This is a genomic window from Clostridium fungisolvens, assembly GCF_014193895.1.
GTDB lineage: Bacteria > Bacillota > Clostridia > Clostridiales > Clostridiaceae > Clostridium_AR > Clostridium_AR fungisolvens.
The window spans coordinates 3,806,312-4,036,997 of record NZ_BLZR01000001.1; the positions used below are offsets into that span (position 1 = coordinate 3,806,312).

At 31.5% G+C, this 230,686-nt stretch carries 203 protein-coding genes, 33 tRNA genes, 2 rRNA genes, 3 pseudogenes and 3 riboswitches (2 of these 244 cut by a window edge); of the genes and pseudogenes, 49 read left to right on the forward strand and 192 right to left on the reverse strand.

Features of this window, described 5'->3' with window-relative positions:
• Window positions 1-686, reverse strand: partial view of a Tex family protein gene (locus tag bsdtw1_RS16740; protein ID WP_183278700.1) — the 5' portion only. The gene continues 1,474 nt to the left of window position 1, outside the view; only the first 686 of its 2,160 coding nucleotides appear in the window; its start codon is at window positions 684-686; its stop codon lies off the left edge, out of view.
• Window positions 687-826: 140 nt separating this feature from the next.
• On the opposite strand from bsdtw1_RS16740, the gene bsdtw1_RS16745 reads away from it, so the two are divergent.
• Complete coding sequence (locus bsdtw1_RS16745) at window positions 827-2,179, forward strand: M28 family metallopeptidase (protein ID WP_183278701.1); 1,353 nt, start codon at window positions 827-829, stop codon at window positions 2,177-2,179.
• A 71-nt stretch (window positions 2,180-2,250) separates the two neighbouring features.
• Here the strand turns inward: bsdtw1_RS16745 and prfB are convergent.
• The 6 genes from prfB to recD2 all read right to left on the reverse strand — a co-directional run bounded on the left by prfB (window position 2,251) and on the right by recD2 (window position 11,487).
• Window positions 2,251-3,364 (reverse strand): peptide chain release factor 2 gene (prfB, locus tag bsdtw1_RS16750; protein WP_183278702.1). Its coding sequence is split into 2 segments (ribosomal slippage): window positions 2,251-3,285 and window positions 3,287-3,364, totalling 1,113 coding nucleotides; the frame shifts between segments, so codons are not numbered across the junction.
• A 231-nt stretch (window positions 3,365-3,595) separates the two neighbouring features.
• Window positions 3,596-6,106, reverse strand: a complete 2,511-nt coding sequence (gene secA, locus bsdtw1_RS16755) for a preprotein translocase subunit SecA (protein ID WP_183278703.1) — start codon at window positions 6,104-6,106, stop codon at window positions 3,596-3,598.
• Window positions 6,107-6,384: 278 nt separating this feature from the next.
• Window positions 6,385-6,927, reverse strand: coding sequence for a ribosome hibernation-promoting factor, HPF/YfiA family (hpf, locus tag bsdtw1_RS16760; RefSeq protein ID WP_183278704.1), 543 nt, complete (start codon window positions 6,925-6,927; stop codon window positions 6,385-6,387).
• Window positions 6,928-7,560: 633 nt separating this feature from the next.
• Window positions 7,561-8,235: a ComF family protein gene (locus bsdtw1_RS16765; protein ID WP_183278705.1), complete on the reverse strand. Its 675-nt coding sequence runs from the start codon at window positions 8,233-8,235 to the stop codon at window positions 7,561-7,563.
• Window positions 8,211-9,239, reverse strand: a complete 1,029-nt coding sequence (locus tag bsdtw1_RS16770) for a hypothetical protein (RefSeq protein ID WP_183278706.1) — start codon at window positions 9,237-9,239, stop codon at window positions 8,211-8,213. The genes bsdtw1_RS16765 and bsdtw1_RS16770 overlap by 25 nt, the downstream gene beginning before the upstream one ends.
• Window positions 9,240-9,252: 13 nt before the next feature.
• On the reverse strand, window positions 9,253-11,487 hold the full coding sequence (gene recD2, locus bsdtw1_RS16775) for an SF1B family DNA helicase RecD2 (protein WP_183278707.1): 2,235 nt from the start codon (window positions 11,485-11,487) through the stop codon (window positions 9,253-9,255).
• A 494-nt stretch (window positions 11,488-11,981) separates the two neighbouring features.
• Between recD2 and nagA the strand changes: the two genes are divergently transcribed.
• On the forward strand, window positions 11,982-13,127 hold the full coding sequence (gene nagA / locus bsdtw1_RS16780) for an N-acetylglucosamine-6-phosphate deacetylase (protein WP_183278708.1): 1,146 nt from the start codon (window positions 11,982-11,984) through the stop codon (window positions 13,125-13,127).
• Between the two features lie 113 nt (window positions 13,128-13,240).
• Here the strand turns inward: nagA and metK are convergent, their stop codons facing one another.
• The 9 genes from metK to bsdtw1_RS16825 form a co-directional block, all read right to left on the reverse strand.
• On the reverse strand, window positions 13,241-14,416 hold the full coding sequence (gene metK / locus bsdtw1_RS16785; protein WP_183278709.1) for a methionine adenosyltransferase: 1,176 nt from the start codon (window positions 14,414-14,416) through the stop codon (window positions 13,241-13,243).
• Between the two features lie 278 nt (window positions 14,417-14,694).
• Window positions 14,695-14,794, reverse strand: a riboswitch (SAM riboswitch).
• A gap of 57 nt (window positions 14,795-14,851) precedes the next feature.
• A tRNA-Tyr gene (locus bsdtw1_RS16790) sits at window positions 14,852-14,936 on the reverse strand.
• Between the two features lie 5 nt (window positions 14,937-14,941).
• Window positions 14,942-15,016: transfer RNA gene (locus bsdtw1_RS16795), tRNA-Thr, on the reverse strand.
• Window positions 15,017-15,039: 23 nt separating this feature from the next.
• Window positions 15,040-15,115, reverse strand: a tRNA-Val gene (locus tag bsdtw1_RS16800).
• Between the two features lie 20 nt (window positions 15,116-15,135).
• Window positions 15,136-15,220: transfer RNA gene (locus bsdtw1_RS16805), tRNA-Tyr, on the reverse strand.
• Between the two features lie 7 nt (window positions 15,221-15,227).
• Window positions 15,228-15,302: transfer RNA gene (locus bsdtw1_RS16810), tRNA-Thr, on the reverse strand.
• Between the two features lie 23 nt (window positions 15,303-15,325).
• Window positions 15,326-15,401, reverse strand: a tRNA-Val gene (locus tag bsdtw1_RS16815).
• A 19-nt stretch (window positions 15,402-15,420) separates the two neighbouring features.
• Window positions 15,421-15,505, reverse strand: a tRNA-Tyr gene (locus bsdtw1_RS16820).
• Between the two features lie 254 nt (window positions 15,506-15,759).
• A complete protein-coding gene (locus tag bsdtw1_RS16825) occupies window positions 15,760-16,416 on the reverse strand; it encodes a hypothetical protein (protein WP_183278710.1) in 657 nt (218 codons plus the stop codon).
• A gap of 110 nt (window positions 16,417-16,526) precedes the next feature.
• On the opposite strand from bsdtw1_RS16825, the gene yyaC reads away from it, so the two are divergent.
• Window positions 16,527-17,057 carry a spore protease YyaC gene (gene yyaC / locus bsdtw1_RS16830; protein ID WP_183278711.1) on the forward strand — a complete coding sequence of 177 codons (531 nt, stop codon included), beginning with the start codon at window positions 16,527-16,529 and terminating at the stop codon, window positions 17,055-17,057.
• Between the two features lie 111 nt (window positions 17,058-17,168).
• Here yyaC and bsdtw1_RS16835 read toward each other — a convergent pair whose 3' ends face one another.
• The 26 genes from bsdtw1_RS16835 to bsdtw1_RS16960 all read right to left on the reverse strand — a co-directional run bounded on the left by bsdtw1_RS16835 (window position 17,169) and on the right by bsdtw1_RS16960 (window position 41,503).
• Complete coding sequence (locus tag bsdtw1_RS16835) at window positions 17,169-18,200, reverse strand: rod shape-determining protein (protein WP_183278712.1); 1,032 nt, start codon at window positions 18,198-18,200, stop codon at window positions 17,169-17,171.
• A gap of 88 nt (window positions 18,201-18,288) precedes the next feature.
• On the reverse strand, window positions 18,289-18,543 hold the full coding sequence (gene spoIIID / locus bsdtw1_RS16840) for a sporulation transcriptional regulator SpoIIID (RefSeq protein ID WP_183278713.1): 255 nt from the start codon (window positions 18,541-18,543) through the stop codon (window positions 18,289-18,291).
• A 113-nt stretch (window positions 18,544-18,656) separates the two neighbouring features.
• Window positions 18,657-19,391 carry a M23 family metallopeptidase gene (locus bsdtw1_RS16845; protein ID WP_183278714.1) on the reverse strand — a complete coding sequence of 245 codons (735 nt, stop codon included), beginning with the start codon at window positions 19,389-19,391 and terminating at the stop codon, window positions 18,657-18,659.
• A 261-nt stretch (window positions 19,392-19,652) separates the two neighbouring features.
• The gene (spoIID, locus tag bsdtw1_RS16850) at window positions 19,653-20,705 is read right to left on the reverse strand and encodes a stage II sporulation protein D (protein ID WP_183278715.1); all 1,053 of its coding nucleotides are present in this window, start codon (window positions 20,703-20,705) and stop codon (window positions 19,653-19,655) included.
• 231 nt (window positions 20,706-20,936) lie between these two features.
• Window positions 20,937-22,205: a UDP-N-acetylglucosamine 1-carboxyvinyltransferase gene (gene murA, locus bsdtw1_RS16855; RefSeq protein ID WP_183278716.1), complete on the reverse strand. Its 1,269-nt coding sequence runs from the start codon at window positions 22,203-22,205 to the stop codon at window positions 20,937-20,939.
• A gap of 20 nt (window positions 22,206-22,225) precedes the next feature.
• Window positions 22,226-22,888, reverse strand: a complete 663-nt coding sequence (locus bsdtw1_RS16860) for a hypothetical protein (RefSeq protein WP_183278717.1) — start codon at window positions 22,886-22,888, stop codon at window positions 22,226-22,228.
• 384 nt (window positions 22,889-23,272) lie between these two features.
• Entirely contained in the window at window positions 23,273-23,668 is a 396-nt protein-coding gene (atpC, locus tag bsdtw1_RS16865) for an ATP synthase F1 subunit epsilon (RefSeq protein ID WP_183278718.1), read from the reverse strand.
• Window positions 23,669-23,693: 25 nt separating this feature from the next.
• Window positions 23,694-25,085 carry a F0F1 ATP synthase subunit beta gene (atpD, locus tag bsdtw1_RS16870; RefSeq protein ID WP_183278719.1) on the reverse strand — a complete coding sequence of 464 codons (1,392 nt, stop codon included), beginning with the start codon at window positions 25,083-25,085 and terminating at the stop codon, window positions 23,694-23,696.
• Window positions 25,086-25,100: 15 nt separating this feature from the next.
• Window positions 25,101-25,961, reverse strand: coding sequence for an ATP synthase F1 subunit gamma (gene atpG / locus bsdtw1_RS16875; RefSeq protein WP_183278720.1), 861 nt, complete (start codon window positions 25,959-25,961; stop codon window positions 25,101-25,103).
• 38 nt (window positions 25,962-25,999) lie between these two features.
• Complete coding sequence (gene atpA / locus bsdtw1_RS16880; protein ID WP_183278721.1) at window positions 26,000-27,508, reverse strand: F0F1 ATP synthase subunit alpha; 1,509 nt, start codon at window positions 27,506-27,508, stop codon at window positions 26,000-26,002.
• Between the two features lie 10 nt (window positions 27,509-27,518).
• Window positions 27,519-28,058 (reverse strand): F0F1 ATP synthase subunit delta, encoded by a 540-nt coding sequence (locus bsdtw1_RS16885; RefSeq protein ID WP_183278722.1) that lies wholly within the window; start codon window positions 28,056-28,058, stop codon window positions 27,519-27,521.
• A gap of 2 nt (window positions 28,059-28,060) precedes the next feature.
• Window positions 28,061-28,540, reverse strand: a complete 480-nt coding sequence (locus bsdtw1_RS16890; protein WP_183279836.1) for a F0F1 ATP synthase subunit B — start codon at window positions 28,538-28,540, stop codon at window positions 28,061-28,063.
• Between the two features lie 94 nt (window positions 28,541-28,634).
• Window positions 28,635-28,859 (reverse strand): ATP synthase F0 subunit C, encoded by a 225-nt coding sequence (atpE, locus tag bsdtw1_RS16895; protein WP_183278723.1) that lies wholly within the window; start codon window positions 28,857-28,859, stop codon window positions 28,635-28,637.
• A gap of 26 nt (window positions 28,860-28,885) precedes the next feature.
• Window positions 28,886-29,572 (reverse strand): F0F1 ATP synthase subunit A, encoded by a 687-nt coding sequence (locus bsdtw1_RS16900; RefSeq protein ID WP_183278724.1) that lies wholly within the window; start codon window positions 29,570-29,572, stop codon window positions 28,886-28,888.
• A gap of 1 nt (window position 29,573) precedes the next feature.
• A complete protein-coding gene (locus tag bsdtw1_RS16905) occupies window positions 29,574-29,945 on the reverse strand; it encodes a hypothetical protein (RefSeq protein ID WP_183278725.1) in 372 nt (123 codons plus the stop codon).
• Window positions 29,946-30,994: 1,049 nt separating this feature from the next.
• Window positions 30,995-32,176 carry an acetyl-CoA C-acetyltransferase gene (locus bsdtw1_RS16910; protein ID WP_183278726.1) on the reverse strand — a complete coding sequence of 394 codons (1,182 nt, stop codon included), beginning with the start codon at window positions 32,174-32,176 and terminating at the stop codon, window positions 30,995-30,997.
• 428 nt (window positions 32,177-32,604) lie between these two features.
• On the reverse strand, window positions 32,605-33,750 hold the full coding sequence (gene wecB, locus bsdtw1_RS16915) for a non-hydrolyzing UDP-N-acetylglucosamine 2-epimerase (protein WP_280514154.1): 1,146 nt from the start codon (window positions 33,748-33,750) through the stop codon (window positions 32,605-32,607).
• A gap of 164 nt (window positions 33,751-33,914) precedes the next feature.
• Window positions 33,915-34,403: a deaminase gene (locus bsdtw1_RS16920; protein WP_183278728.1), complete on the reverse strand. Its 489-nt coding sequence runs from the start codon at window positions 34,401-34,403 to the stop codon at window positions 33,915-33,917.
• A 42-nt stretch (window positions 34,404-34,445) separates the two neighbouring features.
• The gene (upp, locus tag bsdtw1_RS16925; protein WP_183278729.1) at window positions 34,446-35,075 is read right to left on the reverse strand and encodes a uracil phosphoribosyltransferase; all 630 of its coding nucleotides are present in this window, start codon (window positions 35,073-35,075) and stop codon (window positions 34,446-34,448) included.
• Window positions 35,076-35,093: 18 nt separating this feature from the next.
• Window positions 35,094-35,543, reverse strand: coding sequence for a ribose 5-phosphate isomerase B (rpiB, locus tag bsdtw1_RS16930; protein ID WP_183278730.1), 450 nt, complete (start codon window positions 35,541-35,543; stop codon window positions 35,094-35,096).
• A gap of 41 nt (window positions 35,544-35,584) precedes the next feature.
• Window positions 35,585-36,040 carry a low molecular weight protein arginine phosphatase gene (locus bsdtw1_RS16935; RefSeq protein ID WP_183278731.1) on the reverse strand — a complete coding sequence of 152 codons (456 nt, stop codon included), beginning with the start codon at window positions 36,038-36,040 and terminating at the stop codon, window positions 35,585-35,587.
• Window positions 36,041-36,053: 13 nt separating this feature from the next.
• Window positions 36,054-37,103, reverse strand: coding sequence for an L-threonylcarbamoyladenylate synthase (locus bsdtw1_RS16940; protein ID WP_183278732.1), 1,050 nt, complete (start codon window positions 37,101-37,103; stop codon window positions 36,054-36,056).
• A 22-nt stretch (window positions 37,104-37,125) separates the two neighbouring features.
• Entirely contained in the window at window positions 37,126-37,713 is a 588-nt protein-coding gene (locus bsdtw1_RS16945; RefSeq protein ID WP_183278733.1) for a hypothetical protein, read from the reverse strand.
• Between the two features lie 73 nt (window positions 37,714-37,786).
• Window positions 37,787-38,869: a peptide chain release factor 1 gene (gene prfA, locus bsdtw1_RS16950; RefSeq protein ID WP_183278734.1), complete on the reverse strand. Its 1,083-nt coding sequence runs from the start codon at window positions 38,867-38,869 to the stop codon at window positions 37,787-37,789.
• A 244-nt stretch (window positions 38,870-39,113) separates the two neighbouring features.
• On the reverse strand, window positions 39,114-40,865 hold the full coding sequence (prmC, locus tag bsdtw1_RS16955; protein WP_183278735.1) for a peptide chain release factor N(5)-glutamine methyltransferase: 1,752 nt from the start codon (window positions 40,863-40,865) through the stop codon (window positions 39,114-39,116).
• A gap of 47 nt (window positions 40,866-40,912) precedes the next feature.
• Window positions 40,913-41,503, reverse strand: a complete 591-nt coding sequence (locus bsdtw1_RS16960) for a thymidine kinase (protein ID WP_183278736.1) — start codon at window positions 41,501-41,503, stop codon at window positions 40,913-40,915.
• A gap of 313 nt (window positions 41,504-41,816) precedes the next feature.
• On the opposite strand from bsdtw1_RS16960, the gene rpmE reads away from it, so the two are divergent.
• Window positions 41,817-42,023: a 50S ribosomal protein L31 gene (gene rpmE, locus bsdtw1_RS16965; RefSeq protein WP_183279837.1), complete on the forward strand. Its 207-nt coding sequence runs from the start codon at window positions 41,817-41,819 to the stop codon at window positions 42,021-42,023.
• A gap of 299 nt (window positions 42,024-42,322) precedes the next feature.
• Window positions 42,323-43,426, forward strand: coding sequence for an MGDG synthase family glycosyltransferase (locus tag bsdtw1_RS16970; RefSeq protein WP_183278737.1), 1,104 nt, complete (start codon window positions 42,323-42,325; stop codon window positions 43,424-43,426).
• Window positions 43,427-43,465: 39 nt separating this feature from the next.
• On the opposite strand, the gene rho is transcribed toward bsdtw1_RS16970, so the two are convergent.
• From rho to bsdtw1_RS17030, 12 genes are all read right to left on the reverse strand, one after another.
• Window positions 43,466-44,938, reverse strand: coding sequence for a transcription termination factor Rho (gene rho, locus bsdtw1_RS16975; RefSeq protein WP_183278738.1), 1,473 nt, complete (start codon window positions 44,936-44,938; stop codon window positions 43,466-43,468).
• 614 nt (window positions 44,939-45,552) lie between these two features.
• On the reverse strand, window positions 45,553-47,163 hold the full coding sequence (gene pyrG / locus bsdtw1_RS16980; RefSeq protein WP_183278739.1) for a CTP synthase: 1,611 nt from the start codon (window positions 47,161-47,163) through the stop codon (window positions 45,553-45,555).
• A gap of 164 nt (window positions 47,164-47,327) precedes the next feature.
• Window positions 47,328-47,615: a ribose-5-phosphate isomerase gene (locus tag bsdtw1_RS16985; protein ID WP_183278740.1), complete on the reverse strand. Its 288-nt coding sequence runs from the start codon at window positions 47,613-47,615 to the stop codon at window positions 47,328-47,330.
• Window positions 47,616-47,993: 378 nt separating this feature from the next.
• Window positions 47,994-48,416 carry a YwiB family protein gene (locus bsdtw1_RS16990; protein ID WP_183278741.1) on the reverse strand — a complete coding sequence of 141 codons (423 nt, stop codon included), beginning with the start codon at window positions 48,414-48,416 and terminating at the stop codon, window positions 47,994-47,996.
• Window positions 48,417-49,018: 602 nt separating this feature from the next.
• Window positions 49,019-49,699, reverse strand: a complete 681-nt coding sequence (spoIIR, locus tag bsdtw1_RS16995) for a stage II sporulation protein R (RefSeq protein WP_183278742.1) — start codon at window positions 49,697-49,699, stop codon at window positions 49,019-49,021.
• A gap of 64 nt (window positions 49,700-49,763) precedes the next feature.
• Window positions 49,764-50,612 (reverse strand): 4-(cytidine 5'-diphospho)-2-C-methyl-D-erythritol kinase, encoded by an 849-nt coding sequence (gene ispE / locus bsdtw1_RS17000; RefSeq protein WP_183278743.1) that lies wholly within the window; start codon window positions 50,610-50,612, stop codon window positions 49,764-49,766.
• 407 nt (window positions 50,613-51,019) lie between these two features.
• Entirely contained in the window at window positions 51,020-53,650 is a 2,631-nt protein-coding gene (cphA, locus tag bsdtw1_RS17005) for a cyanophycin synthetase (RefSeq protein ID WP_183278744.1), read from the reverse strand.
• 1 nt (window position 53,651) lies between these two features.
• A complete protein-coding gene (locus tag bsdtw1_RS17010) occupies window positions 53,652-54,467 on the reverse strand; it encodes a cyanophycinase (RefSeq protein ID WP_371874706.1) in 816 nt (271 codons plus the stop codon).
• A 748-nt stretch (window positions 54,468-55,215) separates the two neighbouring features.
• Window positions 55,216-56,781 carry a DUF3794 and LysM peptidoglycan-binding domain-containing protein gene (locus bsdtw1_RS17015; protein ID WP_183278746.1) on the reverse strand — a complete coding sequence of 522 codons (1,566 nt, stop codon included), beginning with the start codon at window positions 56,779-56,781 and terminating at the stop codon, window positions 55,216-55,218.
• A 464-nt stretch (window positions 56,782-57,245) separates the two neighbouring features.
• Window positions 57,246-57,482: a Veg family protein gene (locus bsdtw1_RS17020; RefSeq protein ID WP_183278747.1), complete on the reverse strand. Its 237-nt coding sequence runs from the start codon at window positions 57,480-57,482 to the stop codon at window positions 57,246-57,248.
• Between the two features lie 527 nt (window positions 57,483-58,009).
• Window positions 58,010-58,555 (reverse strand): hypothetical protein, encoded by a 546-nt coding sequence (locus tag bsdtw1_RS17025; RefSeq protein ID WP_183278748.1) that lies wholly within the window; start codon window positions 58,553-58,555, stop codon window positions 58,010-58,012.
• 228 nt (window positions 58,556-58,783) lie between these two features.
• Complete coding sequence (locus bsdtw1_RS17030; protein ID WP_183278749.1) at window positions 58,784-58,981, reverse strand: alpha/beta-type small acid-soluble spore protein; 198 nt, start codon at window positions 58,979-58,981, stop codon at window positions 58,784-58,786.
• Window positions 58,982-59,553: 572 nt separating this feature from the next.
• Here bsdtw1_RS17030 and bsdtw1_RS17035 point away from each other — a divergent pair.
• Window positions 59,554-59,982 carry a hypothetical protein gene (locus bsdtw1_RS17035; RefSeq protein WP_183278750.1) on the forward strand — a complete coding sequence of 143 codons (429 nt, stop codon included), beginning with the start codon at window positions 59,554-59,556 and terminating at the stop codon, window positions 59,980-59,982.
• A gap of 109 nt (window positions 59,983-60,091) precedes the next feature.
• Here bsdtw1_RS17035 and bsdtw1_RS17040 read toward each other — a convergent pair whose 3' ends face one another.
• From bsdtw1_RS17040 to bsdtw1_RS17080, 10 genes are all read right to left on the reverse strand, one after another.
• Complete coding sequence (locus bsdtw1_RS17040) at window positions 60,092-60,349, reverse strand: hypothetical protein (protein ID WP_183278751.1); 258 nt, start codon at window positions 60,347-60,349, stop codon at window positions 60,092-60,094.
• Window positions 60,350-60,666: 317 nt separating this feature from the next.
• Window positions 60,667-61,275, reverse strand: coding sequence for a DUF421 domain-containing protein (locus tag bsdtw1_RS17045; RefSeq protein WP_183278752.1), 609 nt, complete (start codon window positions 61,273-61,275; stop codon window positions 60,667-60,669).
• A gap of 376 nt (window positions 61,276-61,651) precedes the next feature.
• Window positions 61,652-62,140, reverse strand: a complete 489-nt coding sequence (locus bsdtw1_RS17050) for a flavodoxin family protein (protein ID WP_183278753.1) — start codon at window positions 62,138-62,140, stop codon at window positions 61,652-61,654.
• Window positions 62,141-62,159: 19 nt separating this feature from the next.
• Entirely contained in the window at window positions 62,160-62,672 is a 513-nt protein-coding gene (locus bsdtw1_RS17055) for a hypothetical protein (protein WP_183278754.1), read from the reverse strand.
• Between the two features lie 464 nt (window positions 62,673-63,136).
• Complete coding sequence (locus bsdtw1_RS17060) at window positions 63,137-64,384, reverse strand: HAMP domain-containing sensor histidine kinase (protein ID WP_183278755.1); 1,248 nt, start codon at window positions 64,382-64,384, stop codon at window positions 63,137-63,139.
• Window positions 64,385-64,396: 12 nt separating this feature from the next.
• A complete protein-coding gene (locus tag bsdtw1_RS17065; protein ID WP_183278756.1) occupies window positions 64,397-65,098 on the reverse strand; it encodes a response regulator transcription factor in 702 nt (233 codons plus the stop codon).
• 51 nt (window positions 65,099-65,149) lie between these two features.
• Entirely contained in the window at window positions 65,150-65,281 is a 132-nt protein-coding gene (locus bsdtw1_RS23640) for a hypothetical protein (RefSeq protein WP_280514155.1), read from the reverse strand.
• A 206-nt stretch (window positions 65,282-65,487) separates the two neighbouring features.
• Window positions 65,488-65,871, reverse strand: coding sequence for a hypothetical protein (locus bsdtw1_RS17070; RefSeq protein WP_183278757.1), 384 nt, complete (start codon window positions 65,869-65,871; stop codon window positions 65,488-65,490).
• A gap of 43 nt (window positions 65,872-65,914) precedes the next feature.
• Complete coding sequence (locus bsdtw1_RS17075; protein ID WP_183278758.1) at window positions 65,915-68,434, reverse strand: ABC transporter permease; 2,520 nt, start codon at window positions 68,432-68,434, stop codon at window positions 65,915-65,917.
• Between the two features lie 24 nt (window positions 68,435-68,458).
• Window positions 68,459-69,145 carry an ABC transporter ATP-binding protein gene (locus bsdtw1_RS17080; protein ID WP_183278759.1) on the reverse strand — a complete coding sequence of 229 codons (687 nt, stop codon included), beginning with the start codon at window positions 69,143-69,145 and terminating at the stop codon, window positions 68,459-68,461.
• 436 nt (window positions 69,146-69,581) lie between these two features.
• On the opposite strand from bsdtw1_RS17080, the gene bsdtw1_RS17085 reads away from it, so the two are divergent.
• The 3 genes from bsdtw1_RS17085 (at window position 69,582) to bsdtw1_RS17095 (ending at window position 73,573) form a co-directional block, all read left to right on the forward strand.
• The gene (locus bsdtw1_RS17085) at window positions 69,582-71,099 is read left to right on the forward strand and encodes a spore germination protein (protein ID WP_244638178.1); all 1,518 of its coding nucleotides are present in this window, start codon (window positions 69,582-69,584) and stop codon (window positions 71,097-71,099) included.
• Between the two features lie 4 nt (window positions 71,100-71,103).
• Window positions 71,104-72,249 carry a Ger(x)C family spore germination protein gene (locus tag bsdtw1_RS17090; protein WP_183278760.1) on the forward strand — a complete coding sequence of 382 codons (1,146 nt, stop codon included), beginning with the start codon at window positions 71,104-71,106 and terminating at the stop codon, window positions 72,247-72,249.
• Window positions 72,250-72,475: 226 nt separating this feature from the next.
• Window positions 72,476-73,573 (forward strand): GerAB/ArcD/ProY family transporter, encoded by a 1,098-nt coding sequence (locus bsdtw1_RS17095; RefSeq protein ID WP_183278761.1) that lies wholly within the window; start codon window positions 72,476-72,478, stop codon window positions 73,571-73,573.
• 194 nt (window positions 73,574-73,767) lie between these two features.
• Here the strand turns inward: bsdtw1_RS17095 and asd are convergent, their stop codons facing one another.
• Window positions 73,768-74,847 (reverse strand): aspartate-semialdehyde dehydrogenase, encoded by a 1,080-nt coding sequence (gene asd / locus bsdtw1_RS17100; protein WP_183278762.1) that lies wholly within the window; start codon window positions 74,845-74,847, stop codon window positions 73,768-73,770.
• 315 nt (window positions 74,848-75,162) lie between these two features.
• Here asd and bsdtw1_RS17105 point away from each other — a divergent pair, with 315 nt between their 5' ends.
• Both bsdtw1_RS17105 and bsdtw1_RS17110 read left to right on the forward strand, forming a co-directional pair.
• Complete coding sequence (locus bsdtw1_RS17105; RefSeq protein ID WP_183279839.1) at window positions 75,163-76,044, forward strand: LysR family transcriptional regulator; 882 nt, start codon at window positions 75,163-75,165, stop codon at window positions 76,042-76,044.
• 479 nt (window positions 76,045-76,523) lie between these two features.
• On the forward strand, window positions 76,524-77,480 hold the full coding sequence (locus bsdtw1_RS17110) for an IS1/IS1595 family N-terminal zinc-binding domain-containing protein (RefSeq protein WP_183278763.1): 957 nt from the start codon (window positions 76,524-76,526) through the stop codon (window positions 77,478-77,480).
• A 382-nt stretch (window positions 77,481-77,862) separates the two neighbouring features.
• Here the strand turns inward: bsdtw1_RS17110 and bsdtw1_RS17115 are convergent, their stop codons facing one another.
• From bsdtw1_RS17115 to bsdtw1_RS17210, 20 genes are all read right to left on the reverse strand, one after another.
• Window positions 77,863-78,606, reverse strand: a complete 744-nt coding sequence (locus bsdtw1_RS17115) for a thiamine phosphate synthase (protein ID WP_244638179.1) — start codon at window positions 78,604-78,606, stop codon at window positions 77,863-77,865.
• Between the two features lie 4 nt (window positions 78,607-78,610).
• Complete coding sequence (thiH, locus tag bsdtw1_RS17120) at window positions 78,611-79,714, reverse strand: 2-iminoacetate synthase ThiH (protein WP_183278764.1); 1,104 nt, start codon at window positions 79,712-79,714, stop codon at window positions 78,611-78,613.
• Between the two features lie 12 nt (window positions 79,715-79,726).
• Window positions 79,727-80,491, reverse strand: a complete 765-nt coding sequence (locus bsdtw1_RS17125; RefSeq protein ID WP_183278765.1) for a thiazole synthase — start codon at window positions 80,489-80,491, stop codon at window positions 79,727-79,729.
• Window positions 80,491-81,294, reverse strand: coding sequence for a sulfur carrier protein ThiS adenylyltransferase ThiF (gene thiF / locus bsdtw1_RS17130; RefSeq protein ID WP_183278766.1), 804 nt, complete (start codon window positions 81,292-81,294; stop codon window positions 80,491-80,493). The genes bsdtw1_RS17125 and thiF overlap by 1 nt, the downstream gene beginning before the upstream one ends.
• 1 nt (window position 81,295) lies before the next feature.
• Window positions 81,296-81,490: a sulfur carrier protein ThiS gene (thiS, locus tag bsdtw1_RS17135; protein WP_183278767.1), complete on the reverse strand. Its 195-nt coding sequence runs from the start codon at window positions 81,488-81,490 to the stop codon at window positions 81,296-81,298.
• Window positions 81,491-81,531: 41 nt separating this feature from the next.
• Complete coding sequence (thiC, locus tag bsdtw1_RS17140; protein WP_183278768.1) at window positions 81,532-82,830, reverse strand: phosphomethylpyrimidine synthase ThiC; 1,299 nt, start codon at window positions 82,828-82,830, stop codon at window positions 81,532-81,534.
• A 132-nt stretch (window positions 82,831-82,962) separates the two neighbouring features.
• Window positions 82,963-83,064, reverse strand: a riboswitch (TPP riboswitch).
• A gap of 78 nt (window positions 83,065-83,142) precedes the next feature.
• The gene (locus bsdtw1_RS17145; protein ID WP_183278769.1) at window positions 83,143-84,228 is read right to left on the reverse strand and encodes a GerAB/ArcD/ProY family transporter; all 1,086 of its coding nucleotides are present in this window, start codon (window positions 84,226-84,228) and stop codon (window positions 83,143-83,145) included.
• 158 nt (window positions 84,229-84,386) lie between these two features.
• Window positions 84,387-84,602 (reverse strand): hypothetical protein, encoded by a 216-nt coding sequence (locus bsdtw1_RS17150; RefSeq protein WP_183278770.1) that lies wholly within the window; start codon window positions 84,600-84,602, stop codon window positions 84,387-84,389.
• A 24-nt stretch (window positions 84,603-84,626) separates the two neighbouring features.
• Window positions 84,627-85,793 carry a Ger(x)C family spore germination protein gene (locus tag bsdtw1_RS17155; protein WP_183278771.1) on the reverse strand — a complete coding sequence of 389 codons (1,167 nt, stop codon included), beginning with the start codon at window positions 85,791-85,793 and terminating at the stop codon, window positions 84,627-84,629.
• A 153-nt stretch (window positions 85,794-85,946) separates the two neighbouring features.
• Window positions 85,947-87,563 (reverse strand): spore germination protein, encoded by a 1,617-nt coding sequence (locus bsdtw1_RS17160; RefSeq protein ID WP_183278772.1) that lies wholly within the window; start codon window positions 87,561-87,563, stop codon window positions 85,947-85,949.
• Between the two features lie 63 nt (window positions 87,564-87,626).
• Window positions 87,627-87,842 carry a hypothetical protein gene (locus bsdtw1_RS17165; RefSeq protein ID WP_183278773.1) on the reverse strand — a complete coding sequence of 72 codons (216 nt, stop codon included), beginning with the start codon at window positions 87,840-87,842 and terminating at the stop codon, window positions 87,627-87,629.
• Window positions 87,843-87,978: 136 nt separating this feature from the next.
• Complete coding sequence (locus bsdtw1_RS17170; RefSeq protein ID WP_183278774.1) at window positions 87,979-89,064, reverse strand: GerAB/ArcD/ProY family transporter; 1,086 nt, start codon at window positions 89,062-89,064, stop codon at window positions 87,979-87,981.
• 124 nt (window positions 89,065-89,188) lie between these two features.
• Window positions 89,189-90,295, reverse strand: coding sequence for a Ger(x)C family spore germination protein (locus tag bsdtw1_RS17175; RefSeq protein WP_183278775.1), 1,107 nt, complete (start codon window positions 90,293-90,295; stop codon window positions 89,189-89,191).
• On the reverse strand, window positions 90,282-91,376 hold the full coding sequence (locus bsdtw1_RS17180) for a GerAB/ArcD/ProY family transporter (RefSeq protein WP_244638180.1): 1,095 nt from the start codon (window positions 91,374-91,376) through the stop codon (window positions 90,282-90,284). Before bsdtw1_RS17180 ends, bsdtw1_RS17175 begins: the two co-directional genes overlap by 14 nt.
• Complete coding sequence (locus bsdtw1_RS17185; protein WP_183278776.1) at window positions 91,366-92,835, reverse strand: spore germination protein; 1,470 nt, start codon at window positions 92,833-92,835, stop codon at window positions 91,366-91,368. Before bsdtw1_RS17185 ends, bsdtw1_RS17180 begins: the two co-directional genes overlap by 11 nt.
• Before the next feature lie 362 nt (window positions 92,836-93,197).
• Complete coding sequence (locus bsdtw1_RS17190) at window positions 93,198-93,980, reverse strand: ABC transporter permease (RefSeq protein ID WP_183278777.1); 783 nt, start codon at window positions 93,978-93,980, stop codon at window positions 93,198-93,200.
• Window positions 93,981-93,984: 4 nt separating this feature from the next.
• Entirely contained in the window at window positions 93,985-94,788 is an 804-nt protein-coding gene (locus tag bsdtw1_RS17195) for an ABC transporter permease (RefSeq protein ID WP_183278778.1), read from the reverse strand.
• Complete coding sequence (locus bsdtw1_RS17200; RefSeq protein ID WP_183278779.1) at window positions 94,785-95,588, reverse strand: ABC transporter ATP-binding protein; 804 nt, start codon at window positions 95,586-95,588, stop codon at window positions 94,785-94,787. The genes bsdtw1_RS17195 and bsdtw1_RS17200 overlap by 4 nt, the downstream gene beginning before the upstream one ends.
• A 463-nt stretch (window positions 95,589-96,051) precedes the next feature.
• On the reverse strand, window positions 96,052-98,607 hold the full coding sequence (locus tag bsdtw1_RS17205; protein WP_183278780.1) for a tetratricopeptide repeat protein: 2,556 nt from the start codon (window positions 98,605-98,607) through the stop codon (window positions 96,052-96,054).
• Complete coding sequence (locus bsdtw1_RS17210; protein ID WP_183278781.1) at window positions 98,608-100,308, reverse strand: molecular chaperone HscC; 1,701 nt, start codon at window positions 100,306-100,308, stop codon at window positions 98,608-98,610.
• Between the two features lie 209 nt (window positions 100,309-100,517).
• On the opposite strand from bsdtw1_RS17210, the gene bsdtw1_RS17215 reads away from it, so the two are divergent.
• Complete coding sequence (locus tag bsdtw1_RS17215; RefSeq protein WP_183278782.1) at window positions 100,518-102,056, forward strand: methyl-accepting chemotaxis protein; 1,539 nt, start codon at window positions 100,518-100,520, stop codon at window positions 102,054-102,056.
• A gap of 80 nt (window positions 102,057-102,136) precedes the next feature.
• Here bsdtw1_RS17215 and bsdtw1_RS17220 read toward each other — a convergent pair whose 3' ends face one another.
• Window positions 102,137-104,173 (reverse strand): molybdopterin-containing oxidoreductase family protein, encoded by a 2,037-nt coding sequence (locus bsdtw1_RS17220; RefSeq protein ID WP_183278783.1) that lies wholly within the window; start codon window positions 104,171-104,173, stop codon window positions 102,137-102,139.
• 432 nt (window positions 104,174-104,605) lie between these two features.
• Between bsdtw1_RS17220 and bsdtw1_RS17225 the strand changes: the two genes are divergently transcribed.
• The 3 genes from bsdtw1_RS17225 to bsdtw1_RS17235 all read left to right on the forward strand — a co-directional run bounded on the left by bsdtw1_RS17225 (window position 104,606) and on the right by bsdtw1_RS17235 (window position 107,328).
• Window positions 104,606-105,331, forward strand: coding sequence for a DsbA family oxidoreductase (locus tag bsdtw1_RS17225; RefSeq protein ID WP_183278784.1), 726 nt, complete (start codon window positions 104,606-104,608; stop codon window positions 105,329-105,331).
• Between the two features lie 288 nt (window positions 105,332-105,619).
• Complete coding sequence (locus bsdtw1_RS17230; RefSeq protein WP_183278785.1) at window positions 105,620-106,240, forward strand: hypothetical protein; 621 nt, start codon at window positions 105,620-105,622, stop codon at window positions 106,238-106,240.
• A 188-nt stretch (window positions 106,241-106,428) separates the two neighbouring features.
• Window positions 106,429-107,328 (forward strand): SDR family oxidoreductase, encoded by a 900-nt coding sequence (locus tag bsdtw1_RS17235; RefSeq protein WP_183278786.1) that lies wholly within the window; start codon window positions 106,429-106,431, stop codon window positions 107,326-107,328.
• Window positions 107,329-107,499: 171 nt separating this feature from the next.
• Here bsdtw1_RS17235 and bsdtw1_RS23535 read toward each other — a convergent pair whose 3' ends face one another.
• The gene (locus tag bsdtw1_RS23535; RefSeq protein WP_244638181.1) at window positions 107,500-108,369 is read right to left on the reverse strand and encodes an NlpC/P60 family protein; all 870 of its coding nucleotides are present in this window, start codon (window positions 108,367-108,369) and stop codon (window positions 107,500-107,502) included.
• A gap of 535 nt (window positions 108,370-108,904) precedes the next feature.
• On the opposite strand from bsdtw1_RS23535, the gene bsdtw1_RS17245 reads away from it, so the two are divergent.
• The 6 genes from bsdtw1_RS17245 to bsdtw1_RS17270 all read left to right on the forward strand — a co-directional run bounded on the left by bsdtw1_RS17245 (window position 108,905) and on the right by bsdtw1_RS17270 (window position 114,119).
• Entirely contained in the window at window positions 108,905-109,417 is a 513-nt protein-coding gene (locus bsdtw1_RS17245; protein WP_183278787.1) for a hypothetical protein, read from the forward strand.
• 85 nt (window positions 109,418-109,502) lie between these two features.
• Entirely contained in the window at window positions 109,503-110,315 is an 813-nt protein-coding gene (locus tag bsdtw1_RS17250; protein ID WP_183278788.1) for an alpha/beta fold hydrolase, read from the forward strand.
• Window positions 110,316-110,630: 315 nt separating this feature from the next.
• Window positions 110,631-111,335, forward strand: coding sequence for a cytochrome c biogenesis CcdA family protein (locus bsdtw1_RS17255; protein WP_183278789.1), 705 nt, complete (start codon window positions 110,631-110,633; stop codon window positions 111,333-111,335).
• Window positions 111,336-111,374: 39 nt separating this feature from the next.
• Window positions 111,375-111,986, forward strand: coding sequence for a TlpA family protein disulfide reductase (locus bsdtw1_RS17260; protein ID WP_183278790.1), 612 nt, complete (start codon window positions 111,375-111,377; stop codon window positions 111,984-111,986).
• 156 nt (window positions 111,987-112,142) lie between these two features.
• A complete protein-coding gene (locus bsdtw1_RS17265; RefSeq protein WP_183278791.1) occupies window positions 112,143-112,910 on the forward strand; it encodes a 3'-5' exonuclease in 768 nt (255 codons plus the stop codon).
• A gap of 366 nt (window positions 112,911-113,276) precedes the next feature.
• Window positions 113,277-114,119: a TerC/Alx family metal homeostasis membrane protein gene (locus tag bsdtw1_RS17270; RefSeq protein WP_183278792.1), complete on the forward strand. Its 843-nt coding sequence runs from the start codon at window positions 113,277-113,279 to the stop codon at window positions 114,117-114,119.
• A gap of 100 nt (window positions 114,120-114,219) precedes the next feature.
• On the opposite strand, the gene bsdtw1_RS17275 is transcribed toward bsdtw1_RS17270, so the two are convergent.
• The 4 genes from bsdtw1_RS17275 to bsdtw1_RS17290 form a co-directional block, all read right to left on the reverse strand.
• The gene (locus bsdtw1_RS17275) at window positions 114,220-115,803 is read right to left on the reverse strand and encodes a ClC family H(+)/Cl(-) exchange transporter (RefSeq protein WP_183278793.1); all 1,584 of its coding nucleotides are present in this window, start codon (window positions 115,801-115,803) and stop codon (window positions 114,220-114,222) included.
• Window positions 115,804-115,919: 116 nt separating this feature from the next.
• Complete coding sequence (locus tag bsdtw1_RS17280; protein WP_244638182.1) at window positions 115,920-116,831, reverse strand: N-acetylmuramoyl-L-alanine amidase family protein; 912 nt, start codon at window positions 116,829-116,831, stop codon at window positions 115,920-115,922.
• Window positions 116,828-117,820, reverse strand: a complete 993-nt coding sequence (locus bsdtw1_RS17285; protein WP_183278794.1) for a YARHG domain-containing protein — start codon at window positions 117,818-117,820, stop codon at window positions 116,828-116,830. The genes bsdtw1_RS17280 and bsdtw1_RS17285 overlap by 4 nt, the downstream gene beginning before the upstream one ends.
• A gap of 120 nt (window positions 117,821-117,940) precedes the next feature.
• Window positions 117,941-118,969: an SDR family oxidoreductase gene (locus tag bsdtw1_RS17290; protein WP_183278795.1), complete on the reverse strand. Its 1,029-nt coding sequence runs from the start codon at window positions 118,967-118,969 to the stop codon at window positions 117,941-117,943.
• A gap of 110 nt (window positions 118,970-119,079) precedes the next feature.
• Between bsdtw1_RS17290 and bsdtw1_RS17295 the strand changes: the two genes are divergently transcribed.
• Window positions 119,080-119,613: a TetR/AcrR family transcriptional regulator gene (locus bsdtw1_RS17295; protein ID WP_183278796.1), complete on the forward strand. Its 534-nt coding sequence runs from the start codon at window positions 119,080-119,082 to the stop codon at window positions 119,611-119,613.
• 62 nt (window positions 119,614-119,675) lie between these two features.
• Here the strand turns inward: bsdtw1_RS17295 and bsdtw1_RS17300 are convergent, their stop codons facing one another.
• From bsdtw1_RS17300 to bsdtw1_RS17345, 10 genes and pseudogenes are all read right to left on the reverse strand, one after another.
• Window positions 119,676-121,232, reverse strand: coding sequence for an AAA family ATPase (locus tag bsdtw1_RS17300; protein ID WP_183278797.1), 1,557 nt, complete (start codon window positions 121,230-121,232; stop codon window positions 119,676-119,678).
• A 1-nt stretch (window position 121,233) separates the two neighbouring features.
• A complete protein-coding gene (locus bsdtw1_RS17305; RefSeq protein WP_183278798.1) occupies window positions 121,234-121,689 on the reverse strand; it encodes a hypothetical protein in 456 nt (151 codons plus the stop codon).
• Window positions 121,686-121,859, reverse strand: a complete 174-nt coding sequence (locus bsdtw1_RS17310) for a hypothetical protein (protein ID WP_183278799.1) — start codon at window positions 121,857-121,859, stop codon at window positions 121,686-121,688. The genes bsdtw1_RS17305 and bsdtw1_RS17310 overlap by 4 nt, the downstream gene beginning before the upstream one ends.
• A gap of 16 nt (window positions 121,860-121,875) precedes the next feature.
• The gene (locus tag bsdtw1_RS17315; RefSeq protein WP_183278800.1) at window positions 121,876-123,603 is read right to left on the reverse strand and encodes a hypothetical protein; all 1,728 of its coding nucleotides are present in this window, start codon (window positions 123,601-123,603) and stop codon (window positions 121,876-121,878) included.
• A gap of 14 nt (window positions 123,604-123,617) precedes the next feature.
• Window positions 123,618-124,097 (reverse strand): hypothetical protein, encoded by a 480-nt coding sequence (locus bsdtw1_RS17320; RefSeq protein ID WP_183278801.1) that lies wholly within the window; start codon window positions 124,095-124,097, stop codon window positions 123,618-123,620.
• Between the two features lie 367 nt (window positions 124,098-124,464).
• Window positions 124,465-124,677 (reverse strand): annotated as a pseudogene (locus bsdtw1_RS17325) (sporulation peptidase YabG); the annotation flags it as partial.
• A gap of 157 nt (window positions 124,678-124,834) precedes the next feature.
• The gene (locus tag bsdtw1_RS17330; RefSeq protein ID WP_183278802.1) at window positions 124,835-127,891 is read right to left on the reverse strand and encodes a glycoside hydrolase family 3 C-terminal domain-containing protein; all 3,057 of its coding nucleotides are present in this window, start codon (window positions 127,889-127,891) and stop codon (window positions 124,835-124,837) included.
• 395 nt (window positions 127,892-128,286) lie between these two features.
• Window positions 128,287-129,078 (reverse strand): sensor histidine kinase, encoded by a 792-nt coding sequence (locus bsdtw1_RS17335; RefSeq protein ID WP_183278803.1) that lies wholly within the window; start codon window positions 129,076-129,078, stop codon window positions 128,287-128,289.
• 494 nt (window positions 129,079-129,572) lie between these two features.
• Window positions 129,573-130,271: a LytR/AlgR family response regulator transcription factor gene (locus bsdtw1_RS17340; protein ID WP_183278804.1), complete on the reverse strand. Its 699-nt coding sequence runs from the start codon at window positions 130,269-130,271 to the stop codon at window positions 129,573-129,575.
• Window positions 130,272-130,632: 361 nt separating this feature from the next.
• Window positions 130,633-130,845 (reverse strand): annotated as a pseudogene (locus bsdtw1_RS17345) (sporulation peptidase YabG); the annotation flags it as partial.
• A gap of 69 nt (window positions 130,846-130,914) precedes the next feature.
• Between bsdtw1_RS17345 and bsdtw1_RS17350 the strand changes: the two are divergent.
• Complete coding sequence (locus bsdtw1_RS17350; RefSeq protein WP_183278805.1) at window positions 130,915-131,313, forward strand: helix-turn-helix transcriptional regulator; 399 nt, start codon at window positions 130,915-130,917, stop codon at window positions 131,311-131,313.
• A gap of 292 nt (window positions 131,314-131,605) precedes the next feature.
• On the opposite strand, the gene bsdtw1_RS17355 is transcribed toward bsdtw1_RS17350, so the two are convergent.
• From bsdtw1_RS17355 to bsdtw1_RS17390, 7 genes and pseudogenes are all read right to left on the reverse strand, one after another.
• Complete coding sequence (locus bsdtw1_RS17355) at window positions 131,606-132,412, reverse strand: hypothetical protein (RefSeq protein WP_183278806.1); 807 nt, start codon at window positions 132,410-132,412, stop codon at window positions 131,606-131,608.
• Between the two features lie 769 nt (window positions 132,413-133,181).
• Entirely contained in the window at window positions 133,182-134,552 is a 1,371-nt protein-coding gene (locus bsdtw1_RS17360) for a glycosaminoglycan attachment protein (protein WP_183278807.1), read from the reverse strand.
• 203 nt (window positions 134,553-134,755) lie between these two features.
• Window positions 134,756-137,536, reverse strand: coding sequence for a hypothetical protein (locus tag bsdtw1_RS17365; protein ID WP_183278808.1), 2,781 nt, complete (start codon window positions 137,534-137,536; stop codon window positions 134,756-134,758).
• Window positions 137,537-137,546: 10 nt separating this feature from the next.
• Complete coding sequence (locus bsdtw1_RS17370; RefSeq protein WP_183278809.1) at window positions 137,547-140,348, reverse strand: hypothetical protein; 2,802 nt, start codon at window positions 140,346-140,348, stop codon at window positions 137,547-137,549.
• A 6-nt stretch (window positions 140,349-140,354) separates the two neighbouring features.
• Complete coding sequence (locus bsdtw1_RS17375) at window positions 140,355-140,819, reverse strand: hypothetical protein (protein ID WP_183278810.1); 465 nt, start codon at window positions 140,817-140,819, stop codon at window positions 140,355-140,357.
• 832 nt (window positions 140,820-141,651) lie between these two features.
• Window positions 141,652-142,062: pseudogene (locus tag bsdtw1_RS23540) on the reverse strand (DUF3888 domain-containing protein).
• Window positions 142,063-142,334: 272 nt separating this feature from the next.
• A complete protein-coding gene (locus tag bsdtw1_RS17390) occupies window positions 142,335-143,036 on the reverse strand; it encodes an N-acetylmuramoyl-L-alanine amidase (RefSeq protein ID WP_183278813.1) in 702 nt (233 codons plus the stop codon).
• Window positions 143,037-143,104: 68 nt separating this feature from the next.
• Between bsdtw1_RS17390 and bsdtw1_RS17395 the strand changes: the two genes are divergently transcribed.
• A complete protein-coding gene (locus tag bsdtw1_RS17395) occupies window positions 143,105-143,695 on the forward strand; it encodes a sigma-70 family RNA polymerase sigma factor (RefSeq protein ID WP_183278814.1) in 591 nt (196 codons plus the stop codon).
• A gap of 367 nt (window positions 143,696-144,062) precedes the next feature.
• Here the strand turns inward: bsdtw1_RS17395 and bsdtw1_RS17400 are convergent, their stop codons facing one another.
• From bsdtw1_RS17400 to bsdtw1_RS17435, 8 genes are all read right to left on the reverse strand, one after another.
• Window positions 144,063-144,818 carry a hypothetical protein gene (locus bsdtw1_RS17400; protein ID WP_183278815.1) on the reverse strand — a complete coding sequence of 252 codons (756 nt, stop codon included), beginning with the start codon at window positions 144,816-144,818 and terminating at the stop codon, window positions 144,063-144,065.
• 1 nt (window position 144,819) lies between these two features.
• Window positions 144,820-145,593: an SMODS domain-containing nucleotidyltransferase gene (locus bsdtw1_RS17405; protein WP_183278816.1), complete on the reverse strand. Its 774-nt coding sequence runs from the start codon at window positions 145,591-145,593 to the stop codon at window positions 144,820-144,822.
• Between the two features lie 53 nt (window positions 145,594-145,646).
• Window positions 145,647-148,649: a type I restriction endonuclease subunit R gene (locus bsdtw1_RS17410; RefSeq protein ID WP_183278817.1), complete on the reverse strand. Its 3,003-nt coding sequence runs from the start codon at window positions 148,647-148,649 to the stop codon at window positions 145,647-145,649.
• 150 nt (window positions 148,650-148,799) lie between these two features.
• Complete coding sequence (locus bsdtw1_RS17415; protein ID WP_183278818.1) at window positions 148,800-149,027, reverse strand: hypothetical protein; 228 nt, start codon at window positions 149,025-149,027, stop codon at window positions 148,800-148,802.
• 1 nt (window position 149,028) lies between these two features.
• On the reverse strand, window positions 149,029-149,514 hold the full coding sequence (locus bsdtw1_RS17420) for a DUF3990 domain-containing protein (RefSeq protein ID WP_183278819.1): 486 nt from the start codon (window positions 149,512-149,514) through the stop codon (window positions 149,029-149,031).
• 40 nt (window positions 149,515-149,554) lie between these two features.
• Window positions 149,555-149,782 (reverse strand): DUF3791 domain-containing protein, encoded by a 228-nt coding sequence (locus bsdtw1_RS17425; RefSeq protein ID WP_183278820.1) that lies wholly within the window; start codon window positions 149,780-149,782, stop codon window positions 149,555-149,557.
• Window positions 149,783-149,964: 182 nt separating this feature from the next.
• The gene (locus tag bsdtw1_RS17430; RefSeq protein ID WP_183278821.1) at window positions 149,965-151,296 is read right to left on the reverse strand and encodes a restriction endonuclease subunit S; all 1,332 of its coding nucleotides are present in this window, start codon (window positions 151,294-151,296) and stop codon (window positions 149,965-149,967) included.
• Window positions 151,289-153,004 carry a type I restriction-modification system subunit M gene (locus tag bsdtw1_RS17435; protein ID WP_183278822.1) on the reverse strand — a complete coding sequence of 572 codons (1,716 nt, stop codon included), beginning with the start codon at window positions 153,002-153,004 and terminating at the stop codon, window positions 151,289-151,291. Before bsdtw1_RS17435 ends, bsdtw1_RS17430 begins: the two co-directional genes overlap by 8 nt.
• 849 nt (window positions 153,005-153,853) lie before the next feature.
• On the opposite strand from bsdtw1_RS17435, the gene bsdtw1_RS17440 reads away from it, so the two are divergent.
• Window positions 153,854-155,353, forward strand: a complete 1,500-nt coding sequence (locus tag bsdtw1_RS17440; protein WP_183278823.1) for a hypothetical protein — start codon at window positions 153,854-153,856, stop codon at window positions 155,351-155,353.
• Window positions 155,354-155,592: 239 nt separating this feature from the next.
• On the opposite strand, the gene bsdtw1_RS17445 is transcribed toward bsdtw1_RS17440, so the two are convergent.
• The 3 genes from bsdtw1_RS17445 to bsdtw1_RS17455 form a co-directional block, all read right to left on the reverse strand.
• The gene (locus bsdtw1_RS17445; RefSeq protein WP_183278824.1) at window positions 155,593-155,814 is read right to left on the reverse strand and encodes a DUF2922 domain-containing protein; all 222 of its coding nucleotides are present in this window, start codon (window positions 155,812-155,814) and stop codon (window positions 155,593-155,595) included.
• Between the two features lie 55 nt (window positions 155,815-155,869).
• Window positions 155,870-156,091 carry a DUF1659 domain-containing protein gene (locus bsdtw1_RS17450; protein WP_183278825.1) on the reverse strand — a complete coding sequence of 74 codons (222 nt, stop codon included), beginning with the start codon at window positions 156,089-156,091 and terminating at the stop codon, window positions 155,870-155,872.
• 65 nt (window positions 156,092-156,156) lie between these two features.
• A complete protein-coding gene (locus tag bsdtw1_RS17455) occupies window positions 156,157-156,420 on the reverse strand; it encodes a hypothetical protein (RefSeq protein WP_183278826.1) in 264 nt (87 codons plus the stop codon).
• 345 nt (window positions 156,421-156,765) lie between these two features.
• Between bsdtw1_RS17455 and bsdtw1_RS17460 the strand changes: the two genes are divergently transcribed.
• The 5 genes from bsdtw1_RS17460 (at window position 156,766) to bsdtw1_RS17480 (ending at window position 158,714) form a co-directional block, all read left to right on the forward strand.
• Complete coding sequence (locus tag bsdtw1_RS17460) at window positions 156,766-157,266, forward strand: hypothetical protein (RefSeq protein WP_183278827.1); 501 nt, start codon at window positions 156,766-156,768, stop codon at window positions 157,264-157,266.
• A 48-nt stretch (window positions 157,267-157,314) separates the two neighbouring features.
• Window positions 157,315-157,503, forward strand: a complete 189-nt coding sequence (locus bsdtw1_RS17465) for a YvrJ family protein (protein ID WP_160680298.1) — start codon at window positions 157,315-157,317, stop codon at window positions 157,501-157,503.
• 148 nt (window positions 157,504-157,651) lie between these two features.
• Complete coding sequence (locus bsdtw1_RS17470) at window positions 157,652-157,876, forward strand: DUF1659 domain-containing protein (RefSeq protein ID WP_183278828.1); 225 nt, start codon at window positions 157,652-157,654, stop codon at window positions 157,874-157,876.
• A gap of 44 nt (window positions 157,877-157,920) precedes the next feature.
• Window positions 157,921-158,136 carry a DUF2922 domain-containing protein gene (locus tag bsdtw1_RS17475; RefSeq protein WP_183278829.1) on the forward strand — a complete coding sequence of 72 codons (216 nt, stop codon included), beginning with the start codon at window positions 157,921-157,923 and terminating at the stop codon, window positions 158,134-158,136.
• A 431-nt stretch (window positions 158,137-158,567) separates the two neighbouring features.
• Window positions 158,568-158,714 (forward strand): hypothetical protein, encoded by a 147-nt coding sequence (locus tag bsdtw1_RS17480; protein ID WP_183278830.1) that lies wholly within the window; start codon window positions 158,568-158,570, stop codon window positions 158,712-158,714.
• Between the two features lie 577 nt (window positions 158,715-159,291).
• Here the strand turns inward: bsdtw1_RS17480 and bsdtw1_RS17485 are convergent.
• From bsdtw1_RS17485 to bsdtw1_RS17515, 7 genes are all read right to left on the reverse strand, one after another.
• Entirely contained in the window at window positions 159,292-160,455 is a 1,164-nt protein-coding gene (locus bsdtw1_RS17485; protein ID WP_183278831.1) for a hypothetical protein, read from the reverse strand.
• Window positions 160,456-160,916: 461 nt separating this feature from the next.
• Window positions 160,917-161,180 carry a hypothetical protein gene (locus bsdtw1_RS17490; RefSeq protein ID WP_183278832.1) on the reverse strand — a complete coding sequence of 88 codons (264 nt, stop codon included), beginning with the start codon at window positions 161,178-161,180 and terminating at the stop codon, window positions 160,917-160,919.
• Between the two features lie 113 nt (window positions 161,181-161,293).
• The gene (locus bsdtw1_RS17495) at window positions 161,294-162,412 is read right to left on the reverse strand and encodes a DnaD domain protein (RefSeq protein WP_183278833.1); all 1,119 of its coding nucleotides are present in this window, start codon (window positions 162,410-162,412) and stop codon (window positions 161,294-161,296) included.
• Between the two features lie 270 nt (window positions 162,413-162,682).
• Window positions 162,683-163,429: an ORF6C domain-containing protein gene (locus bsdtw1_RS17500; RefSeq protein WP_183278834.1), complete on the reverse strand. Its 747-nt coding sequence runs from the start codon at window positions 163,427-163,429 to the stop codon at window positions 162,683-162,685.
• A 90-nt stretch (window positions 163,430-163,519) separates the two neighbouring features.
• The gene (locus tag bsdtw1_RS17505) at window positions 163,520-163,699 is read right to left on the reverse strand and encodes a 4-alpha-glucanotransferase (protein ID WP_183278835.1); all 180 of its coding nucleotides are present in this window, start codon (window positions 163,697-163,699) and stop codon (window positions 163,520-163,522) included.
• Window positions 163,700-163,875: 176 nt separating this feature from the next.
• Entirely contained in the window at window positions 163,876-164,037 is a 162-nt protein-coding gene (locus bsdtw1_RS17510; RefSeq protein WP_183278836.1) for a hypothetical protein, read from the reverse strand.
• A gap of 183 nt (window positions 164,038-164,220) precedes the next feature.
• Complete coding sequence (locus tag bsdtw1_RS17515; RefSeq protein WP_183278837.1) at window positions 164,221-164,433, reverse strand: XRE family transcriptional regulator; 213 nt, start codon at window positions 164,431-164,433, stop codon at window positions 164,221-164,223.
• A gap of 163 nt (window positions 164,434-164,596) precedes the next feature.
• On the opposite strand from bsdtw1_RS17515, the gene bsdtw1_RS17520 reads away from it, so the two are divergent.
• The 9 genes from bsdtw1_RS17520 to bsdtw1_RS17560 all read left to right on the forward strand — a co-directional run bounded on the left by bsdtw1_RS17520 (window position 164,597) and on the right by bsdtw1_RS17560 (window position 173,257).
• Window positions 164,597-165,061 (forward strand): helix-turn-helix domain-containing protein, encoded by a 465-nt coding sequence (locus bsdtw1_RS17520; RefSeq protein ID WP_183278838.1) that lies wholly within the window; start codon window positions 164,597-164,599, stop codon window positions 165,059-165,061.
• Window positions 165,062-165,204: 143 nt separating this feature from the next.
• Complete coding sequence (locus bsdtw1_RS17525; RefSeq protein WP_205245288.1) at window positions 165,205-165,642, forward strand: ImmA/IrrE family metallo-endopeptidase; 438 nt, start codon at window positions 165,205-165,207, stop codon at window positions 165,640-165,642.
• A gap of 134 nt (window positions 165,643-165,776) precedes the next feature.
• A complete protein-coding gene (locus tag bsdtw1_RS17530; RefSeq protein WP_183278840.1) occupies window positions 165,777-166,523 on the forward strand; it encodes a hypothetical protein in 747 nt (248 codons plus the stop codon).
• A gap of 443 nt (window positions 166,524-166,966) precedes the next feature.
• Window positions 166,967-168,409: an SEFIR domain-containing protein gene (locus bsdtw1_RS17535; protein ID WP_183278841.1), complete on the forward strand. Its 1,443-nt coding sequence runs from the start codon at window positions 166,967-166,969 to the stop codon at window positions 168,407-168,409.
• 700 nt (window positions 168,410-169,109) lie between these two features.
• On the forward strand, window positions 169,110-169,892 hold the full coding sequence (locus bsdtw1_RS17540) for a hypothetical protein (protein ID WP_183278842.1): 783 nt from the start codon (window positions 169,110-169,112) through the stop codon (window positions 169,890-169,892).
• Between the two features lie 99 nt (window positions 169,893-169,991).
• Window positions 169,992-170,303 carry a hypothetical protein gene (locus tag bsdtw1_RS17545; RefSeq protein WP_183278843.1) on the forward strand — a complete coding sequence of 104 codons (312 nt, stop codon included), beginning with the start codon at window positions 169,992-169,994 and terminating at the stop codon, window positions 170,301-170,303.
• Between the two features lie 142 nt (window positions 170,304-170,445).
• Window positions 170,446-170,832, forward strand: a complete 387-nt coding sequence (locus bsdtw1_RS17550; protein ID WP_183278844.1) for a DUF5071 domain-containing protein — start codon at window positions 170,446-170,448, stop codon at window positions 170,830-170,832.
• A 22-nt stretch (window positions 170,833-170,854) separates the two neighbouring features.
• The gene (locus bsdtw1_RS17555) at window positions 170,855-171,508 is read left to right on the forward strand and encodes a HEAT repeat domain-containing protein (RefSeq protein WP_183278845.1); all 654 of its coding nucleotides are present in this window, start codon (window positions 170,855-170,857) and stop codon (window positions 171,506-171,508) included.
• Between the two features lie 102 nt (window positions 171,509-171,610).
• Complete coding sequence (locus tag bsdtw1_RS17560) at window positions 171,611-173,257, forward strand: recombinase family protein (RefSeq protein WP_371874709.1); 1,647 nt, start codon at window positions 171,611-171,613, stop codon at window positions 173,255-173,257.
• Here bsdtw1_RS17560 and yabG read toward each other — a convergent pair.
• Window positions 173,206-173,976, reverse strand: a complete 771-nt coding sequence (yabG, locus tag bsdtw1_RS17565; RefSeq protein WP_183278847.1) for a sporulation peptidase YabG — start codon at window positions 173,974-173,976, stop codon at window positions 173,206-173,208. The genes bsdtw1_RS17560 and yabG overlap by 52 nt on opposite strands.
• Window positions 173,977-174,627: 651 nt before the next feature.
• Window positions 174,628-175,632, reverse strand: a complete 1,005-nt coding sequence (locus tag bsdtw1_RS17570; RefSeq protein ID WP_183278849.1) for a CotS family spore coat protein — start codon at window positions 175,630-175,632, stop codon at window positions 174,628-174,630.
• 104 nt (window positions 175,633-175,736) lie between these two features.
• On the opposite strand from bsdtw1_RS17570, the gene bsdtw1_RS17575 reads away from it, so the two are divergent.
• Window positions 175,737-176,852: a glycosyltransferase family 4 protein gene (locus tag bsdtw1_RS17575; RefSeq protein ID WP_183278850.1), complete on the forward strand. Its 1,116-nt coding sequence runs from the start codon at window positions 175,737-175,739 to the stop codon at window positions 176,850-176,852.
• A gap of 118 nt (window positions 176,853-176,970) precedes the next feature.
• On the opposite strand, the gene bsdtw1_RS17580 is transcribed toward bsdtw1_RS17575, so the two are convergent.
• The 3 genes from bsdtw1_RS17580 to bsdtw1_RS17590 form a co-directional block, all read right to left on the reverse strand.
• Window positions 176,971-178,026, reverse strand: a complete 1,056-nt coding sequence (locus tag bsdtw1_RS17580) for a CotS family spore coat protein (RefSeq protein WP_183278851.1) — start codon at window positions 178,024-178,026, stop codon at window positions 176,971-176,973.
• A 209-nt stretch (window positions 178,027-178,235) separates the two neighbouring features.
• Window positions 178,236-178,982 (reverse strand): hypothetical protein, encoded by a 747-nt coding sequence (locus tag bsdtw1_RS17585; protein ID WP_183278852.1) that lies wholly within the window; start codon window positions 178,980-178,982, stop codon window positions 178,236-178,238.
• Window positions 178,983-179,017: 35 nt separating this feature from the next.
• Complete coding sequence (locus bsdtw1_RS17590) at window positions 179,018-180,019, reverse strand: CotS family spore coat protein (protein ID WP_183278853.1); 1,002 nt, start codon at window positions 180,017-180,019, stop codon at window positions 179,018-179,020.
• A 136-nt stretch (window positions 180,020-180,155) separates the two neighbouring features.
• Between bsdtw1_RS17590 and bsdtw1_RS17595 the strand changes: the two genes are divergently transcribed.
• On the forward strand, window positions 180,156-181,274 hold the full coding sequence (locus bsdtw1_RS17595) for a glycosyltransferase family 4 protein (protein WP_183278855.1): 1,119 nt from the start codon (window positions 180,156-180,158) through the stop codon (window positions 181,272-181,274).
• Between the two features lie 62 nt (window positions 181,275-181,336).
• On the opposite strand, the gene bsdtw1_RS17600 is transcribed toward bsdtw1_RS17595, so the two are convergent.
• Entirely contained in the window at window positions 181,337-182,545 is a 1,209-nt protein-coding gene (locus tag bsdtw1_RS17600) for an ABC transporter substrate-binding protein (RefSeq protein ID WP_183278856.1), read from the reverse strand.
• A gap of 319 nt (window positions 182,546-182,864) precedes the next feature.
• On the opposite strand from bsdtw1_RS17600, the gene bsdtw1_RS17605 reads away from it, so the two are divergent.
• A complete protein-coding gene (locus bsdtw1_RS17605; protein ID WP_183278857.1) occupies window positions 182,865-183,491 on the forward strand; it encodes a hypothetical protein in 627 nt (208 codons plus the stop codon).
• A gap of 10 nt (window positions 183,492-183,501) precedes the next feature.
• The gene (locus bsdtw1_RS17610) at window positions 183,502-184,605 is read left to right on the forward strand and encodes a glycosyltransferase family 4 protein (protein WP_183278858.1); all 1,104 of its coding nucleotides are present in this window, start codon (window positions 183,502-183,504) and stop codon (window positions 184,603-184,605) included.
• 148 nt (window positions 184,606-184,753) lie between these two features.
• On the opposite strand, the gene bsdtw1_RS17615 is transcribed toward bsdtw1_RS17610, so the two are convergent.
• The 8 genes from bsdtw1_RS17615 to bsdtw1_RS17650 all read right to left on the reverse strand — a co-directional run bounded on the left by bsdtw1_RS17615 (window position 184,754) and on the right by bsdtw1_RS17650 (window position 192,713).
• Window positions 184,754-185,035, reverse strand: a complete 282-nt coding sequence (locus tag bsdtw1_RS17615) for a DUF503 domain-containing protein (RefSeq protein ID WP_183278859.1) — start codon at window positions 185,033-185,035, stop codon at window positions 184,754-184,756.
• Window positions 185,036-185,443: 408 nt separating this feature from the next.
• Window positions 185,444-186,334, reverse strand: a complete 891-nt coding sequence (locus tag bsdtw1_RS17620) for an IS1/IS1595 family N-terminal zinc-binding domain-containing protein (RefSeq protein WP_183278860.1) — start codon at window positions 186,332-186,334, stop codon at window positions 185,444-185,446.
• A 449-nt stretch (window positions 186,335-186,783) separates the two neighbouring features.
• On the reverse strand, window positions 186,784-187,020 hold the full coding sequence (locus bsdtw1_RS17625; protein WP_183278861.1) for a hypothetical protein: 237 nt from the start codon (window positions 187,018-187,020) through the stop codon (window positions 186,784-186,786).
• Window positions 187,021-187,172: 152 nt separating this feature from the next.
• Complete coding sequence (gene nhaA, locus bsdtw1_RS17630; RefSeq protein ID WP_183278862.1) at window positions 187,173-188,381, reverse strand: Na+/H+ antiporter NhaA; 1,209 nt, start codon at window positions 188,379-188,381, stop codon at window positions 187,173-187,175.
• Between the two features lie 128 nt (window positions 188,382-188,509).
• Window positions 188,510-189,865: a voltage-gated chloride channel family protein gene (locus bsdtw1_RS17635; protein WP_183278863.1), complete on the reverse strand. Its 1,356-nt coding sequence runs from the start codon at window positions 189,863-189,865 to the stop codon at window positions 188,510-188,512.
• A gap of 137 nt (window positions 189,866-190,002) precedes the next feature.
• Window positions 190,003-190,062: riboswitch (Fluoride riboswitch) on the reverse strand.
• Window positions 190,063-190,181: 119 nt separating this feature from the next.
• Window positions 190,182-190,544, reverse strand: coding sequence for a DUF1634 domain-containing protein (locus tag bsdtw1_RS17640; protein ID WP_183278864.1), 363 nt, complete (start codon window positions 190,542-190,544; stop codon window positions 190,182-190,184).
• Window positions 190,545-190,570: 26 nt separating this feature from the next.
• Complete coding sequence (locus bsdtw1_RS17645; RefSeq protein WP_183278866.1) at window positions 190,571-191,404, reverse strand: sulfite exporter TauE/SafE family protein; 834 nt, start codon at window positions 191,402-191,404, stop codon at window positions 190,571-190,573.
• Window positions 191,405-191,537: 133 nt separating this feature from the next.
• Window positions 191,538-192,713, reverse strand: a complete 1,176-nt coding sequence (locus tag bsdtw1_RS17650) for an ROK family protein (protein ID WP_183278867.1) — start codon at window positions 192,711-192,713, stop codon at window positions 191,538-191,540.
• 129 nt (window positions 192,714-192,842) lie between these two features.
• Here bsdtw1_RS17650 and bsdtw1_RS17655 point away from each other — a divergent pair, with 129 nt between their 5' ends.
• Window positions 192,843-193,190 carry a DsrE family protein gene (locus tag bsdtw1_RS17655; RefSeq protein ID WP_183278868.1) on the forward strand — a complete coding sequence of 116 codons (348 nt, stop codon included), beginning with the start codon at window positions 192,843-192,845 and terminating at the stop codon, window positions 193,188-193,190.
• Between the two features lie 139 nt (window positions 193,191-193,329).
• Here the strand turns inward: bsdtw1_RS17655 and bsdtw1_RS17660 are convergent, their stop codons facing one another.
• The 8 genes from bsdtw1_RS17660 to tsaD all read right to left on the reverse strand — a co-directional run bounded on the left by bsdtw1_RS17660 (window position 193,330) and on the right by tsaD (window position 200,589).
• A complete protein-coding gene (locus bsdtw1_RS17660) occupies window positions 193,330-193,593 on the reverse strand; it encodes a rhodanese-like domain-containing protein (RefSeq protein WP_244638183.1) in 264 nt (87 codons plus the stop codon).
• Between the two features lie 176 nt (window positions 193,594-193,769).
• Window positions 193,770-193,844, reverse strand: a tRNA-Glu gene (locus bsdtw1_RS17665).
• Between the two features lie 75 nt (window positions 193,845-193,919).
• On the reverse strand, window positions 193,920-194,534 hold the full coding sequence (locus bsdtw1_RS17670) for a GNAT family N-acetyltransferase (protein WP_183278869.1): 615 nt from the start codon (window positions 194,532-194,534) through the stop codon (window positions 193,920-193,922).
• A gap of 197 nt (window positions 194,535-194,731) precedes the next feature.
• A complete protein-coding gene (locus tag bsdtw1_RS17675; RefSeq protein ID WP_183278870.1) occupies window positions 194,732-195,820 on the reverse strand; it encodes a DUF871 domain-containing protein in 1,089 nt (362 codons plus the stop codon).
• A 14-nt stretch (window positions 195,821-195,834) separates the two neighbouring features.
• On the reverse strand, window positions 195,835-196,728 hold the full coding sequence (locus bsdtw1_RS17680; RefSeq protein WP_183278871.1) for an N-acetylglucosamine kinase: 894 nt from the start codon (window positions 196,726-196,728) through the stop codon (window positions 195,835-195,837).
• A gap of 334 nt (window positions 196,729-197,062) precedes the next feature.
• Window positions 197,063-198,424, reverse strand: coding sequence for a S1C family serine protease (locus bsdtw1_RS17685; protein ID WP_183278872.1), 1,362 nt, complete (start codon window positions 198,422-198,424; stop codon window positions 197,063-197,065).
• A 90-nt stretch (window positions 198,425-198,514) separates the two neighbouring features.
• On the reverse strand, window positions 198,515-199,555 hold the full coding sequence (locus tag bsdtw1_RS17690) for an alpha/beta hydrolase (protein ID WP_183278873.1): 1,041 nt from the start codon (window positions 199,553-199,555) through the stop codon (window positions 198,515-198,517).
• A 14-nt stretch (window positions 199,556-199,569) separates the two neighbouring features.
• Complete coding sequence (gene tsaD / locus bsdtw1_RS17695) at window positions 199,570-200,589, reverse strand: tRNA (adenosine(37)-N6)-threonylcarbamoyltransferase complex transferase subunit TsaD (protein WP_183278874.1); 1,020 nt, start codon at window positions 200,587-200,589, stop codon at window positions 199,570-199,572.
• A 321-nt stretch (window positions 200,590-200,910) separates the two neighbouring features.
• Between tsaD and bsdtw1_RS17700 the strand changes: the two genes are divergently transcribed.
• Together bsdtw1_RS17700 and bsdtw1_RS17705 are read left to right on the forward strand one after the other, a co-directional pair.
• Entirely contained in the window at window positions 200,911-201,534 is a 624-nt protein-coding gene (locus tag bsdtw1_RS17700) for a RusA family crossover junction endodeoxyribonuclease (protein WP_183278875.1), read from the forward strand.
• Window position 201,535: 1 nt separating this feature from the next.
• Complete coding sequence (locus tag bsdtw1_RS17705; RefSeq protein ID WP_183278876.1) at window positions 201,536-202,102, forward strand: GDSL-type esterase/lipase family protein; 567 nt, start codon at window positions 201,536-201,538, stop codon at window positions 202,100-202,102.
• 171 nt (window positions 202,103-202,273) lie between these two features.
• Here bsdtw1_RS17705 and bsdtw1_RS17710 read toward each other — a convergent pair whose 3' ends face one another.
• Window positions 202,274-203,263 carry an NAD(P)/FAD-dependent oxidoreductase gene (locus tag bsdtw1_RS17710; protein ID WP_183278877.1) on the reverse strand — a complete coding sequence of 330 codons (990 nt, stop codon included), beginning with the start codon at window positions 203,261-203,263 and terminating at the stop codon, window positions 202,274-202,276.
• Between the two features lie 311 nt (window positions 203,264-203,574).
• On the opposite strand from bsdtw1_RS17710, the gene bsdtw1_RS17715 reads away from it, so the two are divergent.
• On the forward strand, window positions 203,575-203,721 hold the full coding sequence (locus bsdtw1_RS17715) for a CPC_1213 family protein (protein WP_183278878.1): 147 nt from the start codon (window positions 203,575-203,577) through the stop codon (window positions 203,719-203,721).
• A 53-nt stretch (window positions 203,722-203,774) separates the two neighbouring features.
• On the opposite strand, the gene bsdtw1_RS17720 is transcribed toward bsdtw1_RS17715, so the two are convergent.
• From bsdtw1_RS17720 to bsdtw1_RS17735, 4 genes are read right to left on the reverse strand one after another with little or no spacing between them, the layout of a single operon-like run.
• The gene (locus bsdtw1_RS17720) at window positions 203,775-204,494 is read right to left on the reverse strand and encodes a LytR/AlgR family response regulator transcription factor (RefSeq protein ID WP_183278879.1); all 720 of its coding nucleotides are present in this window, start codon (window positions 204,492-204,494) and stop codon (window positions 203,775-203,777) included.
• A gap of 4 nt (window positions 204,495-204,498) precedes the next feature.
• Window positions 204,499-204,870, reverse strand: a complete 372-nt coding sequence (locus tag bsdtw1_RS17725) for a response regulator (protein WP_183278880.1) — start codon at window positions 204,868-204,870, stop codon at window positions 204,499-204,501.
• Entirely contained in the window at window positions 204,863-205,651 is a 789-nt protein-coding gene (locus bsdtw1_RS17730) for a histidine kinase (RefSeq protein WP_183278881.1), read from the reverse strand. The genes bsdtw1_RS17725 and bsdtw1_RS17730 overlap by 8 nt, the downstream gene beginning before the upstream one ends.
• Window positions 205,635-205,991, reverse strand: coding sequence for a hypothetical protein (locus tag bsdtw1_RS17735; protein ID WP_183278882.1), 357 nt, complete (start codon window positions 205,989-205,991; stop codon window positions 205,635-205,637). The genes bsdtw1_RS17730 and bsdtw1_RS17735 overlap by 17 nt, the downstream gene beginning before the upstream one ends.
• A 459-nt stretch (window positions 205,992-206,450) precedes the next feature.
• On the opposite strand from bsdtw1_RS17735, the gene bsdtw1_RS17740 reads away from it, so the two are divergent.
• Window positions 206,451-208,316 (forward strand): LTA synthase family protein, encoded by a 1,866-nt coding sequence (locus tag bsdtw1_RS17740; protein ID WP_183278883.1) that lies wholly within the window; start codon window positions 206,451-206,453, stop codon window positions 208,314-208,316.
• 36 nt (window positions 208,317-208,352) lie between these two features.
• Here bsdtw1_RS17740 and bsdtw1_RS17745 read toward each other — a convergent pair whose 3' ends face one another.
• From bsdtw1_RS17745 to bsdtw1_RS17930, 38 genes are all read right to left on the reverse strand, one after another.
• Window positions 208,353-209,852 carry a hypothetical protein gene (locus tag bsdtw1_RS17745; protein WP_183278884.1) on the reverse strand — a complete coding sequence of 500 codons (1,500 nt, stop codon included), beginning with the start codon at window positions 209,850-209,852 and terminating at the stop codon, window positions 208,353-208,355.
• A 10-nt stretch (window positions 209,853-209,862) separates the two neighbouring features.
• Window positions 209,863-211,251 (reverse strand): sensor histidine kinase, encoded by a 1,389-nt coding sequence (locus tag bsdtw1_RS17750; protein ID WP_183278885.1) that lies wholly within the window; start codon window positions 211,249-211,251, stop codon window positions 209,863-209,865.
• Window positions 211,252-211,261: 10 nt separating this feature from the next.
• Entirely contained in the window at window positions 211,262-211,948 is a 687-nt protein-coding gene (locus tag bsdtw1_RS17755; RefSeq protein WP_183278886.1) for a response regulator transcription factor, read from the reverse strand.
• 254 nt (window positions 211,949-212,202) lie between these two features.
• The gene (locus bsdtw1_RS17760; RefSeq protein ID WP_183278887.1) at window positions 212,203-213,096 is read right to left on the reverse strand and encodes a polysaccharide deacetylase family protein; all 894 of its coding nucleotides are present in this window, start codon (window positions 213,094-213,096) and stop codon (window positions 212,203-212,205) included.
• Window positions 213,097-213,526: 430 nt separating this feature from the next.
• Window positions 213,527-213,601: transfer RNA gene (locus bsdtw1_RS17765), tRNA-Asn, on the reverse strand.
• 65 nt (window positions 213,602-213,666) lie between these two features.
• Window positions 213,667-216,572: ribosomal RNA gene (locus tag bsdtw1_RS17770) — 23S ribosomal RNA — on the reverse strand.
• Between the two features lie 128 nt (window positions 216,573-216,700).
• Window positions 216,701-216,777, reverse strand: a tRNA-Ile gene (locus tag bsdtw1_RS17775).
• Between the two features lie 5 nt (window positions 216,778-216,782).
• Window positions 216,783-216,858 (reverse strand) — tRNA-Ala (locus bsdtw1_RS17780).
• 124 nt (window positions 216,859-216,982) lie between these two features.
• Window positions 216,983-218,502 (reverse strand): 16S ribosomal RNA (locus bsdtw1_RS17785).
• The 16S and 23S rRNA genes sit together here with 3 tRNA genes alongside, the layout of an rRNA operon.
• A gap of 548 nt (window positions 218,503-219,050) precedes the next feature.
• Entirely contained in the window at window positions 219,051-220,790 is a 1,740-nt protein-coding gene (locus tag bsdtw1_RS17790) for an ABC transporter ATP-binding protein (protein WP_183278888.1), read from the reverse strand.
• Between the two features lie 413 nt (window positions 220,791-221,203).
• Window positions 221,204-221,965, reverse strand: a complete 762-nt coding sequence (locus tag bsdtw1_RS17795; protein ID WP_183278889.1) for a flagellar motor protein MotB — start codon at window positions 221,963-221,965, stop codon at window positions 221,204-221,206.
• A gap of 14 nt (window positions 221,966-221,979) precedes the next feature.
• Entirely contained in the window at window positions 221,980-222,765 is a 786-nt protein-coding gene (locus bsdtw1_RS17800; RefSeq protein ID WP_183278890.1) for a flagellar motor protein, read from the reverse strand.
• Window positions 222,766-223,024: 259 nt separating this feature from the next.
• A tRNA-Arg gene (locus bsdtw1_RS17805) sits at window positions 223,025-223,101 on the reverse strand.
• Between the two features lie 236 nt (window positions 223,102-223,337).
• Window positions 223,338-223,411 (reverse strand) — tRNA-Gly (locus bsdtw1_RS17810).
• A 5-nt stretch (window positions 223,412-223,416) separates the two neighbouring features.
• Window positions 223,417-223,491, reverse strand: a tRNA-Gly gene (locus bsdtw1_RS17815).
• A 5-nt stretch (window positions 223,492-223,496) separates the two neighbouring features.
• A tRNA-Leu gene (locus tag bsdtw1_RS17820) sits at window positions 223,497-223,580 on the reverse strand.
• A gap of 21 nt (window positions 223,581-223,601) precedes the next feature.
• Window positions 223,602-223,677: transfer RNA gene (locus tag bsdtw1_RS17825), tRNA-Lys, on the reverse strand.
• Between the two features lie 3 nt (window positions 223,678-223,680).
• Window positions 223,681-223,755, reverse strand: a tRNA-Gln gene (locus tag bsdtw1_RS17830).
• 10 nt (window positions 223,756-223,765) lie between these two features.
• A tRNA-His gene (locus bsdtw1_RS17835) sits at window positions 223,766-223,841 on the reverse strand.
• A gap of 6 nt (window positions 223,842-223,847) precedes the next feature.
• Window positions 223,848-223,923, reverse strand: a tRNA-Lys gene (locus bsdtw1_RS17840).
• 4 nt (window positions 223,924-223,927) lie between these two features.
• Window positions 223,928-224,004 (reverse strand) — tRNA-Arg (locus bsdtw1_RS17845).
• A 44-nt stretch (window positions 224,005-224,048) separates the two neighbouring features.
• Window positions 224,049-224,122 (reverse strand) — tRNA-Gly (locus tag bsdtw1_RS17850).
• A gap of 10 nt (window positions 224,123-224,132) precedes the next feature.
• A tRNA-Pro gene (locus bsdtw1_RS17855) sits at window positions 224,133-224,208 on the reverse strand.
• A gap of 14 nt (window positions 224,209-224,222) precedes the next feature.
• Window positions 224,223-224,299: transfer RNA gene (locus bsdtw1_RS17860), tRNA-Arg, on the reverse strand.
• Window positions 224,300-224,343: 44 nt separating this feature from the next.
• Window positions 224,344-224,417, reverse strand: a tRNA-Gly gene (locus tag bsdtw1_RS17865).
• Window positions 224,418-224,422: 5 nt separating this feature from the next.
• Window positions 224,423-224,497, reverse strand: a tRNA-Gly gene (locus tag bsdtw1_RS17870).
• Window positions 224,498-224,502: 5 nt separating this feature from the next.
• A tRNA-Leu gene (locus bsdtw1_RS17875) sits at window positions 224,503-224,586 on the reverse strand.
• A gap of 21 nt (window positions 224,587-224,607) precedes the next feature.
• Window positions 224,608-224,683, reverse strand: a tRNA-Lys gene (locus bsdtw1_RS17880).
• Between the two features lie 3 nt (window positions 224,684-224,686).
• Window positions 224,687-224,761 (reverse strand) — tRNA-Gln (locus bsdtw1_RS17885).
• A gap of 10 nt (window positions 224,762-224,771) precedes the next feature.
• Window positions 224,772-224,847 (reverse strand) — tRNA-His (locus bsdtw1_RS17890).
• A gap of 6 nt (window positions 224,848-224,853) precedes the next feature.
• A tRNA-Lys gene (locus tag bsdtw1_RS17895) sits at window positions 224,854-224,929 on the reverse strand.
• Between the two features lie 4 nt (window positions 224,930-224,933).
• Window positions 224,934-225,010, reverse strand: a tRNA-Arg gene (locus bsdtw1_RS17900).
• A 57-nt stretch (window positions 225,011-225,067) separates the two neighbouring features.
• Window positions 225,068-225,141 (reverse strand) — tRNA-Gly (locus tag bsdtw1_RS17905).
• A gap of 6 nt (window positions 225,142-225,147) precedes the next feature.
• Window positions 225,148-225,223: transfer RNA gene (locus bsdtw1_RS17910), tRNA-Pro, on the reverse strand.
• 218 nt (window positions 225,224-225,441) lie between these two features.
• Entirely contained in the window at window positions 225,442-225,915 is a 474-nt protein-coding gene (locus tag bsdtw1_RS17915; RefSeq protein ID WP_183278891.1) for a metallophosphoesterase, read from the reverse strand.
• A gap of 19 nt (window positions 225,916-225,934) precedes the next feature.
• Window positions 225,935-226,546 carry an XTP/dITP diphosphatase gene (locus bsdtw1_RS17920; RefSeq protein ID WP_183278892.1) on the reverse strand — a complete coding sequence of 204 codons (612 nt, stop codon included), beginning with the start codon at window positions 226,544-226,546 and terminating at the stop codon, window positions 225,935-225,937.
• A gap of 1 nt (window position 226,547) precedes the next feature.
• A complete protein-coding gene (gene rph, locus bsdtw1_RS17925) occupies window positions 226,548-227,294 on the reverse strand; it encodes a ribonuclease PH (protein WP_183278893.1) in 747 nt (248 codons plus the stop codon).
• 22 nt (window positions 227,295-227,316) lie between these two features.
• Entirely contained in the window at window positions 227,317-228,294 is a 978-nt protein-coding gene (locus tag bsdtw1_RS17930) for an AIR synthase family protein (RefSeq protein WP_183278894.1), read from the reverse strand.
• A gap of 93 nt (window positions 228,295-228,387) precedes the next feature.
• On the opposite strand from bsdtw1_RS17930, the gene bsdtw1_RS17935 reads away from it, so the two are divergent.
• Entirely contained in the window at window positions 228,388-229,884 is a 1,497-nt protein-coding gene (locus tag bsdtw1_RS17935; RefSeq protein WP_183278895.1) for a hypothetical protein, read from the forward strand.
• Between the two features lie 104 nt (window positions 229,885-229,988).
• On the opposite strand, the gene bsdtw1_RS17940 is transcribed toward bsdtw1_RS17935, so the two are convergent.
• A protein-coding gene (locus bsdtw1_RS17940; RefSeq protein ID WP_183278896.1) for a peptide ABC transporter substrate-binding protein crosses the window boundary here: on the reverse strand, window positions 229,989-230,686 show its 3' end. The gene runs 910 nt beyond the window's last position; 698 of the gene's 1,608 nt are visible here — the last part of the coding sequence; its start codon lies beyond the right edge, outside the window; the stop codon is at window positions 229,989-229,991.

Sequence of the window (230,686 nt, forward strand, 5' to 3'; positions counted from 1 at the left end):
TTTTCCTTCTCTCCTCTATTTATAGCTAATATTCTATGCGAAGGAATAGTCTTTACAGACTCTTTGTATTCATAATACATCTCATATGGTGATGATTCTGATGTATTTCCTTTAGTTTCAATTACACCCTCATTTTTTACTAGATCTCTTATCCACTTTCTATAATCAGCATCGTCAGATATTATTTCACTAATAACATCCATTGCTCCTTGTAAAGCCTCATCTGTTGAATTGACTCCCTTATCTTCGCTAATATATCTACCAGCTTCATCTAATATATTGCCAGTAAAATTGCCTTTCAATATAATCTCTGCAAGTGGTTTTAGTCCTTTTTCCACGGCTATAGTAGCTCTTGTTCTCTTTTTAGGCTTATAAGGTCTATATATATCTTCAACCTCAGTTAAGGTATTTGAATTCATTATTTGATTTCTAAGGTCTTCTGTTAATTTTCCTTGCTCCTCAATTAATCTAACTACATCATTTTTTTTATCTAGCAGATTTCTTAAATAGTTGAGTCTTTCAAAAAACTTTCTTAATATATCATCAGATAGGCCACCTGTTATTTCTTTTCTATATCTTGATATAAAAGGTACTGTATTTCCTTCATCAAGCAGTTTTATTACATTTTCTACTTGTTCTATGCTTATATTAAGCTCCTTAGCTAAAGTTACATTGATGTTGTTCATATTTACCTCCCCTAATACGTGGTCTTATTTTGATGTTTGGTTAATTTTTAATGTCTTTCTATATTATTTCAATATTTAAATTGAATATCCTTCTTTTTATTCTCATAGAATTAACCGATACTAATTTTAAGGAGCTTGATATGACAAGAAACTTAATATCACTACTATTAACCATATGTATCCTACTATCTAACATTTCATTTATGTATTCTAATAAATTACAATATTTCGATTCAAATAAAGTTATAGAAAGTATAAGGTACCTGTCCTCAGACACAATGAAAGGAAGATTGCCAGGAACTTTAGGTAATAAACTGGCAGGAGAATACATAAAAAATTCTTTTATAAAGTACAAGCTTTCTCCTCTAACTAAAGATTATTATGAGGCATTCAATGCTAATACACCAATAAAAGTTGATGGCAGCCCTTTCCTTAGAGTGTATAACAAAGAAAAATCCCTCATCAAGAACTATGAATATGGAGTTGACTTTAAAGATAGTTTTTTAAATTATAGGACAAACCATGTAATAATAAATCCAAATGATGATTTCAGAATATACCCTTCAGCTATAGAAATTGTCCAAGATAATAAAAGTTTTATTTTTATAGTCTCCACGGATAATTTCAACTTTAGAAGCTCATTTATCTCGAAGTCATCATCTGAAATGTATATTTATATCAGTTCAAAGGTATATGATGAGCTTCTAACCTATAATAAAAAAGGCTATACAATAGATTGTTCCATTCCTTATAAAGTTGAAGACACAGCCCTTTATAATGTTGCTGGCGTAATTAAAGGTACGAACTCAAATTTACCACCACTTATACTATCCTCACATTATGATCATTTAGGTGAAGATCTATCAGGAAACATTTATAGAGGAGCTTTAGATAATGCTTCTGGAACGTCATTTATGTTAGAGTTAGCTCGTGTTTTATCATCTATGTTTCCACCTGAAAGAGATATATTTTTTGTTTCTTTCAATGCAGAAGAATTAGGGTTATTGGGTTCAAAAGCATTTGTTGAAGAAAATTACTACTTACTTAAGAATGGTAATTCTATAAACTTTGACATGATTGGCGGATCAAAAAACATTCCTATGACTATAATGACTGGAGAAAATTCTAATAGAAGTATTACATCCAGCAGTTTACAAGATTACTGTAAATCTAATAAGATTGATTTTAATACTGAGGCAAAAAACGCCTCTGATCATGCAAGCTTCAATAGTGCTGGAATTGATAGCATTACAATATGTGATTCTGATTTATCAAAAATCCATACTCCTAATGATACTTCTGATTTTATAGATAAAACATCAATTGAAAGGGATTACAAGGCTACTTGGAATCAGATCATAAAATATTGCTATAGCAATCAATATATTTTACAAATTTATAATAAAAATTTCTATATAATAGGTTATTGTGTTTCTTTGGTACTATTTCTATCATTATTAATCCCTAAGAAAAATAGAATTAAAGTTGAATAGTTTAAAGGCAAGTAATCATCAATGACTACTTGCCTTTAAAAGTATTAATAAAAATAATGTTCCTCATTGGTTTAGTTTATATTCTTACTTTCTCCTCTTAATACAGAAGTTATAAACATATCTATATCGCCATCCATAACACCATTTACATTTGAAGTTTCAGTACCAGTTCTATGGTCCTTTACCATTGAATATGGGTGAAAAACATAACTTCTTATCTGGCTTCCCCATCCCATGTCTTTTAATTCACCAGTTAAATCCTCTATTTTTTCTTTATGAGCTCTTTCCTTAAGTTCAATAAGCTTAGATTTAAGCATATTCATAGCAGCTTCTCTATTAGAATGTTGACTTCTTTCATTTTGACATTGAACTACTATACCTGTAGGTATATGAGTTATTCTTACCGCAGATTCAGTCTTATTAACATGCTGTCCACCAGCTCCACTTGACCTATAGGTGTCTACTCTTAAATCAACTGGATTTATATCTATATCTTGATCTTTTGTAAGCTCTGGTAGTACTTCTACCGAAGCAAATGAAGTTTGTCTTTTTCCATTAGCGTTAAATGGCGATATTCTAACAAGCCTATGTATACCTTTTTCGGTTTTCAAATATCCATAAGCAAATTCACCTTTAACTCTTAATGTAACACTCTTCACACCAGCTTCATCTCCAGCCAAGTAATCTAAGGTATCTAGCTTATATCCCTTCTTTTCACACCATCTGGTATACATTCTTAGAAGCATCTCAGTCCAATCATTTGCATCTGTACCTCCTACACCAGTGTGTAAAGTCAACAAAGCATCATTTCTGTCGTATTCTCCTGAAAGCATAATTTCTATTCTAAATACATCTATATCATCATCTAACTTTTTTATTTCACTTATAATCTCATCTGCAGTACTATGATCATCCTCATCAATCAATTCAGCTAGAACCTCTATGTCGTCTATCCTCTCACATAATGAGTCATATCTACTGATCTTATCTTTTAAAGTTTTAGATTCTTGAGTTATTCTTTGTGCTTTATTAACATCTTCCCAAAAATCCTTTTCTTGCATTGTAAATTCAAGCTCACTTGACTTCTTCATTAATTCTGGGATGTCAAAGTGAAGCCCCCATTTCCTTAAGTATATTTTTAAACTCACTCAACTTCAAAAGTTGATTTTCTAATTCAAGCATCATATACAAATCACCCCTACTTTATTAAACTAAGTTATAGTATATCATTATATAATAATTTTACAACATCAAACAAGTGTATAAAATCATTTAATTCTAATTACTCACTCATATAGCATCTCCTGTAGGAATATTTAAATTTAGATACTAGCGCATTAAATATATTTGAGGAGAAGAAGAAAAAAACAGCCGATGCTAATCGACTGCCTTTTTTCTTAATAGGTCTTTATAATATTAAACTACTTCTCTTCCGCAGCAGTTTTTGTACTTCTTACCACTTCCACAAGGGCATAAGTCGTTTCTTCCAACCTTTGCTTCCTTTTTTGTTGGTTGTTTCTTTATTGAATCATCAACAAGATTTGTTGTTGTTTCTTCAACAACTCTTTCTCTTTCAGGTGTATGTTCCATTTGAACATGGAATAAAAGCTTCACTGTATCAACTTTTATGTTTTCGATCATTTCATCAAACATATTGCTTCCTTCAAATTGGTAAGCTTGAACTGGATCTTGTTGCTTATATGCTCTAAGTCCTATACCTTGTTTTAAATGGTCCATATTATCAATATGATCCATCCACTTTGTATCAACAACTCTAAGAAGTATAACTCTTTCAACTTCTCTCATCTGTTCTTCACCAAAGTGTTCTTCTTTTTCTCTGTATATATCTTTTGCTAAGTTTAAAAGTTTTTCTTTCATCTCATCATTTGATAAAACTTCTAAATCCTTAGGTTCAAACATTCCTTGTGGTATATATAGATCTTCCATATAGCTTATTAATTGTTTTACTTCATCATCAAATGTTTCTTCTTCACCAGATATATGGGAATCAACAGAAGCATATACAACTTCTTTTATCATATCTTGAACTTGTTGTCTAAGAGTTTCCCCCTCAAGAACTTGAGCTCTTTGCTTGTATATTACTTCTCTTTGCTTATTCATAACATCATCATAGCCAAGCAAAGTCTTTCTTACATCAAAGTTGTTACCTTCAACTTTCTTTTGAGCATTTTCTATAGATTTTGAAACCATCTTACTTTCAATAGCATCATCATCTGATAAACCAAGTTTTTCTACTACACCTTGTAATCTATCTGAACCAAATATTCTCATAAGGTCATCTTCTAATGATATATAAAATCTTGATGTTCCTGGATCTCCTTGACGTCCTGAACGTCCTCTAAGCTGGTTATCTATTCTTCTTGATTCATGTCTTTCTGTACCAATAATTTTAAGACCTCCAAGCTCAACTACACCTTCTCCAAGCTTGATATCAGTACCTCTACCAGCCATATTAGTAGCTATAGTTACCATACCCTTTTCACCAGCATGAGTAACTATCTCTGCTTCTTGCTCATGATATTTTGCATTAAGCACTTGATGCTTTACACCTTTTCTCTTAAGAAGTGCAGAAAGTGCCTCTGATTTTTCGATACTTGTTGTACCTACTAGTATCGGTTGACCAGTTTTATTTGTTTCTTGTATTTCCTCGGCAATAGCATTAAACTTACCTGCAACTGTCTTATAAACTACGTCCGGATTATCTGATCTCTTTATAGGTTTATGTGTAGGAATGACAATAACGTCTAATCCATAAATTTCTCTAAATTCATTTTCTTCAGTTAATGCAGTACCAGTCATACCTGAAAGTTTTTTATACATTCTAAAGTAATTTTGGAATGTAATAGTTGCCAAAGTTTTAGATTCTCTTTCTACCTTAACACCTTCTTTAGCTTCTATAGCTTGGTGTAAACCATCAGAGTATCTTCTACCTTCCATAAGTCTTCCAGTAAATTCATCAACTATGATTACTTCTCCATCTTTAACCATGTAATCTTTGTCTAATCTCATTAGGTAATTTGCTTTCAAAGCTTGAGTTATATGATGTTGTAGTTCCATGTTTTCAGCGTCGGCATAGTTCTCAACACCAAAAGCAAGTTCTGCTTCTTTTATTCCATCTTCAGTAAGCATTACTGAATGAGCTTTTTCATCTACAGTAAAATGCTTTTCCTTAAATAATCTTTTTACAAAGAAATCCGCTATCTTATAGAAATCAGTTGATTTCTCACCAGCTCCAGATATAATAAGTGGAGTTCTAGCTTCATCTATAAGTATGGAGTCAACTTCGTCGACTATAGCGAAACTTAATTCTCTCTGAACCTTTTCCTCTTTGTATATAACCATATTATCTCTTAGATAATCAAATCCAAACTCATTATTAGTTCCATATGTTATATCAGCATTATAAGCTGCTCTTCTTTGATCATTGTCAAGATCATGTAGTATTACCCCTGTAGTAAGCCCTAAGAATTGATATATTTCTCCCATCCACTCCATATCTCTTCTTGCAAGATAATCATTGACTGTAACAATGTGAACACCTTTTCCCGAGATAGCATTTAAGTACGCAGGTAAAGTAGCACATAAAGTTTTACCTTCACCAGTTTTCATTTCTGAAATTCTTCCTTGATGAAGAACTATCCCTCCTATAAGCTGTTCTCTATAGTGCTTCTCAGAATGTAATCTATAAGATGCTTCTCTAACTACTGCAAAAGCTTCTGGTAGTAAGCTATCTAAACTTTCTCCATTTTTGTATCTATTTTTAAATTCTTCTGTTTTTCCTCTTAACTGCTCATCTGTTAATGCTTGCATTGCACTATCAAAAGTTTCTATTTTATCAACGATAGGAATAATTCTCTTTACTTCCCTTTCGCTATAAGACCCAAAAACCTTAGTAAGTATCCCCATGTTCTTTTCCTCACACTTCTGTATATTTTCATAACTCTCTAAATTATATCACTTATTTACATAACTTTTCAATAATTGATACGGGTATTTATAGTAAAATTAAACCATATTCTAGCTAATATTGTAAACATTTTAAAAACATTTAGTTATTTATTATAATAATTCTTATTTAAATTACTATTATAGTGGAAGTTTCTCTACATTTTATACTATAACTAATATTATAGTCAAATATTTAATGGGCTGACCATTACAGTCAGCCCATATTATTGTTAATTTTAGTATTCATACTCAGGTTCTATTAATCCATAATTTCCATCTTTTCTCTTATATACTACATTTACTTGATTAGTGTCTGCATCTTGGAAAACGAAGAAGTTATGTCCTATTAGTTCCATTTGTAGAACCGCCTCTTCAGCACCCATTGGTTTAATACCAAATTTCTTTGTCTTAACTATTTGTGCTTCATCATCTTCAGGATCAACATTAGGCACATTATCAAAGTTAATATATCTTACTGATTCTGCATTATTATATCTTCTAGAAAGCTTTGTTTTTTGCTTTCTTATTTGTCTTTCAATTTTTTCTTGTACTAAATCTATTGATTTATACATGTCATCTGTAGCTTCTTCTCCTCTTAATATAGCTCCATTAAAAGGAATTGTAACCTCAATTATTTGTCTGTTTTTTTGTACACTTAATGTCGCTTTGGCTTCCACATTTGGAGTAAAATATTTCTCAAGTTTTGAGATTTTCCTCTCCACCGCTTCCTTTAAAGGATCTGTTAATACTATGTTTTTTGCTAATACTGTAACTTTCATATGGTCAGCCCCTCTCTTAATTAAAAGGTTATGTTTTTTTATTACTTTTTAAAGTATTTACTTATATATAAGATTATATTTATTATTATAGATGCTTATATACAAATTTTATTTTTCTTAACCTTTGTTAATGTTGTATTTGTTAATTTTATTTTACACAGTTACTTAAATAATAACAAGTATAATTATTTGAATTTACAGAAAATTTAATCAATTTAATCTTATATTCCTTTGTTATTCTCCAATTATCGCATGCTTGTACATTATTTCGATTTTATTCATTTTTTATTGTTCTATATTTGATTATATATTTATATTATCACCTGTTGTACTTTATTCACTTTTTTTTATAATAATTATATATTAAGTTTTTACGTAAAATAAAAGTAGGTATCAACATATAAATGCTGATACCTACTTTAAAGCTAGTTGACCTGGTCTTTGACCCCACACTCGCCTGCTGGAACTTTTGCTACCCGGACTCAACCTCTCACTACTCATCCTCTCAGTTTTACTGGCAGGACTTACCTCTAAGCCGCACCATGCTCATTAAACCTTTTGTTCAACTTACGTGGATCGTTTCGCCTGCGACTGGCATCGACTTTCAACCACAAACCTAGCCCCTATTATCTATTATATATTACTTTTTGCAACAGTCAAGAGGATTACTTCTCCAGCTCCAGCCTTTATAAGTGCATCTCTACAACTCATAAGTGTTGAACCAGTAGTAACCACATCATCTATCAATATGACAGTTTTATTTTCTATCTCTTTAGGCGTTTTAGTTTCAAAGACTCCAATCATATTTTCAATTCGCTCATCAATAGTTAATCTTTTTTGTTCCTTTACCTCTTTTGACCTTTTTAAAGCATTAACCAATCTAATTCCACTGAGATTTGATAATTCTTTTCCTATAGCCCTACATTGATTAAATCCTCTCTTTTTAGATGAAGCTTTAGATATAGGAACGTAGGTAATTAAATCTCCATTTATATTCTCTTCTTTCATTTTTTTATGAAGAATCTGAGCTAAAAACTCTGCACTTTCAAAATCAGCAGAGTATTTTAGATTAATTATGAGTTCTTTAATGCTACCTGAATAATAAGCAGCACTACGACACGTAACTTTATTTTCTTTGTCTAAATAATATTCTCCATATATATAAGCTACATTATTTAAACATCTATCACAAATAGATTCAGTATCAGTATCTAATTCACAGCATAAACATTTATTAGAATGTGGATAAATCACTTCCAGCACGCACTCTAATATATATTTAACTATTTCAGTAATCCTTTTTCCCACGCAGCCTTATTAAACTCCCTCGCTAAATCTTTTGCATACTCCATGTGAGTAGAAACTTCATTTGCTAAAAGTATAACTTCTCCTTGAGCTCCTCTTACTTTACCTACTTTACCACAAAGGTATACTATTTTTTTATAATCAAAAAACTTATCATCAGCAAAATATATTATTACGTCAATATTATCTAATTCCTCAAATTGCTGCACTATTAGATTAGTTATAACCATAACAGGTTTGTCTTTTATTTCATGTAATTTTTCTATAGTTTTTAATTCACTACTCTCTGTTACCTTAACCAACTTCATTCTTGAAGAAACTTTTAGTATATCATTGTAGTAGTTATATACTATTTCCGTTTTCTCTTTTGAAGGCGTATGAATTAGCACTTTTCTATTATTGTCTTTAAACCATTTTAAATAATCATATAAAAGATAAGGTATATCCTTGTTCAAATCAATCCTTGTTGTTATAATTCTAGGTTCAACAAAAGGTGCCATTCTAAAACAATTTCCAAGCTGTATATATGGACAATTCATAAACACAGCTTCCGTGCTATACACTATAACCTTTTTTGATCTTTTATATAAAAAATCAACAGAATTTTGTATCTCTAATTTTCCCTGTCTAGAGAAACTAGTTATATCATCGTAAATAATTAATTCGTAATCCTCTTCTATAAATCTAATATTTTCAAAGCTTATAAAATGAAGATAGGTATTACTATGATAACTTCCACTTCTTATTATCGAGTAGCTTTTAAACCCAAATGATAACTTAAGGTATTTTACTATATCTTCATTTACATTGCCATCTTGAGTTACATAAAGTATTTTTTTATTATTAGATAAGATATTTGTTATGAGCTCTCTAAATATTCTCGAGGTATTATAAGGGACAGTGATTATATTTAACAGTCTACATTCATCTTTCTCATACCAATCGTTTATTCTATTAACCGTATGATTTAATTCAATATATCTTTTATCCATTTCAATATTAACCATATTAACTCCTCACTTATTCAGACATAAATGCATCATTAGATATAATATCTTTAATTCTCCACTTTAATGAAGAATATCTTTCATTACTTCTAGTATTGTCAACCATATATTTAAGTGCTTTTATCCCACCTACAACAACCACTAACTCTTTTGCTCTTGTTATACCAGTATAAAGTAGATTTCTGTTCATAAGTAGCGGTGAACCCATGTAGGAAGGTATTATAACAACTGGAAATTCACTTCCTTGACTTTTATGTATTGTTATAGCATATGCTAAATCTAGCTCGTCAAGAAATATGTAATCATAAATCACTTTTCTTTCATCTTCAAATATGACACTTAATGATCTATTTTCTTCATCAATAGAGTCAATAAACCCCATATCACCGTTAAAAACTCCTACACCTTCATTCTCTCCAAATCCGCTTATTCTAGTCCATTTCAATGAGTAATTATTTTTAGTTTGCATTACTTTATCCCCAACTCTAAAAATAATATCTTTCATTTGTTTTTCTTTCTTATCCTTACTCTTTGGATTGAGGATTTCCTGAAGCTTATTGTTTAAGTTTGTTATACCGAGTACACCCTTCTTCATTGGAGATAAAATTTGAATCTGCTTTAACTTATCCCACTTTTTATTAAACTTAGGCAGTCTTGTATTTATTAAGTCAATAACGGTACTGAGTATTAAATCTATTTCTGACTCTTTTATAAAGAAAAAATCTTTATCTTTTTCATTTAACAATGGCATTTCACCTTCATTTATTCTATGGGCATTAGTAACAATCAAACTTTCCCTACCTTGCCTAAATATTTCTTTTAATCTTACTACCTTAGTAAATTCACTCTCTATAAGATCTGCAAGAACATTCCCAGGACCGACTGAAGGAAGCTGATCAATATCTCCAACTATAATAACTCTTGTTCCAACTTTTATAGCCTTTAAAAGGTTATTCATGAGGACTATGTCTATCATAGAAGCTTCATCTACAATAACTACATCTGCCTCTAGAGGAGAGCCTTCATCCTTTGAGAACATAGAAATATCCTCATCATCACTTACCCCCATCTCTAACAGTCTGTGTATTGTTTTAGCTTCTCTGCCGGTAGATTCAGTCATTCTCTTAGCAGCTCTTCCTGTTGGAGCTCCTAGCATCACCCTCATTCCAGCCTTTTCATACATTTCTATTATACATTTTATTATGGTTGTTTTACCAGTTCCTGGACCACCTGTGATAATTTCAATTCCATTAGTAAAAGCACCAACTATTGCATCCTTTTGAGATTTAGCAAAACTTATATCATTCTTACTTTCAAAGGTATCAATTTCAAATTCTAAATCTAAATTAATATTTTGGAAATTACTTATTGCTAGTGTCAGTATCCTATTTGTTATACCTAACTCACAATAATAATAATATAAATTAAATACAGCTTCTATATCATTTATTCTATCTATTTTTATCTTGCCATCCATTGAGCTATCATATATATTTTTTTCTATTACGCTTTTATCTACTGTAAGCACTTCCGAGGATTCTTTGATTAACAACTCTTTAGGCATAAACGTATTACCATTGGCACAAAAATCATTAATAACGTATTTAAGACCGCTCTGTATCCTAAAGGGTGAGTCAACTTCAATACCTAGGGATCTTGCAATCTTATCCGATGTTTTAAATCCTATTCCAGTTATCTCCTCACATAAAACATAAGGATTTTCCTTAACGATATTTATCGAGTTTCCTCCAAATCTCTTATAAATCTTTATACATTGATTTGTTGTAACTCCATGGGCTTGAAAGAAGATCATAATGTTCTTAAGTTCTCTTTGAGATACATAAGATTCAATTATAAGATCTAGTTTTTTCGCTCCTATTCCTTCTATCTCACCAAGACGTTCAATATCGCTATCCATTATTTCTAAAGTTTTTTCACCGAACCTGCTGACAATTTTCTTAGCAGTAATTGGACCTATTCCATAAATTAAGCCTGATGCCAAATACTTTTCTATAGCTTCTACTGTGTTAGGTATTATCTCTTCACATTCTTCAACCTTAAATTGCCTTCCAAATTGCTGATGTAAGACCCAATCACCTTTCAGTTCTAGATTTTGGCCTTCTCCAATATAAGGGATTACTCCTACAATAGTTATAAGGGTCTTATCTGTTTTTATTTTAGCTACAACATATCCATTCTCATCATTTTTATAAACTATTGTATCAACAATGCCTCTTATAACTTCCATTTTATCTCTCCTAGTTTTATTTCACAATATTCTATTATAGATTATATCACAACATACAGTATTTAAATATTTACAGAATAATTTCACTTGTAAATATTGTTGTTTTGCTATAGATGTACCACTTCAATCTGAAAACTTTTTTCAAAACTCCTCTGAATTCTGAGAGTAGAATTTGAAAATACAAATTAAAGCAGGAAGCGGTTCATCTATAAATGTATGCTTTTACAGTATAAAAGGTTAATGATTTTAATCACTATAAAAAATATGTTTAAGTTTCATTTTTATTACATAATTCTACAGTTTCATTTAAGATGTTATACAATTTAAAACTAAGTTTGTTTTTTGTCGCATTATATAAAATGCTATCCAATTTAATAGAATTGTTTAACGGCAAAACAACAAAGTTTCCTATATAGTAAAAAAATAAGTATTTCCCTTTTAAATAGTGTTTCTATAATTTAAATTTAGTATTATTATAAATATGAGGTGATTTAATGTTATTAATAAAAAACTGTAAAATAATTTTCTTCGATAAAATTGAAGAAGGCTCTTTACTTATTGAAGATGGAAAAATTAAAGCTATAAACCCAGAAAACAATATTGATTGCGAGACAATTGATGCAATGGGTCTATACTTATCCCCTGGATTTATAGATGTTCACATACATGGAGCTGGTGGTCACGATACTATGGATGGAACTTATGAAGCTATCAACGAAATATCAAAAACCATCGTACAACACGGAACAACATCCTTCTTACCAACTACCATGACTGTATCAACAGAAGATATAAATAAATCTATTAAAGCTATAACCTATGCAAAAAATAATGGAACTGATGGTGCGAATGTATTAGGTGTACATTTAGAAGGACCATTTATAAGTCCAGAGATGATTGGGGCACAAAATCCTAATTTCATTTTAGCTCCAACAATCGAAAACTTTATGGGCATGGTTGGGGACAATATAGAAACTGTTACTGCAATAACTATTGCACCTGAAGTAGATGGAGCTAAAGAACTTATTAATTTTTTAAAAACTAATGACATTGCAGTATCAATGGGACATACGAAAGCAACTTATTCTGAGGCAATAGAAGGAATTAAAGCTGGAGTCTCTCACTCTACTCACTTATTTAATGCTATGACTCCACTTCATCACAGAGAGCCAGGTGTTGTTGGTGCAATCTTTGATACAGATATTACTACTGAGACTATATCAGATGGTATCCACATCGCATATCCATCGCTTAGATCAGCTTACAAAATCAAAGGAATAAATAAGGTACTTCTAGTTTCTGATGCAATGATGGCATGTTGCATGCCTGATGGAGACTATTCCTTAGGAGGTCAGGATGTAATAGTTAAGAATGGTGCTGCTAGATTAAGAAATGGTGCTTTAGCTGGCTCTATCCTAACACTAGACAGCGCAGTTAGAAACGTTAAGAACAATTCAACTTATCATTTGTATGAAATAATAAGAATGGCATCTTATAATGCCGCAAAACATTGCAAAATTGAAGAGAGCAAGGGTCTTATTAAAGAAGGTTATGATGCAGATTTAGTATTATTTGATGAAAATATTAACATTAGACTATCTATTGTTAATGGAAAAGTTGTATTTGATTCAAATCGATAATTTTTTTATATAAACATATCTATACATCTATACATGTTTGTCCATATATCTTATTTACTAACAATATCTAAAATAAGAATAAAAAAAATGCTGCTTAAAAGCAGCATTTTTCATTATATATATTTCTTTATTTCTTCAACCTTATTTAATTGCTCCCAAGGTAAGCTTACGTCAGTTCTTCCGAAATGACCATATGCAGCAGTTTGCTTAAATATAGGTCTTCTAAGATCAAGATCTCTTATTATAGCACCTGGTCTTAAATCAAATACCTTACCAACGATCTCAACTATCTTATCGTCTCCTATTTTTCCAGTTCCAAAAGTATCTACTTCTATAGAAACTGGCTTAGCTACACCAATTGCATAAGCTAATTCTATTTCTAGTTTATCAGCAACTCCAGCAGCAACTAGATTCTTAGCAACCCATCTTGCTGCATAAGCTGCAGATCTATCAACCTTAGTTGGATCTTTTCCTGAGAAAGCACCACCACCGTGTCTTCCATATCCACCATAAGTGTCAACTATTATCTTTCTTCCAGTTAAACCACTATCTCCTTGTGGTCCACCTATTACAAATCTACCAGTAGGATTTATATAGTACTTTGTATTTTCATCTAATAGGTTTGCTGGTATTACAGCATTTATAACATGTTCTTTTATATCTTTTTCTATTTGCTCTTGAGATACTTCTGGACCATGTTGTGTAGAAACAACAATTGCATCTATTCTAACTGGCTTGTTGTCTTCATATTCAACTGTAACTTGAGTCTTTCCGTCTGGTCTTAGATAGTCTAAAGTACCATTTTTTCTAACTTCACTTAATCTTCTTGATAATCTATGAGCTGAAGCTATTGGCATAGGCATATATTCTTCTGTTTCGTTTGTAGCAAATCCAAACATCATACCTTGATCTCCAGCACCTACTGCTTCAATCTTATCCATTTCACCTTTTTTTGATTCTAATGCTTCATCAACTCCCATAGCAATATCAGCTGATTGTTCGTCTATTGAAGTTAGTACTGCACATGTATCGCAGTCAAATCCATATTTAGCTCTGTCATAGCCTATTTCTCTTACTGTCTGTCTTACGATTTTAGGTATATCTACATAGCAATTAGTAGATATTTCCCCCATAACTACAACCATACCTGTAGTTACTGCTGTCTCGCATGCAACTCTAGCATTTGGATCCTTTTCTAATATAGCATCTAATATCCCGTCTGAAACTTGGTCACAGATTTTATCTGGATGTCCTTCTGTAACTGATTCTGATGTAAATAATCTTTTCATTCAAAACTTAACTGTCTTCTAAAATAAAACAGTTAATTCCTCCCTTCATAAAAAATTATAGTTATTAAAAAATCATTCAGGCTACTGCCGATGATTTTCTTTACGCATCTGCCTTTCTAAGCAAATCACAACAAACCTGGCAGGTGAATATTTTTTACTCTTATTAATAGTGTAAATAAAAATCATAGACTTTTATCCTTAAAGTCTTCACAATGGATGCTTTAAATATTTTTAAGAGCAAAAAAATCTCTTCAAAGAAGAGATTTATAATTTCATCTCTCTTATCTCGCAGCTTATCTGCAGGAATTGGCACCATTGTGTATATCACCGGTTGCCGGGTTTCATAGGGCCCTTTCCCTCCACCTCTCTTGATAAGAGTTACATTATTTAATTATCTTTATTCATACAAAAAAGACACCACTATAAGTGTCTTTTTGGTGGAGGAGAGTGGATTCGAACCACTGAAGCAACTTGCAACAGATTTACAGTCTGCCCCCTTTGGCCACTCGGGAACTCCTCCATAAATGGAGCTGGCAATAGGAATCGAACCTACAACCTGCTGATTACAAGTCAGCTGCTCTACCGTTGAGCCATGCCAGCATATTATTGATTTTTTAAATTAATGGTGGGCACAACAGGGATCGAACCTGTGACCCTCTGCTTGTAAGGCAGATGCTCTCCCAGCTGAGCTATGCGCCCTTAATTTATTATTTTAAAATTGGTGGAGGAGAGTGGATTCGAACCACTGAAGCAACTTGCAACAGATTTACAGTCTGCCCCCTTTGGCCACTCGGGAACTCCTCCCTAATTTTGGAGCTGGCAATAGGAATCGAACCTACAACCTGCTGATTACAAGTCAGCTGCTCTACCGTTGAGCCATGCCAGCATATTATTGATTTTTTAAATTAATGGTGGGCACAACAGGGATCGAACCTGTGACCCTCTGCTTGTAAGGCAGATGCTCTCCCAGCTGAGCTATGCGCCCTTAATTTATTATTTAAAATTGGTGGAGGAGAGTGGATTCGAACCACTGAAGCAACTTGCAACAGATTTACAGTCTGCCCCCTTTGGCCACTCGGGAACTCCTCCATATAAGCTTTAACCAAACTTTCGATAAGTTCAATCTTTGCTGTTTTGTTTTGTCGGTGCCAATCGACAAGGATTAGTATATAATGTTATCTTATTATTTTCAACCCCAATTTAAAGGCATATTCAGTCATTTTTACAATTTACTTTTTATTTTCTACAACTTCCTCCGTATTAATACTAAATGCTACGCTATTCTATATATTATTAATAACTAAAATAATTTATTTCATACCGATATTTTTGTCTTAGATTAATTAATCTCCTATACTCTTCTCAATATATTCTACATCTATATATGGACTGAGTATATTTTTCACTTTTTCGTAATCGTTATACGATAATTTTTTCTTTAATATAGTAAATATATCTTTCGATGCCTCTATTTCATTACTGCTCTTCATATCTTCTTGTATATAATCATAATCCGCGATAGATAGTTTTCGTGATAAATATATTAACTTTGCTTTATCTGCTAGGCTTATTTTATTTAATATTGTATTCTTATCTATCTTGAAAATTGAAACTGTAGGAACAGCTTCTTCTTCAAATATACTACTATCATAACTATCTTCTTGGCTCACATAACCATTGTAATTATTTTCTAATTCCGAATTATTTGAACTTATATTTTGTTTACTTACATCCACATCACTTTTTGCTGAACTATCTATATTAGTATTTATTTTACTTTTATTCTGAGAATTTAATTTATCTTCCAATTTCTTATTAGTCTCATTGTTTTGTGTCTGTTGTTTTTCTTTGCTAATATTGCTCTGTTTAATAGTCAAATTTTGTTTGCTGCTTACTTGTAATTTTTCATAATTATACTTATTGTTTATGACCATTACTTCAACTGAAATAAACGTAATAAAAATAACTATACAACTATATTTTTTTTGTTTCTTATCCATACCTAAGCACCTCCTAATATTAAAAATATTGACAGTATATCAATATTTTATTCTTTTTTAATATTTCATATATTTGCTTCATATAAATTTATTATGAGGGAGGTGGGATAGTGAATAAGATAAAAGTTAATTATAAATCATCACTTGCTTACTACGAGATAGCCTACTTTTTAAAGAACTACATTAAAGATAACACCGTTATAGTCTGTATAGGTACTGACAAATGCATAGGAGACTGCCTTGGCCCATTAGTTGGTACAATGCTGAAAGACAAATTTTTTCCACTTCCTATATACGGCACAATAGCGTCGCCAATACATGCATTAAATCTTGATAGAAAACTAACTGAAATTTACTCAAGCCATCCTAAAGCTTGTATAATAGGAATAGATGCATGTCTAGGAGATTCGAACTCAATCGGTGAAATTCATACAAGAGATTACCCTATTCATCCTGGTAAAGGTGTAGGCAAGACTCTTCCGGACGTCGGTGACGCCTCAATAATTGGCATCGTTGACTCTAGTGAAAATTCTGAGATATTCACCAGTCGATCTATTAGATTAAATTTAATAATGGAGATGGCACAAGTTATTGTTAATTCAATAGTACACGCATACTATTTAAGCAACTTTCAAAAATAAGGCAAAAAAGTTAAAAAGCTAAAAACTATTAAAATATCTAAGTTACAACAACTTGAAAATTTATACTTTTTTAAACATTAAAAGGGACAGAATTATATTCTGTCCCTTTTACTACTCAACAAGTTCAACTTCCATATCCTTATTAAGTTCTAATTTTTCAAAGTTCTTTAAAGCAATGCCTGTCCCCATTGCAACACAGGAAATTGCATCATCTGCTACTCTTACTGAAACACCTGTCTCTGACTCTAAGTATTTATCAAGTCCATGTAATAATGCACCGCCTCCGGTCATTAATATTCCATGTTCTATAATATCAGCTGCTAGTTCAGGCGGTGTTCTCTCTAATACAGAATGAACTGCTTCTAAAATCATCCTTACAGTTTCTTTTAAAGCTATCCTTATTTCCTCTGTAGTTATATCTACAACATCCGGAAGTCCAGTTATTAGGTTTCTTCCTTTTACAGGCATAGTAAGGTTTCTTAAATCCTTAAATGCAGATCCAACATTAATCTTCAAATCTTCTGCAGTTCTTTCACCAATCATAAGCTTATATTTATTTCTTATATATTTAATGATTACTTCATCAAATTTATCGCCAGCAATTTTTATAGAAGATCTTACTACAATGCCTCCTAAAGAAATCACTGCTATATCAGTTGTACCTCCACCAATATCAACAACCATATTACCACTTGGCTTGTTTATATCGATTCCAGCACCTACCGCAGCTGCCAGAGGTTCTTCTATCAAATAGACTGTTCTAGCACCTGAATTTTTCGAAGCATCAATTATGGCTCTTTTTTCTACTTCAGTAGCTTGAGAAGGAACACATACCATGACTTTAGGCGCCGATACTCTTTTCTTTCCACACCCTTTTCTTATAAAATATGTTAGCATTTTTTCAGTCATATCATAGTCTGAAATTACACCGTCTCTAAGTGGACGTACAGCAACAATATTTCCTGGTGTTCTTCCAATCATCTGCCTTGCCTCTTCTCCAACAGCTAATATTTTATTACTGTTTTTGTCTATAGCAACTACAGATGGTTCTTTTAAAACGACGCCTTTATCTTTTATATAAACAAGCACAGTCGCCGTACCTAAATCAATTCCTATATCTGTTCCCATTCCCAAAAACCACATTCCAATTCACTCCTAAAATTCTATTTATACAAACATAATTTGAGTATTTTTTACATAATTTATCATATAAATTATACATGGAATGTGATTAACCTTCAATAGCTTTATACTTTAATTTTGTAGCCTTTCCTCCTCTTATGTGTCTCTCAGCTTTGTTCAAATCCAATATAATCTTTGCTTTTTGAGCAATTACTGGATTAATCTTTGGTAATCTCTCTGTCATATCCTTGTGTATTGTACTTTTGCTCACTCCGAATACTTTTGCTGTTTTCCTAATTGTAGCTTTTGAATCGATAATATACTGTGCAACTTCTAAGACTCTTTCCTCAATGTAGTCTTTCAAAATGCTACCTCCTTAATTAGCTATATTAATAAATATGCACTACTCTTTAACTAAATTACTTTTTCTAAGTATTCAGTCATCTTCTATTTAGAAAATGACTGAATAAAAAATTATTATTTTGCTGCTGTATTAAATTTTATATACTTACTTGGATCAACTTGTTGATCTTTTGAGTCAATTATCTGGAATCCTAAATGTTCAGCATATGACTCAAACTTAAGCATTCTTGCTGTGTCTCCAACTTTACCAATTGTTTGTTTAGCTTTGACTACCTCATCTTTCTTAACAGAAACTTGAGGGTCTAAATTTGTATAAACTGTTTTCATCCCATTTGAGTGTGAAATAACAACATAAGTTCCTACAAATTCATCTCCATTTGCTACCTCAGTAACTTTTCCATCAGCTGCAGCGGTAACTGTAGTGCCCTTCTTAGCATTAATACCTATGCCTTTTACCACTGTGGTCCAAACATTAAAGCCTTTAATTTCAATTGGTTTAGATCCATCTGAAAATACTCTAGATACTGCTCCATCAGAAATAGGATTACTAAAAGTTACTTTTGATGTATTTGTAACAGTCTTAGTATTCGGAACAGTCACTCCAGTCGTATTACTTGAAGTTGCAGGTTTTTTTACTTGTTCTGCATCTGGCATTTGAGTAGTAGACTTATCTGACTCATTTATGTTCATAGCAACGCCACTCTTGTTTGTTTCTGTTGCTGCTTCCTTAGAGTTATTTCTTGCAGTTATTGCTGCAAATGTGGCTACTACACATAAGCACACGAATAGAATTACGTAAAAACCCTCCTTCTTAAAAAAGCTTAAAAATTTGTTATTTTTTTTGTCCATATGAACACCTCCATTAACTAGTCTGTCCTTCCATTACTAAAAAATACATTTTTTCCTATATTTTTTTCATATAAATTCCAACAAAATTCTACAAAATATTAATAAACAGTTAGGCAAAAAAAAATTGAGCAATACATATATTTCTAGTATTGCCCAATTCTATTGCTCTAATGCCATGAGAAATAGTGTTTTTATATTTAGAATCTAAGGACTGAAGTAGCCTTTCTGCCATAGTGAATGGATTTTAATTTAAGGGGTTCTCTATTTTGATTTAACATCTTTCATACCAAGTATATCAATTCCGGTATAATAGTGTTTTAATATCTTCTTGTAATCATCTCCCAATTCAGCCATGGCGTTTGCTCCCCATTGGCTAAGTCCAACCCCATGCCCATATCCAATGCAATTAAATACTATCTTTCCATTGGAATAAGATATGGAAAAGTTTGTTGAATTTAATGAAAGTAACTTTCTAAACTCCGTACCTTTAACAATAGCTTTTCCTATTGAAATCTCATTTACGCCTCCTCCCTCTGTTCTAGAAAGAATTTTTAATTGAGATTTCAATGAAGATTTTTTAAGCCCAGCATCTTTATAATTAGCATTTATTAAACTAGTAAATTTATCATAAGTAAAAGAAATCGTACTTTTGTATTTTGTAGCCTTATCTTCTCCTGGGCTATCAACCGAAACTAAATAAGGTATATCATTACCGAATACCTCTTTTGAGCTTTCAGTTTTGCCTGAACTAACAGCAAAATATTGTGGATTCATAACTATAGAACCATTATAAGAAAGAACTTGTCCTTTAGTGCTATCAACTGCTTGTACAATTTTATTCCAATATGCATCCGCTTTATCTTTATCCCATTGATTCATCTTACTATTCTTATCTATATATACTTGGCAATGTGTTGAATCACATATATCACCACCATTTGCCTGAGAACACTTATTTATCACTCTTGTAACAGCAAAAGTTCTTGCAGCTACTGCTTGAGCCTTTAATGCTTCTAAATTGAAATTAACAGGCATTTCAGCTGCCACTACACCATATAAATATTGTTCTAGATCCATCTCTTCGATCTTCTTAGTATCAGTTCTAAATACCCTTATTTTATTAACGCTTATAGTATTGCCATCCGCAACCTGATTCTTATCATAAATAAAGTTCTTAATATTTGATATATTTTTATTAAAATTACTACTGCTCCCTTGTAATAAGGAAATCGAAATAGGTATAAGAAAGCAAACAAAAAATACTACTCCAAAGCCCCAGATATATCTTTTATTTATTCCGTTACCAACTCTCATAAGCTCCTCCTAAAATTTATGTTAGCATTAAAACGCAGCCTCCTATTTTTTTGCCCTTAGTAGATATTTTTTCTTATACTAAATTTATATGCTTTGAAGAACATATTATTACTTTTTATACTTTTCAATACAGCAAAAATAAAACTCAGATTACTTAAAGAGTAATCTGAGTTTTATTGAATTGATAGGTTAATTATTCAATTTAAATTCATTAAATAAAACTGGAATATATTAATCTGCGGAATATCTTTCTATTGCTGCTCCTATTGATCTTAATTTTCTTTCTATTTCAACATAACCTCTATCAATATGGTATATATCTGTTATATCTGTTTCGCCTTCCGCAGCTAATCCAGCTATTATTAATGCTGCACCAGCACGTAAATCTGTTGCCTTAACCTCACAACCTGTAATCTTAGGAACACCTTCTATGAGAGCAGTTCTTCCATCAATTTTTACATTTGCTCCCATTCTAGATAGTTCAGAAACGTGCATAAATCTGTTTTCAAATACCGTTTCGGTTATAACACTTACTCCATTAGCAAGAGCTAATAGACTCATCATTTGAGCTTGCATATCGGTAGGAAATCCTGGGTATGGCATAGTTTTAATGTCTACAGATTTTATTATATTTCTTCCATCAACTACTATACTCTGTTCTTCTTCTGAGATTTCAATCTTTACTCCACTTTCTTTAAGCTTTTCTATCACTGGTCTTAAATGTTCTTCATTTGTGCCTATTACTTTAATTTTACTATGTGTTATAGCACCTGCAATCATGTAAGTTCCTGCTTCAATACGATCATATATTGGAGTGTGCTCTGTTCCTTTAAGATTATCGACACCCTCAATTATTATTTTTCCTCTTCCAGCACCATCAATCATAGCACCCATTGAATTCAAGAAATCAGCTAAATCTTTAATTTCTGGTTCTTCAGCTGCATTTTCTATTATTGTAGTTCCTTTTGCAAAAACTGATGCCATAATTATGTTTTCTGTAGCACCGACTGATGGAAAATCTAGATATATCCTATTTCCTATAAGTCTTTTTGCCTTAGCTTCTACATATCCATGGCCAATTTCTATATCTGCACCAAGTGCTTTAAACCCTTTAAGATGTAAATCTATAGGTCTGCTTCCTATATTACATCCTCCAGGTAATGAAAGTTTACAATATCCTAACCTAGATAGCATTGGTCCCATAATAAGAAATGAAGCTCTCATCTTTTTAACTAAATCATTATTCGCATTTATAGGTTTTATATTACATGAATCAACAGTTATAGATTGGTTTATTTTATCTAAAGATATATTGCATCCAAGTTCCTGAAGTACATTACATATTACATATACATCTTCAAGCATAGGTGCATTATTTATTTTAACTTTGTCATTGCCTAATATACTTGCTGCAATTATCGGAAGAACAGAATTTTTTGCTGCACTTACTTTTATTTCACCTGATAGTTCATTCCCACCCTTAACTCTGATTTTATCCATATTATCCTCCATTAACCTTGTTAGTATGTTATAAAAATTATTGGTGTACCAATAATTAAGTATGTTCCTTTATCATTTTCACTAATAGCATAGTTTACGGCTGTATTGTCTTTTAATCTTGCTACACCAGTAAAACCTGAATTTAGCTTAATAGTCTCCACATCTGCAGCTCCACCATACTTAACAAGGGCTCTTTCTGTTAATTCTATGTTATTTTTAATGCTATCTGTAATTATCTTGCCCTTAACATAGCTAAAATATTGTACATCCATCGAGTCATCATATAGTACTTTTTCTAATTGTTTCTTTAAAGTATCTATCTCATTTTTATTATCTGTGGCTATAGATGTTGCTGAAACCATAGTAATATTGTTTTCAACACTCGCAAATATTTCATAAGCTATATTATCTTTTTTGAAAGTTATATCAAAGTAGCTTGGTTCAATCTCTTTAGATACTATAACGTATGAGCTACTTACATTAGTAAAAATATTTTGGTAAATCTCATTCATATTTTTCTTTGACTTATATTGTACTTTTACACCACACTCGATAATTTTTGCTGAATTTTCTTTGAGTATATTATTAGATATTGAACCATAGTCAACACTTACACTTTGGCACAATAAACCAAAAGAAAATATCAATAGAATAGCTGATAATAAAGAATACTTTATCCTCATAACATCCCGCCCTTTCTATTTGATTATTGTCCAAGTTCCATGCTTTTATTCAATATAATTCCATTTTTTCCTTTGTACTACTATTTGATTAGCATTAATAAAATAAAGCATATAAAGATTTTACAAGCTTAACTCTGCTTGAATATTAATAGATATATTATTAATATATCTATTTTGGTAAAAAGTGTGAATATTACATTAAATGTCATTTACATTAATTCATATTTCTTTGTAGATTTAGTTTTTCTTAATTAATCATAAATTATATAAGTTAAAATAATATTTATTTAATTTTAGAAAACAAAAAAAAAACGCTAAAATTATTTTTTAGCGTTTTTGCTCACAGGAAAAAGCAAGCCATCAATTGACTTGCTTTTTAAGAGTTTATTTCTTTATCTGCAATCTAGCCATAGCTCTTGCTAAGGCTACTTTTGCTCTATAAACATCTACATCTACAGAACCCTGTAATCTCTTTTCTGCTCTTTCTTTAGCTTGCTGAGCTCTAGCAGCATCTATTTCTTCAGGCCATTCAGCAGAATCGCAAGCAAAAATTAGCTCATTATCCTTAAACTGAACAATTCCTGTAGAAGTAACCACAGAATACTCTTTATTATTAGCATCAACAAACTTAGTTACTGTAGGTACTGTATTTGTTATATAAGCAATGTGATTTGCGTAAACCTCAAATTCACCATCACTATTTTTCGAAAGAATCTTAATAACATCTCCAGAGAATATTTCTCTATTAGGAGTAATTAAATGTAAATTGAATGTATTCATAATTAATCTCCTCTATGTGTCCTAATTAGGACATCTTCTTAGCAGCTTCTATAGCTTCGTCAATTGATCCTACGAATAAGAAAGCTGACTCAGGAAGATTATCATGTTTTCCTTCAAGTATTTCTCTAAAACCTCTTATAGTTTCAGCAATTGGAACGTATTTTCCTTGCATTCCTGTAAATTGCTCAGCAACTGTAAATGGTTGTGAAAGGAATCTTTGAACCTTTCTAGCTCTTCCAACTATTAATTTATCTTCTTCTGAAAGTTCATCAACACCAAGAATTGCTATGATATCTTGTAATTCTTTATATCTTTCAAGTATATGCTTAACTTTTGAAGCAACATCGTAATGTTCCTTACCAACAACTCTTGGATCAAGAATTCTTGAAGTTGAGTCTAGTGGATCAACTGCAGGATAGATACCAAGTTCTGATATACTTCTTGATAAAACTGTTGTTGCATCAAGATGTGTAAATGTTGTTGCTGGAGCTGGGTCAGTTAAGTCATCGGCAGGAACATAAACTGCTTGAACAGATGTAATTGATCCATGCTTTGTTGATGTAATTCTTTCCTGTAAAGCACCCATTTCAGTAGCAAGAGTTGGTTGGTATCCAACGGCAGAAGGCATTCTTCCAAGAAGCGCTGAAACTTCTGATCCAGCTTGAGTAAATCTAAATATATTATCTATAAATAAAAGTACGTCTTGACCTTGATCTCTAAAATACTCAGCCATTGTAAGTCCTGTAAGAGCAACTCTCATTCTTGCTCCAGGTGGTTCATTCATTTGACCGAATACTAGAGCAGTCTTGTTGATAACCCCTGATTCCTTCATTTCAGATAGAAGGTCATTACCTTCTCTTGATCTTTCACCAACACCTGTAAATACTGATAATCCACCGTGTTGCTTTGCTATATTATTTATAAGTTCTTGTATAAGAACTGTCTTACCAACACCTGCACCACCGAATAGACCTATTTTTCCTCCTCTTTGATATGGAGCTAATAAATCTATTACCTTTATTCCTGTTTCAAACATTTCTGGTTCAACAGATTGTTCTGCAAAAGTTGGAGCTGGTCTATGGATTGGGTAGTTAAATTCACTTGTAACATCCCCTTCTTGATCCATAGTTTTTCCTAAAACATTAAATAGTCTTCCTAAAACATTTTGACCAACTGGAACTGTAATTGGTTTTCCGCTATCAACAGCATCCATACCTCTTCTTAGTCCTTCTGTAGCTTCCATAGCTATTGCTCTAACTATATCGTCTCCCATATGTTGTTCAACTTCTGCTATTACTGTACGGTCTCCCATAGCGATTTCAATAGCATTGTATATATTAGGAAGTGCATCTGTATCAAACTTTATATCAATAACAGGTCCTATAACCTGAACTACTTTTCCTATACTGCCAGGCATTAGTATACCTCCTCACTATTTTTGCGCACTTGCTCCACTTACTATTTCAGTAATTTCTTGAGTAATAGCGCCTTGTCTTATTCTATTATATTTAATATTATATGCATCCAAAAGATCATTAGCATTCTTAGTAGCTCCGTCCATCGCTTGCATTCTTGAATTTTGTTCACTTGTCTTAGAATGAAGTAATGAATTAAGAAGTTTCCCTCTAAAATATACATCAAATGTATTTTCAACAACTGAGGAACTATTAGGTTCTATTAAGAAATCATTTCTTTTTGCATCTTTGTCTTCATTTCTATCTACTGGTAAAAGTTTATCAACAGTTACTAATTGTTTAACTGGTGAATAAAAATGAGTATATACTACATTAACTTCGCCAACTTCATTGTCTTTATATAACCTTAAAGCATGCTCAACTACAGTCTTAGCCTCTTTAACAGTAGGTACATCTGGAATTTGAACATATTCAGCTATTGTCTCAAAGCCATATTTTTTTACATAAGATATGCCTTTTTGACCAACGACCATAACAACATTATTTAAAGTATCATAACCAGCTACTTCATGCAATTTAGAAGCTACACCATGATTGAAGCCTCCGCACAGACCTGAATCTGAAGAAAGCACAATATAAAGTTTTTTAGCCGATTTGTTTCCCTTTATGTAACTACTGTTATTATCATCATCTATAGACTTTATCAACTCGTCTGCAACTTTCTGGATAGAATTAAAATATCTATTATTGGTTTCCAATTCCATTCTAGCTTTTCTTAGTTTAGAAGTGGCAACAAGTCCCATGGCTTTAGTTATCTTTTTGGTGTTGGTTACTGACTTAATTCTTCTTTTTATATCTAAAAGTCCAGCTCCTGCCATCCATTCCACCTCCTAAAAGATTGCATAGCTTAAAAAAGCTATGCTAAAAATATCTTCTTAAATTCTGCTATTGCTTGCTCAAGGTTTGATTTAATTTCATCAGTTAAAACTTTACCTTCAGCAATTGACTTTGGAATATCTCTATGATGTGTATCAATATATTCTAAGAAGTCTTTTTCAAACGCTTTTATATCAGATACTTTTATATCAGATAAGAAGTCATTTACAGCAGCATAAAGGATTATTATTTGCTTCTCAACATCCATACCTGAATATTGATCTTGCTTTAATACTTCTATTAGTCTCTTACCTTTTTCAAGTCTTCTTTGAGTATCCTTATCAAGGTCAGAACCAAATTGAGCAAAAGCTGCAAGTTCTCTATACTGAGCAAGTTCTAGTCTTAATGTACCTGAAACTTGTTTCATAGCTTTTATTTGTGCATTACCACCAACTCTGGAAACTGACATACCTGAGTTAACCGCTGGTCTTTGACCTGCATTGAATAGCTCTGACTCAAGGAATATCTGACCATCTGTTATTGATATAACATTTGTTGGGATGTAAGCAGTGATATCACCAGCTAGTGTTTCTATTATAGGAAGTGCAGTTAATGAACCTCCACCATTCTTAGCAGACAATTTTGCCGCTCTTTCAAGTAATCTTGAGTGAATGTAGAAAACATCTCCTGGATAAGCTTCTCTTCCTGGTGGTCTCTTAAGTAATAATGACATTGTTCTGTAAGCTACAGCATGCTTAGTTAAATCATCATATACTACTAATACATGTTTTCCTTGATTCATAAAGTATTCACCCATTGAACATCCAGCATATGGAGCTAGATATTGAAGTGGTGCTGAATCAGATGCTGTTGATGCTACAACTATTGTGTAGTCCATTGCTCCCATTTCAGTAAAAGTGTTAACTATATGAGCAACTGTAGATTGTTTCTGACCTATAGCTACATATATACATATAACATCTTTACCTTTTTGGTTAAGAATTGTATCTATAGCTATAGCAGTCTTACCAATTTGTCTATCTCCGATTATAAGCTCTCTTTGACCTCTTCCGATTGGAATCATTGAGTCTATAGCTTTTATACCAGTTTGAAGAGGTTCATTAACTGAACTTCTATCAATTATAGTTGGTGCTGGAGTTTCTATTGGTCTATAACCATCATTTTTTATTGGTCCTTTAGCATCTATTGGCATACCTAATGAATTTACAACTCTTCCAATTAAGGCATCTCCTACTGGAACTTCAACTATCTTACCAGTTCTCTTAACAACGTCTCCTTCTTTGATTCCTTCTTCAGAACCTAGAAGAACGCATCCTACGTTATCTTGTTCCAAGTTTTGAGCCATTCCATAGACATTGTTAGGGAATTCAAGAAGTTCACCTGCCATGCAATGATCCAAACCGTAAACTCTAGCAATACCATCACCGATTTGAATAATTGTACCTGAATCTACAGTTTCGATTTGCTTTTCGTATTTTTCTATTTCTCTTTTAATTATAGATGTTATCTCTTCCGGTTTAATATTCATGGATTCACCTCTATTCTCTCTTAAGCATTAAGGCCTTCATTTCATCAAGCTTTAGCTTTATCGTTCCGTCAATAACGTCATTTCCAACCCTAACGTAAAGTCCACCTATTATGCTCTTATCGATCTCTTGCTCGAATATAATATTTTTATCATATTTCTTTTCAAGCTTTTCTTTTAAACTTCTTAATTGTTCATCTTCTAAAGGAATTACACTTTTCACGTTTGCGATAAGTGTATTATTTCTTTCTAGATAGATTTTTTCCATCTGATCTAGTTTTTGTCTTAGATAAAGAATTCTATCCTTTTCTATTAATATTAATAGAAAAGAAAGCAACTCATCATCAATTTTTCCTTTAAATATATTAATAAAAGTATTTTTCTTTTTTCCAGTACTGATTTGCGGATGTTTAATAACTTCAAAAAATTCAGGATTATTGTAAACTAAATCGCAAATTTCCCTAAGATCTTGAAGATATTCTTCAACTTTTCCTTTTTCTTCTGCTACTTTATAAAGAGCAAGTGCGTATCTCCTATCTAAATATTCATACATAATTAGATACCTACCTTAGCAATAAAGTCATTTATAAGCTTTCTGTGTTTATCTTCATCAATACTTTCTTCTAGAGCTTTAGTTGAAATAAGTACTGCTAGATCAACAACTTGATCTCTGATTTCTTGCTCTGCTTTCTCTTTTTCTCTTTTTATTTCTACAGTAGCTCTATCTAATATAGTTTGAGCTTCAGTTTTTGCTTGATCCACAATTTCTTCATATACTTTATCTGCTTTATGCTTTTGGGATTCAGTAAGTTTCTTTGCTTCATCCTTAGCAGATCTTAAAATTCTTTCATTCTCTAATAATAAAGTTCTAGCTTTTTCTGTGTCTTCATCGGCACTATCAAGTTTTGATTGTATATCGTTTTGTCTGTCTTCTATTACCTTTCCAATCTTTCCAAAGAAAAAGTGTCTCATAAAAGCATATAGAATCAAAAGATTAATTAACGCCGCCAAGACATGTAACCAGTCTATCTCCAACATCTACATCTTAGCCTCCCTTCGGAGCAAAACTAATTATAATTATATTAAGAATTCAAATAATAATTGTTTGCCTTAATACAAATTTAAAAAATTATTTTGCAACAAATATTAATAATATAGATACTAATAGTCCATAAATAGCTGTAGTTTCTGCGAATGCAGCACCAATTAATAATGTAGTTGTTATCTTACCGCTTAATTCAGGTTGTCTTGATATACCTTCTACAGCCTTACCTGTAGCTATACCAATACCAACTCCTGCTCCAATACCTGCTAACGCAGCAATACCTGCTCCTAAATACTTAATATACTCCATTTAAAAAATCCTCCTTTAGTGTGTTTTTAATGTTCAACAACCATTTTTATGTTTATCATGGTCAACATTACAAAAATGACCATTTGTATAAACCCATCGAATAAGTCAAAGTATCCGTGAAAAATCACTGGAATACCTATTTGAGCAAGCCAACCAAAGTTGTGCAATGCTTGATAAATTAAGTCAACTAGAACAGTTGCAGCTAAAATATTACCAAAAAGTCTCAGACTTAATGAAACTGGTAAAATAGCTCTTTCTAAAATATTTAGAGGTACCATCGGCCAAAATGGCTTAGCATATCCACCTATATAATGACCTAGTCCTAATCTCTTAATTCCAGTTACATGAATTAAAATAAAAGTCATAAGTGAAAATGAAACAACTGTACTAAAATTTACTGTTGGTGGCTGTAGACCCAATAGTCCTACTAAATTTAACGTTAAAAGATAAATTGCTAAAGTTCCTATATATGGTACAAAACTTTTAAAGTTTTCACCCATATTGTCTACTACAGTACTAGTTGCAAACTCATAAAGCATTTCAGCTACAGTCTGCTTCTTATCTGGAACTTTTTTAAGATTTCTTGTAGCTATTATACATATTGCAGCAAGAATAACTATAACAATCCATTCAATAACCAAATCTAAAGTTATATTGAATGTAAGTCCCCCTATTGGCAACTTGTAAATTACAATAGGATCTAATCCTTCCAACCTAATCACTTCCTTTCCTATTTATAAACCAATATAAAATAATACCTAAAAACTGAGCAAATGTACCCAGTATATAGGTTAGTAAACGAGTATAATCATTAATAAATAAAAAAGCTAGTGCAATAATGATTATAAATTGGAATATGTATCCTATATAAGCGGCTACCACTCTTTTAGCTTTTGAAAAATTCAACAGAGTATGTATAGTATAACCTTTAATAACAAAAGTTATCGACGAAATCATAATACCTGTAAGAAATGCAAATGCTAGATTCTTATTATAAAATTTCGTAAGAATAAGTGCTACACTTAACCCTACAAGTAAGTTAAATTTAAAAACTCCGAAAATAAATTTGGTTAATGATTGATTCATATTATTCTCCTATAATCTCAAGCACGAAATTATTATATTACTGTATGTCCTTACTTTAAAGTTTTGATTTCGTTCTTAAATAGCTTATTTAAGCTAAATAAGTGAAATTATCTCTTAGTAATTCATTAATACGTCCTATATCTCTTGGAAATTTAGTTTTTCTTTTTTTACGCAATATATATTATTTAATCAATCATTTTTCCGAATATTTAGAAATATATTTTTTTCTACAATATAGACTGTGATAACATTTTCAAAACCACATTTAATACACTTTATTACATAAAGTTTTTTGCAAAGCATTGTTTTTTATATCTTTTTTGAATTATATTAAACTTTTCCGAATATTAATATTAAAATCTTTTAACACAATTGAATAAACATTATTATAATTATTCAAAATTTTTTTTGCTCTATTGAACCATTCATCACTAAAATCACTTGTAACATGCTTTATTTACTGGATTGTTCCCTATTATGCATAATAAAAGCTCTAAAATTCATTGAATTTTTGCATAATTTTTCTTGCAATTTAATCTTTATAATTTCTTAAATGAGTTTCTTAAATTGATTAAATCATCTCAGCTAAGCTATTTACACTATTTTTACTTAAATTCACTCTTGAATAAATTACTTTTCCATACTAAAAGGATTCTTTTACTTTGTAAGTTATGTAACTTAGCTTTTTAAATATATTTCAACTCATAATTATTCTATATATTTTTATTCTATTTATTCATAATATGAAGAACTTATTTTAATAAAAATACTAATATTTAAAATACAAAAACAAAATAAACTAACCCCCATAGAAATATTGTAATTTTTTAGAATAAAAAAGTCGCTGAAGCGACCTTTTTAAGTGAGCTTTTTTAACGCGTCTGCCTTTCCGAATGTATATGAGGAAACTTACAGGCGAATAAGTTTTATTTTCTTACTGTATAGCCATAAAAAACTTATAAAATCATTGAAATATCTAGGTTTAGATACCTTGAGAATTTTATAATTTCCTTTACAGTAAAAAACAGCCCTATAAAGGGCTGTTTTCACTATACTCTTTCTACTATTAAAGCTGTTCCTAATCCCCCACCGATGCATAGAGTAGCTAAACCTTTTTTAGCTTCTCTTTTTTCCATTTCGTGAAGTAATGAAACAAGTATTCTTGCACCTGAAGCTCCAACTGGGTGTCCTAATGCTATAGCGCCACCATTTACATTAACTTTGCTCATATCAAAGTTTAAGTCTTTAGCAACAGCTAAACTTTGTGAAGCAAAAGCTTCGTTAGCTTCTATTAGATCTAAATCTTCTACTGTTAAGTTAGCAATCTCTAATGCTTTCTTAGTAGCATGGAATGGACCATATCCCATTATTGTTGGATCAAGACCTTTTGATCCGTAAGATACTATCTTAGCTAATGGTTTGATTCCTAATTCTGCAGCTTTTTCTGCACTCATTACAACAAACGCTGCAGCTCCATCATTTATACCTGAAGCATTACCTGCAGTTACTGTTCCGTCCTTCTTAAATGCAGGCTTAAGTTTACCTAATGATTCAGCAGTTGTTCCGAATCTTGGGAACTCATCAGTATCGAATACTTTTGGCTCTCCTTTTCTTTGAGGAATTACAACTGGAACTATTTCATCTTTAAATCTTCCTTCTTTTACAGCCTTTTCAGCTTTTTGTTGTGATGCAGCTGCAAAAGCATCTTGTTCTTCTCTAGTAAGATTCCATTGTTCTGCTATATTTTCAGCAGTAATACCCATGTGATAGTTGTTGAAAGCATCAGTTAATGCATCATTAATCATAGAATCGACCATTTTACCATCGCCCATTCTTTGACCAAATCTTGCAGTCTTAAGTAAATATGGAGCTTGAGACATACTTTCCATACCACCAGCGATAACTACATCAGCATCTCCAGCTTTAATCATTTGAGCTGCTAAACTAACTGCTCTTAAACCTGATCCACATACCTTATTTATTGTCATAGCTGAAACTTCTACTGGAAGACCTGCCTTTATAACCGCTTGTCTTGCAACGTTTTGACCAAGTCCAGCTTGAATAACATTACCCATTATAACTTCATCAACTAAAGCTCCATCTACTCCAGCTCTATTTAATGCTTCTTTTATAACTGTTGCTCCTAAATCTACAGCTGGAACGTCCTTTAGTGCTCCACCAAATGAACCAACCGCAGTTCTAACTGCACTTGCAATAACAACTTCTCTCATGAAAATTACCTCCTAGGTTTATTTATTATTAGACAATTTTTTATCAATATTTAACTTCTTTATTTATTATAACTATTTTTCATATATTTATCAATAGTTATTGTTAAAAAAAACACAATCTAAAATGTAGTTATTATTTTTACTAATCATTCTATCAATTGGCAATTTAACACAAAGTAAATATTTCATTTACTTATATCTTTAGGCAACATAAGCTAATCTACTACTTATCAATATTAATATTAATTAAAATATTAGAACTTTAAACATGTTCTTTTTGAACTAAAAAATATTTATATACTTTGTTTCATATTTTTCCCTATATATAAGTATAATTATGTAGCAAAAATATTGCCTTTGAATATATTAAACATAAAATTAAAAAGGAAGCAGTAAAATCACTACTTCCAGTTAAAAAAATAACAAGTTTAAAATTCTTCCACTTTTTCTGAAGTTACATTAAAATACTTTAATATAGCCTTAACTATTCTTTGAGATGCTTTTCCATCACCATATGGGTTTATTGATCTACTCATCTCATTATATGCTTCATCATCATTTATCAAAGCACTGGCTTCTCTTACTATTGCATCTACATCAGTACCAACTAGCTTTACTGTACCAGCTTCAACAGCTTCTGGCCTTTCAGTTACATCTCTAAGAACTAGCACCGGTTTTCCTAGATGAGGAGCTTCTTCTTGAAGTCCACCTGAATCCGTCATCACCATAAAGCTCTTATTGATTAGATTGTGAGTTTGCTTTGTATCTAGAGGAGGAAGAAGGTGGATTCTTTCTTTCCCTTCAAGTTTACTAAAAACAACATCCTTAACAACTGGATTTAAATGAACTAAATATACAAGTTCTACATCTTTATTTTCTGCAACTATCTGATTTAATGCATCACAAATATTTTCAATTCCTTCGCCCCAGTTTTCTCTTCTATGAGCAGTAATCATTATTACTTTCTTATTTTCAAAATCTATATAGTTAAGCTCTTCATGTTCAAAAACATAATTACTTTCAACTGTATGCTTCATAGCATCAATTACAGTATTACCTGTTACATATATATCTTCTTCATTTATTCCTTCTCTAAGAAGATTGTTTTTTGAGCCCTTAGTAGGAGCAAAATGCAAATCTGCTATAGCCCCTGTCAACTTTCTATTCATCTCTTCAGGAAACGGAAAGTACTTGTCAAAAGTTCTAAGACCCGCTTCAACATGCCCAACTTTAATTTGCTTATAAAACGCAGCAAGCCCACCAGCAAAAGTTGTTGTTGTATCTCCATGTACTAGTATCATATCTGGTTTTTCAGCCTCAAACACCTCTTCAAGACCTTCTAATACCCTATTAGTTATACCTGTTAAAGTCTGCTTAGTCTTCATTATATTTAAATCATAATCTGGCACTATATCGAAAAGTTCAAGTACTTGATCAAGCATTTCTCTATGTTGAGCCGTTACACACACCTTAGAAACTATATTGCTATTCTTCTCCAATTCTTTAACTAATGGAGCCATCTTAATTGCTTCAGGTCTTGTTCCAAATATAGTCATAATCTTTATAGTATTCAAATTTATTCCTCCTAAATCAAACACTGAAAATTTGAACATTTTTAATACACTGAAATTGTCATTGTTTTAATTATCCAAAACTAATTTATGCCGATATAAATTCCCTATACCTACATATTATAATTATGTACCTTTTAACTCTTTGTATATTGAAAGCAAAAATTTTAATATCCTGTTTGTGCACTAAGAGAATCATCATTGTTTATCCACTCATCTACATAAACAATCCTAAATTCATTTTTAGTATCCCTTATAACAACCATCTCAATCCCTGCATTTATAATTAGCCTTTTACACATTGCACATGAATTAGCATCTTTTACAAATTCACCTGTATTTGCATCTTTACCTACTAAATATAATGTAGCACCAATCATATCTTTTCTAGAAGCACTTATTATTGCATTTGCTTCACTATGAACACTTCTACAAAGTTCATAATGGGTACCTCTTGGCACATTAAGTTCTTCTCTTCTGCATTTTTTTAAATCAATACAATTAGTTCTCCCTCTTGGTGCTCCAGTATATCCAGTAGAAATTATTTCATCATTCTTTACTATTATAGACCCATAATTTCTTCTTAAACAAGTTCCTCTTTCCAGAACAGTTTCTGCAATATCCAAATAATAATTATGTTTATCTCTTCTATCCATTATACTCCACCCCAAATTAGTAAAAAGGGCAAAAACGCCCTCTTACTTAGTACCAAACAATCTATCTCCAGCATCTCCAAGTCCTGGAACTATATAACCATGTTCATTTAACTTTTCATCTATGGCAGCAACATAAACATCTACATCAGGATGAACGCTAGTTACATGTTTAATTCCTTCTGGCGATGATATTAAGCACATAAGTCTAATGTTCTTACCACCCTTATTTTTCAAAAGAGTTATTGCATCAGCAGCAGATCCTCCTGTTGCAAGCATAGGGTCTACAACTATTATATCTCTTTCTGCTATGTCTTGAGGTAATTTACAGAAGTATTCAACTGGTTGTAAAGTCTCTTCATCTCTATATAATCCAATATGACCTACTTTTGCAGCTGGTATTAGCTTAAGCATCCCATCAACCATTCCTAGCCCAGCTCTAAGAATAGGTACTATTGCAACTTTTTTACCTGATAACATGTTGCATTTTGTTTTACAAATAGGCGTTTCTATTTCTACCTCTTCCATTTGAAAGTCTCTTGTAACTTCATATGCCATAAGCATTGAAACTTCTGAAACTAATTCTCTGAAGTCCTTTGATCCAGTATGTTTATCTCTTATAAATGCCAACTTGTGTAATATTAACGGATGTCCAATTTGTGTAACTTTACTCATAAAAAAATTCCTCCAATATTATTTGTTATATTTTTTTTCTATATCAGCTATTTTATTTATTCTTGTTGCATGTCTTCCACCTTCAAATTCAGCCGAAAGGAATGTATCAACAATATCTAAAGCTAAACCAGTACCAACTACTCTCTCACCCATTGCTAAAATATTAGCATCATTATGTTGTCTTGTAGCATGAGCACTAAAAGTATCAGCACAAACTGCAGCTCTTATTCCAGGAACCTTATTTGCAGCTATAGAAATTCCAATACCAGTGCCACAAATTAATATACCAAAATCAAACTGTTTTGTCACTACTGCTTCTGCAACTTGAATGGCATAATCTGCATAATCACAAGAACCTTCAGTTAATGTACCAAAATCCTTTATCTCTATTCCTTTTAATTTTAAGTGTTCTATGACTTCCCCCTTAAGTCTGAATCCGCCATGATCACTTCCAATTGCTATCCTCATAATTGCACCTCCAAAATTTATAAAAAAAGAAGACTAAAGCATTAAAAAATGCCTTTATCTTCCTTTATTTTTATCAATACTTTACCTATTATATTTTTTAATTGATCATATGTTTTTGAATAGACGTCAATAGAACCACCGTATGGATCTGAAATTTCACCCTTTACGCCAGCATATTCACATAATGAAAATACATTATTAGATTTTTTAGGAGAATTTGAAGCTATTAAATCTCTCATATAGTTAGTCATAGTCAATATTAAATCAGCATTATTTATCATATCAGAAGTGAGTTGCACTGCTGACCTTTTGCTAATATCATGAGATAGATTATTCATGACTAAACTAGCAGAGTGTTTGGAAGTCTTACTACCAGGAACAATTGAAATTCCCGCTGAATATGCTCTTACACCATCTATATCACAGATGCTATTAAATATAGCTTCAGCCATACAACTTCTACAAGTGTTACCTGTACACACAAAAAGAATATTCATACTTCCCTCCAATTTAAGCTTTTATTATATCAAACCCAGCAGCTTTTCTTAATCTATTCATTATAGCAAGGCCCATACCATCTTCAGTAAATGCTTCACTAATAATGTAATCTACTGCTGAATCATCAAACTTTCTTAATGTTTCAAAAAGATTTTTAGCTACTTCCTCAATATTATTTCTACTTCCAAGAGAAATAATATTTCCTTGTTTATATAAGTTTTTAGTTTCTTCCGTAGCCATAATACCAACTTGAAACCCTTTTTCTATATAATTTTGCACTATTTCATTTATTTTTTCAACACTTTTTTCTAAAGAACCTTCAACTATTGAAACCTTAGCCTTAGGTGCATAGTGTCTATACTTCATACCTGGAGCCTTGGGTTTAATATCTTCTGATGGTTTCTTCATAATCGCAGCATCTATATACACCTCAGGATCTACTTCTCTAAGCATTTCTAAAGTTATACCGCCTGGTCTTAACACGCAAGGCGGAGTCACTGTACAATCAATTATAGTGGATTCTAAGCCTACATTGCTTTCATTTCCTCCAATTATAAAGTCAACCTTCTCATTTAGATCTTCAATACATCTATATATATCAGTAGGACTAGGCCTACCGGATATGTTCGCAGATGGTGCAGCAATAGCAGTTTCAGAAAACTCTATAAGTTTAAGTGCTAATTTATCCTCTGGCATCCTTATTCCAATGGTGCTAAGTCCCGCTGAAGTAATATCTGGCACAATCGGCTTTTTATTGAACAAGATAGTAAGTGGTCCTGGCCAAAACTTATCCATTAGTTTTTCTGCCACCTTTGGAACATCTTGAGCATACTTTTCTACATTTTTACTTGCAACATGAATAATAAGCGGGTTATCTTGAGGTCTTCCCTTAGCAATAAATATTTTTTTTACCGCATTCTCGTTTAAAGCATCCGCTCCAAGCCCATAGACAGTTTCAGTTGGGAAAACTACCGTTCCACCACTTTTTATGCATTCTGCTGCTCTTTTAATATCATCTACACTTTCTTCAACATTATTAATTATTTTTACTTCAGTTTTCAAAACAATTCACTTCCTCTAGATCTTAAATCTCAAGTTGGCCTCTTGCAATCTTCACATTCTCTATACTTAGATCTGTATATACCGCTTTGACACAATTTCTATACACCAAATCTAATAGCTGATATTTTAAGAGCCCTCCATGTTTTATAATAGTAAAATAATATAATTCTTCTGGCTTAAGTATTTTTATCTTTCTATATTCATTTGCAACATAGGGATATTTCTTAAAAAAACTTTTTGTTATCGGCTTCATGAATTTATTTCTAAGTTTCACTGTAGTGACAATTATCATTTCCATGTTTTCGTCTTTTCCTTCAGTATGAACTAAAACAACTTTATCACACAATATAACATTTTCACTTTTCAAAATCCCTGTTCTTATCCTTAGCTTGTTATTTGAACACTGAAAATCAATAGCTATACTATTTGCAACAGCAAAAATAGCAATTAATATGAATACCTCTAAAAAAGCCAAATAACTAGTATAAAATATAGTAGTCTTTCCTAGAAGAAATACTATTATAGGTAGAGCAAAAAAGAGAAATAACATACTTAACAAAAATAATCTATACGACTTTTTTTGCTTCTTTACAGCCTTTGAGATATGCATAGCAGCTACTCTCCTTTATTAATCGTATTATTTAAGCCCTACATTTTCATGTAAGGCTTAAAAATTAAACTAATTAAAAATCAGTATTTCCCATAGCTTTCATCTTTTCAGCTTGGTCTGCAGTTATAAGACCTTGGATCATCTCTTCCATATCTCCATTTAAGAATGAGTCTAGTTTATAAAGAGTTAATCCAATTCTATGATCTGACACTCTTCCTTGAGGATAATTGTATGTTCTTATTCTTTCACTTCTATCCCCTGTTCCAACTTGGCTCTTTCTATCTTCAGCTATACCAGCAGCTCTTTCAGCCTCAGCTCTTTCAAAAAGTCTTGATCTCAAAACTTTCATAGCCTTTTCTTTGTTCTTAAGCTGTGATTTTTCATCTTGACATGATACAACAAGTCCTGTTGGTAGATGCGTTATTCTTACAGCTGAATCTGTTGTATTTACACACTGTCCACCGTGTCCAGATGCTCTAAACACATCGATTCTAATATCTTTGTCACTGATATCTATTTCTACATCATCAACTTCAGGTAATACAGCTACTGTAGCAGTTGATGTATGAATTCTACCACTTGATTCTGTGTCAGGAACTCTTTGAACTCTGTGAACGCCCGATTCAAACTTAAGTCTTGAATATGCGCTGTCACCTCTTAGCATGAATACAACTTCTTTAAATCCGCCAATATCAGTTTCATTTGTACTCATAAGTTCAACTTTCCATCTATGATTTTCAGCGTATCTTGTATACATTCTAAAAAGATTTGCAGCAAACAAAGCTGCTTCTTCTCCACCAGCACCTGCTCTGATTTCTATAAATACGTTCTTATCATCATTAGGATCCTTTGGAAGTAATAAAACTTGCAAATCATTTTCTAATGTATTTTTTTGTTCAGAAAGTTCTTTTATTTCTTCTTGAACCATTTCTCTCATTTCTCTATCATTTTCTTCAGCTAACATTTCTTTATTGGTTTCTATCTCATCTAAAACATCTTTATACTGTCTATACTTATTTACGACTATTTCTAGTTCCGCATGTTCTTTACAAAGTTTTCTCCACTCGTTTTGATTAGCCATGATAGATGGGTCTGATATTTTTACCGAAAGTTCATCATACTTATTTTCTATAAAGTTTAATCTATCTAATATCATCCTATCACTCCGTAATAATAAATTTCATATTTTTTTATTATATCATATATATTCCTATCATATCAATAGGAAATATATATCCACTACTTTACACTTAAACTTATATTTTCAATCTGTCACACAAAAACTATGAAAGTTATAAAAATATATCTTGAATTCAAGTAGTTCATCATTATAAATGAATAACTTTTGGGTTAAATTTATATTTTTAAAGTTATCCATCTTTAACACTATTAGATTTAAATCATCTAATTGCAGTTACAACTCTATCAAGTGATGCCAGGTCCTTAACTATTTTAACATTTTTATATCCTTTTTCAAGTAGTAATTCTTTTACAGCTTCACCTTGATCATAACCTATCTCAAAAGCTATGGTTCCGCCTTCCTTTAGAACTTTTACACTGTCATCAATTATTCTTCTGTAAAAATCAAGACCATCTTCCCCACCACTAAGCGCTACAATAGGCTCATAGTCCTTAACATCTTCCATTAATGTAGGAATAATATCTTCCTTAATATAAGGTGGGTTAGAGACAATTACATCGTAAGTTTTATTTTCCTTTATAACTTCTTCTAATAGATTGCTTTTTATAAATCTGCATCTTTCTTCTAAGTTTAAATCAATGATATTTTTTTTCGTAACTAACTCTGGGGTATTTTCTATATCTATAAAATCAACCTTAACATTCTTTTGATTTTTTGCTATGGCAATGCCTATAGCACCACTACCGCAACATAAGTCACATAAATCAATTGCTTCCTCATCCTTAATTATACCCAAAACTTCATCCACTAAAACCTCTGTATCCGCTCTCGGAATTAGAACACCTTTCTCAACATGTAATTCTATTCCATAAAACTCCGCTTGTTCAAGAATATACTTTATAGGCATTTTATTTTCTCTTTTTTCAATGAGATCATAGAATTCCTTACATTTTTCTTCTTCAACTAATTCTTCTCTATGAGTAATTAGATAAAGCTTATCTTTATCTATTACCTTTCCTAAGATAAGTTGACAATCCAAAACATAACTATCTATTGCTGCTGCTTTGAGTCTTTCATTACCCTTGCTAAGCAATTTACCAATAGTTTCATCGTCCTTTATTCCTTCCGCCGCCTTAAGTGCTCTTATAGCAACTTCAATTTGGTCATCTTCTGGTTCTCTGGTAGTTAGATTCTGAAGTTTTAATCCTGGTGCCGCAATTAAGTGAGATAAGAAACTTTCGCTTTTTCCAATCCATCTTATAAGTTCAAAAGTTACTCCAGAAACTAAAGGTAATAAAATCACTCTAGATAGTATTCTCTCCGGAAGAGAAGTCCAACCAGTAAAAGAAAAAGCAAATATACTAACTAGCATTACTAGAAGCATAAAATTAGTGCCACACCTTGGATGAAATCTTTCAAACTTTTTTACATTTTCCACAGTAAGTTCCATTTCATTTTCATAGCAAAATATAGTCTTATGTTCAGCTCCATGGTATTGATACAATCTATTTATGTCGTCAAGTCTTCCTATTACATACATATACCCTAAGAGTATTATTACTCTTATTACACCTTCTACCATATTGAGCCCCACTACACCTAACCCTAAATGTTTAAACAACGAAGTAATTGCAGTAGGTATAGCCACAAATAGCCCAACTGAGAATATTAAAGATACTAACAATGTAAATCCCATTATTATATCATTACTTTTTTCACCAAACTTATCATTTATCCATTTATCAAACTTTGAAGGTTCTTCGTCTTCTTCGAAAAATGATGCCGAGTAGTTAATACATTTGATACCCTCCACCATAGAATCCACAAGAGATATAAATCCTCTTATTACAGGAACACCAAGTATTTTATATCTTTTAGATACTGGTACAGTGTTCTTAAAATCAACTTCTATATTTCCATCAGGAGTTCTTATAGCCGTTGCTAAACCACTAACCCCTCGCATCATAACTCCTTCAAGTACCGCTTGGCCTCCGACCTTAGTTTTCCTCATATATAACCTTCCTTTTATACTGAATATTTTTATAGTTATGTCTTTTATTAGTTTCTTGACTTTTTATACTTAAAATAACAATCTCCGCATAAAGACTCGTACTCTACATCATCCACATTATCTATGGCTATTTGCTCACCTTCAAAAACAAAGCGACCATTTATTTTTCTACCATTTAATATAGCTTTATTCCCACACTTACATATAGTCTTCATCTCTTCAATACTATGTGCAATTAATAGTAGTCTTTCACTTCCTTCAAAACCATTCATTTGAAAATCAGTTCTTAATCCATAACATATTACAGGTATATCTTTTACAACTGCAATTTCAAGCAACTGATCTATTTGGTAGTTTTTAAGAAATTGAACTTCATCCACTAATATGCAATGTATTTTACCGTTTAATTCTACCCATTGAGATACTTTTTCAAAAATATTGTCATCTTTTTTAGCAAGTAAATCTACAGTTCTTTCTACTCCTAATCTAGATACTAGCTTGTCTCCACCTTTTTTATCAGTAGATGATTTTATAATTAAAATATTCATTCCTCTTTCTTCATAGTTATGTGCCACCTGCATAAGATGAGTTGATTTTCCTGAATTCATAGCACCGTATCTAAAATATAATTTACTCATAAAATAATCTCCTTTTTTCATCCTCAAACGTGTTTGATATGATTATATCATTATATGTATATATGAACCACTTCATATTTAAATTTATGAATCATAAAAGCTTATTTATTATCTGTACTATACATAAGTTAATTCTATTTTGTTTATAATCAATTGGTCAATTAGTAAAATATTCATCCCCAATCATGAAATGTCATAACTGTAGTTTAATAGACACATTTATTATTACCTCCTTATTGACTCCCGTATTATGTCATGCTATACTTTAGTAGTTGCAAAAGCGACAGTATTTATTTCGAAAGAGGTGAACAAGATGAGAGAAGGCATACATCCAGAATACCACAACGACGCTGTGGTTAAGTGCGCATGTGGAAACACATTTACAACTGGTTCAGTAAAATCAGAACTTAAGGTAGAAATATGCTCTAAATGCCACCCATTCTTCACTGGTAAACAAAAAATCATTGATGTTGGCGGTAGAGTTGATAAATTCAAGAAGAGATTTGGTCTTGAAAAGTAGCAATCGTGGGAAAGATAGACTCTTTCCCATTTTTGTTTGGAATTTAGGCATCTTCAATAATAGCTAGTACTTAATTAGCTGTTTTGAGGATGCCTTATATAATTGTTAATCTTAATTCAATTACCCACTTTTTCATATAAGTATAAATTGCTTTTATAGTTCTATTTTCTATATCTTAGTCTAAGAATGAAATTTTATATCTTTATTATGAAATAAATGTTAAAATATAAATTAAATGAAAATTATATTCTAAAAAACAATTTTTCTATATTATTTTATCAGCAAAGAGAGTGAGAAACATGAAGAAACTTCTTATTTTAACAGCATCTACAGGACAAGGTCATAATCAAGCAGCAGACTCTTTAGTTGAAACCTTTTCCCAGTTTGGATATGAAGTTATTAAATACGACTTTTTATATAACAACAGTAAATTACTTAATAATGTTATCGTTGTAGGTTATGAACTATTTGCTACAAAGGCACCCAATCTTTACGGTACATTTTACAAAGCTACAAATATAAAGTCTATGAATAACATAATAAAAGTCTCCTTTTGGAATACCTCAAGAAAGTTATTAAAATTTATAGAGGAAAACAAACCTGATTTAATAATAGGTACTCACCCATTTACAATAAACGTAGTATCAATGCTAAAAAAAAGTCAGCTTACCAAACTGCCTTTTATTTCTATAGTCACTGATTTCAAAGCTCATTATACTTATGTATCTAAGTATGTCGATGCTTATGTAACAGGCAGTGAGTATACAAAAAACGATTTAATTTCTCGCGGAATAAATTCTGATTTAATTTTTCCTTACGGAATCCCAATAAGAAGTGAGTTTTACGTTAAAAATGATGAATATACAGAAGTAAAAGATTCTGATTATTTCAATATACTTCTTATGAGCGGCAGTATGGGGCTTACAAATATATATTATGTACTTAAGGAGCTAGTGAATAACAAACATAAGCTTAGGATAACGGTTGTTTGCGGAAAGAATACTAACTTAAAAAACAAACTTCTAAGTTCATATTCTTCTCCTATTGAAGGTAAAAAAATTCATATCCTTGGTTACACCAACGATATATCTGCAATAATGGATTATAGCGATATTGTTATCTCAAAACCAGGTGGACTCACAGTTACAGAATCAATAGTGAAAAATTTACCACTTGTGATTCCGTTTGCTATACCTGGTCAAGAAACAGAAAACACTGAATTTTTAACCAATGAGGGTTGTGCGATATATGTAAATGACCTCAAAGACTTAAACGCATCCTTAGATAACTTAATAGAAGATCCTCAATCATTACAGGCTTTAAAGAAAAACCTTTACAGACTTTCCTCAAAATTTTCATTAGAATCCATAGTTTCATTGGCTAATGATATTCTAAAAAAATAAACAGACTGCAAGTGTCCTTACTTACAGCCTGTTTTATTTTTACCTTGAATTGTTATCTAAAATACTTTTATCAAACATATTTAAGAATTCTTTATTATTTTTAGTTTTAGAAAGTAAAGCAATCAATTTTTCAGTTATACTTTCAACATTACCTTCTCTATACATTACTTTTCTTATAGCATATGCTGCTTCTTTTTCATCATCGTTAAGAAGTAGATCTTCTTTTCTTGTTCCAGACTTATAGATATCAATAGCCGGGAATATTCTTCTTTCTTGAAGTTTTCTATCTAAGTGAACTTCCATATTTCCAGTTCCCTTAAATTCTTCAAAAATCATATCATCCATTCTGCTTCCTGTATCAACAAGAGCAGTTGCAAGTATTGTAAGACTTCCGCCTTCCTCTATCTTTCTCGCTGCACCAAAGAATTTCTTAGGCATTATAAGAGCTCCTGGATCTAATCCACCTGAAAGAGTTCTTCCTGTTGGCGTTATTGTTAAGTTATAGGCTCTAGATAATCTAGTTAAGCTATCTAGCAAAATAACTACATCTTTGCCGTGTTCAACCATTCTCTTTGCTCTATCTAAAACCAATTGAGCCACTCTAGTATGATTTATTGGTTCTTCATCAAATGTTGAGTATATTACCTCGCCATGTATACTTCTTTGCATATCTGTAACTTCTTCCGGACGCTCATCTATTAATAAAACCATCAATGTAACACTTGGATAATTTCTAGATATGTTCTGTGCTATCTTTTTAAGCAAAGTTGTTTTACCAGCCTTCGGTGGAGCAACTATTATACCTCTTTGTCCTTTACCAATAGGCGATACAAGATCCATAAGTCTTGATGATAAGTCTTTTTCATCATTAGTCTCTAGTCTTAATCTCTCATTTGGATAAATAGGCGTCAAGTTTTCAAAGTATTTTCTCCCAATAGCAGTCTCCGGTCTCTCTCCATTAACTCTTTCTACATATAATAAAGCTTTAAACTTTTCGCCTTCTTTTGCTTCTCTTACTTTACCTTCAATTTCATCCCCAGTTCTCAAGTTAAATCTTCTTATTTGAGATGGTGATACATATATATCTTGATCTGAAGTCAAATAATTTCTACATCTTAAGAATCCAAAATTGTTTGTCTCCATTATTTCTAATATTCCTCTAGCTGAATTAGAGGTATTTATCATTTCCTTTAATCGTTCTTTCTTTTCTCCAACCTTTTCTTCACTTGCATTCTCTTGCTGCTCTTCTACCTTTTCAGTAACAGCTTTTATTTCTTCTGTTCTTTCTGCAGGTCTGTCAACTGTTTTTACTTCTTTTTCCACATCGGTTGACTTAGGAGCAATTTTTTCTCTTAGTTCAACCCCATCTTTTTTTATAACATTAGGAGAACTCTTTACTATTTCTTCAATAAGTTCATTTTTTTTCTTTTTTGAAATATTCTTTATCCCTAAATCTTTAGCTAATTCTTTTAGCTCAGTTAAGGTTTTCTTTTCGTAAAATTCTGCTGTCAAAATGACACCTCCATATTTTTTTAAGGGAATCAACAAAGGAAACAATAGAAATGAAAGTATAAGGTAAATTATATCTAAATCTAAAATATATGAGTATTACAAACTTATTAATTTGCATATCTTGAGTTGTTACATATTTGAATTTTTTGCAATATACCAAATATCGGCGTGCAATTAACATAAATCAACGCAAAAACATGGGAATATTAGCAATCCATAAACCGCATTTTATTGATCCGCTATCGTAAAATCTTCTTAGTTTTGGTTTATTAGTACTGAAAATATTTAGAAATGACTAACAAGAAAGACTTTGGTCTTTTGAGCATTTATTCTGTACTAAACATAATTTAGCTTCAGTAACATTTATAATACAATTAGCATTTATATTATGCTTTATTAGAAACATATTTTCAAGTATTTTTTTTCATATATATAATTATTGAGTAATAATGATAATTTTATTCATTATTTATATACAAAGTGTATAGTTTTTCAAACAAAACAGATCGTTACTTTTTATTTATATAATTAACTCCTTAAACTCTATTTTAAGACAATTAAGAAAAAAGTTTAACAAGAACACTTCTTGTTAAACCTATAAATTTACATGTATATTATTTATTAGCTATAGCAGCACCTATAAAGTCTTTAAATAGTGGATGTGGTCTATTAGGTCTTGATTTTAACTCTGGGTGATATTGAACAGCTACAAACCAAGGATGGTCTGCTATTTCCACCACTTCTACTAATCTTCCATCTGGAGATGTTCCAGCTATTCTCATTCCAGCATCTGCTATTGAACTTCTAAACTCATTGTTGAATTCATATCTATGTCTATGTCTCTCATATATTAGACTATCTGAATAAGCTACCTTTGAGAAAGAATCTTCTTCTAATTTACATGGATATAATCCAAGTCTCATAGTTCCACCAAGATCTTCTACATCTTTTTGTTCTGGCATTAGATCAATCACTGGATAATTAGTTTCTGGATCAATTTCTGATGAATTAGCTCCAGTATATCCAAGAACATTTCTAGCAAACTCAATAACAGCACATTGCATACCTAAACATATACCAAGGAATGGCTTTTTGTTTTCTCTCGCCCATCTAATAGCTTCTATCTTGCCCTCTATTCCTCTATCTCCGAAACCTCCTGGTACTAAAACACCATCAACACCTGAAAGTAAATCATCTACGTTATCTGCAGTAACATCGACTGCATTTATCCATTCTATTTCAACCTTAGAATCATTATGTAATCCACCGTGATTTAAAGCCTCAACTACGGAAATATATGCGTCATGAAGTTCTACATACTTACCAACTAAAGCTATCTTAGTCACCTTAGAAAGACTCTTTATTCTATCTACCATTTGAGACCATTGTGTATTATCGATATCACAACATCCTAAATTTAACTTTTCAACTACTAGCTTATCTAAACCTTCATTATGTAACATAAGTGGTACTTCATATAAATCTTCTGCATCAAGATTTTGTATTACTGATCTTCCGTCTATATTACAGAATAAACCTATCTTGTTCTTAATATCATCTGATAAAGGTTTCTCTGCTCTACAAACAATAATATCTGGTTGTATACCAATCCCTGTTAATTCCTTTACTGAGTGCTGAGTAGGTTTAGTCTTTAATTCTCCTGCTTTTCCTAAGTATGGCACTAGGGTAACATGTATAAAGCATACATTTTCTCTACCTACTTCATACTTAATTTGTCTTATAGCTTCTAAGAATGGAAGTGATTCAATATCCCCAACAGTTCCGCCAATTTCAGTTATAACTACATCTACATCCTTTTCTTTAGCTACTCTATAAACACGGTTCTTTAATTCGTTAGTTATATGAGGAATTACTTGAACTGTTCCACCTAAGTATTCGCCTTTTCTTTCCTTAGAAATAACAGACCAGTATACTTTTCCTGTAGTTACATTTGAGTTTTTAGTCAAATTTTCATCGATAAATCTTTCATAATGTCCTAGATCAAGATCTGTTTCAGCCCCATCATCTGTTACGAATACTTCTCCATGTTGATATGGACTCATAGTACCTGGATCCACATTTAGATACGGATCAAACTTTTGTATTGAGACTTTCATTCCTCTATTCTTAAGCAATCTTCCTAAAGACGCAGCAGTGATTCCCTTACCTAAAGATGAAACTACTCCCCCTGTGACAAATACATACTTTGTGGTTCTCTTGCTCATACTCTTTCCTCCTAAGAATCTATTTAAAAAAACTATTGACACTGTAATAATTATTTATTATAATAGTTATTACCCACCATTTAAGATGGATAATTGTTGTCTTAAACACAATGATAGTATTTTATCACATATCAGATTCTTATTCTAGTCTTTTTTTTATGTTTTTATAGCATTTTTTCTATTTCTTCTTCAACATATAGATATTTATCTCTGAATTCCTTATTTATTAAAAACTTTTCTTCAGCCTTTTTTACATTATAATTAATACTTCTAGAAGACTTAGCTCTAAATATGTTTAACAATTCTTCTTTTTTTATACAGTCATACTTCTTCATCAATAACAAAAACATATATTTATTTTCTCTGCTTTTCAAAAAATCTTTATGCTCATTTATGTCAATTCCATGATACTGGCATAATAACTCGATTATCTTATAGTATCTATCATACAATTTCCTCACCTCTACTTATATTGTAATTATTGCCATTTACCTTACCACTTAAACTTCTTTCACCTAAATTTATATTTATATATTATGAAGAAATTTTAGCAGTGGAATATTTTTTTGCTTTTTTACTGTACATGCAAAAGATTTTAAAACCATTTAAAGTTCTAGGTTTAGTCTTCATAAAAATTTTGCACTTCCTTATACAAAAAAAGATTTAGCATTCATTATAGAAATTCCTGTAATAAGAATCACTTAATAATAAACACTAAATCTCTTCATAAATTTTGATATGTTACACTTATTTACCGTTTAAATCATATACTTAAACGCAAAACTTTTCTATATTCTTCAAATAAAAGTTCTTAAAAACCCTGTTATAACCTAGTTTTTTGTCTTTATATTTATTTTTAGTTGAGTATTATTACTTTCTTGACCACTTACACTCAAATTGTAATCAATAAATACATCTCCACCATGCTCATCTATATTTATCTTTAAATCTTTGGTGTCTATTTTAAGTTCTAACATTCCATAAGGTGTATTATAAAGGCTTACTGAACTATTATCTTTTTGAAAGTTCATCTTTGTGGCAGTAGTACCTTCTCTTTCAAGAATCAACTCATTCGAAGTTATAGAGATTTTAGTCTTTGTTCCTTCCATGCCTGATATTTCTGTTTCATCATATATTGCTTCGTATCCATCCTCTTTAATAAAAAACTCCCCTGGAGTTACTACTTCAATTAGATCTTCTTTATCAGCTGGCACTTGATTACTTGCTATTGAAATTATTGCCTTCTTCTTCATTTTTTCCTCCTAGCTTACATGCACTTTTTTGCATGGTAAGCACATTAATTTGCAACTATATAATAGTTTAATAATTTTAAGTCCTTTATTCAAGTATTATAAAAAATATTTATTTATAAAAAAGTCGCTGAAGCGAACTTTTTCAGTGGCTTTTTTAACGCATCTGCCTTTCCGAATGTATATGAGGAAACTTACAGGCGAATAAGTTTTTTTTGCCCATCTACCTTTTCTTAAGCGTATGTGAAGAATCTTACAGGCGACATATTGTTCTTTTTTTATTCTTTAGCTTATACTACGTCTTAAGTCTGTTCGCATAATTATCTACAGATATAATTGAGATATAATTTCCTAAAGAAAAATAAAAATTTCACTAAAGCGATCTTCTTTAGTAAATTTTTTTGCGCATCTGCCTTTTCTGAACGTATGTGAAGAAATTCTGACAGGCGACATATTGTTCTTTTTTTATTCTTTAGCTTATACTACGTCTTAAGTCTGTTCGCATAATTATCTACAGATATAATTGAGATATAATTTCCTAAAGAATAAAAATATAAGGGCCTATTCCAAAAGAAATTAATAGTTGGAAATAGGGCCCTTTAATACTATATCTTTTTTATAATATCATCAAATATTTCTTTTATTTTAAATTTGAATACAACCTTATTGCTAGAGCTATCACTACCTAATTTACCTTGGTTATTCACTTCATCATACTCTTTATCTGTTAAAACTCTTTTCATTTGCTTTTCCGTTTCATCATAGGAAACTTGTCCCTTTGTTATGTCTATGAAGCATAGAGGTGGAAACATAACACACCACCAATTTTGTCCTTTTCCAGATCCAATTATAACCCTGTAAGCCTCATAATTACCTTGAGGCAATGTTATATTACCATAAGTTTTTACCGGAAAATTTTCATGATCTAGTGTGCTATTTACTGCATAGGTATACCCATTATCCTTTATTACTTTACTTGCGATCTTCTTTATTTGCTCATCGTTTTCCTTTAATATCTTCCTTGATTCATCTATTGATTTTGAATCTTTTAACTTTGGTGTTATATATTTTAATATTTCATCTCTTACCTTAAGTTTTAGTTCCTGATCCTTTTTATCATCACTATTTGCTATTACATGAAATCTTATTAGTTTATCTTTTATTTCATCACTTACGGAACTTCCATCTTCCTGACCATATACAGTTATCTTGTTTAAAGTATTATAAGAAAATATGCCTATTGTTAATGAGAATATAATAGTTACAATAAATAATATTTTTTTCATAAAAAATCAACCCCCTGACACTTGTAATTATTGCCAAAGGGTTTTTTATTTATACATTTTTATTTTAAATTGTTCTAGTTATATATACATCTCTATATCTTTCTTTCATCTTTTCATAGCAATTTTGAGCTTTTACCATATCCTCAAAGAAAGCAAAAACTGTAGGTCCACTGCCACTCATCAATGTTCCTAAACAACCTAAATTAATCATACTATCTTTTATTCCTTTTATTAACGGGTGCTTTCTGATAGTTACATTTTCTAGTACATTTTTCATATTTTCAGCTACAAATTTTATATTACCTGAGTTCATCTCATGGATTAAATTATTTATTCTAGGGTGCTTATAGATACGTTTTATATCTAGTAACCCATATACTTCTTTAGTAGAAACACCAAATGGTGGTTTAACAACAACTAATATATAATTTTTAAAAGGTTTTAGTGGCTTAATTTGCTCTCCTATACCTTCACAAAGCGCTGTTCCACCTTTCATGCAGTAAGGTACATCCGCGCCTATCTGGAGCCCCAAAGCCAACAACTCTTCTTCCGTTGCATTGATTTCAAATATATCATTCATACCTTTAATTACAGCTGCAGCATCTGTACTTCCGCCAGCCATACCTGCAGACATGGGTATGTTTTTTATTATATCAATTTTAACACCGCTTGAAATATTATACTTTTCTTTAAAAAGTTTAGCGGCTTTATAGCAAAGATTCCTACTATCAGTTGGTATAAACTGGTTATCACAAGTTATAATTATATCATTATTACTCAATTCTTTATTAATATGAATAACATCATATAAATCAATTGTTTGCATTATCATTTTTAATAAATGATAGCCATCCTCTCTTTTACCAATAACATCTAAGGCTATATTTATTTTAGCATAAGCTTTTAGTATCATCTATTTTCAACCCTTCCCCTTGTTCTATAATAATTATATATTTTATCGCAATAAATGCAACATATAGTTTTATGGGATTTTACCTTATATGATTAACACAATAGGTACAAACTGGGTTTAAAATAATGTAAAAAAGTCGATGAAGCGATTTTCTTCAGTGAGCCTTTTTAACGCATCTGCCTTTCCGAATGCATCTGAGGAAAATCGGACAGACGAATAAGTTTTACCTTTTTACTGCATTGCCGTAAAAAACCTCTAAAAGTATTGAAATATATAGATTTAACTGATATACAAATTTTATATTTTCATACACAGTAAAAAACAACAGTTGAAGCTAACATTAAGCTAGCACACTGTTGTTTTCATGATAAGCCTTTTTGATGATTTTATTGTAGTATATGAATTTTTTACATATGAACTACATTTTCTAACTCAATTAAATCAACAACTTCTTCAGACTTATCTTTGATATAATTAACTAATCTTTCAAACTCTTCAAAAAATACTACTATTACATCACCAGGAACTGAATCACTTAAAGCATTATCTAATGCTACTACTTCATCAAGTATTACATGTATATCTTTTTTAGATTTATAGTCCAAGGCACCTTTCAAGAGAATATCTGCGACTTCTCCTTCTCTTCGTCCTCTTTTATCTAAATCTTCTTTTATATATATCTTATCTAGAAACTGAGCTGATAAAGCGCCTAATTTTTGTATACTCTCATCTTTTCTATCACCCGGAACGCCTATTACTCCTATTAGTCTATTATGCGGCATACCTTTTAACGCATCCAAAACACAAGTATATCCATCTATATTATGGCCATAATCTAAAATCACCTTAGTTCCATTTATATCATACTCATTAAATCTTCCCGGATTAGAATTTTCATCACCGAGGAAAGTTGTTAGGCCTTTAGCAATTATAGCATAATCTAAATTTATACCGACTAATGCGCTACATGCTGCTAAGGAATTATATATATTATACTTTAAATTTCCATTTTTAGTTATAGGAATATCTTTTATCATACAAACTGTATATCTTTTATTATTATTTTCAACATATATAGCTCCATCAGAAGCATAAACAACAGGATTGCCTTGCATAATATTTTCTCTAATATATTGGTTATCTCTATTCATAGAGAATAATATCTTCTTTTTATCTTTTATTCTATCTAAAACCCTAATACTCCATATATCATCTACATTGATAACAGCATACCCTTCTTCTTTAATAGCTTCAGCAACTAAAGCTTTTGCAAAAGCTAACTGTTCCATTGTATCTATGTTATCTATACCCAGATGATCTTCAGTAATGTTTGTTATAATACCTACATCTGCAACATCATAAGCCAATCCATTTCTAACTATTCCACCTCTAGCAGTTTCAAGCACCGCTACATCTACATCTTTATTTAACAATACTGATTTTGCGCTTTTAGGACCAGTATCATCACCAGTATCAATATATTCTCCGTTTATAACTACCCCTGAAGTAGTTGTCATCCCAACACTATATCCCATAAGACTTATTACATGAGATATCAACCTAGTTGTAGTAGTCTTTCCATTAGTACCAGTTACAGAAATAACTGGGATATTCTTCGGATTTCCTTCATACATCATATCTACAATCGCTCCAGCCACATCTCTTTCTTTTCCAAAAGTTGGATAATGATGCATCCTAATTCCAGGAGCTGCATTTACTTCCACTATGATTCCTTTACCTGAAATTGGTTCTGATATATCTTCTGTGCATATATCTATTCCACAAATATCTAACCCTATAGTTTTCGCCACTCTTATACACAACTTTATATTTTCTTCACATATCTCATCAGTACAATCTATTGATATACCTCCTGTAGATAAATTAGCGTTCTCTCTCAAAAATACTCTTTCACCTTTTACCGGTATAGATGAAATATTGAAGCCTTGTTTTTTTATACAGCTAATTAAACATTCATCCATCTTAACTTTTGTTAATGGCTTTTCATGTTTTTCTCCTCTTCTAGGATCGCTATTTAAATTTCTTATTAAATCTTTAATATTAGCACTTCCATCTCCTATTACAAAAGGAGGTAACCTTTTTGCTGCAGCTATTACTTTATTGTTTACAACGCAAACTCTATAATCTTCTCCTTTAACATACTTTTCAATAATTATATCTTTATAGTCACTATTTATAGCTTTATAAGCTTTAAGCAACGACTTTTGATCAGTTATATTAAGGATAACCCCCTTACCTTTGTTTCCAAATTGGGGTTTTAATACTACTGGGTATCCTATATCATCCGCTTTTTGCAATAAATCTATAGTATTGAACACTTTTTCACCTATAGCAACAGGAATAAATTGTGCCTTTAAAAGCTGTTTTGTAAGCATCTTATCACAAGCTATGTCAGCACCTATGCATCTAGTCGAATCACCTAAAGCTGCAGCTATGACTCGCCCTTGCTTCCCGTACCCTATTTGATACATTCCGCCATCTCCAAGCTTAAGAACAGGAAGTTTTCTTTTTTGAGCCGCATCACAAATTGCTTTAGTACTAGGTCCCATCATCTCTTGTGACATTGTTTGTTTTAAGTATTCTAATCTTTCTTCTAAGTTAATTGTTTTTTGCTCTATCAAAGAATTTATTAAATCTATGGCAAGATATATAGCTCCTAATGCCGTATTTTTATGTTCATATTGGATTATCATATAATACAGGTCATCTTTTATCTCTCTGGCTTTCCCATAAGCTACATCTATACCTAATATATTTTGAATAGCAATAGTAATATGTTCGCATATATGAGCAAGATATGTACCTTCTTTTAATCTGGTTACAAAACCATTATCCTCATCAATTCCACATCTATGCTTATTTAATTCTGGTAACATCTTAACAAGAGTATCATTAAAATTAGGAATATCTTTACTTGGAATCTCGCAATAACCTTCCAAATCAACATCTGCTCTTATGCATTTCTTATGGGAATATACATTCTTCCCATCATAAACTATTTCTTTAACAAGCTTCATTTTAATTATTTTCCTCCTCAAAAGGTGCCTTACTAACTAGATCAAATCTATGTCCTTTAGCTAGAACATGCATTTTTACATTAAAAATACTAAGCAAATCATCTTGATGCTGCTCAGAAACATTCGTATATGTTATTTGGCTTCCATCCAAAATATACACAGCACCTGAGCCTATAACTTTAAGATGATCATCCTTGCGTATAACTATAGCAGTATCCTCATCAATGCCTATTCCTAAAGCTTGAGGATTTTGCGCCACTCCACCTAGAAGTCTTCCTATTCTTCCTCGTTGAGAAAAATGCTGGTCTACTATGATATTTTTCACAAGTCCAAGTCCTGGAGACATTTTCAAAGTACATTTTCTAGGAGATTCCTCATCATCTCCAGTCACAATCATGGTGTCACTCATAACAGATGCTCCTGCTGAAGTGCCAACCATATAGCAACCTCTTTCAGAAGCACTAATTATCTCCTGATATATTGGTGTTCCTCCAATTATACTTGTTATTCTTAACTGATCTCCTCCAGTAAAAAATATTATAGAAGCTTCTCTTACTATATTTATATTTTTTTGAAGAGAACAGTCATCTCTATGTTGCACATCCAATATTTCTATTTTTTTAACGCCTAATTCCGTAAAGACTTTTTTATATTTATCTTTTGCCTCCTCAGGTTTTTCTGTAGCAATAGTAGCCACAGCCAATACATCATTTTCTTTATCTATTTTAGAACATACATATTTCAATATCTCTTTATTTCCCTCTTTATCTTCTGCTCCTCCTATAATGATTAAATTTCCTTCAGATTTTATATTCACAAAAAAATCACCTCTAATCATTCATTTTTTTATTTTAACCATGTTGTTTAGATTTATTCATTTATCCACTTATATCCACATACACATACACATTCTGAATATGCATACTACATCATATTTAAATCTACCAAGCTAAAGCTTCGTAGAGTCTTAGAATAAATGATTTTCATAATTTGAAGTAAAAATTATTATTACATAAAACAGCAGTAATTATATTTTTGCCTACCAATATACAAAAAATACTTTCAATTTTTAACAGCAAATTTGACTGGCTACATATTCTTCTTTTTTATTCTTTAAAGCACATTATGTTTTAATTCGTTACTCATATAAAGATGAACTACTTCGATCCGAAATCTATTTTTAAAACTCTCATGAGTTCTGGTGAGAGAATTTAAAAATATAAATTCTAGTACGAAGTGGTTCATATATAGATAAACTAGTTATATCTAATAAAACTAATAGATAATTCTACTAAATAATAATGGTAATAAGATTATCAAGTATATATTTTATTTGGAACTGGTTTATCTATATTTATTCAAAGATATAATTGAGTTTTAAATTGTTAAAGAATAAAAAAAATGAACTTTTAAGCATACTTTCGCTTAAAAGTTCATTTATATAGAGTTCCTAGCTCAACTATTAATTTATGCATGCTAAAATTCATAGGTGCATGATTTTCAAACAAATGTAAATTAAGTTTCAACATAGGAACTCTTTAATTAAATGTTATAATCTATAAAAGCTATATTACAGCCCTTCCAGGTATTATAAGCTTTTGATTTACACAAATCGAATCTGGTCCTTCTAGATTATTTATCTTTAATAACTCAGCCATTGTAGTATTAAACTTCTTTGCTAAGCTCCAAAGAGTATCGTGTTTCTGTACAGAGTAGATTGTTATAGATGCTTTCTTACCTGCAACTTCTCCCTCTTTTTCTTCTACCTCTGAAATATATTGTTTCTTGCTCAAAAGATATATTTTAGCGCTTGCATTTATAACTGCCTTTATAGCAATTGTATGTGCTTCTATGGATGCTTGAAGACTTTCTATCCATGCTTTCACTATAGATTTCATATTATCTTTTATATCTTGTATATCTACAGTTGTAGTAAACGGAATTTCAGACTTCATATTTGCAACATTATTCTCTGCATCAGCAGTCTTGTATATTACATTAACATTTACGATACCATCGATAACAACCTTATTATCAACAATTTTATTTTCTAACGAAACCACTTCTCCAGTAGTGCTTAAGATCTGTAATGGTTCATTAGAATTTCCTTCAGGCTCTAGATTGTCCTTTATAATAGTCTCATTATTTCCTTGACCATGTAGCACAGTCATCTCTACATCATCTTTCTTTAGTTCCATATTTCTAACTGGAGAATATGCATCTTCAATTATTTCTAAATCATCTTTGCTATATACTTTTAATTGTCCACCTAGTAATACTTCAATATCGAGAGTTCTAGCTTCGCCTAAGTCATCTTGACTAATGCTGTATTCAGTTCCTGTAACTCTAAATTCCCCATCAGTAATCATAGCTGAAGAAACACTCTCTGCATCTTCTTCTTTTGTTAAAAATAAGTCATCCTCTATAGGAACTAATTCTCTCGAATCTGCAGCTTTGTATAATAGGTCTAACTTGCAGTAACAAGATATTTGAACTTTACCATCTAAAGCCCTTATTTCTTTTTTATGAAGCTGTACATTTATTTTGATGATTTTTCCTATCTGTGGTTTATCCATTCCAATTTGTAAACTTGCTTTAGTTGATAAATCAAAACCTTTTTCATAAACAAGTTTATCAAATGCTTCAACTCTTTTTTTAACTTCAATATCGCCAGAGCCTTCAATATCTTTTACAAATTCAAAGTTATCTTTCTTGTACACAGTGCATTTTGTTGAAAAAATACATTCTAAGCTAACTTTTCTTTCATTTATTATGTTTGAATTAATATGTTCAACTTCACTCTCTGCATCGCATACCATTCTATGTTCAGCGCCGGCAACATCAATATAGTTTGCAAACTTATCGCTATAAGTAATTGTATGGACTCCTAATCCTTCATCTTCTTTTGCTAAATAGATTACATTGTACTCTACCTGCCCTTCAACATAAACCCTCTCTTGTACTACTTCCTTATTAGTAATAACAGGTTTAGCCTCTACGGTAAGTATTCTCACCACATCCGGATGGGTATCCGGAATTAAGTATTCACCTTTCAATACTGCATCAGATGAGCTTATACTGAAAAGTCGTTCGTATTCGATATTCTCTTTTATCACATCTAATCCTGCCAAATTCATCCCTCCCATAATATACCTACTATAATGTATACACTGGAGGATTCAAATTTATGATTAAATATTTATATAAATTTACTTAATTATTTCTGCAGATTTTGTCGAAATCAAACAAGTTTTTTTTAGATTTTGGGTTGACAAGTTGAAAAATATGTCGTATTATAAAGATGGTTATTGACCATATAACCTCTCATAAATTCTCAATACCCTTTTATACCATAGTTGAAAGATGGAAACCCACCATCTTTCTTTTTTTCATTTTATTTGTAAACGTTTAATTTAATTATAGTTTTTAAGCAAACTCTTAATAAAGTATTTATTTTATATAAAATAAAAAACTAAAAACCCCGTACAGATTTAAAGTTTATAATCACGAATCATATATCACAAAATAAATTAATTATATAATTGCAACATATTCTCACAAGTATAACTTCAAATCCGTAAAACGAGGTTCTTAATTATCCTTTAAATACAAGCTGTACAGTTTTTGTCAATACATCTGAATAACTATATGTCACAGTCCTTTGGGTGTCAGTTTCTAATCTAATAACAAATATACTTGGGTACACACTCTCAAGCACACCATTATTAACTAGAACCTTTCTTCGTCCTCCATTAGCTCTAAGTATAACTTTTTCACCAATATGACCTTCTATGTCTTTCCTTATGGAAGATAATGTCTTACTCTTTTCCATATGAACACCCTCTTTCCTATTATATTATACCTCTAATTAACCTAACTGTCAAATTGACCAAATATTTTATCACTATTTGTTTTGTTTTGTCAATGTAAAATTTCTATTAATATTTTATGAATTTTTCACATCTTTCTATAGTTTCTTCATAAAAATGAATTTTATTCTTTCTATCTATATTTTTCTTTATACACTACTGTATCTTTATGTAAAAGGCTTAATAAATCATCCATCAATATTTCAATGTATTCTATATTAAAGCATAAAAAAATAGAAAGTACCTTCTTAAAGATAAAATACTTCAATCCGAAACCTATTTCAAAACTCCTCTGGGTTCTGAGAGGAGAACTTGGAAATATAAGTTTAATTATGAAGTAGTTCATCTATATAGAGTTCCTAGCTCAACTATTGATTTATACATGTCAGAAAATCCCCAGAAGCCGCGATTTTCGAACAAGTATAAATTAAGTTTCAACATAGGAACTCTTTACTTAGACACTTTCTATTTAATAAAGTCTTGTTAATATTTAATTAAGCTGCATAACCTTTTTATGTTTCAGCACTTTTTCTAGAGCATCAGTATAAAAGTATTGACTTAGATTTTGTTTCATAATATCTAGGAAAGCCTCTATTGACGAGTTTGAAATGTCTATCTTTATCTTTATATCGTATACTTCCATGATCAATTCTCTTGTCATATCACTAAATCTAATATCAGTTACTTCATCCCATTTTATAACTTCTATTTCTTTAAATATATTTATATAGTGTATTTCTTTATCCGTTATGTTTATATCAACATTTTTCCAATACAACACCATATACGACCCCATACAAAGAAGTATTGTAGCCAACAATGTAATAAAAATATTTTCCTTCACAATATTCACATAGCTACCTAAAAGAGATATCAAAGCAGAGAATAAAATAAAAACGATTCCGTAAATGCAATATAGTTTATTTACCCTAATATTTAAGTTATTTGCGTTCATATTCTTAACTGCAGAAGAATTTAAATACATTGATATACACTTTATCAATGCACCTATTGAGATTAAAGCTATTATTATCACTTCACTCACTCCTTAAAAACATATATATTTATATAATTATTTCTATATACTCGTTAAAATTCCTTCCAATATTTTACAAAAGGTGTTTTTATTTAAAAATAAAAAACAATAAAGCAGCTCCAGATAGAAGCTGCTTTACTTTTTAGTATGTAACTATATATATATAGCCAAGATATGTAAATGGGTTCTTATTCTAATTCTTTATATAATTTAGCTTATATAGAATTACTATTTAAGACCATTTTCATAGCTTTCTATAATCTTCTTAACCATATATCCACCTACTGAACCATTTTCTCTTGAAGTCAAGTTACCATTATAGCCTTCAGTTAAGTTAACACCTAGTTCTCTTGCTGTCTCAAACTTAAATTGACTTAATTTATCTTTTGCTTCTGGAACTAAAATTCTATTTCCTCTGCTTGCCATGATAATTTCCTCCTTAATATAATTAATTTTTATTACACTAATATATTGCTCAGAATCAGGATTCTTATTATATATATCTATTGGAAACTCCTTTATCTTTATCCATTATTACAAATAACATTTTTGTGTTCCATCTAAATCCTATGTTTCCTTCAAACTCCACCAATATTTGGTTTTAATTTTCATCTCTTCAAAAAATATTATAATACTTTTATTAATGTATATTATAGATATACCAGTTTCAAATAAAGTCTACTTATCAAGTGAAATACCATTAATAGTTAAATCGATTGTTGGTATATTTTTAAATCATAAAAACGGAATATCTATTGGTCTGAACAGATAAACTACTTCAACCCTTAGACTCAAAATAAAGATTTCGATTATCCTAAGAACATATTATAAATTTAAACATATATTATAACATAGAGCTTATTTATTTGAGGCTTTTGATCTAAATAACTAATGATCTATAAATAACTTTCATTTGTGCAGTTCTATACTGGACAGCTATAGCACTGCTACAACTAAAGAAACTTCAAACAATATGATTAAATTATGAGGTGTAAACAATGGCATATGGTAATAATGATAAACAAAAGACTCCTTCAGAAATATATGAGTTACTACAATTAATACTTCAAAAACAAGAACAATTTGAAGCTCAATTACAAAAACAAGCTCAGGCTCAAGCTCAATTGCAGAAACAACTTCAGGATCAGAATCAAAAACAGCTTCAAGATCAAGATCAACGTCAAAAACAATTGCAAGATCAGGACCAGGATCAAAAACAACTTCAAGGTCAATCTGACTATGAAACTGAAAGCATTAGCTTTGGAGATATAGGTAACAATAAAAATAAAGTAACAGTTAAAGTAGATAACTATGCGATAGCAGTACTAGCTTTAGTATTTTTACGCTTATCAAAAGGAAACTTGGAAGATGACGACCTTAAAGGCTATCTTGATGCTTTAATCACAAAGAGCAGTTTTTCAGAATAAAAACATTTATCTTTTCTATAAGTCTAGGGGCTACCCCTAGACTCTTTATATTTTCATCAACTTTTTAAGCTTAATTGTATTGTATTTAAACATGTTGCTTTAACAGAGCCTAAAACTTAAACAGCATCCATTTACAAGTACATAGCTCATACTTAATCTCATACACCCTTTCATTGTCTGCTATTAGACTTTGGCAGACGAATATAATCATATCATTACCTGCTATCCGCTCCTTATATAATTTAATTACTTTATCAATCTTAATTACATAATCCTTATCTCCCTTAACCTTAAATCTTACAGGATTGGGTTTACCACTTATATCAAACCAAGCTATCATTTCTATACTTTTAGCAATAATCTTCAAGATTTCACCACCCGCGTACATATGTTCGTATTTATTTTATCAAACTATTTTTTTCTTATCAACAATTCTTATGGATTATTTAGAAATATTTTCTTTTTTTAATTATTAATTACTATCCACATTCCTGTATTATTTTTCACTTAATTTCACCGTATACAGCTTTCATATCAACTACGGGAAATTAAATATAGGGTTTCAACTTCAATTATTAATTTATGCATGTCCAAAAATCCTAAGAAGCCGCAATTTGCGAGCAAGCATAAAATAAACTATAGGTTATTTTTTTACAAAATAGCCTATAGTTTATTTTTAATTCATTACTTAAGATAATTTTCATTTTGCTTTGAGTTAACATCTTTAATTTCATTAAATATATCCGGCGATTTCGTGTTTTCTTCATTGTTTTTGTAATTTGCAACAATATCTTTAAGTTGCGGTATTGTTCCCAGCAAATCCATGAATTCTCCTTTAGTTAGAGGTTTCTTATCGTCTTTAAGTTCATATCCAATTTGTCCACTAACTTCTATAGTAGCATATTCCACTTCAGCAATTGATGAAACTCCTATTTGTCTTAACCTAGTTTCAAGTCTATCCACTGTAAGCCTTAACTTTTTCATATTTTCAATTTTTAGTTGCCCATTTTCAATTACTATAACTGACTTTCCTGAAAATAGCTTTTCCATAAAATCAAGCTTTAACTCTAAATATTCTACAAATATCATTGATAATACAAGCATAAAGGCCGATATGAAAGTTCTTACTAAACTTTTATCTACCAATGGCTGAACAATTAATTCTCCCATCCCAATCATAACAACAGTTTGCGCTATTGTCATTTGAGATATAGACTTTCTTCCTCCTAGTTTTAAAACCAAAGTACCACCAATAAAAACTACAATTGCTTTATAGATCAACGCTACTTCCATATAATTAATCTCCTTTTGAAAACTGCAAATAAAATATATAGATAATATAATTTATTATTGTCATTTTCAAAAACATCATGCATTTATTTTATTTCAATACTCTATGAGCTTATCATAAAGCACATGGGAAAACCCCCAACATACCTTACATGCAAAGTAATATTGGGGGTTCTTTTAAATGGTTCCTATAACGAAACTTAATTTATACTTGTTCGAAAATCACGCACCTATGAATTTTAGCATGTATAAATTAATAGTTGAGCTAGGAACCCTATAAAGATGTATCACTTCGATCCGAAATCTATTTTTAAAACTCTCATGGGTTTTATTGATAGAATTTAAATATAGTAAGTTTTATTACGAAGTTATACATCTATTATAAACTTTCTTTTATAGCTCTAATCCATTGTTTAGCTCTTAATAAACTACCTTCTTTATCTTTTTTTAGAGGATCCTCGAAGGCTATCTCTCCGACAAAATCATTTCCTTTTAACTTTTCTTTAAAATCCACAAAAGTCTTTCCTTCTTTTCCTCCACCATGGCAGCAAAACAAAGCAATTTTTTTATTTTCTATTTTATTTTTTTCTAAAAATGTATTAAATACAGGTGCAAATCTACTTGCCCATACTGGCGTTCCAAGAATGATAAGATCATATTTAGAGAAATCTTCATTTATAGGCTCAATATCCGGTTTATCTTTAAACATAACCTGCTTTCCACCCCATAAATATTTTCTAAATCCACCTGTAGGTATTTGTTTAACTGGTTTTATCTCAGTTATATTTCCATCTAATTCTTTACTAATAGTTTCTGCAATAAATTTAGTATCCCCTTCTAGAGAATAAAAAATTACTAAAGATTTCATCTATAACAACTCCTGTAGTCTAATTTTTAAAACTCATACTATATTTTTCAAACCTATCAATATATTCTAACACATATATTCTCTTTTCATCTTCATTGAATAATAAAATTGCATAATCATTCTTATTTGGCTTAAAATAGTACAAAGTTTTCTCCTGCACTTGCGGAATATATTTATTAGATTCCATCTTCTCATTATTAACTGATAGACAATCTTTAAACTTATCTACAAATTCATTTACTTCTTTTTTACTTTCTTTGTCAACTAGCTTCCACTTACTAAAATCCTTTAGTTTTTTAACGTTATTTTCATCATATTCTAAAACTGAATACGCTCTTCCTTCTGCTGGCATCCTCTGTATATCAGACATAACTTTGATTTCATGTTTTGGTTTCGGCATATCTATGCTGAAATTATTCTTTAGAGTAGATCTTACGCTAGAAAAGTATTGGTATACACTAATAATTTGAAACGAAAAAAAAGCTACCATAATAAATAAGATAACAGAAATACTTTTAGATGGCTTCCTCATATACCCTCTCCACTTTTATTAATTAAGTACTATAAAATATTATTAGTATTTAAAAATTTTCTCATAGCTTTCATGAGCCTTTACAGGTAATTTTCCAATTGAATTGCTAAATATAAGTGCGTCTTTATTTAAGGTGAGCTATTTCTGTAGATATATTCCAAATAAAACCCTTTACATTTGTAATATTTTAAAAAGCAACTAGATCGGGGTAATCTAGCTGCTATTTATTAGGGGATCAATAACATTAAACGCTCTTTTGTTAATGGCATTTTGCTAACTTATTCAGTTCTAAATCCTATAACATTATTATAAACAATAATTATTAATAAATTATATCTTTTGTGCTAATAATATGTTAATTATTATTAACTTTTTAATATAATTTCCATAAAAAATATATGGTTTTTGTATATAATTCCAAGCCAAGATTTTCAGCTTAAATTAACTAACTTTACTTAAAAATATTACAGATTATATTTATGGAAAGTTATTATAAACTTTGTACCAACTCCAACTTTACTCTTGGCCTCTATGATACCATTATGTGATTCTACTATAGATTTAGCTAGAGCTAACCCAATACCAACAGAATCACTTTTTTTTGAATTTTTCGCCTTATAGAATCTCTTAAATATATTTGGCAAGTCTTCCTCATTTATTCCCTCTCCATTATCTTCTATAACCACTCTGTTATATAACGGATTTTCCTCCAAGGTAATATCTATCTTCCCTCCTCTATCCGTATGCTCAATACCGTTTTTCACTATATTTATTATCGCCTCTTCAAGCCATAGTCTATCATGTAAAAGAACCATCTCTTGTTCATCTTGGAAGTTTATCTTTACTCCAGCTTCTCCTGCTTTGCTCTCTAGAGCATTGATTGATTCACTTATAGTTTCATTAAAGCTTTCCACTACCTTATCAAACTCTATTGCTTTAGCATCAAGCTTTGCAAGTTTTAGCATACTATGTATAAGCCAGCTCATTCTGTCTAGCTGATTAGCATTATTTATTAAAAAAGTTTCTCTTTGTTCTTTTGATAATTCCTTACTCAAGAGTATGTCATTATAAACCATCATTGATGAAAGAGGTGTCTTTAATTGATGAGATATATCCGAAAGTAAATCAACTAAAAACTGTTTTTCTTTTTCAAGCTCTGTTATATTATTTCTTATAATATCTTTCATTGAGTTAAAAGACACTGCAAGCTTTGAAAAATCTCCTTCTTTATTCTCATTTATATTTATCTCATAATCTCCTTCAATAACTTTTTTAGCCCCTAAACTCAATCTTCTTATCCTCTTATAAAAAAAGGAATACTGTATGTAATTAAGGGTTAAAAATATAAGAGCTATAAATAAAAATATCAATATTATAGTGTAATTATTTTTCTTACTAACATCGTTTATATAAGGAAAAAGTTCATTGTCTAAGCCTTCTGTAAGACCATATCTTTTTATAAGTTCAGCGCCTTTTTCTCTTTGTTCGCTGCTCGCCTCTCTTGTTATAAGAGGAATAAGTTCTTTTTCTAAATATGGGTCTTTTTCTATAACTCTAGCTGTAATAGCTCCAACACTTTTTATATAGTCATCCTTTAGGTTATCATTATAGATTTTTAAAGCAAACAAAGTAATAAATAAAAATATTGTTGTTAATAAAAAAAGAAGAACTGAGCTTAATTTAAGCTCAGGATTTGCAAAATACTTTTTCATATTAAATTCTCCCTAAACTAAAATATCTACTTGCTTATTCCACTTGTACCCAAGTCCCCTTTGAGTGACTATGTATTCTGGTTGTTTTGGATCATCCTCTATCTTTTCTCTTATTCTCTTAATATAAACTGCTAATGTATTTTCATCGAAGAAAACTTCTGATCCTTCTATCAACTGCGCTAAGATTTCATCCCTTTTCATAAGAACTCCATAGTTATTTAAGAAAATTAATAGAAGCTTATATTCTTGGGCTGTAAGAACTATATCTTTACTATCTTTAGTAACAATAGCACTAGAAGTATTAACTATTATATCTCCGGTCTTTAATCTATTGCCAAGCGATTGATTTTTAGTAGTTCTTCTAAGTAGAACTTTAACTCTTGATATCAGTTCTCTTACTCTAAAAGGCTTTGTTATATAATCATCTCCACCAATTTCTAATCCTAAAACCACATTTACTTCTTCATCTAATGCAGTTAGAAACATAATTGGCACATCACTGACTTCTCTGATCTCCTTGCATAATTCATATCCGCTTCCATCTGGTAAGTTTACGTCAAGTATTATAAGGTCTGTATTCTTATTTTTAAAAATATTTCTTCCTTCATTTAAAGTTGAAGCTCTAAGCACTTCATACCCTTCATCTTTAAGAGTGAATTCTATTCCAAGAGCCAGCGACTGATCATCTTCTACTAATAGAAGTGTATTGGCCATTATATGCACCTCACTAAATAAGATAATTTTATTGCTTCTTTATACATATAATTATATAGAAACACCATAATTCTGCAAATCTTTACTATTATCTTTAATATCACCATTAAATACTTCTTTTGCAAAAAACATTAATCCTATACATAAATATAAGACCTTTATTATTTCTATAAACTTATTCATAGTAATTTCTCCTTTTTCTTGTGTTTTTATTATTTTTAATTGCTTTCTTGTCCATACTTTAAGTATATAGATATACAAGGTTTTGTTCTATAAATGGTAACTTACAGAAAGGGAGTTTGTCTTACAGATCTGTAAGACAAACTCCCTCTACATTTATTTATAACCTATGATATATTATAAGCGGCTAATAATACCAGCACTTTTGCTTATTCTACCTTCACATCTAACTTACCATTATCATCAATTTTATTTATAACTACATTAACTTTTCCCCTATAACCTTTTTCTAGATAACCAACTAGATACTGCTCATAATAATTTCCTTTACTATCTTTGTATGTTAACAATATTTGATCTTCACTCTTAAGCTCACTGGTGTTGACATTATATTCCCAAAACTTTTTAGGCTCCAGTTCTGAAATATTTTGTATAGTACCATTGACCTTATATCTTAATTCTAAGTTATTGACAGTTTTATCCGCTTTATTATTAATATCTATTTTATACCTACTAGTAAACTTCATTACGTCAATAGCTACTAGGACTAGAACTACTACCACACCTATTAAAATTTTATTTTTCTTATTCATAGCTCCTCCTATTTGTATACAGTCTCTAACATATAATGAAATGTTATTCCTCTCTTATAGCTTCGATTAAATTAGTTTTTCTAATTCTTGAAAGTGGAGATAGTACTGATAAATATCCAATTATTAATGATGCAACAAATGATATAACCATAGCACCGATAGGCACTTTCCATGCAAACTCTCTCACACCTCCAATGGCCTTATACAATAAATATGACAATCCACAGCCTATTATACAGCCATATATGGTTCCTGCTACGGCATACAAAATTCCTTCTAGAACAATCATTTTTTTAAGCCCTTTTTGAGTAAGCCCTATAGATTTAAGTGCTGCAAATTCTCTCTTTCTTAAGATTATATTTGTAGTTATTGTATTTATTATATTTACTGAGCTTATAAGAGAGATTACAGTAATAAATCCATATATCAAGATTTGAATCATTAGTGTACTTGCTTTCTCTCTTTTGTTGTCATCTATTTGATTGTATACGTGAAGTGAATTATTGGATTTAGTAAGATTCTCTATTTGTTCTGCTGCAGTTTTATCTGCCTTTATATCTTTGATTTTTATTAATAGAGAGGTTGGTTCAAGCTTATCCTTCTCTATAAGTTTTTTAGCAAGTGCTTCTGTTGTAATAAGTTTTAGACCACTTGGGTTACCGCTATTATCAAAAGGATCAACTGATACTATCCCCATAACTTTAACAGTTATTACTTTTCCTTCTCCAAACTCCTTTTGTTTCACCTCTGCCTCAGATCCGTTTGAAGCATTAGCTATTTCATCATACTGTATTGAAATCTGGTCTCCAACTTTAATATTTGCTATAGGTCCTAAATATTTTTTCTTAGTTGCTTCATTATCTATTTGGTCCTTTTTTATTAAAATCACTCCATTTTCCTTCTCTAACTTCTCTTTATCAATACTACCTTCCACTAAGTACTTCTTTGATGCTTCTAGAGATTTATCATCAAAAGGTTGAACTGAAGAATATACTAAAGTTTGATTCTTGCCATTATAATTTATGCTTTTATATATATTCTCTATATTCTTAACTTCCTTTAGTTCCTTGCTGCTGTCGATTACTGCTTTAAATTGATAATATCTATAATTTTTATAAACATCCTTCACAGGATTTAAATTCTTTACATCTTCTGTCATTGAATTTAGACTTGTATTAGTTTTGTTTTCATCGTAATCATTATTATAGATTGTAAAATGTATATCTCTTGATTCATTAGGCTCATTAGTTACAGTAAGCGTCATATCCATAAAGGAACTAAAGGTTATAAAAAGAACTATACTTATAACTATAGAAAATACAGTTATTCTATATCTTTTTCTATTTCTCTTTATATTCTTTGCAGCCATAGCTCCTTCAAAACCAAAAAGTTTTTTAATTATTCTATTCTCAGTCTTTTTTATCTTTCCTTTTGTTATTGAGTTTCTACTGCTTATAGCTAAAAGCGGTGATATTCTCCCCGCAAATATAGCTGGTAATAAAGCAGATATATAAACAGATATAACTCCAACAATGAAACTTGCTATCAGAATCGTAGGGCTTGCTACCAATTTAGTAGGTATTACTGATTCTTTACCTATTATTGTGAATACAAAATATAGTATAGTTATAGCTATTAATCCAAATATTAAACCAATCGGCACTGCTATGAAAGCAAGTATAGTAGCCTCCTTAAGTACTATGAATCTTATCTGCTTAGGTGTAGTTCCTACTGCTCTTAAAAGACCAAATTCCTTCATTCTTTCAACAACACCAATTTGAAAAGAGTTATATATAACTGCTACTGTACAAACTACTACAATAGAAACTATTATGATTACAGCCAACAATAACCCATCCAAACCACCTTCTTTTGTTCCTGCACCTTCAAGTCTCAAAACAGGTCCATTTTCTGAAACCTTTTTTTCATTTCCTATCTTTGTTAGCTCATTTACCGCTTTTCTAAGATTTGTACTTGATTTAACCTGTACTAAAAGTATTGAATCTTCTTTAGATAAATTATCATTCTTTGTAATTATTCTTGCTTTATTTCCGTCCTGGGTAGAATAGCTGTCCTCAAGTATTCCTACAAGAGTATACTCTTTATCACCAAGATTTATTTTATCACCTACTGTTACCGACTTTGATATATAGCTTACTGCCCATCTCTCAACAGCAATTTCTTGTTCATTCTTAGGCATTCTTCCTTCTTTGATTTTAAATGGCAGTAAATCTAATGCATTGTTTGTAGTTACTAATTTATCTGCAATTATATTATTGTTTAATTTTATCTCTCCATCTACTTTATAATATCCGTACTTGCTCACCTTCGGATTATTCACAACCTGTTCAAACACCTTATCGGTAGTGTCCTTATACATAACATGGAAAGAACCATAGTTATCTCTTATATTATCCAGCTCAACCTGCTGCATTCCTTTAAAAAACAATCCAATTGTTGAGATTAATGCCACCGACAAAACTATTCCTATTATGGTTAGTAAGGCTCTCTTTTTATTAGACTTTAAATATCGTACAGTTATTTCTTTATAGCTGCTTATCATAACTTTTCCCCCTTGCTTCTAATATTATCTGCTTTTCAAAGTTTTATCAGAAATTATCATTCCATCCTCTATTGTTATAACTCTATCTGCCATAGTTGCTATATTTACATCATGAGTTATAAGTATTAAAGTCTGATTGTATTTTCTCGCAGTAAATTTTAGAAGCTCTATAACCTCTTTTGAGTTTTTACTATCCAGATTTCCAGTAGGTTCATCAGCAAGTATTATTGAAGGTTTATTTAGAAGAGCTCTTCCAATAGACACTCTTTGCTGCTGACCTCCTGAAAGCTCTGACGGCAAGTGTCCTTTTCTATCTGTTAACCCTAAAATTTCAATTATTTCATTTAAATATTTCTTATCAACTTTTTCATTGTCTAAAAGTGCTGGCAAGGAAATATTCTCTTCTACATCTAATACAGGGATTAAATTAAAAAATTGAAATATAAAACCTATCTTTCTTCTTCTAAAAATCGCAAGTCTTTCTTCTTTGTAATCATAAATGCTTTCTCCATCTATAATTACCCTTCCGCTAGTAGGTATATCTAACCCACCTAAAAGATGTAAAAGTGTACTCTTCCCTGAACCTGAAGCCCCTACAATAGCTACAAACTCACCTTTGTTTATAGATAAACTCACATCTTTTAGAGCTTGAACCTTGTTTTCTCCCTTTCCATAGGTTTTATTTAAACTTTCTACCTTTAATATCTCCATTTACTCTTCTCTCCCTTAACTTTTTATACTATTGAGGTTATCAATTAATTTTGTAACTCCTGGTTACAATTTTTACCATTCTGATTTACCTAATTTTCTCATTGGTTTGCACCTTCAATCAGCCATTCTATGTGAATCAACAACCAACATCATGTTCTAATTATATCCATTATTAGTTTTCTGCTCTATATCAGTACACTTACAAAATGGCTCTGTTCCTTACAAAACTGTAAGACAAAAGTTCTTCTATCGTCTATAACTTAAATTAACTATATCGTACTCACTACATATTGCTCTTAATGTGAATAAATAAAAACTTATATAGAAACAATAGTTATATATTTTTACACCCATAACCGTTGACTCCTAGATTTAGAATATTTACTGAAGAATATTAGGATTACCTAGGGTTAACCTTAGAAGGAGGTGTCCGTTATTGAATATAAATGATGGTCAGAAAAATCAAAACCAAACAAAAGCTGACTATAATAAAAAGCTTTCTACTTCACTTGACTCAAATATTACATTGTTTAGAGAAATCTTTGCAAAAGATGATACATTTAGAATACGAAATATTCAAAATCAATACCAAAACAGTATAAGATGTTCTACTATCTTTATTGACGGAATGGTAAGCAATGATTATATAAGTGAACACATTATAACACCTATTTTGAAAGCTGATCTTTCTAAAGATAATCCAGATAATATATTTTATAAACTGATGAATCAGATTCTTCCTTCTAGCGATGTAAAAGAATCTACTGATATATATGAAATTATAAATTGTATTATAGGTGGTGATACTGTACTTCTAGTAGACCACTCCTCATCCGTTCTTATAATTGATTCAAAAGATTTTGAGTTTAGATCAGTAACTGAACCTACCTCTGAAAAAGCTCTGAGAGGATCAAAGGAAGGCTTTACCGAAAGTCTACTGATTAACTTATCATTAATAAGACGAAGAGCTAAAAGTACAAATTTAAAATTCCAATTTAGGCGAATAGGTACAGAAACCAATACAAATATATGTTTATGTTATATAGAAGGTAAGGTTCAAGATAAGATATTAAATGAATTGATTAATAGACTAGATCAAATAGATATTGACAGTGTACTTGATTCTCAATATATCCAAGAAATAATACAGGATAATCCATTATCTCCTTTTGAGACTGTTGGAAGCACTGAAAGACCAGATGTTGTAGTTGGAAAAATTCTTGAGGGCCGTATAGCTATATTAGTTGATGGAACTCCTTTTGCATTAACTGTTCCTTTTTTATTCATTGAATATTTTCAGGCTGGTGAAGATTATTATAATAATTACTTTTTTATGTCTTTTAATCGTGTTATAAGAATAATCGGCTTTATATTTACTGTAAGTGTTCCGTCACTATATATATCCATTGTAACCTATAATCAAGAAATGATACCCACAAATCTATTACTTAGTATTTATGCAGCCAGAGAAAATGTGCCTTTACCAACAATTTTAGAAGCTATACTAATGATCTTCAGTTTTGAAGTTTTAAGAGAGGCTGGAACAAGACTTCCCTCTGATTTGGGTGAAGCCATAAGTATCGTAGGTGCGTTAGTATTAGGTCAAGCAGCCGTAGATGCTAGACTTGTAAGTGCACCCATGGTTATAATCGTAGCCATAACTGGAATTGTAGGTCTACTAAATATAAAAATAATAAGTGCAACCATACTTCTAAGATTTATCTTTCTTGTTCTATCAGCTTTTTTAGGCATTTATGGTTATCTCTTTGGTGTAATAGGCTTCATTGTGTATCTTATGAGTTTACGTTCTTTTGGAGTTAATTATATGAATACAGTAGGATCTTTCAATTCAGAATCTATATCAGATTCACCTATAAGGGCTCCTTGGTGGTATCTAAGCTTGCACAATTACAAGATTTCTGTAAAAGGTCGTATTAAAGGGAAAAGCAGGTGATACAATGAAGATTTCAAAATCTATTCCAACCTTACTAATATTAATTATTACCGTTAATCTAACAGGCTGTTGGAACTACAGAGAGATAGAAAGTATGGCTATAGTTGCTGGAGTAGCTATTGATAAAAGTGAAACTTCTAAAAAATATGAAATGACAGCTGAAATTATCGATATTGAAAGCGGTAAAGAGTCAAAATCAGTGCCAAGATATATCACCCTCACTGGTGATTCTATTTTCGATATAGCAAGGAATATGATTACAATTTCCGATAGAAAGCTTTACTGGAGCCATGCTAAGTGCATAATAGTTAGCACTTCTATAGCAAGAGAAGGGCTTGGAAATATTATCGACTGGTTTATTAGGGATGCAGAAACTAGATCAGATATGTATCTATTAGTTTCCAGTGAGAAAACTGCTAAGGAAATAATAACTGCTTCACCAACCTCTGGAAAGATTATGTCATTAGAACTAGCTAACCAATTAAGGAATCAAAAACTTGCTTCTAGAGCCCCTATCCTTGATCTCTGGGACTTTGCTGATAGCTTAATACAGCAAGGGAGAAGTGCTACTGTTCCAAGGGTTATACTAGCCAGACAATCTGGTTCCCCAACTCCAAGTATAGATGGAATTGCTATATTTAAAAGAGATGCTCTAATTGGAATAATTGAAGGAACTGAAACTAAGTATTTACTTTTTGCCTTTAATCAAATCAAAGGTGGTATTTTGCTAGTATATACCGAAAATCAAAAACCACTTACATTAGAAATCTTCCAAAGTAAAACTAAAATAAAGCCTATTTTGAAAGATGATTCTCTTAAAATTAGTATTATGACAGAAACCGTAGTAGCTATGGCTGAAGATCAACCTTTAATTGAATTTTTTAAAGAGGAGCAGAGAAAAGAAATAGAAAGAAATGCTTCTTTAGTTCTCGAAAACTCTATATATAGTTCTATAAAGAAAGTTCAAGAAGAATATGGCAGTGATATATTTGGTTTTGGAACTAAAGTACGTGAAGATATGCCAAAGACATGGAAAAAACTATCAACGTCTTGGAGCGATAAGTTTAAAGATTTGCCAGTATCCGTTACTTCTAAAATTAAGATAAAAAATAGCGCTACTACCTCTAAACCGCTAGAAATAGGTGATTAACATGTTAATAGTAGTTATTTTGTTTTACATAGTAATTATTTTAGTAGATCAGGTTAATTTATTTAAGCAAGGGCTTAAGAAAGATTTTTATATAAGCAGCTTAATGTGCATTTTATCCTTTATTATAGCTGTATCATTAGCTCTTAAAATAGATATTTTTAGCCCTTCGAAGCCAATAGAAAAACTCTTCAAATTTATGTTGAAATAATAATACAGGTGGTCATTTATGGAAAATGAAGTTATTCGTGATAAACTCGCAGTTAGTACAGTTATGTTATTTGTATTTGGCAGTACCATGATACTTGGTGCTGCCGGAGAGGCAAAAAATAGCAGCTGGCTTGCTATTATAGTAGCAACTATTTTAGTGATACCTATACTGCTAGTGTATTGTAGACTTTTATACCTATTTCCTAAAAAAGATATATTTGATATATTTCTATTGTTATATGGAAAGTATGTAGGTAAGTTTATTTGCATATTATATATATGGTACTTTTTTCACTTAGGAGCATTGGTTATTCGTAACTTCGCAGAATTTATGAATACTCTAGCTTTTCCAGAAACACCGATGATAGTAACCATAATGTGTATATCATTATTATGCATATGGAGCTCAACTCATGGAGTAGAGGTAATGGCCAGAACTTCAAGAATCCTATTGACAATTTGCATAACCTTTGTTTTTATAATTGCAAGTTTGTCACTATCACAAATGAGACCTCATTATTTAAAACCTCTTTTTGGTGTAGAAATTACTGATTTCCTAAATGGTACCTTCTCAGCTTTTTCATTTCCCTTTGCTGAAGTAGTTGTTTTGACAGGGGTTTTCTCTTGCTTAGAAAAAAGAAATTCCTCTTATAAAGTACTCATTAAAGGCGTCGTAATTGCTTCAGCATATATTGTATATATATCAATGCGAAACATAATGATATTAGGTCCAAGTACATTAGGCCTCCTATACTTTCCTTCTTATGTTGCTATAAGTAGGATACATTTAGGAGAGTTCATCCAACGTATGGAGGTTTCAGTATCAATAGTTTTTGTAAGTGCAATATTCATAAAGGTTAGCTTTTGCCTAATAGCTACGAGTAACGGAATTAGTAAACTTTTTGGACTTAAGAATTATAAATCCTTAATAATTCAAACCGGATTATTGATGAGTTATTTAGCCTATACTCTTTATGGCAGTACCATGGAAATGCAATATTGGGCAGTATCTATTTACAAATACTATGCGTTTCCTTTTCAAGTTATAATACCTGTTATTACTTTACTATTTGCACACTTTAAGATGAAAAAATCAAAGCAGGTTTCTTGTAACTAATATAAAGTCAGCCTAGGAGAGTTGTTTCCTAGGCTGACTTTATATACTTAATTACATTTCTATTACTTAAATCTTTAATATTCTTTTGCATAATTAATTCATAAACAACTCAATCTCTTCTGATTATAATGAAGTTAAGAAATTAGAAGTTAAGTCCATAATCATACATTCAACTAGTAGAAAGCCTTAATTTTTTAGTATAAATATCCTTGAGCTTTTAAAAGTTCTGCAATCAATACTGCTCCACCAGCTGCACCTCTCAAAGTATTATGAGAAAGACAAACAAATTTATAATCGTACACCTTGTCTTCTCTAAGCCTTCCCATTGTTATTCCCATTCCGTTTTCAAAGTTTCTATCAAGCTTTGTTTGTGGTCTATCTGCTTCCTCAAAATATTTAAGAAACTTCTTAGGAGCACTTGGAAGATCTTTTACTGATTCTGGTATATTAAAGTTTTCCCATAGCTTTATTATTTCTTCTTTGGAAGGCTTATTTTCGAAGCTTACAAACACCGCTGCTAAATGTCCATCAGTAACTGGTACTCTAATACATTGAGTGGTTATGATTGGTTCCTTAACATCTTCTATTTTATCTCCCTTGACTTCGCCCCATATTTTTAGTGGTTCATTTTCACTCTTTTCTTCTTCTCCACCTATATAAGGAATAACATTATCTAACATTTCTGGCCAATCTTCAAAATTCTTTCCTGCCCCTGAAATTGCTTGGTAGGTACATGCTAATATACTCTTAGGTTTGAATTCAGCCAAGGCACTTATTGCCGGTACATAGCTTTGAATTGAGCAGTTAGGCTTTACTGCTATAAATCCTTTTTTAGTTCCAAGTCTTTTTCTTTGGCTATTTATTATTTCTATATGATCTCCGTTAATTTCTGGGATAACCATAGGAACATCTTCAACCATTCTGTTGGCTGAATTACATGAAACCACTGGAATCTCATGTTTTGCATATAATTCTTCAAGTTCCTTTGTTTTATCTTTATTAAGTGAAACAGCACAAAAAACAAAGTCTACCTCTTTAGATATTTCTTCTACAGATGCTCCATCCTTTATTACTATATTTTTTAACACTTCAGGAATAGGCTTTGCCATCTTCCATCTATTCTTAACAGCTTCTTCATAAGTCAATCCAGCGGATCTTCCACTTGCTGCTATAACTTTAACTTCAAACCACGGATGATTGTCCAAAAGAATTGTCAATCTTTGTCCTACCATTCCAGTTCCACCTATAAGTCCTACTCTTAATTTATCACTCATAACATCCACTCCTAATTCTGATTATCTTGTTTATTTATTTTAACCATACAGTTTCATCTAAATATATGGTATCATGACCTTATGCATTAGTAAAATTGAAAGTTTTGATTGATATGTTCAATTTTTTTGATAATACCATATTATATAATATATTTCATTTTTCATTATTATCTTATGTTTATTGTATAGATTGACAACTCTATAATTAAACTTATATTTTTGAATCTAACTCATTACTTGCACAAACATTAATGGTTAACATTATTAATTTAGACACTGTTAAAGTACCTTATAAATTTGAACGGAGATGATATTATTGACTTAAAACAGCTCAATTCCTTTATTACCATATGTAAATTACAAAGCTTTACCCAAGCTGCTGATTCCTTAGGTTATGCTCAATCTACTATAACTACCCAAATTAAACTTTTAGAAAACGAGCTTGGTGTAAAACTTTTCGAAAGAATAGGAAAAAACATAACCTTAACACATCAAGGAAAAAAACTGCTGCCTTATGCCAAACAGATGCTTAAGCTTTCCTCAGAGATAAAAAATGTTTTAACCAGTGAAGATGTTCCAAGCGGAGTACTAACTATAGGTGCTGCAGAGTCTCTATGCGTACTAAGGCTTCCAGAAATATTAAAGGAATACAGAAAACTTTATCCTAATGTGGAAGTATCCATGAAATTTGGCAACTGCACCGACTTTAGACATTTTCTTCGTGACAACTTTATTGATGTTGCTTTTTCTTTAGGAACTAGGATAGAAGCCAATGATTTTGTAACTGAAATATCCTTTGATGAGCCAATGCTTCTTTTAACAGCACCTGGACATCCTCTATTAGAAAAGAAAGAAATCTTACCTGAAGATATTGCAAAAGAATCTCTAATATTAACAGAACTTGGCTGTAGTTATAGAGCTGTGTTTGAAAATATTCTAAACAGCCATAATCTAAAAGCGAATGTAGTTTTAGAAACTGGAAGTGTTCAAGCTATAAAACAGTTTACTATGAGTGGATTAGGAATAACACTTTTACCTAAGGTGGCTGTAGAGGAAGAATTAAATCAAGGAAGATTAGTTCCATTAAATTGGGCAGGTCCTGATTTTGGTATAGTATCTCAGGTACTTTATCACAAAGATAAATGGCTCTCCCCTGCTTTAAAAGCTTTCTTGAAATTGTCAAAGGAAATGATGTAGCATAAATAGGTTCATACATTATTATTATATTAAGCTAATACTAAAAACACCAAATGAGTAAGCCTATATTAGCACACCAAACTTCAGAGAAATAAATAGTTAATATCCTGTTTCTCAAGTTTTTCAAATAAAAACCTGTAAAACATTAGCTCTATTTAATAAAGTAAATTTAATAGCTATATTGACTACTAACGGCAACATAACTGTCAATTTTGATTGTATTTGAAACTAGATTATCTATTCCGCTGAACTAATAAACTACTTCAGTCATTAAACTCCAAATAAAGATTTCGATGGTTCTACGAATCTCTATTTGGATAAATTGCAATATGAAGTAGTTTATCTATAAGATCCTATGCTATATTAAAACTATGCTAATATGTATAAAATAAATGTTGATTATGATTAGCACCTTAGTAAAATGGCAAGTATTTAGATAATAACTACTATTTAAATATTCCTTTTATGAGGTGCTTTAATTGATAAAACAACGTAAGAAACTAAAAAAAACAGGTCTATTTACAAATCAAATCTCTAAAAAAGATTTCTACAAAACAAGATCAGTAAATTATTGTCCTGCATGTGGTTCAGAAAACCATGTTAAATATGGATTTTATAACGGAATACAAAGATATATATGCAAAGATTGTAAGAGAACATTTTCAAGAACAACTAACTCATTATGGAGTTATTCAAAAAAAGATGCGAGTACATGGATAAAATTTATTGATTTATTCGTGGAAACAAAATCTTTGAGGTTTTGTGCAAAAAAGCTAGGTATAAGCCTGGTAACAGCCTTCTATTGGAGGCATAAAATACTACACAGTCTAACATTAGATGCTGCTAAACTTAAAAACTTAAAAGGAACAATTCATATAGGAACAGCCTCTGTCAAAGAAAACTTCAAAGGTTCTAGAAATTTAGAAAACAACATTAAAGAGTCCTACTTAAGTGAGAATTTGAATTCGAAAGATAAATCTAGCTCAAGAGATACTATTGGGATTGTTGCAGCAACTGGATCAGATAACTATATGTTTGCCAAACCAGTCTTTAAAAACAGATGTAATATGCGTACTTTCAATGAAAAAGTATATACAGAAATAGCTAAAGACTCGTATATAATAGCATATCAAAATTCTTATTTGAAAGCCCTCGCAAGAAAGCATAATAAGTTTAAAAAATTATACAATAAAGCTCAAATACACCAAGAACCCGTTGACGTAAGAATAAAATATTTCAGACCAAATCTCAGATCCTTACTTTGTACCTTTCACGGGGTAGCTACAAAATATCTACAAAGATATCTTCGCTACTTTATACTTCTGAATATAGATGAAAACTCAAATTATAGGAATATTTTATATAATTATTCGTTAGCAAAGAACAACTTCATTAACACTGATAGGATTAGGTTGATCAACAGCTACATATATTAATTTTTATATCCAATATTTTGATTATAATGGTTTTAAAGATGCACAAGTTCGGACAGAACCACATTTTCAAAAGCCTGCTACTCACCATAGATCAATATTAGATATATAAGTTCTAATAAGTTTTATCGGTAAAAGTATTGAAATAAGTATACTTTAATTAAATTGATTGATTAATCAATTTAACTAGAATATATATTATAAACATTGCACAATAAGCTTAAAAGCTTGTCCTAATTATCAACATTACTTTAATACATTTTCATAGTATATCTTCATACTTATACCATACAAATACTCATATCAAAAACTTTGTAAAAAAAATATATAAAGATAAATACCTTCAAACCCATTATAAAAATGTTTTTAAAGGTATTTATAAAGTCTATAAATCTAACTTATGTTTTAAACTACATATATAATTTTCTGGATCTTTGCTTTTCATTACAGATGACATTACAGCAGCACCATAAGCACCACACTTCATTGTATCCCTAATGTTATTTTCACTTATTCCACCTATAGCTATAACAGGTATTCTTATACTTTCACAAATCTTGCTTAAGAAATCTAAGCCTCTTCCTTTGAAACCTTCCTTACAAGAGGTTTCAAATATATGACCAGCTATTAAATAGCTGGCACCATTTTCCTCTGCTAATTTAGCTTCTTCAAGAGAATGTACTGAAACGCCTAAAAGCCCATCAAACTTTTCTTCAAAATTCATAAAATCATTAAAGCTTAAATGTACTCCGTCGGCACCAATAGCTTTTGCTACTTTATAGTTTCCGTTAATTATAAATAATGCGTTACTGTTACTTAACTTTTCCTTTACTTTAATTGCAAGTTCCTTGAGACAACAAGTTTCTAAGTCTTTTTCACGTAGTATTATTGCTGTTGCTCCTCCTTTTACACTACTTTCAGCTATTTCTTGAAGAGTTCCCTCTTTAATCAATTTTCTATTAGTAACTACATAAATTCCTTTGGTTATAACTGTTTTTATATTAATGATTCCACCTTCAGAAATTACGCTTACATTTTTATCTGTATCCTTTAGTATATCTTTATTTATAACCTCAAGCATATCTTCATCAATATTTTTATTAACATTTTTGACTAAATCTTTCTTCATTGATTTATTCCCAATCCTTCAAAACAGCGCAATAACCTTTTGATGAAAGCATACTCTTTATCTCTTCTACGGTTCTTGTGTCAGAGATTTCAAATTGCCCATCACCTTTGTTTTCCTTCTCCTTGGTATGTCCACCTATTTCTGTGGACACTCCAGCAGACATCTTTGTAACCCCTAGTGGAATAAGATTATCTCTAAACTCTGCACTTTCTCTAGTTGTCATATTTATACCAGCCCTAGGAAGAAAAAGCTTAGATGCAAGCATTATCTGAACTAAATTTCTATCACTAATCTCGTGCAAATCAGTAAAACTTCCTGCATGAGGTCTTATTCTTGGAATAGATATATTCATCTCCATATGAGGAAAATTATCTTCAATATATTTTGCGTGTAACCCTGAAAGATAAGCTTCCTTTCTCCAGTCAGTAAGTCCGTATAGAGCACCAACTCCAATCCCTCTTATGCCTGCGGTGCAAGCCCTCTCTGGTGTTTCTAGTCTAAATCTATAATCTTTTTTAGGTCCTCCAAGATGTATCTTGTCATAAACCTCCATATTATAAGTTTCTTGATATATAGTAAGTGCATCAACTCCAGCTTCTACAAGCTCTTTATACTCCTCTTCTTCTAAAGGATATATTTCGATTGCTATTGAGTTAAAATACTTTTTCATTATCTTAACAGCATCCTTTATGTAAGATACTGGGCTATGAAATCTAGACTCACCAGTAAGAAGAATAACATGCCTAAGTCCACTTTCATATATAATCTTGCATTCCTTCTCAATTTCATCCATAGTAAGCTTTTGTCTATTTATATTGTTATCTAAGTTATAGCTACAGTAAGCACACCTATTAACACAGTAGTTTGAAATATATAGTGGAGTATACAAAACTACAGCTTTTCCAAAATTGCTCATAGTTAAATTATGTGCTTTTTGTGCCATTGGCTCTAAAAACTTTTCTGCTACTGGTGATAGCAAGCATAAAAAATCTTCTTTACTTATCCTATCTTTTTTAAGTATACTCCTGATTCTATCTTCTGTTATACCATTAAGAAGGCTCTCAAAATTATAATCCTGAACTTCTTTAGCTATGTCATAAAAACTCATTTATTTCACTTCCTATCTTAAAAATCCAGTCAATGGCGATGATGCTTCAGCCATAGATTTCTCAACACCTAGTTTAGCTAAATATCCTTTTCTTCCACCTTCAACTGCAAGTTTAAAAGCTTCAGCCATAAGTACCGGATCTCCGGCTGTAGCAAGTGCAGTATTTATAAGTACAGCCTCAGCTCCCATTTCCATAGCTTCTGCTGCATCTGATGGCTTACCTATCCCTGCATCCACTATGATTGGAACCTTTATTTCATCTATAAGTATTTGTATCATTTCCTTTGTCCTAATTCCTCTGTTACTTCCAATAGGTGCTCCAAGAGGCATTACAGCAGCTGCTCCTGCACTTACCATTCTTTTAGCATCCATGATATCTGGATTCATGTACGGAAGAACTATAAAACCTTCTTCCGCTAATACCTCTGTTGCCTTTATAGTTTCATAATTATCTGGGAGTAAGTATTTATTATCTGACATAATCTCTATCTTTACCCAGTTACCACAGCCTGCAGCTTTTGCTATTTTTGCAAGTCTTATAGCTTCTTCAGCATTTCTTGCGCCAGAAGTATTTGGCATTATAACACAATTGCTTATATAATTTAATATATTTTCTTCTTCATCACTAAAATTAACTCTACGTAAAGCTGCAGTAACAACTTGAGTTCCGCTAGCTCTTATTATATCTGGAATTATTCTATTTGAACCATACTTTCCAGTACCTACAAAAAGTCTACTTTTAAGTTCTACTCCACCGATATTTAATAAATCTCCCATTATATTTCCTCCCCTAAAATAATTCTTACTGCTGCATTTGCTTCATGATTAGCTGCAACTGCAACTCTTGAAGCCATAAGCCCACAGCCTATTGCCGCTTCTGTTTCCATATCTCCAACCATATAAAGATTGTCCTTTAGCTTTCTAGTTATAATAGAATTACTGCTGTAAAAGCCCGAAACACCAGAAGCAGCTATTATTTTCTTATCTTTCATACCACTTAAAACAGTTCTTACCAAAGTTGCTTTTGCTGAAGGATCATCAAAAGCCTCGATTATTATATCAACATCTTGAAAAATATCTTCAATATTACTTTCATCAAGCCTAATATCTTTTATTTCAACATCTACGAAAGGATTACAATCATTTATTATATCTTTCATAGCTTCTGTTTTCTTCATACCAATATGTCTTACAAAATAATACTGCCTATTCAAATTACTAGGTTCAACTATGTCAAAATCAATGAGCAAAAGCTTTCCTATACCCATCCTTGCTAAGGCTACTGCCGCATTGGACCCAAGACCTCCAAGCCCGGCAATACCAACCTTAGCTTTTTTAAGTTTCTCATGAACAAAGGGGGTATGCCTCGCTACCATAAGAGCCTCCAGCTCTTCCTTAGAAGGCATCTCTCCTCTTTTTATTAAAACAATCTTATCTAGTGCCTTAACCTTTATATCTTGCTTTAATGGAAAGGAGTTATATATTAGTATATCTGCATCTGCCTTAAAATCTTCTCTTATAGAGTAAGCTGTACTATCATCTGCTACTTCCCTTAGAACCTCATTTACATATATTCTCAATTTAGCCTCCTCCTACAAATCTTATTAATTCTACTTCTGAATCAGATCTTAACTTTTTAATCGAGTATTCATTCTTATCAATAATTATTCTATCTACTTCTACAACAACTTTATCTGAATTTATCTTTAGTTCTTCTAAAAGTTCTTCTACTGTTATGTTCTCTCTGAACTCTTTCTTTTCTCCATTTAATAGCATCTATTACAACTCCAAATATAAATTCTTTATTTTAAAATCTTCTAAATATTTAGATCCTCATTGTTTAATATCTTTTTCATGGTTCTCATAGAACACATCTTTCCACACATTGTGCAGCTATCTGGGTTTTCTGGTGAAGATTCTTTTCTGTATCTTCTTGCTTTTTCCTCATCTATGGATAGTTCAAACATTTTCTCCCAATCTAGATCTGCTCTTGCCTTACTCATTGCATTGTCCCAATCCATTGCACCTTTCACTCCTTTTGCAATATCTCCAGCATGAGCTGCTATCTTTGCTGCTATTATTCCTTCCTTCATATCTTCTAAGGTTGGAAGTCTTAAATGTTCCGCAGGTGTAACATAGCATAAGAAATCAGCACCACTAGAAGCCGCAATTGCACCACCTATAGCTGAAGTTATATGATCATACCCTGGAGCTACATCAGTTACTAAAGGTCCTAGTACATAAAAAGGGGCTCCATGGCATAGTTTTTTTTCCAAAAGCATATTAGCTTGTATTTCATTTAGAGGCATATGTCCAGGTCCTTCAATCATAACTTGTACATTTCTTTCCCAAGCTCTCTTTGTAAGTTCACCTAAAGTAATCAATTCCTTTATTTGTGCTGGATCAGTAGCATCCTTTATAGAACCTGGTCTACAAGCATCCCCTAAAGAAATTGTAATATCATATTTTTCGCAAATATCTAAAAGCCTATCATAATACTCATAAAATGGATTTTCAGCTTTATTAAGTTCCATCCATGCAAAAAGCAACGAACCTCCTCTTGAAACTATGTTTGTAAGTCTAGGATTGTTTTTTACTATCTTAGCAGTTTCTTTGTTTAGTCCTGCATGAATTGTTACAAAATCCACTCCATCTTCTCCATGCTTTTCCACTACTCTGAAAAATTCATCCACAGTTATATCCTTAAGATCTTTATCATAGAAGCCTATAGCATCATACATCGGAACTGTTCCAAGCATTGCAGTAGACATGTCCACAATCTTTTTTCTTAGGTGTTCAGTTTTTCCATAGTTAGATAAATCCATTATTGCTTCAGCCTTCATATTTATCGCAGTTCTCACTTTTTCCAATTCAACATCAAGGTCACAACAGTCCTTTGAAATTCCTAAGTTTACATTTATCTTTGTTCGAAGGCCTTGTCCCACACCTTCCGCACTTAAAGATTTATGATTTTTATTTGAAGGAATAACAACTTTACCTTCAGCAATAAGTGTTCTTAGGACTTCTACATCTAGTTTTTCCTTTTCTGCAACTACTTCCATTTCCTTAGTTATAATTCCTTTCTTAGCAGCATCCATTTGTGTTGTGTAATTCATACAATAATCTCTCCTTAAATATAATTTTTTTAATAAAGAAAACAAAAAAGCAGTCAATTGTAAGAAATACAAAAGACTGCTTAACAGCATATTTATTCAAATAAAAAAACTTGCAAAAAGCAAGCTTAAGTACGAATAAAGCCCTTGCTTCCCTACGATGGTTCTAACCATATCAGGTTCATGGAGTTAGGATAAAGTATCCCTCTCAGCCTTGCGGCACCCCCAGCAAATATCTGGTATATTTAATTTTTATTAGTTTTACATGACGATTATACCTCTATTATATTTATTTGTAAATTAAATATTGGTTATTTACTGCTTTAAATTTCTAAGTTTAGCTATTATAAGTGATGTTATAGGAAATAATATTTCTGGAATCCAAGCATAGACTGGATATATATTTGCAGCAGTATATGACTGATTTACTGGTGATTCATACATAGTAATTGAAAATATTATGCTAATAATAACTATAGGTGAAACCATATGTTTGTAGGTTCTAAGTTTAAGAATTTGAGCTAAGCTTAATACAGTTCCATAGCAGAATATCGCAATTTTCATGAATACATTAAATAACAATACAACTGCTATTAATGATTCTAGCCTGCTGATAATATCAGCGATATCTATTAGCTTTGCAACTTGAAGTGAAGACTGAATCTCCAATTCACCTACTATTCCGAGGGCTAGTGTATTTCTAACAACAATCAATAGGAAAAATGCTACGCCTATGAACATCCCTTTGAAAGAATATTTCTTTATATTTTCTTTATCTCTTACGCTTGGAAATATCATTAGAAATATTAAAAGTTCTCCAAATGGTATTACAGTTATTACATTTACCCCATGTAGAAACTGAATTGAATTAAGTTGAAACATAGGTAACATATTTTTAATATCATATTGCTCAAAAAGCATGATAATAATTATAATGGCTATTACTATTGTAAAAACAGTAAAAAACGGTGCCATTCTTGCTAGAACCTCTAATCCTTTCCTAATTACATATATACAAGCGATACTTATAGCCACTATAAAGACAATAATATCTGTTTCCTGCATAAGAAAAGTAGAGAAAAAATCAGCTATAAATCTTAAATTTGCAGCCACTATGAACCAAAAATGATATATATAAATGATTGATATGAATTTTCCAAGATATTTTCCATATGTAATATCATTTATCTCTATAATATTTTTTTCTGGAAAGCGCTGAACCAAATTTAAATAAACTTGCAGCAAAAAGCATAGTATAAAAATACTTACCACAACTACCACCCAAGTATCTTGTTTAGTAACTCCACTTATAAAAGTTGCAGTGAGCGTAGATCCTTGAAGTAAGGCTATTATCAGAAACATTAACTCTGAGCTTGATATCATGCCCTTCTCTATCTTCATAATCAGCACTTCTCCCATTATAGTTTCAAACTTATTTATGTTATCTAGCTTAGTGATTCTTTCTAGACTTTTTATAGCCTATCAGAAGTTAATGTAGTAACTTCCGGATATAATGTTTTTTAATAAAATATGTAAAAAAATTAGTATACAAATTCTATTTATCTATAATTTAAATGAAGTAAATCCTTAATTATATATTGTAAAATTTCTACTGGATTGAATATAGGAATTCTCAAAACATAAAATATACTTATAATTAATGCGATTAAAGTAAATATCCCAAAAGCTAGCAATTCTCTAAATTGCCTTTTTCTCAGTAGCTCTGAAAGTTCCATAAGTATTATAATTACAAAGGAAATAATCATCAAAAACATATATTCACCTCATAAAATATGCTTCTATTTTCCTTGATAAGTAGATGGCTTTGTTATTTTACCCATTCTTCTTATTTTTGCATCTACTTCCACATTAACAGTTATTTTCTGAAACTCAGTATCCCACTTATTCTCAATTGCCTTCCACTTCTTTGGTTTATATTTATATATCAGATCTCCAAATCCAAATACATCTGCATTCATTTCTTTAGCTTTACTCCAGGTAGACAAAACTTGATTGCCAATATATAAATTTTCATTTTCCTCAACAACCTTGATGATTTTTGGTATTGACAAATCTTCTGAAGATGTTTGTTCCAATATATCTCCTTCTGCATCAATATATATATTCATATATATATGTTCACCTTCCACCTTAGGTTTTATATGAGTCTTTGCTCTTAATATTCTTACAGCCACTTTATCATTTCCATTTGGAGAATTTACTGTAATCGTTCCATACTTTACCTTATTTATTCCCCATAGCAGCCCCATGGATTCACTTTCATTAAGCTCACCTATCATTTTGTCTTTTTTAAAAACGGCTGTGCTTGCTATATAAGGTACCTTTGTTTTCTCATCAACTGTTTTCATATCTATTATTGGTATAACTGGTGAAGTGGTTTTACTCATTAATCGTGCCGTAAATTCTTTAAAATTTATGCTTGGAAGTTGAGATACGTTTTTTTCATTTTTAATCAATTTGCCTATATTGATCCCTGGGTCATCCTGTGTATTAGTATTAGTTTCAAGAATACTTGCAGCTTCCCCATTACTTACTAGCATCCAAGTTAAAGGTCTCATCTCTCTTTGTCTTAAAAAGAAATCCAATTGTTCACTTATTCCTTGCTGTGCTAAATCTTTGTTGAATATAACTACTTGATTATGTGCGAAGAAAAGTTCTCTATTGTATTCTCTGCTAATGTTCTTAAGAGCATCTGAAACATTTTTTCCCTTTTCCTTAATATTTATAAACTGTGCTTTACCACCCACCCCTGAGTTAGACTTTTCAAGTTTAGGCACTCCTATCTGAGCTGTAATATTTAAATCTTCCGCCTTACTTGATTTATCTAGAGCAACGCCAGTTACTATTCCTAATTTATTTAACTCTACTGAACTCCAACAGGAAGTAAGACTTAATGATAGGATTACACAAATGGACAACATAATTGTATTTTTTATATTTTTCATAATTTCACTTCACCTCTGTATCAACTATAGAGTTCCTGACTCAACTATGATTTTGTATGCTCCCAAAATCCACAGAGACTAGATCCTACAATTCATATATATTCTCCAATGCATATAGATTAAATTCCACTAAGATAATGCCTTATTAAACACTTAATTTTCTTCTTTATCATTAAAATTAGGCTTCATATCTTCATCTTGTCTGAAAATATTTTTCCATGCAATCGAAACAGGCCTTTTATTCATTTTCCATAAAGGAGCTCTTACTAGTGTATCCTTTATATCATCCTTAACTAATGGAGCTAGTGGAGAGAAATACGGTACCCCAAAAGACTTTAAGGATACTGCATGTGCAAATACGATGAGTATACCAATTCCTAGCCCGAAGATTCCAAGTGCTCCTCCTAATATTAAAAATACTATTCTTAATATAGATACAACATCCGTATATACTGGAACCACGAAGCTTGACACAGCAGTAAGTGCTATAACTATTACTAGTAAGCCACCTACAAGTCCAGCTGACACAGCCGCTTCTCCTATTACCAGCGCTCCAACTATACTTACCGCCTGACCTACTGGCCTAGGCAACCTAACTCCTGCTTCTCTTAAAATTTCAAATGTAATTATCATAAGTCCTGCTTCTACAACTGCAGGGAAAGGTACTCCCTCTCTTCCGGCTGCCATAGTAAAAAGAAGTGTAGTAGGTATTAATTCCTGATGAAAAGTTGAAAGCACTACATAAGTTACTGGAGCAAATATACTTATAAAAAAGCACATATATCTCAGCATTCTTATCATACTAGCTAAATATGGTCTAGAATAATAGTCTTCTGCACTTTGAAAGCCTTCCACAAATAGCATTGGCATGGTTAGTACAAACGGAGTACCATCAACTAAAATACAAGCTCTTCCTTCTAATATCTTTGCTGCAGCAGTATCTGATTTTTCTGAATTTCCTATTGTGGGAAATATAGACTTAGGCTCATCTTCTATTAGTTGTTCTATATATCCAGACTCTAAGATTGCATCTATTTTGATTTTTTTAAGTCTCTCTTTTACTTCCTGTATTAACTTAGGGTCAGCTATATCTTTTAAGTAGGCTATACATACACTGGTTCTCGTTTGTCTTCCTACTCTCATTGATTCGAAGACCAAATTTGGACTTTTTATCCTACGTCTTATTAAAGCCATATTAGTAGCTATATTTTCTGAAAATCCCTCTCTTGGACCTCTTACAACAGCTTCTGTTTTTGCTTCCTCCACACCACGACTTTCCCATGCTTCTGAATGGATTATTAGTGCTTCCTCTGAGCCATCTAGTATAAATATGGTTTCTCCTGATAAACATGCATCTATGATTTCCTGCTGAGAACTAGTTCTTTTTGAATGTGCTACTGAAAGCATATTTTTTTCTATAAAATCTATATTAACTTTTATATTTTTAATATTAGCAATTTTGCTATCATACATGAAAACTTTCATTATAGTTTCATTTATAATAAAATTCTCGTTTAAGCCCTCAACATATATAAGCCCTGCACTAAACTCACCATTATCACCGAAAGAAAATGTCCTATAGATAATATCTAAACTTTCTCCGAAAATCTTTTTAAAATTTTTTATATTATCTTCTAATTTATTTGATATTTTTTCTGTATGCTTGTTATTATCTTCTGTTTTGCCCACTGTTTTTCCTGAATCTTTGAAATTAAGCTGTTCCTGCTCCATCAACAAACTTTTCAGTTTTCTGCCTATGTATTTAAACATTTTTTACTCCTATTTATTAAATTATTATGTTGTTGTAAGTTATCTTTCCCTAGTTATATCCACTTAATCATTTCTTCTCCTTTTAACGTTATTTACTTCATTTATAAACTGTTGATTCTTATATTTAACCTTGAATATAAGAAGAAAAAGCTGTAAAACCGTGTAAATAACTATTACTAATAACAGTATCCACGTCATTATTGTAAAAAAGGTTATATACCAATCCTTACCTTCAAAGAATCTTTTAAGAATATCTATGATGTCCATAATTACTCTCATACCAGTAAAATCCCCTTATGTTTTATAAAAATCCAACATCCGAAACCCATAATTATCAAACCATTAATTTTAAACTTTAACATCTACTTTAAAACTTAGAATTAATTATATCTTCCTAGTGATTTATTTCTTAAGATTAAAATTCAATCCTCTTTCTTTTCATCCAGTACACAAACAGTATAAGAAGTGGGATAACATTAGAATATATTAGCATAAAATATGTTGTTTCAAAATTAGTGAGCCATTTGTGATAAGCATAGTTTGGTTCAAAGGTCATTACAAACCACAATTGAAAGGCTCCTAATAGCAATAAGCTAATATTTCGATTTTTTATCTTTAAAACTATACATATTATATTGTTGATAGCATTTAAGTATATAGTCATTTTAAAAAAACCACCTATAAATATGAACACCACTCCTATAGCGTCTATATTACTTATAACTCCCTCAATATTTATAAGCTTAATAGCTTCAATAAAAGGCACAGTAGCTATGGAAGTGTATTCAGCTCCTAGTACACAAATATCCATGACAACAGAAATACATAATAATAACCCTGAAAAAAATATGACTTTCATTCCTGTTTTTCTTACCTTATTTTTTTCTATGGCATGGTTCCAATACATTAGAAAAACGTAGGTTTCTCCAAAAGGAAACATAATAACTGGAGGCAATTCCTTTAACACCGGTTTGATTCCTTCCCCTAAAACTGGTAGCAATTCCTTAAACTCAACATTTCCAGAAATATATATAAAGACATATATAAATAACATAAAAAAAATAATTATGTAGAAAAATATCTCACTTAATCTAGCCATTGTGTCTACACCTTTAAGAATTATAAATATGCTAGTGGATATAAATATAAAAACTATTATTATTAAAGGTGTTTCTGGAAGTAGTGTTAGAATTATCAACTCTCCAAACTCCCTTGCATTACGAGATGCATGCCTAAAGAAGGGGACAACATACATTATTGCAACAATTAAACCCAGCTTATTTCCTAATACCAGTTTAATTATCTCTACATAATTTTTAGCAGGAAACTTATTCTGTATTTCTGTATAAACCCACATATAAACTAAACCTACTATAAGAGCTATAAGTATAACAATCCATGCATCCTGCTTAGCTCCAATCCCTAATGCAAAAATTGTAGTACTTCCTATTTCGAATATAAACATAAGTGTAAACAACTGATGATTACTTAGTTTAGTCATATCTTTTATTTCCTTCTTTTGTTTTATGAATGTACCGGTTCGTAATAAAATCTATATTTTTAAAATCTCTAACCAAAAGCCGCGAGAGTTCTAAAAGTAGATTCCTGTTCAAACTGGTACATCTTTAATAGTCACCTCTACCTAAGCTCGTAACCTTTACTTTTGCATTGACTACTATTTCAGATTGGCTTATCGCCTTATCCCAGTCCTCCCCAGTTTCTCTCCCATACTTCGCTATAGCTACCCTACCCAAATCTAAAATATCAGTCTGATACTTGCTTTTTATATCATTAATTAAATCATTGCACTGTTTTTCTACAAGAGCTTTCATATCATGTTCAAACAGTTTTATGTTCTCCTCCTTATCATACATTTTCTTATATACTTCATTTGATATTACTTCAGCCCTTATATTTAGGTTTATTGTAAATTTATATTTACCATCTTCTTTAACACACTTGATTTTTCTCTTAGCTTTAGCCATTACATTTATATATTCATTTGGACTCTTTTGTAAGGTAAGTATTCCTTTTACATTATTCTCTTTTAGCATATTGATTACCCTAGTTTCCCTAATATCAGCTTTACCGATCATCTTGTCTTTATTAAATATGGCAAGACCTGTAACTCTAACCTTATCTCCATCCGTTTCAACATATGGAAGAAGCACATTTCTTCCTTCTGCATCCACTCTCACTATGACATCATTGATAGAATACTGCATCTTAAAAAAATTATATTCTTCAAGATTCTTAATCATATTTTCAATATACTCTACTGAACTTTGATACCCTGGAATATTGAATTTGAATAGTTCTTCTGCTGTTCCATTACAAACGACACATATAACTCTGTCATTAAAAAAAGCATTATTAAAATTTATATCAATCCAATTCCTTAACCCATATCTCGCAGTTTCTTCTCCAAAAGCATAAAGACGCATTATTCCTAGTGTCAGCTTCTTATCAGACTCCAACTGTCTAGTTTGCCTTGTTTCACCAAGATTAAGCCCCTTTCCCACTAATACCTTGGTAGCTACAGCCTCAGTCCCTCCAATTGTATATGTTAGTATTGGCACACTATATACAACTTGCCCCATATTCCTCTCTATATCAGCTCCTAATCCAACTGGCAATTCTAGATTTTCTACTAATTCACCAGTTGAGTTTATAAAAGATACTAAAAGTATTATTAAACTTGCTATTATAACAAAGACCTTACTTTTTTTCATTCACATCCCCTCTTTTCATTTTTACAGCAAAAGCTGTTATTGTTATAAAAAATAAATTGAATAGAACATATATGGGTATTAACTTTCCTGTTACTTCCTTTCTTTGAACAGTGTTTCCATAGGCCAATGATAATATTACTATAATAGGATATAAGACCATTGCTATTTTATCTGTAGATACCTTAGTCAATATTTGACTTATTCCTTGTATTATTGAATAACAGTATGTAGACATACATTTAAGTATTATGAGGGCCCATAAGGACATAAAAATAAATCTAAAACTATTTACAACAGGTATATTTATAGAATCAGTCAATCCTAAAACTGGCCATAAATATTTAGGCGAAATTTCTATACCTAAGTAGTATATTGTTAAAAATACAGTCCATACATAAAGAAACATTAAAAAAATAATACTTGTCATACCATACTTGAATAATTTCTGTTTTTGTTCTAAAAAAGGATATATAAGAAATACAACTTCAAATCCAGTATAGAAAAATGCTGTTTCCCTAGAAGCTTGTAAAATCTTCACTATACTCGTCTCAAATACAGGCATAATATTAAGTATAGTTCCATTTATAAGCGATCCTGAAGGAATAAACATTAATATTAATGTTAGATAAAATATAATCACATTAACTCTTGCTAAAGGCTTAATCCCCTTACAGGCTATATAGATCACAGCTAGTAATGTTACTGATATTATCTTATAGGTATTCAAAAAATTAACAACATAAGTTTTGAATACATTACTAAATCCAGATATCTCTGAACTAAGAACAAATATGAAAAATGATACAAATAAGATGTTTAATATATTTCCAAAAAACTTACCAAAGCATCTTTTACTTAAATCTAATAAATTTTCTTCTGGAAATTTACTGCTCAGATATTTTGCAATTACCAACATATATAATGGGTATACAGCTCCTACTATGCAACTAATCCAAGCATCCTGTTTTGCGTATTTTATTAATCCATTTGGTATATAAAGTATCCCTACTCCTAGCATTGATGATACTAAAGTCAAAGTAAATTCATTTGGTGTTAAAAGCGCCCCTTGTTTATTTTTCACCGTTATCACTTCCTACCTTGCCTTGCCTTATTGGATTACTATTTGGTATAGCTTTAGGTCTGTCATTAAGTTTCTTATGCGGTGCTCTTATTATAGTATCTTTAAGATCTTTCTTATAAAAAGTAAAGTATGGTATCCCTAAGTTTTCTAAAGAACATAGGTAGGAAAGCAAAACATACCAACCTACAACTATTCCTAAGACACCTAACCAATTTGCTAGTACTGTCATTGGATATGCAATGAGTCTTATTGCAAGTGTCATTTTATAATTAGATATAGCAAAGGAAGCGATTGTAGTGGTTCCAGCCACCAAAAGAGTAGTAGAACTTACAAACTTAGCTTTAAGAGCCGCATCCCCTATGATTATTCCTCCAACGACACTTAACGTCTGGCCTATCTTTGTTGGTAGCCTTAGTCCACCCTCCCTTAAGAGTTCAATTGTTATCTGCATGGCAACCATCGACATAAAAGGTGTAAGAGATAAATCTCTTCTGGATTCAACTAGAGTTTTAATAAACTTCAAAGGTATCATTTCTGCATTAAACTTTATTAAGGTTATATAAATTGAAGGGAATGTTATTACCACAAAAGCTGCACCAAGTCTTAAAAGCCTTACAAAGCTTGAAAGTACGGTTCTTCCATAATAGTCCTCTGGAGTTTGAAAAAACTCTATGAAGGTTGTAGGATAAGTAGTGATATAAGGAGTTGAATCTAGCAAAAAAGCTATTCTTCCCTCCATTATATGAGCTTGTATTGCATCTGGTCTCTCTGATCCAAAGGTTTGAGGAAATAGACTATATGGATGTTCTTCTACAAATTGTTCTATAATACCGTTGGCTGCGATAGAATCTACATCTATTTCATTTATTTTTTTCTTTAATCTTTCTAGATAATCCTTGTCAACAATGTCATCTATATACATTATTACTAAATCAGTCTGAGTCCTTTTCCCTAAAGTAAACTTTTCAGTCTTTAGATTTTTATCTTTAATTCTTTTTTTTAAGATAGCTATATTAGTCTGAACGTTTTCTATAAATCCATCTCTTGGTCCATTTAAAGAGGTTTCATTAGGTGGTTCTTCTATAGATCTATACTTTTCCGTTACTGTATCTATGGTGACATATTTATTTGAATTACCTAATATTAAAACTGATTTTCCTCTTTTAATTCCCTCTATTACATTATTGATATCTGTCTCTATAGCAACATTACTGACTGCAATGTATCTGCTACTTATATAATCTTCTATGTTGTCAATATTAGAGAGATTCTCATTAATATGGAGAAGTAATGGGGTTAAAACATCTCTATCTATAATATTTTTATCAACTGTTCCAGCAATATAAATCAAATATGCTTCAATTATATTTTGCTTTCCTAATAATAGTTTTTTCGCTATAAATTCATTAGGATGTCCTAGCTTTTCTTTTAACTCATTAATAGTGCCTTGAAGGTTCATTTTATCGCCTCCTGTTATTCCGCCTAAATAATACTTCTATTTTGTCCTTAGTATAAATAAATATTTATGGTAAATTATTGCATGTAAACTCAAATCAAACTTATTGATGAATGTGCAGAAAACTAGTCATCAAAATAATCATTGCACAATAAATGCAGATTATTGTATAAATAAAAACCATGCATATTAGGAACTTAATTTCCTTATCTATGCATGGACTTATGATTAGTAAAAATTAATAAATATATGCTCTATATAGGCTTTATTAGTTATACTTAAATACATTAAATTGCATAAAGATAGAACCTTGAATCATTCTTTATAAGTTGCTATCCATAATTGATGTACAAAGCAACTATACTTTACGATCCAGTAGATTTATAATGTTTTACTCCGAACTTCCATAGTATATTGCTTGGAATCCAAAATAAAACAGCAGCTAAAGGAGAAATCATATATAAAAATTCATTTCCTTTCGATTTTCCTATGATATATAAAAATGGATAGTAATTGATGAATGCTAGGGGAACTATAAAAGTAAAGAATCTAACCACCCACTTATTATAAATATTAAGTGGGTACTGTGCTAATTCCCTTCCACCATCAGTAAATATATTCATAAGCTCTAGTCCTTCTAAAGTAAAAAAACATATAGCTGCATATATCATAAAAAGTCCAGAGAATATACACACTCCCCCTAAAATCATGAAAGTTATTGTAATTATCTTATGTGTATCCCAATAAACGCCACCACTTATAATAGCATATGAGAATACACAAATTGCTTGTATTAGCCTCCCTACTCTGGTAAACTCAATTCTTGAACCTAACACCTGAAGTATCTCACTTCTTGGTCTAACCATTATTCTATCGAATTCGCCGTTAGAGATTATTGAAGAAAATGAATCAAATCCTCTTGCAAAACACTCTGCTAAAGAATAAGACATGAATATAGTGCTGAAGCATAAAAGCACTTCCTTAAAAGTATATCCCTCAATATTTCCAAACCTATCGAAAAGAAAATACATACTTAAAAACGAAAAAAAAGTAGTCATTCCTTGCCCTATAGTTGTTAGGAAGAAAGAAGTCTTATACTGCATCACAGACTTTAAATGCATTAAAAAGTATTTATAATATAATCTCATTTCTTTATCCTCCTTGAACTACTACGTTTTTTAATGCCTTTTTGATCATTATTTTTCCCAATCCAACAAGCATCAACAGCCAAATAAACTGAAGTATTAGCCTGTATAGGGCATCCACTGATGAGACACTACCACTGTATATTCTAAAAGGAGTGTTCTGCATAGATGCAAAGGGTAAAAAATTTATATATTTTGTAAACCAATCTGGCAGAAGGGGCAAGGGAACTAAACCACCTGAAAGAAAATCAGCCAGCATTACCAAAACCATTCTAATTCCCATAGGAGATACAGTATACATGGTAAAAATGTATATAAGCATGCAATATGCTACTACTAATAAAAATGCAACTACCATAGATATAAAAAATAGTACTGCTGAAATAATTGAAACTGGTAAATGAAATCTATACGGTTCTGGTAAAATCATTGCAACAAAAAGTATTGGAAAGCACCTTAGTATAGCCTTTGATAATCTATTGGCACAGCTTCTACTAAACCATAGATTATACAAATCTAGTGGTCTCACCAGTTCATACGCAACATTTCCACTAGTTATTAGATCAAATATGTCATTTTCAAGAAACCAAGTCATAAAAAGCGCTAGAAAGGCTTGCTGTAGCCAAATATAACTAGAAAGCTGAGTAAAGTTCATAGGTAAGTTTTTAGCACCACTTCTGTAGAAGGCTTGATATAGCATTATATACATAAAGCCCCAGGCAAATTGAGTTATAATTCCCGCATAGGCTGCAGCTCTATACTGTAATCCGTTTATAAACCTTATCCTAAAGAAAGATATATACCCTCTCATATGTTGTACTCCTTGTACATTCTAACTACAACTTCATCTATATTAAGTTCTCCGTCATTATTAAACTTATCTTTTAAATCCTGAAGTTTTCCGTCTAAAAGTACTCTCCCTTTTCCTATAAGTATCATTCTTTTAGTTAAAGCCTCAATATCTTGGGTATCATGAGTAGTTAGTATAACTGTAGTCTTCTTTTCTTTATTTATTTCTTTTATGAAATCTCTTACTGCTATTTTTGAAACTGCGTCCAAACCTATGGTTGGCTCATCTAGAAATAATATCTTGGGACTATGAAGAAGTGATGCGGCTATTTCGCAGCGCATTCTTTGACCTAGGCTTAGCTGCCTGGTTGGAGTTTTGATTATATCTTCAAGATCTAAAAGTTCTGTAAGCATATCTTTATTACTTTTATATTCACCATATGGAATTTTATATATATCTTTTAATAGTTCAAAGGAATCTGCTACAGGTACATCCCACCATAGTTGCGATCTCTGTCCGAAAACCACACCTATGTCTTTCACATACTCAATTCTATTTTTCCAGGGAACCTTTCCATTTATAACACAGCTTCCACTATCAGGATTTAGAATGCCACTCATTATCTTAATTGTAGTACTCTTACCAGCACCATTAGGTCCTATATAAGCAACCATCTCTCCTTCAGATATATTAAATGATACATCTTCAAGTGCATTAACTAAATCGTACTCTCTTCTAAAAAGAGATTTTAATGCTTTGCTAAAGCCAGGATTACGTCTAAAAACCTTGAAAGATTTAGAGATATTTTTTAATTCTATCAAACTTCTATCCCTCCGTTCTTATTGATATACCCCTTTATAATAAAATCTATATTTTCAAATTCTCCTCTCAGAATCCAGAGGAGTTTTTAAAATAGTTTTCGGATTGAAGTGGTACATCTATATTTGTATTTTATAAAATGCAAAAAGGAATGTCTTTTAAAGCAATACTGTAATTTTATAACAAATAATACATACCATCAATAGTAGAATCATACAAAAACTAATATCTTCCACCATGAAGGCTTTCATCTTGTTGTACGAAATTTTCATTTTAGAAAACAAAAAAAATCAGCTGAATTCTTTAATTCAACTGATAGAAGTTAGGGATCTGTAATATTATTACTACTATAGTTTTTATTATAAACCATAAGTATGAACATATTATTTCAACTTTGCTAATAATTGGTTAACATTTTAAACCCTCTTTAAAAAGTTTAATTTAAGACTATGTTTTAGCGTATCATTACTTAAACAAAGATTTGAACAACCCTTTTTTCTCGTTTTTTGAACTATTAAGCTTTTGTATTAGTTTGGCTTTCATCTCATTTGCAGTACTGTTATTAAAATCAATTTCTAACATCCTATCACATACAATCAAAGCTTCTTGGTATAGCCCCTTATAATTTAATAACCTAAGCTTTAAAAGTAATACATCTAGATTGTTTCCATCAATCTTTAATGCTATATTACATTCCTTTTCCGCCTCAGGAATTTTTTCTAATTGATAGAAAGACCAGCCTTTATTTTGATGCGCTACGATATATTTTGGATCTATTTCTATAGCTTTATCGCAATACTTTATACACTCTTCATATCTTTTAAGACAGTATAATGAATAACTTATGTTTACATAGCAGTTTCTTTGTTTTGGATCTAATTCTATAGATTTAAAAAAGTACTTAAGTGCATCTTCATACTTTTCTAATTCATTAAATATATGCCCTGCTGAGTAATAATACGGTGCATAGTTAGAATCGCATTCTATTGCTTGTTTATATAAGGAAAGTGCTTCTTCAAAATTGTTTTTCCGTTCCATTATTGTTCCTTTTAAGTCATAGAAACTATCCTTATACTTAACTTCTTCTAATTCAATAACATCATCTAATATTTTTAAAGCCTTATCTTCTCTAGAAGTACTTATAAGAGATTGTACCTTATAATAGTAAGATCCTCCGTTGTTTATATTTATTTTAATTGCAGAGTCAAAACAATCCACAGCCTCATCATATTTTTCAACATAATAGTAACATAATCCCTTTAAATAATAATATTCATCGTTATTTTCATCTAATTCTATTGCATAATCACAATACTCGATAGCTTCCTCATATCTACGAAGTTTCATTAATATTCTTGCCTTACAATAATATAACTTACAGTCCTTAAATCCCAAATCAATGGCTTTATTATAAATATCAAGAGCCTCATCATAAAGACTTACAGCAGTAAGAGCCTTGATCTTTATTATATAAGCATCAAGTAAATATTGATATTTATTAAGGGCAATATTGCAGGCTTCTAAACAATCTTCGTAAAGTTCTAAACCTAAAAGTGCCTCAGCTTTATTTTTATAAGCGTGAGCCATATTAGCGTCTAATTCAATAGCTTTATCAGCACATACAAGTGCCTCACTGTATTTTTGAACTATATTAAAAATATAAGCCTTGTTGTTATGAGCCGAAGAGCTCTTATCATTTATGTTTATTACTCTATCATACTGCTCTATTGCCTCGTCATATTTCCCTAACCTATCTAACATATCTGCTTTAAAAAAGTTTAATTCATAATTATTTTCGTATACTTCTAAGGCTTCGCAAACTGTTTTATATGCTAAATTATCATTTTTCAATTTAACCAGTACATGACAAAGAAGACAATACATATTTTCTGTAAAGTCTGTTTCTTCTCTAAGCTCTTTTAATATATCATAGCTTTCTTCTGGTTTTGAAGTTTTGAAGTAAGCTTCAGCAAGCTTATATTTCAAGTCCGTGTCAGTACTATCATTATTTAAACCACATAAAATATCATCAATATAAAAATTATAAGCTGAAGTCAATATTATATTGAAGTCATTTCTATAATGATATATGTCATTCAATATTTCCAAACACTTTATTGCTTCTTCATATTTTTCTAAACCTATGCAGCATTTACCTTGTGCAAGAAGAGCTCCAGCGTCATCAAACTTTATATTCAAAACTTTGTTATAATCGTTATAAGCACTAGCAAGATCCCCTAGTCTTGAATACAAATCACCTCTATAAAAATATGCATCAATATCCTCAGTATCTTTAGCTATTATATCTGTAAGTATTGCTCCAGCTTCATCAAGCTTCCCTTTGAAAATAAGATACCTTGCTTCCAATATGAGTAAATCAGGATGGGACTCACATATCTCTTTAGCTAAATCTATATTTTTATCAGCTGTATATAAATCATAGTCATCTAACGCACTAGATACTTTATTATAGGCTGATATAAATTCATCTTCTTTTCCTAAAACACAATCCTTTAAATGCTCATATCGAAATGTACTGCCTTTATCAATTCTATATATCACAAAATCAATGAAGTTTTTAGGAAAGTTCTTATATAGACTATCTTTTTTAGTACTCCAGGAAAAGTAACTATCAAACAGTTTCCAAACACCACTTGGAAAATTAAAGTTATCCATAATAAAGACTAAGATTTTCTCACTTATCTCTGAAGACGTATCTATGTTATAACAAATATCTTTCTCTAGGAGTCTCGTCCATTCTTCAATACTAAGTCTTCTTTCAAAGCTTTCATAACAAGCTTTAAATTGTTCCATAAAATCATCTACAGGAGATAATTCTTCTTTAATCGCTGAGTCTTTCTCTTTAGCTATTCTACACGCTTCTTCATAAGCAACCCTTAATTTCTTGAAGCCTTCTGGATCTTGCTCTGGTGAGTGTTTTGTCAAGAGCCTTGAATAAGCCTTCCTTATGTCATTTAAGTCCTCAGTTTTAGAAATACCTAGTACATCAAAACAACCCATCTAAAAATCCCCCTTAGTATCCATACTGTCAAATATTTCTTTTATCTTGTTCCTAGCATCATTTATTTCTCTTAGATCTTGCTTTTCAAGAACTTCCTCAAACTCGTTTATAAGTCTTCCGATTTCTTGTCTTACTAAACCAAGATTTTCTTCAAAAAGCCTTTCTCCTCTAGTTAATATGAGTTTATTTTCATGGTTTTCTCGTGGATGTATCTTTAAGCTGGCCAAACTTTCAATTCTACTGGCCACTTCTTGTTTAGTCATATATCCAGGATTTTTTTCAATTACTACTGTTTTTTTCACACCGGTAGATACTACAGTTGTCTCAACTTCTAATATTCCATTTATATCGTAAGTATATCTTACATCCACAGCTTCCTCTCCACCTAGTGCTGCCGGTACCACTACATTAAGCTCTCCAAGATATATATTATCTTTTGAAAGTCGAGATTCTCCTTGTAGTATCTCTACATTTATAAGCTTTTGATTATCATAAACTGTATATAATCTTTCAACTTTGCTTGCAGGTATTGTTGTATTTCTCTCTATTATTGGCAAAAAGTGTCCACTTTCATATTGTCCATGGGATTTTCTCACTGATACCGTAGTTCCTAAGGTATACGGACAAACATCCGTAAGTATAATTTCCTTAAATGCAGCGTCTTTCCCCTTCAATGCAGCTTGTACTCCAGCACCTAATGCTACTACCTCGTCAGGATTTATATTTACATAAGCTAACTTACCAAATAACTTACTAACAAAGGTTCTTATAGTAGGAAGTTTCGTAGCCCCACCTACCAACAGTATTGAATCAATATCACTTACCTTAAGTGATGCATCACTAAGTGCTCTTTCAACCGGAGTCCTTAATCTATTCAAAAGATTCTTCACGTTCTTTTCATAATCCTCTAAAGATATCTCACAGGATAATGATTCACCATCAATCTTAGAACTTAAATTTATAACCTTGTTTTCACTAAAAGCTCTTTTACCAACCTCAGCTTCTTTCTTTAAAAATGAATAGTCCTTTTCGCTTATTTCATCTCTTCTCTTATTATTATGCTTTAGGAACATAGCAGCCAGCACTTCTGTAAAATCTTCTCCACCTAGATAGTTATCTCCAGCAACTGCTCTAACTTCCATTATATTGTCAAACAACTCCAGTATTGATACATCAAAGGTTCCTCCCCCTAGATCAAATACCAAAAACTTGGTATCGGATTTAGCATGATGAAGTCCATAAGCTAAGGCTGCTGCAGTAGGTTCAGTTACAAGTCTTTCTACTCTAAGTCCTGCTAACTCCCCAGCTCTTTGGGTAGCTTTCCTTTGACTATCACTAAAATACGCTGGAACACTTACTACTGCTTCAGTCACTGGTACTCCAAGAAACCTTTCAGCATCCTCTTTTAAAGTTTTCAATATTAAAGCAGATAATTCTTCTGGTAGGAATTCTTTATCAGATAGCCTATATACTTTTTTACTCCCCATATTTCTCTTAAATATGGATGCACTAGCTTCTGGATGAGTTATCTGCCTTTCCTTAGCTATTTTCCCTATTAGAATTTCTCCATTATCATCTACACTTACAACTGATGGAGTTAAGCTTTCTCCAAACGAATTAGGAATAATTACAGGACCCTTCTCGGTCCAATAAGACACTAAACTATTGGTTGTACCTAAATCAATCCCTATATTAACCATATAACCTACCTCAATTAATTTATTAATTAACTACACCTATTGGTAAATTTATCCTTATTGTACTTATCTATATTTTATTATATTCGTTATATAATTCCAATAGTTTATGTAATCTCATTTTAATACTTAAAATTAATCACCTTATACTTTAGTAGATAGTAATTGAACTCGATAACTATATATACTATATTTACTTGGGGGTTAAACAAATGACAAAATCTTTAAAGAACAAATTAATGCTAAAGCTTTCCTTTGGTATAGTGTTATTAATCTTGCTAGTTGCTTTATTAAGTAGATTTTTTACCTTTCTTGATATGCATGGTAGGATGGGTAACATGGAGCAAATTACTTCAACTATGATTTTAGCATCTTATGTAGTAGCACTTATCCCTGTTATACTACTAATTTCAGCTTATTATTTATACAAATTCAAAAATCAGGAGCATGAAAGCATCCCTTTACTCTTAACCTTAACATTGACATTTTCAAGTATTGCAATTATAGCAGTTGGAAATGGTTTAGTTGAATATCATTTTTCAATATTTATGGTAATTGCTATCATTGCTTACTTCGATAACATAAAAAATGTATTAATAAGCACAGTAATTTTTGCTGTTCATCATTTCGGAGGATATTTTTTGTTCCCTGAACTTCTATGTGGAACACATAATTATCCATTCCAAATGTTGATGCTTCATGCAATATTTTTACTATTAACTAGTTCAGCCACTATACTTATGATTTCTACTAACCAAAAAAATGAGGTTTCTCTTAATGAGGAAAGATTAAATAAAAAGAATGAGATTGAAGAAATACTTAAGAACATATCTGGTACTATTGATAACTTAACCAACTACTCCGAAAATCTTTCTGGTAGTGTTAAAAACAGCTTAAGTCTTTCAAATGACATAAACTTTGCTATGAAACATATAGAAGATGCTAGCTTAAACCAATTTAACTATACATCTGAGAGTTCAAAAGCTTTAGCAGAAGTATCACAAGGTATATTTGATATAGCAACAGCTTCTGAAAGAGCTTCATTAAAGACTGTGGAAACAGTAAAAGAAGCTGAAAATGGCGAAAATGCAATCAAACAAGTAGTTAAACAAATGAACTCAATAGATAGTTCAGTTGGTAATGTTGCTGAAATAATCGAAGTATTTAGTAAACAATCAAAGGATATTGATCAGGTAGTTCAGGTAATAAGTGCTATTGCAGAACAAACTAACTTATTAGCTCTCAATGCCGCAATAGAAGCTGCTAGAGCTGGAGAAAGCGGAAAAGGCTTTGCTGTAGTTGCTGACGAAGTTAGAAAACTTGCTGAAGAGTCTCAAGAATCAGCTATAAAGATTTCTGATATGATTAAGAACATACAAGAAAATATTAATAATGCTAATAAAGCAATGAACATAGGTATCAAAGATGTTCGTACTGGTATAGATGTAGTTAATGAAACAGGAAGAACCTTTAACAACATTCTTCAGGCTATAGACATAGTTAGAGATGATGTTTCCAAGGTTGCTAGTGTATCACAAGATGTATCGGCTGCTGCTCAACAGGTTACAAGTTCCATAGAACAAGTTGCTGAACATGCAGACAACAATTCTAATAAGACACAGGAAACAGCTCACTCAATAGTGCAGCAAAATCAATATTTAGAGCAGATGTTTGAAATCTCTGAGAAGCTCGAATCAACTTCACGAACTCTTCAAGATTTAGTTGATAGATTCAATAATGAGAAAAAGTAACTATGCAAAAGGAGAAAGCTTTTAAAGACTTTCTCCTTTTGTTATAACATAAATTTTTTAAAAGTAAATTATACTATAATTTATTCATTAAGTTTTTGAACTTCTACAAGACAGGTGTGATAGGAAGTTCCAAAACCCATGTCAGTAATCATATCTTCAATTAAATTGTTAACAGATAGCTTTGTTTTTTCTGATAAACCTTCAAAGATATTTACTGCTCCTGGTTTTATACTTTCAACGATTTTAGCCTTTACAAATACCTCGCCCCTATGATTATATACCTTTACCATATCTCCACTATTTATATTTCTTATTTTAGCATCTTCTGGATGTATGTGAATAACCGGAGTAAATATATCGTTTAGTCTCTTGCTTTCAGTAAATTGAGAATTTATCCTTTCTAAAGCATGTGCAGTTATCAATTGAAGTGGATATTTCAAATAATCTTCTTTAGAAGAATACTTACTTTCAAATGGTTCTTCATATACTGGAAGTTGATTAACACCCCAATCTTTAAAGATATCCTCTGAATAAAACTCTATCTTCCCACTAGATGTTTTAAAATCCATATTTCTAAAGGCAATCTCATCATAGTCTTCAGCAATATATGGTTTATTCTTCATTTGCTCAATGGTAGTATTTAATCTACTGAATTTTATAACATTACTTAATATCTCTAAATCATCGTTTGGAAAGTACTTCATATCAAAGTTAAACTTTTTACCAAGCAGCCTGTATATTTCTCGATCTTTTTTACACTCACCTGGAGAATTTACGGTTTTCTGTTTTAGTTGTATGTAAGGATGGCCGTATGCTGCTACCAAATCATCTTCTTCCAAAAAAGAAGCTGCTGGAAGCACTAAATCTGCATACTTAGCCGTATCAGTTAAAAAACTATCAGTAACTACAATAAAATCCAGCTTATCTAAATTAGCCTTTAACTTTCCTATATTAGGATTACTATTAAGCGGATTTGCTTTTTCCACCCACATAGCTTTAATTTTAGGACCATCTATTTTTTCTATTTCACTAGCTAACCTTCCCTTTGGTATTCTTAGCCTTACTCTTGTTGGTTCCTCAGGAAGGTATGGCCACTTAAGCATTCCTCCTTGACTTTCTCCAGCGTATATTCCACAGCCTTCTTCTCCAATACTTCCAGTTATAGCAGGCAAAAGTGAAACAGCTCTTATAGTTTGTCCCCCATTAGTATATCTCTGAAATCCATAGCCTAAAATCATTGCATACTTAGGATTTTCTTTTATAAGTTCTACCAATTTATTTAAATCTTCCAAAGGAACCTCTGTTAATCTACATACTTCTTCTATTGTATATTCTTTTAAAAACTCTTTATACTTTTCAAAACCTAAGGTATACTGCTCTATAAAATTATTATCTGCAATATTATTTTCCACAAGAACCTTTGCAATACCAATAGCTAATAATCCATCAGTGCCGCCTCTTGGGTATATATGAAGAGTGCTTTTACTACTCGATTCGTTTCTCCTTGGATCAATGGTAACAAGCTTTGATCCATTTCTCACCGCTTCATTAATAAAACTCATTGCATGTATATTAGTATGAGCTGGATTACCTCCCCATAAAATTATAAGTTTACTATTTAAAAGATCTGCTAAAGAATTTTGTGTTCTCCATCCATAAGTATATTTCATTCCTTCTTCAGCAGCCGGATCACACAAATCCCCTATGGTTCCTGTATACCCTCCGAACTGGTGCCAAAAGCTATAAGCATATTTTCTCATAACTCCAAAATTGCCACTACCTTGATAATAAAGCACTGCTTCTGGGCCGACTTCTGTTCGTATCTTTTCAAAATTTATATATATCAAATCTAGGGCTTCATCCCAAGATATTTTTTCATATTTTCCTTCGCCTCTAACACCAGTTCTTTTTAGGGGGTACAATATTCTCTCTTCACTGTTTATAATTTCAGGGTAAACTCTCCCCTTTGCACATATTTTTCCTCTTGTTACTGGGTTATTATCATTTCCTTCTACCTTTATTACCTTATCACCTTTAACATAAGCCTTTAATGGGCAGGTAGCAAAGCAATTTTTTGAACATACAGTATTAACGGTCCTAATTTCATCTTGTCCCATATATAAAGTATCCCTTCTATAATAAAATATAATTTTTCACATCTTTAAAAATTTACTAAAGAGTAAAAATATATTTAAAGTATACCATATAAGGCTATATATTCTATGGTTTAATATTGCGATCTTCTTGTTTAAGACCTATATTAAAATCATTATTTTTTATTGTTAAATATAATTATTTTAAGAATACAATTAATGCTTTTCAGCATATTATAAATATACCCTCTAGGGGTTCCTTTTTATACCATTGAATATTGAATATTTATTGACTATAATAACATTAAATTATTATTAACCCTTACTAATTCTTAACTATAAGTTATAGTTGCATATATGTTTAAAAATTATTACACTTCAAACACTTAATGCAGCCATAATCATAAATTAAATTTTTATAAGACTAGTATTAAAGGGTTTTAGGAGGAAAACTTTATGAAAATAGAAATATGGTCCGATTTCGTATGTCCATTTTGTTATATTGGAAAAAGAAGATTGGAAATGGCATTGGATAAATTTGAGTATAAGGATGAAGTAGAAATTACTTTTAGAAGCTTCGAGCTAGATCCTTCTGCTCAAAAAAAATATGATGAAAATATTCATCAACTTATCGCAAAAAAATATGGAATACCTGTAGAGCAGGCAAAAGCGTCTAATGATCAATTAGTAGAGCAAGCTAAAACTCTTGGTCTAGAATATAATTTTGATACATTAATTCCAACAAATACTTTTGATGCACATAGATTATCTCATTATGGAAAGTCTGAAGGTAAGATGAATGAATTATCTGAGAGAATCCTTAAAGCATACTTTACAGACTCCTTAGATTTATCTGATCACACAGTATTATCTAAACTAGCAGGTGAAGTTGGTCTGGATAGCAAAAAAGCCTTAGAGATATTATCTACTGATCAATATGCCTTAGATGTTAGAAAAGATGAAGAAAGAGCTTCCGCTTTACGAATAAGTGGCGTTCCATTCTTTGTTTTCAATAATAAATATGCTGTATCTGGAGCTCAGTCATCAGATTTATTCTTAGATGTATTAAAAAAAGTGAGAAATGAAGAACTTTCATCTCCAGTTATAGAATTTCTTACAGAAAAATTAGATAAGGATGATTCTGAGTCTAATACTTGTTCGGATGGTAAGTGTGAAATTTAATATACAGTAAAAAATTACTGAAGAGACATTCTTCAGTAATTTTTTTTGCATCAGCAAAAAGTTCCACTTTTATTGAATTTTTTATAACTTATAAAAACCTTCTGATCATCACTTGTAAATATGCTCCATCCTAATTCTAATGAAGCCTTTAAAAATCTTATGGGTAAATTAATATTTTCTCAACTTTGCAATATTATAAGTGATTTAGTAAAAAGACCACCAGTATATTCGAATTTTAGAGTGGATAAGATACTTGCGTAGTAAAAAAATTAAGAGGAGTGATTTGCGATGGATGAGAAAAGCAAAAAAGTAGTAGAAAAATTTATAGATTCTAAGAAAAATGATGCTGAAATTGGTGCTGAGATCACTGGCTTAAGAGATCAATTAAGTGTTATGGAAAGTACATTAAATCAATTAAAACAAAGTTCAATGAACACTTCCTTTGGTTCTCAGGGTTCACAAGCTCAAGGAAATCAAGCAAGTTCTGAAGGTAATAGAGTTATGATAGATTTACAGCAACAAATTACAAACTTTAAACAACAAACTCAGCAGCAACAACAACAAACTCAACAACAGCTACAATCATCAATAGCAAATGCTATGAATGACTTAAGCAAAGCTAGTCAATTCCTTCAATCAAATCAAACTCTTGCACAAATGAGTCAACTTATAGAGCAAACACAACAGCAATTAAATCAAATGAGTCAAAACTCTGGTTCTCAGCAAAACAGCCAGTTTAGTGGGCAAAGTTCAAGTTTTAGTCAAGGTGGTCAAAATAACCAATATTCCAGCCAAAGTTCACATGCCGGCTCTAACTTGGGAACAAATTCAGGTTCATCTAATTCATATAGTGACCCAAGTATTGACTATGCCCATACTCATGATCATAGCCGTATAAAATCATTTTAGTATAGCGCTGTTGTTACTTTTCTTTATAAGTATATTTAGACAATTTATTAAATAATATTCAATTAGTCGCGTTTATGTTATAAGCGCGACTTTCCTATTGAAGTATTTTATCTTTATTTTAAAATTTCTTTTGCAATTTGAAAGTTTTTACATATAATGAATTGAGTAATTTTTTGGGAGGCAAAAATTTGATTCTTTACTACCCCTATATGGGGCATAAAATAGAATGTAAAAGAGTTCCTATAACCTTTCCAGCTCAACATCAATCTGTACAACCTGGACTTGAGTATCTCATGCATCCTAGACCAATATTTGACGATCCAGATTATAAAGGAAGTGGAAAGTTAAAGAACAAAGTAGCTATTATTACAGGTGGAGATAGCGGTATAGGAAGAGCTGTATCCTTAGCCTTCGCTAAAGAAGGGGCAGATATAGTCATTGTATATTTAAATGAACATACAGATGCTAACGAAACAAAAACACTTATTGAATCAAAAGGAAGCAAGTGTATCTTAATTGCTGGTGATTTAAGAGATGAAGATTTTTCTAAAAAGATTGTAGATATTGCTATTAGTAATTTAGGTAAAATAGATATATTAGTCAATAATGCTGGAGTGCAATTTTCTCAAAATAGTATTGAAGACATTAGTGCACAACAACTTGATGATACATTCCGTACAAATATATACCCTATGTTTTATTTAACAAAAGCTGCTCTCCCTTATCTAAGCAGTGGAAGTGCTATCATAAACACTACTTCGGTAACTGCTTATAAAGGAGCAAAACTTCTTATAGATTACTCAAGTACAAAAGGAGCTATTGTGAGCTTTACTCGTTCTTTATCGCTTTCACTTGCTGAAAAAGGTATTCGTGTAAATGCAGTTGCTCCAGGTCCTGTTTGGACCCCTCTTCAACCAGCAAGCTACCATGCAGAGTATCTAACATCCTTTGGTTTAGATACAGAAATGAAAAGAGCTGGTCAGCCAGTAGAACTAGCACCAACTTACGTTTACCTTGCTTCAGATGACTCCACTTTTGTTACTGGCCAAATACTTCATGTAAATGGTGGAAGTTACATCAGTTCTTAAACAACATCCTTTATACAGTTAAACTAAAATACTATTAAAAATTGTTATATCCTCCTACCTTTATAAAAAAGCACAACTAAATGGTTTTAACCACCTAGTTGTGCTTTAAATATATTATAAATACTATATTTAAGAGTATTGTTGAAGTTAAATGGCTATACAGCTCAAAATTTAATTCATTATTCTTCTTGCTGCATAAAAGCTCCAAATACCTTCTATTCTTATATTTGCTCCTGGGTAAGGCGCATGTATCATTTGATTATCTCCAACATATATTCCTACATGTCCTGGGGAAGTAAGAACTAAATCCCCAACCTTAAGATTATCTCTTGAAACTGCTGTTCCTGAATTTATTTGATTATGGGTTGTCCTTCCAATGCTTGTCCCAAAGTTATTATAAACATATTGAGTAAAGCCAGAACAGTCAAATCCTTTTGGAGTTGTCCCCCCCCAAACATAAGGTGTTCCCAAAAAGTTTTTAGAATATGCTACAACTTTATCACCATTGCTTGTATTATCTACAACAACTGGAATCTCAACATTCTTAATTTCAATAGTTTTATTAAAATCCTCTTCTAACCTCCAATGATTAGATTGATTAGTTGAATCATTCCAAGTTGCTACTTTATTATCGCTACTTAGATGAAGCTGACTGCCTGTCCTAACATTTGTTATAACATAATACCCATTACCAGCCTCAGTTATACTCCACATATTCGATTGATTTCCGCTATCATTATAAGCAGCTAACTTATTATTAGCATCCATATGTAATTGAAGATTTGATTTAACGTTTACTATATTATAATAATCTCCTATAGGTTTTAAAACCCATTGATTTGCTGTATTCTTTGGATCATTCCATGCCCCTATCCCATTGTTAGCATCCATATGCAGTTGAAGACCTGTTCTTTCGTTTACTATCAATGCTTTTTCGGGAAGCGTTATCGCAAAGGCAGTTTTCATATCGCTTACACTACTTATATAACAGACTACACTAAAGGCAAATAAGAATGTAATCAGTTTTTTACGTAATTTCATCATATCTACTCCTTTTCTATGAAAAAATCGCTGAAGCGACTTTCTTCAGTGAATTTTTTGCGCATCTGCCTTTTCTTAAGCGTATGTGAAGAAATTCTGGCAGGCGATATATTCTTCTTTTTTTATTCTTTAACTTATACTATGTCTTAAGTCTGTTCGCATAACTATCCACAGATATAATTGAGATATAATTTCCTAAAGAATAAAATAATTGCTTCCTAGCAATTAAATAATTTTTTATATGCTATCGATTACAACCACTTAAATAATTAGTGTATTTTTGATAAGAAGATGATATATTCCTAGGGGGAATGTATCTGTACTTACGCTCAACCATATCTTAATATAATAGTGGACAAATTAAAACCCTTTATTACTGCCACTGATACCAATATATTCTTAAATGGATTTTTTCCATAGATAAAAATAATCATATACTTTTCAACAATCACACTATAAATTGGTAATTTATTGTATACTATAATAAAATCATTTTTATATTACTTATCTATATTTATAGAGGGAGGTCAATTAAATGAAGAAACCCTTAATTACTGCTTTTATAGCTATAGTCCTTCTTATACCATTTACAATCGTATTTTTTTACATTTGGTTCGCTATAGGAATGATTTCAGCTAGTAGTGCCCACTCTATAAAATTACCCTGGGTTAATCAATATAAGACTTCTATAAACTCTAAATTTCCTGTGATTAAAGACATAAACATTTATGATAAGCAAGGCAGAGTACGATTTGATTTCAATGTACCTTATAACATGACCCTAGACCAATGTAAGGATGTAGCAAAAGTAACAAAAGATTTTATAACAAATACTAATAACATGAAAAATCTACTTGATGATAAATCTATAGAGCAAAATAATATTTGCCTAACCTTTAATTTAAAGAAAAATACCTATATTTTTGAATGTCCTATTTTTGTACAAACCAAAGATCCTACAGACAATCCAAATACAACTGAAGAAAATAACTATAAGATATGGTATTTACAAGTTAATGATGCACCAGTAATTGAGCTTGAATTTTAAAATTGAATCCAGACAAATATTAATTCACAAATCTGTCACACTATGAATACCCTATCAATATGAGTATTTCTAGTGGAGGCTACAAATGGGGTACTATATTAAAGTAGAACCTAATGTAAAGATTTATGTAGAAGATCTTAACCCTTGTGGGGAAAAGACAATATTATTTCTTCATGGTTGGCCCGGAAGTAATAGATTATTTGAATATCAATTTGACAAATTATCTGAACTTGGTTATAGATGTATAGGTATAGATACTAGAGGCTTCGGAAATTCAGATAAACCTTGGGATGGCTATGACTATAATACATTAGCTGATGATGTAAAGACAGTTATCGAAACACTTAAATTAGAAAATATCACTTTAGCAGGTCATTCAACGGGGGGCGCTATAGCAATTAGATATATGGCTCGTCATAAAGGATATGGTGTTTCAAAACTAGCTCTTTTTGCAGCTGCTGCACCTAGTCTTATAAAGCGTCCTAATTTTTCTTACGGTCTTGATAAGGAAACTGTTTTACAGCTTATTGAAGGAACATACACTGATCGTCCTAAAATGCTTCAAGGCTTTGGGGATATTTTTTTCCATAAACACATAACAGAAGAATTTTCAAACTGGTTTTTACAGCTTGGCCTACAGGCAGCAGGTTGGGCAACTGCAGCTATATCGAATACTTGGTTAGATGAAGTGTTATTTTCTGATCTAGAGGCTATCCATGTTCCTACTCTGATTATTCATGGTATTCATGACAAGGTTGTTCCATTTTCTTTAGGAAAAATCCAAAGTAAAACCATCAAAAAAGCAAAGTTTATTGCTTTTGAAGATAGCGGTCATGCTACTTTTTATGATGAACGTGAAAGATTCAATAAAGAGCTAGTGAAATTTATTAACAAATAACTTGATTTTAAGAATTAAAACCTATTAGGGTACAGCGTTGGAATTAAGCATATCCCAAAAATTTAATATACAGTGCAGCTTAGGAGTCCTTAATGGGCTCCTTTTTTAATTTAAAATTTATTAACTTCATCTCAAGATTGAGTATAATTATCATTTAATAATGACTATACTATAAATATATGTAATATTTATGAAAAAACTTTATTACATACTCTATATTAGTTCTTTACATAATCTTCACAGAGCTTTGCTATAATATATTACAATTACCAAAGATGGATAAATATAAATACAGAATAAAAGGAGTTGAAATGGTTGGATGGAGTACCATTTTTCTTGGCATTTTCTGCAGGGTTACTTTCTTTTTTATCTCCCTGTGTGCTGCCATTAGTACCAGCATATATCGGTTATATGACTGGTTCTTCGATGAACACTAAAAATATTCACAGATATAAAACACCAAATTTATATAAAGTACTTGGTTTTGTATTAGGATTTTCAATAATATTTATTATAATGGGTGCATCGGCTACAACACTTGGAAAATTAATAATCAAAAATCAAATTTTATTTAGAAAAATTGGTGGCTCTTTGATGATAGTTTTTGGATTACATACTATGGGAATAATTAAAATAAAAATGTTCTATCGCGAAAAGAGGCTTTTGTCTGTTATAAACTTCAGTAAGAACTTTAGTCCTATATTAATAGGAATGGCTTTTGCAGCCGGCTGGACACCTTGCGTTGGACCTATATTGTCCTCTATATTAATTTATTCAAGCAACCTTTCTACAGTTTATCAAGGCATATTTTTATTAAGTGTTTATTCTTTAGGGTTATCAATACCATTTATATTAACGGCTATGGCAATTGATAGCTTCATAAAATTCAAAAATAATGTTTTAAAATATTCCAAGTTTATATCTATTATAAGCGGATTACTGCTCGTAATCATGGGAATTTTAGTATTTACAAATAACTTAAATACCATAAGCAGATATGTAAGCTTCATTAATTTTTAATAAGTACTATATAAGAACACCTAAAAAGGAGTTTTAACAATGAAAAAATCACTTTTTATATTAGCAGTATTAGTGCTATTTAGCTTAAGTTTCTATACAGTAATGAAATATACTAAGAATAAGTCTATTAAGACCAATGCATCTGTTGACGCTAACAATACTAAGGTTACAAATCAGGTTAATCAGTCAACAGCAGTAAATTCCAGTACTTCTAAAAGTGGAATATTTAAAAATACTCAAGATGGCAAAGCCATTGATTTCAAATTAAAAACTCTAGATGGTAAAGAAATTTCTTTGAGTGATTTTAAAGGCAAAAGAGTTTTTCTCAACTTTTGGGCTACATGGTGCCCACCTTGCAGACAAGAGATGCCAGAATTAGAGAAACTTTATCAAGAATCTAATGACTCTGACTTGGTTATCTTAACCATTAACCTAGGTGAAGATAACAAAACTGTTAGGTCCTTCATGGACAAAAATAAATATAACTTTAATGTTGCGCTAGATTTAGACCAGAGTGTAGCTATAAAATACAACATAGTCTCTATTCCAACATCAATACTTATTGATTCTGAAGGTAACTTAGTTTCAAAAAAAATTGGTCCTATGACCCTTGAGGAAATGAATGCTTTCGTAACATTACCCAAAAAATGATATTATATAATTTCTAGTAAGTTTTATACATAAAAGTATTAAAGTAAGGACACTTTCATCAATTAATTGATGAATCGACTTAAATAGAACTTATATATTAAGTCTTTTTCTTTGGCATAAGAAAAATTTAAAGTGTATATAGAAAGCAGGTGAAATATGAATTATATAATATATGATTTAGAATTTAATCAAAAGTATATTGATTTTCAAGAAGATAATTCTAATAATAGTTCTCGCTTGCCCTTTGAAATTATCCAAATTGGGGCATTAAAACTTAATGAAAGTTTTGAAACAGTCTCTAGTTTTAATGCTCTAGTTAAACCTAAAGTGTACCCAACTATTCATCCTTATGTAGAAAAATTGACTAAGATAAATAATGATATTGCAAGTTCAGGTAAAGACTTCGTATCTGTTTACAATGACTTTTTGAAATTCATCGGTAATGATCAGGTAGTTTTATGTGTTTGGGGCATAGTGGATATTAAAGAACTTCTTAGAAATATAGAATTTTACAACTTATCCTCTTCCTCAATTTCCAAGTATTATATAGACGTTCAAAGAAACGCTTCATTATATCTTAAATCTCCAAATAACTCGAAGGTCGGTTTAAAAACAGCTATAGAGCTTTTAAATTTACAGACCGACAATGAATTTCACGATGCTTTTAATGATGCATACTATACTTCTGAAATTTTTAAAGCTATATATGATGACACTGTTAAGCCCAGCATTTACTCTCCAACTCCTTATAGAAAAGCTACCATACCTAAAGAGAAAGTTGATACGGTTTCCTTAATAAAGCAGTTTGAAAAGATGTATGATAGAGAAATGTCAGCAGAAGAGAAAGCAATAATAAAACTAGCCTATAATATGGGAAGAACCAGACAGTTTGTAGTTCCCTCTAACTTAAAAGAAGATATTTAAACGCTTAAAACGTATACAGCTTACATCTTAGTAAATCTTTTCTTGCAATAAATATAAACATAGCGTAAAATACTATATTATATAGTTCAGAGGTAGTAGCAAGCTGAAATACAGTGGCAAAAATCGTCAGCACGGAGATAATCCCGGTTTTGCGTTTGAATTGCGATACTCTGAAACAAAGTACATTTAGCTTTTTTATATGTACTTTGTTTCAGGGTATCTTTTTTATTGTATAAGAAATTATAAAATTTTAACAACTGATAAACCTAGTAATTTAAAGTGTACAAGATAAATTTTATGGAATACAGTAAAAGATTAATCTATATCACGCTACTTAGGACAAATTTTATTTTTAGGAGGCTAACAATGTCAACGAAAAAAGCACTAAAAAACTTTTTACTAATTACTTGTATCGCTCTGCTATTTTATGCATTTCTATGGTACGACATGGGATCAACAAAATCCCTTGAATTTCTCGGTGGATATGTAATTGAACTTAGCCTTAGTGTGGACAACCTGTTTTTATTTCTTTTAGTATTCTCTAGCTTTGGGATAAAAACAAAATATCAAGAAAGAGTGCTTAAATACGGAATTTTCGGAGCAGTAGTTTTACGTCTGATATTTATATTATTAGGAGTTGCTGTAGTAAGCAGATTCCAATGGATTTTATATATATTTGGCATCATTCTAATTGCTAGCGGCTATAAAATTTTAGCTAATAAAGAAGATGATGATGTTTCATTTGAAGATAGTAAAATGCTTAAACTTCTAAAAAGATTTATCCCAGTTACAAAAGAACTTCACGAAGAAAAGTTTTTTGTAAGAATAGGTAAAGTACTTCATGCAACACCATTATTTGCAATATTGTTTTTAATCGAAGGCTCAGATATATTATTTGCTATTGATTCAATCCCCGCAGTTTTCTCAATAACTACAGACCCATTTATAATTTACACCTCAAACATATTAGCTATATTAGGACTTAGAAACCTTTACTTCCTACTTGAAAGACTTCAAAGTACCTTTGAATATGTTAAGTACGGTGTAGGATTTGTATTATTGTTTACCGGTTTAAAACTTGCTCTTTCTTTCAAGCTACATATCCCTATATTAATTTCAATATCAATCATTATAGGAATACTTGCTATTAGCGTATTATTCTCTATTTATATGAATAAGAAAAAAGAAGCGGAAGAAGTGGAAGTGTAAATGAAAGCAGCCTCACAATTTAAGCGAGGCTGCTTTATTTATAGTAATTATTAAAATCTCAACGTTACATCTTCTTAAATTTAACATTTTACAGTGTATTTTATACATTTAACTTTAATAGTAAATTATTTTCAAAACACTCATTTATTTCTGCTGCACCACTTTCACTTACGAGAATATGAAGGAAATCACCTGAGGAAATTACAGTATCTCCTCTCGGAATTATTTCTTTCTCTCCTTTTTTTATGGCTACAACCAAACATTTCTCTGGCAATTCTAAATCTTTTATTTGCTTTCCTTCAATTTTTGAATCCATAGGCACCAGAATTTCTAAAATAACCTTGTTTATATCATTTTCAAATTCTACTGTCTTATTTTTACCTTTAAGAATTCTCTCAAGAAGGGATTCATATATCGGTTCTGATTTTAACAAATCAGCCACAATGTAAGCTACAATTGATACAATACTTAAGGATAGCAAATGTGTAAGTGAACCTGTCATTTCAGTTATTAATATACTTCCGGTAATTGGTGCCCTTACAATAGCAGCAAAATATCCTGCCATAGCTAGTATTATAAAGTTATTTACATACATTGGATTTAAACTAAAAAAGTGAACAAGAATCTTTCCATAAATCCCACCTGTTAGAGCTCCCAAAACTAATAATGGGAAAAATATACCACCTGGTGCTCCAGAGCCAAAGCTTATCATAGAATATAAAAATTTAACAAACAAAATTATGAGTAACATTTTCATAGTAAAATTACCTGATATTAATTCATTTATTATAGAATGCCCTCCACCCAATACAACAGGTAAAAATATCATTAATATTCCTGCCAGCACAAAAGGTATTATTGGTTTAAATCTTGCTGATAACCATTTTTGTTTTTCATATATTTTTAAAGTATTCATAAGAGAATAGTTATATATTACGCCAAATAAACCAACCACAATGCCTAGAATTATAATATATCCATAAGTCTCAAGGGGTAGTAAATTTATATGTTGAAAATTAAACACAGGACTCAGACCAAAGAAGTACCTTGAAACTACATCTGCTGTCAAAGATGCAGACATAGCAGAAAACAATACTAAAGGAGAAAAATGCTTATGTACTTCCTCCAATGCAAACATAACACCGGCTAGAGGCGCATTAAAAGCTGCTGACAACCCAGCACTAGCTCCACTGGTAATAAGATATCTCTCCTCAACTTTAAGCCTTTTAAAAATCTTGCTAAAACCTTGTCCTACCGCAGCTCCAAGTTGTATAGAAGGACCTTCACGTCCTAATGAAAGCCCAGCTCCTATTGATATTACTCCACCTATAAATTTTTTAATAATTACAGGCAGCCAATTCATCTTCAGTCTCCCACGAAGTATTGCTTCTACTTGAGGGATTCCACTGCCACTTATCATAGGTTCATTTTCTACAAGCTTACCTACTATAATAGCGCCAATTATTAATAGTAGAAACCAAACAATATCAACAAGTATATTTGAAGAGTTCATTACAATAAATTTATTTCTAAATTCCTCAGCTTTTTCTAAAGCTAACCTATAAAACACAATCAATAAACCCGAAAAAATACCTACAATAATACCTTCTAGCATGATCTTAATTTTAAAATCTTGCCAGTGAGATATTGTATTGTAGGCATTATTTTTGTTATTATACGACATTAAGCATTCATCTCCATTTAAATTTGTAAAAAGTCCTTTTTTATTATAGACCTATCTTTCTTTAAACGCAAATCACTGAATGCATTAACATCTTTAAATTAAAATACATAACTAGGCTATTTTAATGAATCCATTATTCCCTTACATAATCCGCTAGCTAACTTGTTTTGATACTCCTCTTGGTTTAAAAGTTTATCCTCCTCTGGATTAGACATAAATCCCATTTCTATTAAAACTGTTGGAACCTTAGACCAATTGAAACCAGTTAAATCATTTCTTTCTACTAATCCTTTATTACTCATACCTGCTGTAGCTACTAAATCACTTAATATGGTTTGCCCATATTTTTTACTTACATCATTTATAGCCTTTGCATAACCTACAGGAGCTGGTACTAACATTGAAGCTCCTTTTGCACTTTGGTTAGTTGAAGAGTCACAATGGATTCTCACAACTAAATCAGCATTATTTTTATTTCCAACTTCCGCTCTTTCTATATTTCCTGGGTTTTCACTATCTTGAGTCTTTGTCATTATTACGATAAATCCATTTTGTTCAAGTAAACTTTTCATTTTAACTGCAACCTTCATAGCCACTACGTATTCAGGTGTTTTTGTTACTATACCTTGTGCCCCACCTGGATCTTTTATTTTCATAGTATTAGAATCAGGAGAAAGCTTTTCCTGCCCATTATTTCCTTTCGCTGAATGTCCAGGATCTAAAACTATTATTTTCTTTTTAACTGGGGCTTCTTGTGTCTTCGGCTCTTCTTTTTTAGGTACTTCTTGTGGCTTAATCTCTTCTTTTTTATCAAGGTTTGCATCTTCGTTATTTTTGATGTTATTATCCACTAATGACTTTTCATTAGTTTTGGTATTATTATCTATTGGTAACTTTTCTTCGGTTTTATCTTCTACTTTTTCAGATGCAATATCCTTTTTTACATTTTCCTTTTTAACTTCATTTTCACAACTTATGAATGAAAACATAAGTATTATAGATAATAACCCAATTGTAATTTTTCTCATTTCTTATTCTCCCATTGTTGTATAAGCTTATAGTTAGCCTTCTCATATTCATTAAACACTGTGTCGGTTCCATCATAACTTGGATTTGGAACATACCATTGCTTTGAGGTAAAATAGTTCTTGAACTCGTCTGTTTTAAATACATAACCATGTCGTGCAAAGATTTCATTTCTTGCTATAGCCAATTTATCCTTACTTAGATCTGCTAAATCAGCATCTGTTAAGTACCTTCTATCGCTATCTACAAAAACATAATCTTCTACGCTTGGCGAGGTATTAACTGAAATACTACTAGCGCTATCTTCTTGATTAGCTGGGGTGCTATTTGCTGCTTGCTCAGCAGTAACCTTTACCTCTGTGGGAGTTCTTCCATCGTCGTAAACTTTAAACCATTTCGAAACTCCCTTATCAGAAGTAGCTATCTGACTTACGTTATTCGCAACAACTTCATATGTCCCATCTTTATCTACATCAACTGGGCCAGTGTAATTATTCGCACGTACTACTCCCTTGACCTGAAGTTTTCCACTTGTTACTCCTAAAACTACTGTTGCTACATCAAATCTACCATTGGTCCTTATATATATACCTTTTTTTCCCTTATCATAATTATATATCCCTTGGATTTGCGTGTCCACATCATATTCGCCTAAATAGTTGTCTGCTAATTTATATTGTCCACTAATATTTTTGTATAAATTTACTTTCAATCTAGTATCTTCATTGTAACCAGTAGTTGTAACTTGTATTATTTCATCGTAAACATCTTCGTCAAGATTATCAAAATAAGTTTTATTATTCTTCAAAAGCATTTCTTTTGTACTTTGTACTGGACTCCCAGTAAGCTTAGCTGCATTATTCAACATTATATCTTCATAATGACTATTTGCTTTAAAGTCTCCACCTAGCTTATATATTACCTCAAATTGTTTAAAGGCTTCTTCATATTTTCCTTCACTAAAAAGTTTATCTATTTTTGTATTTTCCATCTCACTTGCTAAGGCTTGATATTCTTTTAATTGATAGCCAAAGCGAAAAGCACCCTAACCTGTAGAGTACTCTGTTAACTATTTTTACTTCTTGATATTAATGATGTTTGAAAATGATCTCTAAAGCAAATTAAGTTCAATCATACTTCTAGCAGTTGCAAGAATTCCTTCACGAGCTGGCCGTGGCTGCCAGCCAAGCATATTCTTTGCTTTTAAATTACTGCAAGCTGTGTTTTGTCCTAGAAAAGTGGCTGGCATCCTCAAATCTTTCATAAAAACAGCAAGTAATTTAACAAGGAAATCTGGCATCTCACGAGTGGAGACATTGTTTGCTTCATCTCCAAAGTTCTGACGTAGAAATTTTGCTTCCTCTTTATACGTTATATTTTCTCCTGTTGTTGCTAGGAACCTCTCACCTGCTGCTACTTGTTTCGTCATAGCAAGTAAATGTAACTCTGCCACATCACGTACATCCACAGAATCAAAGCCCATTTTCATCAAAAATGGCATTTTTCCCATCAGAATTGTACGGATTATTTGGTTGGAATGTGAGAAGTCTTTGCCAAGAATGGGCCCCATCACAGCCACAGGAAGAATAGTACTTAATTCCATCTTATTTTCCTTGGCAAAAGCCCATGCCGCTTGTTCTGCCATTGTTTTTGAACGCTGATAAGCATCAATCTTTCCATCAAGATTTGTCCAATCATCTTCTGTAAAAATGTCTGGATGATGCTTGTGTCCTGCAAGAACTGCACCAGAAGCTGAGGTCATCACAACACGTTTTACCTTTGCTTCTTTAGCTGCTTTCATCACACGAAGAGTGCCATCCACAGCCATTTTCACCATTTCATCGCCATCGTCAGGTCGAGTGGCTGGAGTGGGGGAAGCTACGTGAATCACATAAGTTACCCCCACTGCAGCTTCATGCCAATTATCATCATTCATGAGATCGGCTTGAATAAATTCTAAATTGTCAAAACTTACAATTCCGCCTGCTGAAAGCATCGATTTCACTTCATCCTGTCGTGACATTGTTCGCAGTGTTGTCCTCACACGATAGCCTTGTTTAAGCAACTTCAAGATAATATTTATAGCAATATATCCACTTCCGCCTGTGACTAACACTAGTTCTTTTGTTTCTGTTTTCATTTCAATTCCCCTCCCTTTACACTTGTAACGTCAGTGAAATTATTTTATAATAGATAAAAAAGAAAATCAATGCAAAAAGCGGCTGTAGTGACAGTCTAGGAGGTTTTGTAATGGCAGCAACATATCTAGCACAGCTCATAAAAGCAGATACTAAAGAATTTCTCACCACAGCACTCTTACAGCTTTTAGTAAAAGAAAAATTATCAGCACTTACTGTTTCAAAAGTCTGTCAACGGGCTGGTGTTAGTCGAATGGCTTTTTATCGTAATTTTGATGGGCTGGAACAGATATTATACGAATACTATCAACCAAAAATTTCTGCTATCTTTGATACTATTAGCACAGAAACCAATCCGTCTATCAAATTCGATCAACAGACTGCATTCTTTGATAAATTCGAACAGGATCTAATTTTATCGGTTAATCACGGGTTTGAATCTATTATTCAGGAAATCTTCACTGCCGAAATAGAAAAATTTTACTCTACTAGCGCTGACGAGTATATTTCTACCTTTATGTCAGCTGGGGTTTATGCTCTTTGGCGAAAATGGATTTTGGATGGGCGAAAAAAGCCATTGACTGAAATTCACTCCCTTCTACAAAAAGTAAGCTTTTCTGTAAGTATAGAAAGTACTCAGAAATAATTAAGAGAAAGAACATAAAAGGTGACCTCGTACTGAAACCGAAGTCACCTTTCAATTTAAAATTAAACTAAAACTCTTCTAATAACCTTATTGTTTGATTCTTTGCCGCCTATAGGCTGACCAGATGCTGGTACTGCCCTCTCTCTTCCCCAATCTCTAATTGCTTCTATCTTTTCAGGACTTGTTTTAGAAAGCGGAACAACATTGCTTAGTGAATTTATTATTAGCTCATCTGAATAATTAAGTTCATCATCTGCAATTAATCTGTATGCAACATCTCTTAAAGAAGATTCAAGATCTGCACCAGTAAATCCCTCTGTTAAATCAACAAGCTGCTTAATAGTGCTCTCACTTAAATCCATTTGAAGATATTTCTTAATATATAATCTAATTATTTCATCCCTCTCAGCTTCAGTTGGCAAATCTACAAAAAATAATTCATCAAAACGTCCACGTCTTAATAGTTCAGAAGGTAGTTTTGAGACATCATTTGCAGTTGCTACCACAAAAACTAACTTTTTACACTCTTGCATCCAAAACAGAAATTGTCCTACCATTCTAGTGGTAACTCCAGATGAATCATTTCCTGATCCTCCAAGACCTTTTTCAATTTCATCTATCCATAACACACAAGGCGAAAGGTGTTCAGCTGTTTGAAATGCTTCTTTAAGCTGCTGTTCACTCTGTCCAACATATTGTCCTTGTACTGTTGCAAAGTCAAGTCTATATAGTGGTAGATTCCAAAAAGCTGCAATAGCCTTCGCTGAAAGTGACTTACCACATCCGGGTACCCCTACTAAAAGGACTCCCCTAGGTGGTTGAAGTCCGCGTCTTCTTAGTTCATCTCTTTTCTCTGGAGTTTGAAGCTTTTTCTTACTGTTAAGCCAGTCTTTAAGTCCACCTAATCCACCTACATCTAAAATACTTTGTGAAACATCTATTTTTTCAAGGCCCTCAATATTAGAGAATAACTTATTCTTAGCAAAGTTCAATTCGACTAAGTCGCTTTTCTTTATTGCTCTATTTGCAACTAAAGATACGATAACATTTTGAGCTTCAACTTGCGTTACCCCCGTTAAAATGGTAGCAGCTTCTCTAAAATCATTATTATCCCACTCTATTAAGATATCTCTTTTATATGGTTCAATGTTTTCATGTATGATTTTCAACATCTCTTCTTCACTTGGTAAGTCCAAGGATAATGCCATCCCTAATCGTTGTAATTGTGCCCAAACCGGAGTAGTTGTTAATGCGATAATTACTCCTCCATTTTCTTCAGCCAACGATACGATATCTTGCAAATATCTTGCAGTCATTGTGTCATTATCAATTTCTGATACTTCTGTAAGTACAAATGTTAAGTTTTGCTTAACCTTCATTTGATCAGCAATGAAATCTAAGGCACCAACTATAGATTTATCTTCATTCACTGATCTGCCATTTGATATGTCATACATCCCCTTTGAAAGTGTATGAACAAAAAATGGTAAAGCTAAGTCACTTGATACTTGCTTACAAACTTCTAATGCTCTACCTTTCTCAACAGTATTAAATGATATAAATGGAATTCTAGCAAGTGAGTATTGTTTTATCTTACTGATACATTCATTGAAATACATTCTATATCTCTCCTAGATTATTTATTCGATTTCTTCTTATGATACTTGAAAGCATTCCTGTCCTATCACTTTTACTTGTGGTTTCTAAGGATTGCTGCATTAAATCAGCTTGCTTTTTAATTATATCTATAAACATTTTAACGTCACTTTCCGGCATTCCAGGAATTTGTACAAGGCCAATTAAGAACTTAAACTCTTTTCTGAGCAAGATTAGTGAGTTAGTAAGCATATTCATATCTCCGCCACTAAAACTAAGTGATCTATCAAATTTATCTGATGCTCTTTTTAATCTAATTTGAATAACATCATTTAGTTGGCTTGCAATCCTTCCACCAACACCACCAGTTAGATCAATTGATCCATTCTTTATACTACTTAGTACTTCTTCATCATGAGTACCTTCTTTAGCTAAATCAAAGCAGTGAACCCACTCTAAATATGTGCTTGGACTTTTCATATATTTCTCCTTACCCTTTTAACTACTATTGCAGGCGGCAATAAATCCCATTCAGGAAATGAAGCTGCAAACTCATCAACTGATTCCGTTTTATTTATATTTGCTTTAGTATCATTTACAGGCTGTTCTTTTGCTAAGTTTCTATTTATAAGTAAATTCTTTTCACTCATTACTCTCATACCCTTCCTATAATACTTGTCTTACTTTATTAGAATTTTGAACAGTTATATATTGTTCTGGTGTTAATTCATTAAGTAAGTCTATAACTTTTTGGCTGTTCTTATCTTTTTCTGAGTATAGTCTTCTAAAATCAACCACTTCAGCTAAAAATCCATTTAAAATTTGTAGATAGTTAGTTCTTTCATTTTCAATCTGTTCAATTACTGCATTTCTACCCTTATCTATAGCTCTCTTTTGCATAAAGATATAAGTTGCTGTAATAATAGCTACTATTATAGGTAAAATTACAGTAACAATGCTTAAAACAAACAAAATTGCTCCTATAATTCCTGATATTATTACCTTTTTATTAGGGAATTTTAGTTTGCTAAGTTGCTCAGCCTTTATGTTGTCCATATAATTGTTTAATGAAGCCTTTAACTCTGCTTCGTTTGATCCATCTCTAGATTTATCTTTCCAATCTGAAATTTCTAATTCAATATCTAATGGAACACTTGCTCTATTTTTAGCAGTTAGATCTTCATAAGCATCCACAATCCACTGTTTTGAAAGTGTAATCGCTAATTTCTGTGTAGTGATTAAAGCTCCTGAGGATTCTGGTGTTAATGCAATACTAGTCAAATGCTGTGAGAAGTCCTCATATTCTGAATATGCCTTAACTTCTTCATCAAATCTTTGAGTAGCCCTTTGAATATTTCCATTTTCTTCAATTGTTAATTGATTCTTTCTTAATTTTGACCTTAATGGCAATTCGTCATTATCATAATTTTTAACTAAGTTATCTAGTATCTCATCTATTTTTGCAGATAGTGAGGCTGCATTATTAACTTTAGTATTAAAGATATTGCTGAAGTATTGATAAATATTTTCATGAATTTCAGCAAACTCTAGTGAATCCTTCATCTTTGTCCATGTAGGACTATATTTACTTAAAACCGGAAAATTATCTCCATCTATAGTAGTTTTTCTCGCTAAAATAGCACTTTGCCATTGCTCTCTTTGCTTCTCAACAAATCCAGCACTTGAGGAAAGTTCATTTAACCAGTCTTTTATTTTATTTGTACACACTCCATTTATATCTCCACCAAAAAGTCCTGCAGCAAATGCATCTAAAACTACAATTATTCTTCTTTCCATCTTCTTTGGATCTTGCATTGAAAAATATCTTTCTAGCCAAACTAAAGATCCATCCAGCTTTCCTGCTCTTTTGCTAATTAAGCAAAAAAGTAGTGAAGTCTTTTCATCATCTCTTCTCATAGCTTCCTTTAAAGCCTTATCTGCAAGTTCTTTATTGTCACTAAGCCATGCAGATAATGCGATTAAAGCAGGTGCTAACCAATATCTTGGAGTAGAAATCATCATCTCTTCAGTAGCATTTTCAATAGTTTCTTTCTTTACTATACTAAGATCAGACGCTTGCAAAATGCCCACTGTATGATTTCTTATGGTTTCATAATTTCCAAACTTTTTTCTTAGTTCTTGTTCTAGCAAAGCAACAGTTTGTTTCGCATCAGCTAAATTTGCAACTCTATTTGATTCGTTAACAAAGTTCCTGAACTCAGCTGTTAAATTGGCTAATTCTGTTGCAACTGAACTTACTCTATTATCTACATTGCCAACTTGACTCGAAACTATTTCAATATTATCTGCTACCACTGCTAAATTATTAGCTAGCCTACTTAAATTATTCTCAATATGATTTAGATTTGCCCTACTTATTGATTGATCCGCCATTTTTACATTTCCCCCTACTTAACTATATTTACAGTTCCATCGGACTTTACTGCACATAAGATATCTGTATAAACTTCAATAAATTTATAACCTCCATGTAGAGCTAAACCTCTCGCTTTTTCCATTAATGATGGAAGGCTTTCATTTATTAAATAATGAGTTACTATATTCCCCATAAAATCTACTGTATGAACATCATATCTATCTCCTAGATAACACTTTGCTAAAAGTCCCACTAAATTATGTTCTTCTGGTATATCCTTAAACTCATCTTTTATTACGTTTACACAATCATCAAATTGCTTTTTGCAGTGTTCACATCCTCCTATATCTAACTTTTCGATTGCATCCATGTACTCATTTGACCTTTTAACTCTCAATCTTTTTTCTAAAGTTAACAAATCCATTGCCATCCTTGTATTGCTTGTTGATTTAATACTTAAATCTAATTTCTCTTGGTGATTTATGTTATTTGATAAAATTGGTCTTGGCATATTATACCCCCTTGATAAGGTCAAAAACTTTTTATTTTATGTAGTATTATGTATATTCTTAAACTTAATTGTATTATACATTATTACTTCCAATTTAGGAATATAATTGTATAACTTATATTTAGTGACTATCCAGCTTTTACACTCATTAATGCCGCTGGTTATAAGATATTTCAAAGTATTGCAGGTGTTAAAACATCTATCATTTCTACATTTGAAACATTCTGAAGTTTTAAAAGTTTCCTGTAGCCAACTCACTCTTTTCATAAACTGATCTTGACCTAATTTATGCTTTTAAAACAATCTAAAGGCAGGAGCTACATTAACTCCTACCTTTATACTTATAATATATGATCTTTTTTAGCTTCTATTGCACATAGGGTGACTTAGGATAACTTTCTCTATATTTTCCTCTAGTCTGAAGTCCCCCAATCCCCTTTATACCTGTTATTGTATTCTCTATAACATCAGTTATAGAAACCACCTGACCTATTCTTGTATAGGCTACTTTCTCACATACAAACACAGTATCTAAACAATGTATTAGGACTCTATTAGGACTTGATGCGAAGTTTGCACCTATGATATTACAAATTCAGTAATTTACTTCAGAATATATATTTAAGAAGTTATAGATATACAAAAAAAAGCTATAATCTTTTCAGATTATAGCTTTCCAACTCTTTCCCTTGGAGGGCTATTATATAAGGATCCAGATGATGCAATGCTGAATGTGCTTATCTTATCTTGCTTTTGTCTACATAATTGTACTTAGTCAATTTATATTGACTTGAGTACGGTGTCTGCTTTATCTTTTCGTTAGCATAGAACTTCTTCATGTAATCTGACTGCATGATTATTTTCAGGTTGTTCATGGCAGACTTCTGAACATCTCCTAATGTAATCTTATTATTGTCAGGATAATATCCATGATAAATAATTTGACTTCCATCTGCACTTACTTCCGCGTATTGCGTTGTCAATGGGTCCTTCCATGTTCCAGGAGCAAACCAGTTGAACTGATATGTGCGATAGATCGTTTGTCCATTTACAAGAATATTTCCTTGTCCATCTACTGTGGCATGATTCCCTTGAGCTAATTGTGCAACTACTTTGGTAGTTCCTGTAGTAGATGGCACAAATTCTCCCCAGTTAGCACTATACATAGTAATAAAACTCTTTTGCTCCAACAATGCTACCTGTCCTTTTTCATCAAATACAGGTTTCAAATCAATTAGGCCGCCCATGATGTTTTGTACTCTGTTGGTACCACCTGGCATAATTAAATCATTACCTGCGTGCATAGATTTTGAAGGAGTAGAAGATCCGCCATTCCAATCTGTCATAATTAAACCCTGGAATCCCCATTCTCCTCTTGCAAGGTCTGTACACAGATCATAACTGTCTGCTGTTGGTACACCATTAATCTTATTATAGGAGGTCATGATGGACATTGGCTGAGATGCCTTTACGGCTATCTCAAAACCTTTTAGGTATATTTCACGGAGAGTTCTTTCACTTACGATGGTATCCACTGCATTACGGTTGCTTTCCTGATTATTTGCTGCATAGTGCTTTAAGCAAGCCCCAACTCCGGGTAAGGATTGAATTCCCTGAGTCTCAGCTGCTGCGCTTAATCCTGAAATAACCGGGTCCTCTGAGTAATATTCAAAGTTTCTGCCGTTTAACGGATCCCTATGGATGTTTAAGCTAGGGCCCAATACAAGGGTTATTCCCATTTCCTTTAACTCTGCAGCAAATGCTGTTCCCACCTTATACATCAGGTCCTTATCCCATGTCTGGGCACGTAATACCGATACTGGCCAAGCGGTGCAATATTGGTAATATGTTTTCTGTTCTTCTGTGTTTACGTTAGTTGCTTTATATGATTGTTTTATACGGATACCTCCCGGCCCATCTGCAAGTATAATTGAAGGAATTCCATACTTGTCAAAATACTTTCTGGTGGTTTCGCCGGCGGCACCTGGAATAGTGTCGGAGTTTGAACCAACAATTGGTGCATTATCATTGGAAACGCCCCAGCCGGATCCGCAATTTAATGTGGCCAATTCTTCCAAGGACATTTGTGCAACAAATTCTTCCATTGTTACTTTTTTATTATAGACATCCAATAAAGTTGAACCAGGTTTATCCTTTACCTGTACTATTTTTTCATAGCTTTGTGCTTTTACTGCATTCGAATTAGTCGTGTAGGTGCTGACAACTTCACTATCGTACTGGGATGCATTATTTAGTGCTTTTGGAAAATCAGAGCTTGATAGTTTTAATACTGGTGCTTTTGCTTTTTCAGACGCTTCTCCAGTATAAGTATATGGTGTCTTTCCTTTTTTTGACCACTCTACTAGACTTTCGCTTTCTGGAACTTTCATCTGATTACTTAACTGCTCTGTTACCGTCTTCTTATCAAGTTTAACGATACCTGCTATGGATGTATTTCTGGAGGATTTTCCTACTCTGATGACATAGTCCCCTGCATCCAAAATATAAGCTGCCTGTTTCTCATTATAGTATGCCATATCTTTCGTATTGTAACTGATTTTAAGAACCTGGCTTTCACCTGGTGCCAGTTCATCGGTTTTCGCATAACCTGCTAATTCCTGGTATGCCTTTTCTGAGTCCACACTGTCTGGTGCAGAATAATAAACCTGTACTACCTCTTTGCCGGAATAGGTACTTCCTGTGTTTTTAACTTCTGCTTTTACAGTAACCCTTTCAGTATCGGCAGAAACTTCCTTTACATTTATATCAAAGTTAGTGTAGGACAAACCGTATCCGAACTCATACTTTGGAGTAATGCCAAAGGTATCAAAATAGCGGTAACCAACATATATCCCTTCATTGTATACCTCTTTATCTATTTTCTTATCGTTATTGGCAAAGGTTGCAGAAGCAGGATAATCACTGTAGTTTACAGCCCAGGTAGATGTTAATTTACCTGATGGTGTTACAGCACCGGTTACAACATCAAATAATGCATCTCCGGCTTCCTGCCCTGCCTGTCCCATTAAAAGCAAACTATCCAAACCATCTATTTGCTTAAAGAACTTTGTATCGATAACTCCACCTACATTGAGTACAACAATAACCTTCTTAAAGTTTTTACCAACCATTTCAAGGTTGGATTTTTCCACTGCTGTTAACTCATAGTCGCCAACCTCAAATGTGGTTCCATTGCTAAGTTTACCAGCCATGGTTGTCTTGCTTCGGTCTGCGCCTTCACCGGCATTACGAGAAATTACATAAATAGCAGTATCCGTATTTGCCGAGGAAGACTTCACCAAGTCCTCTGTAAGCTGCATTTCAGGATAAGAAAACGTTGTCATTGGGTTGCTAGCAGCGGTCTTTAATTCTTTATCATAACCGGCCACCCAACTTTCTAAAAATTGGCTATCAGCTACTGTATACCCTTTTCTGATAAATGTATCATAAATATTTACATGATAGCGGCTGTTCTGATTTACCATAGGGTCACCGCCTCCGCTGAGTCCACCGTTAAATGGATCGCCGGACCCGGTACCACCACGAACTGTACGAATAGCTCCATTACCGAACAGTGCAACTGATTTAGATTTGGCGGTTATAGGCAGCGCATGGTCAGCATTTTGCTCTAACAGCACCATTCCCTGAGAGGCAACACTTCTTGCTAATGTAGCGTTGTCCCTTTCTCTTTGTGATTGTGTTGGGTCTGTAGTAGCTGCTAGTGCATTATGACCGCCCCCAAAACACATCATAACCGATAAACCCCAAGAAATTATTTTCTTCCCTCTTTTCATTTAGAACCTCCTACCCCTTTCCTTCTATACTTATTTTTCAAATAAATTAAAAACAGGTTTCCTGTCTCCCCCCTTAAAAGTTTATTAGGCCACTGTATAATTGGGCTCATTTATTTCAGGGCTCGGTATTGCCCACAAAAAATCTCTAGATTCCTGCAAACAAGGCAATCTATACAATAAATGTAGTATTTTTTGAAAATCATTTCAATAAATTGGCGCAAAATGCTTTTTAAAAGCGCAAGTTGCATCTACAGTAAAAAAACAAACCGGGGCTATATTTTTCTACTGCTAAACTTTATCACCATGAAATTATAGGCAAAAAAAAATAAGCGACTATCAGCAAGGCTTTTGCCTGTAGTTGCTTTTAATATACTTTAACATCAATATCAAATTATTTATTTTGGCAATACAACATTAGCGTGAAAATACCCTTTCTCCATATAGAAGGAAAGCTGTCCACCATATTGTTTTATAATAGAGTCTACTACAGATATTCCAACTCCATGATTTTCTTTATCTTTTTTAGTGGTTTTTAAATTCGGGTTATTCTCCAAAATATTCTCACTTGTTTTATTAGAAATTAGAAATATTAAACAATCTCTTAAAGAAGTGATTTTCACTTTTATATGAGGCTCGTCCACGTTATATGAAGCTTCCATGGCATTATCTAATAAATTTGAAAGCACTGCACACAGCTCAAAATCTTTCATCTTAATATCCACAGAAGCAGATATCTGTATATGAAATGGTATTTTTTCAGAATAAGCAAGAGCACTTTTAAAACTCAGCACTGCATCAGCGGCATGGTTGCCGCACTTAACTGTTGAAAGCATCATAGCTTTATCCATGGCCAGCTCTGAAAAATAATGCTGTACTTCCTCAAACTGCTGCTTTTCAAGCATAATCTGCATACATAATATATGATTTTTCAAGTCATGTCTGAACCCATTCAGCGCATTATATGCCTTTTTAATTTCTTCATAATTCTGTACTTGCAGCTGCAGATACTGTGTATTCATAAGATAGAGAACTTTATCTTCATAGTCATTAACAATATTGGAATAAGTGATATAAAATACAATATTGATAATAAACATTGCCATCAGCATGCTTGCGAAAATATTGGATGTAATACCTGCATGTTCTAATATGAGTAGAACGCAAAAATTAAGTATAGGTATTATCATAAGAATACTCCAATAATAAAATGGTGGATTGTACTGCGTTTTAATCTTATGCTTTTGAATAATATATTCTGTCAACACCAGCAATAATGTGGTTATCACAAAATTACTAACCAGATATGATATAGGTTGTAAAGAAGGTTCAGTAACTTTATACAAATAGAAGGAAAGATCAAAAATAATTACGAAAGAACACGAGAATAATATGACAATTGAAAATTTGCTAAAAAAATTGCCCTTAATGAAAAGAACACAAAAGCCTATTGTTACGAATATAAAAATATCTACCCCGTGGAGATAAATGTAATCATTCCACATGTAACGCAGTTCAATTATAGTCAAAAAAGCTCCAATCAAAGAAAATACTATTGTATTTATGATGTAATGTTTATTCCTCTCATTTATTCCAAACAACTTTATCATCAACATCAACGCAATGCAAATGTTTACAAAATGATTAAAAAAAGTACCAATAATTACAATCACTTCAACCATTACTACACCAGTCTTCCAAACTCTTGAAAAACTTCTTTTACCCGTTTCCTACTCATCGGAAGTCTTTCTCCGGACTCAAGTACAATTTCACAGTTTCTTTTAATGGAGGCTATACATCTATAATTTACCAGATACCCTTTATGTATTCGAATAAACCCATATTCTTTCAATAGAGACTCCATATCGCCCAAGCGGTACCTGAACTCCATTACTTTCGATTGAGAAACAACTTTTAAGGTTTTATCTATACATTCAACATAAATTATTTTATTGGGATCCAGACGAATTTGCTGATTAGAGGCGGTAATGGTTATATGTTCTTTTGAATATATTAATGTTTTTATAAGAGCCTCAGTTACGCCATATATTTCTTTCTCAAATTGGCTTTTTCTTATAAACCTGAACGGACGGAACTGCAGCGATTCGTATACACTTTCTTCTAAATTGGAAATAAAAATAATCATACTTACTATAGCACAAACTTGGAGTTTTTTTGCAATATCAAATCCACTGAAATTAGGCATATCCACATCCAAAAAAATAACATCATAAAATTCATAACCTATATACTTCATAAAGACTTCGCTGTTATCAAAGGTTTCTATGGATGCACTATATTTCTGTTGCAGAAGAACATTTCTAATTTTTTCAGACATATACTCTAAAGTCATCCTAGAGTCATCACATATAGCAATCTTCATAAAAAATCACCTCTTGATAAATATTTGCATTTCTCTTAATATATTTTAACTTAATTGTTAATATTTTACAATGTAAATATGCAAGCCATCTTTTGGTGCCTCCAGGTTGCTTACAATTAAGCTTTTTACATGAATCAATACTCCTTTTTCTGTACATAGATAAATACATCTTACTTTACTTGAATTTTGTGTTCCGTAATTTCCGTATTGCAAAAATTACCTTTAAAATATCCATATCCCTTTAATCTATATAAAAAATACCCCACTGTCTCCAGCAAGGTATTTACTAACATAAGCTATACAATTCTATATAATCCTTCAATTATGATTTTAGATTTAAGTTAATGTCTTAATATAACCGCTATTGCACATAAGGTGACTTAGGATAACCTTCTCTATACTTTCCTCTAGTCTGAAGTCCCCCAATCCCTTTTATCCCTGTTATGGTATTCTCAATAACATCAGTTATAGAAACCACCTGATCTATCCTTGTATAGGCTACTTTCTCACATACAAACACAGGATCTAAACAGTGTATTAGGACTCGATTAGGGCTTGAGGCGAAGTTTGCACCACCAAACTGAACTCAAGTGCAACATTTAAGAAGATCTTTTCTTCCTATCAATTAAATTTATATGCTGAAATGTATAAAGATTTAGAAGAGAAAACTATTGGTGAAAAAATAATTAAGCTGAGAAAAGTACATAACCTAAATCAAAAAGAATTTGCTGAAATTATAGGTCATCATTTTGATACGGTACTTCATTGGGAGACTCATGATGTTATGCCTAAGCCTGAAAGTATAAAAAAGGTTTGTAATAAATTTGATTTGCAACTTGAGTACTTTCATGAGTATTATTTTTTCTACTTTAATAATCCTGGGGAGAGGGTTAGGAGGTGGAAGGAGAAAAAGAAATATACTTATAGCAAGTGTTATAAGTTGCTTGGGGTAAGTGAGTCTACACTTAAAAAGTTGATTAGTGGGAGGATTGGGTTATCTTATGAGATGTATTTGAGGTTAAAGAAGACTAGAGTTTTCTAATAATAAGTTTTAGTTAGAATATATTGAGTATATGTAGCCTTATATACTCAATATATTCCTGAAATAAAATTCTTATATTATGTATAATTGGAAGTTAAATTTACTATAAAGTTTGTACAACATTCCGCATTACCGACGTCTCCAAGCTTTAAATAGACTTCGAAAGCTGGGAAATGTGAATTTACAATTGTTTTAATATATTTTTTATTAACACATATACCTTAATTAATATTTGTTAGATATAAAGTGCTTTCGATTCAAAGCTAACAGTAATGCTTTGATAGTAACCGTTCTATATATCCTTTTTTCTGAACTCAAAAAATATGGTTTTTGTTATCTCCCTAGTTACATCTGGAATCTCGTAATTAAATGATTTTGATGGTATAGTTACTTCTATAATAAAATCAAACTGTAATGAATATATTTTTTGGAGCAAGCCTATTCTTAATTGTGGAAAAAAATAAAATAAACTAATATATTTCTTACTTTCAATTTCAAAGTTGATAAAATGATTATACATATAGCGTATATATGGGACTGTATTGTTTTTATCCAATCCTTTAAAAGGTAAAGGAGTCCAGTATTCTCTACAATAATGAAATGGCAATCTATTTCTCATTTCAATTTTATTAATTACTAATTCAAGTTCTCCACCATTCCACAACTCAAATTCAACCAGTTTGGCATCCATTACCTCTGGATTGTCCACATCAATAACTATAGTATCACCTTTCATTTCATTGTGCTCTGATTCTATTTTAATATTGCTATTTAGATATTCATAATAGTCATTTGAACTAAATTTATTGTCATATAGTTTATAAAAGTATTTATATAATTTATCCCTATAAGATTTTATCTCATTCTTAGTATAGTTCTTACTTTGACTTGTAGTTGAATCATATTTGTCATGATGTTGAAGACATAAAAAGGCTAAGTTATCTAATGAATTATTATTCCTATTTTTATCAAGATGAGCAATTTGTCCACTTTTCTCTTCATCATCCCCATTTATACCAAAGCATACGCAACATCTTCTTTTTGATTTGATTAAAACTTCAGTTTCTATTTCTGTAGATATTTTTTTTCGTTCTTCCACTTTTATCCTCCAATAATGCATTAATATCATTAACATTCTCGTACTTGAGTCGTTCCTTAAACAAATACATCTGAGGAATATTCTCTATCAGCACATGTACCAGTTAAGGAGCGTGCATCAGCCTCATAGACTTAAGTAACTTTTATTTTTCTTCTTGATTAGTGATGTTATCATGATAAGTTTTTTATATTGATAATTAAGTATTAAGTTATGGCTTATCCAAAAACTTGATTCTACAATATCAATTAAGACATTATTTAATGCATTTATTGTATATTCACCATAAGCATTTATTATAGTATCAACAATATACAGGACTTCATCTAAGTAATATGTTCCACCTTGAAAGTTTGAAGTATTTTAATACTTTGTTTTCTTCAATTAAATACAAATCGTTTCTCATATATATCAGGATGCATCTAGCCTATCCACAATATACTTACAAAAACCTTCTCGTTGAATAGATTATCAAGTCTTACCTATGACAACACATAAAATTGCAATTTGTATGAATTAGTATAAATGTAAAAATAATTACAATCTTACTTCTCATTATTGGACTAATATGTAAGACCTAATCATGTCCAATTTTATGGATTTTGATAATTATATATATAAATGCATTAATGGGTTTAGGCAACAAAATTATATCTTTTCTTATGCAGACCGTTAAATCACGTCTGAAAGCATAGATTACACATTTACTTTTTCTAGCATATTCTCATCCCCAAAATGTACCCACAGACAAATCCTGCGAATTTTATTTCTTTTATGGCATATTTGAAATTAATAAATTATACGAAGAGTAAACATGTGCATCAGAGTTTACTGTTACAATCTTACCATCTTTCAAAAAATGCTGTGCAGCTGAAGGAAAAAAGTCTCTTGGCAAGGGAATTACAGCATTTGGATTATGATATACAGAAATGCCTTCTCCCCAAGTCTCTTCACAGTTTTCGTCAACCAAATTTTCAAAAACAAGTGGCTTATCTGCGTTTGGTTCGGAATTATATACAGTACTGACTCTTATCATTATTGTATTGTTCGTATCAAATCCACTCTGCTTTCCCATTCTGTCAAACTTAGAAATAGTTCCTGACGCTGAATGTATTATTGCACTAACATTTTCAGCTCCAGGTTGAAAAAAGAATCCAGAGGGTATCTTAACCCCTGTGCTCTCTTTTATATGTGACTTTATTTTTTCACCAACAACAACCAAGTTTCCATTTTCATCATAATAGTGTGAGTGTTTTAGCCCATATAAATAATTTATTAAAGCAGTCGTACTCATGTTCATCGCCAACACATCATGAAAATCAGCTATCGCAATAACAAATGGAATATCTCTTGTATGATCATATTGCCAATAATGTAAACTTCTATCTTTAGTTGTATGATTCAATTTAGAATACAACGGACTTCCATATATTAAAGGCAATTTATTTTTTGTTTCTTCTTCTACATTTACATCTATAGGTATTCTTCGTTCGTCTATTTTTAGATATGGTGTTCTATTTTCTGCGATAACAGCCTCTACAGCTACTGAAATGTCACCATTAGAAAGCATAAAGTCAGGTGCTTCATGTTCTCTATCAATTTTTAATCCTTCCTCATGAAAATAACAAAACAAATACAATTCCCACAAACGTGAATTAAAGCCACTTGTTTGAAATTGTTCGACAAAATTCCCATCAACATCGATAAAATATGGTGTGATTTCAGAAATTAATTTCTTTGCTGCACTGTGAGCTGGTATTTCGTTAATAGCCTTAAAATAAGGATGCAACCGTGACTCCTCAACAACCAAATGGAATAAATCTACCCCAAGTCTATCATCAATATCAGGCTTTAGTTGGATTTTCCCGATATTAACTTTATTTTCAGTAAAATTTATCCACTCTTCAGCTTCTCTAATACTTTTAAATGATATTTCATTATCAATATATTTGATTTTCTTGTTTTGATTACGTGCCAAAAATACAGCATTATAATCTTTATCAGTAAAATCGAATAATATAACTGCAAAAAGCGTGGTATCTTCATTAGTGTACCACTTTACTTCATCGGCTATTGCAAAGATTGCAGAGTCTCTTATAAAGCCTACGTAAACATCGAATGCTTTTCTACTTATATATCTCATGTAAAACTTCCTTTCTCAAAATAATAATCAAAATAAGTGAAACAGTATTAGTTATAGTCAACTTCACATTATTAGCCTAATTGGTATTTGAATAATTAGAAGTTAAAATTTAAATAGAAATAAACGTACTTAAGTAAACAGGAACCCCTTCCCTCTCAAAGGACCTTACTGAGAGAGTCTTTACCGATAGATATTACTATTAATTAATATCTATTTTTACTATTATTAGTTATCTTAAAACTCTGCTCTAACCCCATTTGTCTGACTCTATCAAGCCAATCATAAATCATTGATTGGTTATATAACGAATTACCATCTTTATCTTTTACTTTTTCTAAAGCAATTCCCATCAAAGCATATTCATTTTCTAATAATGTATCAAAAACACCTTGATCATCAGTATTTATTGAAACAAACATTTGAGGATATTTTTCTGCTTTGTTTTCATCAATTTTTAATCCAAGATTGTACATATTCAGAATTGGATGTTTATCATATCTTTTGAAGGTACTTATTAAAACATTAGATGAGGGATTACTTTCAATACCTATACCACACTCTCTAATACTCACTTGCATACATCTTTGAACCTCTTTTACTGCATATATCATATATGGTTCAATTTTAAATACCTCTTTTTTATATCCATTTGCTTTTACTTTTGCATCATAATGATATCTAACATATAATTCCTCTATAACTTTGTTATTACTAATAATATTGCCATTACTTCTTTTGGCACATCTATCCCAATAGCTTACACCTAGTCTCACAGTATTATTAACATAGTATTGTGGATTATCACCTCTTAATTTCCATGACTCCATATAAGTATCAACAGGTATCACCGTTTTACTAGTTTCTGAATCCCCAGTAACTTGTGAATTATATTCAAATATGCCATCTTGCTTATCAGTATAAATCTCTATATAATATTTGTTGTAAATTGCAGTAAGCTTATCAATTATGTCAGAACAACTTTGAATATTAAAGTTTTTTATCTTTATTATTAACCACGCAATATTATCTAGTATCTCCTGTTTACTCAAGTAAACTCTATAGCATTTTTTTCGGTACCATTCCTGTACATCAATTCCTAAAGCAATAGCATGGCCCAATCTATCACCATGAGTTAAGTTTAAAAATGTTTTAGCCTCATCTATAGCTCTTAATCCATCAATAACATCCAAGAAATCTTCTCCAACATGATATGTAGCCCTAAGTTTAGAAATGCTTTTACCTTTAATAAATTGTCTTTGATAATCATTAATTGCTAAATGTCCTTTTAAAAACCTAAATACTTGTCCATAAACCTCTGGCCTAATATACAATTCATTTGAACATGCGTCTATTCCAAGTACTCTACTAGCTATTTCTTGATTTTCTTCTCTCATTTTATAAATAGCTATCCCCCAACTTTTTAATTGTTTTCTATATTTATAATGTCTACATCTATTCAAAAAGTTAAGATCTTTTTCTGTTTTTATTTCTAAAGGATCCTTAATCTTTGGAAAATGAAATACATAAAAATAATTATCAAGTAATTTTTTAACATCATTTTTTTCTTCTTTGTCAGCAAAAATTTCTCTCTCTGAAATTGAATATTCATTTTTGGGTTCATTCAAATTCTCATATTGTTTTCTCCAAAAATTATCTCCATCATTATAAATCTGATTACAAATTAATTTATCTGTATTTTTAATATTGGTTATATTTATCTGTTTCATCTCTGATGGAATCACTCTAGCTTCAATTGATAAAACATTTTGATTTTTTATAGATGTCAAAATAGCTAAAGGCTCCACAGCATCTTTTAATATGGTATTATTCTTTAAATACCCCGTTTTTCTATCTTGATAATCCGCAAAGTTAGCGAAACCTACTCTATTATTTTGCTGAATAAGTTCACCTCTTACCTTGTTTTTAATTATAATATACACATAGAACAAGTCAGCCTTCTTACTGAATTCTTTATCCCCATTATAAATTTTCTGAAAACACTTATACATAAAAGCTCTCTCGCCTTGAAATAATCTTGTAGCTTTATCCTGTGTTTTTATATCATTTGTAAGCGAATAATCCACTTTAACATAATTATTCTTATATCTTAAATCTGAGCCAAATATAAATTTTAATGTATTTATTTCAGACTGAATGTCACTTGAATAAACTGAGATAAACTCTTTATTGATTTCTCCATTTGAACTTATTATAGTTTTTAATATAGTCATCATTTCCCTTTGAGAATTTCCTTGTTTATTATCTTCAGATAATAACAAATCCTTATTAATCTCCATAAATAAAATAGTTCTAATAAGAGCTGCAATGACTATAGAATCTTCTATATTAATGATACCCTCTAAGTCCTTTTCAAGCCTATTACTCTCCCCATCTAGCTTACACAACTTCCTATTACTAATATCATTCATTAGTGCTACCCAGCTTAATTTAAAATTTGGAGCAGAACCTTTAAGATGAAAATGATTCTCTGCCATTCCATTGGAAAGCATATTGTGTAACCTAATATTATTACTTTTAATTATAGTGTCCCAATCAAAATATTCCCTTTTTACGTGCATTAACAAATCCTTAAAAGCCAAGAAAGAAGTTATAAGCAAATCCTGATCTAACTTGAGTGATACCATTCTCCATTTTAGCAAATCTTTATATGTGCATTTCACATTATTTCCATGATTCTCGAGCATTTTTTCCGAATAATTTATAAGTAAATTAAAAGCTGATTTACCAAAATCATGACCTTGAACATTTTTTTGAAGGGCATCTTCAGTGATATAATAAATATTTTCCACATCATCTTTTGAATATTGGGCATCTATTTGCTGACATAAATCCATAAAAACATTTTTATTCAAACTTCCATAGTTATTACCCTTAAAGTTATCAAATCTAAAGTAGTTTGCTAGTATCCTATATGGATTTTGTTCTTTAAATATTGCAATTAGAGGTGTTTTTAATATATCCATTTTACACCACCTACTTTTTTAGTTCTATTATCATATTATCTATTTCTTGTATACTATCATTAATTATATAGTCAATCCTAGCTTTCTCTTTTTCTTCATTCATATCCTGTTTACGTATATCTACTATACCTAATAACTTCTCAAATAACTTATTAATATCTTTGATATTTAATATAGGAATTTCATTATTTAGTATTGTAATCTGAGTCGTATAATTTTTTTTGATTGTGGACTCAAACTGTGAGAATGTATCCTTCGTTGTCTTATTAAGTTCATTATACTTTTTCTGTAAGTCCCTAAGGTATTTTTTCAATCTATTAAACTTATCTACTTGAGGCTTTTTTTCTTCTTCTGTATATTGATTTTTTATAACAGTTGGTCTTTTTATAATAATATTATTTGTTATAAATTCTAAATCAATTTTTTTACTTTGTACTTTATCAGATATTGGATTAGTTATTTCAATATGTTTAAGGACATCTAGTAGCTCAGAAAATTTATCTTCCACTATTTTATATACTTCATCAATAATTGCTCCAGAATTGTCTTTCTTGTCAAACCTAGCTTTATGTAATTTTTTATTTATTTCCTTTAGTGCTTTCATATAAAAATCTATATTCAAAAATAAAATATAATTATCGTTTTCTAAATAATGATTCCATTTTTCAACATCTTCTGATATTATTTCTTTATCAATTGATAAGTTTAATTTTTCATAGATATCATCATTTACTCCTAAAATGCTTAAAGGCTTAAAATAAAATTTAATTAAATCATTTTTTTCATCAACTGTATTAGACTGATTACTATAAAGTTTTGCTAATTTTTGAGTGCTCTGCTCTGTATATTGAGGCTCTAGCAATGAGTAATACATATTAATTTTTTGTATAATTTCCTCGTACTCTGCTTTATCTGACCATGTATTTATTTCTTTTATTGTGATTAATTCGTTCTTATATCTATAAAATTTATTTCCATCAAGTTCTTCTACACTTTCCATATCAATATATCCCTTAACATATTCCGGTAATTCAGACTTATTTGAAATTGAATACTTCAAACTATTTAAATTAAAGCCATGAATTTCAACATCAACCTCAAGTTTATTGGCATGCTTGTTACGAACAAATTCAAAATATTTGCCAACTACATCTTTACCTACAATATGTACAAGTTCTTCGGATCCAATATAAAGTTCAGTTATTAATCTAATTGAATATACTGCCTTTAGCAATTCTAAGAATTGCTTTTCCTCATGTAAAATAGCACTATCTTCATATAGTTTCATCCATGATACTACATCTCCAAGTGAAACGCTCTCATCTATTACATTTCTTCGAAGTTTATGTAGTTCATTTAAATAATTTAATATATGATTATCAACATTCTTATTTGTATTATATAATTTTGTATTTAAATGTAATAATATACTCTTATTAATATGTTGAATTGGACATTTTAATAAATCTTCAAGAAAACTTATCATATCATGATTATTGATTTTATCAATTATCATGATATGAAAATATTGGCTTATAGCTTTTAAATTATGTACAATGCTATCATTATTTATAATGCCCCCATAATATGGTTCTACATTTTGAAAAGTTGAAAATAAGAATATTAAATCTACAAGGCCCCTTAAATTCTTAGGTATTATAGCAGTATAATGATTTTTTGTTACTATACTATATCTTAAATATTTATAAAAATTTTTGATAATAAATATTTCTATAGACCCATTTTCTTTATAATCAAAATTATCCAAATGAACTTCTATTTTTGCATCACTAGCATATACGTTTGGCATATATATCCGCTTATTGTATGGAATAGTCTTCTCTAAATACTTATTAGTCTTATTATTCAATTCCTCATCTAAGGATTTTGTCAAATATTCCTGCTCCTGTTCTTGGTCTTGTTTTCTCTTTTCAGTAATTTCATCAACGTTTTTATAATAATTACATAAAACCTTTAAATCATTTATATTCTTTTGCTTTACAACCTCTTCCAACTGTTCAAATTTTACTGCCATCATTATTATAACTGAAGGAATAATTAAATATTTTCTTATATCTTCAATCATTTTTTCTCCAGCAGCTATATTCATGTCCAAATCATCAATAGTAATTATTAAAAAACTCATATTCACATAATCTTTATCTTCTTGCATATATTCAAGATATGAACTCACTAATTTTGTCATATCGCTTTTTAGAGATATTGCCGTTGATAGATCCATTAAAACCTCAAGACTATCTGAATTTTCATTAAACATATTATTCCTGTCTTTATTTAATGCTCTTAAATCTTTATATACAATCTCAAATTTTTTAACAAGCTCTTGCTTTTTAATGTAATCCTGACTTTCTTTATCTTTGAACTTTTTAAACATTTCAGCTACAACAATTTCAATAATGGAATCTTTATCATTAAAAACAGAAGGATCTATTGTATCTAACCCACAAAATTTATATTTAGCTATATTATTATAATTTTCTTGCAACACATTATCTTGCTTTATTTTACTTATACCATTTAATTGATCTAAACTATTCTTAAAACTTATCATTGCTGACGTTTTGCCAGATCCTCTTTCTCCTACAAAAGAAATGATATTGTTAAAGTCATCTTCTTTATTTTTAGAATTTTTACAACTAGATGATCTAATTTTATCGTTACTCTCAATTATATCAATTAAAGATTTTGTAGCTTTATAATAAACATCAGAAAAGAATGAATCTTCAAATTCATCTAGCTTTTCAATTTTAATTTTATATACGCAATTTTTATCTATCTTCAGAGTTTTCAAAGCTTATTAAGCCTCCTTATAAACTATCTCTATTTTATTACAGTCGAAATAATTTTTCATTTTTTCTATAACATCATCTTTATCTACACTAAATTTAATTTGAAGTTTATTAATCTTATAAATTGTAAAATATTCATCTAGTAGATCCTGAATTGATTGTCTAATTGAAACAACCTCACTTAACTCAAGCAATAACTCTAGATTATCGTCAAATTTTTTATATAAATCTTTGATATCTATTACTTGATATCTTATACATTTTATCACCCTTTCAAATTTAGAAATAATATCCTTCTGTTCATAGTCAAGCTCCTTACTTGATAAATCTTCCTTATATTTCTTAAACATACTTGCGATTATTTTTTGTAATATGTATAAATCATGATTTTCTTCATCTGAAATCATCTTATCTTCTATTTCAATTTCAATCATCTCATTACCGTTGCTCTTATAATTACTACATGTCCCCATTTATTATACTTCCTTTCTTATTAGCCATAATGTAGATTGAAGTCAAAATTCCTTATTAACTTCCCATTATAGACATAATGAGCTTATCCAGAAATATAATAATATTTATCTTCATAAATTAATAAAATTATATTTCTTGCTCACTTGCCATCTAATTCCATTATACTACAAATTGAAACTTAATTCCTTATTATTCCTTATATTCCATGTTAACTTATTGTATAATAACTAATTCTAAAACTACATTTAGCTTGTCCACTTCGCTAAACACCCTCTTTTGTGAAAATGACATAGGACAGGCAACTCTTAAGCAGTTATCTAAGGTCAACGCCAGTCCTATTTACAAGCAAGCTTTTAAGCATTCCTCTGTGGTCCTTGCTTGTACACTTCACAAAAGAACGTTTAGCGGCTACGCCCAAATGGACAAGCATATGTACTATAGGTACAGATGATACTGCGACTCCCCTACCAGTCTCATTTGTTCTTTAATTTTTTTTGCTTTCCCTCCCGTTCCTCCTACTAACTTAATATGATATAAGATGCTGAAGGCATATTCTAATAACTTCAATTTCTTATAAACAAAATCAGCAAAAGGAGAAGCCATACTAGCAGCAATGCATGTCCATTTATCAAGTACAAGCATTGCTTAGCTGGTCCAGCTTCTCCTATTGCTGACACATATTAAACTTTATATTTTCATTTAAGCCAAATAGGAAAGTTTGTACAAGCTTCAATAGCCTTTGATAATCTCTTTTAAGCACTACTCACTGGTCCGATTATTATAGGCTCCAAAAGCTTGCACAAACTCTTTTAATATCATCCTTTATCTTGCTCAGAATGACTGAAGATGTTTAAATTTTAAAACTTTAATTTCACTTGAATCTATACTTATTGTTATACGATCAATACCTACTGAATTATGAGGACCAGTGTATGGCATTATCTCAATTTCCATGATGAAATAAGATGTTCTATCTCAGTTAGGTCTTTCTATGCTTATTATTTTATTAGCCCATGGAGCTACTAGATAATGAGTTCCATAGTATTTTTCAACTGCACTATCTATATAAGGACTAAGCATTGCCATGATAATGTCATTATATAAAACCTCCTTTGATTCTTCTTGTAAATTATAATTATATTTTTCTACTAGATTTATTTGCTCAGAGGCACTAGCAGTAAAATAAGAAGGTACGCATAGAAGAGTTGGCATAAAGAATATTATTAATAAGAACTTTTTCATTAAAATCACTTTCCTTTCTGATGAGATTAATATATTTTTAGTAATAAGGATATTTGTATACTCAATAGTAATTGCTACTTCTAAAGCAGAAGTTATTCACATTCCTCTTAATTAGATAACAATTTTCCAAAGAACTGTTTTTTTCTTTCTCAAATAATTAAGCCCTCATAAGCTACAATTAAAATCGAATCATATAAGGGCTTGTTTAATAGCAACCGATATTATCTATTTATATTACGGCACTTACTTATATAATATATATTTAAAACGTTCTATTTGATTAAAATTTTCTGCCCTACATAGATAATGTCATCATTAGCAATATTATTCAGTGAAGCTATTTTTTCAATTGTAGTTCCATATCTTTTAGATATTGAACATAATGTATCTCCTCTTGCTACTGTATAATAATTAACTTGCTCAGTAGGCCCATTATGTCCTGATACATTCAGCTCAAATGCCCTACATATACCTTTAAATATTGCCTCTGCCATATTCTCTGGATTATAATTATTCATGTCAATAGGACTATCACAAAAAGCACATTCTATAAGTATTGCAGACATATTAGTGTTTTTTAGTACAAACAAATCATTTCTTGCTTTTACTCCCCTATTAGTAAGTCCTAACTTTGCAATCTCAGGTAGTATTATTTTAGCAGCTTCTTCAGCTCTTCCTCCTGGAATACATAATATCTCCGATCCATGACCTCCAGTACATAGATTATGATGAATAGAAATAAAGAAATCAGCATTGTTATTATTTGCAGCTTCAACTCTTTGATTTAGAGAGTCATAAAGACTAGTTGCACTCCTTGGAGTACAGTTAATAACAGTCAAGCCTGCAGCTCTGCATTTTTCTATAAGCTTTATTCCTACTTCATAATTAAGCTCATTTTCTGATCTTATACCTACTGCTCCCCCATCAAATTGAACATTGTGGCCTATATCTATAGCTAGTTTTGATATTTTCATGAATATCTACCTCCTTTTCCTTAGATATATGCCGACTGGCATATATTTTAGTTAAGAGGTGATATTTTATGGATTATAAACATATTGAAAATCTAGTACTGCTTTGTAAGGCAGATAATGAAGAGGCTAAAGAAACATTAGTTTCAGAGTTTAACCCTTTTATAATAAATCTATGTAAGAAGTCTTTTGTAAGTGGATATGAATTTGAAGATATAAGAAATGAATGCTATAAAACCTTATTTAATTGCATAAAGCTTTATCAACCTGAAAAACATAGGTTTGTGGCTTACTCTACTAATGCCATTAAGAATTCAGTAAATTGTCTTATAAGAAAATCTGTAAGGAGACAGAAAACTGATGGTTCTAAGGTAGTAATGTTAGATACTACCTTGGAAAACATAACTTGTTACGATTTGATTTCTGCTGAGGATATCATTTACCGCAATCAAGTAAAATCTCATGTAAACTCTATTATTAATACTCTAACTCAAGAAGAGAAAGAGCTTATAAGATATATTTTCTTTAAAGGTTACTCTATGAAAAAGTACTCTGATTTTAAGATGATTCCTTATTTCAAGGTAGTTGATTTGAAAACTAATATACTTAATAAACTCAAGCTCGCCTTTAGAGTAGAAAAGCAACATATACTCATAAATTAGGTCATTGCTCCACAAACTCTCTTCAAGTATAATTTAAAGAAACATCTTATAGCCATACCAAAAATGTAATGAGACATAGGTTTTACTATTAAAACTTATGTCTCATTTTAATTCCTTAAATATAACCTCAGCCATCATGTCCATGATAAAATTCATTATTATCTTAGCAAAACCTATTATCTCATGTTTCTACTCACATAATTAGATAAGTTTTTAATATTCTTTTCTTTTTTATTTATTATTAAGCTATACTTACATTATTCGATAATAGTATACTTAACGATTGCTATACTATATCTATTGATTCATTAATCTTTTAGCCAAAGTATATTATCATAAATTAAAATAATAACTACAATCCAATAAATCAGTACACTTTTATTTTTTTACAAATCTGATTCCACTTCAAGCTAGATTCAGTATTATGCTTCCAAAACTCCTTTTGTGATAATCTAATCTTATAATGAGCTTTTATCGCCTCATACTCAATAGCGTAAGCAAGTAATAAACTTTTTTGTTCCTCAGACTTTATACCGATTGTAATTAATTCTTTATAAAAGGAATCATATAGTTTTTCTAATCTTACCTTATAAACAACAAGTGTAACAAATTCCTCAACAAAGTAAGCAGAAAATACTGTTTGAGATATTACCAACATAATGCCATAATCTTTATAAACTAAACATGTAGAAACAAAAGCCAAAAGAGCAGCTGTGATTCTGGCACTTTCATTCAACATCATTCGCCCTGCAGTTGTCTTACTAAACATTATGCTTTCAAAAGCATTTACAGAAAACTTCATAAAATTATTAGGCAGGTCATTGTTGTAGTATTCATTTGTTTCATATTCTGTAATATCAATTCCAAGCCCATTTTCTATAGCAGTTTCTCTACGAACACTCTCTGCATTGTACCAAAAAAAATTATCATCTATTATTTTCAAAACAACATAAAAAACAGATGCTAAAATCTGAACTACTAATAAAATGTTAGCAACTGTGCTGATTTTAATTATACAGCCAGCTAAAGAACAAGCTACATTAATCCAAAACAACCATTTAATAATACTTTCTATTCTATTTGGCCACAAATACAATTGATTAACATCATCGCGTCTTGCCATTTCAAAGCTCCGGGAAAACTTCTTTTATTTTATTCATGGCTGTATATGGATATCCATTTTTTTCATTTTGCAATGCTTCATCAATCTTAGAAATTGCATTATCTATTTTATCAGCATTATAATATGTTCTAAGCTTATATAATGAACTTTTTAGGAAATCAGTATAACTTGTACAATTTATATATGCATAAGTCATTTCATTAGCAATTTTGCCTTCTAACTCATATGAATATAAACCACGATAATTCTTTTGTATATTCCAATGTTTTAACAACCTTACAACTGGTTTTATTTTATAAGAATTATTTTTATTACACTCTACAAGTTTGTTATTGAAATCATTTGGATTTGTGTACATCCACTCACTACTATTTTTAGGGATATAGTACATGCTAAAGTATACATATGCAGGTACAAGTTCAAATTTTATATGGTTTAGTTCCAATACAATAGTTGGGCTAGATTGATAAATTTCCGATGTGCTATATCTTGCCTCTGCAAAATTCTTGAGTCTATTTAGAAATGACTGTGGCTTATAACTGTTAGGATTTTTAAACACTACCATTAAATCAATATCTGATCCTTCATCTGCTTTTCTAGGTAATATAGTTTCACGAGTGTAAGATCCAAAAATTACTTTATCTATAATCTCATCCCCAAAATAAGATGTTAATCTCGTCTTGAGCGTATCAATAGATGTTGTTATACTACTTTTTTCATTCGAGTTCAATACTAGTGAACTTCCTAAGTCTTGTAAATAGCTATTAACTGACATACCTTGTATTCCCCTTTCAATAATATATCTACCATAATTATAAATTACAGATTTTACCCTTTTAATTCCTTAAATATAACCTCAGCCATCATATCCATGATAAACTTCATTTTAGCTTCATCACTAAAGAGGCTCATAAAGAAGTTATCATTTTCTTCATAGCGATTAACAGCTACATCTTTGAACTTTTGTTCATATAGATATTTAAATAGGGATTTATCATTTGCTTTTGCTGCATTAACAATCTTTTCATCTTTAGCAAAGTCTAGCTTCATTTGCTCTAGAACCTTATCTTGTTCTGAGAATTCTGTTCCAAATCGTTCATTCATCTTATTAATAATCACCGATAGTGGATCATTCTTCTTTTCTCTTCCACCTACTCCGCCTTTTATATTAGGTAGATAGTCATCTGTGCTTTCCATAGCAATACTTCCATCAAAGGTCTTAGATAGCTTATAGTATTCCAGCATGATTTTATCTGAAATTTCTACTGGTCCATCTTCCCCAGATGGAGGCAGACATTTAGCTAAGAGTTTTGCATATACAAAAAACTTCTGCATATCCTTATCGTACATACGGCATACTTGTATGATGAAGGAGTAAATACGTATGAACCTTGCTAAGTATGATTTAAAATCATCTCTCTCATGATCTTCTTTAGCCTTATAACGATCTAAGGCTGGTTTAATGCATGCTGTAAGAGTAGATTGTACATTCTTATCACTCTTTGAATAATATGCTTCTGCAAATCTTTCTACTTCTAATTGCTGATATATTTGATACTCATCTAACTTATTTTTCAAATCATAAATAACATTAGGATCTGTTTCTTCTTCTAATACAGTCGCTTCATAATAAGGCTGGAAGGAGTTCTGTATTTCCTCTGCTGAATTTACAAAATCAAGAACAAATGTATCTTCCTTTCCTCTCATGGTTCTATTAAGTCTTGAGAGTGTCTGTACAGCTTTTACCCCTGACAATTTTTTATCCACAAACATAGTGTGTAGTAATGGTTCATCAAAGCCTGTTTGATACTTTTCAGCAACTATTAGCATATTAAAAGCATCAGTATGGAATTGAGATTTAAGTTGATTTTCTTTAATGTTTTTTCCATCCTTATCATGATTTAGCTTTTCCTCTGTAAAGTCTTCATCATCATCTTTAACAGTACCTGAAAATGCAACTAATACATCTAAATTAGTATAGCCTTGTTCCTTTATATATCTTCTAAACTCTAATAGATATCTTACTGCATGAAGACGAGAAGAAGTAACTATCATTGCTTTAGCATGTCCATCTATTTTATTCTTTGTTATACTTCTAAAATGCTCTACCATAATTGCAGTTTTTTGTGCCAAATTATGTGGATGCAAGGACTCATACTTTGAGATTTCCTTACTTGCCTTGCTGCTATCAATGCTTGGATCATCAGCTACCTTCTTAGCAATCTTATAATACATTTTATAGGTAGTGTAATTTTTCAATACATCTAAGATAAAATGCTCTTCAATAGCTTGCCTCATAGAATAAATATGAAAAGCTCTAAAAGTTCCATCTGTTTGTTTTTCTCCAAACATCTGTAAGGTCTTTTCCTTTGGAGTTGCAGTAAAGGCGAAGAAAGATAGATTGTTTAATCTTCCATGGGATAAAAGTTCATCAACTAATTCATCCTGGAAATCAGAAGTATTTTCCTCTGACTCACTTTCCATCTGTCTATACTCTTCTAATACATCTTCAGTATTGCCTAATGCTTTCTTTAATTTTTTTGCAGCTTCTCCAGTTTGACTTGAATGAGCTTCGTCTACGATAATAGCAAAGTTACTTCCATCTTTTTTTACCTGATCGTAGATCACAGGGAATTTTTGCAGTGTAGTAATTATGATTCTCTTTGCTGTATTTATAGCATCTCTTAAATCAATAGCACGCTTTTTATTATCAATACATTCAACTACTCCAAGTACATGGTCAAATTGATAGATTGTTTCTTGAAGCTGACTATCTAGTACTCTTCTGTCTGTAACAACTATGATTGATTGAAATATTTTTTCATCTTCATCATTATGAATACCAGCAAGTCTATGAGCAAGCCAAGCTATAGAGTTAGACTTACCACTTCCTGCACTATGTTGAATCAAATAATTCCTTCCAGCGCCATTTTCTTTAACATCTGAAAGAAGCTTAGTTACTACATCTAACTGATGATAACGAGGAAATATTAGACTTTCTTCAGTATACTTCTTTCCTTCCTTATCTTCTTTTTCTTCCTTTTTAAGATGAAGATATTTATGAAGTATCTCCATTAATCTATCTTTACAAAGTACCTTTTCCCAAAGATATGCTGTTTGATAACCATCCGGATTAAGAGGATTTCCCGCTCCCCCTACATTGCCAGCACCGTTAGAACCTTGATTGAATGGAAGGAAATAAGTGTTTTTACCACTTAATCTTGTGGCCATATACACTTCATATAAGTCCACAGCAAAATGAACTAATACTCTATTTCTAAACTCAAATATAGCCTCTTTGCCTGATCTATCAAGCTTATACTGGTCAATAGCATTAGATATTGTCTGCCCTGTAAACTGGCATTTAAGCTCCATAGATACCACTGGAATACCATTCAAAAATAATACTATATCAATACTATTTTCATTTAAGAGAGAGTAATGAAGCTGTCTTGTACAATGAAGTATATTCTTATTGTACTGTTCTACAGTCTCATAATTCATCGAAGTCTCAGGCTTAAAATAACAAACCTTAAACTCAATGCCCCTATCCTTAAAACCTTTTCTTAATATCTTTAAAAGTCCATTAGTGCTAACTTCTTTGCAAAATCTCTTAATAAAGCTATCCTCTGCAGAAGTTCCATAAACAGTACAATATCTCTCCCACTTTTTAGGTTGGGTTGATTTTATAAAGTTAATAAGAGTTTCTTTGTCTAAAGCTAACTCTCTATCAAAACTTTTAGGATTACCTTTTTCATACCCACCCTTTGTTATAAGATATTCTTCAATAGCCTCTTCAAAATTCTTTTCCTTAATCAATTCATCCGTCATCTTTTATACCATCCCCTACTACTCTAACTCTTTTAATGTAAAGTTAACTCTAGCTATTTCTGCTGCCTTAGATAATTTCTCTTCAAATAATTCTTTAGATAATATCTTAGTTAAAAACACAAAGTGAATTATATTAAATCTTACTGGTGGCTATGATTCTATCTCATCTTCAAGCTCTTTATATAAATAAGTAGGGCCTTCATACCACAGCTTAGTATCTTCTTTCTCTAGCACACTATATACCTTAGAATTATAGACTTCTAGTAAGGCCTCTTCCCAAGTTATCTTTTTGTCCTTTGACAACATCTCAGTTACCTTTGCAACTTTTAATGGAATGAATATATGAACATTGTCCTGTGTTATCTCTGGTAATGGCATACTAAATCACCTCGCATTCAATAAAATCTAAAAAGCTAAGGGCCTTTATAGAATGGAAAGATATTTGATCTGCTAGTTTATATGTTCTAAGTTCTTTTATTGCAGTTTCAATATCCATAAACTTGTTTTCAAAAGCATTAAGACAAGCGTAAACTCTGTCATCCGCTACCGGTCCTTTTATAATATCGTAGTCATGAGTATACCCAGCATTCATCCTATTATCTATTACAAAATTAAGCCACTGCTCATTTGCTTCATCAAAAACTATAGTCTTTATAGCTTTATCATTAAAAATATCTTCATCAAATTTATATATACTTATAAAACCTTGAGTAGAATTTTCTCTAGCCTGCTTTATCTTTGCCCATTTATAGGCTTGCTCTTTATTTGAAGTAGTGTAAAAGCCATTTCCGAAATCTAGAGTTCTATTGGCTTTTAATATGGCAGGCTTCTCAACCTTAACATTACTACCATGGTATAGTATCAATATTTATCCCTCCTGCATTCTTTTAAGCACACAGCAATTATTAAAAGTTATATCCCCTATTTCTTAGGAATATCTCAATTTCCTGAATTATATAATCCTTACCCTGTGTGTGTAATATATCATAGTTTTCAGCTAAAAAATGAATTGCATTACTATCCTTAAATAGGTTAGCTACATCCTTTCCCTTCATGTTGTGCTTCACTTTAAAATTTTCTATACAAAAAGAAACAAACTCTATTATCTGTTCTTCCCTATTTAACTCACTCATCAAAGCTCTCAACACCTTCTTAAAATTAATATTTTTTATAAAATCATGATTATCTAATGATGCTAACTTACTATATATTCTGCACCAAAACTACAATTTTAGCATTAAGTAAAGCTTATACACCACTATATGTACTTAAATATATAGCAGTGTATATATCTTAGATTTATCTTATATGCCATCTATACTTCTCTTTTACCAGTGACACATTCGTAGATTAGGCTTTTTTTGTATTCGGTTAGTTTTTGGATTAATACGTCTTTTTGTAGTATATATCTATCAATTTCACTGCATTTTTTCTCTAGATAGCAAATTATGCTAGTTTGCTCCTCAATTGTAGGTATCGGAAAACTAAAATTATTTATTTTTTCTTGAGATAGCGATGACATTATTGATCCATCCTGAGATAATCCAGTGTACATCTTAAAGATTGAACTACTCAAAACCCAAAATAAGTACTTATTTGTATAATATTCTGTTGTAGGCCTCACTACTAGCAAATGACTATTTAGTGACGCTAATCCTGGTAAGCTATCTATGTACGCCAATTTTCCAACAGTTCCATCCTTAGTTATAATTAAGTCGCCAATCTTTATATGAATATCTGGTGCTTCATCATATCTTTCTTTTGAAATATGATAACATTTATTCCAGTTAACACTTCCCCCTTCAAAGTCAGTTCCTGTAACTAAGTACGGACCATCATCAATAAATTCAGATGCCTTTAATCCTTGCCAACCTATTCTGCCTTTTAAATAAGTATTATACTTTATTCTAAAATAATTCCAATGTTCAGGAATTTCCCCAATCCATTCAATTCCACTATATTTCATTGGTACATCAGGCTTTAATCCCTTTGTCACTGCTTCTGTAATAACTGATTGCTTATATGCTTTTAGCTTTTCAATTACCTGTTTTTGTTTTTCTATAGTTTCGTCTATTTTAGAACACTTAGTATTCAAATAATTCCTTATTTTCAGTTGCTCCTTATCTGTTGGAATTGGAACACTATAATCTAACATCTCTTTCAATGTTAAGCTAGCTTGATTTGCTGTACCATGCGCAATTAAATCAAGATACTTTCTAAAAGCATGGGTAGATAAATAGTAGAAAAGAAATAAATTATCGACTCTTTTTTTAGGCATCCATCTTACTACATTTTGATTCAATAACGAGTTATCTAACTCCTTAGGTAAAAGTGCTAATTGACCCACAGCTGAATTTACTACATCCGGTGTACTTCCAACAGTTGACATCAGAATATCATTAGTTGATAGCTTGACATTTACATAATCATTTGCTATTTCTTCTCTAATAAAAGCTTCACTCTTTACAACTGTTTGTTTTTTCAAGTCACTTGCTTTTACAACTGGAACTCCATTATCTGAAAACATTTCTGATTTAAATGCATATCCTTTTGTTGTTTCAACAACTGACTTTAACTTCATAATAGTCCAATCCTCAGGTATCTCTCCAATCCATTCAATCCCACTGTCCTTCATCTTCCTAGTCATTGAATATTTCCTCCAAAGCTCCTGATAGTTCCATCTCTATTTCCATTATCTCAGCCATTAACTCCATAGCTGGCTTTGGTGGAGTGTATTTATAGAAGTAACGTGTAAATGGTATTTCATAGCCTATCTTTGTCTTGCTTTTATCTATCCATGCATCTGGTGCAAAAGGTAGCACTTCTCTTTTAAAGTATTCATCTATATGTTCTTTTAGTGGTACATTTTCTGTATCACGAAGGGATGTGTCAGCTACTGGTTTTCCTTTTTTAAGTACAATTTCTCCATTTTCATCAAGCTGAGGTCTTTCTACAACAATCTTTGCATAGCCAAAATCTTCATTATCAAATACTTTGCTTATTTCTGTTTCTTTAAACTCGCCATATAGTTTTGTTATCTCATCTATATAATGCTTAGGAATATCATTTCTCTTATTTCCTAGGGACTTTCTGCGTTTTTCATAAAGTTCACTTGCATTAATAAGCTGCACTTTTCCCTTACGATAGGATGGCTTCTTGTTTGATATTATCCATATATAAGTAGCTATTCCTGTGTTATAGAAAATATCATTTGGCAAGGCTACAATAGCTTCTAACAAGTCATTTTCTAATAAATATCTTCTTATTTCAGAAGGTCCACTACCAGCATCTCCTGTAAATAATGGAGAACCATTATGAATAATAGCAACCTTTGAGCCTTGAGGTTTCATCTTTGAAATAGCAGTTTGTAAGAATAGCATTTGCCCATCCCCTACTGCTGGTAGTCCTGCTCCAAAGCGTCCTGCAAAACCTAGCTTAGCTTCTTTTTCAACTGCAGCTTTATCATTTTTCCATTCACGTCCAAAGGGAGGGTTGGAAAGGATATAGTCAAACTTATCTTCTTTAAATTGATCATCAGATAATGTATTTCCATTCTTTATATTATCTGCATTTCCACCTTTAATAAGAATATCTGCTTTACAGATAGCAAAGGTTTGATCATTTATTTCTTGGCCAAAGCTTATAAGTTCAGCGTTATTATTAAGCTTTTTCAAATAATCATCTGCAACAGAAAGCATACCACCAGTTCCGCAGGCAGGGTCATAAATTGTCTTAGCTATACCTCCAGTTAATAGATCACTATCATGATCAAAAAGAATATTAACCATAAGCTCAATAACTTCTCTTGGAGTATAGTGCTGTCCAGCATCCTCGTTATGTGCTTCTGAGAATTTACGTATGATTTCTTCAAATATATATCCCATCTCGAGGTTAGATATTTTATCTGGATGCAAATCAGCCTTAGGAGTTGTAAACTCTTGAATAACTATATATAAAAGATTCTTTTCTGCAAGCCTTGTTATCTGACCATCAAAATTAAACTTTTCAATTATGCTGCGAACATTTGAAGAATATCCATTTAAATAAGATCTAAAATTAGCTTCAATCCCATCAGGATCACTAAGTAACTTTTCAAAATCATATTTACTTGTGTTATAAAATGAATATCCTGATTCTCTAGTTAAAAATACATCCTTCATAGGAAGATGGCCTACTGATTCATTCTTTTTAAAAACCGCTTCTTTAGTATCTGCTAATATACAGTCAAAACGTCTGATAACAGTAAGTGGAAGAATAACTTCACCATATTCATGTGGCTTATATACTCCTGTTAATTTATCAGCTATTGCCCATATCAAATTTGCTTTTTCATTTATGTTGAAACTTATACTCATTTGTAATAATTCTCCCTATTTTTGATTTATTTGTTATATATAATTATAACACGATTTTTCAAAATCGAGTCATCAAAACAAGGTTCTATAAAATAAACACTAAAAGCTTGTACATTTGGGCGTAGCCGCTAAACATTGTTTTGTGCAGTGTGCAAGCTGTGACCCAAAAGGAATGCTTAATAGTAGCTTGTAAATAGGATAGGCATTGACCCAATATTCCTTCTTAAAAGCGCCTGTCCTATGTCATTGCTACAAAACAGCATGTTTGGCGAAGTGTGCAAGCTTAAAACCCAGTGATAGTTTCTGGAGCAATACATCTATAAATTTATGAAATTGTAAGCAATAAGGGAGGGACAGCATAGGTAGGTTGTTGACTTATAATATAGGGAGTGGATATTAGATTAAGACTTTTTTGTAGGACAATTTAGTTTAAGTGCATACGCAGTTAGAAGCGCTCACTTGTAAAAAAATAATCTTACAATGGGAAGTTGAGATTTAGATTATTTTTTTAGGGGTGAGTTTTAGGTTAGGAGCTGTTTGGATGTCATGAGGATTGTCATAGAAAAAAGTGTCCTTATTCATTTCTATAATAATGTCATAAACTAGCTTATTATTTGGCTTAGTACCAATTTTAAAGTTTTCAGGTTATAAAAGAATACTAATAGTAAAGATCCCGACATAAGTAAAGGATAGGAAATCGTTCATTAAAAGTTGAATAATACGGTATTTAAAACACATGTAAATTATAGTTTATTTGGTATATAATATGAGTTAGTTCGATATTAAACTGCTCTATAAATTAGAATATGTAAAGATGAATTATTATTTACTGTAGGGGAGGATAAAAACATGGTACAATACCGATTCTATTATGACGAATCAGAGCATAGCAGAAAAATCAATCTTAATACGGTAAATGCTACGAATTACTATGATAATTTTATAGCTGTTATTGTTGGTTGGAAAATCGAAAGCGAAAAGTCGGTCTTTGAGAAGTATGCTGCTTTCGAAGAAAAGTACACTGATCGTAAATCAAAAGGAGAATTAAAAAGTCAGACACTTAATCAGAGCCAATTTAAGAACGGATTTGCTTCTATGAATAAAAGTAATGTTTGCTTTCTTACTGATTTCCTTTTAGTATTCGATAGTGATATTGAAGTCTACTTTTCTGTAATAAGTAAGATCGAATTTATTATTTCTCAGCTCTTTTATGGTTATAATAATAGCTTTTTCTGTGATATTGATGCTATGAAGTATTCAATTGTAAAAGCGATTTTAATGTATCAACCAAAAGAAATAATTGAGGGTATATTTGAAAATACAGAAGAACTTGTAGCAACTTTGAAAGCTTTTTTTAAAGATAGAATTCAACAAAACAAGGTGAATTTATCGTTAAAACAAAGAGAAACTAAAGCCTTTGAAGAAATTTTAGAGATTTTATATGATATTCACGATGTAAGTACTATCGAATGGAATTATGATATAGCTTTTTTGGGGTTTAAAAAATACATAACAGAGCGAGCAATAAATGATTTTATATTGGTAATAGATAAAGAGGGCGAAAGCAGCAATACACTAAATGCAGCTAAAAAGGTCGGTTTTAGTACTGCGATAGAAGTTGATTCAAAATGCTCAATAGGAGTCCGTATTTCTGATATGTTGGCTGGTTTGCTTTCCAAATTACTTAAATCATTGCATAATTCATTGAGGTATAATTCTTCTGATGAACAACTTCAAAAGAAAATTCTAAGCAAGGAATGGTTTTTGCTTAGCCAAGACCAATTAGAATTGTACAAGAAGTTGTATATAATCGTCTGTAAATTAAATAATGCTTGGTATAAAACCTTTTCAGGTAAGTACTCTGATGACTTAATAATGTTGATTGCGTTTTTAAATTATATGAATCATTTTTCCTCGACGGAAGAAATAAGAAAACAGAATGTTGATATGCAGGGCGAGTATTTTAACTCATATGCATGTGAGTACCTTGAAGATTACTTTGACAGAATGAGAAATAAACTTCCACTTAATCCAATATCATCAGATGCAAAGAACTATTTTTTCAATAAAAGAGGCGCAAAAGTGTTTTTTGATGTACGACGTCAACCGTTATTGAAGTTCACGAATGGACATTGCAAATGTAGTGTTCTTTCAATTGGATTTAGCAGAGAAGGTATTCCATTGGCTACTATTTCAGAAGCTAAAGGAAATTATTGTTATAGATTGCCTAAAGATTTAAGCGAATGGTCAATGTCTGTAGTAGGACTAGCTAATATGGGAATGAATATGTTTCCGGCAGAAGTTGTTTTTATAGAAGATAATGGTAAGTTTTATGCTGATGTTTTATAACAAAATTCATCTAATCTATTAAACTAAATAACTAATTTTTTAATATTACTAAGATATATTTAAATATTAAATTAATGAAAATGCCGTATTATCCAAAATGAATATGCGGTATTTTTTAGTACTCAATTCAGGGAAAATATGTATATAAAACCAACAATGAATATTACTAACTTTTAAACTTATAAATTTAAATTGTATCTCATAGAATAAAAGCAGTCATATCTCAGACTGCTTTGCTTCTATCCCACCTTATATTCATCAACATTCTTAGTTATTATTTGAGCTCCAGATTTCTGAATAAGCTTTCCACCAGAACTAAAGAATGCATCTTTACTTATTATTACATCCATTGCAGTTGATATTTCAGCTGCAGTTAAAGTATCCTTGACACCTTTTATCGATAGATTGATTTTATCTCCACTTTCATTCTTAAATGTAAGGACCAAATATTTTGTTTCCATTCTCACTTCCTCCTTTCTGCGAAGTTGTAATTAAATTTGCTATTTTCTTTATAATTTATATATCCTCTACTAGATAATCCTGCTGCTTTCTTATATAAACTATATCTGAGCTCATTAAACCTTCTAGAGCTTTTCCTACTGAATATAAATCATCATCGGTTAAGTCTAGTCTTATATTAGAAAACCTTTGGCTGCTGAAGGTATCGTCTCCTTTGTCATTTGTTCCAGTCTTATACTTTAAGATCATTGCGTTACCGCTTAATATTGCTGTTGCCATCCTTGTCACCTCCTCTCATAGCTTTTAGTGTTCAAAGCTTTAGATACTCTCCTACCTTTTAGGGTCTACTCTGCCTCACCAAATTCTTCTTCAAAGCTAAAACTATTTACAACCTTTGTGGTTCTTTCGGTATAGTCATCAGCCAATTCATCAAGTCTGCCACAGATATATTTTAAAGAGCATCCTTCACAATTTTTTATTACTTCATTCTCTAATAGTGAGCAGCTAAGTTCATCTCCATAGGTAGAGTCTCTTATTGCCAAAGCTATCTGCATCTTATCAAAGCTCAGTACCTCTTCTGAATTAATTGAAATAGAATCTTTAATCATAAAATCATTCCTTCCCTTGCTATTTAATTGAGCAATTTATTACTCTTCTAATTAGCTTATATGCCTCAAAGTCTGATTTTTAGGGTTTATTTAAATAATTATTTAATCAAAAAAATATATCTTCATATAAAGATATATTTAAAAATTCATATAAACATAAAATTAAATATTTAATAAATCATATAAATATATAGGAAACATGCGGGTTTAGAGGTTTCAACTTCATTTTCAGTCACTTATTTTTCTAAAATTTATATACTTCAGGCATATAAGAATCTATATAAAACAAATAAAATAAGTCGTTGTACAAGCTAGTACACGAGATATAAAATGGAGGATTTATAAATGGCTAGAAAGAAATCAAAGAGTTTTACTATAGATAAAGATGATTTAGCTTATGAAGAAGAGGTAGAGATGAATGGTTTTATTGAAGATACGGTTGTTGGTACACCTGTTGCTACTTTTAATTTTTGTGAAGAGGCTTCTAGTGCTCCACCAGCTAATAGCCAACTTGATTCTACCAATAAAGATAACAGTACTAATAAAATTGATTTAAATATTACTAATTCCAACGTAACAAAGACCAATTCTTATAATGTAAATAATACTAACACTATTATAGATAACAGAACCTTAAAGTCCCAACCGAATGGAGTAACCCCTCCTATTGATGGAGAAGCTTTTGTAATAACTCGTACTTTTAAATTTAGAGTATCTACAGCAAGACTTCTAAATGAAATCAAGGCAACTCATCCTGATCCAAATGCTTATCTAAGTACCATAATAGATACTGCTATAAGAAAGTATCATGATTATATTTTCAAAGAAGGTGGAACTTTTCTTTAATCTTTCATTCACAGGCATATATATCTTATGAATGGAGGTGATTTCAATATGGAGGTTAATGATTTAGTAAATTTGATCTCGAATACCGGTTTTCCAGTTGTTATAAGCGGATATCTTCTTATAAGACTTGAAAAACAGATAGTTGGATTAAGTGCATCAATCAATAAACTCAATACCATAATATCAACTAAACTTGGAGTTGTTGTAGATTATTCAGATGAAAATAAAAGTGCCTAAACACAATTATTAAAGGCATCTAAACACTCCAAAGAAAAAATAACTATAAATTTCCCAAAACTTTTTAACTAAGGCATATATACTAATTGAAAGCTAAAGACAGAGAGCTTTAAGCTTCAAAACTAAATTCTAAAGGGAGGAAAACATTATGGCAGTAAATAAAGTTTTAGACACAACTTCATTTGCAATCGAGGTTGAAAGCGGCACAGATAAGACCGGTGCAAAGATCTACAGAAAGAAGACTTTTTCTGGAGTAAAGAACAGTGCAACTCCTGAAAATGTATATGCTGTAGCTGATGCTATAAAAGCTGTTTTAAGTGCTGGTACTAGAGACTACTACTTAAATGAAGCATCAAAGATAGTAAATGCTTAGTAATTCTTAACTACTAAATCTAATTAAGTGAAAGGAGAAAAATCATGGAATATACATTATCTTTAACTTTTGTTAACACTGCTGGGGACAAGGTATCCCTAAGCATAGCAGGTGTTAAGCCTGATATAACTAAAGATGAAGTAAACAGCCTTATGGATACCATCATAGCTAAGGATGTATTTGAAAACAAAGGTATTTCTTTAGCTTCAAAGTATGGTGCTCAGCTGACTCAAAGACAGACTACTAAGTTTGATCTGTAGTAGCCTAGCTATGAAAAGCGTACTGAAAAAATTCAGTACGTTTTTATTTGTTTGTGAAGTTATTATATTTTTCGATATACAAAGGTATCTTATTAAAACCAAAGGCTTTCTTTATAGAAAAGTATTTTCAAATATCAACTAAATGTTTTAAATAATCTGGCAGTTTATCTTGTTTAAGCTTGTAGAAGTAATCTAATTAAATCCAATATATAAAAATTAAGAACGCAGCATAAAAAGAAATTTTAGATTTACTAAGCTTCGGCTATCAGCTGAGGCTCAATATAAAAACAACTTTTTGCCACTATTTATATTATGGTTCACCGTAACGGGTATAACGTAGACTTTTTATCTTTATTACTTAACATCAATATATATCATAAAATTTTATATTAAGGATTTTTTGAAATATCAAGTATAAGGAGACAAAAAAGATGGGAGCCAATACTATTAACACCAATATGAAAAATAGAGTAGAAGCCGAAAATGGAAAGGTACGTGTAAGTGTATCCTACGAGCACATTTGTCCTACTGATAATTCTTTAGCAATTTTATTAAAAAACAACAAGCACAAGAATTAGCACAATTAATTATCATATCTGCGTATTTGATGGAGGATGATAACAAAATGATTGCCTTAACTATTTTGAAAACTAAAGACGGACAAGACTGGAATAAATCAGTTTCAGTTACAAATTATTAACATATTAACTCCTAATTACGGTTTTAATTATTTTATAACTTAATTCATATCTGTAAACAAAATAAAATCAGAGGATACTTTTTCAATAAAATATCCTCTGATTTTATACCATTCAAATAAATTAACCGTATTTTCATAAATATTTCGTACCGTCAGGATTACTACATCTGCATTAGCTCCATCCACTTCTCTTTCAAATTTTTCATCCTAATATTATTTCTATATAATTAATATTATCAATTTTTTTATTTTACCTTTAAAACTATAAAAGTTTTTCTAATTACTTATAAGCTTCATTTAAAGATTTATTGTAAATAAACGAGGCTCCCCATCATTACGGATATTCTTACACTTCACGTAAATTTGCAAACCAATTTTAGTAAAGGTATTAGAACATAACTAATACCTACTATCATCTTACACATTTATTTTTAAAACCGATATATTTAACTATGTTAAATATTATTTATATCCTTATCAAATAAATCCTTAACCCTTACGTTATTGGTGAATCTTTTCTCAAACTTAGGTAAAATAAACATATCAGCAGCGGCTGCAGCTGGGAATATGCACCCCAGAATAAATCTTATAGTTTTGATTGGTATGTTATCATATTTTGGTTTTTGAGTATCAATAAGATTTAAATACTCATACACTAATTCTTCCTTATTATCTGACTTTAAGTTAAAAATAAATTCTCTAAGTTTACCAGACTTTTCTCTTATTTTTAAAGCATCTTTAATATCAATTTTCCCTTCATTACTTAACTTTTTAATATCTGGAACATTATCAATCTGACATAGATATTCAAAGTTTTTTGATTGATTATCTAAGTTTTTATAAATTTTACTAAACCTAGATTCAATGATATCTGTTGTACTACTGCGTGTCCATAATGTGTTAGAGTTTACAAAACTGGATGTAAATATAGCAGTATTAGCATATAAAATATTAAACATATATCCTGATAAAATTCCAAAGAGTCTTCTTTTATCATCCTCGTCTTTTAAATTTGTTTCTATAATCAATTTATCATCTTTTAAACCAATATCATACTCTGCAGTTTCCAATAAACTTTGTCCTAGTATATCTAATAATGCACTATTATTATTTCTTTTACATAACTCCTTATCTCTCAATTCATTTAGTAAATTGTTCCTTAGCATTTTATTATCAAAATCTTTATATTTAACACTCTCCATATTATCAAGTATTAGCCTTGTTATTTTTTTACTTTGTCCTTTTGTTGACCAACATTCTTGGAGCGTTCTTTTAACTATTATATCTATCTTTTCTTCAACTTCATCATCTCTTGTGGCTTCAATAAATGGTGTACCAATTTGCATTCCTAGATTATCCTTATTTCTTACTCCTAAACTGAAATCACTATTTACAAATACAATAATCTTATTCTTAATACATTGTTTAAATATATCTTCTCCTAACATTGATATTAATTCACTTATAGTTTTTTCTCTTCCGTATAAGGATAAGTATATCTTGTCATATAATATTAAACTTTCAATTATTTGAGCTTTATTTAACAATATATCGTGTGGTCGTTTAATATATTTTATGTCAAATGGTTCAATAAAAATTGAATTCTCGCCTTTTCCCATATGTACCTCCATAAAATCACTCTTATTCTTAATTTTTCTATATATCCCATTTTAATTATATTATATTTCATTAAAATTGCTTAAGCAACAATTTTCAACTGCAAAGCTAACTAATAATTTTGTATCTGACACCTTTTTTACACAATACTTAAGTTTTTGTAATATCAATGCTTGAGAGTCACTTTTTTATATCAAAAAAATCCAAATTCATATACAACAAAAACAGAGTGATGCACTATCCATATTACGTTAAATCATACAATAAAGTAACGTAAGTTTTAACAGTACAATCTTTATCCTTTTGCATATTTCTATACAAAAAGTCTACGTTATTTGTGATTCAGTTCACCTTGCAGAATTACAAGCATTATTAAATGTGGTAAAAGTGGTTCCCACTCCACCAACTATCCTACTATTACATAAGATACTGAATCTTTTATACATAAACAAAAGAGTACATGTTAATTTATTCCTGAAAACTTCCCTTTCTTTATAAGTACCACAATGTAGTCTTCCTTACTCTCCACCATCCCATTAAGCATATATCCCTTACCGTAAAGCTCTAAGAATTCTACTCTCTTTCTTAGCTGCTTAGACTCATAAGCAAGCTTCATATTCTCAGCAACCAAAGTGATATTCTCTCCAACTAACCTTTTAATGTGTTCTTCCTTTTCTACTAGACTTTTTCTTAAATCATGAAGTTCTCTATCAACATCCTCTTTCATTCTTTCTCCACCTTTCAATTCTTGATGATTAATTTCTCAGTTAACTTCTAATTCACCTAAGTAGCTTCTTCTCCACTTCCTTCTGATAAAACAAGAGCTGATATTCCTCAAACCTAGTCATTCCCTCTTCCCCCTTCCTTACCAACTCCATAAAGCAGTTTTTGTTCCAAATCATCATAATCATATGTTCTTTGCTCATAATCATTAAACCTAAGATTCCCCTTATTGCTATTAGCCTTGGTTGACTTATTAGCTTCATCATCCTTTGGATAACCTTCCTTAGCCCAATTCTTTAATATGCCATTTATATAACTCATAGTAGGCTTACCTACTTCTATAGCCTTATCCATAGCTTTCTTTACATATTCAGCAGTATGCTGAGTTATAGCAACTTTAAGCGCACCTAAATTAACAGTATACTCAAACCCTGTTGCTGTCTCAAAGTACTTTAAGAGAATAAGAGATTGATCAGACTGTGATTCAATAGAAAGAGTATTACCTTGGAAATATGAATTTGACTGTGTTTGATTATCCTTAGTTTGAGATAAATATAGATTTTGTGATGAAATGCTGTTTTGCTCTGCTGCTGTAGATTGGTTATTACATGTACTTTTATTAAGCTTTAGGCTTGATTGTGTACATTGATTTTGATTGTTATACTTTAATGCTTCGTTATCTGCTTCTGTATATTTCTCTTTCTCTGTATCTGTAACTGTATTTGTATATGGTTCTGTATCTGTATCTGTATCTTTCTCTGTATTGCCGTCCTTTCGTGTAGCGACTCCTTTATTTACTTTCCCACGATTCATTAGCGTATCGCAAAAACTTAGATAAAGCTCTTTTATTGGTTGATTTAATATACTCTCGGCAACATACACTATAAGTGACTTGTCCTTAACTTGCCTCAACTCTTTAGTCAAGCAGTCCATTACAGGCTTGCCTCCTCTTGCTAGGTTGTACTTCCCCCAGTTTTTAATGGCAAGCTCTCTTGTCTCCTTATTATAGGTTATTATCTTATGATGGTTAATAAAACGTTCCATAAGGCTATCTATTGTTTCAATACTATATCCAAGCTCAAAAGCCATTTTCTTTTTGGTTATTACATAAATCCCTATACTTGTAGTTGAAGGATTAGTTAAAAGATATAGATAAAAATACTTATCCTCAGGTGACATTTCCTCCAGTGTTCTTGGATCTGTCCAAAATTCTTCATAAATTAATCTATATGCCATATCAATACACCTCTCTAAATTATACTAATAAAATAATTTGAAATTATTTAGTCCTTTAAATGTTGGAGTCAGCTTCATCACCTTGCAGTTTTTCAAATACGCTTTGAGTATTTTTATGTTCATAAAGCACCTCACATATATACAGTTTTAAACTTCTACTAAACTTCACAATATGTTATATTAAAGATAAGAGCTTTGCAGAGCTCTTATCATAGTTTCAACTTATTAAAGTACCCTTTTGCAGAGGGTATTTTTATTTTTATCTTTTATTCATAGCTCTTCCTCTACTAAAAGCCCATTTGCTATCTCTATATCTCTTAGAATCTTTCCTTGAGCTTTCCACTGACTTAAGTATTCTTTAGCTCTTTCAAACTCTAATGCAGGGGTATTCCTATAGGAGTTTATCTGGAAATAATCCTTGTAGTCTCTCCATACTGCTGAAAATACGCTGCTTCTTACACTCTTATCTTTATATGCAGTACTATCTTTCCCACCTAAAGCTTTTATAGCAACATACTTAGCTATCTCCTGAATAACAAGCTGCTGTCCATAATCTATAGTCATATTCTGCTCTAAGTTCTCAACTCTATCTTTAATCTTAAGAGTAGCTGCTATAAGCTCACCAACTTCTGAATGTATTAATGATATGGCTTTAAATTCATCATTCTTACTAATCTTTATCTCTTTATTAGTTTTGAAATAATTATCTATTAGATAGTCATATACTTCCCAGGCTCTATCTGTATTTAAACTCTTTGCATGAAGCAATGCTCCTTTTTCTGTCCATAGATAAAGACTTCTTACTTTACTTGAATTTTGCGTTCCGTAATTTCCGTATTGCAAAAACTCCTTTAAGTCCTCTCCTTGAAGATAATAATAATGCTTTCCTTCAATATACCTATCTCTATTGAAGCTATAATTTTCTGATATTCTTTTTACACTAGTTTCATAGCTATCAGCTAACTGCTGGGTTGTTAGTACTCTTATTCCTTTATTCTCAATAACCTTTAAATTCATTGCTTTCCTCCTATCATATTTTCTTATTAACCCATATCATGTTTTTAAGGATATACCTCATTAAGTAAAATACTTTTTATAAACAGTTTTTTATCTCTTATGTTCTCTCTTGTATGCTTCTATAAATTCATCAATTTGATCTATTGTCAGTATTTCTGTTAATATCTTTGCTGCAGCTTTACCAACTCTTAGGTCATAGGCTTCTCTATTTTCTTCAGTTGGTGGATTCACTGTTATGTTAAATTCATACTCTCTAGATTTTCTTCCCATATAACTCTTCCTTTCTTTTAAATAAATTTCGAATTAGATGTTATAATACTGTCATTTATTTTCTAATCACTGCATATCATACAATGTGGAAGTATATGCTTTTTCCATCAATGCTTTTATAAAAGGCTTTTTAAGCCTTTCACTTCTCTTAGGTTCATACTCTATGTTCTTACTTTTCATAAGCTTATCTTAAGCGAATCATCCTTCAATATATCTATAAGCTTTTCAACTTCCTTTATGTTCAGTTTCTTTATAAGAATATCTGACATAATATCAATGGCCTTATCTGTAAGTGCATCAAGATCTTTTGGATAGTTTATAGTGACATTAATATCCACTCTCCCCCTACCATCCCTTCAGAACACTATTAATCTATCTTATGAAAAGCTTCTTTATTCTGTTAACACACCTAATATATATGAACCTAAACTCTTACAACTCTTCATTAAATTATAGTGATTTTTTCTCATAAAAATGCCCATACTATAGATAGTTTTATTTTTATTGCTTTATTGCAATGCTTACTGTAAAAAAATATAATCCTCATATCTTAGATTATTATCATTGCAATATTGCATAAGACTGCTAAGTAGTTTAACACCAGCATTGTTATTGCCATTAACTACTCTACATATTGTACTTGGGGCAACATTCAATGCTTTAGCGCATTTATTGTAGCTTCCATAGAAGTTATCTTCAATCAGTTTTTGAAAAGTATTTACATTAATATTCATAACCACACCTCCTCTACACAAAATATCATTGCTTTTATGCAATTATTATATCTCTATTCATTGCAATTATGCAATACATTTTAAATAATTTTCTTTTCGCCTATTGCATACATGCAATAAACCACATTACAATATATGTATGAATAGTAAGGAGTGAAATAAAATGTTTAATTCAGATTTGCTAATCGAATTAATAAAGCAGGCTCAAGGAGACCGTTCATTAAACCAATTTGCAAAAAACTGTGGCATTGATCCAGGTAATCTATCTAGAATTGTAAACAACAAGAATGCCCAAGCACCTAAACCAGAGACTCTTAGAAAGATTGCAAGCCATGCACATAATGGCGTTACTTATGAAGATCTTATGAAAGCTGCTGGTCATATTGTATTAAATACTTCAAGTGAAGATAATTCTAAAAACGTACTATCCCCAAAAGATGAAATGGAAATAGAGAAAAAGATACAAAGCTTAAGAGAAGATTTATTAAATAATACTGGTGGCCTAATGCTATCTGGTGATCCAGTATCTCCTGAAGCAATAGACAGCATAGTAGAAGCCCTAGCCTTCGGCATAAGGCAAGCAAAGATTATTAATAAAAAATATACTCCAAATAAATATAAAGAGTAACTTGAGCAAATTGTCCACATTATTTTAATAAAATAATGAGCAATTTGTTCATAACTTACTTTTTCAGTTAACAAATGGTGAAGCTTAAATATATAGATATTCTTATTACATAGATAGATATGGTATTAGGGGGAATAAAAGCTTTGCACTTTATTGAGAGAGAGATAAATAAATTAGTAAAAAAGAATAAAACTAGAGATCCATTTGAATTATGCGATTTAGAAAATATACATTGCATAGTCATGGATCTACATGCTGAAATAAATGGTCTATATCAGTATGTTCAAAGAAATAAATTCATATATATAAACTCAAATCTATCAGAAGAAGAAAAGAAGGCTATCTGTGGTCACGAACTAGGACATGCTATCCTACATAAAAAATTAAACTGTACCTTCTTAAAAAACTACACATATACAAATCTAAGCAAATACGAAAGAGAAGCAAATATCTTTTCTGCCCTACTATTAATCCCTGAAGTTGATAAAGATATATTTTACGGACAAACAATTGATGAAATCTCATGTAAGTTACGGGTTCCTAGGGAGCTGTTAGAATTGAGATTACAAGTGAATTCATAACATTAATATGATGTTATCACCTAATTCTCTTAGAGTTATTTGGAACATTCCAATATACTCTATGGTATTTTGTGATGGCTAAAGATTATATGTATTTATACAGATAAATAGTAATTTATCGAGGAGATACAGTTATGGATGCCGACAGAAAAAAAATTACATGGTTGAATTTATATAAACATATATACGGCAGTAAAGAAAGATGGCCTATTTGTGAATTATATGATTTTTATAATTTAGATGAAAGCTTGAAAGCAAATAGAATTGGATATCAGATTAATTTGAAAAAAAATGTTGAAATAAATAGTAGTTCAAAAATCAGTAATTTTTTAACTGAATGTAAAAGAAACGAGAATTATTTTCCACTTTCAGGAGATGCTGACTTTGGAATGAAAACAATTTTTTGCAAAGAAAATATAAAAGATGCATATAAAAAAATGCATATGTTCCCAAATTTCTCGCTAATGCCAGTGTTGGGGGGAATGAATAACAAAAAAGGATCTCGTAGAGATAGATTTGATAAATTTATTTACTATGTTGATAAGTATTATAATACCAAAGACATAGAATTGCTAATGTGGTTTGGAAATATAAAAGAAGAAAACAAAATCAAGTATAAAAAAATTCTAGAAGCTTTTTTGAATATATTTATTGATGCTAAAGATTACTGCAAGAAAATGTATTTAATTGATGAAAATCTGGTAGAATCTTTAATTCAAAACGGAAAAGATACCATAGAAAATAAAATGGATACGAGAAAAAAATACTGTGAACTAGCAATTAAATATTGGAAACACAGAGAGGAACAAATGAAAAAACTAATCCCTAAAGAGGATCAATGGTATCTATTTGAAGATATTGATGATGATAGATATCAATAGGTAGTGTACGATTCAGTTTATTTATTAGACAAGCTTCTAATTGCCCCTAGAGTATTTTAGCATACCATGAGATTTACAAATTCCAATTTGTAAAATTGATGTAGAATTACATTTAACTCAATAAACTTTTTTTGAGTTTATTAATGTAATACTTATAAGGTGTTTGAGATTAATAAATGTATAAGTGGTAATTACAGAAAGGAAGTTAAAGATGAAAAAGAGTTATTTATGAATAGGACAAGGAACGAAGATACTGTCCCAACAATAATGATTGGCTAAGGATATTTTTGTGCGTGAATAACTATATTACAGATAATAGTGTTTGCGAAATACTCTTATGCAAGAAGCTAAATATTTTAGATAAATAGTAATTTAACATTAGGTTAAGTTACTATTCTAGCAATGGAAAAATATATAATAATTTTTACAAAGGAGGCAACATTTTGAGTAAGCCAACTATTGAACAGCCAAAAGTATTTATTTCTTATGCTTGGAGTTCAGATGAATACCAAGCGAAAGTTTTGTCGTTTGCCACGGATTTGGTAAGCGATGGGATTGATGTACAACTTGATAAGTGGTCACTAAAGGAGGGCAATGATACCTATGCTTTTATGGAACAAAGTGTTGCAGATGTAAGCATTACTAATGTCCTATTACTTCTTGATGCGCAGTATGAAATGAAAGCTAATTCGCGCAGTGGTGGCGTGGGAACAGAAACACAGATTATTTCTCCAGAAATCTACAACAAAGTAAAACAAGAAAAATTCATTCCAGTTTTATTTGAGCGTGGAGCAAATGGTGAGGTACACAAGCCAGCTTATCTCAAAGGTTTACTTCACTTTGATCTATCAATTAGCGAGCAATATGATGATGAGTATCAAAGGCTTGTAAAGAGGTTATATGGTATTGAGATTTATCAAAAGCCTGAATTGGGGAAAAGACCTTCATGGATAGATGCAACACCGGTAGTAAGCACAAAAACTAGAAGCACTTACAGTGTGTTAAAGACAAATTTGCCAGATCGAGCCCAAATTGAGCAGTTCATTTCATTTCTTTCTCAGATAAAAGAAAAGATAATTAGATTTATGAGAGACGAAAGCTTAAGCGGAGTCGATTTTGATAAATATATATCAGCATATGCAAATACAAGAACTATACGCGATGAGTTTCTACAATTGATGAAATATGTTTCATATATTAAGAATGGCGAACATTATGTTTGTAATATGCTTGAGGAAACTAGGAATATTGTAAACCGTGAGAACGGGTTATTAAATGAAATTAAGTTAACTCTTTTACACGAACTTTTTATATATTCGATTGCTATTTACTATAAGAATCAGAACTACGATGGATTGGCTTATACACTCGGAAAAACATATTTCACTGATGATTACTCTGGAAATCATGCCAATAACTTTAATATTTTCTATTTTAACAACCAGAATATGAATAATGCGGTGAGTAAGCGTGATAACAAAAATTATTATTCTGGAACTGCTCAGTTTTGGATAGAAAACATTGACACAGAAGCTTGTTCTAAAAATGAATTTGTTTTTGCAGATTTGCTATGCTTCAACTATGCAGTTTTGGGGAAAGATTATCACCATGATTGGTATTGGTTTCCGATAACCTATGTTTACGGGGGCCATGAAAATGCTATGATGCGTACTTTTGCGATTAAACTAAAATCGTTGGAGTACTTATCTAAGGCCTCTCAAATATTTGGTTACAACGAAGTACAAGCATTAAGTACAAAAATTGCTGAGATAGAAGAGAAAAACAAGACAGGCAAACTCCTAGAATACCGATATGGCAATGCTTTTGAAAGTGCTCCTATTCTGTACTATTATATAAAGTCAACAGATTTAGGAACTCTAAAATAATCAGCTTTACTTGTACTTTTATAGTTAAATAAACTGTGAACCATTGAGGCACTCCAACTTCACATTATGTTTATAATACATTGCAGATAAATTTCAATTTGTCAGATCAAACAAAATAACTTTGCTAAAAAGCATAAGTAAAAAGGTACTAAGTAATAATCCCCTATTAATATTGATTTAGGCTGCTATTATGGAGCGTATATCTATAGTTTCTGTAAGTTTAAATGAAGGTGAAGATTTTCTAAGAAGAAATATATTCTCTAATTAAAACCTATAATGTTCAAGATTAAATGAGGTGGATTAATATATATAAGATGATTCGCAAAAAGACAAACCTTATGGAATTTTTATTATTTGCTCTTTCAGTAGCTTGCTTGTATTCTGCACTATCACAAACAACACTTAAGCTATTGGCAAAAATACTGGTTATACTTGCTACAATTTTTATTATTATAACTCCACTACTTTTAATATTCTATAGGTTCAATCAACGTATTAAAAATAAAAAAACTTATTGATAATATGCACATTATAGAAAAAATAGTATTTAAAATGAGGTAATTAATATATAAGATCTACAATATCAGCAAATGTAACAGGTACAACCTCATTAATTGTATATATACTATAAAACTAGTTTAATTTAGAGATAAAGAATGTTTGTAATATAGTTAGAAATTTATATTGTGTGGTGATAAAAATGAATATTAATGATTCAATGATTAAGAATTATTTAGCAGATGAAGATGACTATGTAAACCATTGGCTTTTTTACAATATCCTAGATAATGGAGAATATACATTTGATAAACCTAACCCAAATAAAGAATATAAAGATAAAGTGAATGAGATATATGAAAAAATATATATTAGCTTAAGTAAATTTACACCTTATAATGCCTCTATATTTTCAAAATTATTTCCCAATTGGATAGAATTAATTGAAGATATAAATATTATACTCGCCGTAGGATGTCCACCACCTTATGATGCTATGGTTCGTGAATATGATGGTGTAGAATATGTTATTTTCGATTTAATAAGATTTATAAGTTACGAAAAAGATAGTAATGATATTATATCTTTAATTAGAGGTATGATTACACATGAGTTTACACATATTTGCATTCATAAAACTTATCCATTTACTGAGAATGGATATATAAATAAATTAAAATATATTACTTTTGATGAAGGGTTTGCACACATTTTAGCTTTTAGCGATAATATTACTTCTTATGATTTTAGTAAAATTATAAAATCGCATTTTGAAGATACATTAAATACATTACGAATTGCCTTATCTGAAACAGATACATTAAAGCAAAAAGAATATTTAGAGAAATCAAGTTCTGGTGCTTATTGGAGTAAATTTGCAGCCATTAGTGGGAAACTTTACTTAGCCTCAAATATAGATCATTTACATGACATATATAATTCAGGTCCATCTAATATGACAACAAAGATGGGATTATATTCGTAATTAAAGGTCGATAAATAATAAATTATTAGGCTGATTGGAATAACGACAAGTAAGAATTTAGTAATCAAGGGATTGAAAATTATATTAGGAGGTAGTACAATGACGAACAAAATAAAGGAAATTTCTAGCTGGCTACTTAGTCAATGGGGAGAAATAACGCAAGATGTTTTAGAGGAAAAACTTCAAGAAGCATATAAGCAAGGGAAAATCGATTCATATCCCGAACTAGTCGAAACCACTCTTGATAATATATTGTTTAACACTAAGAACAATATAGATCTTAAGAAGAAAGAACTTTACGAAAATAATTTCTACAACATCCCTTCAGATGAAGATATAATTCAAATGCGTGCTTACGAATATTTAATTGAGAATCTTAGCGAAATTGTAAAACAGTACAGGGAGGGCTAACTATCACAAATTCCAATTTGTCTTATTAATAAAAAGAATGAAATAAATTTAGTTGTTAAATTCATATGTTTCATTGAAATCCTTCATAAATAATGTTGGGTATTCTAGCAAATGAACACAAAAAGGCTATTAGGAGGTTTCCATGGATAAAGATTTATATATACCTAAAAGTAAGTACGATTTTGAAACAGTTGAGAGAATTAGACTTACTGATCCTGAGAACATTCAAGATATCCTGCCTCAAATTTTTCAGTGGATAGAAGACATTAACTGGCCTATTGCTCCTGAATTAGTCAAAATATTGGCTGGATTTGATGAAATGATAATACCCTATGTAATAGATTTAATCCAAAATCCAAATGGTTTAAGAGAATACTCTATTTATTACTTTATGCTTCCACTACTATCTAACAAACAACTACATTTATTAAAAGATGAACTAGAAAGAGTTACAAATAATCCCTCATTTTTTGAATCTGCAGAAGGCTACGATAAAATAGCCATCAAATATATTGAAAAAATATATTAAAAGTAAAGAGAAGTGAAAAGATATGAAATCCCTAGTTGAAAGATTAAGAACGGAACTAAATAGCTTTTGGCAATGGTCAGGATTAACCATTGAAGAATATGAAAACAATGGTGAAATTCTTCACTCAGATGAGCTTGATTATCCGAATTGGAGTCTACTACAAGATCTAGTATTTGAAGCAATAATACATTTGAAGAATGGACAAAGATCTAAAGAACTTACTGCATTAATACTAGAATCTATTGCTATCGACAATGAGGATGAAGTTACACTAGATTTATGCGAAGCTGAATTGGCTGATACTGAGCTTCAATATTTGGCTGAATGTAGTCTACATTTTCCTTTATTTAACGCACGTTGGCAGATAGCAGAATTAATTGGAAGAAGAACTAATGACAGCTTTATAAAATATCTTTTATTGTTTATTAATGATAGTAATAAATATGTTCAAAGAAGAGCTCTACTTTCACTAGCTAGAATTTCACCAGAAAAAGCCGAAAAAGTAGCAATATCAAAGCTAAGAGATGAAGATGATTACCTAAGAATGGTTGCTATTAAAATATTAAGGGAAGTATCATCACAGTATCTTAGAGATGCTATTAATATTCTAAAAGATGATAAATTTAAATATATCCAGCTTGAAATAGCCGAAATAAAGGATGAGGTAGATCAATAAATATGATTTTTTATTAATACCACTCCCCCATCATGGTTACACTATACTAATTGGTAATCTAATCATTTACCAATTAATCTTTTAATACAATATAGTGAGGTGATGACTTTGAAAGCAGCAATTTACAGTAGAAAATCAAAATTTACTGGAAAAGGCGAAAGTATCGAGAATCAGGTGCAGATGTGTAAGGACTATGCCTCAATGCATTTAAGTCATAAGAAAATTGATGAATTTCTCATATATGAGGATGAAGGTTTCTCTGGTGGAAATACAAATAGACCTGAGTTTCGAAGGTTATTAGAAGATGCAAGAGCTAAGAAGTTTGAAGTTCTAATCTGTTATAGATTAGACCGTATATCAAGAAATGTAGCCGACTTCTCTACTACCCTAGAAACCTTACAAAAGTATGATATTGATTTTGTAAGCATCAGAGAACAATTCGATACTTCTTCACCAATGGGTCGTGCCATGATTTATATTGCAAGTGTATTTGCTCAGCTTGAAAGAGAAACCATAGCAGAAAGAGTTCGTGATAATATGCTTGAGCTTGCGAAAACTGGAAGATGGCTTGGTGGTATAGCTCCTTTAGGCTATGAAGCTGATCAAGTAAAGTATTTTGATGAAAGCATGAATGAACGCTCCATGGTAAAGCTAAAACAGGTCCCTGAAGAGCTAAAAACAGTTAAGCTTATCTTTGATAAGTACTTGGAGTTCAAGGCCTTAAATAAGGTTGAGACATATCTCCTTCAAAGCAATATCAAAACTAAACGTGGTAATAACTTTTCTAAAAACAACCTTAGAATAATATTATCCAATACTGTGTATGTAAAAGCCACGAAAGAAGTCCTTGACTATCTGGAAAGTCTAGATATTACTACTTGCGGTGAACCAGATGGAGTCCATGGTCTACTAAGCTATAACAAACAAAAAGGTGTATCTAATGACAATGGTAAGATAGTAAGAGTATATAGAGATACAAGTGACTGGATAGCTGCAGTAAGCTCTCATAAAGGTATAATTGAAGCTTCTGACTGGCTACAAGCTCAGCAAATACTGCTTCAGAATAAAGATAGGTATATTACATCTCCAAAGGCACACAACGCTATTCTTACAGGAATCATAAGATGTGCTATTTGTGGATCTTCTATGAGAATATCCCGAGGCCATACTGATAAAAATGGTACTAATATTTACTATTATAAATGCACCTTAAAATATCATTCAAAAGGTGTTAGATGTAATAACAAAAACGTACGAGTAGATCAACTTGATACTGTAGTAAAGAATTCCTTAAAGGAACTTGGTATCAACAAAAAATCATTGATAGAGAAAATTAAAAGCAAAAATAAAGCCACTAGATCCCAAAGTGATTCTCCAAGTAAGATCTATGCTTTAGAAAACCAAATTGAAGAAAAGAAAAAACAAATGAATAACCTAGTAACTAAACTTTCTATGGATAATGATATTGAAGATATCCTAGTTTCAAAGATAAAATCCTTAAAGACAGAAATCAGCAGCTTACATACAGAACTCGAAAAACAAAAAAACTTAAACTCTGAATTTGATGAGGAAGAAGTTAACCTTTCTTTTTTAGAAATGCTCTTAGATAGATGTTCTTTAATTGATACCCTTTCTAATGATGAGGTAAAAGAACTTGTGAAAGGTCTAGTAGAAAAGATAACCTGGAATGGAACAACTCAAGATTTTGTAGTTGATTTTGTTGGTAGCGAGGAGGATAAAAAAAAATGAACTCCAAGCTGCCACATTCTAGGAAAATGTTGCACCTGAGTTCTATATCCACCAGCATCCAATATATCCTCATAACAAGACTGACATGCTCCGGCAAAAATCACTAGTTCATCGTAACTGGAATTATAATTTCTTAGATTCTGAACTGATTGAATAAAATACTTTGAGTTTCTGTAATTATTAAGATCAAGGTAATTTGTCGCATTCTTAATTAATCCATCATGTCCAGTAAGTACTACTATATCTGGTTTAATTTCCTTCACTAAATCAACAATCTGTGTAGGTTGGTCCTTTTCTACTATAGCTTTTCCCGTAGCATTAAGATTAAGTTGCTTATAAACCTTCATACAAGCATCTAAGTATTGTGGGTCTCCATCAACATGAAGTATTCTACCAGGTCGCCCAAAGGTTAACTCTTTTTCCGGTATGATCTTGGGAGACTTGGTTATTCTCGTTATATTTTTATGTCCAACCACCTCTCTTGATACCATTACTCTTTTAATAGTTTCATTTACTCTAGCATTAAAGATTTTATCCTTCTCTGCTATAAATTGCTCATCAACCTCTTCTAGATCATCTATTTTTGCATCTGCTATTATTCTTATATTAATACCTTTTAAAACATAATAAACTCCATCATCATCTTCTCTTATATCTATAATCTTAAAGGTTATATCCTTACTATATGACTTTCTTACAACTAAGTCACCGACTTTCATAAACTTCTCCTCGTAGCTATGATTTCACATTATATACTATGTAACAAAGCCCCTTTTGTTAAAGCTTGTAATAAATTTTCTTCTAGTTTCTATAATCAAAGTTAGTTATACAGTTTTAGTTATCTCATCGAAATAAATCATATTAATTCTCTGCGAAGCTCATTAAAGCATCGGATGTGTCTGAATTCCAATTATTAACAACTGTTATGTTTATTAATACTATTGAAATTAAGGAGGTGCTATGGAGATACTATATGAACAAGCTATTAGAATTAAATGATTTTCGAAGATGGAATGGCTTCAAAAAATCGCTAATTGCTCTTCATTAGTGATTTTTTTGCGCATCTGCCTTTTCTGAACGTATGTGAAGAAATTCTGGCAGGCGATATATTTTTACTTTTTAATCATATAGCATTTTTATTTTATTAAATTTAAAATATAAAATATTTATAGAATTCATAGAATTTTAAAAAGTAAAACTGTACTGTTCGAACGTAGTGAGTTTACAGTTTTAGCTATGAAATCTGAGAAAATCATATTAATTCTTTGCGAAGTTCATCAAGTATCGGATGTAGCGCCTCCTTAATTTCAACACAGTTATAACTAAAACAAAAATAAGCCACCATTATTGGTAGCTTAAATTTTTTCTTCCTATTCCTTTTGGTCATACATTTCCTTAAATTCATCAATGAATTTTAGATATATCTGTTTTTCATTGATAATTCCCTCTAGCTTATTGTTAAAGGTGTTCTGTCCCCAGTTGACTTCGTTATAATAGTATCTATTAGCAAGTCTCCAGTATCTTTGAGGAAATAGCAAAAATGCAAATATAACTCTATATTCTTCATCCTTGAGATTTCCAACTGAGCTATATGATTCTAATATAGCTTTAGCATATTCTATGTTCCAATCTACTCTTTTCAGCACTTTTATCATAAAATTAGCTATGTCGTATGCCCTAATCTCTCGTTTGCAGTAATCAAAGTCTATTACATAAACTTCATTATCATCACCTAATATTATATTATGGTAGGTAAAGTCATGATGACAAAAAGATTTATCGTTTTCTGCAATCTCACATAAATCAAGGTAAGAAGAGGTTTGCATCACATTATGTGCTCTCTTAGATAGTTCCTTATAGAACTCCATTGATTTAATATAATTTAAATCGAAGTCGCTTTTCTGAGATTTTTTTCTAGTCATATCTCTCATTTTATCTAGAGATTTCATTCGTTTTTCCATTAGATGTGGCCATCTTCCTAGATCACTTTTCAGTTTAGAGTTTTCTGGAGGATCGTATCCTTTTGTAGCTTCATGGAGCAATGCAAGGGTCTTTGCCGCTATCTTAACCTCGTCTAAATTGTGGAAGTCGCACTCTCTTCCCGGTATCCACTGTGAGAGAGTGTATAAGTCTTCATTTACTAAGGCAAAAGGTTCTCCATCCATATTCAGCTCGTACCTATCAACCTTGTCAAAGCCATTTTTTATAAGATGTTCCTTGGCACCATATACAAACAATAGCTTTTGTGCACCATAGTTTATCCTTTTTAAGCATTTGTCTCCCTTATTAGATTTTAAATAGTATATCCCTTTATTCGGCCTTAGTGTCTCAATTTTTATATCAAACTGTCTTTCAATTTCAAATTCCCTCATCATAGTGCTCACCTCCTATATATTTATATGTACAGGCGTATCCTTTTATTAACACTTTTTATAATTGCTTAATATAATAAAATATAGAAATGTGAAAGGACTTATATATGAAGATAGCTATAGACGGAAGAGCAGCTAATTGGTATAGAGGAACTGGTATTGGCACTTATACCTATCAACTTATAAATAATTTAAATCAAATAGATTTTTTAAATAATTATTTAATCTTCTTACCTGAAGAATTTCATTTTGAAAAAGAATTCAGAAGCAACTTTAAAACTGGCATAGCTAAACAAAATGAATTATTTAATTTTTGGGAGGAGATTAGAGTTCCAAATGTTTTGAATGAAAATGATATTGATTTATATCATATACCTCAAAATGGCGTTGGTCTCTCCAGTAATATTGATTGTAAAAAAGTAATAACCTTGCATGATATCATCCCTTTAAGAATGCCTGAAACCTGTAGCGAAAGGTATCTTAAGATATTTAATGAAGATATGCCAGGGATAATCGAAAAATGTGATGGTATAATTACGGTTTCTAACTTTTCTAAAGAAGATATATATAAAGAATTCAATTTTCCAAAAGAAAAGATTTTTGTAACTCATCTTGCTGCAGAAGATATTTACAAACCTCTAAACAAAAAGCAATGCAAATCTTACTTAAGTAAAAAGTATGGAATTGAAGGTGATTTTCTTCTATACGTTGGCGGCTTTAGTCCTAGAAAGAATATAATAGGCCTTATGGAAGCTTATGAACTTTTGCTTCATAAATATAACAAGGATTTATCTTTAGTCATAACAGGAAAGAAAGGGATATCTTATGACATGTATAGGGATAAAGCTCAAAAGCTCGGAATAAGCTCAAAGGTTTTATTTACAGATTTTATTCCTTTAGAAGATATGCCTATATTCTATAACGGTGCGAAGATTTTTGTTTATCCTTCTTATTATGAAGGCTTTGGGCTACCTCCTCTAGAAGCTATGGCTTGTGGAACTCCTGTGGTGGCTTCAACTGAAACTTCTATACCTGAAATTTGTGGTGATTCAGCATTATTAAGTAATCCTTCAAGTACTGAAGATATTTGTCTAAAAATACTTTCAATTCTAGATGATAATGATCTACTGAAGACTTTAATAACAAAAGGACTTGTCCATTCTGCTACCTTCAATTGGAAGAAGACTGCATATGATACATTAGATGCATATAGAGCTTTGTAAAATCAGCAATTTGTATATCAATATAAATTTCAGGGTGAAAATGATATATAGAGATAATCACAAAAAGGACACTAATATTTACTGAATATTAGTGTCCTTATATTATAAAGTTGCCACTTTATAGCTTTTCATTATTAAACTCTTTTAAAAATTCTTCCCTATCATCTCTAAACTCCAGCTTATTTATAAATCTTGCAAGAAATACATCTTCATCCCAATCTTTATTTTTATAATAATAGTCTGATACAGAAGTATAGAAATCAGAAGGAAATTTTAATAGAATATATAGTAGGTTATATTCCTCATTACTTAAATTAAGCACACTTGTGTAAGCATCAATTATAGTATTAAACTTATCCACATCATAAGCAAAATTTTTTATAGCCTTTGTTATAAGTTGAGCTATATCCTTAACCCTTAAGTCTATACTACAATAATCAAAATCTATAAAATACGCCTCTTCATCTTTAATTAAAATATTATGATGTGCTAAATCTCCATGGCATAATACTACTTTATCTTCTTCTTTACATATATCATTGTATTTCGAATTTCTTAACAGCTCTACACATTCTTTTACTTCATCTATATAATAATCAACTTCATTTAAAAACAGTTTATCGAATTCATTCTTGTGCCTGTAACTTATAACTTGCTCTTTTAGTTTTTTCATATCTGAAAGAGAATACTTAAAATATCCCTCCATATTCCCTAGCGTAATATCTTTTTGATCTAAAGAATAGCTAGTATTAACTTTTCCATTAATGTTCTTAATTATACCTATTGAACTTTTATGCATCACAGCCAAATCTCTTGCCGAAATAGATAAATCTACTATATTTGAGAATGCACATTCTCTACCTTCAATGAGGTCTAATAAGGTATATACTCCCCCATCCCATAGAACATATCTATTGCCATCTCCAGCTATGTCTATAGTAAGTGCTCTGTGGAATGTATTCTTTATAAAATCTAAGCTTTGTGAAATAAAGTTTAGCCTATCAATTGAGTAATCAATTTTCTTTAATATCTTTTTACCTTTAGAAGTTTCTAGTATAAATACACTTCTTACAGGAACTAAATCCTCAACCTCAATAGAGAACTTATTAAAAAGTTCAATGTTAAGATCATATTCGCAAAGATATTTTTTATCTCCATACTTTAACTTTAACATCCTTTTCACCCTTTATAAATTACTTTACTAAAACTTAATTTATATATGCTTGAAAACTCTGCATCCATGGATGTACCACTTCATAATAAAATTTATATTTTCAAGCTCTCCTCTCGAAACCCAGAGGAGTTTTGAAAATAGTTTTCAGATTGAAGTGGTACATCTATAGAAATTTTTCTGCATTGTATAAATTGATAGTTATATAGATGTTATATTAAACAATATCCATCTTTCAATTTTGCAGCAGATAATTTTTCTCCATATTCTTCTGCGCTCCATTTCTTCTTACCTTCCCTTTTTCTTGAACATACCTTCATATAATCATAAGGATAAGAAACCATAGCTTTTATATAAGCTTCACTGATCTTATCAAGAGCTGATTTCTGAACAAAGCTTTCAATAACTTTTCCGTAATCTATGTGTATCCCTCTTCTTTTGATTTTACTTAGGTATGTTATGCAATCCCATTCGACCATGTTAAAGCAAAGCTTTGATGTATCAGAAATACAAATATAATTTTCCCGTCTCCATAGGTTTGTGTTTTCACAGCTTACAAGGCTTAGTTCATTACTTCTCATACTTCTTTTTATAAGTTCTATATATTCAGTTTCTCCTATATATTTGACACAAGCTTCTGCTTTAAGCAGTATTTGGTGTCCACTACTTAATAATTCACTTTCAAAAGCATCTTTTATGCCTTCTTTTTCTATATCTAAAAGCATCTTTCTTAGCCTTTTTATATTTACTTTACATTCTTCCATTTCTTTACCGATATTACTTTGGAGTCTCAATAAATATATTCCCTCTCCATCTTTAACTCGGTTATGAAAATTACATATTAAATCTATCTGTTCTAAAATATTGTATTCATTATAATTTGTTTGTAGAATTCTTTCCGTTTGATTAGGAGAAATAATTATATTTCTTTTCTCCAGGTAATCTTTTAAGGAATCCATGTTCTTTCCTCCTAAAACAAGTGATGTGTGTTTTTCTATAGATAAATTCTCAGATCATCAACAAACTCCTGTCTTTCCCTTCTATCTTCACTATACTTAGTTAATTTTTTCATAAAAAACTCCTCACCCCAAGGCTGTTGCTCCCAATAATATTGAAGTCCTATCTGCCAAAATTGCTGAGGAAATTCAATAAAAGCAGCAATAATAGCTATTTCTTCTGGTAACACTTTTTTGTTAGCTTCATAGGACTTTATTATAAAATCTGCCTTTTCTACATCCCATTTTCCGTCTTTCATAGCTCTTATCATAAGAGAGCTGAGGTCATGCAAATGAGTATCTAATATGCAGTAATCAAAATCTATTATTGCTATATCACTACTCGCTTCAACTAATACATTATGATGTGCATAGTCATGGTGGCAGAACCCCCTTTTTAGAACTTCTTTCTCCATTATTTCAGCATAATTACTGTCCTTAAGATTTTCAATAGAAGCTACAGCTCGTCTTACCTCATCTTCTATTAATGAAATATATAATTTATCAAACTCAGATTTTACTGCTTTTTGTCCAATCCTTTTTTTGAAATCCATTATTTCATCTATTCTTGTACTAAATACATTTGTCCAAGTAAACCACCCTATTCTTGGTTTCATTTCCTTTGTTAATGTAAATCCTTCGCTACATACATGTAATTCAGATAGCTTCTCTGCCGCTCTCATGAGATCTATTGGATTATCATAATTGCTTTCTCTAGAAATAACCCAAGGTGTAAGGTAAGCATGTAGATCCCCTAGCTTTATATATTTTTCACCTTTCACTGTACCTATTATCTCTGGCACCTTATTAAAGCCTTGCTTTTGAAGATGTAATATAGCCGACAAGATAAAATAAAAATGAGGATATTGATATTTAATTAATTTCAAACAATACTCCCCATGGTTTGATTTTAATTTGTATATATTTTTAATCTTAATACATTCTGTTACATCTATGCCGTATTGCTCTTTTATACTAGCTTTTATTTCATCTATATCCACAATGAAACCTCCAGCAAATATTTCATATTATTATATGTACTATACTTAGACGTTGTTCCAATATATGGATATAACAATGCACCAAAATACTTTTGTAGAATATCTATATATTATAGGAATTTTAGGAGAGATTTATATGAGGATTGCTGTTGATGCCAGAGGTATCAATTGGTATAAAGGAACTGGGATTGGTACTTATACCTATAATGTCTTAAAAAACTTACTGAATATAGATTTAGAAGATAAGTACAGCCTCTTTTGGTCTGGCCCTATTTCTAAAGAATTCACTGATGAAAAAACTGAAGTTATTATGGCCTCTAGAAGACATCAGCGATTTTTCGAAAATATATATTTCCCAAACTATTTGTACGACAAAAAAGTGGATTTATATCATGTTCCACAAAATGGGATAGGCCTGAACGACCAGATAAACTGCAAAAAAGTAGTTACCATACATGATTTAATTCCATATATTATGCCTGAGACAGTTGGCAAGGGATATTTGAAAAGATTTTTAACTGATATGCCTAAAATAATTGATAATTGTGATGGAATTCTCACAGTTTCTGAGTATTCAAAGAAAGATATCTTAAAGTTCTTCCCAACTATAGATGAAGATAAAATTTTTGTTACGCCTTTAGCTGCAGATACTTCTTTCAAGCCTTTAGATAAAGCAGAATGTACAGCTATGGTTAATAAAAGATTCAATTTCACTAAGAATTTTATTTTGTATATCGGTGGCTTTAGTTCTAGAAAAAATGTTTTAGGTATCATACAGGCATTTAATAAAATGAAGCTTGATACTGATCTTAGTTTAGTAATTGTAGGCTCTTTAAAAGATGAAGGTATCAAACTGATGGATATATGTAAAGAGCTAAATTTAGATAAAAGAGTAGTATTTACTAATTTCGTAGAAGATGAATTTCTGCCAATACTCTACAACGGCTGTGAAATTTTTGTATATCCTTCATTATATGAAGGTTTTGGACTTCCGCCACTGGAGGCAATGAGCTGCAGGACACCTGTCATAACCTCAAATGCTACTTCTATTCCTGAAGTAGTTTCAGATACAGCACTACTTATAGATCCATTAAGTTCTGATGAACTTTACAACGCAATGTCAAAGCTTATATCTTCAAAACAGCTTAGAGATGAACTAGCCTTAAAAGGATATGAAAGAAGTAAATTATTTAACTGGAAAAAGACCTCTGAAGATACTCTAGAGGCTTATAATAAAATTTTATTACAAAGCTAATCAAAAACAAAACCAGCACCATTTAGAATCATAAATGTGCTGGTTCATTTTTTTATTATATTTTAGTGCACTACACTTCCATTTACTTGCACATCAAGCTTATTACTTTGCTCTATGTAAGAATCTATCATCTTACTCATATCATAGTAATATTTTTTTCTCTTTGAATTTGTTTCGATGATGGACATCCTCGCCCATAATCTATCGTAATCTAAAAACTGTATCTTCTTATCAATCTCTGAATTAGCATAGCTGTCTATATAACTTGGAAAGACTCCATTAGTTGACATATACTTTATAAGGTTTTCTTTATCTGTGAGGGCACCAGCTATAAATTGCTTTAATAGCTCTATATCTTTCTTATTATTCAAAAATACAGCATTAACCCCTTCCATAATCACAGAGGTATTTCCACCTGGTTCAAAAGCTGGCAAATCCTTAACAAATAAATTTCCTTCTTTATATACTTTTTCTAAGTTCATATAAGTATTACTGGAGCCAAATAATATTGGGGATTTGAAGCTATCAAAATTATTGTCTATCCTAAGTACATTATTTTTCTTTAAATCTGATATCAAGTCAATTACCTTAGTGAGATTTTTGTTTCCTGAGGTCATATCTAGGTTCTCTGAAGGTACTCCAAGTTGATATAATAGCATTTTTACTAATGACTTTTCACTTTCTTCATTCATTACCATAATATTTTCTTTTTTTCCGCTGGCTTCATAATACTTTTTCCCGGCATCTATTAGCATGCTCCAAGTATTTACATCATCTAAATTCACATTAAATTTATGTAATAGCTCACTATTACAAAACATCACTATAGGTTTTGTATCCCATGGAAATCCATATATCTGGTTATTTACAGTTATTTCATCTATTCTCCCTTGAGAATAACTCTTTACTCTAGAACTTACATCACTAGTTATTGCGGTAAATACGTCCTTATTAGAAAGCAACATATCGTTCAACTCCTGACCAGTTAAAAGCACCAAATCTGGCCTTTTGTCCACAGTTGTTATATTATTATTAACACTTTTCATATAAGAATCTTGCTTTATATCATTTACATTAATCCTTACTTTAGGATATTTTTTATTAAATTCTATAACTTGACTCTTTAAGTAATCGCTATATGGAGCATAGCTCCAGATGTTGTATTCATAACTTGCTTCACTAACATCTTTTACTTTTGAATCTTGCTTACATCCGGACAATAAGAAACTTGTATATAAAATAACCATTAGTATTCCAATGTATCTTCGCATAATTTCACCTCAAATAAACTATCCACAACATTTCCTATACTTAAAGTTTAAATAAACCTTATGTGCTATATACTAGTTAAGGAAATCTTAAAATTTTTTCTAATATTTGATTCTAATACATTATATCATATACAATTACAATTTCGGAACTAAAACCATTATTTCCATTAAGTTCTACTTATGGGTTGTTCAAGCTCTGTGTTGAAAATACAAGTTTTATTAAGAACCGGTACATCATTAGATAAAAATATATAATTAATATCAAGAATTCAATATCCTTAGCATATAATCTTATGAAGTAATTTTTTTGAGGAAGAATATGATAAAAAATGGAGTTAATATAACTGGTATATGTGATACAGACCAACTTAGCAGAATTGCTTGTGAACATATAATAACCTTTTCTCACTCTGATTATATATATATAAATAGGCGAAAGCATCCTTTAAATCAGCTAATATCAACGAATTTAGCAGTAGACATATCTAATAACGAAAAATTAGAATTAAAAAACAAATCCTTATTACTTATCCAAGGAATAAAACAATTTACTTTGGAATACAGAGATGATAGGAAAAGACGGTCAGTTATAACAAGAAACTTGCCTTTTACTAAGGCTATACTTTTACAGTCTGCTAACTCAACATATAAAAATATTAGCTTATACATCATAGATGCTACCCTTCAAATGCTGAATCAAGAGGTAGTATTAGCGCAAACATCATACTTACTAGCTTTTGATGGTGATGGAATATCTGAGGTTCCTCCAATTATTATTAATAATAATCCTGTAAATTCTACAAGTATTAAGGTTGAGCCAAAACAATCATTTGAAGAAAATGTAGAAGTACCTTCGCCAGAGAAGATAGCAAGTAAAATAAGTATCCCAGAAGAAAATATAGTTATCGATAGCAGTAAATTTGATATAGAAGAAGAATTTTTATAGGAGGCACAGTATGAATTATTGTATAGATGGATTAGCTGCATCTAAGATGCAAGGAACAGATATGTTTTCTTATTCTAGAGAGATTATAAGTCTACTTAACTCTTCAACTACCTTTGATGAAATGCATGCAATTTGGGATAGCTTTCCCTTAAGCTTTTATTGGGAAAGACTAAAAAACATAGACTTTGTTCCACTTACTATTGATAGAACAAAAAATGATTACTCTAAATTAGTAGATTTTCTTACAGAAAATGATATAAGTATCTATCATTCACCTAATAATGGTTTTAGCATACCTGAAAAAAAAGTTTGCAAATATATAACAACTATACACACACTTTATCCAATTGCAGACAAGAAAAACATAGATGAAAAATATTTAAGTAAGTTTATTAAAATGGTTCCATCAGCCTTATCCATAAGTGACTCAATAATAGTTAACTCTGAGTTTACTAAAGATGAATTAATTAATTATTTTGAGGTGGATAAAGAGAAGATTAAGGTTGTATATCCTAAGTGTAGTGAAATATTTAAACCTATGGAGAAAGTCTTATGCAAAAACTTTCTAAAGAGAAATTATAAGATTGATTACCCTTATATGCTCTATGTTGGAAGCATAACAGAAAGAAAGAACTTAGAACTTATAATTGAAATTTTGAAACAGGTTAAAGCAAAAGAAAATAACATAAAGCTTGTGATAGCCGGTGATGGTTCTGGCAAGAGATCTGAGTACTTGAACAAATTAAAAAAACTTATAAATAAGTACGGATTAGATAATGATGTTATTTTCTTAGGACTCGTTAAATACACTCATCTCCCAATATTCTACAGCGGAGCTTTATGTGTAGTTGATTTTTCTAATTATAATAGCTACCCACTTTCAATTGTGGAAGCATGCAACTGTAAATCTGTTGTTATATGTAATAAGACTCCTGTTAACTTAAAAGTTCTAAATAAGTGCGTTGTTTATGCGGGTTATGATGAAGTAATTGCTATAGCTGATTTTATACAAGGTATGAATGACAACTCCTCTTATAAAAATCAGATAGTAGCTAAATTCAGCACACCTTTATATTCTAGTGATGAACAGTTATTGAGTATGTATTCATTATAATAATAAACTGTTCTTTTAAAAAATATTATATTTAAGCGCTTATAAAATAAAAACGTGCCACTTCATATTGAAAATATACCTTCAAGCTCTCCCATTGAAAGTCATGGAGATTCTGAAAATATTTTTCAAATTGAGGTGGTATATTTTTTTAAAGTATCTCAATATTAATATCTTCTACCTCAGCTTCAGTATTATCATATATAAAGTCCACAACCTCATTTAGAGAATTATTGGCATGACTAGAGCTATTACTTACAGTTGCTATTCCTAAAACTAAGAGCTTATGATTGTCCTGATGCTCTACTTCACTTATTGAAACATTAAATTTATTTTTCACCCTTTGTATTAAGCTTTTAGCTACCATTCTTTTTTCTTTTAAAGATTTAGCCCATGGTATTCTTATTGTTACTTCTGCAGTTCCTATTATCATAATATCTCCTTAAAGTATCATGTTGAAAGAAAAATTATGTCTTTAATTTTTCTTTAACTAAAGCTAGTATTTACCTTTTTTGTTGGTTATATGCTTGCTACAATGCACCTTTGCACTTGTAGATGTAATAATGTTAAAAAATCTACTAATATAAATACTTATAATAATGTATTTTTGTAGCAACTGTACTACTATTATCGCAAGCACTATACTAACAGTATATTTTTTCTTTATATAGTTATTTGTTAATTAAATGTTGTTAAATATTTATAAGCAGATAGACAGGCCTAGGGTTAACTTTATATTTTTAAAGCTTCCTCTCGGAGCCTAGTACCGTCTTATGGAAGTTTTCTTACAGAACATCATCTCTTTGCAATTACTTCAGAGTAATATTAAATTACATTTTCTTTAAAAAAGTGAACTTCTAATTCTTATTTCTTCAGTTCTTATAAATCTATTTCCTTCGAATAATCTATCATATATCAAATCCATATAATCCATAACCTTATCCAAGTTCATAATTATGAAGAAGCTAATGTATCTTTGAAGATACTTTGAGGCCACCCCATGGAAGATTGATAGCCATTTTTTCAAATTTGGCCAAATGTATTTTATTCTATACTCTTTTTCTACCTTAACAATTTTATTTTTATTATGTCTCATCGCTACTGAATTTATATTGCTGTCTCCGTATGCAGCGATGTATGAGTTATTTTCTATTTTAGAATAAACTTTCTCATTGAAAGCCACTTTATTCCAATGATGCTTAAATATTGGCTTTATAAACATAGTGTCTTCTTGTCCTTTTGCACCAATAACCCAAATGTTCTCTCTTGGAGTTGCTTCGGCTAGTATTTCTGCATCTCTACACCCTTTAAAGTTTTCTTTTATAATGACTTTTCCTATATGTACAATTCCTGATAGACTATCTGGAATTGAGTCTATACTTAGCGCCTTAAGTATTTTATGTCTCCAATAAAAAGCTGTGCCAATACTTATATTTAGCTTTTCTGCGCAAAATTTCAAAGTTTTATTTTCTGTCATTAATTCAGTAAACTCCAGCCAAGTTCTTGTATTCTTTTTTGAATAACTCCATAATGAATTAGTTGTGCGTGAAAAAGTTTTATCACACACTTTGCATTTGTATCTTTGAATTCCATTATAAAAACCGTATTTAATATGCCAAGTTGACCCACAAAGCGGACAAGATTCTACAACTCTATTTTTATAAAAATCTCTTTTTAGAACATCATTAGTATGTAGAGCAAATTTTTTCAATTCAACATCGTGCTGTAGCAAAAGGAACACCTCTCTAAAAAAACTTAATAATTGAGCTATCCTCTTAATGCTTGCCACAGTTTCATGTTTTTAATCATTACCAACATTTATTTAACAAATAGTTGCATACTATAAAAACTCACTGAAGCGCCCTTCTATTATGCTTACTTTATAGTAGACAGTTAAAATAATAAAACTGTTTATATAACATGGTCATATCTGGCTTCTTCAGTGAGTTTTTTACACATCAGTCTTTTCTGAACGTAAGTTAAGGGATTTTTGTAGTAGAAAATAGTTTTCAATCATAAAAATATTAAAGGAATAACACTTTTAGACGATTAATTGATGAAGTGAATTTAATAGAACATATATACCAAGGATAATAACTTAAAGGATAATAGGCTTATAGGTAGATACTTTAGAAGTTAACACTTCATAAATACACACTCATACGCCTTTCTTCATAAAAGTCATTTCCTTAATTTTAAATATGCGACTCCAACCGTAACTGCTATAATCAATAGTATCAATACTGTTAACTGTATCCATTTTTTATTAGCTAGTAATCTGATAGCTAGAAAAAATGCTATATATTGAAAGACTATCTTAGGAAAATCATACCTAAGATATAACAGTAATCCAATAGCCCCTATAACATATATAATTGAAAACCATTTTGAACGAACTAACTTATCCAATTTTTCCATTTTACTACTTGCCCCCTTTTAATTAATTTATCACTTACATTATTATAAAACCATTATAATTTTGATAAACAGTAATTAAAATTAACTAACTTTCCTATTAATACCTAATCGACTTATCTTGAAAAGGATATGAAATCAAGCACTTCTACCAATCATTCAATATGCTTATTTTCAGTTTTACGTTCTATTAATTTAAAAATTATTGTGCCACATATTGCAGCTAAAATTGAAGCACTCATAATACTTATTTTGGCAGTAGATAAAATGGTATCATCTGAGAATGAAAGAGAGGAAACAAATAATGACATTGTAAATCCAATACCACCAAGAACACTTGCACCATATAGATGCTTCATCTCTACTTTAGATGGCAGTTTAGCAATTTTTAATTTTATCAGTATCCATGAAACTCCAAATATACCTAGTTGCTTTCCAATAAAAAGACCAAATATAATTCCTAAGCTCACAGGACCAAATATAAGTGTTAAAAAATTTTTTATATCCAAAGTTATACCTGAGTTAGCTAAAGCAAAAACTGGCATAACCGCAAAAGCAGACCATGGAGTTAATATATGTTCAAAACTTTGCAGCATAGATGTTTTAAACTCATCTTCATTTTTCCCTACTGGAAGTGTCATTGCAAGTAAAACACCAGCAATTGTTGCATGTATCCCAGACTTTAAGAAACTAATCCATAGCAGCAGTCCTCCAATAATAAACACCGCTTTATATTTTACTCCAACCTTATTAGCTATCAAAAGGGCACTAAAAACTACTAATCCTAAAATTAAAGCTACCCACAAAATTTTGCTAGTGTAAAATATAGCTATTACAACAATTGCACCTAAGTCATCAACAATAGCTAATACCGTTAAGAATAATACTATTCCTTTAGGTGCTTTTTTAGCTACCATTGAAAGTATTCCTAATGCAAACGCTATGTCTGTGGCCATTGGGATTCCCCATCCTGTTATAGTTGATTGTTTGTAATTAAATAAGGCATATATAATTGCCGGAACAATCATACCTCCTATGGCAGCAGAGATTGGTAGTATTGTCTTCTTGATAGATTTAAGTTCTCCAATCACCAATTCTCGTTTTATTTCCATACCTACCACCAAGAAAAACATAGTCATTAATCCATCATTTATCCAATGTAGCACTGACATTGATAACGAAAATTTGTGATAGCCAATAGTAATATATGTATGTAATATATGTTCATAGGATTTAGCCAAACCAGAATTTGCAATTATCATTGCTGTAATGGCACAGAATAAAAGTATCAATCCACTTGATGATTCATTTTTAAAAAAGTATAAAAATGGATTTAGTATTTTATGGTGAATTTTATTTTCCATATTACTTCTCCCTTCAAATATAGTAGCTATGTGCTTAATAATGGATTTAGATTAATGGTTATCTAAATATCTTTTTTTTATTCGTTATCACATAGTAATATTTTACAAAACAAAAAAGGTGGGATGCTCTAAAAAGAGCTTCCCACCCCAGAAACTAAATTTTCCTTATTTGATACCTTCTTTCTATAGTAAGAAAGAGAAGCATTATGTGGAACTTCAATTATTTTACTCTTACTTCTACCTATTTTTTGAGAAGTATATATTCCAGTATGTCCAGAGAATATGTAACTGATGACACAAGTCATAAACATAAGCTCAATCCCCTGTGCCCCAAACATTTCAATGCCAAGAAAAAATGATGCAATAGGTGTATTTGTTGCACCTGTAAATACTCCTATAAGACCAAGTGCAGCTAAAAATGATGGTGACATATGTAAAATATTCGATAAAGAATTTCCTAAAGTTGAACCTATTACAAATAAAGGTGTAACCTCTCCTCCTTGAAAGCCTGCTCCTAAGGTTAATGAAGTAAATGCAATCTTACCTAGAAAAGCTAATGGATGAACTTTGCTAGTAAAGGAATCTGATATTAAGGGTATACTAAGTCCTAAGTAATCCCTAGTTCCTACAACATAAACTAATATAATTACTAAAATACCACCTATAAAACTTTTTATCACTGGATTTTTAAAAGCCTCAGTAAATACTTCCTTAAGTTTGTGTGTCAATTCACTAAATAACCTACTAGTTAGTCCAAAAAGAATAGCTGCAAAAACAATCTTAACTACAGTCATTGAAGTTAATTCTGGTACTTCAAGGATTTTATAATGAATATGTTGAATTCCCCAAGCTTTAGATATTATATCCCCTACAATACTAGCTGTAAAACAAGGTATCATAGCCTCATAACTCATAATTCCTAAAGTTGCTACCTCTAATCCAAACACTGTACCTGCTAGTGGAGTACCAAATACTGATGCAAAACCACTGCTTATACCACTCATAAGGATTATTCTAGTATCAATTTTGTCTAGTTTAAAGAAACGTCCAACACCTTCTGCAATTGTAGAACCTATTTGTACACCTGTACCTTCTCTTCCTGCAGAACCTCCAAAAAGATGGGTGATAACAGTTCCTATGAAAACTAAAGGTGCCATACGCATAGATATTCTTCCACTATTTTCATTAATTTTTTCTAGAATTAAATTATTACCCTTTGAAGAATTCTTTCCATATCTTGAATATAGAAAGCTCACAAAAGCTCCACCTATAGGTAGGAGAAGTAGTAACCATGAATTTTGCATACGTAGATTGGTAGCAAGTTCTAAGCTCTTTAGGAATAGCGCTGCAGCAGAACCAGTAACTATTCCAACTATGGATCCAAGTATAATCCATTTAATAAGAGTTATCCCTAATGCAACACTGCTATTCTTTTTACCTAAAAAAATCAGCATATCTTTAAATTTCTTTCTAATATTTTTCATTTATAGTATCCCTTTCTTCGTTTCTTAGTACATATAAGCTTTATATATTTCATTTAAAACAGTAAAGAAATTGCTAATAATTTCACCTCCTAAAGACAACAAAAATACTCCTACAAAATAACAATTTTATCTATTGTCATCTTGTAGGAGTCATTAGCTTTACGCGTTTAATGGCGAACTCCATCGCCCATAAATTTTCTAAAACAATATTAACATGAATTTCCCTACTTGTCTACATGGTTTATAATTCCAAAAGGTTTGCTAAGTTTATCTACACTACTATCCCCGTTAAATAGTAACCCTTATTATCTATCTATTATTCAACCTTACCTAGGACAAAACTTATGATAAGTATAATGAACACTGCTAAGGTAATCTTAGTGTATAAATAGTCTTTTTCCTTTACAAAAACTATAATAGATACTCCAACTCGAAATACTGGGGTTAAAATTAGTATTATCATTCCTACCATAATTATTGCATAAGACTTCAGAACTATAGCTCCACTAAATATCTCAGATATCGTAATTGGAAACCTATCATCTGTATACCCACTTTTGCCGGTGATTAAAAACAACATTAATCCCGCAAAAATTATAATTGCACTTAATACTACTCCAATTCTTAAAAGTCTGCTGATTACAACTTCCATTTCATCTATTTTAGAATTTTCTTTCATAATGCAAATATCCCCCTCCTTACACTTTACATTCCAAAACCTTTAACTATCATCTCTATAGAAACATAAGCAAGGACAGGTATAAATATCATCCTTATTGTCTTACTTTTTAGATTTTGCATTACTTTAGTACCTATAGTAGCACCTATTAATACTCCCAGTGCTACCGGTGCAGCTATTTTAGGATCGATATCTCCTCTAAGTAAGTATACACCTGCACTTGCTGCTGCAGTTACACCAATCATAAAATTACTTGTTGCACTGGATACTTTTAAAGGTAGTTTCATAAATAGATCCATAGCCATTACTTTAAATATTCCACTGCCAATCCCAAGAAGACCTGAAATTACTCCAGCAACGTACATCATTCCGAAACCGCCATATACACCTGCAACATTATAACTTATGTCCTTATTTAATGCTTTATCATGATACTCACCATTTAGCTTCAATTTCACTGCCATAGGATGAGAAATCACATCATGAGGTAATTCTTGCCCTCTTTTCTTTAGCATTGCCAAGGCAGAATATAATAATAGAAATCCAAAAACCATATACAAGTATTTAGGATTAACAAACCCACTAATGAATGCCCCAGTTATAGCACCTATGGTTGTAGCTATTTCTAAAAACATTCCTATTCTAATATTGGTAATTTTATCCTTTACATATGCAACTGCTGCACCACTTGAAGTTGCTATTACAGAAACAATACTTGCTCCAATTGCATATTTTATATCAATTCCAAACATCAACGTTAGTACAGGAGTTATTATAATACCTCCTCCAAGTCCTAGAATTGAGCCAAATACACCAGCTAATATAGAGATAACTAGTATTTTAATTACAAGTAATATCATTCAAACTCCTCCATATTAAAACTCACTATTAAATCTCTTACTTCTACTTAAAGTGAGAAATACAAACCATGCTATTATTCCATACCACCTAAAATCAAAACCTAAAAAATGAAATGCAACTGGATACATATTCTCACTTCCTAAAATTATTTTTTAATGTTTCATCGAATGCTAAGTAGGCTGCTCCTATCGCTATAGATTTGTTTTCAAAAAATCCGCCTTTATAAAATTCAATATAATTACTGTTTGTAGAATAACATTTTCTTAATGCGACAATTTTGGTATTCTCATAAAAAATTTTTGAATGTTCTATTAAAGGGCCACTCAGTATTATCATCTGTGGTGCCAATATCTTAATAAAATTGGCAAGACCAGTGCCAAAATATACTGCTGCATCAATAATAACAGCCTTGGCTGTTTCATCACCATTTTCTGCAAGGTTGCATATATCAATATAATCAACTTCTTCTATAGCCTTTTCTATCTTAGTCATCTTCCCTTTTTTAACTTCATTTATAAATTTAGATGTAATTTTCAATATAGAAGCATAACCTTCAACACAACCATAATTTCCACAGGAGCATAGTTCACCCCCAATTTCTACTGTCATATGGCCAAATGCATCTTCACTATTGTTTATAGTTCTTACAATATTGCCATTTGAAATTACTGCAGATCTAATTCCCACTCCACAGTGAACGTACGATAAATTATCTTTCCCTCTTCCAACTCCAAAGTTAGCCTCTGCAATTAAAGCAGTATTTGCCCCATTATCTATGAAAACAGGTAAGTTTAGATTCTTTTCTATTTCTTTCTTTAATTCATTATTCTTATTAAATTCTTCTTTTTCGTGGATTTGAACTACCACACCCATTCCTATGCCAATTACCTTAGAAAAAGGAATACTGCCTTTTTCAAGTAATTCTTTGATATTTTCAGTTATTATTTCCTCTTGTTCCTTTATAGAAAACCACCCATATATTGTTTTTTCATCTAAAATAGTCATCCTTAAATTAGTTATTACTATTTGTATATATGTTCTCGAAATGTCTACCCCTATAAGATAATACATAGTATCATTCATATCAAATAATGAAGGCTTTCTTCCACCAGTTGATTCTTCAGATATAATTTCAGTTATTATTGAGCTTTCACATAAGGTTTCAAGCTCACGATTCAAAGTACTTTTTTTCAATTTGGTCATATCCTCTAACTTACTTTTAGTCATCGGACCATTTTTTTGTATAATCTTTAAAAGTTCAATACTTCTAATATCAAGATTATCCAGAACATTATATGCATTTATCATAACCAAACCTCCTTTACTCTATTATACAACCTTTTTTCCATTCTGAAAATAAGTATTTAAAGGAACCTCTTATTGTAGTACAATTTAACTATATTTATAATAACGAGAGGTGAAGTTTAGATGGAACTTATGAAAGTCGTATTTCATATTAATGAAATTGATAAATGGAAAACTGTATTAACAAATACAAATAATTTTATAAAAGATATAGGCAAAGAGAATGTTAATGTCGAAATCGTAGCAAACGGTGCTGCAGTACAAATTTTCGGCACTTCTGATCAAATTAAAAGAAATATTGAAATAGATGAAATATCCAGATTGTCTACAATAGGAGTGAAAATAAACTTATGCAAAAATTCTCTTATTGGATTTGATATTAATGACACTACTCTTCCTGAATACGCTGAAGTGGTACCGTCTGCTATTACAAAATTAGTTAAATTACAGATGGAAGGATATGCTTATATAAAACCTTAAAGAGATAAAACTGAAAATTACTTTGATAGGTTACTGGTTTTTCTACTCATCTATAAATTCTTATTTAGAATTGTTAAATGAAACAAAAAGATGCTTTCCTTTAGGCATCTTTTGATTTGAAATTATTTAATTGTGACTTCTACTTTTCTAACCCTTTTGGAGTATAGTTCATAGCTAAAATGCTCTTAAACCCACCAGTTATATTTTTGCATTTAAATCCGTTTTGTTTTAATATCCTCTCAGCCACGTATGCTCTTATTCCAACTGCACAATGTATCCAATATTCCTTATTTTTATCTAATGTATTAAGCTTTTCTCTTAATTCATTTACATTAATATATATTAATCCGTCTACATCACCTAGGTAATATCCTGCATGATTATTAACAAGTAGAAATTTCATGTGTGTATAAATGTCCTAAAAAGTCTATTGGTTATGATAATAAATATAAATATAATAATATCTTTATATCTATATACTTCAACTAAAGCATGGCTTTTACAATTCAGTTTAAATTTGTTTCTCTAACAAAAAAAATCTAAGGTTCACAATAATGTAAACCTTAGATTTATCTCATTTGGTAGCCCGTAGGGGGATCGAACCCCTGATTCCACCGTGAGAGGGTGGCGTCTTAGCCACTTGACCAACGGGCCAGGTACAAGTTATATTGTACCACTTTTTCTTATTTTTGCAACAATATTTTTTCAATTTTATACAAAATATTGGTTTTATTCTATTTTTTCTAAAATGATTTCCCATTTATCATTAATGAGTCCATAAGTATAATTATCATTATATTCACCAGTTCTTCTATCAAAGTCCTGCTTTTTTCTATGTCCTTCTCTTTCAAAACCTATCTTCTCACACAGCTTTATAGATGGAGTATTCTGTGCATTGACGTTGGCCTCTAACTTGTGTATGCCAAGATAATTAAAAGAGAAATCCACCATCCATTTTAGAATATACTGCATTATACCTTTGTTTGTATAATCTTTATTAAGTACGTATCCTACTTCAGCTCTAGAATCCAATACACTTATATTAAAAAGTGCAATAAGGCCTATTACTTTGCCTAGCTTTTTATCTTCTATAGCCCAATCTATTCTTTCTCTTTCCTCATACATATCATTTAGCTGTTCAATAAATTTTTTTGCACTACTCTCATTTTTTATGAATAGAGCTCTATCGTATGTCATTATATCTTTATTCTCGTATATATCTACAATGTCTCTAGCATCCATTTTACTAAGCTTTCTTAACTTATAATCTTCTGTTTCCAGCTCTATAAAGTCGTTAAATACATTCTCAACATTATTTAATTTAAAACGTGCAAGTAAAGGCATAATTCCCTCCATTAAGCCCTTTTTTTATATGTATGCAATATACTTTAGTTTTAGAACTATGAGGTTTAATTACAAAAAGAACTACTTTCCTAATAAGAAATAGTCCTTAGACTCTAATCCATCTTAGAGTCTCTTACAGCTATCTTACAGTAAAGTAGTTCTTTAATATTAATTAATTTTTATTAAATTTAATTTTATTACTTCTTTAATCTAAATCCAAAGGTTCTCCATGGCTCTAGGTAGTCAAGTAAGAATAACTCTTCTTCTACAATATGTCCTACAACATTAGTTTTGCCATAGTTTTTCATAGGCTTTAAGGCAACTTGAAGTTCGCCTGCATATCTTGTATAAAGATCTGAGTCTATTAGTATATCTCCTTTTTTCATATCTGGAGTATTGTATGGAGGGAACCCATGTCCTTTATACTTTACTCTACTTTGAGTACTTCTCACCATATATTCTGATACATCTCCACGGTTAAAGTGATATTCCTCTAAAACTATTTTCTTTTCAATATCAGATATATTTTCTTCAAGCTCAACATCAAATTCTAGCATTTCTTTATTAACTTCACTTAAAGCTTTTAATTCTTCCTCTGAAGCAAAAGCATTTGCTATTATAACATCATCTATAAGTCCAGTAGCAAATAAGTGCTTCGCTTGTACTGTTATTGGAAGTGTTCTATGTTCTTCTAATGTGCAAAGTCCTTCAGATACTGGCCATGGACCATGGTCTGCAGTTTCAGAGTTTACAAAGGCTGCTGTTTTAAGCCCAAACTCTCTAAATTGTATAGAGCATTTTAAGAAATGCTCATAGGATAATCCTGTGTAAACATGTGGATAGAAATTATGACATCCATATAAATTTTCTAAATTAGGTTTATAAGACATTATATTATCAACATATTTAGTACCACTACTCATATTTAGTTCAATTTTAAGACCATATTTGTTGTAGGTCATTAAGGTTTCTTCCATACCGCTAAAGCCCATGTCTAGTCTTATGCCGTCAAGTCCCATTTCTTTAAATATTCCTAAGTCATGTATTGTAGCGTTTAATCTTTTAAATACAGTTGGATCTAAATCTGCAATTACTTCCATATCATTATTTTTAGCAGCTGCTAGCACTTGTTTAAATTCACTTACTGTCTCATCTATCTCTTTATCTGTTGAGATAAGACATGTAAAAATTCTTTTATAACCGTATTTACCAGCTAAATTTATATACTCTATTATTTCTTCAGTGCTTTGATGACCTGGATAAACTGATATGCCTAATCTTTTCATTTTATTTTTCTCCTTTATTCAAATGATTTTCTATATATATAATAAGCACCTTTTGCAGGTGACATATCCTCATCAATAAAGCTTATAATGTTTAATCTTTGTTTTAAATATTCTTCAAAGGCATTTCTTAGTATCTTTGACTTTCTTATAGCTCCACCTACAAGACCAATGCTGCAACTATCAAAGTTAAGTTTTTTGTATACACATTCTGTTGTTCTTGCAAGGCTTATTCCTTCAGTTACTAGTATATTTATAGCTGCTTCATTTCCTTTTTCAGCTTCTTCTGAAACCACAGCAGCAAGTGCAGCAATTTCATCTTTGGTTTTGGAATATACAAATTCTACTATTTGTTCTGCTTCATTTATATTTAAATACTTTAAAATACTTATGCTTAAATCGCTGAATGGCAATTTATAATCTCTTTCGATAATCATAAGCTTAAGCGCTTCTATAGCGATTTTATAAGCACTTCCTTCATCACCTAACAGGTTTCCCCAACCTCCAGCTCTTTCGCTTATCTTATTATTTATTCCAAAGCATATGGAGCCAGTACCAGCTATAGTTAAAATCCCGTCTTCCCCTTTTAATAATGCTTTTAAAGCTAACTCACCGTCATTCATAACTTCACATGGAACCTTGAAGCTATTTTCTAGTACCTTCTCTACAAACTTTGCATTATTGCCAAATTCAGAACCAGCTAGTCCCAAATATATATATGCCAAATCTTCAGTACCCAAAGCATCTGTTATATCTTTAATTGAGGCTTCTATATTGTTCAAAGCTTGTTCTTTGCCATTTAAAAGGTTACCGAAGCCCTTTGTTGACGACTTTATCATATTTCCTTGCATATCGAAGGCAATAGCTTCTGTTTTAGTGCCTCCTCCATCAACTCCAATAACATACTTCATAAACTCACTCCCCCTTAACTCAAATAAACTTTATCTATTATAAATACCTGTATAGATGTATGTACCAGTTTGAATTAAAAACTATTGTATAAAAATTCTCTTACTTATATGATATATTTCTAAAATCACTTTAGCAATACTTTATATGTAATTGTTATCATGAATTATTTTCTTATTTAGAAAATAAAGCACTGATACTATTAAAAAGGGGGGGATTTAATAGTATCAGTGCTTCTATTTAAATATATTTAACTTAGTCTATTGTCTGTCATAAAATCTAATTCTTTGTTCTTATTATCTCACATTACTGTATAAAGACTTTACCCTCAAATAATTATTGAGTTTGCAATGTTAGCTGTAGATTTACTTCTTTTCCGTCTCTAACTACAGTAATACTAACCTTGTCTCCAGCTTTATGAGCATCTCTTAATTTATTAAGTTCATCTATTGTTTTAACTTGTTTTCCTTCAAACTTTGTTATAACATCACCAGTTTGTATTCCTGCTTTTTCTGCAGAGGAGAAATCAGAAATACTAGTAACATAAACACCTACTGGAAGATTATAAGCTTTTGAATCTTCGTCAGTTACATTTTTAACTCCTATTCCTATAACTATCTTTGGTTTAGAAAGAGAGTCTAGACTATCTTTAGCATGATTTATAGGAATTGCAAAGCCTATACCTTCAACACCTTCTTCTGATGTTTTTGCTGTATTTATTCCAATTACTTGTCCTTTAGAGTTTATTAATGGTCCTCCGCTATTACCAGGATTTATAGCTGCATCTGTTTGGATATAAGTTGCCTTAGTACCATTAATATCAATAGTTCTTGCTGTAGAGCTTACAATTCCCTTTGTAACTGTTCCAACAAATTCTTTTCCTAATGGGTTTCCTATAGCTATAACTTCTTCACCAGATTGAAGAGCATCTGAATCTCCAAGTTCTGCAACTGCAGGTACTTTAAAGCTATCTGTAACCTTAACGACAGCTAAATCTTGATTTGCATCATAATTTAACACTTTTGCATTTAGCTCTTTCCCATCACTAAGCGTTACCTTAACTTGTGTAGCACCGGATACAACATGATAGTTAGTTAATATATAACCTTGTTCATTGATTATAAAACCAGTACCAACACCCTCTTGTTGCTGTTGTTGTTGCTGCCCAAAAAAGTTTTGAGAGCTTACTACACTCTTAGTAGATACTGTTACAACCGCAGGAGATACCTTCTTTACTACATCTGTAACACTCATTGCTGTAGTTGAAGTTGAAAACTTAGGTGGATCATATGTTACATTTTTTATAGTAGTACTTCCGCTAGCTGAAGCGATTGAACCACCATTTCCTTTTTCTAAGTAATAAAGAGTTCCTGCACCTACCCCACCACCTAATACTGCACAAACCAATGCTCCTGCAACCAAGGCTACTACTTTTCCTCTTCCTTTTCTCTTCTTTGGTGCATTGTCATTCAAAGGTTGAGTATATTCTACTGTCTGCCAATTTGTAACAGGCTTATTGATTTGGTTTTGATCATCGTTGTTTACAAATACAAAACTTTGCTCATTTGTATTATTATAGCTGTTATCATATGTGTTATTTGAGTTATTATCAAAGTTATTATAACTACTAGTATTATTTAAGTCATCTGTGAACTTGTTCTTGTTTTCATTATTGAAATCATCATTAAAGTTATCCATCTATTATCCCTCCTGATGTAAATTTATCTCATCTCTATGTTTTTATAATAAGGCCTTTCTGTGACAATTTAATGACAACTATAATTTTTTTTATTTTTTACTATTTTGATCTTGAAGTTTCTTTATTTGTTTATACTTTTTTGCTACAGCCTTTATCTGATTTATTACTATTTCACTATCAGCTTGAGAAGTTACCTTATCCTTATTATTAACAGTTTTTAGATCAATCAAGTCAAGCTTTGATAACTTTGACAATTCTTTTTGCATATTTACATCACTACTTTCATTGACTATCAGTGAAAGAGGCTTATCTTGTATAAGCCCCTGATCCTGGGAATTACTTTTTCCATTCACAAGATTATTTAGTTCATTTTCATAGGCACCATTATAATTACGTCCCAATCTATGATATGCAAATTCATCCTTATCATAACCACTTAGCTCGTCCAAAAAACTCTTATTATCTTTTAGCAAATTAAATTTTTCTAAAAGATCAGTTAGTCCGATATATGAACCTACATGCAAAATCTTCTCTTTTGTAAGAAGGCTACTATATTTTTTAATATTTTTTTCATCTGAAAGAGTCTTTTCATTAATTGGATCTATTAACACCATCCCAGCTATATTTTGTGGAAAAATCTTTGCAAAATTAGTCATAACAAGGCTTCCGTATCCTTCTCCTACTAATATGTATGGGCCACTTACACCTGCCTTCTTTAAAACTAATTTAAGATCCCTTGCTTGATCTTCTATGGTCTTTTTAGAACTTGAATCATTAAATCCATACCCTTCTCTATCATACATAAATATACTTCCATCAAATCCATCGTTTAATCCATTAATGACATTTCTCCATTGTGACATGCCAAGTCCTACATCTCCATCTAAAATAACGGTATAATCCCCGCTGCCATAAACATCGTAACTAAACTTTTCACCATCTATTCTTGCATACTTTCCTTTAGGCTTTATTTTAGAATCCATTACTTTTGTATCGATTGTTTTATATATGAACCCAAAAAGTAACACAGCCAAAAGCAAATAAACAAATATTTTAAATACTTTAAACGGTTTTATAGGATCCTTTAAATTTATCTTGTGAAAACTGTTCGAATACGGAATAAAACTCATGTAAGACCACCTGATTACCTTTCACCAAGTTTGAGGTTTGGTTTTGCATTTAAATCCATAGCTGAAATATTTCCTTTAATATACTCGAAATAAGCTGCACTCCCGATCATTGCAGCATTATCAGTACATAAAACTGGTGCAGGGAATAAAACTTTAATTCCTTTTTTGCCAGCATTCTCTGTTAGTTCTCTTCTCAAGGCGCTGTTAGATGCAACTCCACCAGCAATTGCTATCTTATCAACATCTTTTCTTTTACAAGTTTCTATCACATTTTCAGTTAAAACATCTATTACAGCTTGTTGGAAGGAGGCTGCTACATCAGCCTTATTTACCTCTTGTCCTGTCATATCCATCTTATTTAGATAATTAAGTACTGCCGATTTTACTCCACTAAAAGAAAAATCTAAGCTGTTATCATGGAAATTAGCTCTTGGAAAACTTATAGCTTGTGGATTACCTTCCTTTGCCAGTTTATCTATTTTAGGACCTCCTGGATATCCAAGACCAATAGCTCTTGCCACCTTATCATAAGCCTCTCCAGCAGCATCATCTCTTGTTTGTCCTATAACTTCAAACTTACCAAAATCCTGAACATGAACAATAAAAGTATGTCCTCCTGATACAACCAAGCAGACAAAAGGTGGCTTCAAATCCTTATGTTCTATAAAATTAGCACAAATATGTCCTTCTATATGGTTTACCCCTATCAATGGCTTATTTAACGAGTATGCCAAGCCTTTTGCATATTGAACTCCTACTAACAAAGCTCCTACAAGTCCAGGTCCATAGGTAACTCCTATTGCATCTATATCCTCAAGGGTAACCTTTGCAACCTCTAAAGCTTCTTCTACAACTGAGTTTATAACTTCTATGTGTTTTCTTGATGCAACCTCTGGCACTACTCCGCCAAATTTTGTATGTATATCGATTTGTGATGAAATTATATTAGAAAGAACTTCTCTTCCATCTGCAACTACCGCTGCTGAAGTTTCATCACAACTACTTTCTATTGCTAAAATTAACGTTCTACTCATGTTTACTACCTCTTTTATTAATAAATTCATTAAGTATTATACTTGATTGACAAATGATTATCAACGAATTAGTACTGGAAAACTATTAATTAAGAATTTGTTCAGAAATTCTTAATTAATATGTTGAAAATAGCAAACTAACGTTCTTTTTAATTTGTAATAACATCTACTTTAGCTTAGAATAAATTATAGGCTGCTTTTGATAAAATTTGATTTGTGTATATTGAAAAATCATTATATAAGTTATTTTTCTGCATTCTCAAACTTATAATTGAAGTTAGCCACACATTATTACAACTCACTAAGAAGGGATTAAATATAATGAATAGTTCATATGCAAAAGTTATGGTACTAGGTTCACCGATATCAAAATCAAACTTTAAACTTTTTAACGCCAATGGTAGAGCAATATTGCCTTACAATAGTGGACATTATCATGATAGATATGCATTGTATGAGGAAGAGATAGCTTATCATGCAAGATCTCAAAATCCTAATGTTGTTATCGAAGAAGGTGTAATAGCTGTTTTAAAAGTTTATTATAAGAGTTTTAAACGTCACCCAGATACTAATAATATAACCAAGAGTATATTTGATGGAATTGAAAAAAGCGGTTTAATAATAAATGATGCTCAGATAAAACGTATAATAATTGAAGAATTTTATGATAAAGACAATCCTCGCTTTGAACTTGAGCTTTTTGGTGAAAGTGAGTTTGATATGGAATATAAAATTGAGAAAAGAAAAATACCTGTAGAAAAGGTAATTTACTCTCCTCCATCTAACAAAGCAAGAGCTTTAATCAATAATTCATCAAAAAAAGAAAAGGAAGTCTCAGTAAATTCATGCTCCATATGTGGAAAAAAAATAAAAGGTAATGACTACATAACTGCTAATAAAGGAACATCTATAATATGTAAATCTTGTTTAGGGAGAGGTTTCTAGAATGAAGATAGTATGTATTGGAGATAGTTTAACCTATGGTTATGGTGTAGCACCATCTAAGGGTTGGGTTAATCTTTTAAGAGCTTCCACAAAGCATAATATCATTAATAAAGGTGTTAACGGAGATACCACTGTTGGTATACTAAGTCGTTTTTCTAGAGATTGTATAGGCTTAAAGCCAAATATTGCTGTAATTATGGCTGGAACTAATGATCTATTAACCGGAAGAAGCATAGATACTATTGTAGATAATATTAGTTATATGATTAAGGAATGTTTAAATAGCAATATTATCCCTGTTGTACTAATACCTCCCCTTACACTACCGGAGTTGGCAGAAGTAAGCTGGTATTCTTCCATAGATTATAATTATGTGAATGACATGATAAATAGCATGGAGGGCTTATTCGAAAATAACCTTAGAGATATAGTTATTCTTAATATTAATAATCTAATTCCTCTGTATGAAGAATACTATATTGATGGAATTCATCTTTCACCTCTTGGGAACGAGCTTATCTTTAATAAACTATTATCTGAGTTTAAAAGACAATTTGATAAGCAATAGTAATGCAATAAAATATTTTAGGGAAGTTTAATTGCTGTTCAGCCTTAAATTAAACAAGTACATTAGTGTTTAATAAAACTGCAAGTCAGTTTAACCTTCCCTTAAAAAATTTGATGAAGCGACCTTCAGCAAATCCATAATATTTACATCCAAAACCATGAGCTGCTTTAACTAAAATATATTCTTATAATATGTATTTAAATACTCTACTACTTGTCGTCCAACTTCATAGCCTTCAATAGTTGTATTATCTGCATATCCATAGGAATGAATTAGGTTTCCACATGCAAATATTCCACCTATAGAGGTTTCAAATTTTTCATTTATCACTGGATATTTTGCTTTTGACTCAACATTTATCATAGCTTTTTCTGCTAGTTCACTTTCAGGCATCCAGCCTACAGATAAAAGCAAGCAATCACATTCAATTTTTTCTTTCTCATCGTACATTATATTGCCTCTTTTATCGACTTTAGCTATAGTTACAGATTCAATTCTATCACTACCTTCAACATCAAGCACTGCTCTAGATAGTAATAGTGGAATATTAAATTCATCTACTATTCGCCTAATATTATCTCTTTTAGCAATAACATCTGATTTTTTCTCAACTAAGGCTTTAATCTTAGCACCTTCCAATAGTAGTCTTCTTGCAATTACTAAAGTAATATCTGAAGATCCTACAATTACAATCTCTTTACCTGGTAAGAATCCATTTATATTTACGAATCTATGAGCCGCTCCAACTGTATATATACCTGCAAATTTATGAGTAGGTATATTTATATTGCCAGTAAACCTCTCTCTACTTCCAGTAGCTAAAATTATGCTTTTAGCTTTAATATCAACTACTCCTTCATTTGGATTAACATAGCTTAGTACTTTATCCCTATTTAAATCAATCACAACAGTATCAAGCTTATACTCAATTTTTAATTCATCAACTTTATCCTTTAAAAATTGAGCGTACTCTGGTCCTGTAACTTCTTTACTTAATACCTTTTTACCAAAACCATTATGTATACAGATATTTAAAGTACCACCAAGTGTTGCTTCTCGTTCTAAAATTAATATATTTTTTACACCTTTTTCACTAGCCGAAATAGCAGCAGCTATACCTGCCGTACCACCACCGACTACAACTAAATCATATTGATACATATATAAATTCACCTCTTCTGAGTGGAATAATCCATTTAAACATATTAATTTTATCATAATTCTTTTTTTATTTATAGTTTATGGATGTACCACTTCATAATAAAATTTATATTTTCAAATTGAGATGATTCATGTATAGAAACTTAATTTATACTTGTTCGATAATCCCGGCTTCTGGGAATCATCGGGCACGTATAAATTAATAGTTGAGTTATGAATCCTATAGATAAATATGCTACACATACTAAATAGAAAAATGAGTACACTACTACTTAGTAACTATTAAAATCTGAGAGGAGAAGTGATTATTTATGACTAAAGCATCTAAACAACATCAAAAGGATGAAACTAAGCATAAAAAAATACATGTAAACCACAATCCTAGAGAAGAAAGCACCAAGTCAGTATTCGGCGAGCCAAAAGCTAAAGATCTTGACCCTACAGATTTCAAAATTTAGATAAAATTAAAGAGGGTATGCACCCTCTTTATATATAATACACTAATTTTATCCTATATGTTGAATACCCCTCTAATTGCTTTATTATAATTTCTACTAACTGGGATCTCTTCTTCCGTTCCATTAAGCTTTAATATAAAGGTTCCATTTATCCACGGAACTATATTTGTTATAGATTCTAGATTAACTATATAATTTCTATGGCACTTTATAAAATTAAATTGTTTTAACCTAGTTTCAACCTGTGACAGCGTCTCTTCACTAGTGTATATTTGATTTTCCGTAACTATATAAACACTTCCTTCTTTTATATAGCAAAAAAGAATTTCCTCTATATTTATAAGTATAAGTGAATCTTTTTTCCACACAGGAAGCTTTTTTAGTGTCTTATGAATATGATCTTTCTCAATTTCTTTTCGTCCTTTTAATCTATTTATAGCTAGGAGTATTCGATCCTCAGAAAAAGGCTTAAGTATATAATCTGATGCATCTAACTCAAAAGCCTTAATAGCATATTTATCATGAGCTGTAACAAAGACAACCTGTATATCAACTACAATCTTCTTGAACTCCTCTGCCGCTATAAAACCATTTATACCAGGCATTGATATATCTAAAAACACTGCATCAGGTTTTAAAGCGCTTATGCTCTCGATTCCTTGTTTTACATCTGTATACTTTCCGACTATCTCAACATCTTCATCCTTAGACAATACAAATGCCAGTTCTTCAATAGCGATCTTTTCATCGTCTATTATTAATATTTTAAGCATTCTTCTATCCCCTTACATCCCTTAATGTATTTATCACGTTTATTAAATTATCTTCATCATACGGTTTAGCTATATATGAATCTAAGCACCATGCATCAGCTTTAATATCCTCATACATAATTCCAGTCAACAATATAGTTTTTATATGTTCGTAATTACTATCTGTTTTTATCTTTTTACAAATATCTATTCCATTCGATCCACTTAACTTATAATCTGTAATTAATAAATCAATAGTATTATTTTCTATAAACTCAATTGCTTCTTTTGCATCATAAGCCTCAAATATAAAAATATCATCTATAAATTCTTCTATTATTTCTATAAGTAATTTCCTACTATACCTCTCATCATCAACCACTAATATTTTAAACATCAGCTTCTCCCAAGTACGATTTGTTTATATAAACACTTATTTTAGCTTCTTCTGAGCTTATATCTATTGCCAAGTTCCCCTTATATTTGATCATCAATTCCTCTTTAAAAAGTTTAATAAATTCATCATTAAAGTTCTCATAATTTATTTCTTCTTCTTTAAAGTTCCTACAGGTTACTACATAATTATCGATATTATTAATTGAATAAATATCTAAACTTGAAGTTGTCCCTTTTTGATTAATTGTATTAATCTTATAAGACAATTTTATCAATCTAAGCAAAAGTAACTTAGGCACACATTCCACATCACTGATACTTGTAATTAAGTGCAAATCCTGCTCAAATCTTATGTTTTGAATATATATATAAGAATTTAATGTTTTTATTTCTTCGTCAATTTTTACAATTTCTTTATCACTTTTTAATACATCCCTTAGATAAGTGCTTAGCTCCACAATTAGTTTTCTTGCTAAGCTATCATCATTTCTTGAAAAATAAGAAATGATATTTAGCGTATTAAATACAGTATGTGATTCTTCCTCTAAAAGTTTTCGCTCTAAAACTTTTATTTTATAGTTTTCATCTTTATATCTAGTAGTTTTCAGGTTATTTATGTAGTATAACACATTTAAAATTATAACAGCTAACACCCATGTAATTCTATAAGTCATAGCCATGTATAAACAAAACAAATTAGCTAATATCAAAAAAACTTCAAATATTCTTTTTATACACGTACTACAGTCGATTGTAATGTTTCTTCTAGTCTCTCTCTTCATAATGTCCCTCAACAAAATTTTCTGCTCCGTAGATTTCTTTAGCTTCTCCATAGATCTTTACTTTTTTATTAAAAGCGTTCTGTTTCAACTCCTTCACTAAGAGTGAAGAGCTTTTTACCAGCTCATCAATACTCCTTTCGCCTTTTTTAGAAGCTTTACATATCTTATCACTAGCAACTTCTCCTAGGCGAAGACTTTTTGAGCCTAATCTTTCAATTTGCTCATTTTCAATTTTATGACCTAATTTATATGTGTATTCTCCGACGTTTTTTAAAATCTTTTCTGTAGAAAGTCCACCTACTTCTCCTATGAACCTAACTATCTTTCCAGCAGTAAGCATTTTAGTCTAGTACCTCTCTATCTTAATATTTAATTAAGTGCTTGAACATACAATTAGTACAATGATTATTAATATTATTTAGCTACTTATATTATCGTACAATTATAATCTTTTATTAATATATTAAAGGTTAAAAGTATATAATAAAGTCCGTAATAATATTTTACTTTACCTTATAAAAACACATTATCTATTCTATTTTCTACAAATTTAATTAATTAGCTTTAATTGCACTATAATATAGGCTATTATCTAAGTAATATAATATAATTAATAAGTAATATCTTCAACAAATTTATGTATATCCTTGGATTTAATTTGTTTTTTGTGATTATTTATATAGTTTTCCACATTAAATCTACCTATAATAATCAAACAAATTATCTAAATCGATTGATTTATCTATTCACTTATAATATAATTTTTGAGTTAAGAATACTATTTTAATGAGGTGTTTTAATGAATATAAATAAATTAAATATTTCATCCATGAAGAAATTATTTAATAGACTTACCAAAGATAAAATAATTAGAGTAATTTTTTATATAATTATACTTTATTCTATATCTATTAAAGGGGCTTTTTTTCTAGGCTTTACTGAAAATAAAGATCCATATTCCTTCAACTTTTTTGCTGGTTATAACAAAGCACACCCCTTTTTCAATTATTACTTAACTTTTACAGCTGCATTTCTTAGCTTTGGGTTTTTATTCAAGGGTATAGGAAAATATGTATACATGCTTGTTGTAAACATATTTTTAACTTTACTTATGATTGTAGACTTATTTTACTTTAGAGGCTTTTTGACAGTTCCGTCTATATTAGTTACTACTCAAACTGCTAACTTAGATAACATGTCAGGCACAATTTTTTCATTAGTAAGTAGATACGATATAGTATTTTTAATTGATTTTATTATATTAGCTCTATATCTATTTTTTGCATCAAAATATTTTAAGAAAGTAAAAAGAAGTGTAAAATCTTTTGCCATAATTTTTGTTATATCAGTTTTTTATATAGGATATATTCCTTTTAATCTATATGTTCTTCATAGAGAAGTAAGTGGCAGTTACATATTTAGTGGTTATGACCCAATGGATTCAGCTAGATATTTTTCACCTGTAGGATATCATGTTTTAGATATTTATAATGTATATAAAGATTCAAAACCATATACGCTAACAGCATCAGAGAACAAACAGATAGAAGACTATTTTAATAATAAAAAGGAAAACCTTCCTGATAATAAATATAAAAGCATGTTTGCAAATAAAAACCTTTTAGTAATTCAAGTTGAATCACTAGAAAACTTTGTTATTAATCAGAAGATTGATGGTCAGGAGATTACCCCTAGCTTAAATAAACTTATTAATAACTCAATATATTTCCCTAATACCTTTGAGCAGGTTAACGAAGGGACAAGTTCAGATTCAGATTTAATGGTAAATACATCTATGTTACCACTAAGAAGTGGAAGTACATTTTTCAAGTATCCTAATACCACTTATTATTCACTACCTAAACTACTTGAAGAAATGGGATACGATACAGCAGCAATTCATGCTGACAAAGGTTCTTTTTGGAATTATGCTGCCGGACTTAAGGGAATAGGTTTCAAGAAATTCTTTGACTACTACTCATATGAAGATGATGAACAGATAGGTTTAGGATTAAGTGATGGAACATATTTAAGACAAGTTGTTCCTAAAATAAAAAGTTTAAAACAACCTTTTTACTCTTTCGTTGTTACTTTAACAAGTCATGGACCTTTTGATCTTCCTGACAAATATAAGGAGCTTAATATCAAAGGCGAACTAAAAGATAATATTATGGGTAGTTACTTCCAAAGTGTTCATTATACAGATAAACATATAGGAATCTTCCTAGACAATTTAGATAAGGAAGGCTTACTTGATAACACAGTAGTTGTAATAGTAGGAGACCATACTGGAGTTCATAAGTATTATGATGATAAAGTTAATACTTTAAAAAATCCTGAACCTTGGTATTTGGATAATGGTAATCATACTGTTCCATTTATCATATATCAGAAAAACTTTAAAGAACCTGTAAAATTCGATACTTATGGTGGTCAAGTAGATATAATGCCTACTCTAGCTTATGTATTAGGTATTGACGAGAAAAAGTACATTAATTCGGCTTTAGGTAGAAACTTACTAAATACAGATAAGAGTTTTGCAATACTCACTAATAAGACATTTAAGAGTACAGGCAACACTACTGACAAAGACAAAGAACAAGCAACAAAAGCTTTAGAGCTTTCAGATAAAATGATAAAGAGTAATTACTTTAAAAATAAATAAACTCAAATGAATATGAAAAAACCATAATGCTATGCATTATGGTTTTTTTTCGCTATCTTTTATTGAATTCACTTGTTTATCCCATTTGTCAACACTTTGCCCAGTTACAACCCACTCACACATAACCACGCTCTCATTATTTTTCAGGCTAATGGTGCCAATACTATTGGTTACTATACTTCCATTCTTTATCTGATATATATCTATCTTATCTTTGGTCACAATGAATACTAATCTTCCATTGTAGGCAGTATAGGCATCCACTGCTGCTGGCACTACTTCCTTTATTGAATTCCATGAAACAAAAAGTTTATCATGATTTACTAGCTTTTTAGTTGGTGGATAATTTATATTAAAAGAAACACCATTAAAATTATCTTGATCAATTGCACTAATTTTACCTTGAAGAAGCCAATGTCCATTTTTTCTTATCATTGTATAATTTTCATAATTAGGAGCTGCTACATTCAATTTTTCTTTTGCCTCTTCTGATAAATTTCCAACTTGATCTTTCCATGCCATATAAAAAGATTTTTGAGCTTCTTCTCCTAATAAAGTGACTATATCTACCCCTTTTAAGGTTTTGGTATTATCTACAGGTAATATTTGCTCAGAGACATAATTATTTTTAAAATTATTACCCTTATAATACTGTGTTGCAATATAATCGTTGCCTACAAAAGATATATCTCTATATAAATCATAACCATTAGCCATTGGCTTAACTTTACTCATCTGCTCTTTTTCATTAGTTTGAGTCACCTCAAATTCCTCATCTATATACCCTTTATTTTCTGTATGGTTAACCTTTATAGACCAAAATCCTTTCATACGAGGTACTAACAAATCCTTTATCTCCTTAGGCTCACTCAGCTTATCATCTTTAAAAGACACCCATAGAGTTCTATATTCTGCTGGACCATACTGTCCTGTACTCAGCTTTTCTCTTGAGGATTTTAATCCTATGAGGACCCCTATGGGGTCATTATAATTTTCGTTCAGGTTTCCCATTGAGTCTTCTGATCGTACATTAACTCCTACATCCCATTGACGCAATGTACTATCGTCAGTTTTAGTTAAGTTATATAGAACTCCCTTATATATTAATAAACCATTATTATTATCAAGCTTTATGAAATCACAGAACACATTATTATCATCAGAAACTGAAGTAATCTCTACATCCTTATTACCTAAATCAGTCTTAGTCCACTTATACTCGTTAACTAAAAAATAATTTGGATTCATTACTTTTAATTTATATTTGGGGTTTCCAAGATAATTATGTCCTATTGCTGCTAATTCTGAATTAAAAGATATACGTTTAGTTAATAAGTCTTCTGCTTCATTTTTATCATTTGTAGAAGGATCCATAATCTCGTACTTAGTTGCTTTCCAACTTCCATTTATATCTAATTTAGCTACAGTAGGCGCTACTATAATCTCCCCTTGATCATTAGAGTTCGATATACTAGTACACCCTATTAAAGACATCGCTAATAATAAAATTGTTAAAATTTTAATCTTACTTCTCATATATACACCATTAAGTTTCAAAAGGAATGGTAACCATTACCTCTGTTCCTTTATCTTCTTCACTTTTAATTTGAAAAGTTCCTCCATGCATATTTACTATCTCATCACAAATAGACAACCCAATTCCATTTTGAGATTTTGAATTTTTGCCTTTAAAGAATTTTTCTTTAACCCTAGGCAGATCTTCTTTACTTATTCCACAGCCGTTATCTTTAACCAACAACTTGAGTGAGTTCGCCTCTCTATATACTCTTAATAATACTTGCCCGTAAGAAGGTGTAAACTTAAAAGCATTATCTAAAAAGTTGATGAGTAGCTGTTTTAATCTACCTGAGTCAGCATTAATTGCTGGCAAATCTTGTTCACAATCAACGATAAAATTTATATTTTCCCTCTCTGCTCTTGGCCTTAAATACACATTAACATAGTCAACTAACTGGCTTATATCAACACTTTCTATATTTAAAACCACCTTACCAGACACAAATCTTGAGAAATCTAAAAGTTCTTCTACCATAGCCGATAACCTATCCGCTTCCTTTTCAATTATCTTAAAGCCAGTATCAAGCATAGCTCTGTCTGTTTTCTCATTGTTTAAAACTATTGCCCATCCTTTAATGGCTGTTAAAGGTGTTCTCAGCTCATGAGATACAGAAGATATGAAATCATTTTTTAGCTCATCTCTCTTTTTTAGCTCTTCTGCCATATAGTCTAAGGTATTTGCTAAACTACCTATTTCATCTAATCTTTTGCTATCACTCCTAACCATTAAATCACCTATAGCCATCTTTTCAGCTACCTTAGTAACTTCCTTGATTGGATTGACTATACTATTAGCCAGCATATAACTTACAAATACACCTATTAAAAACACCATTACTCCAATAGATATAAAAATTATAGAGATACCTCTTATAGATTTATTCACTTCTTTAAGCGAAGTTACAAACCGCAGAACTCCAACTACTTTTTCTCCAGAGGTCAAAGGATACGAAACTGCCATTACTTCATTTGTATCATAATAAACCTTTCCTATCCATCTTCCTTGTTGACCTCCTTTTATAGCTTTTCTTACATCTGCAGTATCAATTATATCTCCTTCTTTAACTCCTAATGAGTCCATTAATAGTTTTCCTTCATCATCCAATATCTGAACCTGCGCATTAGTTTGTTTCCAAAAAACATCTACATTATCACGTATATTTTCAACTAAAGATGAAGAAGAAAAATACTTGTTGTAAAAATCAGCAGAAGTCTTTACCTGATTTGATAACAAAGCTTCAGTATTATCATAATAATATTTCCTTAAAAAGAATATGAATAGTACTTCTAAAAGGGTTACTGTAACGAAAACTGCTACAAGAAAGTTTATAGTAATTTTAGTTTTGATACTAGTCATATTTCATCTCCTATTTCTTCCACCTATATCCAGTGCCCCATACTGTTTCTATATATCTAGGGGTAGAGGCTGAATCCTCTATTTTTGATCTAAGTCTCCTTATATTTACATCAACTATTTTAGGATCCCCAAAAAAATTCACACCCCATACTAAATTTAAAAGTTCATCCCTACTAAATGCCTTACCTGGGTTTTCAAGGAATATCTTCATAAGTAAAAACTCTTTAGGAGTAACATCAATTTCTATCTGCTCCTTAAAAAGTTTTTGCGAGTATAGATTCATTTCAAATGGTTCTAAAATTAATTTATCTCCATCACTCTTATCTATTTTTTCATCCATTCTTCTTAGCAGTGCTTTAACTCTTAAAGTTACTTCTATAGGATTGAACGGCTTAACTACGTAATCATCCGCTCCAAATTCCAAACCCATAATTCTATCCATGTCTTGCCCTTTTGCAGTAAGCATAATTATCCCCATATTAGGGTATTCTTTTCTAAGTCGCTCACATACTTTAAATCCATCAATTCCTGGAAGCATAACATCTAATATTGCTACATCAGGCTTCTCTAAAAGAGCCAATCGTATTCCCTCTTCTCCATTATTGGCTTCTATTACCTTATAATCGTTTCTTTCAAAGTTTATCTTAAGAAAACCTCTTATGCTATCTTCGTCTTCTACTAATAATATTTTTGACATACTTACACCATCCTATATAAATAATAAGTAACCTTAAATAAAAATACATGCAGTTAAATTTAAATATAATATATGTTAGTGTGATTATAACATATTTATATAGATAAACTACTTCCTTTTAAAACTTATATTTTCAAACTTTCCTCTCAAACCCGGAGGAGTTTTGAAAATGGATTTCCAATTGAAGTGTTTCATCTCTAAAACTAGAAAAGTAGAGATACACAATACTGTGCTCCCTACTTATAGCTTGTACATTATTCTAATATTTTAAACTCATATCCTTTATTTTTTAAGTCTGCTATTATATCAGGGAGAACCTCAGCTGTATTTTCTTTTCCATATGTATCGTGCATTAGTAACACTAGCTTCTGCTGATTCTTAAATGTCTGTCTATATCTATCAAGAAGTTGCTCTTTAGATTTAGGCTTTCCTTCAGCATCTCCTATGAGCCCATTCCAATCTATGTATTTATATCCCATATCATCGAAACGCTTATCAGTTTCATCAACGCCCTTCCATGACATATGTCCCCCTGGAAATCTTACTATTCTACTTCTAAAATCTTGTCCTAATACTTTTCTTATGGCATCATTATTTTTATCTAATTCAGCCATAAATTTATCTGCATCAACTTTGCCTCCAGGATATAAATTATTATAAATATGTGTATATGTATGATTACCTATAGAATTTCCCTGCTTATATGTATCTAAAAGAATTTGTTTTGCTCTAGGATCTTTTTCTAGTTCTTTCCCTACTATAAAAAACGTAGCTTTTATATCATTTTTTTTCAATACTTCCAAAATCTTAGGAGTCACTGTTGTTGAAGGGCCATCATCAAAGGTTAAGAAAACAATTTTTTTACCATCATTTATTTTTATGTTTTTTGATAAGAAATTTTGTATTGGCCCTGCATCATATGCATCTTTATCTAATTTCAATTCCTTATTTATATACTCAGTAAGTGCTGCATGAGATTGTGCTGAATTATCTATATTTTCCTGTTTTAGATTTCCGTCAACTACGGCTGCTTGTACAATTTCTTTCTTCACTATATTATGTCTGTAATAAGCAGTAATAAATATTGAAGAAACAACTACTGTACCTGCAAATAATATAATTCCATTAATTCGTCTTCTTATTTTCATTCGTTTTTTCCTCTTCCTTTTCATCCTTAGGTCACTGCCTCTAAACAACACTACCATCTCCTACAATTCTATTACACAAATATAATGGATTTAAAGTAACAATAAAGATTGCTCTTCATACATAAATAATAAACTATATTACAGAGTGATAAATTACATTTTTATAAAAATAAATTACAATCCTGTAACATGTTGTCTTTATATAACAAAACACCTTTGTTTTTAAGACATTTCTATAATACTTTAACCAATATTCTCCATTTTGCATAATAGTTTTACATTATTATGGTTTATATAAATTAATTATACAATAATTTTGTTAATAAAAGAATATCATAAAACTTTTTTAACACTACAATTTATGGAATTAACATATTTTTTTATACAACAAAAAACACCAGTTAATTATAACTGATGTATCAATTTCAAATGGCTCCGCGAAGAGGGCTCGAACCTCCAACCTATCGGTTAACAGCCGAGTGCTCCACCATTGAGCTATCGCGGAACATTATTAAATTAGAAAGATTGTTCTTTCAAAATTGCATTAAGTTAACTTTGTAATAATTTGTATTGGTCAAGCCCTCGACCTATTAGTATCGGTCAGCTGAACATGTTACCATGCTTACACCTCCGACCTATCAACCTCGTGTTCTTCGAGGGGTCTTACTAGCTTACGCTATGGGAAATCTAATCTTGAGGTGGGCTTCACGCTTAGATGCTTTCAGCGTTTATCCCTTCCCGACGTAGCTACCCAGCTATGCTCCTGGCGGAACAACTGGTGCACCAGAGGTCAGTCCATCCCGGTCCTCTCGTACTAAGGACAGCTCCTCTCAAATTTCCTACGCCCGCGACGGATAGGGACCGAACTGTCTCACGACGTTCTGAACCCAGCTCGCGTGCCGCTTTAATGGGCGAACAGCCCAACCCTTGGGACCTACTTCAGCCCCAGGATGCGACGAGCCGACATCGAGGTGCCAAACCTCCCCGTCGATGTGGACTCTTGGGGGAGATCAGCCTGTTATCCCCGAGGTAGCTTTTATCCGTTGAGCGATGGCCCTCCCACGAGGTACCACCGGATCACTAAGCCCGACTTTCGTCCCTGCTCCACTTGTGGGTGTCGCAGTCAGGCTCCCTTCTGCCTTTGCACTCTACGAACGATTTCCGACCGTTCTGAGGGAACCTTTGGGCGCCTCCGTTACTTTTTTGGAGGCGACCGCCCCAGTCAAACTGCCCACCTAACAATGTCCCGTCACCAGCTTCATGGTGCCCGGTTAGAATCCCAGTACTGTCAGGGTGGTATCCCAAGGACGACTCCACATCCCCTAACGAGGATGCTTCCAAGTCTCCCACCTATCCTGTACAGACAATACCGAAACTCAATGCTAAGCTACAGTAAAGCTCTACGGGGTCTTTCCGTCCAATCGCGGGTAGCAAGCATCTTCACTTGCACTACAACTTCGCCGGATTTACAGTTGAGACAGTGCCCAAGTCATTACGCCATTCGTGCGGGTCAGAACTTACCTGACAAGGAATTTCGCTACCTTAGGACCGTTATAGTTACGGCCGCCGTTTACTGGGGCTTAAGTTCACCGCTTCGCGTTACCGCTAACGATTCCCCTTAACCTTCCAGCACCGGGCAGGCGTCAGCCCCTATACATCAGCTTTCGCTTTAGCAGAGACCTGTGTTTTTGCTAAACAGTTGCTTGGGCCTATTCTCTGCGACCTACTCTCGTAGGCACCCCTTCTCCCGAAGTTACGGGGTCAATTTGCCGAGTTCCTTAACTGTAATTCTTCCGCCGGCCTTAGGATTCTCTCCTCACCTACCTGTGTCGGTTTGCGGTACGGGTACTACATTTCTCCCTAGAAGCTTTTCTTGGCAGCGTAGAATCAAGTACTTCAGCCTAAAAGGCCTTCCCCATCACACCTCAGCTAATACAGGCGGATTTGCCTACCTGTATACCTAAGTGCTTAGACTAGCATCCAATAGCTAGCACACTCTATCTTCCTGCGTCACTCCATCGGTAATAACGATTTGCAGTAGTATCGGAATATCAACCGATTGTCCATCACCTACGCCTTTCGGCCTCGGCTTAGGTCCCGACTAACCCTCAGCGGACGAGCCTTCCTGAGGAAACCTTAGGTTTTCGGCCACTAGGATTCTCACCTAGTTCTCGCTACTGATGCCAACATACTCACTCGTAATCAGTCCACCGCTCCTTACGGTACGACTTCAGCCCGATTACGACGCTCCCCTACCCCAGCAGATAAATCTGCTAGCCGTAGCTTCGGTGATAAGTTTGAGCCCCGAACATCTTCGGCGCAGGATCTCTCGACTAGTGAGCTATTACGCACTCTTTTAATGAGTGGCTGCTTCTAAGCCAACATCCTAGTTGTCTTAGAAATCCCACATCCTTTTCCACTTAACTTATACTTTGGGACCTTAGCTGACGATCTGGGCTGTTTCCCTTTTGACTACGGATCTTATCATTCGCAGTCTGACTGCCGGACTAATACTATATGGCATTCGGAGTTTGATAAGGTTCGGTAAGCGATATGCCCCCTAGCCCATTCAGTGCTCTACCTCCATTAGTCATATCCGACGCTAGCCCTAAAGCTATTTCGGGGAGAACCAGCTATCTCCGAGTTCGATTGGAATTTCTCCGCTATCCACAGCTCATCCCATGGTTTTTCAACACCAACGTGGTTCGGTCCTCCACGAAGTTTTACCTTCGCTTCAACCTGGCCATGGATAGGTCACCCGGTTTCGGGTCTACGGCATGCAACTAGTCGCCCTATTCAGACTCGGTTTCCCTTCGGCTCCGTACCTTAAGTACTTAACCTCGCTACATACCGTAACTCGTTGGCTCGTTCTACAAAAAGCACATCATCACACACATATGGTGCTATGATCGGTTGTAGGCACACGGTTTCAGGTTCTATTTCACTCCCCTCCCGGGGTTCTTTTCACCTTTCCCTCACGGTACTTCTTCACTATCGGTCATCAAGTAGTATTTAGCCTTGGGAGGTGGTCCTCCCTGCTTCCCACAAGGTTTCACGTGTCTCGTGGTACTCTGGAGCAGAACTATGGTCTTCTTGTTTCACTTACAGGACTATTACCTTCTACGGTGTATCTTTCCAGATATCTTCAATTACAATAGCCACCAATGTTATGTTCTGTCCGCAACCCCAAAGATAAATCTTTGGTTTGGGCTCTTCCGATTTCGCTCGCCGCTACTGACGGAATCGATTTTTCTTTCTCTTCCTCTAGGTACTTAGATGTTTCAGTTCCCTAGGTTTACCCTCCTATAGCTATGTATTCACTATAGGATACGTAGGGTTACCTACGTGAGTTTCCTCATTCGGAGATCTTTGGATCACAGGCTATTTGCGCCTACCCAAAGCTTATCGCAGCTTGTCACGTCCTTCTTCGGCTCTTGATGCCAAGGCATTCACCATGCGCCCTTTGTAGCTTGACCTATCAAATCAAATTTGAGTTACAAATTTGCTGATTTACTAAAATACTAGCGTGCATTTTAGTAATCAATTTATTACAAAGAATAGTAAATATCTTTACTTTAACTTATGTGCAATTTTCAAAGAACAATGGTGGGCTTAAATGGACTCGAACCATCGACCTCACGCTTATCAGGCGTGCGCTCTAACCAGCTGAGCTATAAGCCCACAAATGGTGGAGATAAAGAGATTCGAACTCTTGACCCCCTGCGTGCAAGGCAGGTGCTCTCCCAACTGAGCTATACCCCCATATGTGTATATTAAATTAAGATGCCAATTACTTGGTATCTCAAAATTAAACAGAGAGAGATTCTAACCAGAATTCGTATATATTAAGTCTGAAATGCATCAGTACTTAATAATTTCTCCATAGAAAGGAGGTGATCCAGCCGCAGGTTCTCCTACGGCTACCTTGTTACGACTTCACCCCAATCGCTGACCCTACCTTCGGCTGCTGCCTCCCTTACGGGTTAGCTCACAGACTTCGGGTATTGCCAACTCTCATGGTGTGACGGGCGGTGTGTACAAGGCCCGGGAACGTATTCACCGCGACATGCTGATTCGCGATTACTAGCAACTCCGGCTTCATGTAGGCGAGTTTCAGCCTACAATCCGAACTGGGACAAGTTTTTGAGATTTGCTCCACCTCACGGTCTTGCGTCTCTTTGTACTTGCCATTGTAGCACGTGTGTAGCCCTAGACATAAGGGGCATGATGATTTGACGTCATCCCCACCTTCCTCCCGGTTAACCCGGGCAGTCTCGCTAGAGTGCTCAACTAAATGGTAGCAACTAACAATAAGGGTTGCGCTCGTTGCGGGACTTAACCCAACATCTCACGACACGAGCTGACGACAACCATGCACCACCTGTCTTCCTGTCGGTACCAAAGGTACCGACTTCCCCGGTTAAGGGTAATTCAGGAGATGTCAAGTCTAGGTAAGGTTCTTCGCGTTGCTTCGAATTAAACCACATGCTCCGCTGCTTGTGCGGGCCCCCGTCAATTCCTTTGAGTTTTAATCTTGCGACCGTACTCCCCAGGCGGGATACTTATTGTGTTAACGGCGGCACGGAGGTGTTGAAACCCCCACACCTAGTATCCATCGTTTACGGCGTGGACTACCAGGGTATCTAATCCTGTTTGCTCCCCACGCTTTCGAGCCTCAGTGTCAGTTACAGTCCAGAAAGTCGCCTTCGCCACTGGTGTTCTTCCTAATCTCTACGCATTTCACCGCTACACTAGGAATTCCACTTTCCTCTCCTGCACTCTAGATATCCAGTTTGGAATGCAGCACCCAAGTTAAGCTCAGGTATTTCACATCCCACTTAAATATCCACCTACGCTCCCTTTACGCCCAGTAAATCCGGACAACGCTTGCCACCTACGTATTACCGCGGCTGCTGGCACGTAGTTAGCCGTGGCTTCCTCCTTGGGTACCGTCATTATCGTCCCCAAAGACAGAGCTTTACAACCCGAAGGCCTTCATCACTCACGCGGCGTTGCTGCATCAGGGTTTCCCCCATTGTGCAATATTCCCCACTGCTGCCTCCCGTAGGAGTCTGGACCGTATCTCAGTTCCAATGTGGCCGATCACCCTCTCAGGTCGGCTACGCATCGTCGCCTTGGTGAGCCATTACCTCACCAACTAGCTAATGCGCCGCGGGTCCATCTTATAGCGGATTGCTCCTTTGATTTTCATTTCATGCGAAACGAAAATGTTATGCGGTATTAATCTTCCTTTCGGAAGGCTATCCCCCTCTATAAGGCAGGTTACCCACGTGTTACTCACCCGTCCGCCGCTAAGAAAGTTCCGAAGAACTTTCTCCGCTCGACTTGCATGTGTTAGGCACGCCGCCAGCGTTCGTCCTGAGCCAGGATCAAACTCTCAATTTAAAGTTTAATCATAGCTTACTTACTTAGTAAGTCTTTTTTCAAAAGAATTGCTGGTTTAGTTTAAGTCTAATTTTAGACTTTGTTTATCTTCTCTGTTTAATTTTCAAAGACCAATGTTTAACTGCTTATTCATATTATCATCTCAATCGAATCTTGTCAACATTATTTTTTGTTGCTTAAAATCAATTTGTCAGACAACGATATTTAATATACCATGTTATTGAACAAAACTCAAACTATTCTATAGTCAATTATATAAATTTATATGCTAAAATCTAAATATACCTTCAAATATCTTTTTTTTCCTTGTATGTTTACTATTGAAGATTACAAGAAAATATGATGTCTTTATCGATAATCTTCCACATTAAAATACTTTAAATTATAAAAATTAGCTTCTTTATCTTAGAATCTGAAATCATTCATAATCTTCTCTAAAATAAAAATACATGTATACAGTAAATTTTACATTCCCTATATACATGTATTATCTAATTAAATTTTAGTTTTTAATTTTGACACAATAAATACATTTACCTTAAACTGAATTATGATATATTTTCAAACTGCATATTATATAGATAAGCATAAGTTCCATCTAAATCAATTAACTCATTATGATTTCCTCGTTCTTTTATTCCTTCATCCGTAAGAACTATTATTTCATCAGCGTTTCTTATAGTGCTCAGTCTATGAGCTATAACTATTGTAGTTCTATTCTTAGAAAGATCTTCTAAGGATTTCTGTATAAACTTCTCACTCTCATTATCAAGGGCAGATGTAGCTTCATCAAGTATCAATATAGGAGGATTTTTAAGGAATACTCTTGCTATTGACACTCTTTGCTTCTGACCACCAGAAAGCTTAACCCCTCTCTCTCCTACACTTGTATCATAACCATCCTTAAGAGTCATAATAAATTCATGTATATTAGCTTTTTTAGCTGCATCTATAATCTCCTCATCAGATGCACCTGGTTTCCCATAAGCTATATTTTCTTTTATAGTTCCAGTAAACATGTATACATCCTGTTGAACTATCCCAATTGAGTTTCTAAGGGATTTAAGTTTTATATCTCTTATGTCTATGCCATCAACAGTAATTGAGCCTTCATTTATTTCATAAAATCTTGGGATTAGGCTGCAAAAAGTTGTTTTTCCACCACCAGAAGGACCAACAAGCGCAACATTCTTCCCTTCTTTTATACTTATGTTTATATTTTCTAATATGTTATGTTTTTCATTATAACTAAAGGATACATTCTTAAATTCTATATTTCCCTTTGGATTTATAATATCTATAGCACCTTTATTATCTGTTATATCCGGCTCAGTATTTATAACTTGTAGAAACCTATCAAAACCGGTAAGTCCTTTTTGGAATTGTTCTGTGAAGTTAACAAGCTTGTCTATCGGGCTTAAAAAGATATTTATATACAGTATATAGACCATAAGATCAGCTACTTTTAGAGTACCATTGCTTATAAATAAGCCTCCAGCCAAAATAACTGACACATATAGTAGTCCTTGAAAAAATCCATTGCCGCTAAAGAATTTTCCCATTATAAAATAGTTATCTTCCTTACTCTTAAGAAATTCTATATTTCCCTTATCAAATTTGTGGCTCTCTATCGTTTCATTAGCAAATGATTTTACAACTCTTATACCAGAAAGACTGTCCTGTACTATAGCATTTACATTTGCTATCTTTTCTCTATTTTTCATAAATACTCTGTTCATATGTTTGTTATAGAATATTGAGAAATATAGCATAACCAAAGTTATAAAGAAAAGTATTAGAGTTATCTTAACATTTACATTCATAAGTATTATGAATGACCCTAATAACTTAAGTATAGATATAAATATATCTTCTGGACCATGATGTGCTAGCTCAGAAATATCAAAAAGATCATTCACTATCCTTGATTGCAAGGTACCTGTATTGTTATTATCATAATAAGAGAATGATAGCTTTTGAAGATGATCAAATAAATCCTTTCTCATATTAGATTCCATCTTGGCTCCCATTATATGTCCCCAAGAAGTTATAAAATACTGACAAAAATATCTTACAATATACATGCACAATAATGCCAAACCTGCATAAATTACATACCTAAGTATTGTATTTTTATCTTCTAATATATACACGTTATTAGTTAAATATCTTACTATCATTGGGAATACAAGATCTATCCCAGATAATATCAATGCACAGACCATATCCGCTAAGAAAAGCTTCTTATAAGGCCCATAGTAATTAAGAAATTTTTTAAATCTATCCATATTTGTATAGTAGTCCTCCCCCGTAATTTATTCATATAAACAATAAAATATCACTATATAGATTATTAATCAAACAATAGAATATGTGATTAAATCAGGTTATTTGAATTAATAAAATTATTTTAACGTTTACTATCCATTTAATATATTATTTCACTTAATATCAAAAGTCAACTTGTTAGGTATAGTTTAATTTCTGCATTTAAAGTAAATATTGATTTTTTTGCTTTTTCCCTATCCTATAAAAAAACAGCATCAGTGGGATTAAGATAATATTATCAACAATATTACCCTAATCCCACTGATGCTATAGTATATTTTTCTCTTGTTATGTTTAATATTATTATTAAATCTAATTGGTTATACAGGAGATGCTCTATGAGCGAGCAATTAGAATTAAATGATTTTTAATGTTATTTTTTAGTCTCAGAAACATTTAAATTAGTATTCAATAAAAGTATGTCCACTCTTCTATTTTTACTTTTTCCTTCTTCTGTGTCATTTGATGCAACTGGTCTGTATTCTCCGTAGCCTACAGAGGATAATCTATCAGCTGATATTCCCCCTCTAGTTACTAAGAATTCTACCACATTAGCAGCTCTAATCGAGGATAACTGCCAATTAGAATGAAAATATGTAGTGTTTATTGGCACATTATCAGTATGCCCTTCTACTCTTATATAGTTATCAATTTTATTAAGTATTCCTGCTAAAGAAATCAATTTTTTTTGATTATCGACTTTAACATCAGCCTTACTACTGTCAAAGAATACTGTGTCATTAAAACTAATTACAAGACCTCTTTCTTGAAGGCTCGTTGTAATGCTTCCTTTAAGATCTGAGCCAGCAATCATCTTATCTATTTCTTCTTTTACCTTTTCTAACTTCTGCTCTTCTATTTTCTCTTTGGCATTATTGTCTGTGATCTGCTTAAGCTGATCATCTGTCACTGTTACTTTGCTTGAATCAATACTAGCATTATCAGAGGTACCTATAATACTCTTTCCCCCCCCAATGGCTAAATTCAAAGATTGTGCAATTTGAGAATATTTTTTGGCATCTACAGTACTAGACGCATACATTACTACAAAAAATATCATAAGAAGAGTTATCAAATCAGAATATGTTAATAGCCATCGTTCATTATTTTCCTTTTCTGCTCTCTTTTTTTTCATAAAATAATACCTCTCTAATCATTAGCATTATTTGAATTTAATTCTGCTACTTCTTTGTCAGTTAAAAATCCTTCTAGCTTGGCCACTAAAGTATTAGGATTGGCTCCTTCTTGGATAAGCATAATAGCTTCAATTGACATTTCTTTTTCTAATATTTCTTCTTTATCAAGTGCTTTTAATTTGTTTGCTATAGGAAGCCAAAGTAAATTTGCAGTACCAACTCCGTATAATGTTGCAATGAAAGCCACTGCTATCTTAGGTCCAAGTGTACTAGGATCATCTAAATTACTGAGAACCTGTACCAATCCCATAACGGTACCTATAATACCCATTGTTGGTGAAAACCCACCTGCTGCATCGAATATACCAGCCCCATCATGATGACGCTCTGACATTTGTTCTAACTTTGTCTCCAATATCCCCCTTATTGTGCTTGGTTCAACACCGTCAACAACCATTTGAAGGCCTTTTTTTATAAATGGATCCATTTCATTATTTGCTAGATCGCCTTCTATGCTCAATAATCCATTTTTTCTTGTTTTAGTTGATAATTCTTTAAAAAATTCTATCTGTTCTTTTGTATTAACCTGTCTATTTGTAAATGCAACCTTTATTATCTTACTTATATTTTTTAATTTACTTGTTGGAAAAGATATCGCTACTGCACCTATAGTTCCACCAAAAACTATAAGCGCTGCTGAAAAAGCCACAAGCATTAAGGGACTTCCACCTTCTTTAATAAAAGCAAAAATTAACGAACCAAACCCTATCACTATACCGATAATTATTCCTATATCCATAACTTCCTCCATCTCCTAACTATATTATAAAATTCCCCAAGTGAAACACTTTAAATTAAACTTCCCAATTTAATTATCGTATAATATCTTAATTTTATTAGCATTAAAGTAAATTTTTTATGGTAAATTATCAAAAATATTTGGCTTTTAATATTTATTCAAGCAACTCTTCTTTTGAATTTTCTAAAGTGGGAAGAATGTAGGAAAACAAAAAATAGCTAGGCTTCAATTTTCTGAAACCTAGCTATTTCAATATCTTTGGTGCTCCCAACAGGGTTCGAACCTGCGACCTATGGATTCGAAGTCCACCACTCTATCCAACTGAGCTATAGGAGCTTGTTATATAAAAAATTTGTTAAAGCGATCTTCTTTGGTAATTTTTTTTGCCCATCTGCCTTTTCTTAAGTGTATGTGAAGAATCTTACAGACGACATATTCTTCTTTTTTATTCTTTAACTTATACTATGTCTTAGGTCTGTTAGCATAATTATCCACAGATATAATTGATATATAAATTGCTAAAGAATAAAATAATATAAAAAGACAACTTAAGTTATAAGTTGTCTTTAGTATGGAGCGGGTAGTGGGAGTCGAACCCACCTTTTCAGCTTGGAAGGCTGGAGTATTACCGATATACGATACCCGCATATTTGGAGCGGAAGACGGGACTCGAACCCGCGACCTTCACCTTGGCAAGGTGACACTCTACCATTGAGTCACTTCCGCATGATTGGTGCAGATGAAGGGAGTCGAACCCCCACGCCGTAGGCGCTAGATCCTAAGTCTAGTGCGTCTGCCAATTCCGCCACATCTGCATCTTTTCATTTAATTATAATTGGTGGCTTACCGGGGAATCGAACCCCGGACACCATGATTAAAAGTCATGTGCTCTACCGACTGAGCTAGTAAACCAATTGGCTGGGATAGCAGGATTCGAACCTACGAATGATGGAGTCAAAGTCCATTGCCTTACCGCTTGGCGACATCCCAATATTAAATATGGGGTGAACGATGGGATTCGAACCCACGACAACCAGAGCCACAATCTGGTGCTCTACCAACTGAACTACGTCCACCATATTTGGTGCGCCATCAGGGACTCGAACCCAAGACACCCTGATTAAGAGTCAGGTGCTCTACCAACTGAGCTAATGGCGCATAATGGTGCGTCTTAAGAGATTCGAACTCCTGGCCCACGCCTTAGAAGGGCGTTGCTCTATCCAGCTGAGCTAAAGACGCATATTAAAAACTATGTATTATAACATCTAATATTAAGATGTTTATGGAGCGGGTAGTGGGAGTCGAACCCACCTTTTCAGCTTGGAAGGCTGGAGTATTACCGATATACGATACCCGCATATTTAAACTGGTCGGGGTGACAGGGATCGAACCTGCGACCTCATGGTCCCAAACCACGCGCGCTCCCATCTGCGCTACACCCCGATATCCATTTAAAATGGTGCGTCTTAAGGGATTCGAACCCCTGGCCCACGCCTTAGAAGGGCGTTGCTCTATCCAGCTGAGCTAAAGACGCATATTAAAAACTATGTATTATAACATCTAATATTAAGATGTTTATGGAGCGGGTAGTGGGAGTCGAACCCACCTTTTCAGCTTGGAAGGCTGGAGTATTACCGATATACGATACCCGCATATTTGGAGCGGAAGACGGGACTCGAACCCGCGACCTTCACCTTGGCAAGGTGACACTCTACCATTGAGTCACTTCCGCATGATTGGTGCAGATGAAGGGAGTCGAACCCCCACGCCGTAGGCGCTAGATCCTAAGTCTAGTGCGTCTGCCAATTCCGCCACATCTGCATCTTTTCATTTAATTATAATTGGTGGCTTACCGGGGAATCGAACCCCGGACACCATGATTAAAAGTCATGTGCTCTACCGACTGAGCTAGTAAACCAATTGGCTGGGATAGCAGGATTCGAACCTACGAATGATGGAGTCAAAGTCCATTGCCTTACCGCTTGGCGACATCCCAATATTAAATATGGGGTGAACGATGGGATTCGAACCCACGACAACCAGAGCCACAATCTGGTGCTCTACCAACTGAACTACGTCCACCATATTTGGTGCGCCATCAGGGACTCGAACCCAAGACACCCTGATTAAGAGTCAGGTGCTCTACCAACTGAGCTAATGGCGCATAATGGTGCGTCTTAAGGGATTCGAACCCCTGGCCCACGCCTTAGAAGGGCGTTGCTCTATCCAGCTGAGCTAAAGACGCATATCAAACAACATTGATTATTTTACTAAATCCAACATCTTTTGTCAAGATGTTTTTTGGAGCGGGTAGTGGGAGTCGAACCCACCTTTTCAGCTTGGAAGGCTGGAGTATTACCGATATACGATACCCGCATAAACTGGTCGGGGTGACAGGGATCGAACCTGCGACCTCATGGTCCCAAACCACGCGCGCTCCCATCTGCGCTACACCCCGGTTGCTTTCACAACTTGGTAACCTTTCGGCGACAAAGATTATTCTACACGATGTTATTATTAGAGTCAATACCCTTTTTGAAAAAAGTTTTTGAACCACTTTTCTTTATAAACCTAGTATTTGTAATACTTTGCGCCGATATACCAATTTATGTAACCAAAAGTTTTAAGATTAAAACGAATTGAAATATTCAGAATATAATTAATTACTCATATGTATTACAGTTCTACTAAATAAGGGTATAAAGGCTTTCCTTCCTCAACTTCTATGAAGGCTATACTTCTTTTGCTCATTCTAGGAAGTGAGGCACTGCCTGGATTTACAAGCCATATATTGCTATGTTGAGTTACAAGTGATTGATGAGTATGACCAAATAAAGCAGCATCAGCAGCTACTTCTTTTGCCTTAAAATATATGGAATTTAAATCATATTTTACATTGTATTTATGTCCATGAGTAATAAAAAGTTTTTTATCTAAAACTTCAACAATCATATCTACAGGGTAATTATTGGAGAAGTCACAATTCCCTTTAACACCATAAACTTTTCCATTGTAATTCTTAATGATATATTCTAAATCAGTTATATTATCACCTAAATGAATCAATATATCACTCTTATTTATCATTCTTTTTACTTTCTCTATATACTCTGTAATACCATGAGTATCACTAACTACAGCTACGAGCATTTCTATTATGCCTCCAAATTTAAATTAGATTCTTTAATGCTTTTTTTACAACGTCTAATGCTTTGCCCCTGTGGCTTATTGAATTCTTCTCATCAGCTGTCATTTCTGCAAAGGTCTTATTAAATTCTGGCACGAAAAATAGAGGATCATAGCCAAACCCTTCTACTCCTGCTAATTCTTCTTTTATAACGCCATAGGCTCTTTCTTCTACCTTTACAGTTTCCCCATCACTATTTATTAAAACTATAGCACAAACAAAAGATGCACTCCTTTTTTCAGTTGGTACGCCCTTTAATTTTTCTAATAGCTTTTCATTATTTTTTTTGTTATTTCCGTGTTCTCCTGCGTATCTTGCAGAATACACGCCTGGTTCTCCATTTAGATAGTCAACTTCTAGTCCTGAGTCATCTGCCATTATAAGAAAATCCTGCATTCCTTTTTCTTTTACATATTCATAAATTTCACTAGCTTTCTTATAAGAGTTTTCTAAAAATGTCTTACCGTCCTCTACCACATCTATATCTATATCACAATCTTTAAGAGATTTTACTTCTACATTTACATCACTTAATATTTGCTTTATTTCTTTTATTTTATGATCGTTATTACTTGCTACAATAATCGACTTCACTTTATTTTCCCCCTGTACCTATCCATAAACTATCTGTTTTCAATACATCTTTTTGTGCTTGAATTATGTGTTTAACGCCTCTTTCACCTAATGATAGCAGCTCATCTAAATCTTTTCTTGAAAAAGGACTTTCTTCTCCAGTTCCTTGTACCTCAATGAACTCTCCGCTATCCGTCATAACGATATTCATATCGACTTTAGCCTTAGAATCTTCTTCATAACATAAATCTATAATTTTTTCATCGTTTAATATTCCAACACTTACAGCTCCGACAAAACTTCTTATCGGAAAAACTTTAAAGGGCTGATTCTTATGAAGCCTGTTAACTGCATCTACTAGGGCTACAAATGCGCCAGAAATTGATGCTGTCCTTGTTCCTCCATCGGCTTGAATAACATCACAATCAATCCATATAGTCTTTTCTCCAAGTGCTTTTAAATCTACCACAGATCTTAGAGCTCTTCCAATAAGTCTTTGTATCTCCATAGTTCTACCATCTATCTTTAGCTTAGCTATATCTCTCGGTTTTCTAGATTGAGTTGATCTAGGTAACATATTATATTCTGCAGTAATCCATCCCTCTCCACTACCCTTTAAAAATGGTGGCACCTTTTCCTCTATTGATGCATTACATAATACCTTTGTATCTCCCATTTCTATAAGTACTGAGCCTTCTGCATACTTTGTATAATTTCTTGTTAGCTTTATAGGTCTTAAACCCTCATTTTTTCTTCCGTCTATTCTCATAAAATTGCCTCCTTCATAAATATCATATAGAAAAAAGTTCATCTCTTTCAGGTTGAGGAACTATAACTTCTCCTTCTAATTCTTTAACTAATATTCCTTCATCATTTGTTATATTACCAATTATAGTAGAATTAATTCCATTTTTCATTAGTAGTTTTACAAGCTCTTCACCATTTTTAGTAGTTATAATCATGCTTCCAGAAGATATTAATTTAAGCGGATCTATATTAAATACCTTACATACCTTTTTAGTTACAGCCGTAACAGGCATTCTATCTTCATATACTTTAAATCCTACATTAGAAGCATCAGCAAGTTCCCAAAGCGCTCCTAGCACTCCACCTTCAGTAATATCATGCATACTATTTACGCCGAACTTTCCACTTACTTTCCCTTCCATTATAACACTAATTTTATTAATATATTCTTTAGCTTCGTTTATCTCTTCTTTTGTTAGTACATCTTTTAGTTTTTCGATTTTATCATTTACTATTATATTAGTACCTTCTAAAGCAAGACTTTTGGTTACGACTATATCATCACCAATTTGAGCTCCTGCTGTTGATACTGCTTTCCCACTAATGCATTTACCTAGAACGGTACATGAAACAACAATTCTGTTTACTGCAGAAGTTATTTCAGTATGTCCTCCAATTATTTCCACATTTATCTTTGAGGTTTCTTCATCAATTTGCTTCATTACATCGTTTATTTCTTCAAAGGTAGTATTTTCTGGCGCTAGTATAGTAACCAATATAGCCATAGGATCTACTCCACAGGATGCTACATCATTACAATTCACATGAACAGCCAGTCTTCCTATGTTTTCAGCTGCACCAGTTATGGGATCAGTAGATATTACACATTCATATTCTCCAAAGTCTATAACAGAGCAATCTTCTCCTACTCCATTTCTTACTCTTACTTCATCTCTCTTAACTGATTTATTGTTATTTATTAATCCTTTAAGATCATCCCAGTTTAATTTTCCTGATTTCATAAATGTTCTCCTTGTTTATATATATACGTATGCAATTTTTCACTGCAACAAACATATTATTAATATAAGTATTAATTTTATGAGGTGGATACATTGAAGTATATAGGTCCTTTTTTTAGAATAAATAGTCTGACTTCATTGGAGATAGAAAGCCAGCTATTCTTTCTTTCACGGGAAGCCCTGAAACACATCGTATTACAATCTCGTTGTGGTCTAATTTCCTCAACAAAAACTTCCAAAAAGTATCTTTCTAACAATGATATTAACATAATAAAAGATTTTTCTCCACTTTTATGTATTTATAAAAAAGGGTCTCCAAAGTTTGCATCAACTAAGCATTTTCACGGTTGGTCTGAGGATGGTGTCAAGAAAGAAATTAGTAGCTCCTCAAATGCATTGATGACTTTGAGTATATTAGAACTTTCAGAGTTTTATGCAAAGTTTGAGAAATCTTCTAGTATCAACTATTCAATGGCAAAGATTTATAGAGCCCTAGCTAAACAACAGTTAGATTTTTATTCTAAACAATTAAGAAACACAGATGGCGTTTTTGTGGATAAAAAGAATTTATCAGAAGGGAATAGCGAATTCAATCTTATCGATAAAGACAAAAAATTTAAATTTTCTGATCAAGCTTTAATGATGGTTGCATATTACCTTTATTGGAACATATGTACATTTGATGAGGATAGAGAAATGTATAAGGATTTTTCTCTAGACATATTAAATATGTTTATAAACTATAAGGAAGAAATTTACGACTTATCCTTCCAGGAATGCTGCAAGATTTGTTTTGCATTCAATGTTCTTTACAAGTATTCCAATAATAATGATGTAAAATTATTCTTAATTGATATTACAGATTATTTAATAGACAAATACAATGAGAAGAATTACATCCTAGATAATTTAGATTACTCTTGCTTAATGGCAATAAATCTTCATTTATCTTATAAGAATACAGGAATTGAATCTTTTAAAGATAATTTCTTGCAAATTAGCGAGAGACACAAAAGATTATTTGATGATAATTCAGGAATCTTTTTGAAGCCAATGGAAAAGAAGGATATAAAATATGATTGCACTGAAGTGAATAATTATATGATAAATATGCTTCTTTATGAAGAATATGAATCTTCAAGAGATTTTAAGGCTATGATTTCTACACTATTTAGACAGTTTTATATCACTTCAGGACTTGTTATTTCTTGGCCTGATGCCCCATCATTAGATAGCGATGAGAGATATAAGAATCTAACTCTTAACTCAGCTGATCTTATTGACGAATCAATGTTTAGAGTTAGTACTACTCCATCACCAGACACCACTGGCACAGCCCCAATATTCTTAAAGAAAATTGCATATTCAAAAAAGAAGGAAAACTTCACAACCACTAAGATAACTTTTGATAGTGCAAAGAATTTAACTAACTTCTTTAACATAATATTTCTATTCAAAGATACTATTCTAAAATCTTTTTTCTTCACCGAAGATACATTCCCTAAAGAAAAAGTAGAAGTAGGAAATAGCGAAAATAAAGAGTTAGATATTACAGACGAGATAACTGATGATATTAGCAATAAACTTTAAAGAGGAGCATAACTTTGCTCCTCTTTTTTTGCTTCAAAACTGATAGTATATATCTATAATTAAATAATTGATTTATTTATAAATTATTATAATTATTTAATATTCTAATCACCAGAATTAACTTCCAATTGGTTAAGATTTAAAATTCCATCTTTACTAAAGGTTATACTTTTCACCTTATCAGACTTAACACAAATTAGATTATTAAAAAGTAATGGTACTATATAGTTATTATCCCTTAATAGTTTCACAAGACTTTTATTTTTACTATCTACAGTTTCATCTTTCTTTAAGGTATTTGTGGATATCATATCATTAATATCTTTATTATCTATAGTTTTCCCCTTATTATTTGCAATCCACTTATTCACTAACTGACCGTATGTGTCAGAACTAGACGTTATATCTTCTAGCAATAATTCATAATCACCAGTGGACACAGCCTTCTTTAATTGATCTTTATCTAATAGATTGTATTTTACGGTTATATTATATATGTCTTTAAGATTTTTTGATATGAATTCACATATACTTTTATTCTCATCACTTTTTAAACATACTAACCTTAAAACATCACCCTCATAGCTTGATTTACTAAGCAGATTACTAACTTGTTCCTTAATTGAATCTAAGTTTTTCGAATCATCTGCAATAGTGGAGCTTACAATACTTTCATTTGATTTCAATGCTTTTCTCTCTAACTCCCCTAGAGCTAGCTGAAATCTATCTTCTTTTACTAAAGAATTACCTGTTATAGTATTCAAAATAGACTTCTCTAACGCTCTTCTCATGCTCAGATTGG

Bases quoted from the DNA above. Each gene is read 5' to 3' on its own strand.
- bsdtw1_RS16745 (WP_183278701.1), top strand. From the start codon at position 827: ATGACAAGAAACTTAATATCACTACTATTAACCATATGTATCCTACTA.
- secA (WP_183278703.1), bottom strand. From the start codon at position 6,106: ATGGGGATACTTACTAAGGTTTTTGGGTCTTATAGCGAAAGGGAAGTA.
- hpf (WP_183278704.1), bottom strand. From the start codon at position 6,927: ATGAAAGTTACAGTATTAGCAAAAAACATAGTATTAACAGATCCTTTA.
- bsdtw1_RS16770 (WP_183278706.1), bottom strand. From the start codon at position 9,239: ATGGTTAATATTGAAATGGATAAAAGATATATTGAATTAAATCATACG.
- recD2 (WP_183278707.1), bottom strand. From the start codon at position 11,487: ATGGAAGTTATAAGAGGCATTGTTGATACAATAGTTTATAAAAATGAT.
- nagA (WP_183278708.1), top strand. From the start codon at position 11,982: ATGTTATTAATAAAAAACTGTAAAATAATTTTCTTCGATAAAATTGAA.
- metK (WP_183278709.1), bottom strand. From the start codon at position 14,416: ATGAAAAGATTATTTACATCAGAATCAGTTACAGAAGGACATCCAGAT.
- bsdtw1_RS16825 (WP_183278710.1), bottom strand. From the start codon at position 16,416: ATGGATAAGAAACAAAAAAAATATAGTTGTATAGTTATTTTTATTACG.
- bsdtw1_RS16835 (WP_183278712.1), bottom strand. From the start codon at position 18,200: ATGTGGTTTTTGGGAATGGGAACAGATATAGGAATTGATTTAGGTACG.
- bsdtw1_RS16845 (WP_183278714.1), bottom strand. From the start codon at position 19,391: ATGGACAAAAAAAATAACAAATTTTTAAGCTTTTTTAAGAAGGAGGGT.
- spoIID (WP_183278715.1), bottom strand. From the start codon at position 20,705: ATGAGAGTTGGTAACGGAATAAATAAAAGATATATCTGGGGCTTTGGA.
- murA (WP_183278716.1), bottom strand. From the start codon at position 22,205: ATGGATAAAATCAGAGTTAAGGGTGGGAATGAACTATCAGGTGAAATA.
- bsdtw1_RS16860 (WP_183278717.1), bottom strand. From the start codon at position 22,888: ATGAGGATAAAGTATTCTTTATTATCAGCTATTCTATTGATATTTTCT.
- atpC (WP_183278718.1), bottom strand. From the start codon at position 23,668: ATGAATACATTCAATTTACATTTAATTACTCCTAATAGAGAAATATTC.
- atpD (WP_183278719.1), bottom strand. From the start codon at position 25,085: ATGCCTGGCAGTATAGGAAAAGTAGTTCAGGTTATAGGACCTGTTATT.
- atpG (WP_183278720.1), bottom strand. From the start codon at position 25,961: ATGGCAGGAGCTGGACTTTTAGATATAAAAAGAAGAATTAAGTCAGTA.
- atpA (WP_183278721.1), bottom strand. From the start codon at position 27,508: ATGAATATTAAACCGGAAGAGATAACATCTATAATTAAAAGAGAAATA.
- bsdtw1_RS16885 (WP_183278722.1), bottom strand. From the start codon at position 28,058: ATGTATGAATATTTAGATAGGAGATACGCACTTGCTCTTTATAAAGTA.
- atpE (WP_183278723.1), bottom strand. From the start codon at position 28,859: ATGGAGTATATTAAGTATTTAGGAGCAGGTATTGCTGCGTTAGCAGGT.
- bsdtw1_RS16905 (WP_183278725.1), bottom strand. From the start codon at position 29,945: ATGAATCAATCATTAACCAAATTTATTTTCGGAGTTTTTAAATTTAAC.
- bsdtw1_RS16910 (WP_183278726.1), bottom strand. From the start codon at position 32,176: ATGAGAGAAGTTGTTATTGCAAGTGCAGTTAGAACTGCGGTTGGTTCA.
- bsdtw1_RS16920 (WP_183278728.1), bottom strand. From the start codon at position 34,403: ATGGATAGAAGAGATAAACATAATTATTATTTGGATATTGCAGAAACT.
- upp (WP_183278729.1), bottom strand. From the start codon at position 35,075: ATGAGTAAAGTTACACAAATTGGACATCCGTTAATATTACACAAGTTG.
- rpiB (WP_183278730.1), bottom strand. From the start codon at position 35,543: ATGAGGATAGCAATTGGAAGTGATCATGGCGGATTCAGACTTAAGGGG.
- bsdtw1_RS16935 (WP_183278731.1), bottom strand. From the start codon at position 36,040: ATGAATATTCTTTTTGTGTGTACAGGTAACACTTGTAGAAGTTGTATG.
- bsdtw1_RS16945 (WP_183278733.1), bottom strand. From the start codon at position 37,713: ATGCATATCTCAAAGGCTGTAAAGAAGCAAAAAAAGTCGTATAGATTA.
- prfA (WP_183278734.1), bottom strand. From the start codon at position 38,869: ATGATATTAGATAGATTAAACTTTATAGAAAATAAGTATGATGAACTT.
- prmC (WP_183278735.1), bottom strand. From the start codon at position 40,865: ATGAGGAAAACTAAGGTCGGAGGCCAAGCGGTACTTGAAGGAGTTATG.
- bsdtw1_RS16960 (WP_183278736.1), bottom strand. From the start codon at position 41,503: ATGAGTAAATTATATTTTAGATACGGTGCTATGAATTCAGGAAAATCA.
- rpmE (WP_183279837.1), top strand. From the start codon at position 41,817: ATGAGAGAAGGCATACATCCAGAATACCACAACGACGCTGTGGTTAAG.
- bsdtw1_RS16970 (WP_183278737.1), top strand. From the start codon at position 42,323: ATGAAGAAACTTCTTATTTTAACAGCATCTACAGGACAAGGTCATAAT.
- pyrG (WP_183278739.1), bottom strand. From the start codon at position 47,163: ATGAGCAAGAGAACCACAAAGTATGTATTTGTCACAGGGGGAGTAGTT.
- bsdtw1_RS16990 (WP_183278741.1), bottom strand. From the start codon at position 48,416: ATGAAGAAGAAGGCAATAATTTCAATAGCAAGTAATCAAGTGCCAGCT.
- spoIIR (WP_183278742.1), bottom strand. From the start codon at position 49,699: ATGAAAAAAATATTATTTATTGTAACTATTATATTCTCATTAACAATA.
- ispE (WP_183278743.1), bottom strand. From the start codon at position 50,612: ATGATACTAAAAGCTTATGCTAAAATAAATATAGCCTTAGATGTTATT.
- cphA (WP_183278744.1), bottom strand. From the start codon at position 53,650: ATGAAGCTTGTTAAAGAAATAGTTTATGATGGGAAGAATGTATATTCC.
- bsdtw1_RS17020 (WP_183278747.1), bottom strand. From the start codon at position 57,482: ATGGAAAAGAGTAAGACATTATCTTCCATAAGGAAAGACATAGAAGGT.
- bsdtw1_RS17030 (WP_183278749.1), bottom strand. From the start codon at position 58,981: ATGGCAAGCAGAGGAAATAGAATTTTAGTTCCAGAAGCAAAAGATAAA.
- bsdtw1_RS17035 (WP_183278750.1), top strand. From the start codon at position 59,554: ATGGCATATGGTAATAATGATAAACAAAAGACTCCTTCAGAAATATAT.
- bsdtw1_RS17045 (WP_183278752.1), bottom strand. From the start codon at position 61,275: ATGGAAGTAGCGTTGATCTATAAAGCAATTGTAGTTTTTATTGGTGGT.
- bsdtw1_RS17050 (WP_183278753.1), bottom strand. From the start codon at position 62,140: ATGAAATCTTTAGTAATTTTTTATTCTCTAGAAGGGGATACTAAATTT.
- bsdtw1_RS17055 (WP_183278754.1), bottom strand. From the start codon at position 62,672: ATGAGGAAGCCATCTAAAAGTATTTCTGTTATCTTATTTATTATGGTA.
- bsdtw1_RS17060 (WP_183278755.1), bottom strand. From the start codon at position 64,384: ATGAAAAAGTATTTTGCAAATCCTGAGCTTAAATTAAGCTCAGTTCTT.
- bsdtw1_RS17065 (WP_183278756.1), bottom strand. From the start codon at position 65,098: ATGGCCAATACACTTCTATTAGTAGAAGATGATCAGTCGCTGGCTCTT.
- bsdtw1_RS23640 (WP_280514155.1), bottom strand. From the start codon at position 65,281: ATGAATAAGTTTATAGAAATAATAAAGGTCTTATATTTATGTATAGGA.
- bsdtw1_RS17070 (WP_183278757.1), bottom strand. From the start codon at position 65,871: ATGAATAAGAAAAATAAAATTTTAATAGGTGTGGTAGTAGTTCTAGTC.
- bsdtw1_RS17075 (WP_183278758.1), bottom strand. From the start codon at position 68,434: ATGATAAGCAGCTATAAAGAAATAACTGTACGATATTTAAAGTCTAAT.
- bsdtw1_RS17080 (WP_183278759.1), bottom strand. From the start codon at position 69,145: ATGGAGATATTAAAGGTAGAAAGTTTAAATAAAACCTATGGAAAGGGA.
- bsdtw1_RS17090 (WP_183278760.1), top strand. From the start codon at position 71,104: ATGAAGATTTCAAAATCTATTCCAACCTTACTAATATTAATTATTACC.
- bsdtw1_RS17095 (WP_183278761.1), top strand. From the start codon at position 72,476: ATGGAAAATGAAGTTATTCGTGATAAACTCGCAGTTAGTACAGTTATG.
- asd (WP_183278762.1), bottom strand. From the start codon at position 74,847: ATGAGTGATAAATTAAGAGTAGGACTTATAGGTGGAACTGGAATGGTA.
- bsdtw1_RS17115 (WP_244638179.1), bottom strand. From the start codon at position 78,606: ATGAAGAAAGATTTAGTCAAAAATGTTAATAAAAATATTGATGAAGAT.
- thiH (WP_183278764.1), bottom strand. From the start codon at position 79,714: ATGAGTTTTTATGACATAGCTAAAGAAGTTCAGGATTATAATTTTGAG.
- bsdtw1_RS17125 (WP_183278765.1), bottom strand. From the start codon at position 80,491: ATGGGAGATTTATTAAATATCGGTGGAGTAGAACTTAAAAGTAGACTT.
- thiS (WP_183278767.1), bottom strand. From the start codon at position 81,490: ATGCTATTAAATGGAGAAAAGAAAGAGTTCAGAGAGAACATAACAGTA.
- thiC (WP_183278768.1), bottom strand. From the start codon at position 82,830: ATGAATTACACAACACAAATGGATGCTGCTAAGAAAGGAATTATAACT.
- bsdtw1_RS17145 (WP_183278769.1), bottom strand. From the start codon at position 84,228: ATGAAGATAGAGAAGGGCATGATATCAAGCTCAGAGTTAATGTTTCTG.
- bsdtw1_RS17150 (WP_183278770.1), bottom strand. From the start codon at position 84,602: ATGTTTTTGATGATTATTTCCTTTGTAATTATAATACTTATGGAACTT.
- bsdtw1_RS17155 (WP_183278771.1), bottom strand. From the start codon at position 85,793: ATGAAAAATATAAAAAATACAATTATGTTGTCCATTTGTGTAATCCTA.
- bsdtw1_RS17160 (WP_183278772.1), bottom strand. From the start codon at position 87,563: ATGTTTAAATACATAGGCAGAAAACTGAAAAGTTTGTTGATGGAGCAG.
- bsdtw1_RS17165 (WP_183278773.1), bottom strand. From the start codon at position 87,842: ATGAGAGTAATTATGGACATCATAGATATTCTTAAAAGATTCTTTGAA.
- bsdtw1_RS17170 (WP_183278774.1), bottom strand. From the start codon at position 89,064: ATGACTAAACTAAGTAATCATCAGTTGTTTACACTTATGTTTATATTC.
- bsdtw1_RS17175 (WP_183278775.1), bottom strand. From the start codon at position 90,295: ATGAAAAAAAGTAAGGTCTTTGTTATAATAGCAAGTTTAATAATACTT.
- bsdtw1_RS17185 (WP_183278776.1), bottom strand. From the start codon at position 92,835: ATGAACCTTCAAGGCACTATTAATGAGTTAAAAGAAAAGCTAGGACAT.
- bsdtw1_RS17190 (WP_183278777.1), bottom strand. From the start codon at position 93,980: ATGAGATTATATTATAAATACTTTTTAATGCATTTAAAGTCTGTGATG.
- bsdtw1_RS17195 (WP_183278778.1), bottom strand. From the start codon at position 94,788: ATGAGAGGGTATATATCTTTCTTTAGGATAAGGTTTATAAACGGATTA.
- bsdtw1_RS17205 (WP_183278780.1), bottom strand. From the start codon at position 98,607: ATGGGTTGTTTTGATGTACTAGGTATTTCTAAAACTGAGGACTTAAAT.
- bsdtw1_RS17210 (WP_183278781.1), bottom strand. From the start codon at position 100,308: ATGGTTAATATAGGGATTGATTTAGGTACAACCAATAGTTTAGTGTCT.
- bsdtw1_RS17215 (WP_183278782.1), top strand. From the start codon at position 100,518: ATGACAAAATCTTTAAAGAACAAATTAATGCTAAAGCTTTCCTTTGGT.
- bsdtw1_RS17220 (WP_183278783.1), bottom strand. From the start codon at position 104,173: ATGGGACAAGATGAAATTAGGACCGTTAATACTGTATGTTCAAAAAAT.
- bsdtw1_RS17225 (WP_183278784.1), top strand. From the start codon at position 104,606: ATGAAAATAGAAATATGGTCCGATTTCGTATGTCCATTTTGTTATATT.
- bsdtw1_RS17230 (WP_183278785.1), top strand. From the start codon at position 105,620: ATGGATGAGAAAAGCAAAAAAGTAGTAGAAAAATTTATAGATTCTAAG.
- bsdtw1_RS23535 (WP_244638181.1), bottom strand. From the start codon at position 108,369: ATGAAATTACGTAAAAAACTGATTACATTCTTATTTGCCTTTAGTGTA.
- bsdtw1_RS17245 (WP_183278787.1), top strand. From the start codon at position 108,905: ATGAAGAAACCCTTAATTACTGCTTTTATAGCTATAGTCCTTCTTATA.
- bsdtw1_RS17250 (WP_183278788.1), top strand. From the start codon at position 109,503: ATGGGGTACTATATTAAAGTAGAACCTAATGTAAAGATTTATGTAGAA.
- bsdtw1_RS17260 (WP_183278790.1), top strand. From the start codon at position 111,375: ATGAAAAAATCACTTTTTATATTAGCAGTATTAGTGCTATTTAGCTTA.
- bsdtw1_RS17265 (WP_183278791.1), top strand. From the start codon at position 112,143: ATGAATTATATAATATATGATTTAGAATTTAATCAAAAGTATATTGAT.
- bsdtw1_RS17270 (WP_183278792.1), top strand. From the start codon at position 113,277: ATGTCAACGAAAAAAGCACTAAAAAACTTTTTACTAATTACTTGTATC.
- bsdtw1_RS17275 (WP_183278793.1), bottom strand. From the start codon at position 115,803: ATGTCGTATAATAACAAAAATAATGCCTACAATACAATATCTCACTGG.
- bsdtw1_RS17280 (WP_244638182.1), bottom strand. From the start codon at position 116,831: ATGAGAAAAATTACAATTGGGTTATTATCTATAATACTTATGTTTTCA.
- bsdtw1_RS17285 (WP_183278794.1), bottom strand. From the start codon at position 117,820: ATGGAAAATACAAAAATAGATAAACTTTTTAGTGAAGGAAAATATGAA.
- bsdtw1_RS17290 (WP_183278795.1), bottom strand. From the start codon at position 118,969: ATGAAAACAGAAACAAAAGAACTAGTGTTAGTCACAGGCGGAAGTGGA.
- bsdtw1_RS17295 (WP_183278796.1), top strand. From the start codon at position 119,080: ATGGCAGCAACATATCTAGCACAGCTCATAAAAGCAGATACTAAAGAA.
- bsdtw1_RS17300 (WP_183278797.1), bottom strand. From the start codon at position 121,232: ATGTATTTCAATGAATGTATCAGTAAGATAAAACAATACTCACTTGCT.
- bsdtw1_RS17305 (WP_183278798.1), bottom strand. From the start codon at position 121,689: ATGAAAAGTCCAAGCACATATTTAGAGTGGGTTCACTGCTTTGATTTA.
- bsdtw1_RS17310 (WP_183278799.1), bottom strand. From the start codon at position 121,859: ATGAGTGAAAAGAATTTACTTATAAATAGAAACTTAGCAAAAGAACAG.
- bsdtw1_RS17315 (WP_183278800.1), bottom strand. From the start codon at position 123,603: ATGGCGGATCAATCAATAAGTAGGGCAAATCTAAATCATATTGAGAAT.
- bsdtw1_RS17320 (WP_183278801.1), bottom strand. From the start codon at position 124,097: ATGCCAAGACCAATTTTATCAAATAACATAAATCACCAAGAGAAATTA.
- bsdtw1_RS17330 (WP_183278802.1), bottom strand. From the start codon at position 127,891: ATGAAAAGAGGGAAGAAAATAATTTCTTGGGGTTTATCGGTTATGATG.
- bsdtw1_RS17335 (WP_183278803.1), bottom strand. From the start codon at position 129,078: ATGATAATACCTATACTTAATTTTTGCGTTCTACTCATATTAGAACAT.
- bsdtw1_RS17340 (WP_183278804.1), bottom strand. From the start codon at position 130,271: ATGAAGATTGCTATATGTGATGACTCTAGGATGACTTTAGAGTATATG.
- bsdtw1_RS17350 (WP_183278805.1), top strand. From the start codon at position 130,915: ATGTATAAAGATTTAGAAGAGAAAACTATTGGTGAAAAAATAATTAAG.
- bsdtw1_RS17360 (WP_183278807.1), bottom strand. From the start codon at position 134,552: ATGAGATATATAAGTAGAAAAGCATTCGATGTTTACGTAGGCTTTATA.
- bsdtw1_RS17365 (WP_183278808.1), bottom strand. From the start codon at position 137,536: ATGGATATATTAAAAACACCTCTAATTGCAATATTTAAAGAACAAAAT.
- bsdtw1_RS17375 (WP_183278810.1), bottom strand. From the start codon at position 140,819: ATGGGGACATGTAGTAATTATAAGAGCAACGGTAATGAGATGATTGAA.
- bsdtw1_RS17390 (WP_183278813.1), bottom strand. From the start codon at position 143,036: ATGAAAATATCAAAACTAGCTATAGATATAGGCCACAATGTTCAATTT.
- bsdtw1_RS17395 (WP_183278814.1), top strand. From the start codon at position 143,105: ATGGATTATAAACATATTGAAAATCTAGTACTGCTTTGTAAGGCAGAT.
- bsdtw1_RS17400 (WP_183278815.1), bottom strand. From the start codon at position 144,818: ATGGCAAGACGCGATGATGTTAATCAATTGTATTTGTGGCCAAATAGA.
- bsdtw1_RS17405 (WP_183278816.1), bottom strand. From the start codon at position 145,593: ATGTCAGTTAATAGCTATTTACAAGACTTAGGAAGTTCACTAGTATTG.
- bsdtw1_RS17410 (WP_183278817.1), bottom strand. From the start codon at position 148,649: ATGACGGATGAATTGATTAAGGAAAAGAATTTTGAAGAGGCTATTGAA.
- bsdtw1_RS17415 (WP_183278818.1), bottom strand. From the start codon at position 149,027: ATGCCATTACCAGAGATAACACAGGACAATGTTCATATATTCATTCCA.
- bsdtw1_RS17425 (WP_183278820.1), bottom strand. From the start codon at position 149,782: ATGAGTGAGTTAAATAGGGAAGAACAGATAATAGAGTTTGTTTCTTTT.
- bsdtw1_RS17430 (WP_183278821.1), bottom strand. From the start codon at position 151,296: ATGACTAGGAAGATGAAGGACAGTGGGATTGAATGGATTGGAGAGATA.
- bsdtw1_RS17435 (WP_183278822.1), bottom strand. From the start codon at position 153,004: ATGAGTATAAGTTTCAACATAAATGAAAAAGCAAATTTGATATGGGCA.
- bsdtw1_RS17440 (WP_183278823.1), top strand. From the start codon at position 153,854: ATGGTACAATACCGATTCTATTATGACGAATCAGAGCATAGCAGAAAA.
- bsdtw1_RS17445 (WP_183278824.1), bottom strand. From the start codon at position 155,814: ATGGAAACAAAATATTTGGTCCTTACATTTAAGAATGAAAGTGGAGAT.
- bsdtw1_RS17450 (WP_183278825.1), bottom strand. From the start codon at position 156,091: ATGGCAACAGCAATATTAAGCGGTAACGCAATGATCTTAAAGTATAAG.
- bsdtw1_RS17455 (WP_183278826.1), bottom strand. From the start codon at position 156,420: ATGATTAAAGATTCTATTTCAATTAATTCAGAAGAGGTACTGAGCTTT.
- bsdtw1_RS17460 (WP_183278827.1), top strand. From the start codon at position 156,766: ATGGCTAGAAAGAAATCAAAGAGTTTTACTATAGATAAAGATGATTTA.
- bsdtw1_RS17465 (WP_160680298.1), top strand. From the start codon at position 157,315: ATGGAGGTTAATGATTTAGTAAATTTGATCTCGAATACCGGTTTTCCA.
- bsdtw1_RS17470 (WP_183278828.1), top strand. From the start codon at position 157,652: ATGGCAGTAAATAAAGTTTTAGACACAACTTCATTTGCAATCGAGGTT.
- bsdtw1_RS17475 (WP_183278829.1), top strand. From the start codon at position 157,921: ATGGAATATACATTATCTTTAACTTTTGTTAACACTGCTGGGGACAAG.
- bsdtw1_RS17480 (WP_183278830.1), top strand. From the start codon at position 158,568: ATGGGAGCCAATACTATTAACACCAATATGAAAAATAGAGTAGAAGCC.
- bsdtw1_RS17485 (WP_183278831.1), bottom strand. From the start codon at position 160,455: ATGGGAAAAGGCGAGAATTCAATTTTTATTGAACCATTTGACATAAAA.
- bsdtw1_RS17490 (WP_183278832.1), bottom strand. From the start codon at position 161,180: ATGAAAGAGGATGTTGATAGAGAACTTCATGATTTAAGAAAAAGTCTA.
- bsdtw1_RS17495 (WP_183278833.1), bottom strand. From the start codon at position 162,412: ATGGCATATAGATTAATTTATGAAGAATTTTGGACAGATCCAAGAACA.
- bsdtw1_RS17500 (WP_183278834.1), bottom strand. From the start codon at position 163,429: ATGAATTTAAAGGTTATTGAGAATAAAGGAATAAGAGTACTAACAACC.
- bsdtw1_RS17505 (WP_183278835.1), bottom strand. From the start codon at position 163,699: ATGGGAAGAAAATCTAGAGAGTATGAATTTAACATAACAGTGAATCCA.
- bsdtw1_RS17515 (WP_183278837.1), bottom strand. From the start codon at position 164,433: ATGAATATTAATGTAAATACTTTTCAAAAACTGATTGAAGATAACTTC.
- bsdtw1_RS17520 (WP_183278838.1), top strand. From the start codon at position 164,597: ATGTTTAATTCAGATTTGCTAATCGAATTAATAAAGCAGGCTCAAGGA.
- bsdtw1_RS17530 (WP_183278840.1), top strand. From the start codon at position 165,777: ATGGATGCCGACAGAAAAAAAATTACATGGTTGAATTTATATAAACAT.
- bsdtw1_RS17540 (WP_183278842.1), top strand. From the start codon at position 169,110: ATGAATATTAATGATTCAATGATTAAGAATTATTTAGCAGATGAAGAT.
- bsdtw1_RS17545 (WP_183278843.1), top strand. From the start codon at position 169,992: ATGACGAACAAAATAAAGGAAATTTCTAGCTGGCTACTTAGTCAATGG.
- bsdtw1_RS17550 (WP_183278844.1), top strand. From the start codon at position 170,446: ATGGATAAAGATTTATATATACCTAAAAGTAAGTACGATTTTGAAACA.
- bsdtw1_RS17555 (WP_183278845.1), top strand. From the start codon at position 170,855: ATGAAATCCCTAGTTGAAAGATTAAGAACGGAACTAAATAGCTTTTGG.
- bsdtw1_RS17560 (WP_371874709.1), top strand. From the start codon at position 171,611: ATGACTTTGAAAGCAGCAATTTACAGTAGAAAATCAAAATTTACTGGA.
- yabG (WP_183278847.1), bottom strand. From the start codon at position 173,976: ATGAAAGTCGGTGACTTAGTTGTAAGAAAGTCATATAGTAAGGATATA.
- bsdtw1_RS17570 (WP_183278849.1), bottom strand. From the start codon at position 175,632: ATGATGAGGGAATTTGAAATTGAAAGACAGTTTGATATAAAAATTGAG.
- bsdtw1_RS17575 (WP_183278850.1), top strand. From the start codon at position 175,737: ATGAAGATAGCTATAGACGGAAGAGCAGCTAATTGGTATAGAGGAACT.
- bsdtw1_RS17580 (WP_183278851.1), bottom strand. From the start codon at position 178,026: ATGTTAAAGTTAAAGTATGGAGATAAAAAATATCTTTGCGAATATGAT.
- bsdtw1_RS17585 (WP_183278852.1), bottom strand. From the start codon at position 178,982: ATGGATTCCTTAAAAGATTACCTGGAGAAAAGAAATATAATTATTTCT.
- bsdtw1_RS17595 (WP_183278855.1), top strand. From the start codon at position 180,156: ATGAGGATTGCTGTTGATGCCAGAGGTATCAATTGGTATAAAGGAACT.
- bsdtw1_RS17600 (WP_183278856.1), bottom strand. From the start codon at position 182,545: ATGCGAAGATACATTGGAATACTAATGGTTATTTTATATACAAGTTTC.
- bsdtw1_RS17605 (WP_183278857.1), top strand. From the start codon at position 182,865: ATGATAAAAAATGGAGTTAATATAACTGGTATATGTGATACAGACCAA.
- bsdtw1_RS17610 (WP_183278858.1), top strand. From the start codon at position 183,502: ATGAATTATTGTATAGATGGATTAGCTGCATCTAAGATGCAAGGAACA.
- bsdtw1_RS17615 (WP_183278859.1), bottom strand. From the start codon at position 185,035: ATGATAATAGGAACTGCAGAAGTAACAATAAGAATACCATGGGCTAAA.
- bsdtw1_RS17625 (WP_183278861.1), bottom strand. From the start codon at position 187,020: ATGGAAAAATTGGATAAGTTAGTTCGTTCAAAATGGTTTTCAATTATA.
- nhaA (WP_183278862.1), bottom strand. From the start codon at position 188,381: ATGGAAAATAAAATTCACCATAAAATACTAAATCCATTTTTATACTTT.
- bsdtw1_RS17635 (WP_183278863.1), bottom strand. From the start codon at position 189,865: ATGAAAAATATTAGAAAGAAATTTAAAGATATGCTGATTTTTTTAGGT.
- bsdtw1_RS17640 (WP_183278864.1), bottom strand. From the start codon at position 190,544: ATGAAAGAAAATTCTAAAATAGATGAAATGGAAGTTGTAATCAGCAGA.
- bsdtw1_RS17645 (WP_183278866.1), bottom strand. From the start codon at position 191,404: ATGATATTACTTGTAATTAAAATACTAGTTATCTCTATATTAGCTGGT.
- bsdtw1_RS17650 (WP_183278867.1), bottom strand. From the start codon at position 192,713: ATGATAAATGCATATAATGTTCTGGATAATCTTGATATTAGAAGTATT.
- bsdtw1_RS17655 (WP_183278868.1), top strand. From the start codon at position 192,843: ATGAAAGTCGTATTTCATATTAATGAAATTGATAAATGGAAAACTGTA.
- bsdtw1_RS17660 (WP_244638183.1), bottom strand. From the start codon at position 193,593: ATGAAATTTCTACTTGTTAATAATCATGCAGGATATTACCTAGGTGAT.
- bsdtw1_RS17670 (WP_183278869.1), bottom strand. From the start codon at position 194,534: ATGCCTTTACTTGCACGTTTTAAATTAAATAATGTTGAGAATGTATTT.
- bsdtw1_RS17675 (WP_183278870.1), bottom strand. From the start codon at position 195,820: ATGAAAAGATTAGGCATATCAGTTTATCCAGGTCATCAAAGCACTGAA.
- bsdtw1_RS17680 (WP_183278871.1), bottom strand. From the start codon at position 196,728: ATGAAGTATGTTATTGGAGTTGATGGAGGAGGCACTAAAACAGAAGCT.
- bsdtw1_RS17685 (WP_183278872.1), bottom strand. From the start codon at position 198,424: ATGGATAACTTTAATGATGATTTCAATAATGAAAACAAGAACAAGTTC.
- bsdtw1_RS17690 (WP_183278873.1), bottom strand. From the start codon at position 199,555: ATGAGTTTTATTCCGTATTCGAACAGTTTTCACAAGATAAATTTAAAG.
- tsaD (WP_183278874.1), bottom strand. From the start codon at position 200,589: ATGAGTAGAACGTTAATTTTAGCAATAGAAAGTAGTTGTGATGAAACT.
- bsdtw1_RS17700 (WP_183278875.1), top strand. From the start codon at position 200,911: ATGAATAGTTCATATGCAAAAGTTATGGTACTAGGTTCACCGATATCA.
- bsdtw1_RS17705 (WP_183278876.1), top strand. From the start codon at position 201,536: ATGAAGATAGTATGTATTGGAGATAGTTTAACCTATGGTTATGGTGTA.
- bsdtw1_RS17710 (WP_183278877.1), bottom strand. From the start codon at position 203,263: ATGTATCAATATGATTTAGTTGTAGTCGGTGGTGGTACGGCAGGTATA.
- bsdtw1_RS17715 (WP_183278878.1), top strand. From the start codon at position 203,575: ATGACTAAAGCATCTAAACAACATCAAAAGGATGAAACTAAGCATAAA.
- bsdtw1_RS17720 (WP_183278879.1), bottom strand. From the start codon at position 204,494: ATGCTTAAAATATTAATAATAGACGATGAAAAGATCGCTATTGAAGAA.
- bsdtw1_RS17725 (WP_183278880.1), bottom strand. From the start codon at position 204,870: ATGTTTAAAATATTAGTGGTTGATGATGAGAGGTATAGTAGGAAATTA.
- bsdtw1_RS17730 (WP_183278881.1), bottom strand. From the start codon at position 205,651: ATGAAGAGAGAGACTAGAAGAAACATTACAATCGACTGTAGTACGTGT.
- bsdtw1_RS17735 (WP_183278882.1), bottom strand. From the start codon at position 205,991: ATGCTTACTGCTGGAAAGATAGTTAGGTTCATAGGAGAAGTAGGTGGA.
- bsdtw1_RS17740 (WP_183278883.1), top strand. From the start codon at position 206,451: ATGAATATAAATAAATTAAATATTTCATCCATGAAGAAATTATTTAAT.
- bsdtw1_RS17745 (WP_183278884.1), bottom strand. From the start codon at position 209,852: ATGAGAAGTAAGATTAAAATTTTAACAATTTTATTATTAGCGATGTCT.
- bsdtw1_RS17750 (WP_183278885.1), bottom strand. From the start codon at position 211,251: ATGACTAGTATCAAAACTAAAATTACTATAAACTTTCTTGTAGCAGTT.
- bsdtw1_RS17755 (WP_183278886.1), bottom strand. From the start codon at position 211,948: ATGTCAAAAATATTATTAGTAGAAGACGAAGATAGCATAAGAGGTTTT.
- bsdtw1_RS17760 (WP_183278887.1), bottom strand. From the start codon at position 213,096: ATGAAAATAAGAAGACGAATTAATGGAATTATATTATTTGCAGGTACA.
- bsdtw1_RS17790 (WP_183278888.1), bottom strand. From the start codon at position 220,790: ATGGATAGATTTAAAAAATTTCTTAATTACTATGGGCCTTATAAGAAG.
- bsdtw1_RS17795 (WP_183278889.1), bottom strand. From the start codon at position 221,965: ATGAAAAAAAAGAGAGCAGAAAAGGAAAATAATGAACGATGGCTATTA.
- bsdtw1_RS17800 (WP_183278890.1), bottom strand. From the start codon at position 222,765: ATGGATATAGGAATAATTATCGGTATAGTGATAGGGTTTGGTTCGTTA.
- bsdtw1_RS17915 (WP_183278891.1), bottom strand. From the start codon at position 225,915: ATGCTCGTAGCTGTAGTTAGTGATACTCATGGTATTACAGAGTATATA.
- rph (WP_183278893.1), bottom strand. From the start codon at position 227,294: ATGAGAATAGACGGAAGAAAAAATGAGGGTTTAAGACCTATAAAGCTA.
- bsdtw1_RS17930 (WP_183278894.1), bottom strand. From the start codon at position 228,294: ATGAAATCAGGAAAATTAAACTGGGATGATCTTAAAGGATTAATAAAT.